The 227,996-nt window shown below is 57.1% G+C and carries 213 protein-coding genes and 4 tRNA genes (2 of these 217 only partly in view); 110 read left to right on the forward strand and 107 right to left on the reverse strand.

Translation table 11 applies throughout. The annotated features are described in order from the left end of the window. The 7 genes from AC2FID_RS01880 to acs all read right to left on the reverse strand — a co-directional run. Positions 1-845: the 5' portion of a 3'-5' exonuclease gene (locus tag AC2FID_RS01880; RefSeq protein ID WP_496835133.1), read on the reverse strand. Its footprint begins 568 nt before the window's first position; the window shows 845 of its 1,413 coding nt (coding positions 1-845); it begins with the start codon at positions 843-845; its stop codon lies off the left edge, out of view. Position 846: 1 nt separating this feature from the next. After that, a complete protein-coding gene (locus AC2FID_RS01885; protein ID WP_058277703.1) occupies positions 847-1,365 on the reverse strand; it encodes a hypothetical protein in 519 nt (172 codons plus the stop codon). 46 nt (positions 1,366-1,411) lie between these two features. After that, positions 1,412-3,235, reverse strand: coding sequence for a DUF294 nucleotidyltransferase-like domain-containing protein (locus AC2FID_RS01890; RefSeq protein WP_496835135.1), 1,824 nt, complete (start codon positions 3,233-3,235; stop codon positions 1,412-1,414). A gap of 111 nt (positions 3,236-3,346) precedes the next feature. Further along, positions 3,347-5,131, reverse strand: coding sequence for a sodium:solute symporter family protein (locus tag AC2FID_RS01895; RefSeq protein WP_058273825.1), 1,785 nt, complete (start codon positions 5,129-5,131; stop codon positions 3,347-3,349). 5 nt (positions 5,132-5,136) lie between these two features. Then, positions 5,137-5,421 (reverse strand): DUF4212 domain-containing protein, encoded by a 285-nt coding sequence (locus AC2FID_RS01900; protein ID WP_108859095.1) that lies wholly within the window; start codon positions 5,419-5,421, stop codon positions 5,137-5,139. 185 nt (positions 5,422-5,606) lie between these two features. Then, positions 5,607-6,290 (reverse strand): adenylate kinase, encoded by a 684-nt coding sequence (locus tag AC2FID_RS01905; protein ID WP_496766660.1) that lies wholly within the window; start codon positions 6,288-6,290, stop codon positions 5,607-5,609. Positions 6,291-6,297: 7 nt separating this feature from the next. Next, positions 6,298-8,262, reverse strand: coding sequence for an acetate--CoA ligase (acs, locus tag AC2FID_RS01910; protein ID WP_496835138.1), 1,965 nt, complete (start codon positions 8,260-8,262; stop codon positions 6,298-6,300). 427 nt (positions 8,263-8,689) lie between these two features. Here acs and dctP point away from each other — a divergent pair, with 427 nt between their 5' ends. The 3 genes from dctP (at position 8,690) to AC2FID_RS01925 (ending at position 11,806) form a co-directional block, all read left to right on the forward strand. Beyond that, the gene (dctP, locus tag AC2FID_RS01915; RefSeq protein WP_496835140.1) at positions 8,690-9,706 is read left to right on the forward strand and encodes a TRAP transporter substrate-binding protein DctP; all 1,017 of its coding nucleotides are present in this window, start codon (positions 8,690-8,692) and stop codon (positions 9,704-9,706) included. 63 nt (positions 9,707-9,769) lie between these two features. Next, entirely contained in the window at positions 9,770-10,399 is a 630-nt protein-coding gene (locus tag AC2FID_RS01920) for a TRAP transporter small permease (protein ID WP_058273821.1), read from the forward strand. Positions 10,400-10,402: 3 nt separating this feature from the next. Further along, on the forward strand, positions 10,403-11,806 hold the full coding sequence (locus AC2FID_RS01925; RefSeq protein WP_058273820.1) for a TRAP transporter large permease: 1,404 nt from the start codon (positions 10,403-10,405) through the stop codon (positions 11,804-11,806). A gap of 52 nt (positions 11,807-11,858) precedes the next feature. On the opposite strand, the gene ocd is transcribed toward AC2FID_RS01925, so the two are convergent. From ocd to rocF, 3 genes are read right to left on the reverse strand one after another with little or no spacing between them, the layout of a single operon-like run. After that, a complete protein-coding gene (gene ocd / locus AC2FID_RS01930; RefSeq protein ID WP_472723595.1) occupies positions 11,859-12,902 on the reverse strand; it encodes an ornithine cyclodeaminase in 1,044 nt (347 codons plus the stop codon). Between the two features lie 6 nt (positions 12,903-12,908). Further along, positions 12,909-13,829, reverse strand: coding sequence for a citrulline utilization hydrolase CtlX (ctlX, locus tag AC2FID_RS01935; protein WP_496835142.1), 921 nt, complete (start codon positions 13,827-13,829; stop codon positions 12,909-12,911). Beyond that, entirely contained in the window at positions 13,829-14,749 is a 921-nt protein-coding gene (gene rocF, locus AC2FID_RS01940; RefSeq protein ID WP_496835144.1) for an arginase, read from the reverse strand. Before rocF ends, ctlX begins: the two co-directional genes overlap by 1 nt. Positions 14,750-14,835: 86 nt before the next feature. Between rocF and AC2FID_RS01945 the strand changes: the two genes are divergently transcribed. Together AC2FID_RS01945 and mprF are read left to right on the forward strand one after the other, a co-directional pair. Then, positions 14,836-15,264: an Lrp/AsnC family transcriptional regulator gene (locus AC2FID_RS01945; RefSeq protein ID WP_058277712.1), complete on the forward strand. Its 429-nt coding sequence runs from the start codon at positions 14,836-14,838 to the stop codon at positions 15,262-15,264. A 98-nt stretch (positions 15,265-15,362) separates the two neighbouring features. Further along, positions 15,363-17,972 carry a bifunctional lysylphosphatidylglycerol flippase/synthetase MprF gene (mprF, locus tag AC2FID_RS01950; RefSeq protein ID WP_496835146.1) on the forward strand — a complete coding sequence of 870 codons (2,610 nt, stop codon included), beginning with the start codon at positions 15,363-15,365 and terminating at the stop codon, positions 17,970-17,972. A gap of 3 nt (positions 17,973-17,975) precedes the next feature. On the opposite strand, the gene AC2FID_RS01955 is transcribed toward mprF, so the two are convergent. From AC2FID_RS01955 to AC2FID_RS01980, 6 genes are all read right to left on the reverse strand, one after another. Next, entirely contained in the window at positions 17,976-19,538 is a 1,563-nt protein-coding gene (locus AC2FID_RS01955) for an efflux transporter outer membrane subunit (RefSeq protein ID WP_496835148.1), read from the reverse strand. An 11-nt stretch (positions 19,539-19,549) separates the two neighbouring features. After that, positions 19,550-20,695 carry an HlyD family secretion protein gene (locus AC2FID_RS01960; RefSeq protein WP_058273814.1) on the reverse strand — a complete coding sequence of 382 codons (1,146 nt, stop codon included), beginning with the start codon at positions 20,693-20,695 and terminating at the stop codon, positions 19,550-19,552. Positions 20,696-20,716: 21 nt separating this feature from the next. Further along, positions 20,717-21,079 carry a DUF3302 domain-containing protein gene (locus tag AC2FID_RS01965; RefSeq protein WP_113788976.1) on the reverse strand — a complete coding sequence of 121 codons (363 nt, stop codon included), beginning with the start codon at positions 21,077-21,079 and terminating at the stop codon, positions 20,717-20,719. 34 nt (positions 21,080-21,113) lie between these two features. Further along, complete coding sequence (locus AC2FID_RS01970) at positions 21,114-21,683, reverse strand: disulfide bond formation protein B (RefSeq protein ID WP_496835151.1); 570 nt, start codon at positions 21,681-21,683, stop codon at positions 21,114-21,116. A 9-nt stretch (positions 21,684-21,692) separates the two neighbouring features. After that, positions 21,693-21,848: a DUF5993 family protein gene (locus AC2FID_RS01975; RefSeq protein WP_199528470.1), complete on the reverse strand. Its 156-nt coding sequence runs from the start codon at positions 21,846-21,848 to the stop codon at positions 21,693-21,695. A 115-nt stretch (positions 21,849-21,963) separates the two neighbouring features. Continuing rightward, entirely contained in the window at positions 21,964-22,725 is a 762-nt protein-coding gene (locus AC2FID_RS01980; RefSeq protein WP_496835153.1) for a DeoR/GlpR family DNA-binding transcription regulator, read from the reverse strand. 193 nt (positions 22,726-22,918) lie between these two features. On the opposite strand from AC2FID_RS01980, the gene glpD reads away from it, so the two are divergent. Then, positions 22,919-24,511 carry a glycerol-3-phosphate dehydrogenase gene (glpD, locus tag AC2FID_RS01985; protein WP_496835154.1) on the forward strand — a complete coding sequence of 531 codons (1,593 nt, stop codon included), beginning with the start codon at positions 22,919-22,921 and terminating at the stop codon, positions 24,509-24,511. Between the two features lie 48 nt (positions 24,512-24,559). Here the strand turns inward: glpD and AC2FID_RS01990 are convergent, their stop codons facing one another. From AC2FID_RS01990 to metG, 3 genes are all read right to left on the reverse strand, one after another. After that, positions 24,560-27,697 (reverse strand): efflux RND transporter permease subunit, encoded by a 3,138-nt coding sequence (locus tag AC2FID_RS01990; protein ID WP_282151023.1) that lies wholly within the window; start codon positions 27,695-27,697, stop codon positions 24,560-24,562. 3 nt (positions 27,698-27,700) lie between these two features. Continuing rightward, complete coding sequence (locus AC2FID_RS01995; protein WP_472723606.1) at positions 27,701-28,867, reverse strand: efflux RND transporter periplasmic adaptor subunit; 1,167 nt, start codon at positions 28,865-28,867, stop codon at positions 27,701-27,703. Positions 28,868-29,143: 276 nt separating this feature from the next. Then, entirely contained in the window at positions 29,144-30,889 is a 1,746-nt protein-coding gene (gene metG, locus AC2FID_RS02000; protein WP_496835156.1) for a methionine--tRNA ligase, read from the reverse strand. Positions 30,890-31,145: 256 nt separating this feature from the next. On the opposite strand from metG, the gene AC2FID_RS02005 reads away from it, so the two are divergent. Together AC2FID_RS02005 and AC2FID_RS02010 are read left to right on the forward strand one after the other, a co-directional pair. Beyond that, positions 31,146-31,862 carry an OB-fold-containig protein gene (locus tag AC2FID_RS02005; RefSeq protein WP_109312190.1) on the forward strand — a complete coding sequence of 239 codons (717 nt, stop codon included), beginning with the start codon at positions 31,146-31,148 and terminating at the stop codon, positions 31,860-31,862. 35 nt (positions 31,863-31,897) lie between these two features. Beyond that, positions 31,898-33,568, forward strand: coding sequence for a flotillin family protein (locus AC2FID_RS02010; protein ID WP_496835158.1), 1,671 nt, complete (start codon positions 31,898-31,900; stop codon positions 33,566-33,568). A gap of 33 nt (positions 33,569-33,601) precedes the next feature. On the opposite strand, the gene AC2FID_RS02015 is transcribed toward AC2FID_RS02010, so the two are convergent. From AC2FID_RS02015 to AC2FID_RS02050, 8 genes are all read right to left on the reverse strand, one after another. After that, positions 33,602-34,825, reverse strand: coding sequence for an MFS transporter (locus AC2FID_RS02015; RefSeq protein WP_496835160.1), 1,224 nt, complete (start codon positions 34,823-34,825; stop codon positions 33,602-33,604). An 80-nt stretch (positions 34,826-34,905) separates the two neighbouring features. Further along, the gene (locus tag AC2FID_RS02020) at positions 34,906-35,502 is read right to left on the reverse strand and encodes a YceI family protein (RefSeq protein ID WP_496835162.1); all 597 of its coding nucleotides are present in this window, start codon (positions 35,500-35,502) and stop codon (positions 34,906-34,908) included. Beyond that, a complete protein-coding gene (locus tag AC2FID_RS02025; RefSeq protein ID WP_496835164.1) occupies positions 35,499-36,713 on the reverse strand; it encodes an MFS transporter in 1,215 nt (404 codons plus the stop codon). The genes AC2FID_RS02020 and AC2FID_RS02025 overlap by 4 nt, the downstream gene beginning before the upstream one ends. A 62-nt stretch (positions 36,714-36,775) precedes the next feature. Further along, positions 36,776-37,396, reverse strand: a complete 621-nt coding sequence (locus tag AC2FID_RS02030; protein WP_496753760.1) for an ImuA family protein — start codon at positions 37,394-37,396, stop codon at positions 36,776-36,778. Between the two features lie 60 nt (positions 37,397-37,456). Further along, positions 37,457-38,038, reverse strand: a complete 582-nt coding sequence (locus tag AC2FID_RS02035; RefSeq protein ID WP_058273802.1) for a retropepsin-like aspartic protease family protein — start codon at positions 38,036-38,038, stop codon at positions 37,457-37,459. 39 nt (positions 38,039-38,077) lie between these two features. Beyond that, positions 38,078-38,701: a MarC family protein gene (locus AC2FID_RS02040; RefSeq protein WP_113788965.1), complete on the reverse strand. Its 624-nt coding sequence runs from the start codon at positions 38,699-38,701 to the stop codon at positions 38,078-38,080. Continuing rightward, positions 38,698-39,090: an ACT domain-containing protein gene (locus AC2FID_RS02045; RefSeq protein WP_282151031.1), complete on the reverse strand. Its 393-nt coding sequence runs from the start codon at positions 39,088-39,090 to the stop codon at positions 38,698-38,700. The genes AC2FID_RS02040 and AC2FID_RS02045 overlap by 4 nt, the downstream gene beginning before the upstream one ends. Then, positions 39,087-40,937, reverse strand: coding sequence for an ABC-F family ATP-binding cassette domain-containing protein (locus AC2FID_RS02050; RefSeq protein ID WP_496835167.1), 1,851 nt, complete (start codon positions 40,935-40,937; stop codon positions 39,087-39,089). The genes AC2FID_RS02045 and AC2FID_RS02050 overlap by 4 nt, the downstream gene beginning before the upstream one ends. Before the next feature lie 108 nt (positions 40,938-41,045). Here AC2FID_RS02050 and AC2FID_RS02055 point away from each other — a divergent pair, with 108 nt between their 5' ends. Together AC2FID_RS02055 and ndk are read left to right on the forward strand one after the other, a co-directional pair. Continuing rightward, positions 41,046-42,248 (forward strand): multidrug effflux MFS transporter, encoded by a 1,203-nt coding sequence (locus tag AC2FID_RS02055; protein WP_496835132.1) that lies wholly within the window; start codon positions 41,046-41,048, stop codon positions 42,246-42,248. Positions 42,249-42,362: 114 nt separating this feature from the next. Next, entirely contained in the window at positions 42,363-42,785 is a 423-nt protein-coding gene (ndk, locus tag AC2FID_RS02060) for a nucleoside-diphosphate kinase (protein WP_058273797.1), read from the forward strand. 57 nt (positions 42,786-42,842) lie between these two features. Here ndk and AC2FID_RS02065 read toward each other — a convergent pair whose 3' ends face one another. Beyond that, entirely contained in the window at positions 42,843-43,190 is a 348-nt protein-coding gene (locus AC2FID_RS02065) for a TfoX/Sxy family protein (protein ID WP_108858818.1), read from the reverse strand. A gap of 162 nt (positions 43,191-43,352) precedes the next feature. Here AC2FID_RS02065 and AC2FID_RS02070 point away from each other — a divergent pair, with 162 nt between their 5' ends. From AC2FID_RS02070 to AC2FID_RS02080, 3 genes are read left to right on the forward strand one after another with little or no spacing between them, the layout of a single operon-like run. Further along, entirely contained in the window at positions 43,353-44,867 is a 1,515-nt protein-coding gene (locus tag AC2FID_RS02070; RefSeq protein WP_496835170.1) for a CHAD domain-containing protein, read from the forward strand. Between the two features lie 3 nt (positions 44,868-44,870). Then, a complete protein-coding gene (locus tag AC2FID_RS02075; protein ID WP_496835171.1) occupies positions 44,871-45,626 on the forward strand; it encodes a ParA family protein in 756 nt (251 codons plus the stop codon). Beyond that, on the forward strand, positions 45,623-46,090 hold the full coding sequence (locus AC2FID_RS02080; protein WP_496835173.1) for a CYTH domain-containing protein: 468 nt from the start codon (positions 45,623-45,625) through the stop codon (positions 46,088-46,090). The genes AC2FID_RS02075 and AC2FID_RS02080 overlap by 4 nt, the downstream gene beginning before the upstream one ends. On the opposite strand, the gene AC2FID_RS02085 is transcribed toward AC2FID_RS02080, so the two are convergent. The 9 genes from AC2FID_RS02085 to AC2FID_RS02125 all read right to left on the reverse strand — a co-directional run bounded on the left by AC2FID_RS02085 (position 46,087) and on the right by AC2FID_RS02125 (position 57,755). Next, complete coding sequence (locus AC2FID_RS02085; protein ID WP_496835175.1) at positions 46,087-47,457, reverse strand: sensor histidine kinase; 1,371 nt, start codon at positions 47,455-47,457, stop codon at positions 46,087-46,089. The genes AC2FID_RS02080 and AC2FID_RS02085 overlap by 4 nt on opposite strands. After that, positions 47,450-48,130, reverse strand: a complete 681-nt coding sequence (locus AC2FID_RS02090) for a response regulator transcription factor (RefSeq protein ID WP_058273791.1) — start codon at positions 48,128-48,130, stop codon at positions 47,450-47,452. The genes AC2FID_RS02085 and AC2FID_RS02090 overlap by 8 nt, the downstream gene beginning before the upstream one ends. A 181-nt stretch (positions 48,131-48,311) precedes the next feature. Further along, positions 48,312-49,754, reverse strand: coding sequence for a Do family serine endopeptidase (locus AC2FID_RS02095; RefSeq protein WP_282168459.1), 1,443 nt, complete (start codon positions 49,752-49,754; stop codon positions 48,312-48,314). 756 nt (positions 49,755-50,510) lie between these two features. Then, entirely contained in the window at positions 50,511-51,110 is a 600-nt protein-coding gene (locus AC2FID_RS02100; RefSeq protein ID WP_496835177.1) for a nucleotidyltransferase family protein, read from the reverse strand. 31 nt (positions 51,111-51,141) lie between these two features. Then, the gene (locus AC2FID_RS02105) at positions 51,142-53,559 is read right to left on the reverse strand and encodes a GcvT family protein (RefSeq protein WP_496835179.1); all 2,418 of its coding nucleotides are present in this window, start codon (positions 53,557-53,559) and stop codon (positions 51,142-51,144) included. Between the two features lie 203 nt (positions 53,560-53,762). Further along, on the reverse strand, positions 53,763-55,073 hold the full coding sequence (locus AC2FID_RS02110; RefSeq protein ID WP_058273787.1) for an HlyC/CorC family transporter: 1,311 nt from the start codon (positions 55,071-55,073) through the stop codon (positions 53,763-53,765). A 63-nt stretch (positions 55,074-55,136) separates the two neighbouring features. Beyond that, a complete protein-coding gene (locus tag AC2FID_RS02115; protein ID WP_058273786.1) occupies positions 55,137-56,090 on the reverse strand; it encodes a tyrosine recombinase in 954 nt (317 codons plus the stop codon). Positions 56,091-56,092: 2 nt separating this feature from the next. Further along, positions 56,093-57,616, reverse strand: coding sequence for a hypothetical protein (locus tag AC2FID_RS02120; RefSeq protein ID WP_496835182.1), 1,524 nt, complete (start codon positions 57,614-57,616; stop codon positions 56,093-56,095). Next, positions 57,606-57,755 carry a hypothetical protein gene (locus AC2FID_RS02125; protein WP_170557697.1) on the reverse strand — a complete coding sequence of 50 codons (150 nt, stop codon included), beginning with the start codon at positions 57,753-57,755 and terminating at the stop codon, positions 57,606-57,608. Before AC2FID_RS02125 ends, AC2FID_RS02120 begins: the two co-directional genes overlap by 11 nt. A 79-nt stretch (positions 57,756-57,834) precedes the next feature. On the opposite strand from AC2FID_RS02125, the gene AC2FID_RS02130 reads away from it, so the two are divergent. Together AC2FID_RS02130 and aroB are read left to right on the forward strand one after the other, a co-directional pair. Further along, a complete protein-coding gene (locus AC2FID_RS02130; RefSeq protein ID WP_496835184.1) occupies positions 57,835-58,422 on the forward strand; it encodes a shikimate kinase in 588 nt (195 codons plus the stop codon). After that, the gene (aroB, locus tag AC2FID_RS02135) at positions 58,423-59,535 is read left to right on the forward strand and encodes a 3-dehydroquinate synthase (RefSeq protein ID WP_496835186.1); all 1,113 of its coding nucleotides are present in this window, start codon (positions 58,423-58,425) and stop codon (positions 59,533-59,535) included. Here aroB and AC2FID_RS02140 read toward each other — a convergent pair whose 3' ends face one another. Then, on the reverse strand, positions 59,536-60,606 hold the full coding sequence (locus tag AC2FID_RS02140) for a site-2 protease family protein (protein ID WP_496835188.1): 1,071 nt from the start codon (positions 60,604-60,606) through the stop codon (positions 59,536-59,538). An 18-nt stretch (positions 60,607-60,624) separates the two neighbouring features. Further along, entirely contained in the window at positions 60,625-61,137 is a 513-nt protein-coding gene (gene ssb / locus AC2FID_RS02145) for a single-stranded DNA-binding protein (protein WP_496835190.1), read from the reverse strand. A gap of 207 nt (positions 61,138-61,344) precedes the next feature. Between ssb and AC2FID_RS02150 the strand changes: the two genes are divergently transcribed. Next, positions 61,345-61,926, forward strand: a complete 582-nt coding sequence (locus AC2FID_RS02150; RefSeq protein WP_113788946.1) for a lytic transglycosylase domain-containing protein — start codon at positions 61,345-61,347, stop codon at positions 61,924-61,926. Positions 61,927-61,988: 62 nt separating this feature from the next. Here the strand turns inward: AC2FID_RS02150 and AC2FID_RS02155 are convergent, their stop codons facing one another. The 5 genes from AC2FID_RS02155 to miaA form a co-directional block, all read right to left on the reverse strand. Continuing rightward, the gene (locus AC2FID_RS02155; protein WP_496835155.1) at positions 61,989-64,076 is read right to left on the reverse strand and encodes a dipeptide ABC transporter ATP-binding protein; all 2,088 of its coding nucleotides are present in this window, start codon (positions 64,074-64,076) and stop codon (positions 61,989-61,991) included. A gap of 91 nt (positions 64,077-64,167) precedes the next feature. Next, the gene (locus AC2FID_RS02160; RefSeq protein WP_058273779.1) at positions 64,168-65,631 is read right to left on the reverse strand and encodes an ABC transporter permease; all 1,464 of its coding nucleotides are present in this window, start codon (positions 65,629-65,631) and stop codon (positions 64,168-64,170) included. Between the two features lie 12 nt (positions 65,632-65,643). After that, on the reverse strand, positions 65,644-66,690 hold the full coding sequence (locus AC2FID_RS02165; protein WP_058274233.1) for an ABC transporter permease: 1,047 nt from the start codon (positions 66,688-66,690) through the stop codon (positions 65,644-65,646). A gap of 135 nt (positions 66,691-66,825) precedes the next feature. Then, positions 66,826-68,496 carry an ABC transporter substrate-binding protein gene (locus AC2FID_RS02170; protein WP_496835193.1) on the reverse strand — a complete coding sequence of 557 codons (1,671 nt, stop codon included), beginning with the start codon at positions 68,494-68,496 and terminating at the stop codon, positions 66,826-66,828. Positions 68,497-68,823: 327 nt separating this feature from the next. Next, entirely contained in the window at positions 68,824-69,717 is an 894-nt protein-coding gene (miaA, locus tag AC2FID_RS02175) for a tRNA (adenosine(37)-N6)-dimethylallyltransferase MiaA (protein WP_496835194.1), read from the reverse strand. Between the two features lie 97 nt (positions 69,718-69,814). Between miaA and pyrH the strand changes: the two genes are divergently transcribed. The 9 genes from pyrH to AC2FID_RS02220 all read left to right on the forward strand — a co-directional run bounded on the left by pyrH (position 69,815) and on the right by AC2FID_RS02220 (position 80,120). Next, positions 69,815-70,567 (forward strand): UMP kinase, encoded by a 753-nt coding sequence (gene pyrH, locus AC2FID_RS02180; protein WP_109312162.1) that lies wholly within the window; start codon positions 69,815-69,817, stop codon positions 70,565-70,567. 251 nt (positions 70,568-70,818) lie between these two features. Continuing rightward, positions 70,819-72,045 carry an aminotransferase class V-fold PLP-dependent enzyme gene (locus AC2FID_RS02185; protein ID WP_282168449.1) on the forward strand — a complete coding sequence of 409 codons (1,227 nt, stop codon included), beginning with the start codon at positions 70,819-70,821 and terminating at the stop codon, positions 72,043-72,045. Between the two features lie 54 nt (positions 72,046-72,099). Further along, complete coding sequence (locus AC2FID_RS02190; protein WP_496835196.1) at positions 72,100-73,524, forward strand: cryptochrome/photolyase family protein; 1,425 nt, start codon at positions 72,100-72,102, stop codon at positions 73,522-73,524. Positions 73,525-73,593: 69 nt separating this feature from the next. After that, on the forward strand, positions 73,594-74,802 hold the full coding sequence (locus AC2FID_RS02195) for a class I SAM-dependent methyltransferase (protein ID WP_496835198.1): 1,209 nt from the start codon (positions 73,594-73,596) through the stop codon (positions 74,800-74,802). A 16-nt stretch (positions 74,803-74,818) separates the two neighbouring features. Beyond that, positions 74,819-75,259 carry a TrgA family protein gene (locus AC2FID_RS02200; protein ID WP_058273774.1) on the forward strand — a complete coding sequence of 147 codons (441 nt, stop codon included), beginning with the start codon at positions 74,819-74,821 and terminating at the stop codon, positions 75,257-75,259. A gap of 32 nt (positions 75,260-75,291) precedes the next feature. Next, entirely contained in the window at positions 75,292-76,407 is a 1,116-nt protein-coding gene (locus tag AC2FID_RS02205; protein ID WP_496835200.1) for an NUDIX domain-containing protein, read from the forward strand. 69 nt (positions 76,408-76,476) lie between these two features. Then, on the forward strand, positions 76,477-77,511 hold the full coding sequence (locus AC2FID_RS02210; protein WP_282118608.1) for a cysteine synthase A: 1,035 nt from the start codon (positions 76,477-76,479) through the stop codon (positions 77,509-77,511). Further along, positions 77,511-79,940 carry a DUF3772 domain-containing protein gene (locus AC2FID_RS02215; protein WP_496835202.1) on the forward strand — a complete coding sequence of 810 codons (2,430 nt, stop codon included), beginning with the start codon at positions 77,511-77,513 and terminating at the stop codon, positions 79,938-79,940. Before AC2FID_RS02210 ends, AC2FID_RS02215 begins: the two co-directional genes overlap by 1 nt. A gap of 90 nt (positions 79,941-80,030) precedes the next feature. Then, a tRNA-Ser gene (locus AC2FID_RS02220) sits at positions 80,031-80,120 on the forward strand. Between the two features lie 46 nt (positions 80,121-80,166). Here AC2FID_RS02220 and AC2FID_RS02225 read toward each other — a convergent pair. After that, positions 80,167-81,198 carry an AbrB family transcriptional regulator gene (locus AC2FID_RS02225; RefSeq protein ID WP_496835631.1) on the reverse strand — a complete coding sequence of 344 codons (1,032 nt, stop codon included), beginning with the start codon at positions 81,196-81,198 and terminating at the stop codon, positions 80,167-80,169. 110 nt (positions 81,199-81,308) lie between these two features. Between AC2FID_RS02225 and AC2FID_RS02230 the strand changes: the two genes are divergently transcribed. Next, positions 81,309-81,986 (forward strand): GntR family transcriptional regulator, encoded by a 678-nt coding sequence (locus tag AC2FID_RS02230; protein WP_496753804.1) that lies wholly within the window; start codon positions 81,309-81,311, stop codon positions 81,984-81,986. 128 nt (positions 81,987-82,114) lie between these two features. Here AC2FID_RS02230 and AC2FID_RS02235 read toward each other — a convergent pair whose 3' ends face one another. After that, entirely contained in the window at positions 82,115-83,026 is a 912-nt protein-coding gene (locus AC2FID_RS02235; protein ID WP_496835203.1) for a LysR family transcriptional regulator, read from the reverse strand. 73 nt (positions 83,027-83,099) lie between these two features. On the opposite strand from AC2FID_RS02235, the gene AC2FID_RS02240 reads away from it, so the two are divergent. Genes AC2FID_RS02240 through AC2FID_RS02250 form a run of 3 tightly spaced genes read left to right on the forward strand, consistent with a single transcriptional unit; the run spans position 83,100 to position 84,747 of the window. Next, complete coding sequence (locus tag AC2FID_RS02240) at positions 83,100-83,441, forward strand: hypothetical protein (protein WP_496695244.1); 342 nt, start codon at positions 83,100-83,102, stop codon at positions 83,439-83,441. 3 nt (positions 83,442-83,444) lie between these two features. Then, entirely contained in the window at positions 83,445-83,699 is a 255-nt protein-coding gene (locus AC2FID_RS02245; RefSeq protein WP_108858788.1) for a hypothetical protein, read from the forward strand. A 43-nt stretch (positions 83,700-83,742) separates the two neighbouring features. Continuing rightward, positions 83,743-84,747 (forward strand): GlxA family transcriptional regulator, encoded by a 1,005-nt coding sequence (locus tag AC2FID_RS02250; protein WP_496720147.1) that lies wholly within the window; start codon positions 83,743-83,745, stop codon positions 84,745-84,747. Positions 84,748-84,754: 7 nt separating this feature from the next. On the opposite strand, the gene AC2FID_RS02255 is transcribed toward AC2FID_RS02250, so the two are convergent. The 5 genes from AC2FID_RS02255 to AC2FID_RS02275 form a co-directional block, all read right to left on the reverse strand. Continuing rightward, on the reverse strand, positions 84,755-85,315 hold the full coding sequence (locus tag AC2FID_RS02255; RefSeq protein ID WP_496835206.1) for a sarcosine oxidase subunit gamma: 561 nt from the start codon (positions 85,313-85,315) through the stop codon (positions 84,755-84,757). Next, a complete protein-coding gene (locus tag AC2FID_RS02260; protein ID WP_496835208.1) occupies positions 85,308-88,253 on the reverse strand; it encodes a sarcosine oxidase subunit alpha family protein in 2,946 nt (981 codons plus the stop codon). Before AC2FID_RS02260 ends, AC2FID_RS02255 begins: the two co-directional genes overlap by 8 nt. Beyond that, positions 88,250-88,537 (reverse strand): sarcosine oxidase subunit delta, encoded by a 288-nt coding sequence (locus tag AC2FID_RS02265; RefSeq protein WP_058277765.1) that lies wholly within the window; start codon positions 88,535-88,537, stop codon positions 88,250-88,252. The genes AC2FID_RS02260 and AC2FID_RS02265 overlap by 4 nt, the downstream gene beginning before the upstream one ends. A gap of 13 nt (positions 88,538-88,550) precedes the next feature. Further along, positions 88,551-89,801 (reverse strand): sarcosine oxidase subunit beta family protein, encoded by a 1,251-nt coding sequence (locus AC2FID_RS02270; protein WP_109311650.1) that lies wholly within the window; start codon positions 89,799-89,801, stop codon positions 88,551-88,553. 77 nt (positions 89,802-89,878) lie between these two features. Beyond that, positions 89,879-90,742, reverse strand: coding sequence for a LysR family transcriptional regulator (locus AC2FID_RS02275; RefSeq protein WP_496835210.1), 864 nt, complete (start codon positions 90,740-90,742; stop codon positions 89,879-89,881). Positions 90,743-90,849: 107 nt separating this feature from the next. On the opposite strand from AC2FID_RS02275, the gene AC2FID_RS02280 reads away from it, so the two are divergent. Genes AC2FID_RS02280 through AC2FID_RS02305 form a run of 6 tightly spaced genes read left to right on the forward strand, consistent with a single transcriptional unit; the run spans position 90,850 to position 96,548 of the window. Continuing rightward, positions 90,850-91,449 (forward strand): amino acid synthesis family protein, encoded by a 600-nt coding sequence (locus tag AC2FID_RS02280; RefSeq protein ID WP_496835212.1) that lies wholly within the window; start codon positions 90,850-90,852, stop codon positions 91,447-91,449. Beyond that, positions 91,421-92,200, forward strand: coding sequence for an alpha/beta fold hydrolase (locus tag AC2FID_RS02285; protein ID WP_496835214.1), 780 nt, complete (start codon positions 91,421-91,423; stop codon positions 92,198-92,200). Before AC2FID_RS02280 ends, AC2FID_RS02285 begins: the two co-directional genes overlap by 29 nt. Next, the gene (locus AC2FID_RS02290) at positions 92,197-93,117 is read left to right on the forward strand and encodes a flavin reductase family protein (RefSeq protein ID WP_496720164.1); all 921 of its coding nucleotides are present in this window, start codon (positions 92,197-92,199) and stop codon (positions 93,115-93,117) included. The genes AC2FID_RS02285 and AC2FID_RS02290 overlap by 4 nt, the downstream gene beginning before the upstream one ends. Next, on the forward strand, positions 93,117-94,151 hold the full coding sequence (locus AC2FID_RS02295; protein ID WP_282118595.1) for an LLM class flavin-dependent oxidoreductase: 1,035 nt from the start codon (positions 93,117-93,119) through the stop codon (positions 94,149-94,151). The genes AC2FID_RS02290 and AC2FID_RS02295 overlap by 1 nt, the downstream gene beginning before the upstream one ends. A gap of 8 nt (positions 94,152-94,159) precedes the next feature. Then, positions 94,160-95,638 carry an aldehyde dehydrogenase gene (locus AC2FID_RS02300; protein ID WP_496835215.1) on the forward strand — a complete coding sequence of 493 codons (1,479 nt, stop codon included), beginning with the start codon at positions 94,160-94,162 and terminating at the stop codon, positions 95,636-95,638. A gap of 43 nt (positions 95,639-95,681) precedes the next feature. Beyond that, positions 95,682-96,548, forward strand: coding sequence for an urea carboxylase-associated family protein (locus tag AC2FID_RS02305; protein ID WP_496835217.1), 867 nt, complete (start codon positions 95,682-95,684; stop codon positions 96,546-96,548). Here the strand turns inward: AC2FID_RS02305 and argE are convergent. Next, a complete protein-coding gene (gene argE, locus AC2FID_RS02310) occupies positions 96,545-97,702 on the reverse strand; it encodes an acetylornithine deacetylase (RefSeq protein WP_496835218.1) in 1,158 nt (385 codons plus the stop codon). The two genes, AC2FID_RS02305 and argE, sit on opposite strands and share 4 nt — an antisense overlap. Next, complete coding sequence (locus AC2FID_RS02315; protein ID WP_496835219.1) at positions 97,699-98,883, reverse strand: M24 family metallopeptidase; 1,185 nt, start codon at positions 98,881-98,883, stop codon at positions 97,699-97,701. The genes argE and AC2FID_RS02315 overlap by 4 nt, the downstream gene beginning before the upstream one ends. A gap of 195 nt (positions 98,884-99,078) precedes the next feature. On the opposite strand from AC2FID_RS02315, the gene AC2FID_RS02320 reads away from it, so the two are divergent. The 7 genes from AC2FID_RS02320 (at position 99,079) to AC2FID_RS02350 (ending at position 107,312) form a co-directional block, all read left to right on the forward strand. Beyond that, the gene (locus AC2FID_RS02320) at positions 99,079-100,224 is read left to right on the forward strand and encodes a M24 family metallopeptidase (RefSeq protein WP_496835220.1); all 1,146 of its coding nucleotides are present in this window, start codon (positions 99,079-99,081) and stop codon (positions 100,222-100,224) included. Continuing rightward, the gene (locus tag AC2FID_RS02325; protein ID WP_496835221.1) at positions 100,221-100,928 is read left to right on the forward strand and encodes a maleate cis-trans isomerase family protein; all 708 of its coding nucleotides are present in this window, start codon (positions 100,221-100,223) and stop codon (positions 100,926-100,928) included. Before AC2FID_RS02320 ends, AC2FID_RS02325 begins: the two co-directional genes overlap by 4 nt. A gap of 149 nt (positions 100,929-101,077) precedes the next feature. Then, positions 101,078-102,169 carry an ABC transporter ATP-binding protein gene (locus AC2FID_RS02330; protein ID WP_109311640.1) on the forward strand — a complete coding sequence of 364 codons (1,092 nt, stop codon included), beginning with the start codon at positions 101,078-101,080 and terminating at the stop codon, positions 102,167-102,169. 111 nt (positions 102,170-102,280) lie between these two features. Next, positions 102,281-103,372: an extracellular solute-binding protein gene (locus tag AC2FID_RS02335; protein WP_496704306.1), complete on the forward strand. Its 1,092-nt coding sequence runs from the start codon at positions 102,281-102,283 to the stop codon at positions 103,370-103,372. A gap of 69 nt (positions 103,373-103,441) precedes the next feature. After that, a complete protein-coding gene (locus AC2FID_RS02340; protein WP_496765269.1) occupies positions 103,442-104,713 on the forward strand; it encodes an ABC transporter permease in 1,272 nt (423 codons plus the stop codon). A 5-nt stretch (positions 104,714-104,718) separates the two neighbouring features. After that, positions 104,719-105,930, forward strand: a complete 1,212-nt coding sequence (locus AC2FID_RS02345) for an ABC transporter permease (RefSeq protein ID WP_108858770.1) — start codon at positions 104,719-104,721, stop codon at positions 105,928-105,930. A 161-nt stretch (positions 105,931-106,091) separates the two neighbouring features. Further along, positions 106,092-107,312 carry an aminopeptidase P family protein gene (locus AC2FID_RS02350; protein WP_496835224.1) on the forward strand — a complete coding sequence of 407 codons (1,221 nt, stop codon included), beginning with the start codon at positions 106,092-106,094 and terminating at the stop codon, positions 107,310-107,312. 21 nt (positions 107,313-107,333) lie between these two features. Here AC2FID_RS02350 and speB read toward each other — a convergent pair whose 3' ends face one another. Continuing rightward, positions 107,334-108,308, reverse strand: coding sequence for an agmatinase (speB, locus tag AC2FID_RS02355; protein WP_282168425.1), 975 nt, complete (start codon positions 108,306-108,308; stop codon positions 107,334-107,336). A gap of 150 nt (positions 108,309-108,458) precedes the next feature. Between speB and AC2FID_RS02360 the strand changes: the two genes are divergently transcribed. The 3 genes from AC2FID_RS02360 to AC2FID_RS02370 all read left to right on the forward strand — a co-directional run bounded on the left by AC2FID_RS02360 (position 108,459) and on the right by AC2FID_RS02370 (position 110,851). After that, entirely contained in the window at positions 108,459-109,301 is an 843-nt protein-coding gene (locus tag AC2FID_RS02360) for a glycosyltransferase family 25 protein (RefSeq protein ID WP_496835226.1), read from the forward strand. Positions 109,302-109,427: 126 nt separating this feature from the next. Beyond that, a complete protein-coding gene (locus AC2FID_RS02365; RefSeq protein WP_496835228.1) occupies positions 109,428-109,796 on the forward strand; it encodes a group I truncated hemoglobin in 369 nt (122 codons plus the stop codon). Further along, positions 109,793-110,851 (forward strand): adenylate/guanylate cyclase domain-containing protein, encoded by a 1,059-nt coding sequence (locus tag AC2FID_RS02370; protein WP_058271454.1) that lies wholly within the window; start codon positions 109,793-109,795, stop codon positions 110,849-110,851. The genes AC2FID_RS02365 and AC2FID_RS02370 overlap by 4 nt, the downstream gene beginning before the upstream one ends. Positions 110,852-110,859: 8 nt before the next feature. Here AC2FID_RS02370 and AC2FID_RS02375 read toward each other — a convergent pair whose 3' ends face one another. The 11 genes from AC2FID_RS02375 to guaA form a co-directional block, all read right to left on the reverse strand. Further along, positions 110,860-111,474, reverse strand: a complete 615-nt coding sequence (locus AC2FID_RS02375) for a TetR/AcrR family transcriptional regulator (protein ID WP_058271885.1) — start codon at positions 111,472-111,474, stop codon at positions 110,860-110,862. A 103-nt stretch (positions 111,475-111,577) separates the two neighbouring features. Next, complete coding sequence (ppk2, locus tag AC2FID_RS02380; RefSeq protein ID WP_496835230.1) at positions 111,578-112,447, reverse strand: polyphosphate kinase 2; 870 nt, start codon at positions 112,445-112,447, stop codon at positions 111,578-111,580. 49 nt (positions 112,448-112,496) lie between these two features. Beyond that, positions 112,497-113,450 (reverse strand): alpha/beta fold hydrolase, encoded by a 954-nt coding sequence (locus tag AC2FID_RS02385; protein ID WP_282118580.1) that lies wholly within the window; start codon positions 113,448-113,450, stop codon positions 112,497-112,499. Further along, positions 113,440-114,357 (reverse strand): homoserine O-acetyltransferase MetA, encoded by a 918-nt coding sequence (metA, locus tag AC2FID_RS02390; RefSeq protein ID WP_058271457.1) that lies wholly within the window; start codon positions 114,355-114,357, stop codon positions 113,440-113,442. The genes AC2FID_RS02385 and metA overlap by 11 nt, the downstream gene beginning before the upstream one ends. A gap of 39 nt (positions 114,358-114,396) precedes the next feature. Continuing rightward, on the reverse strand, positions 114,397-115,269 hold the full coding sequence (locus tag AC2FID_RS02395; RefSeq protein WP_282118579.1) for an ATPase: 873 nt from the start codon (positions 115,267-115,269) through the stop codon (positions 114,397-114,399). 49 nt (positions 115,270-115,318) lie between these two features. Beyond that, entirely contained in the window at positions 115,319-116,215 is an 897-nt protein-coding gene (locus tag AC2FID_RS02400) for a DMT family transporter (protein ID WP_282118578.1), read from the reverse strand. 104 nt (positions 116,216-116,319) lie between these two features. After that, entirely contained in the window at positions 116,320-117,447 is a 1,128-nt protein-coding gene (locus AC2FID_RS02405; protein WP_058277787.1) for an OmpP1/FadL family transporter, read from the reverse strand. 121 nt (positions 117,448-117,568) lie between these two features. Further along, a complete protein-coding gene (locus tag AC2FID_RS02410) occupies positions 117,569-118,474 on the reverse strand; it encodes a DMT family transporter (RefSeq protein WP_496835234.1) in 906 nt (301 codons plus the stop codon). A 92-nt stretch (positions 118,475-118,566) separates the two neighbouring features. After that, the gene (locus AC2FID_RS02415) at positions 118,567-119,262 is read right to left on the reverse strand and encodes an FkbM family methyltransferase (protein WP_496835236.1); all 696 of its coding nucleotides are present in this window, start codon (positions 119,260-119,262) and stop codon (positions 118,567-118,569) included. Between the two features lie 45 nt (positions 119,263-119,307). Further along, complete coding sequence (locus AC2FID_RS02420; RefSeq protein ID WP_496835238.1) at positions 119,308-120,018, reverse strand: hypothetical protein; 711 nt, start codon at positions 120,016-120,018, stop codon at positions 119,308-119,310. Between the two features lie 66 nt (positions 120,019-120,084). After that, a complete protein-coding gene (gene guaA / locus AC2FID_RS02425; RefSeq protein ID WP_496835240.1) occupies positions 120,085-121,644 on the reverse strand; it encodes a glutamine-hydrolyzing GMP synthase in 1,560 nt (519 codons plus the stop codon). A gap of 91 nt (positions 121,645-121,735) precedes the next feature. On the opposite strand from guaA, the gene AC2FID_RS02430 reads away from it, so the two are divergent. Continuing rightward, on the forward strand, positions 121,736-122,176 hold the full coding sequence (locus tag AC2FID_RS02430) for a GNAT family N-acetyltransferase (protein WP_496835242.1): 441 nt from the start codon (positions 121,736-121,738) through the stop codon (positions 122,174-122,176). 133 nt (positions 122,177-122,309) lie between these two features. Then, the gene (locus AC2FID_RS02435) at positions 122,310-123,854 is read left to right on the forward strand and encodes a trimethylamine methyltransferase family protein (protein ID WP_058271464.1); all 1,545 of its coding nucleotides are present in this window, start codon (positions 122,310-122,312) and stop codon (positions 123,852-123,854) included. Here AC2FID_RS02435 and AC2FID_RS02440 read toward each other — a convergent pair whose 3' ends face one another. Then, positions 123,855-124,154 carry a DUF6477 family protein gene (locus tag AC2FID_RS02440; RefSeq protein ID WP_496835243.1) on the reverse strand — a complete coding sequence of 100 codons (300 nt, stop codon included), beginning with the start codon at positions 124,152-124,154 and terminating at the stop codon, positions 123,855-123,857. It abuts the gene before it with no gap. Between the two features lie 240 nt (positions 124,155-124,394). Between AC2FID_RS02440 and AC2FID_RS02445 the strand changes: the two genes are divergently transcribed. Beyond that, positions 124,395-125,504 carry a DUF6456 domain-containing protein gene (locus tag AC2FID_RS02445; protein WP_282168415.1) on the forward strand — a complete coding sequence of 370 codons (1,110 nt, stop codon included), beginning with the start codon at positions 124,395-124,397 and terminating at the stop codon, positions 125,502-125,504. A gap of 52 nt (positions 125,505-125,556) precedes the next feature. Then, entirely contained in the window at positions 125,557-126,480 is a 924-nt protein-coding gene (locus AC2FID_RS02450; RefSeq protein WP_282168414.1) for a hydrogen peroxide-inducible genes activator, read from the forward strand. A gap of 47 nt (positions 126,481-126,527) precedes the next feature. On the opposite strand, the gene AC2FID_RS02455 is transcribed toward AC2FID_RS02450, so the two are convergent. Continuing rightward, positions 126,528-127,076: a peroxiredoxin gene (locus AC2FID_RS02455; RefSeq protein WP_282168413.1), complete on the reverse strand. Its 549-nt coding sequence runs from the start codon at positions 127,074-127,076 to the stop codon at positions 126,528-126,530. Between the two features lie 263 nt (positions 127,077-127,339). On the opposite strand from AC2FID_RS02455, the gene lipA reads away from it, so the two are divergent. Together lipA and AC2FID_RS02465 are read left to right on the forward strand one after the other, a co-directional pair. After that, on the forward strand, positions 127,340-128,290 hold the full coding sequence (gene lipA, locus AC2FID_RS02460; protein WP_058277796.1) for a lipoyl synthase: 951 nt from the start codon (positions 127,340-127,342) through the stop codon (positions 128,288-128,290). Next, positions 128,287-129,429: an amidohydrolase gene (locus AC2FID_RS02465; protein WP_496835246.1), complete on the forward strand. Its 1,143-nt coding sequence runs from the start codon at positions 128,287-128,289 to the stop codon at positions 129,427-129,429. Before lipA ends, AC2FID_RS02465 begins: the two co-directional genes overlap by 4 nt. A gap of 4 nt (positions 129,430-129,433) precedes the next feature. Here the strand turns inward: AC2FID_RS02465 and AC2FID_RS02470 are convergent, their stop codons facing one another. Together AC2FID_RS02470 and hpt are read right to left on the reverse strand one after the other, a co-directional pair. Then, positions 129,434-129,793 (reverse strand): hypothetical protein, encoded by a 360-nt coding sequence (locus tag AC2FID_RS02470; protein ID WP_496695312.1) that lies wholly within the window; start codon positions 129,791-129,793, stop codon positions 129,434-129,436. Between the two features lie 131 nt (positions 129,794-129,924). After that, entirely contained in the window at positions 129,925-130,467 is a 543-nt protein-coding gene (gene hpt / locus AC2FID_RS02475; RefSeq protein ID WP_058271886.1) for a hypoxanthine phosphoribosyltransferase, read from the reverse strand. 71 nt (positions 130,468-130,538) lie between these two features. On the opposite strand from hpt, the gene AC2FID_RS02480 reads away from it, so the two are divergent. Both AC2FID_RS02480 and AC2FID_RS02485 read left to right on the forward strand, forming a co-directional pair. After that, positions 130,539-130,985: a type II toxin-antitoxin system RatA family toxin gene (locus tag AC2FID_RS02480; RefSeq protein ID WP_058271887.1), complete on the forward strand. Its 447-nt coding sequence runs from the start codon at positions 130,539-130,541 to the stop codon at positions 130,983-130,985. 37 nt (positions 130,986-131,022) lie between these two features. After that, positions 131,023-132,318, forward strand: a complete 1,296-nt coding sequence (locus AC2FID_RS02485) for an MmgE/PrpD family protein (RefSeq protein WP_496835248.1) — start codon at positions 131,023-131,025, stop codon at positions 132,316-132,318. On the opposite strand, the gene pyrC is transcribed toward AC2FID_RS02485, so the two are convergent. Then, positions 132,315-133,352 carry a dihydroorotase gene (pyrC, locus tag AC2FID_RS02490; protein WP_496753859.1) on the reverse strand — a complete coding sequence of 346 codons (1,038 nt, stop codon included), beginning with the start codon at positions 133,350-133,352 and terminating at the stop codon, positions 132,315-132,317. The genes AC2FID_RS02485 and pyrC overlap by 4 nt on opposite strands. Positions 133,353-133,506: 154 nt before the next feature. Here pyrC and AC2FID_RS02495 point away from each other — a divergent pair, with 154 nt between their 5' ends. Genes AC2FID_RS02495 through AC2FID_RS02505 form a run of 3 tightly spaced genes read left to right on the forward strand, consistent with a single transcriptional unit; the run spans position 133,507 to position 136,192 of the window. Next, complete coding sequence (locus tag AC2FID_RS02495; RefSeq protein WP_496835250.1) at positions 133,507-134,415, forward strand: AAA family ATPase; 909 nt, start codon at positions 133,507-133,509, stop codon at positions 134,413-134,415. A gap of 56 nt (positions 134,416-134,471) precedes the next feature. Further along, a complete protein-coding gene (locus AC2FID_RS02500; RefSeq protein WP_496835252.1) occupies positions 134,472-134,936 on the forward strand; it encodes a hypothetical protein in 465 nt (154 codons plus the stop codon). Next, a complete protein-coding gene (locus AC2FID_RS02505) occupies positions 134,936-136,192 on the forward strand; it encodes a vWA domain-containing protein (protein WP_496835254.1) in 1,257 nt (418 codons plus the stop codon). Before AC2FID_RS02500 ends, AC2FID_RS02505 begins: the two co-directional genes overlap by 1 nt. 3 nt (positions 136,193-136,195) lie before the next feature. Here AC2FID_RS02505 and AC2FID_RS02510 read toward each other — a convergent pair whose 3' ends face one another. After that, positions 136,196-136,696 carry a hypothetical protein gene (locus AC2FID_RS02510; protein ID WP_082649166.1) on the reverse strand — a complete coding sequence of 167 codons (501 nt, stop codon included), beginning with the start codon at positions 136,694-136,696 and terminating at the stop codon, positions 136,196-136,198. Between the two features lie 242 nt (positions 136,697-136,938). Between AC2FID_RS02510 and AC2FID_RS02515 the strand changes: the two genes are divergently transcribed. The 5 genes from AC2FID_RS02515 to AC2FID_RS02535 all read left to right on the forward strand — a co-directional run bounded on the left by AC2FID_RS02515 (position 136,939) and on the right by AC2FID_RS02535 (position 142,870). Continuing rightward, on the forward strand, positions 136,939-137,907 hold the full coding sequence (locus AC2FID_RS02515; protein ID WP_496835256.1) for an XdhC family protein: 969 nt from the start codon (positions 136,939-136,941) through the stop codon (positions 137,905-137,907). Then, positions 137,904-138,905 (forward strand): molybdopterin-binding protein, encoded by a 1,002-nt coding sequence (locus tag AC2FID_RS02520; protein WP_496835257.1) that lies wholly within the window; start codon positions 137,904-137,906, stop codon positions 138,903-138,905. The genes AC2FID_RS02515 and AC2FID_RS02520 overlap by 4 nt, the downstream gene beginning before the upstream one ends. A 153-nt stretch (positions 138,906-139,058) precedes the next feature. Beyond that, positions 139,059-139,544, forward strand: a complete 486-nt coding sequence (locus AC2FID_RS02525) for a (2Fe-2S)-binding protein (RefSeq protein WP_109311614.1) — start codon at positions 139,059-139,061, stop codon at positions 139,542-139,544. Positions 139,545-139,623: 79 nt separating this feature from the next. Next, positions 139,624-141,984 (forward strand): xanthine dehydrogenase family protein molybdopterin-binding subunit, encoded by a 2,361-nt coding sequence (locus tag AC2FID_RS02530; protein ID WP_496835259.1) that lies wholly within the window; start codon positions 139,624-139,626, stop codon positions 141,982-141,984. Between the two features lie 94 nt (positions 141,985-142,078). Continuing rightward, positions 142,079-142,870, forward strand: coding sequence for an FAD binding domain-containing protein (locus AC2FID_RS02535; protein ID WP_282118559.1), 792 nt, complete (start codon positions 142,079-142,081; stop codon positions 142,868-142,870). A gap of 47 nt (positions 142,871-142,917) precedes the next feature. Here AC2FID_RS02535 and AC2FID_RS02540 read toward each other — a convergent pair whose 3' ends face one another. After that, complete coding sequence (locus AC2FID_RS02540) at positions 142,918-143,805, reverse strand: MurR/RpiR family transcriptional regulator (protein WP_496835261.1); 888 nt, start codon at positions 143,803-143,805, stop codon at positions 142,918-142,920. A 101-nt stretch (positions 143,806-143,906) separates the two neighbouring features. Here AC2FID_RS02540 and AC2FID_RS02545 point away from each other — a divergent pair, with 101 nt between their 5' ends. Together AC2FID_RS02545 and AC2FID_RS02550 are read left to right on the forward strand one after the other, a co-directional pair. After that, a complete protein-coding gene (locus AC2FID_RS02545) occupies positions 143,907-144,677 on the forward strand; it encodes a beta-keto acid cleavage family enzyme (protein ID WP_282118557.1) in 771 nt (256 codons plus the stop codon). Then, complete coding sequence (locus AC2FID_RS02550) at positions 144,674-145,996, forward strand: aspartate aminotransferase family protein (RefSeq protein ID WP_496835263.1); 1,323 nt, start codon at positions 144,674-144,676, stop codon at positions 145,994-145,996. Before AC2FID_RS02545 ends, AC2FID_RS02550 begins: the two co-directional genes overlap by 4 nt. Positions 145,997-146,084: 88 nt before the next feature. On the opposite strand, the gene infC is transcribed toward AC2FID_RS02550, so the two are convergent. From infC to cobA, 7 genes are all read right to left on the reverse strand, one after another. Beyond that, entirely contained in the window at positions 146,085-146,666 is a 582-nt protein-coding gene (infC, locus tag AC2FID_RS02555) for a translation initiation factor IF-3 (RefSeq protein WP_186437359.1), read from the reverse strand. A 128-nt stretch (positions 146,667-146,794) separates the two neighbouring features. Then, positions 146,795-147,628: a ferredoxin--NADP reductase gene (locus AC2FID_RS02560; RefSeq protein ID WP_058271890.1), complete on the reverse strand. Its 834-nt coding sequence runs from the start codon at positions 147,626-147,628 to the stop codon at positions 146,795-146,797. Positions 147,629-147,735: 107 nt separating this feature from the next. Then, the gene (locus AC2FID_RS02565; RefSeq protein WP_170557552.1) at positions 147,736-148,143 is read right to left on the reverse strand and encodes a DUF934 domain-containing protein; all 408 of its coding nucleotides are present in this window, start codon (positions 148,141-148,143) and stop codon (positions 147,736-147,738) included. Beyond that, the gene (locus AC2FID_RS02570) at positions 148,140-148,901 is read right to left on the reverse strand and encodes a phosphoadenylyl-sulfate reductase (RefSeq protein ID WP_496835266.1); all 762 of its coding nucleotides are present in this window, start codon (positions 148,899-148,901) and stop codon (positions 148,140-148,142) included. Before AC2FID_RS02570 ends, AC2FID_RS02565 begins: the two co-directional genes overlap by 4 nt. Then, positions 148,891-150,555: a nitrite/sulfite reductase gene (locus tag AC2FID_RS02575; protein ID WP_496835268.1), complete on the reverse strand. Its 1,665-nt coding sequence runs from the start codon at positions 150,553-150,555 to the stop codon at positions 148,891-148,893. Before AC2FID_RS02575 ends, AC2FID_RS02570 begins: the two co-directional genes overlap by 11 nt. A gap of 68 nt (positions 150,556-150,623) precedes the next feature. Beyond that, the gene (locus AC2FID_RS02580; RefSeq protein ID WP_058271487.1) at positions 150,624-150,938 is read right to left on the reverse strand and encodes a DUF2849 domain-containing protein; all 315 of its coding nucleotides are present in this window, start codon (positions 150,936-150,938) and stop codon (positions 150,624-150,626) included. After that, positions 150,938-151,714, reverse strand: coding sequence for a uroporphyrinogen-III C-methyltransferase (cobA, locus tag AC2FID_RS02585; RefSeq protein ID WP_496835270.1), 777 nt, complete (start codon positions 151,712-151,714; stop codon positions 150,938-150,940). The genes AC2FID_RS02580 and cobA overlap by 1 nt, the downstream gene beginning before the upstream one ends. Before the next feature lie 143 nt (positions 151,715-151,857). Between cobA and AC2FID_RS02590 the strand changes: the two genes are divergently transcribed. After that, a complete protein-coding gene (locus AC2FID_RS02590; RefSeq protein WP_058271489.1) occupies positions 151,858-152,337 on the forward strand; it encodes an Lrp/AsnC family transcriptional regulator in 480 nt (159 codons plus the stop codon). Here AC2FID_RS02590 and AC2FID_RS02595 read toward each other — a convergent pair. Continuing rightward, positions 152,334-153,515, reverse strand: a complete 1,182-nt coding sequence (locus AC2FID_RS02595) for a cytochrome P450 (RefSeq protein WP_496835633.1) — start codon at positions 153,513-153,515, stop codon at positions 152,334-152,336. The genes AC2FID_RS02590 and AC2FID_RS02595 overlap by 4 nt on opposite strands. Before the next feature lie 47 nt (positions 153,516-153,562). Between AC2FID_RS02595 and AC2FID_RS02600 the strand changes: the two genes are divergently transcribed. From AC2FID_RS02600 to AC2FID_RS02625, 6 genes are all read left to right on the forward strand, one after another. Then, on the forward strand, positions 153,563-155,296 hold the full coding sequence (locus AC2FID_RS02600; protein ID WP_496835272.1) for a sensor histidine kinase: 1,734 nt from the start codon (positions 153,563-153,565) through the stop codon (positions 155,294-155,296). Further along, positions 155,293-156,522 carry a sigma-54-dependent transcriptional regulator gene (locus AC2FID_RS02605; RefSeq protein ID WP_058277817.1) on the forward strand — a complete coding sequence of 410 codons (1,230 nt, stop codon included), beginning with the start codon at positions 155,293-155,295 and terminating at the stop codon, positions 156,520-156,522. Before AC2FID_RS02600 ends, AC2FID_RS02605 begins: the two co-directional genes overlap by 4 nt. 371 nt (positions 156,523-156,893) lie before the next feature. Continuing rightward, the gene (locus AC2FID_RS02610; RefSeq protein WP_109311602.1) at positions 156,894-157,895 is read left to right on the forward strand and encodes a DctP family TRAP transporter solute-binding subunit; all 1,002 of its coding nucleotides are present in this window, start codon (positions 156,894-156,896) and stop codon (positions 157,893-157,895) included. Positions 157,896-158,010: 115 nt separating this feature from the next. Further along, entirely contained in the window at positions 158,011-158,688 is a 678-nt protein-coding gene (locus AC2FID_RS02615; protein WP_058271493.1) for a TRAP transporter small permease, read from the forward strand. Beyond that, entirely contained in the window at positions 158,688-160,064 is a 1,377-nt protein-coding gene (locus tag AC2FID_RS02620) for a TRAP transporter large permease (RefSeq protein ID WP_496835274.1), read from the forward strand. Before AC2FID_RS02615 ends, AC2FID_RS02620 begins: the two co-directional genes overlap by 1 nt. Before the next feature lie 326 nt (positions 160,065-160,390). Continuing rightward, complete coding sequence (locus AC2FID_RS02625; protein WP_058277821.1) at positions 160,391-160,702, forward strand: DMT family transporter; 312 nt, start codon at positions 160,391-160,393, stop codon at positions 160,700-160,702. 2 nt (positions 160,703-160,704) lie between these two features. On the opposite strand, the gene tpiA is transcribed toward AC2FID_RS02625, so the two are convergent. Beyond that, positions 160,705-161,454 (reverse strand): triose-phosphate isomerase, encoded by a 750-nt coding sequence (gene tpiA, locus AC2FID_RS02630; RefSeq protein ID WP_496835275.1) that lies wholly within the window; start codon positions 161,452-161,454, stop codon positions 160,705-160,707. A gap of 121 nt (positions 161,455-161,575) precedes the next feature. Here tpiA and AC2FID_RS02635 point away from each other — a divergent pair, with 121 nt between their 5' ends. Continuing rightward, a complete protein-coding gene (locus tag AC2FID_RS02635; RefSeq protein WP_496835277.1) occupies positions 161,576-162,487 on the forward strand; it encodes an isopenicillin N synthase family dioxygenase in 912 nt (303 codons plus the stop codon). On the opposite strand, the gene AC2FID_RS02640 is transcribed toward AC2FID_RS02635, so the two are convergent. Beyond that, positions 162,484-162,849 carry a HesB/IscA family protein gene (locus AC2FID_RS02640; RefSeq protein WP_058271498.1) on the reverse strand — a complete coding sequence of 122 codons (366 nt, stop codon included), beginning with the start codon at positions 162,847-162,849 and terminating at the stop codon, positions 162,484-162,486. The two genes, AC2FID_RS02635 and AC2FID_RS02640, sit on opposite strands and share 4 nt — an antisense overlap. A gap of 238 nt (positions 162,850-163,087) precedes the next feature. On the opposite strand from AC2FID_RS02640, the gene AC2FID_RS02645 reads away from it, so the two are divergent. Next, entirely contained in the window at positions 163,088-163,384 is a 297-nt protein-coding gene (locus AC2FID_RS02645; RefSeq protein ID WP_496739898.1) for a hypothetical protein, read from the forward strand. A 98-nt stretch (positions 163,385-163,482) separates the two neighbouring features. Here the strand turns inward: AC2FID_RS02645 and AC2FID_RS02650 are convergent, their stop codons facing one another. The 3 genes from AC2FID_RS02650 to AC2FID_RS02660 all read right to left on the reverse strand — a co-directional run bounded on the left by AC2FID_RS02650 (position 163,483) and on the right by AC2FID_RS02660 (position 165,112). After that, complete coding sequence (locus AC2FID_RS02650; RefSeq protein WP_058271500.1) at positions 163,483-163,845, reverse strand: SUF system Fe-S cluster assembly protein; 363 nt, start codon at positions 163,843-163,845, stop codon at positions 163,483-163,485. 98 nt (positions 163,846-163,943) lie between these two features. Further along, positions 163,944-164,222: an NfeD family protein gene (locus AC2FID_RS02655; RefSeq protein ID WP_108858729.1), complete on the reverse strand. Its 279-nt coding sequence runs from the start codon at positions 164,220-164,222 to the stop codon at positions 163,944-163,946. Continuing rightward, positions 164,222-165,112 (reverse strand): SPFH domain-containing protein, encoded by an 891-nt coding sequence (locus AC2FID_RS02660; protein ID WP_058277825.1) that lies wholly within the window; start codon positions 165,110-165,112, stop codon positions 164,222-164,224. The genes AC2FID_RS02655 and AC2FID_RS02660 overlap by 1 nt, the downstream gene beginning before the upstream one ends. Positions 165,113-165,289: 177 nt before the next feature. Between AC2FID_RS02660 and AC2FID_RS02665 the strand changes: the two genes are divergently transcribed. From AC2FID_RS02665 to lon, 3 genes are all read left to right on the forward strand, one after another. After that, a complete protein-coding gene (locus AC2FID_RS02665) occupies positions 165,290-166,201 on the forward strand; it encodes a nucleoside hydrolase (RefSeq protein WP_496753887.1) in 912 nt (303 codons plus the stop codon). A 64-nt stretch (positions 166,202-166,265) separates the two neighbouring features. Beyond that, on the forward strand, positions 166,266-167,396 hold the full coding sequence (gene tgt / locus AC2FID_RS02670) for a tRNA guanosine(34) transglycosylase Tgt (RefSeq protein ID WP_496835281.1): 1,131 nt from the start codon (positions 166,266-166,268) through the stop codon (positions 167,394-167,396). Positions 167,397-167,607: 211 nt separating this feature from the next. Further along, positions 167,608-170,016, forward strand: coding sequence for an endopeptidase La (gene lon, locus AC2FID_RS02675; protein WP_058277828.1), 2,409 nt, complete (start codon positions 167,608-167,610; stop codon positions 170,014-170,016). Between the two features lie 52 nt (positions 170,017-170,068). On the opposite strand, the gene AC2FID_RS02680 is transcribed toward lon, so the two are convergent. Together AC2FID_RS02680 and AC2FID_RS02685 are read right to left on the reverse strand one after the other, a co-directional pair. After that, positions 170,069-171,655, reverse strand: a complete 1,587-nt coding sequence (locus AC2FID_RS02680; protein WP_496835283.1) for an APC family permease — start codon at positions 171,653-171,655, stop codon at positions 170,069-170,071. A gap of 127 nt (positions 171,656-171,782) precedes the next feature. Continuing rightward, positions 171,783-171,857: transfer RNA gene (locus AC2FID_RS02685), tRNA-Val, on the reverse strand. Positions 171,858-172,068: 211 nt separating this feature from the next. Between AC2FID_RS02685 and AC2FID_RS02690 the strand changes: the two genes are divergently transcribed. The 3 genes from AC2FID_RS02690 (at position 172,069) to uvrA (ending at position 175,303) form a co-directional block, all read left to right on the forward strand. Then, positions 172,069-172,145, forward strand: a tRNA-Asp gene (locus AC2FID_RS02690). Between the two features lie 46 nt (positions 172,146-172,191). Then, a tRNA-Asp gene (locus AC2FID_RS02695) sits at positions 172,192-172,268 on the forward strand. Positions 172,269-172,444: 176 nt separating this feature from the next. Then, positions 172,445-175,303: an excinuclease ABC subunit UvrA gene (gene uvrA, locus AC2FID_RS02700; protein ID WP_108858724.1), complete on the forward strand. Its 2,859-nt coding sequence runs from the start codon at positions 172,445-172,447 to the stop codon at positions 175,301-175,303. Between the two features lie 9 nt (positions 175,304-175,312). Here uvrA and AC2FID_RS02705 read toward each other — a convergent pair whose 3' ends face one another. From AC2FID_RS02705 to AC2FID_RS02725, 5 genes are all read right to left on the reverse strand, one after another. Then, positions 175,313-175,645: a hypothetical protein gene (locus tag AC2FID_RS02705; RefSeq protein WP_282168386.1), complete on the reverse strand. Its 333-nt coding sequence runs from the start codon at positions 175,643-175,645 to the stop codon at positions 175,313-175,315. Positions 175,646-175,742: 97 nt separating this feature from the next. Continuing rightward, entirely contained in the window at positions 175,743-176,615 is an 873-nt protein-coding gene (gene mmsB, locus AC2FID_RS02710; RefSeq protein WP_496835285.1) for a 3-hydroxyisobutyrate dehydrogenase, read from the reverse strand. 3 nt (positions 176,616-176,618) lie between these two features. Next, positions 176,619-177,659, reverse strand: a complete 1,041-nt coding sequence (locus tag AC2FID_RS02715; RefSeq protein ID WP_282168384.1) for an enoyl-CoA hydratase/isomerase family protein — start codon at positions 177,657-177,659, stop codon at positions 176,619-176,621. A gap of 7 nt (positions 177,660-177,666) precedes the next feature. Then, entirely contained in the window at positions 177,667-178,809 is a 1,143-nt protein-coding gene (locus AC2FID_RS02720; protein WP_496835287.1) for an acyl-CoA dehydrogenase family protein, read from the reverse strand. A gap of 117 nt (positions 178,810-178,926) precedes the next feature. Beyond that, positions 178,927-180,042, reverse strand: coding sequence for a carboxylate-amine ligase (locus tag AC2FID_RS02725; RefSeq protein WP_282118526.1), 1,116 nt, complete (start codon positions 180,040-180,042; stop codon positions 178,927-178,929). A gap of 140 nt (positions 180,043-180,182) precedes the next feature. On the opposite strand from AC2FID_RS02725, the gene AC2FID_RS02730 reads away from it, so the two are divergent. Next, positions 180,183-181,034, forward strand: coding sequence for a class I SAM-dependent methyltransferase (locus tag AC2FID_RS02730; RefSeq protein WP_496835288.1), 852 nt, complete (start codon positions 180,183-180,185; stop codon positions 181,032-181,034). Positions 181,035-181,105: 71 nt separating this feature from the next. Then, a complete protein-coding gene (locus AC2FID_RS02735) occupies positions 181,106-181,582 on the forward strand; it encodes a fasciclin domain-containing protein (RefSeq protein ID WP_108859083.1) in 477 nt (158 codons plus the stop codon). A gap of 52 nt (positions 181,583-181,634) precedes the next feature. On the opposite strand, the gene AC2FID_RS02740 is transcribed toward AC2FID_RS02735, so the two are convergent. Beyond that, positions 181,635-182,234: a L,D-transpeptidase gene (locus AC2FID_RS02740; RefSeq protein ID WP_108858717.1), complete on the reverse strand. Its 600-nt coding sequence runs from the start codon at positions 182,232-182,234 to the stop codon at positions 181,635-181,637. Positions 182,235-182,485: 251 nt separating this feature from the next. On the opposite strand from AC2FID_RS02740, the gene AC2FID_RS02745 reads away from it, so the two are divergent. Beyond that, positions 182,486-183,271 carry an EF-hand domain-containing protein gene (locus AC2FID_RS02745; RefSeq protein WP_496835290.1) on the forward strand — a complete coding sequence of 262 codons (786 nt, stop codon included), beginning with the start codon at positions 182,486-182,488 and terminating at the stop codon, positions 183,269-183,271. A 66-nt stretch (positions 183,272-183,337) separates the two neighbouring features. Here AC2FID_RS02745 and AC2FID_RS02750 read toward each other — a convergent pair whose 3' ends face one another. Continuing rightward, positions 183,338-184,837 (reverse strand): CoA-acylating methylmalonate-semialdehyde dehydrogenase, encoded by a 1,500-nt coding sequence (locus AC2FID_RS02750; RefSeq protein ID WP_496835292.1) that lies wholly within the window; start codon positions 184,835-184,837, stop codon positions 183,338-183,340. 104 nt (positions 184,838-184,941) lie between these two features. On the opposite strand from AC2FID_RS02750, the gene AC2FID_RS02755 reads away from it, so the two are divergent. From AC2FID_RS02755 to coaD, 3 genes are all read left to right on the forward strand, one after another. After that, positions 184,942-185,844 carry a LysR family transcriptional regulator gene (locus tag AC2FID_RS02755; RefSeq protein ID WP_058271896.1) on the forward strand — a complete coding sequence of 301 codons (903 nt, stop codon included), beginning with the start codon at positions 184,942-184,944 and terminating at the stop codon, positions 185,842-185,844. A 60-nt stretch (positions 185,845-185,904) separates the two neighbouring features. Further along, positions 185,905-186,342, forward strand: coding sequence for a CBS domain-containing protein (locus AC2FID_RS02760; RefSeq protein WP_058271514.1), 438 nt, complete (start codon positions 185,905-185,907; stop codon positions 186,340-186,342). A gap of 85 nt (positions 186,343-186,427) precedes the next feature. Further along, a complete protein-coding gene (gene coaD, locus AC2FID_RS02765; RefSeq protein ID WP_058271515.1) occupies positions 186,428-186,919 on the forward strand; it encodes a pantetheine-phosphate adenylyltransferase in 492 nt (163 codons plus the stop codon). On the opposite strand, the gene gap (AC2FID_RS02770) is transcribed toward coaD, so the two are convergent. The 3 genes from gap (AC2FID_RS02770) to gap (AC2FID_RS02780) all read right to left on the reverse strand — a co-directional run bounded on the left by gap (AC2FID_RS02770) (position 186,911) and on the right by gap (AC2FID_RS02780) (position 189,214). Further along, positions 186,911-187,915, reverse strand: coding sequence for a type I glyceraldehyde-3-phosphate dehydrogenase (gap, locus tag AC2FID_RS02770; RefSeq protein WP_496835295.1), 1,005 nt, complete (start codon positions 187,913-187,915; stop codon positions 186,911-186,913). The two genes, coaD and gap (AC2FID_RS02770), sit on opposite strands and share 9 nt — an antisense overlap. An 82-nt stretch (positions 187,916-187,997) precedes the next feature. Beyond that, entirely contained in the window at positions 187,998-188,141 is a 144-nt protein-coding gene (locus AC2FID_RS02775) for a hypothetical protein (RefSeq protein WP_058271517.1), read from the reverse strand. Between the two features lie 71 nt (positions 188,142-188,212). After that, complete coding sequence (gene gap / locus AC2FID_RS02780; protein WP_058271518.1) at positions 188,213-189,214, reverse strand: type I glyceraldehyde-3-phosphate dehydrogenase; 1,002 nt, start codon at positions 189,212-189,214, stop codon at positions 188,213-188,215. Between the two features lie 181 nt (positions 189,215-189,395). Between gap (AC2FID_RS02780) and AC2FID_RS02785 the strand changes: the two genes are divergently transcribed. Both AC2FID_RS02785 and AC2FID_RS02790 read left to right on the forward strand, forming a co-directional pair. Next, on the forward strand, positions 189,396-190,367 hold the full coding sequence (locus tag AC2FID_RS02785; RefSeq protein WP_496835297.1) for a DUF808 domain-containing protein: 972 nt from the start codon (positions 189,396-189,398) through the stop codon (positions 190,365-190,367). 15 nt (positions 190,368-190,382) lie between these two features. After that, the gene (locus AC2FID_RS02790; RefSeq protein WP_496835299.1) at positions 190,383-190,796 is read left to right on the forward strand and encodes a hypothetical protein; all 414 of its coding nucleotides are present in this window, start codon (positions 190,383-190,385) and stop codon (positions 190,794-190,796) included. 52 nt (positions 190,797-190,848) lie between these two features. Here AC2FID_RS02790 and tkt read toward each other — a convergent pair whose 3' ends face one another. Further along, on the reverse strand, positions 190,849-192,873 hold the full coding sequence (gene tkt, locus AC2FID_RS02795) for a transketolase (protein WP_282168377.1): 2,025 nt from the start codon (positions 192,871-192,873) through the stop codon (positions 190,849-190,851). 234 nt (positions 192,874-193,107) lie between these two features. On the opposite strand from tkt, the gene AC2FID_RS02800 reads away from it, so the two are divergent. Genes AC2FID_RS02800 through AC2FID_RS02810 form a run of 3 tightly spaced genes read left to right on the forward strand, consistent with a single transcriptional unit; the run spans position 193,108 to position 194,647 of the window. Then, positions 193,108-193,905 carry a coiled-coil domain-containing protein gene (locus AC2FID_RS02800; RefSeq protein WP_282168376.1) on the forward strand — a complete coding sequence of 266 codons (798 nt, stop codon included), beginning with the start codon at positions 193,108-193,110 and terminating at the stop codon, positions 193,903-193,905. Then, positions 193,905-194,300 carry a cell division protein ZapA gene (locus AC2FID_RS02805; protein ID WP_058277846.1) on the forward strand — a complete coding sequence of 132 codons (396 nt, stop codon included), beginning with the start codon at positions 193,905-193,907 and terminating at the stop codon, positions 194,298-194,300. Before AC2FID_RS02800 ends, AC2FID_RS02805 begins: the two co-directional genes overlap by 1 nt. After that, positions 194,297-194,647, forward strand: coding sequence for an MliC family protein (locus tag AC2FID_RS02810; RefSeq protein WP_109311584.1), 351 nt, complete (start codon positions 194,297-194,299; stop codon positions 194,645-194,647). Before AC2FID_RS02805 ends, AC2FID_RS02810 begins: the two co-directional genes overlap by 4 nt. On the opposite strand, the gene grxD is transcribed toward AC2FID_RS02810, so the two are convergent. From grxD to AC2FID_RS02840, 6 genes are all read right to left on the reverse strand, one after another. Continuing rightward, the gene (gene grxD, locus AC2FID_RS02815; RefSeq protein ID WP_058277848.1) at positions 194,648-195,010 is read right to left on the reverse strand and encodes a Grx4 family monothiol glutaredoxin; all 363 of its coding nucleotides are present in this window, start codon (positions 195,008-195,010) and stop codon (positions 194,648-194,650) included. Further along, positions 194,997-195,287, reverse strand: a complete 291-nt coding sequence (locus AC2FID_RS02820; RefSeq protein ID WP_496835300.1) for a hypothetical protein — start codon at positions 195,285-195,287, stop codon at positions 194,997-194,999. The genes grxD and AC2FID_RS02820 overlap by 14 nt, the downstream gene beginning before the upstream one ends. Positions 195,288-195,470: 183 nt before the next feature. After that, positions 195,471-195,707: a BolA family protein gene (locus AC2FID_RS02825; protein ID WP_058277851.1), complete on the reverse strand. Its 237-nt coding sequence runs from the start codon at positions 195,705-195,707 to the stop codon at positions 195,471-195,473. A gap of 136 nt (positions 195,708-195,843) precedes the next feature. Continuing rightward, positions 195,844-198,003, reverse strand: coding sequence for a phosphoribosylformylglycinamidine synthase subunit PurL (purL, locus tag AC2FID_RS02830; protein WP_496835302.1), 2,160 nt, complete (start codon positions 198,001-198,003; stop codon positions 195,844-195,846). A 189-nt stretch (positions 198,004-198,192) separates the two neighbouring features. Continuing rightward, positions 198,193-200,442, reverse strand: coding sequence for a mechanosensitive ion channel family protein (locus AC2FID_RS02835; protein WP_496835303.1), 2,250 nt, complete (start codon positions 200,440-200,442; stop codon positions 198,193-198,195). Positions 200,443-200,719: 277 nt separating this feature from the next. Further along, positions 200,720-201,625 carry a LysR family transcriptional regulator gene (locus AC2FID_RS02840; RefSeq protein ID WP_058271530.1) on the reverse strand — a complete coding sequence of 302 codons (906 nt, stop codon included), beginning with the start codon at positions 201,623-201,625 and terminating at the stop codon, positions 200,720-200,722. A gap of 171 nt (positions 201,626-201,796) precedes the next feature. Between AC2FID_RS02840 and AC2FID_RS02845 the strand changes: the two genes are divergently transcribed. From AC2FID_RS02845 to AC2FID_RS02890, 10 genes are all read left to right on the forward strand, one after another. Beyond that, the gene (locus AC2FID_RS02845) at positions 201,797-205,216 is read left to right on the forward strand and encodes an indolepyruvate ferredoxin oxidoreductase family protein (RefSeq protein ID WP_496835306.1); all 3,420 of its coding nucleotides are present in this window, start codon (positions 201,797-201,799) and stop codon (positions 205,214-205,216) included. Positions 205,217-205,296: 80 nt separating this feature from the next. After that, complete coding sequence (locus tag AC2FID_RS02850; protein WP_282118510.1) at positions 205,297-206,175, forward strand: lysophospholipid acyltransferase family protein; 879 nt, start codon at positions 205,297-205,299, stop codon at positions 206,173-206,175. A gap of 8 nt (positions 206,176-206,183) precedes the next feature. Next, positions 206,184-206,993, forward strand: coding sequence for a glutamate racemase (gene murI, locus AC2FID_RS02855; protein WP_472723704.1), 810 nt, complete (start codon positions 206,184-206,186; stop codon positions 206,991-206,993). Positions 206,994-207,087: 94 nt separating this feature from the next. Beyond that, positions 207,088-208,116, forward strand: coding sequence for an N-acetyl-gamma-glutamyl-phosphate reductase (gene argC / locus AC2FID_RS02860; RefSeq protein ID WP_496835309.1), 1,029 nt, complete (start codon positions 207,088-207,090; stop codon positions 208,114-208,116). 7 nt (positions 208,117-208,123) lie between these two features. Further along, positions 208,124-208,570 (forward strand): cytochrome c maturation protein CcmE, encoded by a 447-nt coding sequence (ccmE, locus tag AC2FID_RS02865; RefSeq protein ID WP_108858699.1) that lies wholly within the window; start codon positions 208,124-208,126, stop codon positions 208,568-208,570. 124 nt (positions 208,571-208,694) lie between these two features. Next, positions 208,695-209,306, forward strand: a complete 612-nt coding sequence (locus AC2FID_RS02870; protein WP_496835311.1) for a holin-associated N-acetylmuramidase — start codon at positions 208,695-208,697, stop codon at positions 209,304-209,306. After that, on the forward strand, positions 209,297-209,875 hold the full coding sequence (locus AC2FID_RS02875) for a holin family protein (protein ID WP_496835313.1): 579 nt from the start codon (positions 209,297-209,299) through the stop codon (positions 209,873-209,875). Before AC2FID_RS02870 ends, AC2FID_RS02875 begins: the two co-directional genes overlap by 10 nt. Positions 209,876-209,949: 74 nt before the next feature. Beyond that, complete coding sequence (locus AC2FID_RS02880) at positions 209,950-211,914, forward strand: heme lyase CcmF/NrfE family subunit (protein WP_496835315.1); 1,965 nt, start codon at positions 209,950-209,952, stop codon at positions 211,912-211,914. Beyond that, the gene (locus AC2FID_RS02885; RefSeq protein ID WP_058271538.1) at positions 211,911-212,366 is read left to right on the forward strand and encodes a cytochrome c-type biogenesis protein; all 456 of its coding nucleotides are present in this window, start codon (positions 211,911-211,913) and stop codon (positions 212,364-212,366) included. The genes AC2FID_RS02880 and AC2FID_RS02885 overlap by 4 nt, the downstream gene beginning before the upstream one ends. 75 nt (positions 212,367-212,441) lie before the next feature. Further along, positions 212,442-213,218, forward strand: a complete 777-nt coding sequence (locus AC2FID_RS02890; protein ID WP_496835317.1) for an enoyl-CoA hydratase-related protein — start codon at positions 212,442-212,444, stop codon at positions 213,216-213,218. Between the two features lie 5 nt (positions 213,219-213,223). Here AC2FID_RS02890 and bmt read toward each other — a convergent pair whose 3' ends face one another. Further along, positions 213,224-214,240, reverse strand: coding sequence for a betaine--homocysteine S-methyltransferase (bmt, locus tag AC2FID_RS02895; protein ID WP_282118503.1), 1,017 nt, complete (start codon positions 214,238-214,240; stop codon positions 213,224-213,226). A gap of 117 nt (positions 214,241-214,357) precedes the next feature. Next, entirely contained in the window at positions 214,358-214,675 is a 318-nt protein-coding gene (locus AC2FID_RS02900) for a DUF1476 domain-containing protein (protein WP_058271541.1), read from the reverse strand. Between the two features lie 187 nt (positions 214,676-214,862). Between AC2FID_RS02900 and purC the strand changes: the two genes are divergently transcribed. The 7 genes from purC to AC2FID_RS02935 all read left to right on the forward strand — a co-directional run bounded on the left by purC (position 214,863) and on the right by AC2FID_RS02935 (position 223,965). Next, positions 214,863-215,618, forward strand: coding sequence for a phosphoribosylaminoimidazolesuccinocarboxamide synthase (gene purC / locus AC2FID_RS02905; protein WP_108858692.1), 756 nt, complete (start codon positions 214,863-214,865; stop codon positions 215,616-215,618). Between the two features lie 138 nt (positions 215,619-215,756). Then, positions 215,757-216,425, forward strand: a complete 669-nt coding sequence (locus tag AC2FID_RS02910; RefSeq protein ID WP_058271543.1) for a MarC family protein — start codon at positions 215,757-215,759, stop codon at positions 216,423-216,425. Positions 216,426-216,543: 118 nt separating this feature from the next. Continuing rightward, positions 216,544-216,774, forward strand: coding sequence for a phosphoribosylformylglycinamidine synthase subunit PurS (gene purS, locus AC2FID_RS02915; RefSeq protein ID WP_058271544.1), 231 nt, complete (start codon positions 216,544-216,546; stop codon positions 216,772-216,774). Positions 216,775-216,797: 23 nt separating this feature from the next. Then, on the forward strand, positions 216,798-217,466 hold the full coding sequence (purQ, locus tag AC2FID_RS02920; RefSeq protein ID WP_113790693.1) for a phosphoribosylformylglycinamidine synthase subunit PurQ: 669 nt from the start codon (positions 216,798-216,800) through the stop codon (positions 217,464-217,466). 36 nt (positions 217,467-217,502) lie between these two features. Continuing rightward, a complete protein-coding gene (locus AC2FID_RS02925) occupies positions 217,503-219,281 on the forward strand; it encodes a sensor histidine kinase (protein ID WP_109311570.1) in 1,779 nt (592 codons plus the stop codon). Between the two features lie 12 nt (positions 219,282-219,293). Next, complete coding sequence (locus tag AC2FID_RS02930; RefSeq protein WP_108858689.1) at positions 219,294-220,628, forward strand: sigma-54-dependent transcriptional regulator; 1,335 nt, start codon at positions 219,294-219,296, stop codon at positions 220,626-220,628. 508 nt (positions 220,629-221,136) lie between these two features. After that, entirely contained in the window at positions 221,137-223,965 is a 2,829-nt protein-coding gene (locus AC2FID_RS02935) for an Rne/Rng family ribonuclease (protein ID WP_496835635.1), read from the forward strand. Between the two features lie 45 nt (positions 223,966-224,010). Here the strand turns inward: AC2FID_RS02935 and AC2FID_RS02940 are convergent, their stop codons facing one another. Continuing rightward, the gene (locus tag AC2FID_RS02940) at positions 224,011-224,244 is read right to left on the reverse strand and encodes a sulfurtransferase TusA family protein (RefSeq protein WP_058271547.1); all 234 of its coding nucleotides are present in this window, start codon (positions 224,242-224,244) and stop codon (positions 224,011-224,013) included. 105 nt (positions 224,245-224,349) lie between these two features. On the opposite strand from AC2FID_RS02940, the gene AC2FID_RS02945 reads away from it, so the two are divergent. The 4 genes from AC2FID_RS02945 to AC2FID_RS02960 all read left to right on the forward strand — a co-directional run. Continuing rightward, the gene (locus AC2FID_RS02945) at positions 224,350-225,102 is read left to right on the forward strand and encodes a cytochrome c biogenesis CcdA family protein (protein ID WP_058271899.1); all 753 of its coding nucleotides are present in this window, start codon (positions 224,350-224,352) and stop codon (positions 225,100-225,102) included. A gap of 63 nt (positions 225,103-225,165) precedes the next feature. After that, a complete protein-coding gene (locus AC2FID_RS02950; RefSeq protein ID WP_496753934.1) occupies positions 225,166-226,380 on the forward strand; it encodes a hypothetical protein in 1,215 nt (404 codons plus the stop codon). Next, positions 226,377-227,726, forward strand: coding sequence for a cytochrome P450 (locus tag AC2FID_RS02955; protein WP_496835323.1), 1,350 nt, complete (start codon positions 226,377-226,379; stop codon positions 227,724-227,726). The genes AC2FID_RS02950 and AC2FID_RS02955 overlap by 4 nt, the downstream gene beginning before the upstream one ends. Before the next feature lie 72 nt (positions 227,727-227,798). Beyond that, positions 227,799-227,996 carry the start of a fructose bisphosphate aldolase gene (locus tag AC2FID_RS02960; RefSeq protein ID WP_496835325.1) on the forward strand. Its footprint extends 684 nt past the window's final position, so 198 of the gene's 882 nt are visible here — the first part of the coding sequence; it begins with the start codon at positions 227,799-227,801; its stop codon lies off the right edge, out of view.

The raw sequence follows: 227,996 nt of genomic DNA on the forward strand, positions 1-227,996 counted from the left end.
TCAAACACGACGAAACACAAATCCTGCAGAGCTAGGTTTTCGACGGTCTCGTCCGTCGACGTGTTCAGCAAGTCGAAGTCATACACCAAAGGCCGTGCGGCTTCGGGTGCGATGTTCGCGGCACTGTCCTCGAAGATCAGCATGTATCCGGGTGCGCCGCCAAGGGGCTTCATGCGCGCGCGGTAACTCTGCGTACCATCGACGCTGGTTAGCGTGCAGGCGACCTCAAGCCCGGTCTTCACCAGTTTGGCATGAGCCTCCTCCAGCGGATTAGATTGCAGGTACTCAAACAACGAGGCATTCAGCCGGGGATGCGCAACCTGTGCCAGAACCTCGGCCGCCTGACCATCGTACAAAACGATCTTGTGTGTTGGGCTCGCCAAAAGCATCGCAACTGGAATTTCGGTCAGTAAGGCCGTCAGACGGTGTTTTTCTGCCGCCAGATGTGCCGTCTCTTCGGCCACGGCCTGTGCTACGTCCATGGTTTTACCGGACAATTGGTCGGCCAGTCCGGCCGCGGCTGGTGCCAGATCACCCAGATATCGCGCGGCCTGTGTGTCCAATTCGGTGCTAACTCCGGCATGTGCGCGGGCCCTAAGTTGGGCGGATATCCGTTCGATTGGCTTGGCGACATTGTCGTCGAATAATAACCAAACCGCCGCAGTCAAAGCCAGAAAGCCAAAACCCATCAGGATTTCGGCAAAGATGAATGAATCAAGCAGATCAGGATCAGCAACGCGTCGATAGCTGATCCACAGCGCCAGAGAGCTGACGGTCAGAGCGCCAAAGGCCAACAGGCAGAAGAACAGGAAAATGCGCAGACGCAGGCTTAACCGGTTCAGCATGTCACACTCCGCAGGTTGCCTCGACGATTGGGTCACTGGCGGTGACGTCGATCCAGTCGGCGTTCAGCAGCCGCCCGTCATCCGCGAATTCTGCCCCATCCGCAAGATTGGCGCGGCTGAACTCTTTGCAGTTGACCACGACCGGCAGTTTTGAGACCGGGGCCCAGCGACCAAAGAGATACAGTTCCACCAACCGTTGTTCGGGAACCTGTTCATTGGTGCGCACGGAACCGGCATCAATGGCGGCAAAGCGGTCCACGAAGGGCACGGCATAGGTCCAGGGGCGATAGAAGGCGCGGCTTTCGACCTCTTGAATGACGGTCATACCTTCGGGAAGAGTATCGCGTGTGCGGTCGTACCAGGAATATTCACTGGTAATCGTCATGCCGATCATACCCAGACCAGCGGCAACGGGCGTCATCCAGCGGGGCAGGCGGCCACCCGTCACTTTGTTTAGAACCATTACGATGCCGGCAAAGGCAAAGCCTGCAAATATGGTGCCGATCAGTTCCAGAAACATGTGACTCTCCGTATGTCTGGCGTAGTCGCCAATAGTTATTGCCGCTTTAGCCCAGCATTCCCTTGCCGTGACCTACTGCCGATTGCATGGTTTTTACCACAACGAACGCATCCCGAAGATGACTTCGCTCAAAATCTGACAGGTCCGAGGGCGGCAGGAAATTGTCCGGCTTTTGATCGCCCTTCACAAGCCTGACCTGATGCTCAAGGCGGGTTTCTGCGATCAGATCATACGCATCCAGCAAATCCCGCGCGCCCGAGGGGCTGAGAATACCGCCAGATGCGGCTGCTTTCAAACGCGCCCGAGTATTGGCTTCGGTCAACTGGCCCTGAAGGCTGTAGATCCGCGCAAGGTCAACGACTGGGACCACTCCGTTATGTTTGAGGTCCAGCGTATTGCGATGTTCACCAGACCGGATGGTCGCAAACCCGCGCAACAGACCCAACGGAGGCGTATGTTTTAGCGAGTTCGAGATCATGTGCGCCACAAAGATCGAGTTTGCGTTGGCCGCTGCCAGTGTCTCGGCCTGCAGATCGTCGAACAGGTGAAAGGCCCCTCCGATAGGGCGCAGGTCGAACATGACTGAGGCCAGCATCTGCGCCTCGGGGTTCGGTTTGGCGATCCATCCGTTGAAGTAGTCGCGCCAGACGCGCACCGGCTGACACCATCGTGGGTTGGTCGCCATCATGTCGCCCGGGCAATAGAAATATCCGCAGGTGTCCAGGCCATCCGAGACGTATTTGGCAAGCTCGGCGAAGTACTTCATATCGGCATCGGTCACGCTGTTGTCCAGCATCAGACAGTTGTCCTGATCGGATACTCCGGTTTGTTCTTGCCTCCCTTGCGACCCACAGGCCAACCACAGATAGGGAACGGGTGCTGGGCCCAGCTTGTCCTCGGCCAAAGCCAACAGTCGGCGGGTTGCTGTGTCTGCAATATCCGTTATCAGCCGTGTCACGATCTCGTGCCGGTTTCCGGCAGCCACAAGTTGCACCAGAAGCTGCGGGATTTCAGCCGTTACCATCGCCATTTGATCTGCCGAGTCCGCTTGAGCGATCCGGCGGACAAGCTCTGCCGAATTCACCGCCTGATAATGGGTCAGGTCCGTCTGAGTCACAATTCCAACAAGGCGCCCGCCTTCGCTGATCGGGATATGACCTATCCCGCGTTCCATCATCACGTGCAGAACGTCCGATCCAATGTCAGATGGCGACAGGGTGATTGGGTTCGCTGTCATGATCGCTGACACCGGCGTCTCTGCGGGCATGCCATTGGCTACGTATTTGCCCGAGATGTCGCGCAAGGTGGCGATGCCCAGCAGGTTATCCGTTTCGGTGACGCACAAGGATGAAATGTGCTTGTCACGCATGATCCGGGCGGCTTCTTGAACTGATGTGTCCGGTGGGCAGGTTGCAGGGTTATGCGCCATAAGAACGTCAATCGCGCTGGTGGCCAGGCTTTGCGGGCCGGACCGGTTCGAACGGGTCCGGTTGAAGAATTTCGAAACGACGTCATGCCCATCGATCAACTCGCGCACCAGATCTGGCGGCAGGACCAGCAAAACGGATGGCGTATGCGCGCGCGCCTTGGTCGCGGCTTTCCCGTCTTTCAGTAGCCCACGCTCACCAAACGAATTGCGCAGACCAAGATGAGATACCACGGCGTCATTCTCATCGGTGATTTCAACGTGCCCTTCATAGATCACGAATACGCCGGGCAGGGTGTGCCCAAGTTCGTACACGGCAAAGTCTTCCTCGACCTCCCAAACCTCGACCTGATTGGCGATCTGATCCAGTGTTTCTGGGGGCAAGGCATCATAGGGGTGGACGGATTTCAGGAACCGGGTGATTTCGTCATGAGACAGGGGCATCGTACAGTCCTGTGATTCCGGTTTTGAAAAATCCCGCCCGGTGGAATGCCGGGCGGGAACAGTCGGTCGAAAGACGCGGCACATGGAAGTTAACCATATGCCGCATCATGCTCACTTGTTCTGAGCTGCGCCAGCGCCACGGGGAATGCGGACGCTTTCGACCAATTCAACGATCTCCGGCGGAGTCTCTTTGGTCATTCCGGCGACGACGTAAGCGACGCCGAAGTTGATCATTGCACCGATGGCGCCGAACGAGGTCGACTTGATCGGACCCAGCAGCGGGTCAGCATCAGTGAACGAGTTGGTGCCCGGAATGAACAGCCAGCCCTTGTGCAGGAAGATGTAGACCAGGGTTACGGTCAGACCAGCCAGCATACCTGCGACAGCACCGGTGTTGTTGATACGGGTCGAGAAGATCCCCATCATCAGCGCCGGGAAGATCGAGGCAGCCGCCAGACCAAAGGCCAGGGCCACGGTTTGCGCCGCAAAGCCCGGTGGGTTCAGACCCAGATAGGTAGCGACGACGATGGCCACAGCCATTGCGATACGAGCGGCCAGCAGTTCTCCTTTTTCTGAGATTTGCGGGTTAATCGCACCTTTGACAAGGTCGTGGGACACCGCCGACGAGATCGCCAGCAACAGACCCGCAGCGGTCGACAGAGCAGCCGCAAGACCACCGGCAGCGACCAGACCGATCACCCAACCCGGCAGGTTGGCAATCTCGGGGTTGGCCAGAACCAGGATGTCGCGGTTGAACTTGGTCAACTCGTTTCCGACCCAGCCTTTTTCTTCCGCAAGTGCCTGCATGTCGGCGTTCTTGTCGTTGTAGTACTGGATCTTGCCGTCGCCGTTCTTGTCTTCCCAGTCCAACAGGCCGGTTTTCTGCCACGTCTGCATCCAGTCATAGCGGGGATCATTGTCGATATCCTCGACCGAGACAGCGCCACCTTCGATGCCACCATTGGGCCACATCATGTCGGTGATGTTCAGACGCGCCATAGCACCAACAGCAGGGGCGGTCAGATACAGCAGAGCGATGAAGACCAGCGTCCAGCCAGCGGACCAGCGGGCATCCGACACTTTCGGCACGGTGAAGAAGCGCATGATCACGTGCGGCAGACCGGCGGTGCCGATCATCAGCGACAGCGTGAACAGAACCATGTTCAGTGTGTTCGAGTGGTGGGCTGTGTATTCGTTAAAGCCCAGCTCGGTCACGATCGCATCCAGCTTGGTCAACAGAGGCTCACCGCTTGCCGTGTCGCTGAACAGACCCAGCGCCGGAACCGGCGTACCGGTCAGCTGCAGCGAGATGAAGATCGCCGGGATTGTGTAGGCGGTGATCAGGACGCAGTACTGAGCGACCTGAGTGTAGGTCACGCCTTTCATCCCACCGAACACTGCGTAAGCAAACACGACACAAGCACCGATCAGCAGACCAGAGGTGTTCGATACCTCGAGGAAACGACCAAAGGCCACGCCCACACCGGTCATCTGACCAATAACATAAGTCACCGAAGCAACGATCAGACAGATCACAGCAACGATACGTGCGGTCTGGCTGTAGAAACGGTCGCCGATGAATTCCGAGACGGTGTATTTGCCGAACTTACGCAGATAGGGGGCAAGCAACAGTGCCAGCAGCACGTAACCGCCGGTCCAGCCCATCAGGAAGGTCGAATTGTCATAGCCTGTAAAGGCGATCAGGCCCGCCATCGAGATGAACGAGGCCGCAGACATCCAGTCTGCCGCTGTCGCCATACCGTTGGTGACCGGATGAATGCCGCGACCGGCGGCGTAGAATTCCGATGTGGAACCCGCACGGGCCCAAATCGCGATGCCGATGTACAGCGCAAAGGACGCGCCGACAAAGAGCAGGTTAATGGTAAACTGGTCCATTCCGCTTACTCCTCATCCACGCCAAATTCGGCGTCCAACTTGTTCATGCGCCAGGCGTAGTTGAAGATCAGCACCAGAAAGACCAGGATTGATCCTTGCTGAGCGAACCAAAAGCCCAGATCGGTGCCGCCAACTGCAATGCCGGACAGCAATGGACGCAGCAGAATGCCGAATCCAAAAGACACCAGCGCCCAGATCACGAGGCTGATGTAGATGAGACGCAGGTTCGCCTGCCAATAGCCCTTGTCGGCCTCGGCAGTCTGCGCGGAGTGTGTTGATTGATCCGCCATTGCGGGTTCCTCCTTCGCTTCTTCCATGGGCGACCCGTTGTCCAAAACCTCCAACGCGCGGGGTCGCTTTTCGAAATGCCGAATGCCAGCTTGGCATCAGGCACGACTTCTCTGGTCCGCCAAGGCGGGTCCATTGAAGCTTTCCTTTTAGGAATTCGACCCTTGTTCAGGGCGGGCCGGTTTCCTTAGTTCATCGCGTCGCTGACGATCCTTTCCAGATTGCCTGCGATGTCGTCGATATTGCCCATGGCGTTCAGACCTTTCAGAACGCCATGGTCTTGGTAATAAGTAATCAAAGGCGCGGTTTGTGCGTGATACGCCGCCAGCCGCGAGGCAACGGTTTCGGCGTTGTCATCGGCACGGCGCTTGAACTCGGTGCTGCCGCACTTGTCACACTTGCCTTTAACAACAGGGACCTTGAACGTGTCATGGAACCCTTCGCCACATCCGGCGCAGGTGTAACGGCCCGAGATACGGATCACCATTTCACCATCTTCGACTTCAAGGCTGATGGCGGCGTTGATCTTCTGCCCGGTTTCCGAAAGTAGCCCATCCAACGCCTCGGCCTGAACCGTGGTGCGAGGAAATCCGTCCAGAATGACGCCCTTGGCGCAGTCCGGTTCAGCTAGGCGATCACGAAGGATCGCAATGACGATGTCGTCGCTGACCAGATCACCAGCCTCCATCACGGCTTTTGCGGCTTTGCCAGCATCGGTTTCGGCCGCAACTGCCGCACGCAGCAGGTCGCCAGTGCTGAGTTGAACCAGCCCGAACTTGTCTTCAAGCATACGGGCCTGTGTTCCCTTCCCGGCACCCGGAGGGCCGAGAAGGATCAGAACAGCGGGTGTGGTGATCGTGGCAGCGTCCATCACATCCTCACTTGTTTGCACGGTTTTCGATCAGGTCTTCGACCACCGACGGATCGGCCAATGTCGAAGTGTCGCCCAATGCGCCAAAGTCGTTCTCGGCGATCTTGCGCAGGATACGGCGCATGATCTTGCCGGAACGGGTCTTGGGCAGACCGGGTGCCCACTGGATCACGTCGGGCGACGCAATCGGGCCGATCTCGGTCCGGACCCAGGTGCGCAGCTCTTTCAGCAGCTCATCCGACGGCTCGCGGTCATTCATCAGAGTGACATAGCAATAGATGCCTTGCCCTTTGATCTCATGGGGGTATCCGACCACGGCGGCCTCGGCCACGGCGGCATGCGCTACAAGCGCGCTTTCAACTTCGGCGGTCCCCATACGGTGGCCCGAGACGTTGATCACATCGTCAACGCGACCGGTGATCCAGTAATCACCATCCTCGTCACGACGGCAGCCGTCACCGGTGAAGTAGTAACCTTTGTAGTCCGAGAAATAGGTCTTTTCGAACCGTTCATGATCACCCCAGACGGTGCGCATTTGGCCGGGCCAGCTGTCCTTGATACACAGAACACCTTCGACGCCGTTGCCGTTGATCTCGATGCCTGATTGCGGGTCCAGCACGACCGGCTGAATGCCGAAGAATGGTTTCATCGCAGCGCCCGGCTTCATCGCGTGAGCGCCGGGCAGGGGGGTCATCAGATGACCACCGGTCTCGGTCTGCCACCATGTATCCACGATGGGGCAATTGCCTTTGCCGACTACCTCATTGTACCAGTTCCAGGCTTCGGGGTTGATCGGTTCGCCCACGGTGCCCAGTAGTTTCAGGTCGCTCAGATCATGCTTCTCGACCCACTCGTTGCCTTGCCCCATCAACGCGCGGATCGCGGTTGGTGCGGTATAGAACTGGTTGACCTTGTGCTTGGCGCATACCTCCCAGAACCGGCCCGCGTCGGGGTAGGTAGGGACACCTTCGAACATCAGAGTAGTCGCGCCGTTGGCCAGCGGGCCATAGACGATATAGCTGTGGCCTGTGACCCAGCCCACGTCAGCAGTGCACCAATACACATCGCCCTCGTGGTAATCGAAAGTGATCTCATGGGTCAGCGATGCGAAAACCAGATAGCCGCCAGTGGTATGTACCACACCCTTGGGTTGTCCGGTCGAGCCGGAGGTGTAGAGGATGAAAAGCGGGTCTTCGGCGCTCATCTCAGCAGGCGCGCAGTAGTCATCGGCCTCAAGCGCCAATTCGTTGTAATCATAGTCGCGGCCGTCGATCCATGTGGTCTGACCACCAGTGCGTTTGACCACCAGGCATTTCACCGTGTCTTTGCAGTGCAACAGGGCGGCGTCCGCATTGGATTTCAGCGCAGTCTTGCGGCCGCCTCGCGGGGCCTCGTCGGCAGTGATGACAACCTTTGCGTCGCAGCCATTGACGCGCGCCGCCAGAGCGTCTGGTGAAAAACCCGCAAAGACGATCGAATGGATCGCGCCAATGCGCGCGCAGGCCAGCATGGCATAGGCGGCCTCGGGGATCATCGGCATATAGATCACGACGCGGTCGCCCTTACGCACGCCCAGCGATTCCAGAATGTTTGCCATCCGGCAGGTCCGGCGGTGCAACTCAGCATAGGTGATGTGCTGCGTTTCGTCTTTTGGATCATCCGGTTCCCAGATGATCGCAGTTTGATCGCCGCGGGTTTTCAGATGGCGGTCCAGGCAGTTGGCCGAAACGTTCAGCGTGCCGTCTGCGTACCAGTTGATTCCGACCGAGCCGAAATCATAGTTTACATCTTTGACTTGTGTGTAGGGCTTGATCCAGTCGATCCGCTTGCCTTGTTCGTCCCAGAACGCGACGGGATCGTTGATCGAAGCCGCATACATCTCAGTGTATTTTTCAGCGTTAACATGCGTGCGGGCCACGGTTTCGGCGGACGGCGGAAAGGTATTGGCTTCTGCCTGGGCAGCGGTTGTCATTCTGAGGCTCCTCCCTCTGGATCATATTGAATCAGACCGATTTTGCCTGCTGAACTGGCGATGTCGATCTGTTTCCTCCTTATGCGCAATAATACGGAGAGCTGAAAACAAGGAAATAAATTACCGATTTATCACGATTAGTTTGTAAATTATTTTTTTGGCTCGAAGTGGTTTTGTAAAGAAAGAGATCATCATTGGGAATAGTGGTGCCTTTACATAGCTTTGGCTGTAATGAAAATTTGTGCAGAAATAAGCCGCCCGATTACAACTAAATTGCATCTGAGACTCACCTTTCGGTTGTTAGCGCTCAACGGTGCCATTCCTTACTGGCCATGAATGCTGACCGGGGGTTGGCACATTCCGATGTTGGCGCTAGCTTTGATCGCAAGCGCCTCGGTAAGGGGGTGCAGCAAAGGGAGAAATCAGTATGAAAAAGATTTTGAGCGGCTCTGCTGTGGCCGCCTTGTGTGTTGCGTTCGTGTCCGAGGCAGCCGCAACTGAATGGAATGCTTCGGTCTGGGGCAAACGTCGTGCGTTCACCGAGCATGTTGAGAAACTGTCTGAGTTGGTCAGCGAAAAGACCAATGGCGATTTCACAATCAATGTCAGCTATGGCGGCCTGTCCAAACCGCGCGAGAATTTGGATGGAATCGAAATCGGCGCATTTGAGATGGCGCAGTTCTGTGCCGGGTATCATCGTGACAAAAACCGCGCGATCACCGTTCTAGAGCTGCCGTTCCTGGGCGTTGACAACTTGGACGAGGAAGTTGCCGTCAGCCACGCGGTTTACGATCACCCAGCCGTCAAGGATGAGATGGCGCAGTGGAACGCGCGTATCATCATGACCTCACCCATGCCGCAGTACAACATTGTTGGAACCGGCGACCCGCGTGACGAACTTGCCGAGTTCGAAGGCATGCGTGTCCGCGCCACAGGTGGTCTGGGCAAGGCATTCGAAGCGGTCGGCGGTGTTCCGACCTCGGTTCCTGCAACCGAGGCCTTTAACGCAATGGAGTCCGGTGTCGTTGACACGGTTGCCTTTGCTCAGCACGCGCACCTGTCTTTTGGCACGATCAACGAAGCGGATTGGTGGACGGCCAACCTAAACCCCGGCACTGTGAATTGCCCGGTTGTGGTCAATATCGATGCCTATGAGGCACTGCCGGCTGAGCATCGCGAGGCGCTGGACAGTTCGATCGACGAAGCGATTGATCACTATCTGGCCAATTATGGATCGCTGCTGGATCAGTGGGACAGTGTTTTGGACGAAAAGGGCGTCGCAAAGGTACAGATCGATGATGCGGTAATCGCAGAGTTCCGCACCAAAGCGGCCGATCCCATCCGGGCACAGTGGATTGAGGATATGTCCGCTCAGGGTATTCCTGCGCAGGACCTGTATGATCTGGTCCAGTCCACGCTGGAACAGCAACGTAGCGGTAACTAAGCACAAAATCCGGATGCCCATCGGGGCATCCGGACACCAATAAAAATACAGGGGAACACCGCAATGGCAGGACAGGCCACGGTGCTTGAAGACAACAGCCTCCTGAGTTCTTTGGACCGTAAGTTGTTGCGGTTAGAGCGGTTTCTGGCTCTGATCAGCGGCCTTGCCGTGTTCAGTCTTATGGTTCTGGCGGTGGTCTCGGTCAGCGGACGCAATGCGATTAACGCACCTTTGCCAGGATATGTCGACTGGATCGAACAGGCGATGCCGCTGATTGCATTTCTGGGCATTTCATATGTTCAGCGCGATGGCGGTCATATACGGATGGACATTGTCATCTCACGCCTGCACGGCCGGGCGCTGTGGCTGTTCGAGCTTATTTCGGTTCTTCTGATCCTGGTGCTGATGCTGGCCTTGGTCTGGGGCAGTTGGTCCCATTTTGACCGCTCGTTCGACTTTGGCGCGCCGATGTGGAGCCGGGACAGTTCAATCGACATCGGTATCCCGCTTTGGCCGGCCAAACTGCTGGCACCTGTGGCGTTCTCGGTGCTTTGCCTACGGCTGCTGCTTCAGGTTTGGGGATATGGTCGCGCGCTGATCGTAGGGGCCGAAAGCCCCGTAGCCGTTCCACTGATACAGGATGCGGCTGCTCAGGCCGCTGCCGAAGCCGAACAATTCGAAGGGCAGGACTAACGCATGGACTCGATAGAGATTGGCCTGTGGGTCACGGGTGGCCTGCTGGTTCTGGTTGTGACCGGAATGCGCGTGGCCTTCGCGGCGGCTCTTGCGGGGCTAGTCGGGTTGGTTTGGATTTTCTGGGCCAAGTTTGGATACGATCCTGATCGCTTCGGCAAAGCATTAACCGTCGCGGTCAAGACGGCGGGGCAGGTGCCCCATTCCAAGGTTGCGGCCCATACACTCAGCCTGATCCCCACCTTTATCCTGATCGGTTATCTGGCCTATTATGCTGGCCTGACGCGCGCGTTGTTCGAGGCCGCTAAACGTTGGGTTGCGTGGGTGCCCGGAGGGCTCGCGGTTTCGACTGTGTTCGCCACAGCCGGGTTCGCGGCCGTTTCTGGCGCGTCGGTGGCGACCTCGGCTGTGTTCGCCCGGATCGCTATCCCCGAGATGCTGAAAGTCGGTTACAACAAGCAATTCGCAGCCGGAGTGGTCGCAGCGGGCGGTACACTGGCCTCATTGATCCCGCCATCTGCGATCCTTGTGATCTATGCCATCATCGTAGAACAGGATGTCGGTAAACTGCTGCTCGCCGGGTTTATCCCCGGTGCATTTTCGGCCGTTGTGTACGGTCTGCTTATCGTCGGCATCGCGGTTGTATTCAAAAACGTTGGTCCACCGGTAACAGGTTTCACCTGGAAACAGCGTTTTGCGTCACTGCCGGGCGCCTTTCCGATTGTCGCTGTAATCCTGATCATCATTTGCTTTGTCTATAACCCGTTTGGAGAAAAGGCTTGGGGCACTCCAACCGAAGGCGGGGCTATCGGTGCCTTCATCGTCTTCTGTTTCGCCCTTTTCCACGGAATGCGGTGGCCCGAACTGAAGTCGGCGCTGCTGGAAACTGCCAAACTAACCGCGATGATCTTCACGATCATCTGGGGGGTGCTGATCTACGTACGGTTTCTGGGGTTTGCCGATCTTCCGGGCGCGTTCTCGGACTGGATCACTTCGTTGGAAATGTCGCCGATGCTGATCCTGATCTGTATCCTGCTCGCCTATGCGGTCTTGGGCATGTTCATGGATGCCATCGGGATGCTGTTGCTGACATTACCGGTCGTCTATCCAGCGGTCATGGCCCTGAACGGGGGGGAGACGGTCAGTGCCGCCGAGAGCGCTTTTGGCATGTCAGGTCCGATGTGTGCGATCTGGTTTGGTATTCTGGTGGTGAAAATGGCCGAGTTTTGCCTGATCACGCCTCCTATTGGCCTGAATTGTTTCGTCGTTGCCGGGGTGCGCCCGGATCTGAGCGTTCAGGACGTGTTCAAGGGCGTAACCCCGTTCTTCATCGCCGATGGCGTGACGATCGCGCTGCTCGTAGCGTTTCCCGGTATCGTACTCTACCTGCCGTCATTGGCTGGGTAGAAAAAGCCCCCGGTGGTGAACCGGGGGCCAGTCGACGTGAAGTGCGGGTTCTTCAGCTCGCCCGCATCAGCATTCCATACAGATCCCGCGGATCATCCGGATCTGCCAACATGTCCAAAGGTTCAAAGAAATCAGTGCCTTTGATGGCAGACTGGACGTAGCACAAGGCCGAGAAATCCTCGATCGCGAAGCCAACGCTATCAAAAAGAGTGATCTGTCGGTCGTCGCGCCGGCCTTTGGCCTGACCGGTCATGACCTGCCACAATTCGGTCACTGGGTGATCCTCGGCCAAGGCCTGAATCTCGCCCTCGATGCGTGTTTGTTCCGGGTATTCGACAAAGATGCCCGAGCGTAGCAGAATATCGCGGTGTAGTTCGGTCTTGCCGGGGCAATCACCGCCAATTGCATTGATGTGGACGCCCGGTCCGACCATGTTGTCGGTCAGGATTGTTGCGTTTTTCTTATCTGCGGTGCAGGTCGTGATGATCTGAGCACCTTCGATGGCGTCCTCGGGTGTTTTGCAAAGCACGACCGTCAGCCCGGAATTCTTGAGGTTTGCCGCGCATTTTTCGGTGGCCGCATGATCGGTATCGTAAAGGCGCACAGTGTCGATCCCGCACATGGCCTTGAACGCCAAGCATTGGAACTCGGACTGAGCCCCATTCCCAATCATCGCCATGACGCGCGATGACTTGGGTGCCAGATAACTGCCGACAAGGGCCGAGGTTGCCGCCGTGCGGAGGGCGGTTAGCATCGTCATCTCGGTCAAAAGCGTAGGGTAGCCGGTATAGACGTCGGCCAGAAGGCCAAAGGCTGTCACGGTCTGCAGGCCCTCGGACGTGTTCTTGGGGTGCCCGTTGACGTATTTAAACCCGTAGGCCTCACCATCCGAGGTTGGCATCAGTTCGATTACGCCATGGGGAGAATGCGCCGGAATGCGAGGGGTCTTGTCAAAGCTCTCCCAGCGTTTGAAGTCGGATTCAATCTGAGCCGCGATCTGAGTGATCATCTTTTCAAGCCCGATATGGTGCACCAGCCGCATCATGTTGTCGACGGATACAAAGGGCACAAGCGCCTTGTCAGAAGGTTGCATCATGGTCTCCTATCGGCGGGAAAGGTGGATACCGGCGATCATGCAACGTACTGATCCTCCGGCTGTTTCAATGGTTGGAACCGACAACGGCAGCAGAGTGGCGCTGTCTTCGATGATGTCGGTCTGTTGGGGCGTCAGCGCATCTTTGGCGCGGCTGGAAAGAGCTAGCACGAGCCCATCACGACCACTAAGCTCGATGGTGTTTCCAGCAAAGTTTGCGATCTGGTCATGGGACAGATCGATTACGGTGCGACCGGATTCTTCCAATCGCGCCTGCACGGTCGCGCGGCGTTCGGCATCGAGTATCATGTCGAGGCAGATCAGTGCGTAATGCGTGCCGATTCCCATCAGGACATTGGTGTGATAAACGTCTCGGCCTGCGTCGTCCCTAGCTTCGAACGCGATGGGTTCGTAGTTGAAGTTCGTGCAGAACCGCTCCAACAAAACGGGATCAGCGCGGTTTGACTTGACCGTGTAAGCGATGCGGCCGACGTGATCGAGAACCATTGCTCCGGTACCTTCCAGTGCGAGATCGTCCTGTTCCAGCCCCGAATAATCGATCACGTCCTGAACGCGGTATTCCTGTTTCAACAACTCGATAACATCTGTGCGGCGTTCGCGTCGACGCGACGGAACAAACATCGGATAGATTGCAATGTGTCCGCCGGGATGCGTCGAGAACCAGTTGTTGGGAAAGACACTGTCCGGCGTGTTTTGTTGGCCGTGATCATCAAATACATGAACTGTGACGCCTGCATCGCGCAGTTGTTCGACTGCACGATCATGTTCATCGCGCGCGGCTGCTGAAGTCGCTTCGGCGGATCGATGTGCCAGTGTCTGAAACGCATTGTCATGGCGAGTCTCTGGGTTCGACACAAACTCATGCGGTCGAACCATGACAACAGCGGAAGGAGATTGAAGGGAATTCATCAGAAACTCCGGGTCGGGCGGTCGAAGATGCGGCGGCCCAACAGGGACGCGGCCAGATCGACCATCAATTTTGCGGTTCGTCCACGTTCATCCAGAAACGGGTTCAGTTCGACCAAATCCAGCGAGCAGACGAGGCCGCTTTCGTGCAGCAGTTCCATCGCCAGATGGGCTTCGCGTTCGGTCGCGCCGCCAGGAACAGTGGTGCCAACGGCGGGCGCAATTGAAGGGTCCAGAAAGTCGACGTCCAGCGAGACGTGCAGGATACCGTTTGCTGCGCGTACTCGGTCGAGGAACGCGATCAAAGGTGCCTTGATACCGTGCTCATCAATGCTGCGCATGTCTGCCAGCATGGCCTGATCCTGTTCCAATCGTGCACGTTCTGCCGGATCCACGGAACGCAAACCAATCATGCCTACTCGATCCGTTGGAATCGGTGCAGCCAGCGCAGGGAATGCGTCAAACCCGGGTTGCCCGGTGAAATAGGCAACCGGTGTGCCGTGCAGGTTGCCGCTGCCGGTGCTGTCAGGTGTATGAAAGTCGCTGTGCGCGTCCAGCCAAAGCACGAACAGGGGGCGACCCATCCTGTCTGCATGTGTTGCCATCCCGGCAACTGTGCCCATGGACAAAGCGTGATCGCCGCCCATAAAAATTGGCAGTCCGTTCGGCGCGGTTTCCTGTGCGGCGCGGCTCAGGGCGCTGGTCCAGCCGATGCACTCGGGCAGCGCCACAAGGTGTGGATGCTCCGGTACATCTGACGGATCGGCGCTGACATTGCCGATATCCGACACTTGGTGCCCGAGGTCAGTCAGAGCTTGTTCCAGACCGGCCACCCGGTAGGCGTCCGGGCCCATGCGGCACCCCTGACGACGCTTACCTGCGTCCATTGGTGCGCCAACCAATATTACATTTTGCGTATCCATATGACTATCTAGACCCTCGTGATGGCTTGCGAAAAGACAGCAAAATGTTCAAAATGGCATTCGGATAAACGAAATGAGAAGCAGTCATGGACGATTTGGATAGCAGGCTGCTCAGCGCCTTGCACCGGGATGCACGGGCGTCCCTGTCCGAACTCGCCGAAACGCTGGGTGTTACGCGCACTACGGTTCGCAGCCGCCTGCAGCGCCTCAAACAGTCCGGTGAAATTGTTGGGTTCACGGTACTCACCCGTCAGGACGTGGCGCAAAGCCCGGTGCGCGGCTTGATGATGCTGGAAATCGAAGGCCGCGGAACCGAGCGCACGATGGCCCGAATTGCCGCTATGCGCCAGGTGCGTGCTGTTCACTCCACAAACGGAAGCTGGGATCTGATCGCCGAAATCTGGACCGAAACACTGGCCGAGCTGGACGAGGTGCTGTTCCAGATTCGCCGTATGGAGGGGATCACTAAGTCCGAGACCAACCTGCTGCTGTCCACCCGCAAAGGTCGGTTGTGACGCCCGTAGTGCTTTGAGCCTGAACGAAAATGTGCAAAAGTCGGCTTGCGCGTTTCGATCGTGCAGAGTGTGATTGAGCCTGAGAGCAGGGACAAAGCATGGCAACTCATGAAAATGTCGAAGAACTCTGGGCTGTACGCCTGGCCGAACGGGTTTCGGGGTTTCTTGAAAAGCCCCTTGTCCGGATCGCGATACCGATTCTGGTCACGCTTATTGCCCTGACCGTCCTGCACGAGCTGTCTTCGCACGTCAAATGGGCTGATGTAAAAACCGACGTCGCGAATACATCGTGGAAATTGATGTTTTTTGCCCTGTGCTGGACGGCAGTCAGCTTTTTGTCACTGTCACTTTACGATGTATTTGCCGTGCAAAGTGTGGCAGATGGCGAGGTCCCTTTGCCTGTCGCAGGCATGGCTGGCGCCTGTGGTTATGCCGTGTCGAATTGCCTTGGGTTTTCCTACATCACCGGCACGGCGATCCGGTATCGGATCTATGCCTCTCTGGGTCTTGATCTGGGTCGGGTCGCGGGGGTGATCGCCACATCCTGGATCGCCTTCTGGTCAGGTTTCATTCTGCTTTTGGGTGGGTTGCTAACCTTTCATCCGGATGGCGTGTCCAAGGTTCTGCCCATAAGTGACACCGTCGAAACCGTGATGGGGCTGTGCCTGCTTGTGGGTTTCGCGACGCTGTTCATTTGGCTTTCCAAGGGTGGACGCAGATTGGCCACCGGCGGTTTGGGCTTCAATTTGCCGGGCGGCAAGTTGCCGGGATTGCTGACGCTGGCGGCTGTGGGCGACCTGTTTGGGGCGTCCATGACGCTGTATGTGTTGATGCCAGATGACCTGGGGGTTGGGTTTCCGTTCTTCTTCACCGTTTACATTGGCGCTATTGCAGTCGGAATCCTCAGCCACGCTCCGGGCGGAATTGGCGCGTTTGAGGCAACTTTAATCGCCGGGCTAGGGGCCTCGGGTCGGTCTGATGTGATCGCCGCCCTTTTGCTGTACCGGTTGATTTATACCTTCTTGCCGTTCGCCATCGCGACGCTGTCCATCGCGGTGGCTTCGGCCCTGACGAACCGACATCACATCAGCGGAGCCGCCACGTGGGTTTACCGCGTGATCCGTCCGATTGTGCCGATGGTCGCGGCCGGTGTCGCAGCTGTGGCGGGTGTCATTCTGCTGGTGTCCGGGGCGTTGCCTGCAGGCAGCGAGAAGCTTAGCGCATTGCGGGACTTTCTGCCTTTGTCCTTCGTTGAAGCTTCGCATCTTGCCGGAAGCGCTGTCGGAGTTCTACTGATCCTTGTTTCACGCGGCCTGTTCCGCAAGCTGTACCGCGCATGGATAGTGGCCATGCTGCTGATGGTTGCCGGGTTCGTCGCATCGCTGACCAAGGGTCTCGATACGCACGAAGCGATCAGCATGTTGGGCACAATCGCCTTACTGGCCACGTTTCGCGGGGCGTTTTACCGCGTCAGCGGGGCATCGATATTCCGCCTGAACATCCCGTGGCTGGTCAGCGTGGTCGCCTTGCTTTTGGTCGTCTTTTGGGTCGGGCTGTTTTCCTATTCGCATGTCGAATATCAGAACGCTTTGTGGTGGGAGTTCGCGTGGAACGGTGACGCCTCACGCTTTTTGCGATCCAGTCTTGTGGTGGCGGTTATTCTTGGCGTGGTGGCCGTGAATTCTTTGTTCGGGCGCGAGGTTCCGGAACCGGTCCGAACGGAGATCCCCGAGGTTGTTGAACGTCTGGTCATGGAAAGCGAAGACACCGAGTCGCAGATTTCACTGACCGGCGACAAGCAATTCCTGATTTCACCGGACGATGACGCATTTCTGGCCTATGCCGACACAGGCAATGCACTGATCACCAAGGGGGAGCCGGTTGGGGATGAAACAGCCGGAAAGCAACTGATCTGGCAATTGCGCGAAATGGCGGACCGTGAGGGCAAGTTGTGCGCTTTCTACAGCGTATCAACTAAGTACCTGCCGACGTTTCTGGATCTGGGCCTGTCTATTCTGAAGATCGGAGAGGTCGCGCGCGTGCCGTTGAAAGATTTCTCGCTGGACGGCAAATCTCGCAAGCGGTTCCGTCAGGCCAAGAACCGGGCCGAACGCGAAGGTTACGTATTCGAGATCATACCGAAGGACAAAGTGGGTCCTGTGTTGCCCGAATTGCGCAAGATTTCAGACGATTGGCTGGAGCATAAGGCTGGTGAGGAGAAGGGGTTCGCCTTGGGCGGGTTTGACGATGAATACCTGTCCTATTTCGATTTCGCGGTGCTGAAGAAGGCAGATACGGGAAAGATCGTCGCCTTCGCCAACCTCTTCCAAGGCGGGAACAAGTCCGAATTGTCGTTGGACCTGATGCGGTATGAGCCGGACGGGTCGAACTTTATCATGGACGCCTTGTTTGCCGAGATGATGACCTGGGGGGCAGAGCAGGGGTTCCATTGGTTCTCGCTAGGAGCGGCACCGTTTTCGGGAATTGAGAACCGGCAACTGGCGTCTTTCTGGAACCGCGTGGGAGGGTTCGTATATGAGCACGGCGAGCAGTTCTATCACTTCGAAGGGCTGCGATCCTTCAAGCAGAAGTTCGATCCGGAATGGAGCCCGAATTACCTCGCCAGCCCCGGTGGTCTGGCAGCACCGCGTATTCTGTACGAGGTGAACATCCTGATTTCAGGCGGTTTGCGCGGGCTGACGAAGTAACACTCAGTTCAGACTGGCGCGGGTTGGGGTTTTCTCCAGCAGATCGCCCCAATCCGTGCGATATGCCATTTCGGCCAGAACGGTTTCTGGTAGGAATTCCTGGTTCTGCCGGATCTGCCAACCGCCACCCAATCCCTTGTAAACCGCAACCAGATTGCTGGAAACCTGCTGGCGGGCCTGAATCAAATTAGCCTGAGACCGCAGCAGGGCCGTTTGTGTGTTCAGGATACGCGAATAGCTGGCAATTCCGTCCCGATACTGGTCGATGGCGATATCAGCCGCTTTGCGCGAAGCCGCGACGCTTTTTTCATAGAAGCCAACTTGCTTGCGAGATTGGGCATAGGCCACCATCGCGCTTTCAACCTCGGAATAGGCGGTCAGGACAGTGTTCTGGTAATTGGCGATCAACGCCTGATAGGCCGCATCCTGCGCGCGGACGTTGTTTTTGATCCGGCCATAGTTCAGCACGTTCCAGACCACACCGGCATTCGCGAGCCCGGTGTTGCTGCCTGCTGAAAACAAATCCTGCCCGCCCGAGGCCTGCAGGCCGATAGCACCCGACAAGATGAATTGCGGATAAAGGTCGGCCAAAGCGATCCCGACCTGCGCTGATTGCGTGGCCGCTGCCAGCTCGGCCGCGCGAACGTCTGGGCGGCGGCGCAGAAGCTCGGCGGGGACACCGACGGACACATTCGTACGCGCCGAGGGGATCCGCCCGGAATTGCCTAGTAGGCTGGTCATGCGGGACGGCGTGGTTCCCAACAGCACGGCCAAAGCATTTTTGGCCTGTTGAAGATCACTTTCAATCTCTGGCACCAAGGCCTTGGTATTGTTCAACAGGGCCGTGGATTCCTGCACGTCCAGCTCGGTTGTCACGCCATTGTCAAACCGCAATTGGGTCAGATCTGCGGATTCCTGTTGCAACCGGATGTTGTCGCGCGCCACGGCCAGCGACTCCTGCAAGGCACGGATGTTGACATATAGCGCCGCAACATCGCCGGTCAGGGTGACAAGCGCGTCATCATAATTGGCCACTTGCAGCGCAAGATTGGATCGCGCGGCCTGAACGCCACGACGTTGCTGGCCCCACACGTCCAGTTCCCATTGGGCATCAAAGCCGACCTGCGAGGTCGAAAACTCGGTGTCCAACGGAATGATCCGGCGGATATCGGAAATCGGTCCGAGGTTGTCGCTGACCTGACGGCGTTCAATGGATGCGCCGATGGCCTGTGATTGCGGATAAAGCTCGCCAAACGCAATGCCCAACTGCGCGCGTGCCTGCAGAACGCGCGCACCGGCAACCTGCAGATCAAGGTTCTGGGCATAGGCTTCGGCTATCAGTTTGTTGAGAGTGGGGTCATTGAAGGTCTGCCACCATTTCACCACCGGAGCGCTGCGCGAGGTCAGACCGCTTTGACCAGTGCTTGGGCTATTGACCTCGATCCATTGCTTCACGACCGGAGAGCTTGGGCGCACGAAATCCGGGCCAACTGGTGCGCAGCCGACCAGCAGCGCGGCGCATAGGGCTGTACCCATCAGTCGGCGGTATAATCTGGCCCGGGTCATCATATGCGTCCTTAGATATCCAGTGGTCGAATGAAGTTGGCGAAGGAATAGAGGCGAATGTTGATCCGCCGCAGGAACTCAAAGCTTTTGCCCTGACCGGTATAAATCGCCACAGCCGCGTGACCACCGGCAGGGAAGGTGTGCCCGTCCGGGATATCGACCGAGATTTGCACGGCAATGCGTCCGGGAAGTTTTGGCAGCTCAAAGCCGGGCAGGCGGCCTGATGGCAGGTATTGTCCTTGTCGGGTTGCCCACCAGATCGCTTCGACTTTGCCGGTCAAAATTTCACCCGGATACAGATCAAGGGCGACTTCAACGGGTTGGCCAACTTCGACAAATTTCAGGTTCTGCTGTCGGTAGGTTGCAAGAATATAAGGGTTGTCCTTGGTGACAAAACTGGCAATGGCGCCCAGGCGGATATCGCCGACGACCAGACCCGGACGCGCCTGTTGGGACACGATCATGCCGTCTTCGGGGGCGTAGATCGTTGTGTTGTCCAGAAAGTACTGGGCCTTGTCTAATTGCGCTTGTGCCTGAAGGATGCCGGTGTTCACGCCGTCAATCTGGGAATCCAGTGCAAGCTGAGCCTTTTCCAGATTTGCCGTGGCCTCTTTGACCTGCGCCTGATCCTCAGTCACCTGTTCGTTCCAGCGATCTAGCTCGTCCTGCCGCGCACCACCTGCGGGTACGAGGTTTTCGTATCGGGCTTGCTGCGTCTGTGCGTAGGCAAGTTGAGCGTTGGCACGCTCAATGGCTTCCCCTGCGGCAATGACGTCCTGTTCAAGGATCTTGGCGTTTTGCTCGGCCGCAACCAGCTGCGCTGTGGCTTCCTCAACCTCAAGCGCGAACACAGTGTCGTCGAACCGATACAGGGGATCGCCCTTTGTGACTTCGGTATTTGGCTCGACCAGTACCTCAGTCAATATCGTCGGTTCGGTCAGCCGTGGGACGATCTGGATGGTTGAGCGGACCACGTGGCTGTCGATGGAAAACGGCTGAAAGAACCGAAGGGCAACCAGAAATATCAGCAGCAGATGCGCGCCCACCCAGAAGGATACGATGCCCCACATGATGTTGAACTTCAGCCACTGGAACTTGAAGAAGATAAGCCAGACAAAAATGATGTAGAACAGCGTAATGCCGAGGGCGACAAACATATTTTGTAGTTTCCTTTGGCGTTAGCTCTTTTGCGTCTCTTCCGGATCCAGCGGGTCGCGGTATTCTTCCGTCAACTCACCACCCAAGCGCTTGATTTCTTTGCGAACCGCCTCACGCTCATCATCGGGCATGCGGCGGATATCGACCACCGTTCCATCGTGGAACGCCCAAATGAATGCATGGACCCAGGGAACGATGGCGAGAAACCCCATCCAGCCCATGATCTTGATAGCTTCGGCATGGGGGTGATTGCGTTTGATCGCAATGCGGCCCGGTAGTCCCATCACGAATAGAAACAGCGCCATGACGGCGGCCAGTAGCAAAATCAACGCAACAAATGTCAGGTAGTCGTAATAGCCCAGTGGCTGCCCAAGTAACCCCATGTTTGTGCCTCTGTTCGGGAAGGTTATCCCATCCTCAGTTGTTGGAGCCCAGTTCGTCAATCACTTTGTAGCTGGTTGGCGGGTCGGCGCAAATGCCAGGACCACATTCAAGCAGTGTCGAACCGGCATTCAGAACAGCCAGACCAAGCATGATGAAGAAGGCAGTTTTGGCCAAGGTGCTTCCACCGAAACGAGGCTGATCCGAAGTGTCGTCAGCGTATTGGCGATCAAACAGCAGCATAACCGCTGTGCCCAGCAGGATCAGAAAAAAACAAATGGCCGCCCACGTGTAATAGTGCAGCCCCAACACGGGCGAGCCGTAATGACCCGTGCCGGGAACGATATGCAGAAGGATCTGGCGCACCGATACGCTGCCGCCATAAAGCGCTGCGATTAACATCAACGCATAGTGCTGCGGCCGCGCGCCGTATAGCAGGTTCAAGCCCAGCCCAACGCCCACGGCGACAAAGCCAACGCGTTGCAGCAGGCAAAGTGGACAGGGCAGCTCGTAAAGCGTCAGTTGGTAAACAAAGGCCAAAAGCAGCACTAGACTGACGGCCAGCATGCCCATGGCGTTCAGGGTTCGGGACAATTCTGGTGTCATCATCGCCCCCTACAACTGAATTGTCAGTTGACTGGTGGCGTGGAATTTCAGCCAGTACACACTCAACGCCAGCGTGAAGAAAAATAGAGCATTGGCTGCCGTTGTTTGTCGAAAATAATTCAGCCCCATGGTGGCTGTAAGTAACGCAAATAAAAGCGCTATCATGGCCCGGTTCTCCCCTTCCGTGCAACGACCGCAATATCGCGATACTGTCAGGCACTGGGAGGTCTGGCAAGAAAACTCTTACCCAGTTCACCTTTTAGGAGAACTACTTAGGGGGTTATTGGCACACGCGAAGGTCGGTCTTCCACGCCTGACACCTCTTGCTTAGGCGGTCCGTCAGAGGCCGGTCGGTGTAGAACGTGTCGATCTCAGCCAATGAGGTGATACGCGCGGGGGCTACACGCTGAAACTTTGAATGATCGGCAACAAGAAAGGTGCGCCGTGTCTGGGCCAGGATCGTCTGGCTCACTTGGACCTCTTGAAAGTCGAAATCCAGTAGGTCGCCATCGGCATCAAGTGCCGAGCAGCCGATAACCGCATAATCGAATTTGAAGTGCCGGATGGTTGAGACCGTCAGATTGCCGACCAGGCCGCCATCCGATCTGCGCAGGACACCACCCGCGACGACGATTTCGCAATCGGCGTTCTCCGCCAATATATTGGCGACATTCATGTTGTTGGTGACGACCATCAGGTTCTTGTGGTTCACCAATTGGCGTGCAACCGCCTCGGTCGAAGTACCGATGTTCATGAAAACCGACGCGCCGTCCGGGATGTCTCGGGCGCAGGCCGACGCAATACGCGCTTTGGCCTCATCGTTCAGGGCGCGGCGATCCTCATAGCCAATATTGGAAACGCCCGAGCGAATTACGGCCCCGCCATGAACCCGGTCCAGCTTCCCCAGATCCGCCAGCTCAGACAAGTCGCGGCGTATAGTCTGAACCGTGACCCCGAACTGAGCGGCCAGGTCATCCACCATCACACGGCCATCCTTTCTGGCGATGTTCAGAATGTCTGACTGACGAAAGGAAAGGGACATGATCGGCTCCGAAACGGTGTGGGTTCGTTTTTGTTCTAGTTTCGAAGGGTTTCCAAGAGATCTGTTTGGCCACACTTTTGAAACACTTCGATTTGTGGTGATAAAACGAAAAAAAACGAAAGTAAACATTGACGAAACGCGCGTTCATCGGGTTAATGACCCCGGTTTTTCAAACAAAGAGAATCATCCGGACATGGAACGGCACACGGACAAGGTCACGGACCTTTTCATCATTGGTGGTGGGATTAACGGGTGCGGAATAGCGCGCGATGCGGCCGGGCGCGGATTGTCCGTGACATTGGCCGAGATGAACGATCTTGCTTCGGCGACGTCATCGGCCTCGACCAAGCTGTTTCATGGCGGCTTGCGGTATCTGGAGTATTTCGAATTCCGTCTGGTGCGCGAGGCGTTGATCGAGCGTGAAACACTACTGCGGGCGATGCCGCATATCAGCTGGCCGATGCGGTTTGTATTGCCGTATCACAAGGATATGCGGTTCGATTCTGAAACGCCGACCTCGCGACTTCTCAGCACAGTAATGCCTTGGATGAAGGGACGGCGCCCGGCGTGGCTGATCCGTCTGGGTCTGTTTATGTATGACCATCTGGGGGGGCGCAAAATCCTGCCGGGGACAAGCTCACTGGATCTGCAAAGCGCGCCGGAAGGCGGGCCGTTGCAGAACAAGTTTCACACAGCCTACGAGTATTCCGATTGCTGGATCGAGGATTCACGGTTGGTTGTGCTGAATGCCCGCGATGCCGAGGCACGCGGGGCGAATATCCTGGTACGGACCGAAGTTCTGGCGGCCAAACGCGTCGATGATCTGTGGGAGATCACCATCCGCGATAAGCAGAGCGGCGAAACGCGGATGGTGCAGGCCAAAATGCTGATCAACGCGGGTGGCCCCTGGGTTGGGGACATCATCCAGACCAAGATCCACATCAACTCTCGTGAAGGTGTGCGGCTGGTGCGCGGCAGCCATATCGTGACGCCAAAGCTCTATGATCACGACAAGTGCTATTTCTTCCAAGGCGAGGACGGGCGCATCATCTTCGCCATTCCGTATGAGCGCGATTTTACGCTGATCGGCACAACGGACCAGGATCACCCAGACCCGGCAGAGCCCCCGATCTGTACGGAGACCGAGCAGGACTATCTGTGCGCATTTGCATCGAAGTATTTCCAGAAACCGGTTACACGCGATGACATCGTGTGGACCTATTCTGGTGTGCGTCCGTTGTATGACGACGGGGCCAGCAGCGCCACTGCGGCGACGCGGGATTATACCCTGAAAGTTGACGCGCAGGGTGGGGCGCCTGTGCTGAATGTGTTTGGTGGCAAGATCACCACCTATCGGCGTCTCGCCGAGAGTGCGATGGACAAAGTGTCCGAGCATTTCCCCGATCTTCCCGGCCCCTGGACTGCAGGCGTTTCGCTTCCGGGCGGTGATTTTCCGGTTGGTGGCGTACCGGATTTGGTCGAGGCACTGTTGGCCGACTACCCGTTTCTGGACCGTGTCTGGGCGCAACGTCTGGTTCGCGCCTATGGCACTGAGGCCAAGACAATTTTGGGCGACGCCAAGTCCGTATCGGATCTGGGCGATGACTTCGGTGCAACGCTAACCGCGCGGGAACTGGCGTGGCTGATGAATAAGGAATATGCGCGCACGGCCGAAGATGCTGTCTGGCGCAGAAACAAGATGGGCCTGCGGTTAAGTGCCGAGCAGATCGCTGACATTCAAGGCTGGATGGATCGCAAAACCGAACCCGTCGCAGTGAACGCCTGACCAAAGAAGTAAAAAGCCCCGCCAGTTTGGCGGGGCTGTTGTTTTGGATCACGCGGCCTCTTCTGATGGGCCCGGATCGTCTTTGGTTCCCTTGATCCATTCCCGCATCCCCTGCAGCAGGGCGTAAAGGACCGGCACTAGGATCACGCCGACCAGAGTAGCTGCCAGCATCCCGCCGAACACGGCGACACCGATGGCTTTCTGGCTGGCGGCACCCGCGCCGCTGGCCGCCAGAAGCGGCACAACACCCAAGAGGAAGGACAGGGCCGTCATCATCACCGCACGGAAACGCTGAAAGGCGGCCTCGGCTGCGGCGTCTTTGACCGACAATCCCTTGGCGCGTTGCTCCATCGCGAATTCAACGATCAGGATGCCGTTCTTCGAGGCCAAACCCACAAGCATGATCATCCCGATCTGCGTATAGAGGTTGATGTCGCTGCCCACGATAGCCACGGCCGCCACCGCCCCGAACAAGGCGACGATCACCGATAGCAGGATCGACACAGGCAAGGTCCAACTCTCGTATTGCCCTACAAGGAAGAGGTATCCGAACAGGATCGCCAGACCGAGGATGATCACTACCAGACCACCGGTCGCCAATTGCTGCTGCGCGGTCCCGGTCCATTCAAAGGCATAGCCCGGGGGCAGGGCAGTCGTGGACTCCTCGGTCATGACATTGATCGCGTCACCAGTGGATAACCCAGGCGCCGGAACCGCCGTTACTGTCGCCGAACGGAACAGGTTGTGACGTTTCAGCAGGACCGGACCCAGTACGTTTTCGACATCAATGAGCGTACCCAGAGGCACCATCTCACCCTTGGTCGAGCGCACATACAGGTTCGAGATATCGTCGACATTATCGCGATAAGAACCGTCGGCCTGAATCATCACGCGATACACGCGCCCGAACAGGTTGAAGTCGTTCACATAGTAGGACCCCAACTGCGCCTGCATCGTCTGGAACACCTCAGCCACCGAGACTTGCAGCGTCTTGGCCTTTTCGCGGTCCAGATCCACGAACAACTGAGGAACGTTGGCCCGGAAGGTGGTATAAGCCTGACCGATTTCTGGTCGTTGGTTGGCCGAATAGACGAATGAACCAACTGCAGACGCCAGATCCTGAGGCGTACCGCCTCCGGTCTGCTGCACTTCCATCTCCACACCGGCCGAGTTGCCCAGGCCTTGAATGGGTGGTGGGTTGAACGCGATTATCGATGCGGCGGTTTCACCATAGGCAATCGCCAGCACTTTCTGCAGGATTGCATCAGCGCTCAGGTCATCCTCTTTCCGTTCGTCCCAGTTGTCGAGGTTCACAAAGATCGCGGCGCCGTTTGTCGTCGTACCGTTCAGGATTGAGAACCCGTTGATCAGAACTGTGCTTGCGACGCCGGGGATCTGTTGGATCTGGGCGTCGACACGTGCAGTGACCGTTTCGGTCCGTTCCAACGTCGCAGCGTCTGGCAGTTGTACATCCACGAACAGATATCCGTTGTCTTCCAGCGGAAGGAAACCACTGGACGTGTTGGACATGATCGTGCCCGTGCCCATGGCCAGCGCGACAATAATCCCCAGACCGATGATCGGAAGGATCAGCAATTTGCGTACGATGGCGACATAGCCACTGCGAACGCTGCCGATGAAGTTTTCGAACACCGCCAACAGCCCTTTCGGCGGGCCGGATCGTGCTTTCAGAACCAAGCCGCACAAGGCAGGCGACAGCGTCAACGCGTTGATCGACGAGATCACAACAGCGGTCGAGATTGTCACGGCGAACTGCGAATAAAGCCGTCCCGAGATGCCGGGCATAAAGGTGACAGGCACGAATACCGCCAACAGAACCAGCGTGGTTGCAATAACCGGACCGGTGATCTGCCCCATGGCCTTGCGCGTTGCCTCAGCCGGTGGAAGCCCTTCGTCGGCGATGATCCGTTCGACGTTTTCGACCACAACGATTGCGTCATCCACCACAATCCCGATGGCCAGTACCAGGGCGAACAAAGAGATCGTGTTCAGCGACATACCGAAAAGCAGCAAGAACGCGAATGTCCCGATCAACGACACGGGGATCGCAACCGCCGGAATGATCGTCGCGCGCCAGCTTCCAAGGAAGACAAACACCACCGAGATCACAAGGATGAAGGTCAGGATCAGGGTCGAGACCACGTCATTCAGCGACTGTTTGACAAAGTCTGTGGTGTTGAAAGGTACGGCGTATTCCACATCCGTCGGGAAGGTTCGGGACAATCGCTCAAGCTCGGCCTCGACACGGTCCGACACGGCCAGCGCATTCGCGCCAGGGGCCTGATAAATGCCGATTACCGTGGCCGGGACACTGTCGAAATAGCCCGAAGCCGCATAATATTCTGCACCCAGCTCGACCCGCGCGATGTCCTTGACCCGTACGATTGAACCGGCATCCCCGGTTCGGATGACAATGTCGCCGAACTCTGCGGCCGAGGTCAGGCGGCCCTTGGTTTTGATCGTGTATTGAAAGGTCTGCCCTTCCGGGACCGGAGGAGCGCCGATGGAACCGGCCGAAACTTCGACGTTTTGTTCCCGAATTGCATTGATCACGTCACCCGGAGTGATGGACAAAGCAGCCATCTGATCCGGGTCCATCCAGATCCGCATGGCGTACTCCAGATTGGTCAGAACGTCGGCTTTACCCACACCCTGAACACGCGCCAGCGCGTCTTTCAGGTTGATCGAAGCATAGTTTGATAGAAAGACACTGTCATAAGTCTCATTCGGCGAGGTCAGCGTCACCAGCAACAGCATGTTGGTGGATGCTTTTTGAGTTACCACACCAGATGAGGTCACTTCGGCAGGCAAGGACGACATGGCCTGAGCCACGCGGTTCTGCACGTTGACTGAGGCGATGTCCGGGTCGGTGCCCACTTCGAATGTGACGTTGAGCGAATAGGATCCGTTATCTGCCGAGGTCGACGTCATGTAGATCATGTCGTCCACACCGTTGACCTGCGCCTCGATCGGTGCGGCGACGGTGTTTTCCACGGTTTCGGCGTTGGCGCCAGTGTAGGTAGTCGTCACGCTGACCACCGGTGGCGTAATGTCCGGGAACTGAGCGACCGGCAGAACCAAATAGCCGATGCCGCCCATGATCGTTAGGACCAGCGAAATAACTAGGGCCAGCTTGGGCCGGCTAATGAACAGGGCTGAGAACATCCGTTATTCTCCCGGCTGTTCAGAGGCGACGACGGCATCTACCGCGACGCCCGGACGAACCCGCTGCAGGCCCTCAACGATCACGCTTTCACCTTCGCGCAGACCATCTGTCACAATAATCGCGGTCCCAACCACGTCGCCCGTCGTGATATAGCGCTGTTCCACCATTTGCTTGTCATTCACCACCAGCACGAACTCACCGCGCTGATCGCGTTGCAATGCGGCCTGAGGGACCAGCACCTGAAGGGTCGGTTCCAATGCCTCGATTTGAACACTCAGGAATTGGCCGTCGATGATAAACCGATCGGCATTGGGGAACTCGGCGCGCATGGTGATCGCGCCCGTCAATGGATCAATGCGGTTGTCCACAAAAACAATCTCACCTGTTTCGTCGAGCTTGGTTCCGTTGGGCAGGGTCAGGTGTACATTCGGGCTTTTGTTGCTTTCAGCCAGTGAAGCTGCGCTCTCTCCAACCTGTTCGAGGACCGAGGTGAACTGCTTTTCGTTCAGCGAGAAATTTACATAAATCGGAGCTTCGCTTACCAGGTTGACGAGCGGAGGGTTTGTCGGTCCGACAACGTCGCCTACGCTTGTTTCCACACGTCCAATCCGCCCGTCAAATGGCGCGTGGATCTCGGTGTAACTCAGGTCCAACTCTGCTTGTTGGATGGCAGCGTGCGCGGCCTTGACCTCGGCCTCGGCGACCAGTTCATTGGCGCGGGCGATGTCACGCTCGGACTCCGGGGTGGCATCGCGTTTGTACAGCTCTTCCTTTCGGGCCAGATCGACCTTGGCAAGCTCCAGATTGGCCTCGGCCCGGTCCAGATCGGCTTTCCGGGCCTCCAGGGTCGCCTCATAAAGATCGGGTTCGATGGTAAACAACAGGTCGTCTTTTTTGATAAGCGCACCGTCTTCCACATCCTGAGTTTCAAGAAAGCCGTTCACGCGGGCGACAATATCCACCTTGTTAATGGCCTCGGCGCGCCCGATGAACACGGCCTCATCGGTAATTTCTTCGGTATAGGCCGCTGCAATCGACACTTTCGGCGGCGGCGCGTCGCTTTGATCCTGCGCCAGCGCCGTGAACGAGGCGCCCAAACTAGTCAGTGCCGCGATGGCCAAGACCGGACCTCTGTGTCGGAAAAAGGAATTCTTTAATGCAAGGGACATGGCGGGCGCCTCATTAGACCTAAGGATATTGCGCCGGGGCGGCTCTGTTGCCTCGACGAGTCGTGCTGATTTCTTGGCAGGATGGCCGTTTTGGAACTTTATCTCAAGCTTCTTGAATGCGTCAGCCGGGTGGTGCGCCCGGAAATTATTCCGGTTTCAAGCGGACTTACGCCAAGATCCTATGGAGTTTTGGCGCCCAAACCCGGTTTTTGCCCCATTTCAAATGAAAACGGAGGCCAAATGGCCTCCGTAACTATGGTGTTGTGATCCAAAATCTCAGTCGCGCTGCCCCGCGAACCTGGATTGCCAGTCTTCGCGTTGTTCGTCCGTGATCTTGGCGAACAGAACGTCCGGCACCGTGAACGCGTGACCGGCGGGCAGGGCGTCCAGCGCGGCCGCAACATCGTCGGGCCAACTGGTGTCCAAAGTGTTCATTGCGCTTAGCATCTTGGCCGAGGCTTCAGGGATGAACGGTGCGCTGAGTACGGCGTAGAGGCGGATCAGATTCAGGCCCAGACGTACCTGAGCGGCGGCCTGTTCAGGGTCTTCCTTGAAGGTCGACCATGGTGCGGCGGCCTGCAGGTATTCATTTCCTGCAACCCAGATCGCACGCAGTTCCTGCGCGGATTTGCGAACCTCCATCGCCTCCATATGCGCTTCATAGGCTCGGACGCGTTTGGACAGCTCATCAATCAGCGCGTGTTCGCGGTCGCCATAAGCACCGCCTTCAGGAACTGCCTCACCAAGCTTAGATCGGCAAAACTTTGTAATGCGGCTGACAAAATTACCCAGAACATCCGCGAGGTCCTTGTTCACCGACTGCTGGAAGTTCTCCCACGTGAATTCGCTGTCGCTGCTTTCTGGTGCATGGCTCAGCAGCCACCAGCGCCAGTAGTCGGCCGGCAGGATTTCCAGCGCCTGATCCATGAACACGCCACGGCCCTGGCTGGTCGAGAACTGACCACCATCGTAGTTCAGGTAGTTGAACGACTTGATATAGTCGACAAGCTTCCAGCGTTCGGATGATCCAGAATCTTCGTTGTATGTGTTGGTGCCCAAAATCGTCGCCGGGAAGGAAAGGGTGTGGAAGGGCACGTTGTCTTTGCCCATGAACTGGACATAGCGGACATCATCCGCACCTTTGTCGGTGCGCCACCAGCGCTCCCAGTCGGCGTCGGTCCTGCCGTTGGCATCCGCCCATTCCTTGGCGCAGGCGATGTATTCGATCGGCGCGTCGAACCAGACGTAAAAGACTTTGCCCTCCATGCCGGGCCAGTCCTGATCGCCCTTCTTGACCGGTACACCCCAGTCCAGATCGCGGGTGATGCCGCGGTCTTGCAGGCCGTCACCGTCATGCAGCCACTTCTTGGCAATCGAGGTGGTCAGGATCGGCCAATCTTTCTTGCTGTCGATCCACGCGTCCAGCTGATCTTTCATCGCCGATTGCCGCAGGTACAAGTGTTTGGTCTCGCGCACCTCCAGATCGGTCGATCCGGATATGGCCGAGCGCGGCTCGATCAGGTCGGTCGGATCCAACTGCTTGGTGCAGTTTTCACACTGGTCGCCCCGCGCACGTTCATAACCGCAATTGGGGCAGGTACCTTCAATGTAGCGGTCAGGAAGAAAGCGGCCATCGGCGTTGGAATAGACCTGTTTTTCGCTGACTTCGCGGATCAGCCCTGCATCGTCCAGCTTCCCGGCAAAATGCTGGGTCAGCGTCTTGTTCTGCTCGCTGGACGAGCGGCCAAAATGATCAAAGCTCATACCAAAACGCTTGGCGATGTCGGCCTGAACCTCATACATATCTGCGCAGTATTCAGCCACCGGCTTGCCCGCTTTCGCTGCGGCCAGCTCGGCAGGTGTGCCGTGTTCGTCCGTGGCGCACAGGAACATGACCTCGTTCCCCCGGCCACGCAGGTAGCGTGCGTACAGATCAGCCGGCAATTGCGAGCCGATCAGGTTACCGAGGTGCTTGATCCCGTTGATGTAAGGGATCGCTGAGGTGATGAGAATCCGAGCCATGTTCCGTTTCCGCGTAACTGTCTGCGCGCCCGTCTACATTATGTAACCGGCCAGCAAAACCCCGGCTTTGGTTCGGACGTCATTTTAGGCACGGGTCGCCGGGAAAATCGGCCTGAGTTGCAGCCTTGGATTGCACCGTATTCACCGCATGCAATACCTCAGAGTTGTAAATTAGAATCACAAACTCTTGAATTTCCGCAATGACTTCCCATCTGTAATGTATACCACAGTATACAATAACGAGGGCAAACAACTGATGTTCGACTTTCTGCTTGAGGGTGCATTTGTACCCTTCACTTTGGCGCTTGCGCTTCTGTTCGGCCTGCTTGTGCTGGAACTGATCGCATTGGTCCTGGGTGGAAGCCTTATGGCGGGCGAGGGCGATGTCGATTTGGATGTTGTGGATGCCCCCGATCTGGATGTCGGTGATTTCGGTCTGGATATTGATGCCGACATGGATCTGGGCGATTTCGAATTGGCCGAGATCGAGGCAGACGCGCCAGGCGCGGTCTCTGCGGGACCTTTGGCGTGGCTGGGGATCGGCAAAGTGCCGTTCATGATCTGGTTGGTGGTTCTGCTGGCAGGCTTCGGTTTGTCCGGTATGGGCCTGCAACTGACGCTGCGCGACCTGCTGGGCTTTGACCTTCCGCCTTGGATGGCTGCGATTCCCGCCGGTGCCTTTGGCCTGTGGTTTGCACGTGGCTTTGGCGGCATCTTTGCTCGTCTGCTGCCCAAGACCGAGACCGAGGCGATGTCGGAACGCCTGCTTGCCCGTCGCCGTGGCGTGATCACCCAAGGTACCGCTTCGCGCGGACGCCCCGCCGAGGTGCGCGTCATGGATCGGTTTGGCAATACCCACTACCTGCGCGCCGAGCCGTTGCAGGACAAAGACACGCTTGAGCAGGGCACCGATGTGCTTGTGCTGCGCGACCGACGGCGCGACCGGTTCGTTCTGGTCGGCATGTCTGAATAACCAAAAATTTCTAACCCCATCACGGAGGATTTTGCATGGAACTTACATTCCTAGCCGTCACAGTTGTGACCATTCTGGCAGTAGTTTTGTTTATCGGCCTTGTGCTTGGCCGTCTTTACCGCCGCGCGACCCGAGAGATCAGCCTGGTGAAAACCGGTGCTGGCGGTAAGAAAGTCATCATGGATGGTGGCGTCATCGTCGTGCCGTTGCTGCACGAAGTCAGCCCCGTCAACATGAAAACCCTGCGCCTTGAAGTTCAGCGCAGCGGTGAGGCCGCTCTGATCACTAAGGACCGGATGCGCGTGGACGTGGGCGTCGAGTTCTACGTTTCTGTCATGGCGACAGAAGAGGGCATCGCACGTGCTGCGCAAACCCTTGGCGACCGTACATTCGACGTCGAACAGCTACGGGAAATGATCGAAGGCAAATTGATCGACGGTCTACGCGCTGTTGCGGCCCAGATGACGATGGACGGTCTGCACGAAAACCGCGCTGACTTTGTGCAGGAAGTGCAGAATGCGGTCTCCGAGGATCTGTTGAAGAACGGCTTGTCCTTGGAATCCGTTTCGTTGACCGCGTTGGACCAGACGCCGTTTGAGGCTCTGGACGAAAACAACGCCTTTAACGCTGTGGGTATGCGCAAGCTGGCCGAGGTCATTGCGACCTCAAAGAAAGAGCGCGCGCAGATTGATGCGGATGCCGAGGTCGAGGTGCGCCGTGCCGCTATGGAAGCTCAGCGTCAGAAGCTGTTGATCGAAAAGGACGAAGAGCAGGCGCGCATCGAGCAAACGCAGCAGATCGAAACGCTGCGCGTGGCGCAAGAGGCCGAGGTTGCAGCCCGGACCGAAGACTCGGTACGTGAAACCGAACGGGCACGGATCGGCCGTGAAGAAGCCATTCGCGCGGCAGACATCGAGCGTGAGCGTAAAATCCGCGAAGCCGAGATCTCGAAAGAGCGTGAACTGGAAGTCGCCGAGCAAGAGCGCCAGATCATCATCGCGCAGAAATCCGAAGAGGAAAGCCGCGCTCGTGCATCTGCCGATCTTGCCCGTGCCGAGGCAACCAAAGCGACCGAAGCCGTGGCGACCGCGCAGAAGGTGGCCGAGGCCGAGCGTATCAAGCAGATCGCACTGATCGAAGCCACACGTGAGGCCGAGCGTCAGGCAACCGCGATCCGACTGGCTGCGCAAGCTGACAAAGAGGCCGCTGCTGACCGCGCCGAAGCCCGCCGTGAAGAGGCGCAGGCCGAAGCGGACGCTCTGAACATTCGGGCTGAGGCCAAGAAAAACGACATGCTGGCCGAAGCCGAAGGTAAGCGTGCGATCGTCGAAGCAGATAACGTACTGTCAGTTGATCAGATCCGCATGAAGGTTGATTTGGCGCGGATCGAAACCATGCCGTCGATCATCGCGGAGATGGTTAAACCAGCTGAGAAGATCGACTCGATCAAGATCCATCAGGTTGGCGGTATCGGTGGCACCAATGGCGGCAGTGCATCGAGCGGTGACAAGCCGGTCGTTAATCAGGCTCTGGACTCGATTATGGGTATGGCCGTGCAGATGCCGGCGCTCAAGAAGCTGGGTGAAGAGCTGGGCCTGTCGATGGAAAACGGTGTCGGGGATGTCGTCAACGGTGCGCTTGAATCGACGGTTGAATCTGCCGAAGAAGGCGGCGTGATCGAAGAAGGATCGCGGACAGAGCACTAATCGAAAGGGGCCGGGGTTTTCCCGGCCCTTTTTTTATTGCTTTTCACGCGACCGTTTCAGCAAACGACCAATCGTAAACGACGTGCGTGGCGCGTAGACATAGTTGGTCCGCTCTTCGGGCGTCGGGCGTGAGCGCATTCGGGCCAGGCCAAAGATGATCAGGAAAACATGGCCGACAGCCACAAATGCAAACAGGGCTCCGGGTCCGAACTGCTGAATCAATGTTGATGAGATATAGGGTGAGGCTATCGCACCCAAAGCGAACCAGAACATCAGTGCCGCGGATAGCTCTACCCGTTCTTCTGCCGTTGCAAAATCGTTTGCATGAGCGGAAGAAACCGAGAAGATCGGGAAGGTTGTCAGGCCAAAGAAAACAGCGGCCAGCATGACGCCTGCCGTCCCCGTTCCGCTGGCCGCCATTGTGACACCGCTGCTGACGACCGCAGCAACGGACAGCCAGATAAGCACCCAACGCCTGTCATATTTGTCGGCCAGCCAGCCAACCGGGTACTGCGCCAGTGCACCACCCAATACGAATGATGCCAGGAAGAATGCGATTTGGTCCACGTCCAACCCAACTTCCTGACCGTAAACTGGGCCGACCATTCGGAAGGATGCAGAGCTGAGCGCAGCGACGATTACCCCTGCAACGGCCAGAGGCGAACTGCGCCAGGCCAATTTGGGTCTCAACCGAGGGGCGTCGGGTGTTTTTGGCTGACTGGCCCGTGTCAACGTCAGCGGCAACAGGGATGCACAACACAAAATAGCCAGCAAGTTGTACGACACGTAAGACGCAGGCGGAAGAACCGCGATGATCAACTGCGCGCACAAAGACGCGCCCATATCCGCGATGCGATATGTCCCCATGGCGCGGCCGCGCGTTTCGTTTGTGACTTTGGCGTTCAGCCATGCCTCGATCACCGTATAGGCCCCGGCGACACAGGTTCCGGATGCGACCCGAAGGGCTGCCCAGATGTACGGGTTTTCGGTCAACGTATGCCCAATAAGACCCATTGCACCCAAGGCCGTGCAGACCGCAAAAGCGCGCGAATGTCCGACACTGCCCATCAGGCGGGGGGACCACCAGCAGCCAATGAAGAAGCCAACAAAATGGGCCGAACCCAACATACCGATTTGTCCGGTCGTGAACTCAAGCGTGATGCCCGAGATCGCATCCAAAGGACCAACGCCGCCCGTCGAGAGCTGCAGAAGAATGACAGAAAGAAACAGGGCGGCAAAAGAAATGATCGTGCGCATAGTGCGCCCAGCATTACCCCATCAGCGAGCGTTGCGCGTGATAATTCGACCTCTGCGCGTCGTTTTTTGTCCTTTGGGTGTCAGGCCTTGCGGGTCAACTCGGCCCGGATGTTCAAAGACACGGTATCGGCGACCAGATCGGGATAGCCAGAGGCGCCGAATTCGTGGCGGTTCAACGCGCCCGACAGTCGAATTGACAATGCGTTCAGGTCATCAGCCTCGGTTCCGGGTTCGCGGTACAGATTGGCTTGCAGGGTCACCGGGCGTATGACCCCGCGTACCGTCAGGTCTCCGGTGATGGTTGCGCCCTCGGAAATGCGGCCTGTAGGGCCAAGCTGTATTCGGGTGGATTTGAACGTAATACTCGGAAATTCCTGCGCGTTTAGCACGCTTTTGCTTAGCATCGGGCCGCGGGCAAAAGGCAAGCGGGTGCGCGCCGCGGCTACATTCAGCACGACAGTGACACGGCTATTTTGCAACTGATCCGTGTCGACTCGAATATCTGCTGATTGGATCGGCATCGTGCCTGACTGCGCAACCCCCGAGAGCATGAAGGAAAATCCGACGGACGTCCCGGCTCGAGACAATTCATATTGGACCAACGCAGCATGAGTTGGCCGTGCCAACGGAAGGCTCGCCAGACCCGCAATCAGAAAGCGCCGCGTCAATGATCTCATGCCAAAACCTCTTGTCTGTGGGCGCGCGAGCGGCTGAGCAGAAACAGCAGAATTCCGATGTTCAGGCCGTTCCATAGAATGCCGTTTACGAAAGCCAGTTGGTAATTGCCGGTAACGTCGTAAATCCAGCCGGACATCCATCCCCCCAGCGCCATGCCCATGATCGTCATCATCATGACAAACCCCACGCGCGCGCCGGCCTCTCGCGGGGGCATATATTCGCGCACAACAAGGGCATAACCGGGAACGATGCCGCCTTGTGACAGGCCAAAAAGCAAGCTGATCAGGTAGAGTGAGACCATCCCGTCATAAGGCAAGAACAGGAACAGTGCGAGGCATTGCAGAACCGAGCCGATCAGAACCGTCAGGACGCCGCCAAGTTGATCAGCGACCATGCCTGATATGACTCGGCTGATCACACCTCCGAACAGCATTAGGGACAACATCTCGGCGCCGACTGTGGGTCCGTAACCCAGCCCGACGCAGTAGGACACGATATGCACCTGAGGCATCGACATCGCGACGCAGCACGAAATACCGGCCAGACCGAGGATGTATTGAAGTGCCCGGGGGGAAATGCCAACGGTGCGCGCCTTGATTTGTGCGGCCGACGCGGCGGTGCTGTGCGCCTCGGCCGGGACCTGTCGGCGCAACAGTAGAGACAGGGGGATCACGACCAGCAGCGTTATGACGGCCAGCGTCAGGTAGACCTGCTGCCAGCCGTCGCGCGCGAGTATGCCGGACAGCAATGTCGGCCAGATAGCCCCAGACAGGTAGTTTCCGCTTGCCACCAGACCCACAGCAATCCCGCGCCGTTTCATGAACCAGTGCGAGATGTCGGCGATCAATGGTCCAAAGCCGATGGATGCCCCGAGGCCCAACAGAAGATGTGCGACCGACAACATCACAATATTGGGCGCCAGTGTCGCCAGCAGATAGCTGGTCGCGCTGAGGATTGCGGCCCCGATCAGGGCTTTGGTCACGCCTAGCCGATCCACCAATTGCCCCATCCAAAAATTGCCAAGGGCGAACCCGATCATGGCCAATGTGTAAGGCATCGCGGCCTCGGCGCGTCCGGCGTTGAATTGGGTTTCGATGGCGGGCATCACAACGATGACGGCCCACATTCCCACATTGGCCACGGTTGCGATGATCAAAGTGATCGCAAGTCGCAGCCAGGAGTATCGGCTATCGTGGATCGCGTGGCTCATCCTGAAACGCTAGGGCTCGGCCTGTGCTTTGGCCAGTCACAAACCCCGTGAGGGGCGCGTGATCACACGGGTGTGTCTTCTGTGGCGATCTGTTGCAGGTGCAGACCGGCGCGCGGTTTGGTCTGCGTGGCATGCCAGCTGACCGGGGGCAGGGCGCGGGCGCGGCGGCGGGTCAGGGTCCAGCGCCGGGCCTCCCCCTGATGGTTTGCGGCCATGTGCCAGCGCGTCTCCACCCCCTGTGCACCACCGTCACCGGGGGTCAGCAGCACCCCAAGCGGAGCCCGCCCCATCGCACCACCCTGTTCTGCGGCCAGATGCATGCGCCGCACTGGCGTCAGCCCCGGCGCGCCCGGCAGATCACCGACAACCAAAGGCATGGCCGCGCTGCGCAGGGCCTCTTCTACGCACCACAGCAGGTCTTCGGACCGGGTCGGGCGCACAAAGATGAACCGGGCGGGATCGGCAAAGGCCATCATGCCATCGGGGTTAAGCTGGCCGGGCTCCCATGCGGGCGCGATCCACAGCACCGGCCCCTGCATCTGTCCCGCCAGCCACATGGCAAAGCTGCGCCGGGCGGGGCCGCAGGCCTCGTGTACGCGGGCCAGTTGCAGTCTGATCTGCGGATGAAGATCTATCCCCGGCACCTCACGTGCGGGTTTGCGGCCAAGAAGATGTGTAGACATGCTGTCAGGCTAGCATGTTCTTAGTTTGTTCTCAATTGTGGAATTGCGGCAATGGATGCCTTAGCGAGACAAAAGCAGGCGGCCATTGGCAAACTGGATATTCGAGAACCGATGCAGGTAATCCATACCCAGCAAGGATTTGTCCAATTCCCCTTCGTTTACCCAGGCCGAGATATTCTGGTCCGTGATTGGCCCCAATGCCAGCGTGTCCAGGCGCACTGGCGCGGTCCGCACAACGCCATTGGCCGTGTTTGCCCGGCCGAAATAATTCAACTGATCGGGATCAATGCCAACACGTTCGGCGTCCCGCGAGCTTAAGACAATCTGGCTTGCGCCGGTGTCCACCAGAAAGGTGATCGGTTCTCCGTTCACATCAATGGGCAGATAATAGTGCCCGTCGGAGGCGCGCGGAACCTCTATGGTCTGGCCGGTGACAGTCATTTGCGGGGCAGGGCCAACAGTGGTGCGGATGTCTTCCCACAGGCCGACAACGGCAATGACACCGATAAAGATAAAGACCCACGCCAAAGCCTGCTGCAGCGTTTTGTTCAGAGACTGGCGGTTTTGTGCGACAAACCACGCCACAACGGCCGTACCAAGCACGGCCAGATATACCAAACGTCCAATGTTGTCGCCGTCCATAGCGCTCCTCACCATATTCTCTGAAAGATATATGGGGTTTTACGACGCAAAACCAAAGGCCTTGAGGCCGTCCAGGATGAATTGAACCGACAACGCCGCCAGCAGCATCCCCAACAGCCGCGTCAATACGTTCAGGCCGGTTTTGCCCAGCAAACGCGCAATCAAGCCGCCGGACAGGAAGAAGGTCAAAACCACAGCCATGACGGCCAGCATGACGATACAGGCCTCGACAATGCCAAGAATGCCCGGGTGCTGTCCGGCCAGCAGGATAATCGTCGCAATTGATCCGGGACCGGCGACCAGCGGAATGGCCAGCGGGAACACGGACGGGTCGTGGTGTTCCTCTTCTTCCTCGACCCGGTCTTCACGGCGTTTGGTGCGGCGTTCGAACAGCATGTCCAATGCTGTAAGGAACAACAACGCGCCCCCGGCGACCTTGAAGGCCTCAATCGAGATACCGACAAAGCCCAGCACAGCTTCGCCAAAGGCGGCAAAGGCAATGAGTATGCCAGAGGCCACGGCACAGGTGCGATAGGCCGTCCGGCGACGGGCGCGGGCGTCCATGTCCTGAGTTAACGCCACAAAAATCGGCGCTGTGCCAAAGGGGTCAATCACCACGAACAGGGTGGTGAAGGCAGTGATGAAAAAGGCGAGGTCGATCATTTGCCGGCACCTTGTTGGAGGTCTAACAGAACGGCCACAGCTTTTTCCGCCAGATTGCTTGGAACATAGACGTGGTCGTGGTGATACCCCGCGACCATGTTTGCCGGAATTCTACTTTGGGCAAGAGCATCGGACACAGCGGCAGTCAAGCCAACGCCTTCTAGTGAGGAATGAATCCGCAGGGTGATGTACTTCATACTGATGGCGCCAGCGGGTGCTGCGTCGATTGGCACGATAAGGGACAGTCCTTCGGCCTCCATGCAACTGGCCCGCGTCCCTTCGGGCCAGGCTTTGTCATGCGGCCAAACGACAAAGGCAAATTCCCCGTCCTGAAGTTCAGGGCGCATGCCTGCGATCATGGCAGTCGTTTCGATTACGGGTTTCGTCATGTCGCTTCGGCCTTTTCCAGGCGTTCGGCCGCGACGACCCAAAGCGCCTCGGCTTTTTGCATGGCTTGGACCACTTCGGCAAATTTCCGGTTCCACGTTGCAAGATCGTTTTTCCTGCCGTCCTCGTAAAGCGCAGGATCTGCCAGCTTGGCCGACAATTTATCGTGCATATCCGTTAGCTTCTCGATCCGGTCCTCGCATTTGCGAAGGTCCGCCCGCAGGTTCAGCACTGCCTCGCGCGAAGGGCGCTTGGGTTTGATCACTTGCGGTTTCTCTTTGGCCGGTTTGTCGCGTCCCAGCAGCATGGTGCGATAGGTCTCAAGGTCTCCCTCTAAGGGTTTGACCGTTCCGTCCGAGACCAGCCACAGATGGTCCGCGACCAGCGACAATAGGTGCATATCGTGGCTGACCAGAACCACCGCACCGGAATAGGCGGTCAACGCCTCGACCAATGCCTCACGGCTTTCGATATCCAGGTGGTTGGTCGGTTCGTCCAGGATCAACATATGCGGCGCGTCGATGGTGGCGATCAGCAGCGACAGGCGTGCCTTCTGGCCGCCCGATAGACGACCAACTTTAGTTTCAGCCTGATCCGCGTTCAGCCCGAACCCGGCCAGACGCGACCGCCACTTGCCCGGCGCCTCGTTCGGGCGCAGGCGTCTCAGATGGTCCAGCGGCGTTTCGTCCACATAAAGCTCATCCACCTGATGCTGCGCAAAATAACCAATCCGCAGCTTGTTGCTGCGGGTCATCTTGCCAGCCATCAAAGGCAGGCGATCGGACAGCAGCTTGGACAGGGTCGACTTGCCCTGACCGTTCTTGCCCAGCAGCGCGATCCGGTCATCCTGGTCAATACGCAGGTTCAAGCGGCGCAGCACCTCGGTTTCACCATAGCCCGTCACGCCGCCTTCAATCTGAATGATCGGCGGGGACAGCTCTTCTGGCTCTGGGAAGGAGAATGCGCGCAGAGCGGCCTCTTGAGGGGTTGAAACCAGCTGAATGCGCTCGATCATTTTCAAGCGTGACTGGGCCTGAACCGCCTTGGATGCCTTGTAGCGGAAGCGATCCACGAAACTCTGCAGATGGGCGATCCGGGCCTTGGCTTTCACGTTCTCGGATTCCGCCTGTGCCAGCCGTTCAGCGCGGCGTTCGGCGAATTTGTCATAAGGAACCGCGTAGTAGGTCAGCTTGCGGTCTTCCAAATGCAGGATCGACCCCACCGCGCGGTTCAGCAACCCGCGGTCGTGACTGATGATGATGACAGTGTGCGGATACTTCGCAAGATAGCTCTCCAGCCACAATGCACCTTCAAGGTCCAGATAGTTGGTCGGTTCGTCCAGCAGCAGCAGATCGGGCTGAGAAAACAGCACCGCCGCCAACGCCACGCGCATCCGCCAGCCGCCCGAGAAATCGGAGCAGGGGCGCAACTGGTCGTCATCATCAAACCCAAGACCTTTGAGGATTGAGGCCGCGCGCGCTTCGGCGGACCAGGCGTCGATATCTACCAGGCGGGTCTGGATTTCGGCGATACGTGTGGGATCGGTCGCGGTGTCGGCCTCGGCCATCAACGCGCTACGCTCGGTATCGGCGGCCAGAACCGTGTTGATCAGTGACACTTCCGAAGAGGGCACCTCTTGCGCCACTCCGCCAATCCGGGCCCGCTTCGGGACATTGATATTGCCTGATTCCAGAGCCAATTCGCCCCGGATCAATCGGAACAGGGTTGTCTTCCCCGTGCCGTTCCGCCCCACAAGGCCTACCTTGTGGCCGTCGGGAATAGTCGCACTGGCCCCATCGAACAGGGGGCGGCCTTCAACCGCGTAGGTTATGTCTTGAATCCGTAGCATGACGCGCTCTTAGCAGAGCCTTCTTGCCGCCGCCAGCAGCTTGATATGTTCAATATCCAGGCAATGTGTTAGCGCTGATCCGGTTGGCATTACTCGACGGTTTTCATCATGCGCGCGGCTCAGACGCCCCCTTCTTTGGTCACTTTGATCTTCGCCACGGCGTTGTCGGTGCTGTCGTTGAACATGTTCCTACCGTCGCTTGCGAGGATGGCCGAGGGCTTTCAGGTCGACTACGGACTGATTAACTTGTCAGTCGCCGGGTATCTGGCGGTGTCCGCCGTGTTGCAATTGATCATGGGGCCGTTGTCCGACCGATATGGTCGCAGACCGATCCTGTTGATTTGTATGGTATTTTTCACAGTGGCCTCCGTTGGCTGCGTATTGGCCGAGTCGATCTGGATATTCCTCGGTTTCCGTCTGCTTCAAGCAGCGGTGGTGGCCGGACCCGTGCTGTCCAGCGCCTCAATCCGGGATCTCTATGCCCCGAACGAGGCCGCCAGCAAACTGGGCTATGTTGCGATGGCAATGGCTTTAGCACCGATGCTTGGCCCAATGCTGGGCGGCGCACTGGATATGCTGTTCGGTTGGCGAGCCGGGTTCATTTTGTACTCGGTCCTGGGGGCGGGGATGCTGGTGCTCTTGTGGGCGGACATGGGTGAGACAAATGCGAACCGATCCGCAACATTCTCGGCTCAGTTAAAGGAATACCCACACCTGTTTCGCGCGCGTCGGTTCTGGGGTTACGCGCTGTGCGCGGCATTCTCGATCGGCGGGTTCTTCAGCTTTATCACCGGTGCGCCACTGGTCGCCGCGGTCTGGTTCGACCTGAGCCCTGCCATGCTGGGTCTGGGGATCGGAATTATTACCGGCGGCTTCATGGTGGGCAATTTCATCACCGGGCGTATCGCAGCACACACGAAGCTGACGACGATGATCCTGATCGGTCGGGTCGTTGCCTCTATTGGGCCTTTCTGCGGGTTGCTGTTGTTCACAGCAGGTCTGGGTTCAGTCTGGGTATTCTTCGGCTCGGCCATTTGCGTGGGGTTTGGTAACGGACTGACGAATGCCAACGCCTCGGCCGGGGTAATGTCCGTGAGACCCAATCTGGCAGGCAGCGCCGCGGGGCTTTCCGGGGCACTAATCGTGGCGTTGGGCGCAGTTCTGACCTTGATGACCGGCGCGTTTGTTAGCCCTGAAAATGGGCCCTTTCTGGTGTTGGGCATGATGTTCGCCAGCAGCTTTGTCGGATTGCTTGCGGTGCTTTACGTTCGCCGGATCGACGCGTCAGAGCCCTTGCCGGACACAATCTGATCGCCAAGACCCACTGGCGCAATCATTCCACTTTTCATGAGGCACATACCGTGTTAGGCGGCGCGCGATGGATTTCGGCGCGTACCTCGCGCCATATAGTAAGGAGAGGCCGATATGGCACTGGAACGCACATTCTCGATCATCAAACCTGATGCAACCCGTCGCAACCTGACTGGCAAGATCAACGCCAAGTTCGAAGACGCTGGCCTGCGCATCGTTGCGCAAAAGCGCATTCACATGACCAAAGCTCAGGCTGGCAAGTTCTACGACGTACACGCCGAGCGTCCGTTCTATGACGAACTGTGCGAATTCATGTCCTCCGAGCCGGTTATCGTTCAGGTTCTGGAAGGCGAAGGCGCCATTGCCAAGAACCGCGAAGTCATGGGCGCAACCAACCCCGCAGACGCAGCACCCGGCACCATCCGCGCGGAGTTCGCTGAATCGGTTGGCGAAAACTCGGTCCACGGTTCGGACGCGCCTGAAACTGCTGCGGTTGAAATCGCATACTTCTTCTCGGGCATCGAACTGGTCGGCTAATCCGCCGTCAGACGAAGTTCAGGGCCGTATCCCATTGGGGGTGCGGCCTTTTTCGTTTCAGACCTCTTTAAGATCTTTCGGTGCAACGCGTATGCCAATTGCATCCAGATCAGAAATCATCTGGGTTTCCGGGGCGGTACTAACGCTGGATTTTATTGCGTCGAACTTTACGCGCAGCGCCTTCTTTTCCTCGCCCTTGCAGTCGTTCCAGGGGCGCCCCTGCAATCCCATCACCAGCACGTAGTATCCGATGAAATGCGGCCGGGTGCCCGCCTGTAATAGCCGTGCATAGGCTTCGTCCGGCCCCAAATCGCGCAATTCCTGCGCAGAATGAATACCCGCGCGTGCGCAGGATTGCTCAAAAGCCGGGCCGAGATTGCGGATCGATGAAACAGGATCAGACATACCCCCGTCTTAGCCAAATGCCCGGACAGAGTCATTCGGTTGTTCGAGCAAAACCAGATGTTCCGGTCATTGCTGTTGATCAACAGAGTTAGTCGTTGATCGGATCGCAGGAATATGAATTCATGATCACGTACTGGATCCTCGGTGAAAGGGACGCTCTTAATGGCTCGGGTCAAAAACTGTTTTGTTATCCCGGGCACATTCGATGAGGCGGGTTTTACAAAATCTTTGAAAGAATTGGCATTGCGGTTCGAGGCCGCTGAATCTGCTGGAAATTTTGATATTCTGGATTGTCATGACCAATCCCTTAGGGCATCTGTCAAGATTTTGATCCAAACTGATGGGTCATTGTTTTTGTTGCGCGGCGGTAGAGCCGAAACTCAGCGATGCAAGGGTAAGGGCAAGTTCGTGCAGGAATTGCCAGACGGACCCGTCAAAGCGGGTCTAGCGGGCTTTCCCAAGTTGCGCGCGTTGATGAGCGTCGGGACGGGCAGAGCCGCGCACCGATCATTTGCCATTCTGGGTGACCTGCAAAAGACACAAGTGCGTGGCACGATGATGTTGATGTCCTCGGATCAGGGGCAGGTAACTGTTGTTACTGTTCAACACATGCGCGGATATGACCGGGCGTATAAGACTGTTTGTGAAAAGCTGACGAAATTGGAGGGTGGTAAAAGCAAGGCTAAGCCATTGTTCGACTGGTTGTTTCCCGACGCGACCATATACAAGGCCAAGCCCGAAATCCGCGTTAGTAAACAAGAGCCATCAATCGAGGTCGCCACCGACATCATTCGCACCTATCTGGCGGTCGCGCGCCAGAATGAGGTGGGCGTGATCGATGATATCGATACTGAATTTCTGCATGACTACCGCGTTTCTCTGCGCCGCGTGCGATCTGTGATCAGCCTGTTCAAGGGGGTGCTCTCGCCCGAACAAACCGCTGCATTAAAGCGCGAGTTTTCCGGTCTGATGGAACCCACTGGTCGCGTACGGGATTTGGACGTCTATCTGTTGGAAAAAGACAGTTACTTCAATCTGATACCGCCGAACCTTCATGAAGGTGCCGTGGCCATGTTTGCGCAATTCGAAAAGGAGCACAGCCAAGCACTTGACCGTCTGTCCCGGCGCTTTCGGACGCAGAGCTATGACAATCAGATGAAAAAGTTGACCGAGCTTTTCGCTGATCCGACAAACCTGCAGCCTGGCCCAAATGCAGATCGGCCTGCCTATGAATACGCGCGCGCCCTGATCTGGAAGCGATATCGCAAGGCCTGCAAACTGGCGCGCGGCATTACGCCAAACACGCCTGACGAAGCTGTGCATAATCTGCGGATCGACTGCAAAAAACTGCGTTATCTAATGGAGTTCTTTGCGCCTTTGTTCGACGCAAAAGCATTTAAAACGATCATCAAGCCATTGAAAAAGCTGCAGGATAATCTAGGCCTGTTCAATGATTTCTCAGTCCAACAAGAGGCGCTTCTGAATTTTGTGAAACAGCACACCAATATGCAAGGCCGCGCTGATGCGCAGTTGGCCTTGTCCGTGGGCGGGCTGATTTCTGTTCTGGATCAGCGCCAATTGGCGGAACGTGACCGTGTCATCGCAAGTTTCAAGCATTTCGACAGCCCGGACATCCGGCACCTGTTCCGCAGTTTGTTTCATCGAAAGGAGGGCTGAGGAATGAAGATCATTGCCTGTTACAGCAACAAGGGCGGAGTGGGTAAAACCGCGACCTCGGTAAATCTGGCCCGTGCCTATGCAGCAGCGGGGCACAAAGTTCTGCTGTGCGATCTGGATCCGCAAGGGGCATCCGGGTTCTATCTGCGCGTCAAACCGTCAAAAAAGCTGACAGATGCAAGGTTCTTTGAGGATGTCGCGCGGTTCACCAAGTCCATTCGCGCCAGTGACTTCGAGGGGCTGGACGTGCTGCCAGCAAACATGACCTTTCGGGATTTTGACGTCTTCCTGTCACGGATGCGGAACACGCGGTCGCGGCTGAAAAAAGCGCTGATCTCGGCGGGCAGCGATTATGAGGTGATCATTCTGGATTGCCCGCCCAACTTTTCGACCCTGTCGGAAAACATCTTCAAAGCGGCCGATCAGATTGTGGTTCCGGTCATCCCGACGACCCTGTCTGAACGGTCTTTCGATCAGTTGGTCGGGTTTTTTGATGCCAACAAGTTGTCGAAGAAAAAGCTGACGGCATTCTTTTCCATGGTGCAACAGCGCAAGACCCTACACCTTGAGACTATGGATGCGATGCGAAGCCTTTATCGCAAGCGTTTCCTGCACAGCTCAATCCCGTTTGCGGCGGATATCGAACGCATGGGGCAAAACCGTGCGCCGGTCAGTGAATTCGCCCCGCGCAGCGTCGCCAGTTTGGCATACCAAAAGCTGTACGATGAGATGGAAAACGGAGTGGTTTTAAAGCGATGAGCACCGAAATTGAACGCAAGTTTCTGGTGGCGGAACTGCCCGACCTGAGCGGCGCGGATAAGGCCGTCGTCCGCCAAGGTTATCTGACTGCACCGAGCGATTCCACGGAACTGCGTCTGCGGCAGAAGAATGACGGGTACTTTTTGACACTCAAAGGCGCGGGTTCCTTGGTGCGGGTGGAACGCGAGGCCAATATCACGGCCGAGCAATTCGAAACCTTCTGGCCGGAAACCGAAGGACGTCGGGTTGAGAAAGAACGCTATACCGGAAAAATGCCAGACGGTCGGGTGTTTGAGCTGGACATCTTTCTGGGAAACCTCGCGCCGCTGCGGCTGGTCGAGGTGGAGTTCGACACAGAGGCCGAGGCACAGGCATACACGCCGCCCGACTGGTTCGGAACAGATGTGACGGCAGATAAACGTTATAAAAACAAAATGATGGCGATCAAGGGTGTGCCAATCTAGGGCTTACGCGCCAGTTTGATTGTTGCCTCAAGACCCGGGTCGCAATTGCGGGCCTCGAATGCGCCCTGATGCATGTGTGAAATCGCTGCCACTAGCGCCAGACCCAAGCCTGAGTTGCGCTCGGTCCTTGCGGGATCGAGCGTCACAAACGGCACCTGCAGGCGTGGCAAATCCTCTTCAGGGACACCAGGGCCCCGGTCACGCACGCTCAGGCAGGTGTAGGATCCGCTTTCTGACAGGGTGATCGTGATCGCCGTCTTTTCCGGGGCATAACGCATGGCATTTTCCAGAAGATTCGACAGTGCTTGAGACAGAAGCGGGCGGTGTCCCTGAACAGTGTGAGCGGTGCCCACAACTTCCAAAGAAATTCCCTGATCGGCCGCAACAGGATCATAAAGTTCGACGACGTCGCCAATCAGTTGCTGCAGGTCCACAGGTTCGAACTGTTCCCGCCCGACACCGGCCTCGGCGCGTGAGATTTCAGTCAACTGTCCCAGAACGCGCAGCACGTGGTCGATCTCGGCCGTAGCGCGGGCCACGTCGACCTCGCGGTCCAGATCACTTTTGGACGGGTCAGACAGCGACTCGATCCTTTGGCGCAGTCGGGACAGGGGGGATCGCAAGTCATGCGCGATTGAATTTGAGGTTGTGCGCAGATTGCTGATCAGTTCCTCAATCCGGTCCAACATACTGTTCAGGGTTCCGGCCACTTGATCCAGCTCATCCCCGGTTCCGCGCAAGGGCATGCGGCGGGACAGATCACCTGACACGATGTTTTCCGCCGTTCCCGCAAATTCGGACAGGCGCGTGAACACCAGCCGGGTGAAAAGCCAGCCGGTCAGAAGGCTTAGCGCCAGTGCAATGGCTAAGGCCAAGCCAACCGCGCGCAACAGCGCCCTGTCGAATTGTTGCCGCGCGAGGGCATCGCGACCAACCAGCAGGCGTTCGCCGCCGGGCAGGCGAACTGAGGCAGCCGAGATCGGCACCAACTGGTCGTTATCGGCGCGGCGAAGATCCAGATCGACCCAACCGCTGCCTGCCGTGACATCCGCAGGCCAGTGCTTGAGGTTACCGGCCAGCTTCACACCGAACCGGTCGGTCAAAAGATACAGCGCATCCCGCTCGGACGCGGTTGGAATCCTGCGTTCAATGGCTTGCAACAGCCCGAACAGACCGCGTCGTTCGTATTCATCTGCCAGGCCTGTCAGTTCGGCGGACACCACCGAGCGGGTCTCACCCTCGATACTGCGATTGGCGGTGAAGTATACAAGCCCCAGCACAATTGCCGTCAGCAACGTGCTGAGGACCATGCTGGCAAGGACGAGGCGGGTACGGGAATTATTGAACGAAAGTCGCAAGTTATCCATCGGATATCATGTAACCCGCACCTCGAACCGTTTCAATCAATGGCGGCCTGTCGCCTTCATCCAGCTGGCGGCGCAGCTTTGATATATGGACGTCGACCACGTTGGTATTCGGGTCGAAATGATAATCCCAGACACCTTCCAGCAGCATTGTGCGCGATACAACGCGGTTCTTGCGGCGCAGAAAGAATTCAAGGATCTGGAACTCACGCGGGGTCAGGGAAATCTCTTGCCCGTCGCGGGTGACCTTGCGGGTCAACAGATCCATCTCAAGATCGCGGCAGGTCAGCGTCGCGGTTTCCTCGGATTCCTGCGGGCGTCGCAACAGGGCTTCGATCCGGGCATGCAGTTCCTGGAACGAAAACGGTTTGACCAGATAGTCATCCGCACCCGAACGTAAGCCCTTGACCCGTTCGTCAACCGCACTCATCGCGGTCAGCATCAGGGTAGGGGTCTTGACCCCGGCCGCCCGCAAAGATCGGATTAGCGAAAGGCCATCAAGACCTGGAAGCATCCGGTCCAGCACAATGGCGTCAAACCCACCATCCGTGGCGTGGTACAGACCCTCGCGCCCGTCTGCGGCCTGCTCGACCACATAACCTTCCTCGCCAAAGCCCTTGGCGATGAACTCACGAGTGTCCTCGTCATCTTCGACGATCAGCAGGCGACGGCTCATATTTTGCGTTCCTTTCTAGCGGGATTTAAACACAGAAATCCGGCAAAGCACATGATTTGCTTAAATTACGTGCCGGGTGCGTTGCAGCGCACCCGGCAGTCCCGGCGGAATGCGGACAATTCAATCCGCCAGGGAGGCGCACGCCAGAAATCCCCATCAAATGGCGTACGCGGACTTCGGGTCAGGCGATTTCCACCGCCACGAAGATCTGGTTTCCGCCTCGGTTGATCAGCACCAGTGCAGGGTCCGTCTTTTCGCTGTCCAGCGCGGCTTTTAGCGCGTCAGGTGATGCGGTTTCCTGGCTGCCCAGTTTCACGATCACGTCGCCGCGTAGCAGGCCGGCCTTGGCAGCAGGGCTGTCTGGCTTCAGATCAGTGACGACCACGCCGTCGACATTCTCAGCAACGCCCATCTGAGCACGGTTGCTGTCGGTCAGCGGTGCGACGGTCACGCCCAATGCAGTGCCCGAGATACCTTCGTCCACGGATTTGTCGATCTCAGCCGAGGCGCTTTGATGCTGACCGATTGTCAGTTCAATCTGCTGTTCCTTGCCATCGCGCAGAACGGTCATGACACTGTCGGTACCAACTTTGGTTGTGCCCACAAGGATCGGCAATTCACTGCTGGAGTCGACGGCTTCGTCGTTGAAGGTCAGGATAACGTCGCCCTGTTCCAACACGCCCTCGGCCGGGCTGCCTGCGACGACATCCGACACCAGCGCGCCGGTTGAGGCGTCGATACCCATCGCTGCTGCGATCTCGGGGCTGACATTCTGGATCGAAACACCCAGCCAGCCGCGGCTGACCTGGCCGTCATCGCGCAGATCGGCCGCGATATGTTCAACGATGTTCGAGGTCACGGCGAAGCCAAGACCAACCGAACCGCCGGTAGGAGAGTAAATGGCCGAGTTAACGCCAATCACTTCGCCTTCCATGTTGAACAGCGGACCGCCCGAATTGCCTTTGTTGATGGCTGCATCGGTTTGAATGAATTCAGCGTAAGGTCCGGCCGAGATGTTGCGGCCCTTGGCCGAAACGATGCCCGTGGTCACGGTCGAATGCAGGCCAAACGGATTGCCGATCGCCACGACATCTTCACCCACGCGGATAACGTCGCTGTCACCGATCTCGACGGCCTGCAACGCTTCGCCAGCGTCGATCTTCAGAACGGCGATATCGGTCAGCGGGTCGGTGCCCACGATCTCGGCCTCGAAACTACGATCGTCGCTCAGACGGACGGTCACGGTCGAGGCATTGTCGACAACATGGTGGTTGGTGATGATGTACCCGGCTTCGTCGAGTACAAACCCCGATCCCAAGCCTTGCGATGGTCCACGCTGCGGTGCCTGAAAGCCCTCAGGCGCGCCGAAGCGCTTGAAGAACTCACCAAAGGGGTGGTCTTCTAAATCAAAATTCTGGCCTTGTCCCGGCGCTTGTACGGGTACGATGTCCTGTTCAGCGATGATGGTCACCACCGACGGCGACACGCCTTCGACCAGATCGGCCAGGGCTTCGTCGGCCAGCGAGGGCAGGGCAGTCGTGGCCAGCAGCGCTGCACCAAGGGCGGATGCGCCAACCAAGCCAGTAGCGCGTGGCAAAAGCAGTGAGGATTTACGGATGCTCATTTTAGTCTCCTGTTTATATCGCGCGATTGCAGGCGCGCGTTAACCGAGGAGATGAGGCATCAGTCTGTGAGTTTCCTGTGCTCAGGATTAAGATATCTTAATTTAGCCACAAACAGGTCGTTGTATATCGACGGTCCGCAGGGAAGCGTAGCGAATCGCTAGTCGCGAATCAGCCATTGTTGCCAATTTGAAAGTCAAATCCTGAATAATCCTGAATTGATTCAGTTTTGGTAACAAAGGGTCACTGGAAGGCCTTGGCGGAAAATCGCTCATCTCTTGGTTGTGGCGCGTTTCTACGACCTGAACAGATCAAAAGCGTATGGTCCCGATAAGGTGTATATATGCTCAATAAAGAATATGCATAACGTCCGATGTGACCTAAGATGTGCAGTTGATTGATCGTCTATAGGTAGATCTCGCTTCGGCGGGATGTTGCGCAAAAACCATTCCGAGACGCCAAAAGTTAACCGTTCTTTCCAATTTTACATTGTTTGGGCGCACCGTTTGGGTGACGATGAACTTGCCCAAGCGAAGGGGGAGCCGAAGGCACTAGGGGGTGCCAACGGCTTGTCACAGTCACTGGAAACGCTGAGCGGCATGTTAACGAGGGGGTCTTGTTTAGGTTCAGCGGCGGAATAGCCAGGGTGCCATAGGCATTTTTGGCAGCGTTTTCAGGATTGGTGAAAAGTGGTAGTCCTGTTTTGGGCAAGCGGCCTGGTCGGTATCGACTGGGCCGTTTCTATTTTGGCAGGCCGGTTATGTGGCCTTCCCGGCCCGCCAGCGTGCCCAATCCTCGGGAGTGTCCAGATCCAACAGGGCGTTTTGACCGGGTAGTGGTTGAAGATGCACTGCATTCTTATGCGCCTGCACAACGGACTGCGCGCCCTCATCGCCTGTAAGTTGCCTGAGCTCTTTGAACAGCGGACGAGCAAACACAACCGGATGGCCGGGCTTTCCTGTGGCCGTCGCCCCACGCCAGATCAAGCAATTTGGATATTCTTGGACAGACTCTGCGACCAGCTTCAGGTCACCAACTGTGATTTCCGGCAAATCTGCCAGTAAAACCATGACAGCCTCGGCATCGGCGGGCACATGCGCAAGAGCACCGCGCAAACTGGCGTTCATGCCCTCATCAGCGTCGGGTATTTCAACTGCAACAACATCCATACCTTTCAAGGCGTCCTGGCGAGGATGCGGAGCAGGCGGAAGCGCAACGATCACCGGGCCTACCTGCAACGCTGTTTGTGCGGATCGCCGTAGCAGTGGCATGCCATCGACGCTTTGCATCAGCTTGTCCGTGCCAGCCATGCGGCGGGATTGCCCGGCGGCCAGAAGGATAATGGGAATGTCTGTCATACCTTCACATAGCCGCCGTAGCCGTCTTTTGTCATCCCCGCATACGTTCACCGTCCGCGTCGAACAGTGGGGTTGAGATCACGCGCGCCTTGCGCATCTGGCCTAGTATCTCAATCTCGACCTCCAAACCGTCACGTATGCGGTCCGAGGGCAGGAAACCTATTGCGATGGATTTGCCGGCATAATGGGAATACCCGCCCGAGGTGCAGAATCCGACGACCGCACCATCCAGCCAGATCGGCTCATAGGCATTCACGTCAGCGTCGTCTGCATCCACTTCGAACGAGACCAGCTTGCGCGCGATCCCCTCGGACCGTTCAAGCTCGGCTGTGGCGCGACCGATAAAGTCGGTGTTCTTCGTGAAGGCAATAAAGCGATCCAGCCCGGTTTCAGCTGCGGTGTAATCGGGGGAAAACTCGCGCATCCACGAGCCAAAGAACTTGTCCAACCGCAGGCTCATCATCGCGCGCATGCCAAAGGGCACCATGCCGTGGGGCTGGCCAGCCTGCCAAAGGGTCCACCACAATTGCCGTTGGGCCATCGGATCACAGTAGATTTCGTACCCCAGATCGCCCGTGTAGCTGACCCTTTGAACGGTGCAGTCGGTCATACCGATGGTCATGCGACGAACATCAAGGAACCTGAGGTCCGAGATGTCCGTACGGGTACAGGCGGCCAGAACCTCAGTCGCCTTTGGGCCTGCGATCTGAAAACCGTTTAGACGATCGCTGACGTTTTCAATTGTAACGCCGTCGTCCTGATGCTGCAGGAACCACCGCATATGGAAGGCCTGGCTGCCATATGACGCCGTTAGTTGGAATTCGGTTTCGGCCAGACAGGAAACGGTGAAATCCCCGATCAACTTGCCTTTGGGAGACAGCATCGGCGTCAGCGATAGCCGCCCCGGCTTTGGGATGCGCCCAGCCATGATGCGGTCCAGCCAGTCGCGCGCACCCGGGCCGGTGATGCGATACTTGCCGAAATTGTGGACCTCGTTGATGCCGACACCATTGCGCACAGCGCGCACCTCGCGCCCAGTCGCCTCGAAGGCATCCGAGCGTCGGAACGAGGGCGTTTCGTAGCCCGGTTCGTTACCCTGCGCAAAATAGTTCGCAACCTCCAGCCCGTATTGCTGACCCCAAACCGCGCCCAGATCGCTGAATATGTCGTACATCGGGGTGGTCCGGTTCGGACGCGCGGCCGGCAGTTCTTCGTTGGGGTAGGCGACACTAAAGCGTTTCTGATAGTTCTCGATCACCTTCGGGCGCGTATAGCCAGGCCCGATCCAGTCGCCGAAGCGGGCGACATCCATGGCGAACACATCGCGTTCGGGCTCTCCTTCGATCATCCATTGCGCCAGCGTCAGGCCAACACCGCCACCCTGACTGAACCCGGCCATCACGCCACAGGCGGACCAGTAGTTGCGCATGCCCGGCACCGGCCCGACGAGCGGGTTGCCATCGGGCGCAAAGGTAAACGGTCCATGGATCACCGATTTGACGCCAGCCTCGGCCAGAACGGGGAAGCGTTTGTAGGCAAATTCGATACTGTCGGTGATCTTGTCATAATCGTCGGGCAGCAGTTCGTGGCCGAACTGCCACGGTGTGCCATCGACAGCCCAGGGTTTGCAGGGCTGTTCATAGAACCCAATACACAACCCGCGCCCTTCCTGCCGCAGATAGCTTTCGCCAGCAGGGTCCATTACATGCGGATGCTCGCCGCCAGCGTCGATGATCGCCTCGATCTGAGGGATCGAGTCTGTCACCAGATACTGGTGTTCCATCGGGTGTAGGGGGAAATAGACGCCCGCCATCGCGCCAACCTCGCGCGCCCAAAGGCCACCGGCATTGACGATGTGTTCGGCATGGATCGTACCCTTGTCGGTGACCACATCCCATGTTCCATCGGTGCGCTGGATGGTTTCGCGCACCATGCAGTGCGTTTCGATCGTAGCGCCTCCCATCCGGGCCGCTTTGGCGTAGGCATGGGTGGTCCCCGACGGATCAAGATGACCGTCCAGCGGATCATAAAGCGCGCCGATGATCCCGTCGGTGTTGGTGATAGGAGCGATCTTTTTGATCTCCTCCGGACCAACGATTTCCGTCTCCAACCCCATGAACCGATGCTTGGCGCGTTCCGCCAGCAACATGTCGAACCGATCCTGATTATCTGCCAGCGTCACTCCGCCCACATGATGCAGACCGCAGGACATGCCGGTAATCTCTTCCAGCTCTTTATACAGCCGGATCGTATATCCCTGCAGCGCCGCCATGTTGGTGTCGCCGTTCAGGGTGTGAAACCCGCCCGCCGCGTGCCAGGTCGACCCGCTGGTCAGCTCGGAGCGTTCCAACAGCATCACGTCCGTCCACCCCAGCTTGGTCAGGTGATAGAGTACGGAGCATCCAACGACTCCGCCGCCGATGACTGCAACTTGGGTTGTGAGTTTCATGCACGTCTCCTGATGCCTATGCCGTCAGTCTCAATAGGAAAGCTGCCTTTGCAATAGCTTCAGCGACGGAAAGTGTCGCGGAAGGCGATCCGGGTTCACCGCTTTCTGGCGACCCCAAACAGGAAGGGTACGGTGGTTGTCCAAAAGAAAACCGGCGTTCGGATCAGAACGCCGGTGGATTCTTGCAGTTTTTTGGGTTGTTCTCAGAGAGGTCGAACCTTCAATTCGGTGATCCGGTTGCCTTGACGTTTTGTCACCTCAAAGCGGAAGCCGTGAAAGGAAAAGACCTGACCGACGGTTGGGATCATCTGCGCTTCGTGAATGACCAGACCGGCAATGGTATTTGCCTCAACGTCGGGCAGGGACCAATCCATCGCGCGGTTGGCGTCGCGGATCGTGGTGGCCCCTTCGACCAGAAACTGCCCATCTTCGGTTCGGGTCACGGATACGTCTTCGTCGATGTCGAACTCGTCCGCGATCTCGCCCACGATTTCCTCGAGGATATCCTCAAGCGTGATCAGCCCGCGCAGCGAACCGTATTCATCCACCACCAGCGCAAAGTGGCTGTGCATCCGCAGGAATTCGCGCATCTGATCGTCCAGAGTGGTGGTTTCCGGAACAAAATAGGGGTCGTTCGCGACCTTGAGGATGTCGAATTCTTTCAGTCGGTTATCAGCGTTCTCACTGCCGTCGGCATGGGCGTACATCGCACGGAACAGGTCCTTGGCGTGGACGACACCAACGATGTTTTCCTGTTCGTCGCGAAACACGGGCAGGCGGGTGTGGCTGCTTTTCAGACATTGCTGAAGGATGGCCTCGGGCGAGGCGTCTGCATCGATCATCTCGATATTCGAGCGGTGCAACATGATCTCTTCAACCGTACGATCGCCCAGATCCAGCGCGCCAAGGATACGGTCGCGGTCTTCCTTTTCGACCACGCCTTCGGAATGTCCAAGCTGCAACGCTCCGGCGATTTCCTCGCGCACGGCCAGAATGTTGCTGTCCGGGTCGATCTGGACGCCGAACAGGCGCAGAACACCGCGTACCAGCAGGCGCACGGCTGCAACGATGGGTGAAAACACCGTCACGACGACACCGATGATCGGTGCCACGGCAGCGGCCGCCTTTTCCGAATTGGTGATCGCGTAGGTCTTGGGAAGAACCTCGGCAAAGATCAGGACCAGTAGGGTCATCACCAGCGTTGCCAGCGCAACGCCGCTTTCACCGAACAGCCGGGTGAACAACGCAGTCGCCAGCGACGCGGCAAGGATGTTGACAAGGTTGTTGCCCAACAGGACCGAGCCGATCAGCCGTTCGTTGTCGTCCGTGATTTCCAGCGCCTTTTGCGCGCCGCGTGAACCCTTGTCAGCCTGTACACGCAGCTTTCCGCGCGATGATGCGGTCAATGCCGTTTCAGAACCCGAGAAAAAGCCCGACAGGATAAGCAAAAGCAGGATGGCGCCTGTGGTAAACCAGAATGCGCCGTCGATCAGAGAAGCAGAAGAGGGTTCCATCGGTCCTTGGTTGTTCGTGATACTGCATCCGTTATGGGGGTGCGTATGCTGTGGATCAAGGGGTTAGCCGTCGTCATCGCCGTCTTTCGCCAGCGGGTGATGCTGCAACACAAGCTCTGACAGGCGTTCGTCCAAGACATGGGTGTAGATTTCCGTGGTCGCCACGTCGGCATGGCCCAGCAGGGTCTGGATCGACCTCAGATCAGCGCCATTGGCAAGAAGATGCGTGGCAAAGGCATGGCGCAGGGTGTGTGGTGTCACTTTTTCCGGCGAAACGCCACCTTCTACGGCCAGTTCCTTGACCAGCAGAAAAAACCTGTGCCGGGTCAGAAAGCCGGATTTGCCGCGAGACGGAAACAGGAACTTGGAACGCTGAGCACCGTCTGCAACCTGCTTGTCCTCGGTCTCGTCCCTGACAAGCAACCACGCCGCCAACGCATCGCGCGCCGGAGGGGACAGAGGCACCATCCGTTCCTTGCCACCTTTGCCCAGCACAAGCAGCATCCGGGGGTCACCTCTGGCCGAGGAGACCGGCAGCGAAACCAATTCAGTTACCCGCATTCCCGTGGCGTACAGAACCTCCATCAGGCAGGTGTTGCGCACCCGTTCTGCATCCTTGCGACCGGTGCGGCGCGCGGCCTCAAGCAAACGATCGACTTCGGCGACATCCAATGTTTTGGGCAGCCGTTTTTGCCGACCGGGGCCTTTGATCTGAATGGCGGGGTTAGCTTCAAGCCAACCTTCTTCAAAGGCGAACCGAAACAGTTGCTTGATCGCTGACAACCGACGTGCGCGCGTGGAACGGGACAGGCCCTGTGCGTCGCAGTCTATCAGGTAATGTTCGATTTGTTCTCTTTGTGTGTCGGGAAAACCCGTCTTTCGACGTTCCAGCCAGGCCGAGAATTCTTTCAGATCGCGGCCATAGGCTAGCAGCGTATTGGTCGCGGCCCCCAATTCGGCGGCCTGAGCTTGCAAAAAGGTGGAAATCCACAAGTCCTGCGTCGCCGGGGCCGCCACGATCAGCGGTCCTGCAGGATCAGCAAGTTCAGTGCGGCGCGGCGGGCGGTGTCCTCAAGACCCACCCGGCGCAGCGTCGCAATGGCTGCTGTCAGATCGACTAGGTTGCCGCGTGCCCCGTGTGCAAACCGCTGCATGGTCTCCAAGATCGCTTCACCCAGCTGATCATTGTTTAGCATCGTTTCGATATTCGACGGGACCGGAGCAGCCCATGCAAACCCTTGCGCAACCGCATCCGCCAGAGGCGAAGGAGAGCGCGCGCGCCCCGGATCGCCTTGCGCTAACGCCGCCAGAAAGTGATTTTCGTCGGATTGACCGGGCACAGAAAGGGCCGCTGTTTCATACAGTTCGGACAACAGCAGGATACGCCAGCGCAGCTGTTCCGCCGACGGATCCGTCAGCTCTATCTGCGACAGGCGTTCTGCGAACAATTCTGCAAAGGGTACCTCTAATCCGATCAGGCGCATTTGCGTCCACACAGTATTTAAAGCTCGGGCGATTTTGTCGGGATTGCGCGAATCCAGTGCAGACTCGAACCGTTGCACGGACGAGACCCTGTCCCAAACTGCGCCGGACGCGGCCGGAGAGCGCTCGGTATACAGACCCAGCAACTGGTTGGGGGTCAGCGCGCCAATGCGGGTCAGCCGCTCAGCCGCTTCGATCTGCGCTTTCCACCCGGCTACGTCCCGCAGGTCGGCATTCGCAAAGGCACGGGGCAGAGGGGCCGATGGCAGGCGTTCCCCGATCGCCTCAAACAGGCGAAAGGTCAGTGGGCTGGGATCATCTGGTTGCGGAAGGTATTCGGCTTCTTCAAACAACTCGGGGCTGAGAAAGCGATCCAGCACATCCAGCTCATCTGGTGGCAATATCTGCAATGCGTGCGCCGCTTCCAGCGTTAGGGCGGCTGATGGCCAGTCTCCGCGTCGGGCCTTGCAGAAAATCTGTGCGGCGTAGTCCTGTGACAGGTGTGGCTTCGCGATCAGCGACGTACAGCTGCGATCCTCGTCCCCGGTGAGCAGGGTGGCGTCAAACCAGCGCTGGAACCTTTCGCGTGTGTCGGTCGGACCGGCCAATTGGACCAGCGATTGCGCCGGGTCGGCTGCACCAAGTTGCATCAACCGGTCGATGCGGGCGAGCAGCAGGGTTTCTTCAGCACCCGAACCAGCTGGTGCGCGAGCCTCTGACAGGATCAGAGTAAACAGTAATCGCTGCATCGCGGGGTTATAGCGAACCGGCACATCGGTGATCAGCTCAGCCAGCCGGTCGGCATCACTATTCTGCCAAAGGTGCACCGGCAGGCCGGTCACCGACGACGACACAAGCCCCAACGGCTGTGACAGCGCCTCAAGCGGAGAGACTTGGATATCCGGCTGAATGCCCGTCTCCGTGACCGGTGGTTCCAACAGGACAGTCCCTGGCAGGTTTTCCGGAGGGTCCGTCAGCCAATCGATGACAGAAAGAGGAGCCTGCTGCGCCTGCGCTGATCCAGCCAGCAATAAGGCAGCCAGTGCGGCTTTATTCAACATTCAGGATTACCGGCTCTCGGATCTCGTCTTGCGGGGCCGAGAAATCCACCCCGAATATCGGACCCAAATACGCATATCCCACCAGCCCGACAAAACACAGGCAAACAATATATATCAGGAACTTGATCAGACGGCCCATTGCTCAACGCTGCCCCAATTTTGTCTTTTGCCATAGTTATAGCTGGCATTTTTCGTAAGATCACGTCATTCACGTTGAAATGAGCGAAATTAAGCATAACGCCCACACAGAAGGTACTGATGCGGTCTTTGAACTGCACAAAACCGTCGTTCTTGTTGGCATGATGGGGGCCGGAAAGACGGCTGTGGGCCGTGCTTTGGCCGCAAGGCTGGGTGTTCCCTTCCTCGACAGCGACGCCGAGATCGAATCGGCTGCCAATATGACCATCCCCGAGATATTTGAGCGTGATGGTGAACCGTTCTTTCGCGCCAAGGAAAGTCAGGTCATCGGACGTCTGCTGGACGAGGAAAAAGGCATCCTGTCCACCGGCGGGGGCGCTTTTCTTTCCGATCATAACCGCCAGATGATCACTGAACGCGGGGTTTCGGTCTGGCTGCGGGCTGACTTGAAGGTGTTGTGGAACAGGGTCAAACATAAGGACACACGGCCTTTGCTGCGCACGGCTGACCCTTATGCGACCTTGCGCGCCTTGTATGAAGCCCGCGTCCCGGTTTATGCGCAGTCAGGTCTGACGGTTGAGTCCGATGGCGAAACCTCGATTGAAAATATGGTGGACCGGGTGGTGGAGTCGATGTTGACGCGCCCCGACGTATTGGAACGGAAGTAAATGCACCAAACCGTACATGTAGAGCTGGGCGAACGCTCGTATGACGTGGAAATCGGGCCCGACCTGCTGGCACAATCCGGCACGATGATTGCACCCTTGTTGCACCGGCCCAAGGTCGCCGTTCTGACGGATGAGAACGTGGCCGGGTTACATCTGAATGCGTTGCGGGATGGCCTGGCAACAGCTGGAATCGAGATGACCTCGCTGGCCTTGCCCGCAGGAGAATCCACCAAAAGCTGGCCGCATTTCGAGCGCGCGGTTGAATGGCTTTTGTCGGAAAAGGTAGAACGCCGCGATGTGGTGATTGCCTTGGGTGGCGGGGTCATCGGTGATCTTGCGGGATTTGCTGCGGCCGTTTTGCGGCGCGGTGTCCGTTTTGTCCAGATACCGACCTCGTTGCTGGCACAGGTGGACAGTTCTGTTGGCGGAAAAACCGGCATCAACGCTCCACAGGGCAAAAACCTGATTGGGGCATTCCATCAGCCGTCTCTGGTTCTGGCGGACACCTCGGTTCTAGGCACCATGACTCAGCGGGATTTCCTGTCGGGCTATGGCGAGGTGGTCAAGTACGGCCTGCTGGGCGATGCAGAGTTCTTTGAATGGCTCGAAGCAAACGGTCCCGACGTTTCGGGTGGCGATATGGCTGCGCGCGTGCGGGCGGTGACACGCTCGGTTCAGATGAAGGCCGATATCGTAGCCCGCGACGAGACTGAGCAGGGCGACCGTGCGCTGCTGAACCTTGGGCACACTTTCTGTCACGCGCTTGAAGCGGCCACCGGCTATTCTGATCGCCTGTTGCACGGCGAGGGTGTAGCTATCGGTTGTGCACTGGCGTTTGAGCTGTCCTCTCGTCTTGGGCTGTGCTCACAGGAGGAACCGAGCCGTGTTCGGGCACACTTGCGCGCGATGGGAATGAAAACCGATCTGGCGGACATTCCCGGAGATCTGCCGGATGCCGAAGCGCTGGTTGACCTGATGGCGCAGGATAAAAAGGTCATCGACGGGCAGTTGCGGTTTATTCTTGCCCGCGCGATCGGCCAGGCTTTTGTCACTTCGGATGTCCCACGCGACGCTGTGCTGACAGTGCTGGAAGACGCCTTGGCGACGATCTGATCACCGTCCGCGGATCACCATCAGTTCACCGATGTTTTCGCGGGTGATGTAGCCGACCATTGTCCCGGCCTGCGTGCAAACTGCGACGGCGGGAGCACCCTTGTGTAGTTTCCCCAGCACGGTTTCCAGGCCTGTGGTCAATTCAACGCGCGGGATCTCAGTTTCCATGATCGAAGTTGCCAGATCGGACCGAGGTGCCTCTTGCGCCATGGCAGTGAACAGCGTGCCGCGTGCTATAAAGCCCAGCAGGTCTCCATTCGGACCCAACACGGGGAATTCGTGTTGCGTGGTGTGAATGACGGCCTGTGCGGCAGTTCCAAGCGTGTCGTTGGGCGATAGGGCGTGAAACTCGGTAATCATCGCGTCGCGGGCCAGCACCCGCCGCGCGACTGAGCGCATGGCCACATCGTGGCTCTCCGCATTGGCCGCGACGAACACGAAGACGGCAATCAAAACCAGCAGAGGGTTACCTGTGCTTAGACCGAGAAAACCAAACGCCACCGCCACGACCTGACCCGCCACAGCGGCGATACGTGTGGCTTTTACCCGGTCCATCTTCAGACATAAAAGCGCGCGGAATACCCGGCCGCCATCCATGGGGAAGGCCGGTATCATGTTAAATACGGCCAGCAACAAATTCACATAGGCCAGCCGGTTCAACAGTCCGGCACTGGTCGAATCGATCCGGGTTAGAGAGTCCAGCGTCATTCCGGCCCCCATGGCCATCAAAACGATCCAGATTACAATATTCACTGCCGGCCCGGCTAGAGCGACCCAGACTTCTTCCATAGGCTTCTCGGGCATCCGTTCGAGCCGGGCAAGCCCGCCGATAGGCAGCAAGGTGATGTCAGGGGTTTTGATGCCGTAGCGCCGCGCCATCAGCGCGTGGCCGAACTCATGCGCGACAACGCAGGCAAACAGCGCCAGAACAAAGATCAGGTTGTCGATCGCGGCAGGCACCCCGCCTTGGGAATAGGCCGCAAAGGCGACCCAGCCCAGTAACAGAAAAAAGGTGACATGGACCCTCAGTTCCGACCCCAGTACCCGGCCGAGTGAGAAGGACCATGTCATGTTTCGTCTCCGTTTGCCTTAGAACGGAATCTCGTCGTCGTCGATTCCGCCGGATGCAGGTGCAGGGGCAGGGGCGCTGGACTGTCCGCCATAGGGGTCGCCATAGCCGCCGCCCGCCTGACCACCGCCATAGCTGCCTGACTGCCCGCCGCCATAACCGCCGCCGCCTCCGCCTTCGCCGCGTGCATCCAGCATCACAAGGGTCGAGCCGAACCCCTGAAGAACAACCTCAGTCGAATAACGGTCCTGACCAGATTGGTCCTGCCATTTGCGGGTCTGCAATTGCCCTTCGAGATAGACCTTCGAGCCTTTGCGCAGATATTGCTCCGCTACGCGGACAAGCCCTTCGTTGAAGATCGCGACCGAGTGCCACTCGGTGCGCTCACGACGCTCGCCAGTATTGCGGTCTTTCCAGGTTTCGGATGTGGCGATGCGCAGGTTGCATACTTTGCCCCCGTTTTGGAAATTCCTAACTTCAGGATCGCGGCCAAGATTGCCGATAAGAATGACCTTGTTGACTGAACCTGCCATATATTTCCCCGTTCTTGTCTGTGTCGAGAGCGCCCGAATCTGGCGCAAAGTTTCTAGGCGACCCTATACGGCCTACGTCGTGGTTAAAACACAGTTGATCTGTGCAACGGTCGGCAAGAAATCCCGAAGGTTCTATTTACCATGCTTTCATTTTTGCCTGAAATACCTATACTCGTTAGGGTTCGAGAGCGAGCGGGATTGGCATAAATGCGTTTTCTAGTTGGTTGTTTTTCTGTTCTGTGCCTTGCGCTGGTTTCGGTTCCGGCTGCGGCAGAAACCCTGTCCACCAAAAACCGTAAGGATATTTTCCTCAAACAATCCAAGATTTTAGACTCGCGCGCTGCCACCCAATACCGCGGCTCTGAACGGCTGAAGCCAAAAACAGCGCAGCCAACTCAAGTCATCAAGCGATATAATGGTAAGTATCGCGGCCAATACCTGGCTTTGGCGCGGCAAGCAGCCCGGAAACACAGTGTCCCGGAAGAGTTGTTCCTGCGATTGGTGCAACAAGAAAGCGGATGGAACCCGCACGCGGTGTCTCACAAAGGGGCACTGGGTTTGGCGCAGCTGATGCCTGGAACCGCGCGTCTTTTGGGTGTGAACCCGCATGATCCGAAGCAAAATCTGGAAGGCGGGGCCCGTTATTTGTCGTGGCAGTATCGCAAGTTCAAATCCTGGCGGCTGGCGCTGGCGGCTTATAACGCCGGTCCGAAAGCCGTGGAAAAGCACGGCGGCGTGCCACCTTACAAAGAAACCCAGAACTATGTGAAAGTGATCTGGGGCGGCTGATAAACTACCAACCCAAGTCAGAAAAGAACCGGCGCTGTGGCCGGTTCTTTGCGTTTGGGCCGTTACTCGGCCGCGATTTTGATGACCGGCTCCATGCGAGCCAAAACTTCTTCGGACAGATGGCATTTGACCTGATGTCCGTCCGCCAGGGTTTTTACCGGCGGCACATCTTTCTCGCACAGCCCGCCCGGCACTTCGGATTTCCAGCGACAGCGCGTCTGGAAAGGGCACCCCGGGGGCGGGTTCATGGCCGAGGGGATATCACCATCCAGAACGATATGCGCTTTTTCAACCGACGTATCCGCGATGGGAACAGCACTCAGCAGAGCCTCGGTGTAGGGGTGATAGGGCGGCGAGAACACCTGGTCGGTGGTCCCCAGTTCGACCACATGGCCCAGATACATCACCATCACCCGGTCGCTGAGATAGCGCACAATCGACAGGTCGTGACTGATGAACAGTAAGGTTGTCTTGTGTTCGCGCTGAATCTCCATCAACAGGTCGGTCACCGCCGCTTGTACAGACACATCCAAAGCCGACACAGGTTCGTCTGCAACTACGATCCGCGCATCGCCTGCAAAGGCGCGCGCGATACCGACGCGCTGTTTCTGTCCACCGGACAACTGACGCGGCATCCGATCGGCAAAGGCGCGCGGTAGCTTCACCAGGTCCAACAATTCCAGCATGCGTTGTTTTCGCTCAGCCTCGGAATTGCCGATGCCAAAAATTTCCAGCGCGCGGATGATCTGCCGCCCAACGGTCATCGAGGGGTTCAGAGTGTCAAACGGGTTCTGGAACACCATTTGAACTTCGCCCACGGTTTTGGCATCCCGCTCTTCGATCGGCACATCTTCGATGTTGCGGTTGTCTAGCAGGATTTGTCCATCCGTGGCCGTTTCAAGCCCCATTAGAACTTTGGCAAAGGTGGATTTACCGCAACCGGATTCGCCCACAATCGCCAGCGTCTCAGATTCATGTGCCTCAAAGCTAAGTGTTTCGTTGGCCTTGACCACCTTCTTCTCACCGCCCCCGAACAACGCATTGGCGGCTACTTCATAGTATTTCTTGAGGTTGTCCATTTTCAGGACAACGCGGCCGATTTCACCTTTTTCTTTCTTGTCGGCCAAAGTGATCGGGGCGTTCCAGTCAATCTCCTTGTACTTCAAGCAGCGTGTGTGGTGCCGGTCATTGCCGGGTACAGGCTCCATCAGAATATTCTGCGCGTCGCAGCGGCCTTCTTCGAAATAGTCGCAGCGTGGGCCAAAGTTACAGCCTGACGGGCGTTCGTGGGGCAGGGGAAAGTTCCCGGGAATGGCCACTAGTGGGCGGGCGTTCTTGTCTGCCCCCGGCAACGGGATCGAGCGGAACAGCGCCTGCGTATAGGGGTGCTGCATCTCGTCGAACACATCGTGTATCGAGCCGCGCTCAACCGCCTCACCCGAATACATCACGCAAAGCCGGTCACAGGTTTCCAGAACCAGACCAAGGTTGTGCGAGATGAACAGCATCGAGGTGCCGTATTTCTTACCCAAATCCCTGACCAGCTCGACTACGGCGGCCTCAACCGTCACATCCAGTGCGGTTGTCGGTTCATCCAGAATCAACAGCGCCGGCTTCGACATCAGCGCCATTGCGATCACGATACGCTGCTGCTGCCCCCCTGAAAGCTGATGGGGGAAAGAATTCAGCATCCGCTCGGGGTCGGGCAGGCGTACGTCCGTTACCACTTCCAATGCACGGGCATAGGCCTCTTCCTTGCCGACTCCCTCGTGGATCATCGGCACTTCCATCAATTGCTTGCCGATCTTCATCGCCGGGTTCAGCGAGGCCATCGGTTCCTGATAGATCATCGCGATCTCATTGCCGCGAATATCGCGCAATTCATCCGCGCTCATCTCGGCCAGATCGCGCCCTTTGAACTTGATCGAACCGCCTACAACCCGCCCGTTCTTGCCGAGGTCCTGCATGACCCCAAGTGCCACAGTGGACTTGCCACAACCGGATTCCCCTACCAGTCCAACAGCCTCGCCGGGCTGTACGCTGACCGAAAAATCCATCACGGCGGGAATTTCCCGAAGGCGGGTGAAGAAAGAAATCGAAAGTTTGTCGATCTCAAGAATTGGGCCGTCATATTCCGCCAATTTGTTCATCTTGTATCTCCTCGCGAGAGTCCGGGGATCCCCTTCATCTGGCTAAAAATATCCTGGGGGTCCGGGGGCAAAGCCCCCGGTCGCTCTCACATCAGTCCTTCAGGCTTTCTTCGCGCAGGCCATCTGCCAGCAGGTTCAGACCAAGAACCAGCGACAGCAAGGCAAAGGCAGGCGGAAGGGCAGGGTGTAGATAGATCGACAACAGCTTGCGCCCTTCGTTGATCGTAGAGCCCCAATCCGGGCTTTCCGGCGGCAGTCCCAATCCAAAGAAACCCAAGGTTCCCAACAGGATCGTGGTATAGCCGATACGCAGACAGAAATCGACGATCAGCGGACCACGTGCATTGGGCAGGATTTCCCACAGCATGATGTACCAGGGGCCTTCGCCACGGGTCTGTGCCGCAGCCACGTAATCCCGTGTTTTGATGTCCAGCGCGAGACCGCGCACGATGCGGAACACGGTGGGTGAGTTCACGAAGACAACCGAAACAAACACCACGAGGATACCGCCAGGGATATCGAACAGGTCCAGATAGGTCGGCAAGCCCCAAATGCCGTAATCATCGGTGTTGATGATGTAGCCATCGGTCGAAATCAGCGACAGATACAGCCACAGCGCGATACCCAGAACCCCGATCAACAGCGGAGTGCGGAAATTCGGGCGGGTGTAATACCGCGAGTTCAGCAGAACGCCGATGAACAAGATCGGGAATATGAACAAAACGGCCGCCATATAGTTCGGCACGCCTGTCGCCACGATTTCGGGTGTGACCAGCAGGTAGAACAACAGGATTACCGGGAAAGCCAGGATCAGGTTGGCAAGGAAGGACAGGAACGTGTCCAGACGTCCTCCGTAGTACCCTGCTGGAAGACCCAGAGTGATCCCGACCATAAATGCGAACATGGTCGCAAGCGGTGCGATCTGCACCACGATCCATGCGCCTTTGACCATGCGACTAAAGACGTCGCGGGCAAGGTTGTCGCCGCCCAGAAGGTACCAGGCATACTCGCCGTCTTCAGGGTTTTGCAGGGGCGTTCCGGGCACTTTGTTCTTCATGCCAGAGACCTGACTCAGCGGGTCATGTGTGATGATCAGATCCAGCGCACCGAAGATCCCGGTAAAGACCCAGAACATCACAAGACCAAAGCCGATCATGCCGATGGGGCTGTCGAACAGTTTTCCGTACAGCCCGAGGCGTCGTTTGAAGGCGATCGACATTGCAAACAGGATGATCAGCGACAACCACACAGGCAGAAATTGCTGTGAGATCGCGCCGACGATCCCGGCACTGGTACCCATGAGGATGCCAAGAACGATATACGCCAGCGCAAGGACGACACAGGCGAAAAAGCTGTATCTCAAGGCTGATTGGGTCAATCCCCGCAGTCCTGTGCCTGAGCTGAGCGTGCCGTCCGCATTCAAGCTCAACGGGGCTTCGGGTAGGACGATGCTGCCGATGATCCAGACGACGATAGATACGACCAACGCAGCCAGCGCGATCATCAGGATAGGGTTTAGAATGGCGATAGAGCCGGTCCAGCTAAGAGGTTCCATGATCTATCTCCCTTACGAAATACGGATGCGCGGGTTGAGGTAGACATAGCCGATATCGGATATCAGCTGCGTCACCAGCACCACAAAGACCGACACGACCGAAATCGCCAGCAAGAGCTGAATGTCGTTGTTGCCCGCCGCCTGTACCAGTGCCCAGCCGAAACCCTTGTAGTTGAATAGGGTTTCAACAATTACCACGCCATTCAGCAGCCATGGGAACTGCAGCATGATGACAGTAAAGGGGGCGATCAGAGCGTTGCGCAGCGCGTGCTTCATAACGATGTTGCCAAAGGAAACACCCTTGAGACGCGCGGTACGGATGTATTGTGCGGTCATCACCTCGGTCATCGAAGCGCGGGTCATCCGGGCGATATAGCCCATCCCGTAAAGCGCAATGGTCAGAACCGGCAGAAAGAAGTTCTCAAAGGTCGGATTGTCCATCGCTTGCGTTGCAGTGCCCTTGAACCATTTCAGGCCCACGGTGGACGAGGTGAAGATCGCGATGAAGATCACGCCTGATACGTATTCCGGCGTCGCCGTCGTGATGATCGAGAAGGTGGAGAGGGACCGGTCAAGCGCTGATCCTTCGCGCATCCCGGCCAATACTCCGACCAGTAGCGCGGATGGCACCATCAGGACCAAAACCCAAAACATCAGATAGCCGGTGTTGCCCAGGCGTTTGCCAACAATGGTGCCGACCTCGTCTTTGAACACGCTGGAATAGCCCCAGTCGCCTTGCAAAACACCGCAATATCTGGAGGTCGTTTCCTCGGTCGACCCCGGTCTGGTACACGTTCCAAGGAACGTGCCGTCATCAAGTGTCTTGGTATAGCCTGGCAAAACCCCCAGCCATTGACCGTATTTGACCAGCGTTGGTTGCAGATAACCGCGATTGTCCAACCAGGTCTCAACCTGTTCGTCGGACATCCGCTGGTTGCCCTGCGTTTTCGCAAGCTTTTCCAGGTTCGGGTAGAGGTTGGTCAGAAAGAAGACCACGAAAGTCAGGCACAATGCAGTAAGAAGCATGACGCCGAACCGTCGGAGGATGAATAGTCCCATGATGGCCCCTGTTGTTCGGGTGTTCCGCAGATCATTGGACCATTGTCTGGCCTCGGACATCCGACCCCGTGTCGGCCTGTCTGCGGCTGGAAAGGGGCGCCCTGTTCAGGCGCCCCCATTAACGTCTGGCAGGTTTTAGGCCGCCCAACCCCACTTATAGTGGTGGTGCTCGAAGGACACGTGCATGTCGGTGCCGACAAGACCGTCCTTCATGTGGCGATACAGCGAACGCCAGTAAGGCTGAATGGTGACGCCTTCTTCCTGGATCATCGCCTCGCCCTTGGCGACCACTTCACGGCGCTTGTCGGCATCCGCGATGGCCAGCGCTTCGGTCAGAAGCGCGTCAAACTCGGCATTTGCCCAGCCGAATTCGTTCCAGGCTTCACCGGTACGATAGGCCAGAGCCCAGATTTGCACGCCCAGTGGACGGTGGTTCCAGTTGGTCGAGCTGTAGGGGTATTTCGCCCAGTCGTTCCAGAACGTGTTGCCCGGCAGAACGGTCCGCTTGACCTTGATACCCGCGTCACGCAGCTGCGCTGCAACCGCGTCGGTGGTGTTCCGGCGCCAGTCATCGTCGATCGAGATCAGCTCGTGCTCGAAATCGATCATTCCGGCTTCTTCCATCAGCGCGCGCGCGCCTTCCGGGTCAACCTTCTGTGGCGGCAGTTCGTAATAGTCCGGGTGGATTGGACCAACATGGTGGTTTTCCGCAGGCGAACCGCGACCGCCGTAACCCAATTCCAGACAGATCGAGTTATCAACCGCCATTTGCAGAGCCTGACGCACACGCTTGTCTTCGTAAGGCTTCTTGCCGTCAATCTCGGCCAACTGGTTCGGGCGAACGACGATGGTGTTCATGGTTACAACTTCGGACTTCACATAGCCGAGGCTGTCCATCACGTCGATGAATTCACCAACCGATTCATACAACATGTCGACTTCATCGGATTCCAGCGCGGCCAGCCATGCGGACGGGTCGGTGCCATAGTCAATGTAGACGATGCTGTCCAGCGCCGGGCGACCAAAGATCTCTTCGCCCCACCAGGTGTGGTTCTCGTTGCGAACGAGGGTGGCTTTCACGCCGACTTCCAATTCCTGCACCAGATATGCGCCGGTGCCCACATTGTTAAGCAGATCGGTTTCACTGAACGAGCTGTGTACGATAGCTGCCGGATAGTCCGCCATGCCTGCGATCAGCGAGATATCAGAGGCCGGCAGGTTCAGTTTGACGGTGTTGGCATCGACAACTTCGATTGCGCCGTCAATGGCCTGACCAGATTCAGGATCGATCAGTGTCGCAAAGCGACCCGCCATCGAGTTGGTTTCCGAGCTCTTGTCACACCAGCGCCCGATGTTGCGGGCCACATCTTCCGCGGTGAAGTCGTCACCGTTGTTCCATTTGACGCCCGGGCGGACTTTCAGAGTGTAAACGGTTGCGTCGTCGTTGACTTCCCAGCCCTCCAGCAACATGCCGCGGAACGTACCGTCCGAGTTGTACTCGACCAGATACTCGAGCGTGCCGCGGGTGACGTTCGCGATCTGCGACCAGTCATAGGTGCGTGGGTCCTTCAGGGCGCGCACTTCCTGCTGAACGCGAAGGGTGCCGCCTTCTTTCTTTGCATCTTCTCCGGCCGCACGCGCTGGGGCGGCCAGTCCGATCATGCCATAGGCTGCGGCGGCGGTGACCCCAAGACCCGTGGTGCGGGTCAAAAACTCGCGTCGGTTCAGTTTGCCGTCCCGATATTCCTGTGCGTGCATTTCTGCCGCCCAGTGCGTCGGTGCTCCGGTCATTGTCTGATTATTCATTAACGTTACTCCCTGTGAGTCAGTATTTTTTTGGATGAAGTGTCGAACCGCTCAGGCCGGAATGCTCCGGACGGCAGGTTCTTGGATATTCTGATCTCGGATTCTGGACATCCCCATGGCCGACATTCGGCACCAGAATTTGGGTGAGGTCAATGTTCGAAATCGTCATTAATGATACAAAAACGACATCGGCGGGCCGAGTTTACCGTTGTCAGCTTTGTCAGCCCCAAGAGAATCCTCCAGCAAACTTAGTTTTAAGACTGCGGATTCGCCGCGAATTTATTGCACGTGCAGTAGCGATGGCAGCGACTTCAATCGCGGAAGGTATCACTTTGATAAGTCGACCCGATTCCAACTTTTCATTCGGGCGCGAAACCAGGTGCGCTGTCGTTTGGCAAATTGGCGGGTCGAAATCGTGGCCCGTTCGCGGGCTTCATCCAACGTCATGGTGCCGTCGACATAGGCCATCAACTCGGGTACACCGATGGCCTTGAATGCCGGAAGCGACGGATCATAGCGGTCCCGCATCCTTTCAACCTCGGTCAATGCACCAGTGTCCAACATCAGGTCAAAGCGGCGCGTGATGCGATCCAAAAGCCATTGTTTATCTACGTCAAAAACGATGGGCACTGTGTTCTTCACGTCCAGAACCGGGGGTGGTGTAGCGTCTTGCCAGTCACTGAGGTTTCGACCGGTGGCTTTCTGCACTTCCCATGCCCGCTGAACACGGGCGCGGTTTTGTGTGTCGATCCGGGCCAGTGTCTGCGCATCCACACCCGAGATCAGAGTCTGCAAGGTCAGCTTGTCCGCCTCGGCCCGGATTTCGGATGGTGTAGGTGGAATATCGGCCATACCTTCGGTCAGCGCAGAAAAATACAGGCCGGTGCCCCCGACAATGATGGGGCGCGCGCCGCCGGTCAGCAGCGGTTTCACCTCGCGCAGCCAATGGCCGGTGGAATAGTCCTGATCATATGAGACATGGCCATACAGAAGATGCGGCGCGCGGGCTTCCTCCTCAGCAGACGGGCGGGCGGAAATCACGCGCCAGCAATCGTAGACCTGGCTGGCATCGGCGTTCACGATGACGCCACCGAACTGCTCGGCGATCAACAGGGCAAGGGCGGACTTTCCAGATGCAGTGGGGCCTGCAATCAACACAGGTTTCCCATCAGGAATGGGGGGCAGGCGGTCCAATATCTGCGATCTTGCGGGTTCGGTCATCTCGGACTGCCTCATTCCTTACCAATCGCATTGAACCTGCGGAGGTTTTGCTTCATTTTGCGCCTGAAAATAAACCCGTGCCAGCCCGGAGCGCAACATGACCATTTCCCCGACCACCGACACCGCCGAAATCACAAAGGCAAGGTATGATCGCGTAATGCTGAAAATCTCGGGCGAGGCGCTTATGGGCGATCAGGGGTTCGGCCTGCATCCGCCCACAGTTCAGCGCATCGCGCAAGAGATCAAATCGGTGCACGATTTGGGTGTCGAGATCTGCATGGTGATTGGCGGCGGCAATATCTTCCGCGGTCTCAGCGGATCGGCACAGGGGATGGAACGGACTACGGCTGATTACATGGGCATGCTGGCAACGGTCATGAACGCGCTGGGGATGCAGTCCGCGTTGGAAGAAATCGGCGTTTTCACCCGGGTAATCTCAGCCATCCGCATGGACGAGGTGTGCGAGCCCTACATTCGCCGCCGTGCCGTGCGCCACCTTGAGAAAAAGCGGGTCTGCATCTTTGCCGCCGGAACCGGAAACCCGTATTTTACCACCGACACTGCCGCGACCCTGCGCGCCAATGAAATGGCATGTCAGGCGATCTTCATGGGTAAGAACGGCGTCGATGGTGTTTATGATAAGGACCCCAAGGAACACGCGGATGCCGTGCGGTACGACACCGTCAGCTATGATGATGTTCTGGCCAAACGCCTGCGGGTCATGGACGCGTCGGCCATTGCACTGGCGCGCGACAACAATCTGCCGTTGATTGTCTTCGGGCTGGACGAACCGGGCGGGTTCCGGGGCATTTTGGCCGGTGAGGGGACCTACACCAAAGTTCAGGGCTAAACCGCTTTACAGTTTGCTTAAAAGCCGGGTTTGGATGCCCGGCTTTTTTGTGCGCGTTTAGCAAACCTGAACGCTTGACGAACCATCTCAGTCCTTGCAATTTGACCGCGTTCCCGCGCCGGACCGGTAGCGGGGGCTGTCTGCGCCTATCGCGCGGACTGGGCTGGAAGACCTGCCATGATTTCTGAGGGTTTCGAAATCATGCTCGGACACCTCTTGAATGAACGCGCATGATCAAGGAGAGACGTGCCATGAGCACTCTGGATATCAATTTTGTCCGGTCACAGTTTCCGGCCTTTTCCGAGCCCAGCCTGCAAGGGCAGGCATTCTTCGAAAACGCTGGTGGGTCATACACTTGCAAGCCGGTTCTCGACCGCCTGACGCGGTATTATACCCAGCGCAAAGTGCAACCCTATGCACCCTATGAGGCCAGCCGTCTTGCCGGCGAGGAAATGGACGAAGCCCGGGCACGCATGGCAGCAATATTGGGCGTCGAGACGGATGAGTTGAGCTTTGGCCCTTCGACCACGCAGAATACCTATGTCCTGGCGCAAGCATTCCGACAATGGATGCAACCGGGTGAGGCCATCATTGTCACCAATCAGGATCATGAGGCGAATTCAGGTCCGTGGCGGCGGCTAGCGGACGAGGGAATCGAAATCCGTGAATGGCAGATTGATCCCGAAACCGGGTCGTTGAATCCGATGGATCTGGAGAACCTGCTGGACGAAAACGTGCGTCTGGTGTGTTTTCCCCATTGCTCGAACGTGATCGGAGAGATCAACCCGGTTACCGAGATTACCGCGATTGCCCATGCGGCGGGGGCATTTGTATGCGTTGACGGCGTATCCTACGCACCACACGGGTTTCCGAATGTGGGTGATCTGGGGCCGGATATCTATCTGTTTTCGGCCTACAAAACATATGGGCCGCATCAGGGTTGTATGGTCATCCGGCGTACGCTGGGCGAGATGCTGCCGAACCAGGGGCACTATTTCAACGGCGACGTGCTGTACCAACGGTTTACTCCCGCGGGACCGGACCATGCCCAGATTGCGGCCAGCGCGGGCATGGCGGATTATATTGATCTGCTGTGCGACCATCATAGCGGGCCAACCGGCGAAGCGGCCGAGCGTGGTTCATTCGCCCATGATCTGATGCGCTCGCACGAGGTCGCATTGCTGCAACCGGTTCTGGATGCGGTCAAAGACCGCAACGCCGTTCGCCTGATCGGAACATCCGATGCCAGCCGCCGCGCGCCGACTGTGGCCCTGGCGTTGAACCGCAATGCCGAAGCGGTTGCCGCCGATCTAACTGGATATGGAATCATGGCCGGCGGAGGTGATTTCTATGCCGTGCGCCCGTTGACCGCGATGGGGGTTGATCCGGATCAGGGCGTGCTGCGGGTCAGTTTCACGCACTATACGTCTCAACAGGAAATTGATCAGCTTTTGAATGCACTAGACGACATTTTGTGATCCAATTCCCCTGCTGCTTCGTAACCGAAGAAAGAAGAAAAAAGCAGGGCGGACATGGAACAGCAGCGGTCACCGATCATAATGTGGTTCCGACGGGATTTGCGCCTGTCGGATCACCCTGCACTGAGCGCCGCGCTTGAGAGCGGGCGACCGATCATACCAGTTTTCATTCTGGACCACACGGACCAGGCTTTGGGCGCAGCGCCGAAATGGCGTCTTGGATTGGGCCTAAAGGCTTTTGCCCAGGCGCTAGAACAGGCTGGCAGCCGCCTGATCCTGCGGCATGGGGATGCGCTGACCGTTCTGCGGCAGCTTGTCGTCGAAACCGGCGCAAGCGATGTGTTTTGGACCCGCGCATATGACCCGGACGCCATTGCCAGAGATACGAAGATCAAGATGGCTCTGACCGATCAAAGTGTCACGGTTAAATCCTTCGCCGGCCATCTTTTGTTCGAACCTTGGACAGTGGCGACGAAAACAGGGCAGCCGTTCCGTGTGTTCACTCCAATGTGGCGTTCAGTGCGCAGCCGGGATGTTCCGGCCCCAAACAACGCTGTGTCTCATCTCAAAACGCCCGCGATGTGGCCCGTTTCTGAAAACCTTGAGGATTGGCATCTGGGCGCGCAGATGCGCCGCGGAGCATCCGTGGTCACACCCCATGTCCGACCGGGCGAGACCGCAGCTTTTGAGGCGTTGCATCAATTTCTGGACCGCATCGCCGACTATTCAGATCACCGGGATCGTATGGACTTGGACGGAACATCTAACCTGTCCGAGTATCTGTCTTTAGGTGAAATAGGCCCGCGCAGTGTCTGGCACGCAGTTCAGCGGGCCGGGATGACGGGCGTTCAGGGGGGTGAACCCTATTTGCGCCAATTGGTCTGGCGCGAGTTTGCTTATCATCTGATGTATCACACTCCATCCTTGCTCAGCGGTAACTGGAAGCCGGAGTGGGATAGATTTCCCTGGAATACTGATGCGGAGCAGCCCGAAGTTCTCGCGTGGAAGCAGGCGAAAACCGGCGTTCCGGGCGTCGATGCGGGGTTACGGCAGATGTATGTGACAGGGCGGATGCACAATCGGGCCCGGATGATCGTGGCGAGCTACCTGACCAAGCATCTAATGACCCATTGGAAAATTGGCATGGATTGGTTCGCGGATTGTCTGGTCGACTGGGATCCGGCGGCAAACGCGATGGGCTGGCAATGGGTTGCAGGGTCGGGGCCGGATGCCTCGCCATTCTTTCGCATCTTCAATCCGCAAACCCAGCAGGAAAAATTCGATCCGGAATCGGACTTTGTTCGGCATTGGATTGCCGAGGGGCAGAGCAATCCACCAGCAACAGCACTGGCGTATTTTGATGCGGTTCCGAAGTCATGGAACCTCAGCCCACAGGACCCATACCCGCAACCCGTTGTCACTTTGGCAGCCGGTCGGACGCGTGCATTGGCGGCCTATGAGGGCCGAAAAAACCAGTAACGAATTGAAAACTTGCCACAAACACAAACTCGGCCTAGCCTGTTTGCGCGGCCGCACAGAGGAGAGCGGATGACTTTGATGACCACCGAGGGGCAGAAAGACCTGCCCAGATACTTTGTGCAAGTATTCAAAATGGTTAGCCGGATGCAGTCTGGCCGATTGGACATCGGACTGCCGGATGGTCGTGTCTTCCGAACCGAAGGCACGAAACCCGGGCCAGTTGCGCGTGTGGATATCCACAATCCAGACGTTTTTGCCCGATTGGTCCGTGAAGGTGAACTTGGTTTTTCCGACGCATACCTGGAAGGTGACTGGAGCACGCCGGACCTGCGATCCTTTATGGACCTGGTGCATATGGGTAATGAAACGGTCTACGACGATTTCACCGGAAAAGTCCTTGTGCAGATGTATGAGCGGCTGCGGTTCTGGTTGCACCGCAATAACCGGGCACAGGCCAAAAAGAACATCTCGTACCATTATGATCTGGGCAATGATTTCTATGGTTTGTGGCTTGATGACACGATGACCTATTCCAGCGCACTGTTCGAAACAGGGCAGGAAAGTCTGGAAAAGGCGCAAACCGCAAAATACGCCAGCATGGTCGATGAAATGGGTGCAAAACCCGGAGATCACATTCTTGAGATTGGCTGTGGCTGGGGCGGCTTTGCTGAATACGCTGCAAAAGAGCGTGGCCTGCGGGTCACAGGTCTGACGATCAGTCAAGAGCAGTTGAAGTTTGCCAGGCAGCGTATTGAAAATGCTGGTCTTTCAAATTTGGTTGAATTCAAATTGCAGGATTACCGGGATGAGCGTGGCCAGTACGACGGAATCGCATCGATCGAGATGTTCGAAGCGGTAGGTCAAAAGTACTGGCCTGTGTATTTCGACACTGTGCGTGAGCGATTAAAACCCGGGGCGCAAGCGACGTTGCAAATTATCACTGTCGCGGATCATCGATGGGAAGTTTATCGTAACGGCATTGATTTCATTCAGAAATATATTTTCCCGGGCGGCATGCTTCCGGCGCCTTCCATTTTGAAGGAACAAGTTGCTCAGGCGGGGTTGAAAGTCGTCAAATCGAAAGAATTTGGTAAAAGCTATGACCTGACCCTGCGCCGCTGGTATGACACGTTCAACGGCAAGTGGGACGAAATCTCGGAAATGGGCTTTGATGAGCGTTTTCGCCGCATGTGGAATTATTATTTGACCGCCTGCGGAGCAGCCTTTGACACCGGTAATTGCGATGTGACACAGATCACTATAGCGAAACCGAGTTAAGGAACGGACTTCAGAAATGCCCACTGCACCCAAGCTTGTTTCTGGCTTATGCCTTTTGATCGTGGCGTTCTTGGTTTCGAGTATGGTCATCGAAAACGGTGATGAAGGTAAGAACTACGGCATGTTTACTTACGTAAACATGGCTTTGGGCGTGATTTGCGGTTGGTGGATCATGGGCAAGCGTGCTGGCCGGGGCTGGACTGCCGCAATCAACAACGGCTTGACCGGAATGGCGGCGCTGGTGTTCTGGGGCCTGTTTGTTCAGGGTGTCAACGAAATGCTCCGCTTGGCAATGCGCCATCGGTATGACGGCCCGTTCGAGGCGCTGATCTCCATCTTTAAAATCGGTGTTGAATATGGTCAGCAACTTGTGGTGCCCGAAATCCTGTGGACTTTGATCATTGGGGCTCTGATCACTGGGCTGGTCACCGAGGAAGCAGCCCGCCGGTGGCGGTGAGCTAACAACTTAAAGTACGAAAGAATCCAACAGTGTCAGATCTGTTCTTTTATGGCACGCTGCGGCACTTGCCATTGCTGGAGCTTGTCTTGGGACGTCCAGCGTCCAAACTTGAATTTGCCCAAGCCACTCTGAAAGATCATGCAGTCCATAGCGTGCAGGATCAGGCCTTTCCCATGATTGTTCATGAGGAAGGCAGCCTGGCCAAAGGGTTATTGCTCCGGGGACTGAGTGAGGAAGATCAGAACCGTTTGGTCTTCTACGAGGGTGGCTTTGATTACGACCTGCGGGAGCAGACAGTTGATCTGGCCGACGGGTCGATATCGCAAGCCCTTGTGTTCTACCCTGAGCCGGGGCTTTGGAACCGCGGCGTTCTCTGGTCGCTGCAGGGCTGGTTGGATGAGTGGGGCGCGATGACGATGCTCGCCGCGCAAGAGGTTATGGGTTTTTACGGCAAGGTTGATGCGGAACAAATTGCGCGAAGCTTTCCGTCGATCCGGACGCGAGCATGGGCAAAGCTGGCTGCCCGTCAACGTGCGACAGGTGATGCACGAGACACTGCCAAAGACGTCATCATGCACGATCGTAAACCGGCCTATGTCAATTATTTCGGGATGGAAGAAGTCGCGTTGCAGCATCGCCAATACGATGGCTCGATGGGCAAAGTTCTGAACCGCAGCAGCCTGATGCAGGGCAGCGCCGTGATCGTCCTGCCATATGATCCCGTGCGCGACACGGTATTGTTGGTCGAACAATTCAGGGCACCGATCTTTCTGGCTGAGGATCCTGAACCCTGGATGTGGGAGCCGGTCGCCGGGATGATCGACCCAGGCGAAACGCCGGCACAGACGGCCCTGCGCGAGGCCGAAGAAGAAGCCCAGATTGCGCTGAACCGGCTGGAATATGCAGGCGGCGCGTATTCCTCCAGCGGGTCATCGACTGAGTATCTATACCTTTATGTCGGGCTGGCTGATCTGACCAAGACCATCGAAGATGGTGGGTTGGCAACGGAGGGTGAGGATATCCGAACCCAGATTCTGCCTTTCAGTGAATTCATGGACAGGGTCGACAGTCATGGGTTCAAGGATTTGCCGCTTTTGGCGGTGGCCCATTGGCTTGCACGTCACCGTGGGCGCCTGCGCGGATGATTTTCGCCGCTTGTGGTCGTCGCGCACCACAGGTAAATCTGCGTTGATCCGAAATGAAATGAGGGCGCCATGCGCATTGCACGAGACCTTGCCGACGCAGTCGGAAAAACCCCGCTGATCCGCCTGCGTCGCATCAGCGAAGAGACCGGGTGCGAGATTCTCGGCAAGGCCGAATTCATGAATCCCGGCCAGTCGGTCAAGGATCGTGCGGCGCTCTACATCATCCGCGATGCCATAGCGCGTGGCGACCTGAAACCGGGCGGCACCATTGTCGAAGGTACGGCGGGTAACACCGGGATCGGTCTGGCGCTTGTTGGTGCGTCGATGGGTTTCAAGACCGTCATCGTCATCCCGGAAACACAGTCCGAAGAGAAAAAGGACATGCTGCGACTAGCTGGTGCTCAGCTGGTTCAGGTTCCGGCCGCACCGTATCGCAACCCCAACAATTTCGTACACTATTCCCGTCGTCTGGCCGAAGAACTGGCGCAGACCGAGCCCAATGGCGCGATCTGGGCCAACCAGTTCGACAATGTGGCGAACCGTCAGGCGCATGTGGAAACGACCGGTCCCGAAATCTGGGAACAGACCGATGGCAAAGTTGACGGGTTCGTCTGTGCCGTGGGCTCGGGCGGTACATTGGCGGGCGTAGCGGACGCGTTGCAGCCCAAAGGCGTCAAGATCGGTCTGGTCGATCCGATGGGGGCTGGGCTGTATTCGTATTACACCACCGGCGAAATCGCGATGGAGGGCGGCTCGATCGCCGAGGGCATCGGTCAGGTGCGTATCACCAAGAACCTTGAGGGGTTCAAACCTGACTTTGCTTATCAGATGACGGATAACGAGGCGCTGCCTTACATCTTTGATCTGCTGCGCGACGAAGGCCTGGTCATGGGCGGTTCAACCGCCATTAACATGGCTGGTGCGGTACGTCTGGCCAAAGATCTGGGTCCGGGCCACACCATCGTGACCATCCTGTGTGACTATGGAACTCGCTATCAGTCCAAGCTGTTCAACCCGGATTTCCTGCGTGAAAAGGAATTGCCTGTCCCGGAGTGGATGACCGAAGCTCCACGCAGTATCCCCGGCGTTTTTGAGGACGTGTGATGCTGCGGCGTGTTCGCCTGTTCCTGACCCTTGTTGCGGTATGTTTTGCGATAGTTTGCGGCCCCGCTGCCGCGCAGCTTACAGATCGTCAAAGCGAATACTATCAAGGCTGGGTCAAAACAGCGGACCGTGCCGAGACGGTGATCGAGGACAATCGCGCGTCGAACGCTTCGCTCGAAAACCTGCGCTCAGAGATCAACGGCTATAGAGATGATTTCAATCGGGCACGCGGTGCAAACACCGAACGCATCCAGACGCTGGAAAATCAGATCAAGGCTCTTGGTGCTGCGCCCGAAGGCGACGCGACTGAACCGGAAGATATTGCCACACTACGAACGCATCTAGACGAGCAGTTGAACAGTTTGCGCGTCCCGCAGATCATCTCAGAAGAGGCATTCAGCCGGGCCAATGGTCTGATATCTGAGGTAGACAAACTATTGCGGGACCGTCAGGCGAAAGAACTTTTGGAGCGCGGACCGTCGCCCCTGAACCCCACCCACTGGCGGCCGGCCTGGGTTGATGTGAATGAGGCTGCGCAAGCGTTGTTCAACGAAGCGCGGCGGAACCTGAGTACTGACGTAGTACATGAACGTTTGCGTGCACGTGGGCTGGGAATTCTGGCCTTGGTTTTCGTCGCCGGCGTGCTGCTGTTTTACGGTAAGCGCTGGTCGGAAGCCGCTGGTGCGCGTCTGCGAGCCCTAGGGGGGCAGGGAAGTGGCGTATGGACGTTCCTGACCTCGTTGCTGCGTATTATCCTCCCCTGGTTCGGCGTCTGGCTTCTGGTTCAGGCGGTTGTGATGACAGGTGTCCTGGGGCTGCGCGGGACGCTGTTGATGGAAAACGTGCCCTATTGGGCGGCGATCATCCTCTATTATGACTGGATTGGCCGACAGGTTTACGTGCTGCAAGCGGCGCAGGGGTTCAAAAAACTGTCCCGCCAGAAAGTCACTGAGTTACGCGTCTACCTCGATTTTCTTGCCGGGCTCCTGATCCTGCATGAACTGGTGAACCTGTTCGATCAGATCGAAAATATCTCGGATGCGACGCGCGCCGTCGTCGCCTTTCCGGTCATCGTCGCAACAGCTTTGCTTCTTCTTCGCGTCCGTCGCGTCCGCAGTGTTGATGTCCCGGTCGATGCAGGTGAGCCGTCCGAAACGGCCCGCGCTGCCGGGTTCAGCCAACTGGTCGAGTTCATTCGACGCGCTTTGTTCTTCCTGGGGATCGCCAGCCCGATTTTAGCGATGCTGGGGTATACGAATGCGGCTGAGGCAATCGTTTTCCCGGCCGTGCGTTCATTGGTTCTTATTGCAGCGCTGGTCATCGTCCAACGCTTCCTGACGTCTGTTTACGGCTGGCTTGGCGGGCAGGGCGATAAGGCCAAGGACTCGCTGTTTTCGGTTCTCATCGGCTTTGCAATGGCCATTGTGGCTATGCCCGTGCTCGCGCTGTATTGGGGTGCGCGTCAAACCGACCTGCAGGAAGTCTGGTCGCGCCTGCTGCAGGGGTTTGACATTGGCGGGGTAACCATCTCGCCCAGCAACTTCTTTACGTTCCTTGTCATATTTGCCATCGGCTATGGCCTGACGCGGATGCTGCAAAGCGGGTTGCGCAATTCTCTGTTGCCAAAGACCAGCATTGATCCAGGCGGGCAAAACGCGATTGTTTCGGGCACCGGGTATGTCGGTATTTTCCTGGCCGCGCTGGTTGCGATTACGATTGCCGGGTTCAACCTGTCATCGCTGGCTATTGTTGCCGGTGCGTTGTCAGTCGGGATCGGTTTTGGTCTGCAAACTATCGTGTCGAACTTTGTTTCGGGCATTATCCTGTTGGTCGAACGCCCAATCTCGAAAGGGGATTGGATAGACGTGAATGGGATGATGGGGTACGTCCGTGATATTTCCGTCCGGTCCACGCGGATCGAGACGTTTGACCGCACGGATGTGATCGTTCCGAACTCGGATCTGATCAGCGGCGTTGTCACGAACTATACACGCGGCAATACGATCGGGCGGGTGATTGTACCGGTCGGTGTCGCCTATGGGACTGATACCCGAATGGTGGAGAATATTCTGGGCGAAATCGCGAATTCACACCCGATGGTTCTGGCGAATCCAGCCCCAAGTGTGGTGTTCCAGGGGTTTGGCGCAGATTCGCTGGACTTTGAAATCCGGGCCATCCTGCGCGATGTGAACTGGGTGCTGTCAGTCAAATCCGACATGAACCACGAGATCAACCGGCGCTTTGTCGAAGAGGGGATCGAAATCCCGTTTGCACAGCGCGATCTCTGGTTGCGTAACCCCGAGGCGTTGCAGGGCAGCGAAGCCCAACCCAGCAAGAACACCAACGAAATACCGTCCGCAAAGCCATCCACAAATCCCGTCGATATGACCGAGGGCGATTTGGCTGATGGTGACGGCGACGAGATTTAAACGCCTTTGCAAGGCTTTCGATTTCAGGTGAAATTTCACTTCAATGGGGCCTTGCAAATCCCTCGGCGATAGTTCAAGTAACGCCGGCACGGAGAGGTGGCCGAGTGGTCGAAGGCGCACGCCTGGAAAGTGTGTAGGCGGGAGACCGTCTCCAGGGTTCGAATCCCTGTCTCTCCGCCACAATCCCCTATCAACATTCATCCAGCCGCGTTTGGACGTGAATCCGTCAATCCCTGGATTTCGACCAGCGCAGAAGTAGGTTGGCCGCGATTGGCGCGCCGATGATCACGACGACAATGCGCGCCAGGTGGTGTGTGACCACATACCCAAGATCCGCCCCCGATACGATGGCCAGCACCGTCATCTCTGCCTGACCGCCCGGTGCAAAAGCTAGAAAGGCTTCGACCGGACGGCCCAGCCCCAGCGTGGTGACCACTGCCGTGAAAGCAGCGGCCAGAACGGCCAGCAAGATCACATAGGTGAAGCCAGCCGCCACGACGCGTCTAAGTTCCGACCAGGTGACACCGACGAACTTGACGCCGATCCCACAGCCGATGAAGAACTGGGCGAACAGGATCGCCTCGCGCGGGGGGCGGGTGTGGATTAAATCCCCAAGCGACAAGGCCGCTGTCAGGATTAATGGCCCAAGAATTGAAGCACCGAAAAGCCCGATCTTCTCTCCGCCTTTCCAGCCGACAAAAGCTGCGACCGCCATGAGTATCAGTTCATGCAAGGGTAGAGCCGAGGCAGGTTCGCCCAACGGGTTGGTCAGCTCGGCACCGTAAAACAAAGTCAGGAACAAAGGGGCGAGGGTGACGATAATCAATACGCGCGTCCCGTGGATCAGAGACAGGGTTCGCGGATTGGCACCGGCCTCGGCTCCAAAGATAACCATGTCCTGAAAGCCGCCCGGCATGGCGGCAAAAAACGCAGTTTTTTCGTCAAAGCCCCAGAATTTTCGAAAGAACGGCACGCCAACCATTGCAATCAGAAGGATAAATACCGGTATCAGCAGAAGGGACGCAGCCATCTTTGGAAGTTCGGCGAACAGGCTGGGTGTGATCGACGCCCCGACCGCGACGCCAAGAATGGTTCTGGACCCGACCGAGATTTGCCCGAAATCCCGCATGGGTGCGTGTGCCAAAGCTGCAATCAAACACGCTGACATCGGCCCGAACAGAAAGGGCAGCGGCAGGTTCAACGCCCAAAAAACTGCAGTTCCCAACATAGCCAATATCAGCGTGACTGACCGTTGCATCAGCGGCGAAAAATGAAGGCTTGAGGCGGTCAAAGATAGTGTCCGATTTCGTTGACTAAGGCATGTATCCAAGTGTATACAAAGAAATCCAATATGCAAGATTGAGAACGATGAAAACTCAAGAAGATCCTAATCAGACCATCCCGCAGGGGAATTCCGCTTATCAGCGCTTGCTGGATGAAATTCGCGAGGGTGTTTTGTTACCTGGTGAACGGCTGAGAGAGATCGAGCTGTCCGAAAGACTGGGTGTCAGCCGAACACCTGTGCGTGAAGCGATACGGCAACTCGAAACGGATGGGTTGGTGACGCATGTCCCTAGGTTGGGCGCAACGGTTCGCAGCCTGAGCTATTCGGAAGTTATGGAACTGTATGAAATGCGCGCCGTACTTGAAGGCACGGCGGCACGGTTGGCGGCACGCGCGGCTTCGGATGTGGAACTGGACGAACTGAATGTCCTGAACGATCGCCTTGCCGAGGCTGGCACCGGTCCGGTGGCCGCCCAGTTGAACCGTATTTTCCACGCCACGCTATTGGATGCCGCCAAAAACCGCTTTCTCACAAAGTCGATGCTATCGCTGCAAAAGGCGCTGTTGATATTGGGTCCATCCCAAATGCTGGATGGTCAGCGCGCAGACGATGCCGCGGGTGAACATCGCCGTGTGATGGAAGCCTTGCAGGCCCGCGACGGCGACGCAGCCGAGCTGGCGATGCGCGCCCATGTTCATGCGGCCCAGCGGATGCGTATCCGCGCGTTGCAGAAACGGGACCGCGCAATTGATCAGGCCTGACCTGAGGAGCTGATTGTTCTACCTCTTGGTCTTTGGTTTCTTCGCCAAACCAGCCCTCCAATCCGCAGAGGTCGACGGAAATCCTGGCCGTTGTGAGGGCGTTGTTAATGCTCTTTCGGAACAGATACTTAACTTACCGCTTTCAAAGGGTTGGCGCCTTCAACCTCGCGGCGGATCTCTTGTACCAGCGCCATCGCGGCAGGGTTTCGGCGCTTAACGTGCATACGCGCGACAAAAACGATGGCCGGGGGATCGGGGAACACACCTTTGATCACCTCTATGTCCGGTGTGACATGCATTCCATTCAACAGGGCGACGCCCAAACCGGACCGCACAGCCGACTGAATGCCAGTGGCGCTTGGGCATTCTAATACGTTGTCGAAGATGTGCCCTTGCTGCTGCCCATCTCCGAAGCCCCATTTGCGATAGAAACATTGGCTGTCGAAGGACAGAAAGGGAACAGGTGCTGTCGTATCCAGTTGGAAATCCGGTGATTTTACCCAGTGCAGAGTGTCCTCGAACAAGATCAGGTCATCTGGCCGCGTATCGTGCCGAAAGATTTGCATGACGGCGACATCCAACTCTCCGGCCTTCAACCACTCTTGCACGTTCAGACTTTGACTGGTGCGTGTTCGGACCTGAACGTCCGGGTAAAGCCGTGTGAAACGACCCAATATGCGGGCGATGTCGCTGGTTGCCGTGTCTTCGGTCATGCCCAGCCGGAGTGCGCCGGCCAAGGGTTTCTTGCCCAAACTGGCAAGCGCCTCATCGTGCAGGGCACATATTCGGCGGGCATAGTCGCACAGGCGAAGACCTGTTTCCGTGAACAGAGGGCCACCGGGTCGGCGCGCCAGCAGATCGCAGTCCAGGGCTTGCTCTAACCGTCTGATTTTGTGGCTGACTGCTGATTGCGACAGCGCCAGATGCTCGGCCGCGCGCGTCACGCCGCCATGGGTTGCGATAGCCAGAAGGGCGCGCAGGGCGTCAATTTCCAATCGGTCGGTCATTTGTGAAGCCATGACATATTTTAATTGAGCCATGAATATCATTCATTTGTGTCACGCGCCAGTATTGAACTACTGGTCAGGAAATCCAAAGCTCAGGAGCATTCGCATGCCGCATCTCGTCCCGGATCACACAGTGATCAAAACCCCGCGGATAGTCCCCGGAACCCATGGGGAAGACGATCCGGTGGTTTTGATCCACAGCACATTTTCTTACATCCGGCGCGACGTGCTGCCTGTACGGGCTGCGGCGGGCAAGAGGGTACGCTTATTCGATCTGGCGCGTCTTGGTCAGTCTGAACGACCTTGGGATCCGGCGCTTAATGGGTCGGTTACCGATCAAGTTCCCGTCGTTCACAAGTTGCCGAAAAACTGCGGTCAATCCCCGATAAATGATCAGCCCAAACAGACACCCGCGCCGCTGATCAATCTCCTGAAGCGAAAGGGCTGAGCTATGACGGATCAAATCAAAACCCGTGACCGGCGCGGTCTGACGACGGTATTCGAAATCACTGGATCGGTTCTGGCCATGGCCTATGCCTTGTTGATCGCGTCTAATACAGGGGCCGAGCTGTTCGGGTTTGCCCTGTTGTTACTGTCCTCGGGCCTGTTTGCGGCCTGGGCCGTGATTGATCGCCGCTGGACGTTCCTGTTGTTGCAGGGGTTCTATGCGGCCTCGGCGATCATCGGCTTGATCCGGTGGGCATGAACTTCGCATAGGGCAGTTGCGGAAATCTTGTTAGAACAGCCTTATGCGCAATGAAGACAGAATCAAAATCGGCTTTTTGCTGTTCGACGGCTTTCCCATGGCTTGCCTGACCTCGGTGATCGAGCCGTTGCGGGCGGCCAATGAAATCGCCGGGCAAGAGGCGTTCTGCTGGTCCCTGCTGTCCGAGCGTCAACAGAAAGTACAATCCAGCGCAGGTGTCCGGTTCGAGGCCGAGAGGTCTTTGGCCGACTGCAAGGATATCGACATTTTGTTCCTTCTCAGCAGCCCAACGTCCGGCTTTGACAACACAACCGTTGGCAACGGTGCTCTGCGCAGTCTCGGACGGCATGGCACCGTTTTGGGCGGGATTAGCGGTGGGGTTTTCCCATTGGTCCGGTCCGGGGTGATGGGGGGGCAACCTGTTTCCGTCCATTGGTGCTATGAGGCCGCATTTCTGGCTGAGTTTCCCGAAGTCGACTCGCGTAGCGAGGTGATCGTGAAAACGGCCACGCGCTACACCGCAGCCGGTGCTGCTGCCGGGTTCGATCTGGCCCTGCATCTGATCGAGGATCGGCTGGGCGGCGACGTCGCGCATGAGGTCGCCTGCTGGTTTCAACATCCCATGATGCGCGGGGCAGGTGTGCGGCAACAGGTTCCCACCACGACTGCGCCGGAAACTGGCGACAGCCTTCCGCCGTTGGTGTCGCGCTGCGTCGACCTGTTCGCCGGTCATATGAGCGATCCGATTTCCATCGCAGAGGCCGCACAGCAAATCGGGGTCACGCCACGCCAGGTGGAACGCGCCTTTAAGCAGGCGACAGGCCAAAGCCCCAGCCACTATTATCGCGCCATGCGCATGAAGGCGGCGCGGCAGATGGTGGTCTATACCAAGGACCCGATCGCAGATATCGCGGCTGCAATCGGGTATGGATCAGTGGCGCCGCTTGTGACGCATTATCGGTCGGCCTTTGGGCTAAGCCCCAGCGAAGACCGTCGCAGAATCAACCGCTTCCGTGTCGAAGGTAACGCGCCGCTGCCGTCAGTCTGACGTGGCCTTACAACGCCGACCGCATTGCAGTGACGATGGCATGATGCAACGACCCGGCGGATGAGCGGGGGCCATAAATGCTGAACGCTTCATCTGACCGACAGAGAACAAAGCAGCCAATGTGGTGAATTGAGCAACGGGCGACGCTGCCCGCATCGATATTGCGCAGGTCCAGCATAGATAACAGTTCCAACACAGCCGGAATCTGATCACCGTTCAGGTCGAACCGTGTCCACCCGTCAGTCTGTTCTGTCACCGACGCGGTACCGCCCAAAGCGGACTTCACCTGATCAGCAAGCTCTTCGTGCGAGTCAAAAGGCGCCTCGATCATCCACTGATCCAGACCGGCCCAAAAGGCAGTGACAGTGTCACCGGCATATTGGCCGATACCAGGTGCAGGGGCCCCGATCAGTTTCGCTAGGGCTTTGCTAGCTTTGTTTTCCTGTCCCATCCGCGCGGCGACGGATGCCAGCGCGACGCCCGGAACTTCCCGGCACGTAACCCCACCAACAGTGTCGACCTGCGGTTCGGACCCGCCCAATGCGGTTATTGCAACTAGATCATGCACGCAGACGCTCTCCTTCGGGGTCAACGAAATGGGCCGATACGATTTCGACCTCGACGGTCAGGTCGGTCAATGGGGACACAAGGCGCATTTTCTCGCCCATTCGGTTGGCACCGTCCTTCAAAAGACCCAGCCCGATATTGCTGTTCAGAATGGGCGAATACGCAGCCGAAGTGACATAGCCCTGATCGTGCGCGGCATCCACCGGGCCGGTCGTGTTCATCAAATGGCCACCAGCGGTGACTTTCTCTTCGGGCGATACCGGTTTGATCCCGACCAGCCGCAGAACATCCGGTTCTACCAAGGCCTCTCGTTCGGACAGGGTCGATCCGATGCTGTCTTTCTTTTTCGACACCATCTTACCCAATCCAAGATTCAATGCCGTTGTGGTGCCATTCAACTCGTTGCCGGCCGCGTGGCCCTTTTCGATCCGCATGACGCCCAGCGCTTCGGTGCCGTAGGGGACTACGTCAAACTCTTCGCCGTCGGCCATCAAACGTCGCATAAGGGCGTCGCCATAGCGCGAAGGCACCGCGATTTCGAAGGCCAACTCTCCCGAAAATGAGATCCGGAACAGCCGCGCCCGCAACCCGCCGCAGACCGTAATGTTGCCACAGCCCATGAACGGGAGCGCGTCGTTCGAGATGTCGAATTCAGGGTCGACAATCTTTTGCAGCAGCTTGCGCGAATTGGGACCAGCGACAGCATATTGCGCCCAGGATTCGGTGGTCGAGATCAGCTGCACATCCATATCCGGGAACAGGCATTGGCGCACAAATTCCATGTGACGATAGACATTTACCGCGTTGGCCGTGGTCGTTGTGACGACAAAATGATCCTCGGCCAGACGCGCGGCTGTGCCATCATCCATCACCATGCCGTCTTCGCGAAGCATCAGGCCATAGCGGGTTTTTCCCACGGGAAGCTTGGCGAAACCGTTCGCGTAGACGCGGTTCAGGAAATCAGCCGCGTCCGCGCCCTGCACGTCGATTTTTCCAAGTGTCGTACAGTCGCACACCCCGACGGACGCGCGGGTCTGGCGCACTTCACGGTCCACTGATTCACGCCAATGAACCTCACCGGGCAGGGGAAACCACTGCGCGCGCAGCCAGTTGCCGACCTCGACAAATACAGCGCCCCGTTCCTTGGCCCAGTAGTGTGAAGGTGTCAGGCGGGTGGGGTGAAACTCTTGTCCCTTCATCCGACCCGCGAAGGTGCTGATCGGAACAGGCGTGTAAGGCGGGCGGAAAATGGTTGTCCCTGTTTCGGGGATCGTCTTTCCGGCCACCTCGGCCATGATCGCCAAAGCGCTGATGTTCGATGTCTTGCCCTGATCGGTCGCCATGCCAAGCGTGGTATAGCGTTTCAGGTGTTCAACTGACCGGAACCCTTCCTGATAGCTGAGTTTGACGTCCTTGACGGTCACGTCATTTTGCTGGTCCAGCCAAGCGCGTTTGCAGCCTTCGACATACCAGAACGGTTTCTGCGCGATCGGAGTATCCTCGGCCTCGGGCAAGACAGGCTGAGCAACGCTCAGCTCCAGCGCTGCCGCGGCAGCCTCGGCACCGGATTGCAATGCACCTTGCGTAGACATCACTCCGTTCGCTGCGCCCGCGACAGTCAATCCGACGGGCAGATTTGAACCGGGCACAAAGGCGGCCAGATCGTTGTTCCAGACCGGACGCCCGCGCTGATGGCAGGTCAGGTGCACATTCGGATTCCAACCCCCCGAAACGCCCAGTGCGCCGCATTCCAGCGTGCGGGTCGAGCCGTCGGGCAGGACAACTTCGACAAAGGTCAGACCAAGACGCCCCTTGGTATTCACAACCTGAGCGCCGCTCAGGACTTCGTAATCGTAGTTGACCGGAGCATCCTCACGCACATCGATAACGGCACAAATGTGAACGCCCTTGGCATGCAGATCGGCAGCGGTGCGGTGACCGTCGTCATTGTTGGTAAAGATCGCTACGCGTTGAGAGGCCGTGGCCGCGAACCGATTGGCATAGGTTCGCAAGGCGCTGGCCATCATGATGCCGGGGCGGTCGTTGTTTTCGAACGCGATGGGCCGTTCAGTCGCCCCCGCACACAGCAAGGCCTTCTTGGTGTAAATGCGCCATAGGATTTGGCGCGGCTTACCGGCGGGCAGGGTGGCCACGTGATCTCCGGTGCGTTCAACAGCACCATAAATGCCATGGTCGAAGGCGCCGATGACGGTTGTTCTGGCCATCAAGCGGACGTTGGGCATTGATGACAGTTCCGCGACGGCGTGCGCGGCCCAATCGCTACTGCTTTGATCGCCAACCGAAAATGTCTCGCTATTCAGACGCCCGCCGAACCGAAAATCCTCATCAGCCAGAATAACGTCCGCACCCGCGCGTCCTGCGGTCAGGGCTGCCATCAAGCCCGATGGACCCGCGCCGATGATCAGCAGGTCGCAGTGGCGGAACCCTTTGTCATATTCGTCGGGATCAGCCTCCATTGAGAGCGATCCAAGGCCAGCGGCGCGACGGATGATCGGCTCATAGACTTTTTCCCAAAAAGCAGCCGGCCACATGAAGGTTTTGTAGTAAAACCCGGCGGACAGGAAATTCGAGAACAGGTCGTTCACGCCAAGCGCATCAAATTTCAGGCTGGGCCAACGGTTCTGCGATTGCGCCTCAAGTCCGTCAAACATCTCGGTCGTTGTGGCCCGTGTGTTGGGTTCCTGCCGGTTGCCGGAGCGCAGCTCGACGATGCCATTGGGTTCCTCGGATCCGGCAGTCAGTAGGCCGCGCGGGCGGTGATACTTGAACGAGCGTCCGACCAACCGCACGTCATTGGCCAGCAAAGCCGAAGCCAGCGTATCGCCGGGATGGGCGGTATAGTTGCGGTTGTCGAACCGGAAGTTCACTGTGGTGTTGCGATCGATCTGGCCACCGCTCAGCCTGTTGGATTGCGTCATTTGGATCGCCCCCGCGCGCGGGCCACATCGCGGGCCAGTTCTACCTTGGAAATCTCATGTGTGGTGGTGTCGCGGGTCACGACCAGCCACGACCGGTCGCCAGCCTCATGATACCACAGTTCTTGATGCTCGCCTGCGGGATTGTCGCGCAGATAGCCGTATTCATAAAACGCGTCCGCCGCGTCTTCGGCCTGCCAGTCCGGGCGGTTGATCAGTGACGCGTCACCCAGATAGGTGAATTCAGATGCGTCACGCGGACCCAGAAGGGGATGGTTGATAATCATTCTCGTGCTCCCCTCAATGCAGGTTGGGCTGGTTGCCCACGCCCTTTTCGTCGATCATCCGGCCCGTGCGGAACCGGTCGAAGCGATAGGCCGTGGCGGTAGAGTGCGGTTCGTCCTTCGCCAACAGATGCGCAAAACAGTAACCGGATGCCGGGGTCGCCTTGAACCCGCCATAGCACCAGCCACCATTGAAATAGAGACCCTCAACCGGAGTGCGGTCGATGATGGGTGAGCCATCCATCGACATGTCCATAACACCGCCCCACATACGCAGCAGGCGGGCGCGCCCGATCATCGGCATCAATGAGACGCCGCCTTCGCAGACATCCTCGACCACCGGCAGATTCCCGCGTTGCGCATAGGTGTTGTAACCGTCGATGTCGCCGCCAAAGACGAGCCCGCCTTTGTCGGATTGGCTGACATAGAAATGTCCGGCCCCATAGGTGATGACGCTGGGCAGAACCGGCTTCAGACCCTCGGACACAAACGCCTGCAACACGTGGCTTTCGATCGGTAGGCGCATGCCCGCCATGCCCATCACCCGGCCCGAGTTTCCGGCAACAGCGCAGCCGACTTTGTTAGCCCCGATAAAGCCCTTTGAGGTCTCGACGCCCAGGCATTTGCCGTTCTCGATACGCAGCCCAGTGACTTCGCAATTCTGGATGATGTCGACACCGTGGCTGTCCGCGGATCGGGCAAAGCCCCAGGCCACCGCATCATGGCGCGCGGTGCCGCCCCGCCGCTGGGCCAAACCGCCTTTGATCGGGAAACGCGCGTCGTCGAAATTCAGATAGGGGTGTTCTTTGCGTACCTGATCGGCATCCAGCAATTCGGCATCTGCACCGTGCAGGATCATCGCATTGCCGCGCCGCGTATAAGCGTCGCGCTGACCATCCGTGTGGAACAGGTTGAGTATTCCGCGCTGGCTCATCATGGCGTTGTAGTTCAGGTCTTGTTCAAGCCCTTCCCACAGTTTCATCGAGAATTCATAGAACGGCTCATTCCCGTCCAGCATGTAGTTCGAGCGAACGATTGTCGTGTTCCGCCCGACATTGCCGCCGCCGATCCAGCCCTTTTCGACAACCGCGACATTGCGATGACCGTAGACCTTGGACAGATAATGGGCGGTTGCCAGCCCATGACCACCACCGCCTATGACGATAATGTCGTAATGAGCTTTGGGTTCGGGGTCACGCCAGACCGGTTTCCACCCTTTGTGGCCGGTAAGCGCCTCTTTGATGACTCGAAAGCCTGAATATCGCATGAATCGGACCTTTTTTACCAGAATTCACTATTTTCCTGCTCAGTAATATCCTCAGATGCGACATTGGTGTGTCTGAATCAGACCCTTTGGTGTGCCGGGCCGGGAACTAATTGTGAAAACCATGATACAAAGGCGTCAACCTCGGGTGATGCGCGCTGCACGGCCAGAAAGTACCCTTCGGCCGCTGGAGCAGTCTCATCGAAAGCACGCGCGACCTGTCCGGTTTGCAGAGCGTGATCGGCGATAAGTGCATTCACCAAGGCCACGCCGTTCCCGGAAGCCGCCAATTGCAAGGCAAGCCCGTAAGAATCGACATAATAGGCCGGGGTATGGATTTTATGACCGGTGACTTCCGCCCATGTGGACCAGTTGTTTGACGTTCCCACGGCCTCGATCAGGGGCAAGTCCTGAAAAGCGCCAACCAAGCCAGGCGCTTTTACTGCGATCAGGTCATTCGGCAGTAACGGTTTTGCATCCCGCCCGACTTGTTTTTCCGACCCGAACCGGATTTCAACATCGGCGCGCAGGGCCGAGTATTCATCGGGCCAGATCGTGCTGACAAAGCGAATGGACGTATCTGGGTTTTGGTCGCGAAACTGGGGCAGGGCAGGGGAAATCAACCATTCGATGATGCTGATCGACGCCGCCACAGTGACGTGTCTGGCCCGTTCCTCTGCCAAATACGGAGAGGCGGCGGATTGCAGCAATTGCAGTGCGGCTTCGACCTGCGGCAGCAGCTTTCGCCCTTCATCCGTCAAAGAAAGACCGCGCGGATGCCGATGAAACAGGACGACGCCAAGCCGAGATTCCAGCGACCTGATTTGCTGGCTTACGGCGGATTGGGTCAATCCGATTTCATCCGCCGCAGCTGTTGAGCTCAACCTTCGGGCCGCGGCCTCGAACGACCTGAACCATGTAAGGGGGGGCAGTGTTTTGGGCATGTGCAACCGACCTAGTAGCTTTGTTAATACCTAAGACCCAACTTCTTTCGTTTGTCAAAGTGCCGGCCAATCAAAGATATTTCTCGTACTCAAGATTGGGGGATATCGTGCAGCCGGAAATTCGTAAAATAGTGACCTTCGACGAAGAAGTTCGGATCGAAGGATATCGCAAAGCCGAACGGCCGTGGCGCATGTTTGCTGTAGCAGCGGTTGTTACCAACCCTTGGGCCGGGCGATTCGTCGAAGATCTGCGGCCCGAAATTTTGGCCTATGGCCCAATCCTGGGCCAAGAGTTGACCGACAGGATGATCGCGCTGGCCGGAAGCGGCGAGGCGATTGAGGCTTATGGCAAGGCCGCGGTTGTGGGGCTGGACGGAGAGGTTGAGCATGCCTCGGGCCTGATCCACACGCTGCATTTCGGGAACATCTTCCGGCAGGCGGTTGACGCCAAGTCCTATCTTTCATTCACCAACACCCGGGGCCCGGCGAACACACCGATCATGGTGCCTCTGATGGACAAGAATGATGCGGGCCGCCGGTCACACTATCTGACGCTGCAATTCGCCATCCCCGACGCGCCCCGTGCGGATGAGATCGTCGTGGTTTTGGGCGGAGCAACCTCGGGCCGTCCGCATCATCGCATCGGCGACCGTTATCAGGACTTGAAGGATCTGGGCCATGACGTGGACAACCCGGCCTCGGTCTGACATCGGCGGGCTCGCCGCGATAGACGAAGGTGAAGGCCCGCTTGTGGTTCTGCTCCATGGCGTTGGCCTGCGGGCCGAAGCCTGGGGCGCGCAAATCGATGCGCTGTCTGCCGCCGGGTATCGTGTTCTGTGTCCGGATATGCCCGGGCACGGAAAAACCCAGTTTCAAGGTGCTATGGGGCTGGATGGGTACGCCAACCCGATCGCGGCCCAATTGACCGAGCCTGCCGTTCTGATTGGGCATTCCATGGGAGCTTTGATCGCTTTGGACATTGCGGCATCGGGGCATGATCAGGTGAGAGGCGTTGCCGCGTTGAACGCAATTTACCGCCGAACCCCCGAAGCGTGTGCGGCTGTCACGGCCCGCGCGGCGGCACTGGATGCTGCGGCTATGAACGATCCTACCGTGACCTTGCAGCGTTGGTTCGGCGATCAGGTTTCAGAAGAAGGCGAAGCCTGTTCGCGTTGGCTGAAAGATGTCCACCCGGGCGCATACAAAGCGGCCTATACCATCTTCGCCGAAAGCGATGGCCCGACTGACGCACAACTGGGGCAAATCAATTGCCCGGCACTGTTTATGACGGGCGGGGATGAGCCAAATTCCACACCCGGCATGTCGCAGGGCATGGCGCAGCAAGTGACAAATGGCCGGGTAAAGATAATCCCAAATGCTGCCCACATGATGCCCATGACGCACCCGGTTGACGTTAACGCCAAATTGCTTGAGTTCGTTCGGAGGTGCCTGCCATGACCGAGATTGACACCCGCGCCCTGCGTGATGCATTTGGCAACTTCATGACCGGTGTAACGGTTGTGACGACCCGCGACACCTCTGGAAACCCGGTCGGGTTCACGGCGAATTCCTTCACGTCCGTGTCGCTTGATCCGCCTTTGCTGTTGGTCTGCCCCGGCAAGTTTCTGTCCAGCCACGATACCTTTGCCGGATGCTCGCATTTTGCGGTGAATGTTCTGGCAGATGGGCAGCAGGGCGTCTCGAATACCTTCGCAAGTTTCAAGGGCGACCGATTTGGTCGGGTGGCGCATCGCGACGGAGCCAATGGCTTGCCGCTGATCGACGGAGCGCTGGCGCAGTTCAGTTGTGAAACGCATCAGGCGCTGCCCGCAGGCGACCACACGGTTCTGATTGGTCGTGTCACAGAGTTCAACCATATCGGTGGAAACGGTCTGGGTTATGTGAACGGGTCGTATTTCAGTCTTGGACTTGAGCGTGAGATGGACGCGCAGGTTCCGACAATCTGCGGTGCGATTGTTGCGGCAAATGGCAAAGTTATTCTGGAACGCTACGAAGGCGCATTTCGCCCGGTTCAAATCGCCGGTGCGGAACCCGGGGGGCAACGCAACAGGCTGGCACAGGGCCTTTCCGATCGGGGCATTCAGGCGCAGATCGAACAGGTCTATTCTTCGTTCAACGATGCCGAAACGAACCTGCACTACACGTTCTTTCTGGCGTCTTGCGTTCAGAACATCCCGGTGGAAAATGCCGAATGGGTAGATATCGGCGATCTGGCTGATCTGACTTACGCCAGCAATAGCTTGCACCACATGATGACCCGCTACGCCCTTGAAGCCCGCGAAGGCGTTTTCGGGCTGTATCTCGGTGACGCCGAACGCGGCGAAATTCACAGTTTCGGTAAAGGAGCCATTTGATGGAGTTTTCACTGTTTGCCCACGTGGAACGTCTGACCCCGGATCAGCCTCACGATGTTCTGTATGATGAATTCGTGAGCCTGGTGAAGATGGCTGATGACGGGGGCATGCGGGCAGTTTGGACAGGTGAACATCATGGGATGGAGTTCACCATTGCCCCCAACCCGTTTCTGTCGCTGGTCGATCTGGCGCATCACACGCGCAATGTGCGGTTGGGCACCGGAACGGTAATTGCGCCGTTCTGGCATCCGATCAAACTGGCAGGTGAGGCAGCCGCAGCGGATCAGATGACGAAAGGGCGTATCGAGTTGGGGATCGCGCGCGGTGCGTATTCCTATGAATACGAACGTCTGATGCCGGGAATGGACGCTTGGGAGGCGGGGCAGCGCATGCGCGAGTCCACCCCGCTGTTGCCTCAGATCTGGAAGGGCGATTGTGCCCATGAAGGCGAGTTCTATGAGTTTCCGGCGGCAACTTCGGCACCGAAGCCATATCAGGAGGACGGCCCGCCAATCTGGATCGCAGCGCGGGATCCTAACAGCCACGAATTCGGCGTTCACAACGGATTCAATATTCAGGTCACCCCGCTGTGGCAGGGCATGGAAGAGATCGAGACCCTGATGGGGCGGTTCAACGATGCCTGTGACAGCTACGCGGGGCCGCGCCCCAAGATCATGCTGTTGCACCACACCTATGTCGGTAAAGATGACGACGATGTTGCGCAGGGCGTGCAAAATCTGCGCCGGTACTACAATTACTTTGGTGCATGGTTCATGAACAAACGGCCAGTTGAACAGGGCTTGATCAAGCCGATTACCGAAGCCGAGATGGACGCGAACCCGATGTATACCAAAGAAAATTTGGGCCGTGATCTGACAGTTGGGACTGCCCAACAGGTGATCGATCGGATCAAGCGCTATGAAGATCTGGGTTATGACGAGTTTTCGTTCTGGGTCGACAGCGGCATGACCAACGAACGTAAGCGTGCCTCTTTGGCGCGATTCATCGACGACGTGATGCCGGCATTTCAGTGAGGACCACCATGGGAAACCTACCGCATTTTCAGCTGTTCATTGACGGCGTCTGGACCGAAGGATCAGCCACGCAGGTGATGACGTCACAGAACCCGGCCACGGGCCAGGGGTGGGCCACATTCGCGTGCGCCGCGCCCAGTGATGTTGAACTCGCCATCGCCGCCGCCAAACGGGTTCTGGATGACCCGGAATGGCGGGATATGACACAGACGCAGCGGGGCAAGCTGCTGTATCGTCTTGCCGATCTGGTGGCAGAAAACGCCAAGCGCCTGGGTGAGTTGGAGACGACCGACAGCGGAAAGCTGTTGGCGGAAACCTCGGCGCAAACCGGATATGTTGCCGATTACTACCGCTACTATGCGGGTCTGGCAGACAAGATCGAAGGCACGGTCCTGCCCATCGACAAGCCTGACATGCATGTCTTTACCTCACGAGAACCGATTGGAGTCGTGGCCGCGATCGTGCCGTGGAATGCGCAGATGTTCCTGACCGCGACCAAACTGGGCCCGGCGTTGGCTGCCGGGTGTTCCGTCGTGCTGAAAGCATCGGAAATCGCGCCCGCACCCATGCTGGAGTTTGCCAATCTGATTCAACAGGCCGGATTCCCGCCCGGCGTTGTGTCGGTCATCACCGGTGACGCCGAAAACTGTGCAATTCCACTGACCCGCCATCCTGATGTCGACCGAATTGCCTTTACCGGCGGGCCTGAGACCGCCCGCCATGTGGTGCGAAACTCGGCCGAGAACTTTGCGGTCACGTCATTGGAATTGGGTGGGAAATCCCCGATCCTCGTGTTTGAGGACGCCGATATGGACGGTGCAGCAAACGGTCTGATCGCTGGTAACTTCGGCGCATCCGGTCAGAGTTGTGTGGCGGGAACGCGCGGACTGGTGCATCGGTCAATCCTTGGGCCTCTGGTCGAGCGGATCGCCGAAAAAGCCAGCGCCATACGGTTGGGTGATCCTTTGCAGCCGGAAACGCATGTTGGTCCGCTTTGCACGGCGGCACAGGTGCGCAAGATCGAAGAGACCTTGAGTAAAGCGCGAGGGCAGGGCGCGACGATCCACTTCGGGGGAAATGCTGCCGACCGTCCCGGCAACTACATGAACCCCACCTTGGTAGAATGCGCGTCACCCGCAACCGAAACGTTGAAAATCGAAATGTTCGGGCCGGTGATGTCCTTGCTGCCATTCGATACCGAAGAAGAGGCTATCGCGCTGGCAAACAGCACCCCTTACGGGTTGGGCTCGGGCGTGTTCACGCAGAACCTTGCGCGCGCGCACCGTGTGTCAAAACGGGTCCGGGCCGGTATCTGCTGGGTGAACACCTATCGCGCGATCTCACCCATTGCGCCGTTCGGCGGGTTCAATCAGTCGGGATATGGTCGCGAGGCGGGTGTTGAGGCAATACTGGATTACACCAGAACCAAGACAACCTGGATCAGCACCGCGCAAGAGCCGATGGCGAACCCCTTTATAATGCGTTAAAGATTCGGCAAAGCAGGGATTTCCGGAGGGAAGTGAGGGGCGCATGAAACTGACAAAACCGAACTTCCCACCACCGGCCGATGCCGCCGACCGCAAGGCCATTGCCCCAGTAATCTGCTACCCGCCGGACTCGTTGCAGCAGCCTGATCTGATTGGTTTGGGCCAACTGCGCGAAGGTGCCGTAAAGGTGGCCGAGGCCACTGCTGCCCCGCGTGACGCGACTTGCATTGATGTTCCTGCTGGCGCTTTTGTCAGGGTGGTTTCGGTCGATGGTCCTCAGGTTGGCGACCTGAACATGTGGAATAAGCATGACCTGACCGAGCGGTTCTATTCCGGCAAAACCCGCGCGCTGCACGGCACGCATCTGTCGACCGGAGACCGGATGTGGTCGAGTTTTCCAAACATGCGACCGATGGCGACGATCGTTGCCGATACTCTGGACTGGTACGGGTTCGATACCTATGGCGGATCGGTCCATGACGTGATCGGCACGCGGTGTGATCCGTATACCGGGCGTTTGCTTTCGGGGGATGACTATCACTATTGCTGTCATTCGAACCTGACTCGCGCGCTGGCCAGCCATTGCGATCTGCCGCTGCATGAGGCCGAAATGCTGGTGCATGACGTACTGAACGTGTTCATGTGCACCGGATTTACTCGCGACACGGGCCAGTATTTCATGAAGGCAAGCCCGGTTCGGCCTGGCGATTATCTCGAGTTCTATGCCGAGATTGACCTGATCGTCGGCCTGTCTGCTTGCCCCGGCGGGGATTGTTCGTCGGAACATTCCTCGGATACCGCTGCTTGCTATCCGTTGGTAATGGAGGTCTATGACCCCGGCGAGGAAGCACGCGAGGCGCATATCCAACCGGGTCGATCAAAATACGACCGCACGCACGGTACCGGTTAACGGGTCAGGCGCTGACCCAATCGGGTCAGCATTCTGCAGCACAGGTCCAGCTGTTCGATTTCAAGGAACTCGTCTGCCTTGTGGGCCTGTGCGATTGAACCCGGCCCGCAGACAATTGCGTGAACGCCAAGCTTCTGAAACAACCCGGCCTCGGTCGCAAAGGCGACAACACCTGTACCGTTGGCCCCGGTCAGTTCGGCGACCAGATCACGGGCTGCGTTTTCTTCCATCGGCTCAAGGCCTTCGACCTCGGCGATAGCCTCTTGCGTGATGTTCGAGTCACTGTGGACCGCTTGCATCTCCGGTAACAAGGAATGCTCCACGTAGTCCGCAAGGGTCTTTTTGACGAGGTCGGCGTCACTTGCCTGCACGGGTCGCATCTCCCACAAAACCTCAGCCTTGCTAGCTATGACGTTATGGGCAACGCCCCCAGAGATTTGGCCGATATTGACCGTCGTCCAAGGCGGCTCGAACCGGCTGTCGGCGGGTGCGCGGGACTTGAGAATGTGGCGCAACTCCAGCAGTTTGCCGATATATCGTGCAGCATATTCCGCAGCATTCACCCCGTCATCGGGGGCAGAGCTGTGTCCTTCTAGTCCCGAGAAGCGGGTGGTATATTCAAAGCAGCCCTTGTGCCCCTCTATCACGCGCATTTCGGTCGGCTCGCCGATGATGGCGATGTCCGGAACGATGCCACGTTCAGACAGGTCATCGACCAGAGTTTGCGCACCAAGGCAGCCGACTTCTTCGTCGTAGGTAAAGGCAAAGTGCAGCGGTTGGGTCAGCTTGCCCGCATCCAGCGTTTTGCCGAAAGCCACCGCCGCAGCGATGAAGCCCTTCATGTCACATGTTCCGCGACCGTAGAGCTTGCCGTCATTTTCAGCCATCTGGAACGGATCGGTTGTCCAATCCTGATCGGCCACTGGCACCACGTCCGTATGGCCTGACAAAAGGATGCCGCCGGGTTGATCGGGGCCGAGGGTGGCAAACACGTTCGCCTTTGCACCGGTTTTGTCCCGCGTCTCGATACACCGTGCACCCAATGCCTCGAGCCGTTCGGTCAGATAGCTGATCATTTCCAGATTCGAGTCCGCAGACACCGTCTCAAAAGCGATCAGGTCGGCTAGTATTTCCATGGTTCTGGGTAAAGTCATGGCTTCACAAACAGCTTTCTGGGGCGGTTGCAGAAACATTCGGCGGGACCCGACTCAGTGATGAGGATCGGCTCAGTGATCTCCAACCCCCAATCATCCATCCAGAGGCCGGGCATGAAGTGAAAGGTCATGCCCGGTTCCAATACGGTCTCATCCTCGGGGCGGAGAGAGATCGTGCGTTCGCCCCAATCGGGTGGATAGCTGAGGCCAATCGGATAACCGCATCGCGCGCCGCGCTCGATACCCGCCCGTTCCAGCGGGGCAGCCAGAGCCAACGCGATATCACGCGCCTGATTGCCGGCCCGCGCGGCCTCTAGTCCCGCTTCAAGACCCTCTACCAGCGCGGCTTCAGCACGAAGCAAATAGTCGGGTGGCTTACCCAAAAAGACCGAGCGGCAGAAGGGCGCGTGGTAACGGCGATAGCAGCCTGACAGTTCGAAAAATGTACACTCTCCGGATTTGAATGGTTCACCATCCCAAGTCAGGTGCGGTGCAGCGGCATCCGGGCCGGACGGGAGCAGCGGCACAATGGCCGCGTAATCGCCCCAATCCTCGCCAACTCCGGTGACTGCGTCATGGTAGATTTGCGCGACGAGGTCGTTCTTTCGCATACCCGGTTCGATGCGCTCCAATACGCCGTCGGTCACATGCTCGGATATCCGCGCAGCTTTTCGCATTAGCGCAATTTCCTCATCGGATTTCACGGCACGCTGCCAGTTCACCAATGTGTTTGCGTCGACCAGCTCTGCGTCGGGCAACTCCGCCAGCAAAGTCAGGTGCGCTTTGGCTGAATAATAATAATTGTCCAACTCGACACCGATCCGCCCCTTCGCGATACCAGTATCCGCAATCAGCGCTGCCAGATCCTGCATGGGGTGACGCACGGTGGATTGTACGTATTCGTCCGCATAGCCGTGGATCCGGTCATTGGACATCCAAACAGTTTTACGCGCGCCGTTGGCATCCTGATTTCGGCCCCACCAGATCGGGTCGGCATCCTGAAGCACAAGTACCCCTTGATGCACATAGAACGACCAGCCCTCATAGCCCGTCAGCCATGCCATGTTTGAAGGATCTTCGACAAACAAAGCATCCAACCCGGCGGCTGCCATGGCGGCGCGGGTCTTTGCCAATCTGCGGTCGTACTCGGCGCGGCTGAAGGCCGGATCTGAATGGGGCATTTTAGGCTCCTGCCTTGGGCGAGTTTTGTTGACAGAACTTGACGAATGCGATCACGTCAATGGGCATCACGGGAAAGACACCAAATTGAGAATCTCACCTACCCCCCATCGCGGCGGCCAAAAGCTGATCAATGGCACTTGCTTGAGAATTGACGCAGACGCGCAGGTTATCCGCTTTTTCTCTGAGGTCACGGAATGAGGGGGTTTGACACATCTGAGTTCGCAGCACGAACGGAACGCGCGCAAAACAAGATGCAAGCCTCTGGTCTGTCGGCCCTGTTGCTGACGACGGAACCTGAGGTCCGATATTTTACCGGCTACCTGACGCGGTTTTGGGAAAGCCCAACACGGCCCTGGTTTCTGATTGTACCTGCCAGTGGCAAGCCGATTGCGGTGATCCCTTCGATCGGGGCCGCGCTTATGGCCGAGACATGGCTCGACGATATCCGAACCTGGGCTGCGCCGGATCTGGCCGACGATGGCATTAGCCTTTTGGCTGATACACTTCGCGAGGTGACGCCCGACGACGCAAAGATCGGACTACCAGATGGGCATGAAACGCATGTCAGGATGCCGTTGGCAGACCTTCGACGTCTGCAACAGACAGTCGGTCAGCGAGACCTTTGCGGCGATGAAGGGATCGTACGCGCGCTGCGGATGGTGAAATCATCAGCGGAGATTGCAAAGATTGAAACGGCATGCGCCATCGCTGGGCGTGCCTTTCAGCGGGTGCCCGAAATCGCCAAAGAAGGCGTGGCGCTGGATGCTGTGTTTCGCGGGTTTCAAATGCTGTGCCTGGACGAGGGGGCCGATTGGGTTCCATACCTCGCGGGCGGTGCGGAACAGGGCGGTTACACTGACGTGATTTCCCCGGCATCTGATACGCTGCTGCAGCAAGGCGATGTCCTGATGCTGGACACCGGCCTGGTTTGGGATGGGTATTTCAGTGATTACGACCGCAACTGGTCGATAGGGTCCGCGAACGCGCAGGTTAAGTCAGCCTATAGTGCATTGATTGAAGCGTCGGATGCGGCATTTGAGATTGCGCGCCCGGGCGCCACGGCGGCTAACTTATTTCAGGCGATGAACTCTGTGCTGTCGCGCCACGATGCCGATACGGGGGCAGGGCGTTTGGGGCATGGTTTGGGTATGTCTCTGACGGAATGGCCATCTCTCATTCCAACCGACCACACAGTTTTGAAACCAGGCATGGTCCTGACGCTTGAGCCGGGCATTGCCGTGGGCGGAAAGATCCTTGTTCATGAAGAGAACATCGTCATAACCGAAGACGAGCCCCGCTTTCTTAGCCCTCGCGCTGGTATGGAGTTGCCCGAGATATGACCCGTTTACCTTATACAGTTGATGCAGATGATCCCGCCATGCCCCCAATGGGTCTGATCGTCTTGCAGACAGACGAGACCCTTGAGCCGGAATTCAACGCGTATTTTTCCGACCGTAGCTGTCCCATTTACGTCTCCAGAATTCCCAGCGGCAAAGAGGTGACGACAGATACTCTGGCGGAAATGGAAACCGCCTTACCTGCCGCTGCCGATTTGTTGCCCAAGACCCGACCATATCGTGTGGTTGGTTATGGCTGCACCTCTGCCAGCTCGGTTATCGGCTCGGATCAGGTCGAACAAATGGTTCAAAAAACTTGCGAGGCAGAGGTTGTTACAAACCCATTGCGCGCGGCCTCGGCCTGCGCCCACGAACTTGGTGTAGCAAAGTTCGCACTTTTGTCGCCATATATCGAAGAAGTGAACGATCCCTTACGCAACGCATTTGCGCAAAATGGCATTTCGATGGATGTTTTTGGCACATTCGGCGAAGCCGAAGAGGCCAAAGTCGCGCGGATTTCACGGAAGTCTCTGATTGAGGCTGCAGTGAGTCTTGGGCAGGATGATTCAGTTGAAGCTGTTTTTCTAAGCTGCACGAATCTAAGAACTTTTGATGTTATTCCGATTGTGCAAGAACGCCTGAAAAAACCGGTGCTTTCCAGCAATCAAAGCCTTGCATGGCACATGCGCAAGTTGAATTCTGCCTGAAAACTCTGCTGCTTATTTTTTAATCGTTACCCACGTGTCATATTTTGGTTGCGTGCCGCACCCTGCATGTCCTTAAATGGCCTCGACAGGTCTTTGAGATCCGGATGAACCGGGCAGGCAAGGACTGCACAGGGGAGACTAATCGGTAAATGTCTAATGACGCAGCGTTCGTCGAGTTTCAGCATGTCCAAAAATCTTATGATGGCGAGATCCTTGTTGTAAAAGACCTTAACCTTTCCATGCCGAAAGGTGAGTTTCTTACAATGCTTGGGCCCTCGGGTTCTGGCAAGACAACTTGCCTGATGATGCTGGCAGGGTTTGAAACAGCCACTCATGGCGAGATTATGTTGGACGGGCGACCGATCAACAACATCCCACCGCATAAGCGCGGTATTGGCATGGTTTTCCAAAATTACGCTCTTTTTCCGCATATGACGGTGGCAGAAAATCTGTCGTTCCCTCTGGAAGTGCGGAAAATTGGCAAGGACGCAAGGGAAGAAAAGGTCCGGCGGGCGCTTGATATGGTCCAGATGGGGGCCTTTGGCAGCCGTCGACCGGCGCAATTGTCCGGGGGCCAGCAGCAGCGGATCGCCCTTGCACGCGCGCTGGTGTTCGAGCCCGAGCTGGTTCTGATGGATGAACCGCTGGGCGCGCTCGACAAACAGCTGCGCGAGCATATGCAGTTTGAAATCACGCGTCTGGCCCATGAACTTGGGATTACGACCGTCTATGTGACCCACGACCAGACCGAAGCGCTGACAATGTCAGATCGCGTTGCGGTATTCGACGATGGACGCATTCAACAGCTTGCGCCGCCAGATCTGCTGTACGAAGAGCCTGAAAACAGTTTTGTTGCCCAGTTCATTGGTGAAAACAACACATTGGAAGGCGTTATTAAGTCAATCAACGGCGACGAATGTGTTGTGGCGCTGGATGACGGATCTGAAATTGACGCCAAGCCGGTCAATGTCCATGCGGCAGGTGATCGGACAAAAGTGTCAATCCGGCCTGAGCGGGTGGAATTCAACAAGGATCGCCTGCACGCCGATGCGCACACTCTGAAAGCAACGGTGAAAGAGTTCATCTACATGGGCGATGTCTTCCGCTTCCGTCTGTCGGTTGCCGGGAATGACGACTTCATCATCAAGACGCGAAACGCCCCGGACGCTATCAGACTGTCGCCGGGCCAGGAAGTCGAAATCGGCTGGCTTGCGCGTGACTGTCGGGCGTTGGACGCCTGATCAGGGAACAACCCGTTCACGACACCAAAGTGCGCGGGGAAAGGCATGGGTGGGTTACCCCGTGGCCCAACCAAAAAGATCAAAATTAACGGGAATAACAGGGAGTTAACGATGAAAGTAACAAAAACCACTCTTATGGCAGGTGCTATCGTGGCAGTTGCCGGCGCTGCATCAGCCGAAGAAATGACAATTGTCTCTTGGGGCGGCGCATACTCCAAGTCGCAGCTGAAAGCATATCACGAGCCCTATTCCGAGAAGTCCGGCGTCACGATCCTGAACGACGACAGCTCGGCCGAGGCGGTTGCTAAACTGCGTGCGATGAACGAAGCAGGCAACATCACCTGGGACGTGGTCGACGTTGTGGCGGCAGACGCAATTCGTCTGTGTGACGAAGGCCTGGCGTTGGAAATCGATCCGGACACCATGTTGGCACCGGCACCCGACGGAACCTCGGCTGCTGATGATTTCGGTGACTTGCTTGTCAGCGAGTGTTTCATTCCGCAAATCGTTTACTCGACTACATTCGGGTATCGTACGGATCTGGTGGGTGACACACCGCCGTCGGATGTTTGCGCAGTCTTCGATCTGGAAGCCTATCCAGGCAAGCGTTCACTTGAAAAGCGTGCCATCAACAACATGGAATGGGCTCTGATTTGTGACGGCGTGGCAAAAGACGACGTCTATGACGTGCTGGCGACTCCGGAAGGGCAGGATCAGGCCCTGGCCAAGCTAGGCACCATCAAAGACAACGTTGTCTGGTGGTCTGCAGGCGCGGACACGCCGCAGTTGCTGGCGGACGGCGAGATCATCATGGGTTCGACCTATAACGGTCGCCTGTTCAGCGTGATCGAAGAGCAGAAGCAACCCGTTGCAATGCTGTGGGATGCTCAGATATTTGATCTGGACGGCTGGATTATTCCTGCTGGTCTGAGCGAAGAGCGTCAGAAGCGCGCGCTGGACTACATTATGTTCGCAACCGATACGCAGCGCCTGGCGGATCAGGCCAAGTACATCTCGTACGGTCCGGCACGTGCATCTTCGGCGCCGCTGGTGGGTCAGCACGCGGACCTGGGCATCGACATGGCACCTCACATGCCGACCGATCCCGAGAACGCCAAGAACACGTTCCTTTACAACTACGAGTTCTGGGCTGACTATCGTGATGATATCGAAGCAAAGTTCCAGGCTTGGCTGGCGAAGTAATCGCTGATTGATCCAAAAAACCAGCCGGGGCCAAGTTAGGCCCCGGCGTCAAAAAATCAGGGAACGCAGATGAGCGACGCAACTCAATCAGGTCCGATGTTGGCGGCAGATGGTACGCCGCTGAAGAAATCACTGGCGCGTTCATTGCGTCGGCGTAAATTGCGGGCGTTGGCTCTAGTTGCGCCACTTTTGCTATTTGTACTGCTATCATTCGTCATACCTATCATTTCCATGCTATTCCGATCGGTCGAAAACGGGATTGTCTCAGAGACACTTCCTTTGACAGTCGTTGAGTTACAGAAATGGGACGCCGAGAGCGGGGAATTGCCGGACGAAGCTTTGTATGAAGCATTTATTCGCGACATGGTTGTTGCCGTTGACGCCAAGCAACACACAAGACTAGGTACCCGCTTGAATTACGAACAGACGGGAATGTCGTCGATGTTCCGAAAATCTGGACGCCAGATCAAGCGGTTGGATCCGGAAGCTGACGCCCCGTTCAAGGAAAAATTGATCGAAATTCACGATGGCTGGGGGGACGTGGACACGTGGCGCGTGATCAAGACGCACGCGGTGCCGATCACCAATGGATACTTTCTGAACGCTATTGATATGCAGCGCACACCCGAAGGGGCGCAAGCGCAACCCGAAGATAAGCGCATCCTCATCAAGCTGTTCGGCCGGACATTGTTCATGTCGCTGATCATTACCGGGGCCTGTATTCTGCTGGCCTATCCAGTTTCTTACCTGCTCGCCAATCTGCCGATGCGGGCTTCAAACATGCTGATGATTTTGGTGCTGTTGCCATTCTGGACCTCGCTGCTTGTGCGCACCTCCGCCTGGAAAGTGATGTTGCAGCAGCAGGGTGTGATCAACGAAACGCTGGTCTGGCTGGGCTTTGTTGCCGATGATGCGAGGCTGGTGATCATCAACAATCAATTCGGCACGATCATTGCGATGACGCATATCCTGCTGCCGTTCATGATCCTGCCGATGTATTCGGTCATGCAGACGATTCCGCCGTACTATACCCGTGCGGCCAAATCCATGGGCGCCACCAACTGGACCACCTTCTGGCGGATTTACTTCCCGCAATCGATACCGGGTATCGGCGCGGGTTCGATCCTCGTGTTCATTCTTGCCATCGGGTACTACATCACGCCCGAGATCGTTGGCGGCACCAAAGGTGTCTTCATTTCGAACCGGATTGCGTACCACATCTCATCCTCTCTGAACTGGGGACTGGCTGCGGCGCTGGGGACGATCCTGCTGGCGGTCGTTCTTCTACTCTACTGGTGCTACGACAAGATCGTCGGCATTGATAACGTCAAGCTGGGATAAAGAATATGGCTGCACTTACACCAATATCCCGCAAACCGTTGTCGGTGGTTCTGCCGGCTGTCGCAATCGCCGGAGGATTTCTGGGCATGTTCGTCGGAGCCGGGCAGGACAACGTTCTGCTGGGCATCCTGATCGGCGCTGCTTTGATGGCAGGTCTGGCATGGCTGTATATCAACGTGCTGGACAACGAACGCGTTGCGCGCTGGATTACGATACTGGGTCTTGCTGCAATTGGATTTTTCTTCGCAGGCATTACAGGCTTGATCGTCGGGCTGCTGGCGGGGTGGTTCTTTGCCTTCTTCATCTTCTGGCTCTACGAGGGGCGTTATCGGCAAAAATTGCTTCCTTACATGACGGCTGGTCAGGTGTTGTGGCATTTCACTTTCCGGGTGATCTGCGGGGCAATCTTCGTTTTCCTGATCACGCCGATCCTTGTGGTACTACCGCTGTCTTTCAATGCGCAGGACTTTTTCACCTTTACGCCCGAAATGCTGCGTCTGGACCCTGAAGGGTATTCGCTGAAGCATTACCGCGATTTCTTCACCAACAATGAATGGCAGCGTAGCTTCAAGAACTCGCTGATCATCGCACCAATTGCGACCATCATTTCGGTATCGCTGGGCACTCTGGCGGCGATAGGTCTCAGCCAGTCGCATGTTCCGGGGCGTCGGGCCATTATGGGCATTTTGATCTCGCCAATGATCGTTCCGCTGATCATCTCGGCCACGGGTATGTTCTTTTTCTACAGCGACATCGGCCGCTTTTTGGAAGGTACGCTGGGCATGAACAAGAACTTCGTCGGCTATGTGAAAGTCGTGCTGGCCCACGCGGTTCTGGGGATTCCCTTCGTCATCATCACGGTGACCGCAACGCTGGTCGGGTTTGACCAATCCCTGACGCGGGCTGCTGCGAATATGGGTGCAGGTCCGGTGCGGACGTTCTTCAAGATCCAGATGCCGCTGATTTTGCCGGGTGTAATCTCGGGCGGATTGTTTGCCTTCATCACTTCGTTTGACGAAGTTGTGGTGGTTCTCTTTGTCGGATCAGCCAGCCAAAAGACATTGCCTTGGCAGATGTTCACAGGCCTGCGTGAACAGATCAGCCCGACCATTCTGGCCGTTGCGACCATCCTTGTCGTGATCTCGATCGCGCTGCTGACCACGGTCGAACTGCTGCGGCGGCGGTCTGAACGCCTGCGGGGTCTCACCCCGGCTTGACGCGACTCAAAAGCTGATTTAGCGATTTCACCATGCACCCCGGTCACGATGGCGTCGTGACAGAACGCGGGGTGCATGGCTCTCGGATCCCGAGGCCGCTCGTCCTGAACGCCGGGACTTGTGGCCGGGCGATGCCAGTCCGGCGTTGAGGAGAGTCAAAGATGAATGACCTGAACAATCGCCCTGAGTTTTTCACCAGCCATAACGGCGACAAGGCACCTTTGCCTTTTAGCCGCGCGGAATACGATCGCCGCCTTGCCAGTCTGCGCGCGATGATGGCGGCACGTGATATCCCTGCAGTTTTGCTGACGTCGATGCACAACATCGCCTACTACTCGGGATTCCTCTACTGCTCGTTTGGCCGGCCTTACGGCTGCGTCGTTACGCAGGATGCGTGCACCACGGTTTCGGCCAATATCGACGCCGGGCAGCCGTGGCGGCGGTCGGTAGACGAGAACGTGATCTACACCGACTGGAAGCGGAACAACTACTGGCGCGCTGTGTCGAAACTGATCGGGTCCGCTCGTCGGATTGGCATCGAAGGCGATCATCTAACCTTGGCCATGCGCGACACGGCCCTGGACATGTTGGGTGGGCCGGAACTGGTCGATATCGCGCCTGATACGATGGCTGCAAGGATGGTGAAGTCAGCCGAAGAGATCGAATTGATCAAAGGCGGCGCGCGTACTGCGGATGTTGGTGGCGCGGCTATCCACGCCGCGATCCGTGAAGGCGCGACCGAGATCGAGATCGCCATGGCCGGACGTGACGCGATGGAGGCTGAGATTGCCCGCGCCTATCCGGATGCCGAATACCGCGACACATGGGTTTGGTTTCAGTCAGGCCTGAACACGGATGGTGCACATAACCCGGTCACCAAGCGTGCGTTGGAAAAGGGTGATATCCTATCCCTGAACACTTTCCCGATGATTTCAGGTTATTACACAGCGCTGGAGCGCACTCTGTTCCTAGGCGAACCCGACGCCGATAGCCTGCGCATCTGGAAAGCCAACGTTGCCGCGCATGAGCTGGGTCTGAGCCTGATTAAACCCAGCGCGACCTGCTCGGGGATCTGCGAAGAGATCAACCGCTTTTTCGCTGACGAAGGTCTGCTGCAGTACCGGTCCTTCGGGTATGGCCACTCTTTCGGGATCCTCAGCCACTATTACGGGCGCGAGGCGGGGCTGGAGCTGCGCGAGGATATCGATACGGTTTTGGAACCGGGCATGGTCGTTTCAATTGAACCGATGCTGTGGATTCCAGAAGGTCAGAAGGGTGCAGGCGGATACCGTGAACACGACATTCTGGTGGTCGAGGAAACCGGTGCCGAAAACATTACCGGCTTCCCCTATGGCCCTGAACACAACACGATCAGTGCATGATCTATGCGGCAGGAAGGGCGATCAGCCCTTCTTGCCACGTTCGTGAAAGATGAACCCGATGAAGTTCAACAGAACCTGCGCTGCCAGAATCTGCGTGCTCTCGGTTGGGTCGTAGTTCGGAGCTACTTCGACAAGGTCAATTCCAACCACATCTCCGCGTTTCGCAAGCCCCTGAATGATCTCTAGGACATCATAGTACTGGAACCCGCCGTGGCTGGGCGTTCCAGTGCCAGAGGCGATGGACGGGCAGAATGCGTCGATATCAATCGTGACATAATACCGGGCGCCTTCTGGGATGCGCGCCAACACGCCATCTGTACCGAGCTTGCGCACTTGCCGAACAGACAAAATGTCCGACCCACGGGCGCGGGCGTCCTCATATCCTTCTTTGGCGGTTGACGACACGTTCCGGATGCCCAGTTGCGTCATGCCCGAAACATACGGTTTTTCAATTGCACGCCGCATGGGGTTGCCGTGTCCGGCGGTCACGCCATGCCGTTCGTCCACGAAATCCAGATGCGCATCAATTTGCACGACGTGGATAGGCCCGTTTTTCTCGCAATCGTTTTCGAAGGCGTTGATGCAGGGAATATTGACCGAGTGATCGCCGCCGATGGTGACGGGCAGGGCGCCTGCGTTCAGCATCTTTTCAACACCGAACTGGATGTTGGCGTGGCTTTCCTCGGTTTTGGTGTGGATGATATCCGCGTCGCCGATATCGACCATCCGGACCGAGCCATCCAAGTAAGTGGCATCATCCTCGTGGTCATATGCGCCGGCATGGCCGAAGCTGAACAGAGTTGACGCTTCGCGCACCGCACGCGGTCCAAACCGAGCGCCGGATCGCCACTGAGTTCCGAAATCAAAAGGCGCACCCATGACGGCGACGTCAGCATCGATTTGATCCCAATCCTCGACGTACGGAGCTTTGCCAAAGGTCGATATGCCCACAAACGGCAGGTTCAGGCGACCGCCGGAATATCCATGAGACGTCATTGCAAGAATCCTGTTTATTGTTTTCCCAGCGCAGCTTAATCGGGACTTCTAAATCAGGATAGGCGAAACCGGATACATATTGCTCAAGCGCAGACTTGATTGTCCGCCTTGCCAGTGTGTATCTGGCGTAACCGCTTGAAAGGAAACACCGTGGGACGTCACGAACTGCCACCAGAGACGGGTGCCTTTTTTATCAATCTAGATCGGGTCCCAGTGCGCCGTGACTTCATGGAAGCGCAGTTCAATCATGCAGGCTTGGTGGGTGCCACCCGGTTTGGCGCGACGGATGCCCAGAAACCCGGAGTTGTGGACGCCAGTGGCTATGTTGCTGGAACGGGCAGTCGCTGGGGTTTGACGCAAAGCGAAATCGCCTGTTTTGAAAGCCATCGCGCGGTTTGGCAGGCGGTCGTGGATCAAAACCTGCAAGCGGTGGCCATTTTTGAAGATGACGTCGAAATGTCCATTCAGGCAGGATCTGTGATTTCAGCGCTGATGGCGGCCCCAGATGCCTTTGACATGGTGAAGCTGGACTATTCCCCTAAATCTCTTCGTTTTGGGCCAGAGACCCGTATCGCAGGCGTCACCGTCCGGCCCATGCTGGAAATGGCCCCGAGTGCGGCCGCCTATGTGCTTTCTCAGCGGGCCTGCCAGAAACTGCTGAATTGGTCCGAAAAGTATTCGGATCACCTGGATGATTTCGTCTCCATCCCACGGTCGGATTGGCGGATGTATCAGTGCTTTCCGGCTGTTGGGGTGCAGATGATCTGGTCGAAACAGCAAGATCACACGGTCGAAGAGGTGAAGGTCAGCGAACGATCCCTAGACCAGGAAACCAACAGCGGGCTGGATAAGGGGCCGCTTTGGTTCCGCCTTCGGCGGGAATTGGTCGCGGCGCGGCGCAAGCTGTATTGGCGCGTGGGGGGCCAGACGCGATTGCTGGAACAGGGGGGATACGTCGGGTTCATCCCCTGCGCCGACGATCTGAGCGTGTGAATTCAAGTCTCACCACGCCACCAAAATGGTCGTCCCGCGGTGCATCAGCGTCATTTGCGTTAACAAAACTGTCAATATGATATAACCTCGTGACGTTAGTGGTGAATAACGTTTGGGTTATGTGTCGTGGGGCAGACAATTTACGAAAGATACGGTGGCTTCAAAACGATCTCGCGGATCGTGATGACCTTTTACGAAATGGCGTTGGAGTCCGATCAGATCGGCGGTCATTTCGAAGACATTGATATGCCCCGGTTGATTGATCATCAGACCAAGTTTGTTTCGTCCTTGGTTGGTGGACCTGCATCCTTTAGCGATGACAGGATCGAGGCGGTTCATCGTCACCTGAACATCTCTCACGCCGATTTTGACGAGATGGCCGCGCTTTTCAGCGAGGCCCTGTCGGTGCATGGAATGGAAGACGCGCATATAAAAGTTGCCCTTGATGCCATCGAGTCAAAACGGGCCATCATCGTGGCTCGCGACGCCGCATGAGTATTCTGGCAATAAATGAACAGCTGCTCCGCGCGATCGGTGTTGGCGTCGCTGTTGTGCGGGCTTCGGATTTGGGTTTCGTGTTTCACAACGGTCCATTTACCGAGTGGTTTGGGGCACCGGCCGAAGGTCAGACCCTGTTGGATTATTTTCCCGACCTTGATCCAAAAGAGCTCGAAGACGTCAAGCAATCCGGCTTGCGCTATTCGGCCGAGCTGCAGGTCAAGCCCAAGCGCCGGACGCTGATATTCGCGGTCGCGGTGTCCTTGGCCAACGGCCTTTCCGAACAGGTGCTGGTGGTCGAATTTCAGAACATCACGCGCATTCGCGAGCTTGAGAGCATGATCGACAGTTATTCGACCATGGTCGAACGTAATACGCGCGAATTGGAACGCGAGAAAGAGCGGGTCGAACGGTTGCTGTTGAACCTCATGCCCCGCGCTGTGTACGAAGAGTTCAAGACCTTTGGTGTCGTTACGCCGCAGCTCTACGATCAGGTCTCGGTCGTGATGCTGGATTTTGTGGGCTTTACGGATTTTGCGGCAAAGACCGACCCGACTGTGACACTCAGCGAGTTGAACGATGTTTTCACGGCCTTCGACAGGATCGTCGAACAATATGGGTGCGAACGGATCAAGACTATCGGGGACGCTTATCTGGCGGTTTCCGGTATGCCGGACGCAACGCCGGATCATGCGACGGCCGTGGCCCATTGTGCGGTCCGGTTCTTGCGATATCTCGAACGGCGCAACGAAAGCCATCCGCATAAATGGCAGGCTCGGATCGGTCTGGGAATGGGGCCGGCTGTCGGCTCGGTCGTGGGTATTCAGAAATACGTCTACGATGTGTTTGGTCCAGCCGTGAACATTGCTTCACGCCTGCAAGTCTTTGCAAACCCAATGAATATTGTCGCCCCGGAAGAGATGAAATACGCGTTGATTGACGAGTTCCAGGTCTCGGATATTGGGCCGGTGGATATCAAGGGCATGGGGCAGATGGATCTGATTAACGTCACCTCGGGCCTTAGTGTTCCGGCACCAAGGCCCAGGTTCTAGCTCGAACCTCAATCGTCCTGCGGAACCAGACCTAAACCCCGCAAATATATTCCAATGCCACTTTCCAACAGATCCTCTGGCGGGAATGGAGAGCTGGCACCTGTGTTTCGGGCATAAAGCTCAACAACGCCATGGCTCATGGCCCAGATATGAGCACTGAACATTGACGCAGGTGGCCGTTTTTCTGGCGGGATGTGTTGCGAAAGATCTGCGGCTGCTTTTTCCAGCACGCTCTTGGCCCGGTTGGCGGCCAGCGCCAATTCAGGCGTTCGGTTAACGGAAATCCCGCTTTCGAACATGGCGATGTAGTGACCAGGGTGCTTGCGGGCAAAAGCCAGATAGGCCCGACCGGTTGCCTCAAACGCAGCAAGGGCCGAGGGTTGGCCCGTGTCGTAGGCGTACTGCATCAGGTCGGCGAACATTTCAAAGCCCTGACGGGCGGCCTCGGCGATCAAGTCCTCGCGCCCCTGAAAGTGCCTGTATACCGCCGCAGGTGTTACGCCTGCGGTCTTCGCGGCCTCGGACAGGGTAAAACCGGTCGGTCCCTTTTCTTCGATCAGCGACAGGGCGGCCTCGATCAGGGCTTGCTTGAGATTGCCGTGGTGATACCCGCGTTTCGCCATGCCTGTGTCACGAGCCTTTTTGTTTAAGTTCTGGGGAACCAAGACATAATCCACGCCTGCCGGTTCGTCCAACCCTTGCCAGCAATGGAACGCGAAAATGTCATCACGCGTCCAACACCTCGGGCCCGCCGCAAATCAGTGGATCGATCTTGCCAATAGCCTTCTTGCCTTTTTCATCATAGTCCAGCGCGTGCAAAACAGTTCGTATTGCCGCAATACGAGCGCGTTTCTTGTCGTCCGATCGAATGATGGTCCAAGGGCAAAGATCTGAGTGACTGCGGGTCAGAGTCTCCGAGATCGATTGCGTGTACTCGTCCCACTTGCTAAGGCCCGCGATATCGATTGGGCTGAGTTTCCATTGCTTTAGCGGATCTGTCTCACGTGCCAGAAAGCGGTTCAGTTGCTCCGCGCGCCCGACGTTAAGCCAGAATTTGAACAGTTTGATCCCGTCATTCACCAGTCCGGTTTCAAGCGGCAGAACTTGCCTGAAAAAACGTTCGCGTTCTTCGGGTTCGCAAAAACCAAAGACGTTTTCGACCACACCGCGATTGTACCAGCTGCGGTCAAAGAACACGATTTCGCCTGCCGCAGGCAGGTGTTGAACGTAACGTTGGAAGTACCATTGGCTGCGTTCGGTATCAGAGGGTTTGCTGAGCGCCACGTTGCGGGCGCCGCGTGGATTTAAGTTCTCGCGAAAACGTTTGATCGTACCACCTTTTCCGGCGGCATCGCGGCCTTCGAAAATGATCGCAACGCGATTGTCTGTTTCCCTGACCCAGGATTGCATTTTGACCAGTTCGATCTGCAGCAAATCCATCTCTTTGTCGTAATCCTTACGCTTCATTCGTTCTTCGTAAGGATATGTCGGGTTTAGAATGTCGTCTTTCTTTGCATTTTCAATAGCTGATCGCACCTCTTTCGGGGCGTCCTTGCGGAAATACTTTTCAATGGAACCTTTTTCCGAACGGGCCATTAGCTACCTCGCCATAAAATCCATATCCTACTATGGATTAGCTGGCGGTTTAACGCAAACCCGCTCGCTCGGCCGCGCGGTCGATAGCTGATGCGACCTCGGGGGCAGCCACAACCTGCGGCATGTGACCAATACCCGGAAGCTCGATCAGTTCCGCGTCAGGGATTTGGTCGACCAGTTGTTCTGCATGCCAGGCAAACTTGACAGTGGTGTCAGCCGTTCCGTGAACAACTTCGGTCGGTACGGAAATTTCCCCATAGCGGGGTTGCAGGGCGCGAACTTCGTCCAGCAGGTTGGCCCGTTGCTTGGCATTCGCATGCATCGAGGCGCGTCGCATCGTCAGGCCGGGGCCGAAATGCTGAGCATACCCTGCGGGTGCCGTCTGCGGGGCAAAGACTTTGTCCAGCGCTTGTTCCACGTACCATTCAGGGACAAACGCGGTGATCAGGGGCAGGGCCAGCGTATTGCCCGCTTCAGTCGACGCCAGTTTGTTGAAACCGTCCAGCGGCGTCTCCCACGGGATCGCAGCCGGTGCGATCAAAACAAGGGCAGAAATGTTGTCGGGCCGGGTGACCGCCCAAGCCAGCGATACGGACCCGCCATAGCTTTGCCCCGCTACAATGGGCTTTTCCGCGCCCAATTTGGCAGTGGCCTTTTGCAGGATTAACGCTTGTTCCTCAATGGGTTCTCCGTTCGGATTGAAGCTGTCGCTATAGCCCAATCCGGGTCGGTCGAACACAATCACACGGAAGTTCTCGGCCAGGATCGGTGCAAGAGCAAAAGTCATGTCACGGGTGTTACCGCTGGACCCGTGGATCAAAACCACATCGGGGCCGTCGCCCATGACCACCGCATGGACGGCGATACCGTCGACCATCACCATTTTACCCTCAGGAGGGAAACGAGCCTCAGCCGCAGCTTCGTTCTGTGCTGCGCGCCAGACGGTCAGCAGGATCAGACCCGATAGAACGAGGCCAAGGAATATCAGAACTTTAATGACCAACGTCTTCCATGTTGAACGGTGTGGACTGGTAAATCTCGTTAATCCAATTGCCGTACAGCAGATGTGCGTGGCTGCGCCATCGGTTTTGCGGCGGTTGTGATGGATCGTCGTCTGGATAGTAGTTCATCGGCACGTTGATGGGTGTCCCGTTCGAGACATCGCGATCATATTCCTGCTTCAACGTATCACTGTCATATTCGAAATGGTTAAAGATATAGATCGCACGATGCGAGGGGTCCTCGACCAGACAGGGGCCGACTTCATCGCTGCCCAACAATGTCGTCAGGCCGGGCGCGCTGTTGATCTCAGATTGGTTCATAGTGGTCCAGCGGCTGACAGGGATCACGCAATCATCAGAAAAACCGCGTAAAAACGGGGAAGAAGGAGCCAGATTCTGGTGCCGATAGCAACCAAACGCCTTGGCATCGAGCGCCTGTTTGTCGATGCCGTGGAAATGGTTGATCATCGCCATTCCACCCCAGCAAACGCCAAAGGTGGAATGGACGTTCGTCTGAGTCCATTCGAATACTTCGGTCATCTCGTCCCAATAAGTGACGTCATCGAACTCCAGATGCTCGATCGGCGCGCCCGTGATGATCAGGCCGTCGAATTTCTGATCCTTTACCTCTTGGAACGGTTGGTAGAACTCGGCCATGTGATCGGCGGCGGTGTTCCTGGTGCGATGTTCGGTCATGCGGATCAGCGACAGGTCGATCTGCAGAGGCGTGGCTCCGATCAGACGCGCGAACTGGTTTTCTGTCTGAATTTTCTTGGGCATCAGATTCAGCAATCCGATCCGCAAGGGACGGATGTCCTGACGCATTGCCTGATCTGCGGCCATGACCATGACGCCCTCTTTGGTGAGAACGTCGTAAGCGGGCAGGTCGGAAGGGATCTTGATCGGCATCAGGTGCAAGCCTTTGGAGTTATTGTGTAGAGGCGGTAATTAAGCCCGGTTTGTCCGGGTCTCAAGGGTGCGTTCGATCAACTCATCGAAATCACCTGCATCGCGGACCTTGTGCATGTCATCAGCGGTGACTGTGACACCCCAATTGTCCGCCATGGCCTGATAGCGCGGTTGGCGGTGCGCCAAGGCACGGGCATAGGTCCAGCGGATAAAGGCGTCCGGGTCGACGTCCTCGGGTGCGTAACCATGTTCAGTGAGGTATTCGCCCCACACCCGGGTCAGAAACTCTGCCTGATAAGACATCGGCTTTGGTGCCTTGTCGAAACGGCGGATCAGCTCGGCTGTGTGATCCTCATCGCCTTTAATCCAGATCATCAGGGTTTGCCGGGACAGCTCGGACAGGACGTGATCTGCAGGGTCCTCCGGGTCGACCCACTCGCAGATAGACCCACCGGTATCGCAAATGAAGTTTGGATACTGATAAAGGCGTTTGGCGCGGTCGATGAAATACTCGGTGTCCAGCAGGGCGTGGATCTCAGCCAGGCGAAACTGCTCTTGCCGGCGGCGATATTCCGTCAGTTCAAGCCCGCCCAGTTCGGGGTTGCCCGGTTTGCCCAGATAAGTCGCAACCGGTGTCAGGTTTTCGAACGAGATATTTGAGCCGATATAGATCGAATCCGACAGCAACAGGTCGCGCAGGAATGGAACTTTCATCGCCTCGGCTTTGGCGTTGTCGATGATGTATTCGCCCATGTACCGGGTGCCGATGCGGTAGTCGATCGAGTAGTGGAACCAGTCCCCGGAATCGCGCAGCACGTTCGACACATAGGTCTTACCCAGCCCAGACATGCCGAAGAACAGCACTTTTTTCCGGGCCGCTTCGCGCCAGTCCTTTGCCGAGCTGTAGATCATTGTCCGCTGTCCCTTTTTCTGACCTAGCTAAAACGGGCAGGGGGCGGCGTCAATCACGTGAGCGGGACCAGTTCAGAATCAACAACCCGATCGCCAGCACGGCAAAGCCCAAAAAGGCCTGCGGCGGTAAGGTTTCGTCGCGCACCAGTGTGCCTAAAACGATGGCGACTGGCGGTATGACAAGCGTTACTAACATCAGGTTTCCGGCCCCGGCCATGGCAAGAACGCGGTAGTACAGCAAGTACGCTCCGGCTGTTGCGATCAGGGCGTAATAGGCAATGGCCGCCCACGTGATCGCCGGCAAGTTCAAAACGGGAAGCCCGTCGACCACGAGGGAAACAGGCAAAATCAGAATGGTTGAGCCGGTCAGCATGCCAGCTGCGGCAACTATGGGAGACAAGCCAGACAACTTGATTCTGGCCCAGGCGCTGGCCAACGCGTAAGAAACTGTTCCTGCGATGATTGCCAGTTGGGCAACGCTTTGAAGGTTGAAAGTCGCGAAATTCTTGAGGCCAATTGCAATTGCTACACCCAGAAACCCCAGACCGACGCCCACACCACGAGCAAGGGTCAACCTCTCGTCCTTGAAAAACATAGCGGCGATCAGGACGCCGAAGACGGCGGTTGCTGCATTCAGGATCGAGGTCAGGCCAGTTTCGATGTAAAGCTGCCCCCAAGCCATAAGCGAGAATGGGATGGCATTGTTCAACAACCCCATCATCAGGAATGCGCCCCAGATGCGCGGACTGGTGGGAACACTCAGCTTTTTAACCCAGACAACGATCCACAACGCCAGCATCGCCCAGAATACGCGGTGCAGAACCGAGGTCATGACGGGGATCGTGTCCAATGCGACGCGGATCGAGATAAAGGATGCGCCCCAGATCACGCCCAGAAGCAACAGTTCGGCCCAAGCCCTTGGAGACAGGTGTTTTTGAGGTTCCATAGCCCGTTCTCGCATTCCCCAAGGCGATGTTCGACCCGAAACTTGCGCAAAGAAAAACCCCGCCGAAAGTGGCGGGGTTTTTGTAGTTGGTTCGGTGGGCGGGATCAGTTCAGCGTGTAAGTGAGCTGAAGGCCGACGCTCCATGCCGAGTTGCCCGAGAATTCGCCACCTGTTGTGGTGGTCGCGTCTCCGATGTCGGTATAGCGGATGCCGCCAGAAATCTGAGCCTGCTCGAAGGAGTATGTACCACCTACGCCAAGGCTCCAGAAACCGTCGGTGGGGCCGAGGTTCGAAACAGCAGAACCCGAGGACGTTTCATAGCCCGCAGAGATCGCGCCAGAAAACTCTTCGGTGAACTTGTAGCCAAGACCCAGTGTGTAGGTGAAGGTGTCGTCCGCGTAATCAACCAGGTTCTGTTGCGCAGCGGCAGTATAAACCGGCGGTGCCAGAACTGTCTGCGGCCAGTCAACCCAGCGGATCGAGCCGAACAGCAGCGTTTTAGGTGCCACACCGGTCTGGAAGTCCAGATTTACCGATTGAGGCGTCACAACTTCGGTTTCGGTCTGTGCGGTCACAAGCGGTGCGGGGACGGGCGGTGGTCTTCGGTTGATGGACTCCGTCGAGTCGAAATCGTGCGTGATTTTAGAGTTGTAGGTCAGTGCGACACGTGCCGCGATTTCGGGACGTTCCCATGCGACGCCTACGACGTAACCGAAGTCAACCTCAGAGCCGGATTCAAATTCGTAACCGGCAACAACCGGGACAGCAACCGTTGCCTTGGCTCGCTGTGCGCGAATACCGCCGATTGCGCTGAAGCCGCCATCGAACTTGTAACGCACCAGGGCAGTAATCGCATCAACATCCGCTTTAGCGCGCAAAACGTCGGTGCGACCACCAAAAGCGGCCAAGGGGTTCTGCGACAAAGGATAGTTCGACGGGTACTCGACATCGGCACCGTACGGTTCATCATAGATGAGAGCAAAGTCCAACTGATCGGTAAACGAATGCTTGTATGCTAGGTGTGGTGTCCAGAAGCTTTTGGCGATGTTTCCGGAATCAACACCGTTCTGCTCACCGCTCACGTCGGGGTTTGCATAACCCAAACGGAACTGCACGACAGAACCTTCCTCAAACAGAATGTTGACGCCCTGGCCGCTGCGATCAAGACCGCCTGCGTAAGCACCGGTTGCGCCAACGCATACCGCACACGCCTGTAGAAGCGCTTTTTTCATTAGTTCCTCCCTCTAGGTCTCCTGGAGGTCAGCGCCTGTTGATATGTGGTGCGGACTGACCTGCATTGTGGTGCTCGTTATTTTCTTGAGCTTTACCTTATCGTCAACTGGTGACCGTGCGTTACTTGTGTTGAGTGTCGCGTAGAGGTGTTGCCAAACTGTTACGATTCTCGGCGTGAACGTTCAGGAAAATACCTACGAAAATTACCGCAGCGCCTAATAGGGTCCAGTGATCCAGCGGTTCGTGATACAGAACCATACCTATGACCGCGATTGTGGGCAGGCGTGCAAAGTCAAACGGCACCACAACGGTTGCCGGGGCAATCGCCAGCGCATTTGTGATGCAGTAATGCGCCAGCAGCCCGGCCAGTCCCACCAGTAACAAAAACGGAGCTGTGCTTGCCGAGGGCAGGGTGATTTGTCCGTCGATACCCGATGCGATCAGCCCCAGCACGGCTTGCATTACTGTCAGCCAGAACATGATGCATCCGATGCTGGCAAAACGAGTGAGGGACTTTGTTGATATCGTTGTTAAGGCAAAGAAAATAGCGGACATAGCAGCGGTCATCACACCTGCACTGAGAGGCACGGAGCCCGGCCGGGCGACCAGTAGAATTCCGGCAAATCCGATCAGCGCCGATAGCATGCGCACGGTCGTCAGGCGCTCTTTCAACAAAAGCGGAGACAGCAGGATGACCCAAATGGGTTGCGTGAATTCCAGCGCAAAAACCTGTGCCAGAGGAATGACACCGACTGCGTAGAACCACAGGTTCTGCCCGGTGAAATGCAGCACGTTGCGAACCCCATGCAATCCGATCCGTTCGGTCGAGACTTGTTGCCATTTGCGTGTCAGGGTCAGAATCAGGGCGACCACGCAAGTTCCGACGAGGCTGCGGTAGAACATGATCTCGAACGTGTCATGGGTCACGCTCAGTTCACGGCCAGCGATTGCCATAGCTGAAAATGAGGCAATTGCCCCTGTCATCCAAAGTGCGGCTTTGACTAGATGACTCGGTGAGCGCGTCAAAACGGTAATACCTGAACACAACCGGGCGTGATGGCCAGACGCCGGCTCCGGTCGGGCAAATTCCGCGTTAGACGTAAGAGCATGGATAGAGCCTATCGGTTGTTGCGGAAAAGATAGTCCTGCTGGTTCAGGGCGGTTTCCAATTTGTAGCCAACGGTGCCCAGAAATCCCTGCAGTCGATCCAGGTCCCGGCACTCGATCAACATAAAATCAAAGCGAAACCGGTCATGATCAATCCCCTTCAGAACATTCAGTTCCGCCCCTTCGACATCCAGAGACAGCAGGTTTATTCTGCTGGGGGCTTCAGCCTCGATGAGAATTTCGTTGAGCGGGCGCGCGACCGCGCCGAAAGAGAAACTGACCTCGGTTTCTTTCATATGTAGCTGGGCATTCTTTAAATGCTCGCTTCGATCCGCAAGGGCTAATTCCTGTCCGACACTGACGCTCATCAGGTTTGCGTAAACCATCTCGATCAGACGATCGGGAAATCCGAATTCGACGCAGGCATTGCAAAAAACCTTGCTCCGACTTCCGCGTAGAGAGAAACATTTAAGGAAGTTATGCGGTGCCGGTTCGATCAGGACACCCTGCCATCCCCGCTCTTTCTCGAAATAGTAGGTGTTGGATTGCGTGACGCCGTCATTGGCCCCGAGTTCCACAAAGGAACCGTTGTCGAAATCCAGATAGGGCTCAAGCTTCTGATCCAGAGCGTTCAGCCCATAATATCTGGTATTTTGTGGGTTGAGACGCTTTGAAACCGAATTTCTGATCTTGTTGAGTATTTTCACAACGCCCATCCTATCGTGTGTCGGCGGCATCGCATCCGCAGCGTCCTAGCTGTCGTCGGCGCTCAGAATGCCCAGCCCACCTATAGGGGCCAAAGGTTTCTTTCTCGGCAGTTGCCGCGATGGATTGAGATAGGCCGATGTGGTCCATGTATAGGAATTTATCGGGCCGAAGCCGTTGAAATCGCATCTGTTCCAGCCTGTGGCCTCGTCCAGCAAGGCGATGCAGTCCGGGTGCCTGTCCGAATTGTCGAACACAATCATTGTCGGATCTATCCGTTTCTGCTGGAACTGTTCCCGAACAAATCTGGCGCAGGCGTTGCGATAGCGCCCATCGATGACGACGATATCGGCATTTCGTATTTCATCGCGTTCAACATATTGCGCTTCTTCCCGCTCGAAGAAATAGGTGAAATGCGGTTTGTCGGCGAGAGAAGCAGAAATCTTGTCAAACCAGCCTTTGTCGTTTTCGACCGACGTTACCTCTGCACCTGCATTCAGATAGTAGATCGAAGAGTTCCCGCTGCCATATTCCAGAACGCGAACGCCGTTCAGATCGAAGCTGTCCAGGTATTCGATGGCCGGATATGTGTACCACGGGATTTCACGGCCCTCACCATCGCGGCAGTCCCAGTTTTCTATGGAATTGTATTGGCCATAAGTTTCACCCAGAATCCGGTAGGTTTTGACCTGTTTCAGTGACGCTTTCGACGCACGTTTCAGGACCTTTCGCAATATCCAGAAATGGGTGTTCGTCATGAAGGCCTCTCGCTGATGAAAGTGGATTAAGTGTTCTCAACGCGCACAATTGACACAAACTGGCGTCTATTCCCACTCAATCGTGCCCGGAGGTTTCGAGGTGATATCATAGGTACAGCGATTGATGCCCTTGACTTCGTTGATGATCCGCGTAGCCGTTTCGCCTAGGAATTCGTGGCTGAATGGATAATAGTCAGCCGTCATACCATCCACCGATGTCACCGCACGCAGGGCGCAAGCGTAGTCATAAGTGCGCCCGTCGCCCATGACGCCAACGGTGCGAACCGGTAGAATCGCGACAAAGGCTTGCCAGATTTCGTCATAAAGGCCGTGCTTGCGAATCTGGTCGATATAGACCGCATCCGCTTCGCGCAGGATGTCCAGCTTTTCGCGGGTGATCTCACCGGGGCAGCGAATCGCCAGACCGGGCCCGGGGAAGGGGTGACGACCGATAAAGCTCTGCGGCAGGCCCAACTCGCGACCCAGCGCGCGGACCTCGTCCTTGAACAGCTCGCGCAGCGGCTCGACCAGTTTCAGGCCCATCTTTTCGGGCAGGCCACCAACGTTGTGGTGCGATTTGATCGTGACCGAGGGGCCGCCCGAGAAGGACACCGATTCAATAACGTCTGGATACAGCGTGCCTTGCGCCAGAAACTCTGCACCATCGATGGTGTCAGCGTGTTTCTGGAACACGTCGATGAACAGCTTGCCTATGATCTTGCGCTTGGTCTCGGGGTCGCTTTGACCTTCGAGTTCACCAAGGAACAGATCGCTTTCGTTCGCGTGGATCAGCTGGATGTTGTAATTATCGCGGAACATGCCGACGACTTCTTCGGCCTCGTTCTTGCGAAGCAAGCCATGGTCCACGAATACACAGGTCAGCTGATCGCCGATTGCCTCGTGGATCAGGATCGCCGCGACCGAGCTGTCGACACCACCGGACAGACCGCAAATGACCTTTTTGTCGCCGACCTGCTCGCGGATCTTTTCGATCATTTGTTCGCGATAGGCACCCATGGTCCAATCGCCCTTGAACCCGGCAAGTTTGACGAAATTCTCATACAGTTTTGCACCTTTGGGTGTGTGGTGCACTTCGGGGTGGAACTGAACCGCATAGAAATGACGGTCGCTGTCCGCTGTAATCGCATAAGGCGCGTTGGGTGAGGTGCCGTAAACGGTGAAGCCGGGCGCGATTTCGCTGACATGGTCGCCGTGGCTCATCCAGACCTGCTCGTCACCGTCCGAAAACCAGCCTTCCAAAATATCCAGCTTTGCCTGCGGGGTAACAAACGCACGCCCGAACTCGGCCGTGCCGTGTCCGCTTTCAACTTTGCCGCCCAGCTGGTGCATCATCACCTGTTGGCCGTAACAGATACCAAGGATTGGAACGCCGTAGTCAAAGATATCTTGCGGGACACGGGGCGAACCCTCACGTGTAACGCTGTCAGGACCGCCCGAGAATATCACGGCCTTCGGGGCCATTTCCCGCACAAAGTCCATCGTGACTTTTTGATAGGGGTGGATTTCGCAATAGACATTCAGCTCGCGCAGGCGGCGCGCAATAAGCTGCGTAACCTGGCTGCCGAAGTCGATGATCAGAAGGCGGTCATGGGTGTCTTGGGTCATGGTTGGCTATTAGGTCGCAAGCCTTGCATGTGCAAGCGCTATGACGTCATTTGTGCAATTGAGCCTCAGGATAATACAGAAAGAGCGCGAGATGCCCGAGATCGTACTACGCCGCGCAAGTGCTGCTGATACCGTAGCGGTCACAACCTGCATTGCGGCGGCCTATGCGGAGGCATTGCGCGATATTCCTGATCTGCCCGATGTCACGGACGGCGTTGGCGACGACATCGCCGCGCATCAGGCCTGGGTTGCCACGAAGGATGAAGACATCGTCGGGTTTATTGTTTTTGACCAGGTCGATTCTGCGGTGATGATCTTTAACCTTGCCGTATCGCCAAAGGCACAAGGGGCAGGGTTGGCGAGGCGGTTGATCGAATTAGCTGAACAAGAAGCCAACGGAACGGGCGCCACTAAGCTCAGGTTGCGAACGCACAAATTGATGCGAGCGACAGTCTCCATGTACCACTACTTGGGCTGGCACGAGAAAGAGGTGAGCGGAAAGACGATCCTGATGGAGAAGGAACTTTCCTGATCAGAGCAAGTGCCTGACGGTTTTGGTTCCTGCGGATGTCGCTTTTCCCCCTATAGCGCCGTAAATTAGATGCTTTGCCCCAAATGCTTGCTGTAACAAACTGATCAAATCAATCAATAGACGGGATCTTCTCATGGCAGAGGCAAACACCCGGCGTCGGGCAAGAGGTGGCGGTGGTGCCGCCCGCCGGGCCGAACGTACCGCGGTTCGCATCGAAACGGCGAAATACATCGAACGGAATATTCCGAACTTCGAGGTTCTCAACGAAGAAGCGTTGGAGATCATCGAAACCAATGCGGAAACCATTCTGGCCGAAGTCGGCGTGAACTTTGTCGACAACCCAGCCGCGTTGCAGCGCTGGAAAGATGTTGGCGCCGATGTCGATGGTGAACGCGTCCGCATTCCGCGCGGTTTGGCGCGTCAGCTGATCAAAACAGCGCCCAGCGAATTCACGCAGCATGCCCGTAACCCCGAGAAATCGGTTGTCATCGGTGGCCGTAATCTGGTTCTGGCCCCGGTGTACGGCCCACCCTTTGTGCGGGACGCCCAAGGTGGCCGTCGCTATGCGAACATGGAAGATTTCAACAAGTTCGTGAAACTGGCGTATATGTCCAAGTGGTTGCACCATTCGGGCGGGACCGTGTGCGAGCCGACAGATATTCCGGTGAATAAGCGTCACCTGGACATGCTGATGGCGCACATGACCTTGTCGGACAAGCCGTTCATGGGCTCGGTCACCGATCCCAGCCGTGCGCAGGATTCGGTTGAGATGTGTGAGATTCTGTTCGGCAAAGAGTTCGTTCAGGAAAACACAGTGATGACCTCGCTGACCAACATCAACTCGCCGATGACCTTCGACGACGTGATGATGGGCGCGCTGGAAGTTTATGCGAAGAACAATCAGGCCTGCATCATCTCGCCCTTTATCGTGGGTGGTGCGATGGCGCCGGTTTCGATTGCAGGGACATTAACGCAGGTTCTGGCCGAAGTTCTGGCTGGTGTCGCGTATAGCCAGATCATCCGTCCGGGTGCGCCAGCGATTTTCGGTGCCTTTGTGTCATCGATCGATATGAACTCTGGCGCGCCGACATTTGGTACGCCCGAGGCTTCGATGGTTACCTACGGTGCGGGCCAGCTGGCGCGACGTCTGAACCTGCCGTTCCGCTCGGCCGGGTCGTTCTGCGGCTCGAAATTGCCTGATGCACAGGCGGCTTATGAGACCGCAAACTCGTTGAACATGGGGCTAATGGCTGGCGTGAACTTCATGCTGCACTCCTGCGGCTGGCTTGAAGGCGGTCTTGTTGCAGACTTCGAAAAGTTCGTCATGGATGCCGACCAGTTGGGCGTTCTGCACGGTCTGGCCAAGGGCGTGGCCTATGATGAAAACGCGCAGGCGATGGATGCGATCCGCGAAGTTGGCCCGGGCGGTCACTATCTGGGCTGTGCCCACACGCAGGCGAATTTTAAAGAAGCGTTCTGGAAGTCCGAGGTTCTGGATTACAAACCCTTTGAGACTTGGGAAGACGAAGGCGGGCGCGACACACGTCAACTGGCCACGTCGCGGGTCGAGCATCTGCTGGCCAACTACCAACAACCGCAACTCGACCCCGCCGTCAACGAAGCATTGAACGCATACGTGGCGGAAAAGAAAGCATCCATGCCGGATGCCTTCACCTGATCATTGATACTGCGTGGCGCGACTGGCTTTGAACAGTTGCGCCTCGCCCAATAGCGCAATCAGCAGGTCCAGATGGCGGACCAGCGAATAGGCGGCGTCTTCGGCCAGTCTTTGGGCGTTTACCTCTCGTTCCAATTCCAACAGACGAACCAATGCAGACCCTGTGCCGGGCAGTGATCCGTATCCCAGAACACGTTGAAGATGCCGGTCCCGATCATACTCCTGCGCCCCAATTTTTGCGGCCCGAGCCAACAGGCGTGGGCGGCGGAGCGTTGTAATGATGGTCATCAGGTCCTGCATTTCGGTGATCCCTTGGTTGAACAGAAGATAGCCATTTGTCACACAACTTAAGCGAGTGTTGCCTTGTGTGGGTTCCCTCCGAACTCTGACTTCATGAGTGTTTATGATTTTGAATCAAATCTGGTTGTTGTCTGTCCCGGTTAACGAACGAGTAACGAAAGCGGCTCTAGTTAGAATTGGTTAACACATTCACCGGGGGCGATTGAGAACCGATTGTTTTGTCGACGAGGGCAAGTAACTATGCAAGAAAACATGGCTTTCACCATTCCGGCGTGGGTGCCTGAAGGGGCGCAGAGATACCTGGCGCATACCGAAACCGGTCAATCGATCCGCGACATCGCGCGATCCGTGGGGTGCCATGCGTCAACCATACTCAGACAGATCCGACGTATTGAAATGCGCCGGGACGATCCATTGGTGGATGCTGCTCTGCAAGCGCTGGCAGAGGACCATTTCACGGATCAACAGGGGCGTGCTGGGTCCCTGAACGAGCCTTTGGGGATTCAGGCCAACGATGCAGCAAGCAAGGACGATGAGTTTAACCGCGAAGCTCTTAGAATACTGCGACGCCTTTGCGAAACCGGCGCGGTTCTGGCTGTGGCGGAAGAGATGGACAAGGCTGTGGTCGTTCGGGACACCGGCGACAGCGGGACCGCAAGAACTGCGGTCGTCGATTGCACGATTGCGCAAGCGCTGGCTCTGAATGATTGGATATCCTGCGATAATCCCGGACGTATTTCCCGGTATCGCATCTCTTCCGCTGGGCGGTCGGCCTTAAGCCAACTGATCGCCGAGGCCGAGAACAAAGCCCGCGCCAGAAACGAGTTCGGCATGGCCGAGGCGCAATCGCCGTTTCAACCGCATGGCGAACAAAGACAGGACAGGTCCCCGCACAGTGCCAGACGTATTCGGTACAGTGCCGCCGAAAGCCCGCTGATCGCGTTGGCGCGCAGGCGGGACAAGGACGGGAAGCCCTTTCTCGACGAAACTCTGGTCGGCGCTGGCGAACGGCTGCGCGAAGACTTTGAACTGTCGCAGATCGGCCCGCAGGTTGCCCAAAACTGGGATCACTTTCTAACGGCCGGGGGGCGGGGAAGTTTCGCAAATGGAACGTATGCAGGCCAGGGATCGTCAGACGCGCGCGTTCGGGTTGAACGTGCCCTGTCGGATCTGGGACCGGGGTTAAGCGACGTGGCACTGCGGTGCTGCTGTTACCTTGAGGGGCTGGAATTGGCCGAAAAACGCATGGGGTGGTCGGCGCGTTCCGGGAAGATCGTGTTGCGCATCGCCCTGCAACGTCTAAAGCGCCATTACGAAGATCAAGCAGAGAAAACTCGCCTGATTGGGTAGAAATTCCATAATTCGCAGTTGAGGTTTCAGGGGGTAGTGATAGGAATTGCCTATGAATTTTACCCTCAGACAGCTTCAGTATTTCAATGCGGTGGCAGATCAGCGTAATTTTGGTCGTGCGGCGCAGGTCTGCCATGTCTCACAACCCGCGCTGTCGGTTCAAATCAAAGCGTTAGAAGAGACCTTGGGCGGGCCGCTGTTCGAACGTCAGGCCCGCGACATACTGCTGACGCCGTTGGGGCGCGACGTGCTGGACTACGCCCGTCAGGTGCTAGGCGCGGCAGACAGGCTGGACCAGTTCGCAAAGGATCATTCCGTTGGGCATCGGTCGTTGGCAATTGGGATCATTCCGACGATCGCGCCTTATCTTTTGCCTGGTGTGCTTGCCGGGCTGCGCACGGCAGATGTCTCCTTGCGGGTGCAGATCCGCGAGGCACGGACCGAGCGCTTGCTGGCCATGCTGCGGGCCGGGGAAATCGATGCCGGTGTGATGGCCTTGCCAGCCGGTGGCAGCGAATTGTTCGAATTGCCGCTTTTCGAGGATCGCTTTCTGCTTGCCGGAAGCGCGGGGCGGCTTGGCACAGTACACTCAGACCCGGACGCCTTGCGCCCGGTGGATCTGCAGACCGCGCAGTTGATGTTGCTGGATGACGGGCATTGCCTGACGGATCAGGCTCTTGAGGTCTGTGGTCAAGACAGAAGCAGCGGTTTGATCAATATGGGGGCGTCCTCATTGGCTACCCTGTCGCGACTGGTTGCGGAAGGGTTTGGTCTGACACTCATGCCTGAACTCGCGGCCCGCTCGGAGACCGAAGCTGTTCCGGGGCTCAAGCTCATGCGGTTCGGGGCACCGCAGCCTGCGCGGACGGTAGGGTTGGTCCGACGCCTTTCGACGGGACATGAAGACTGGTTCGACAGTCTTGCGGAAGTCATCCGGCGTGTTGGCGATGATATCGTAACCGCGACCCGCCATTAAAAAAGGCCCGCCAGAGGCGAGCCTTTGATACGTCAGCCTGACAATTGTTATGCCAGTGCCGGTTCTTTGGCTTCTTCCAGGTGCTTCATCAGGGTTTCCGGGGACGAAACGCCATAGGGATCTTCGGGGCAGTTGTCCATCAGTCCGGGCTCTTCGAACCAAGCTTCGACCACACCATCGGTTACGATGGCAGCGTAGCGCCACGAACGCATGCCAAAGCCCAAGTTTTCCTTGTCGACCAGCATGCCCGTTTTGCGGGTAAACTCGCCCGAACCGTCAGGGATGACTTTGACGTTTTTAAGGCCCTGATCCTGTGCCCATTTGTTCATGACAAAGCTGTCATTCACGGACATGCAGTAGATTTCATCGATGCCCTTGGCAGTGAAATCGGCATACCCGTTTTCGAAACCGGGCAGTTGAAAGGTAGAGCATGTGGGTGTGAACGCTCCGGGCAGGGAAAACAGGATGACGCGCTTGCCTGCGAAGTAATCCGCGGTTGTTTTGTCTTCCCAACGGAACGGGTTGGATCCTTCGATTGCCTCGTCGCGGACGCGGGTATGGAAGGTAACGGAAGGCAGTTTTGCGCCGGTTTTCATCTACGGGCTCCTGTGATTCACATTAGAATTAATGGTGACTTAAAACAGTTCTAAACCGCCTTCAACGCCAGAAATGCTGCAATTGCGATATATCTTTAGGTGGCTGTAAACGAAAGTTAATCTGCCTAGAGTGTTTGAAGTGTCGGGCTTTTTTCTGCGAGTGCAAACGTACCGTGCATGGCGGGTATGCCCGGGTGGCATAGTCTGCGTGGGCGTATTATGTTAGGGCAAAGAAAATTGACCCAAAGTCAGGAAAGCCAGCCGTGCGTGATCTGAAGATCCCAGAACAACGTCATCCCGAAAAAGCGCATCGTCCAGACAATGCGCAGCCCAAAAAGCCCAAGTGGATACGCGTCAAAGCACCCGGCGGTAAGGGTTATGCCGAGACGCACAAGATCATGCGTGAGAATAATCTGGTCACTGTCTGTGAAGAGGCCGGATGCCCGAATGTCGGCGAATGCTGGAGCCAGGGTCACGCCACGATGATGATCATGGGCGAGATCTGCACGCGCGGCTGTACCTTCTGTAACATTGCAACGGGTCGTCCTGACTCGTTGGATGCATTTGAACCAGGGCGCGTGGCACATGCGGTCGAAAAGCTGGGTTTGAACCACGTCGTGATCACATCTGTTGACCGCGATGATCTGAAGGACGGCGGTGCCGATCATTTCGCGCAGACGATACGCGCGGTGCGGCACCGGTCGCCTAAGACGACGATTGAAATCCTGACACCAGATTTCCTGAAATGTGATTCTTCCGTTCTTGAGACTGTCGTCGAGGCCAAGCCGGATGTGTTCAACCACAATCTGGAAACCGTACCCGGCCTGTACCTCGAAGTGCGTCCCGGTGCGCGTTATTTCCACTCGTTGCGGCTGTTGCAGCGTGTCAAAGAGCTGGACCCGTCTATTTTCACCAAATCGGGAATCATGGTTGGATTGGGTGAGAATGAGCAAGAAGTTCGGCAGGTCATGGATGACATGCGCGCCGCCGATATCGACTTTCTAACCATCGGTCAGTATCTGCAGCCCACGCCCAAACACCATGGTGTGGATCGGTTCGTGACGCCGGAAGAATTCGCATCATATGAAAAGGCAGCTTATGGAAAAGGGTTCCTGATGGTGTCCGCGACGCCACTGACCCGGTCATCCTATCACGCGGGCGATGACTTTGCCCGGTTGCGTGAGGCTCGCCAGAAAAAGCTGGAACAGGGGTGACACCCGAAGCGCACGCGCGGCTGACACGCCTGCGCCACGACCTGCACCAATATCCCGAACTTTCCGGCCAGGAGCACGATACCGCTGCCCGCATGACAGAGCTGCTGCAGGGATTCGGTGCGGACCATGTGCTTACCGGACTGGGGGGGCACGGTGTTGCCGCGGTTTTTGACAGTGGGCAGGCTGGGCCGACCGTGGGTATCCGGTGCGAGTTGGACGGACTGCCGGTTCAAGAACTTGGCACGCACCCCTATGTGTCGAAGGTTCCGGGCAAAGGGCATTTGTGCGGCCATGATGGGCACATGACGATGGTGCTTGGCGTTGCCGAAGACCTGGCGCGACAGCGACCTAATAAGGGTCGGGTGGTTCTGATCTTTCAACCGGCTGAGGAAACCGGGCAGGGTGCCATCGCCTTTCGCACGGACCCCCAATTCGCGCAGATCGCGCCGGACTACGTGTTCTCTTTGCACAATCTGCCGGGGTTGGAACTTGGCGCCGTTGAGTTGTGTCAGGGTTCGGCTAACTGCGCCTCGCGCGGGATGAAGATCATCCTGACCGGCAAGACATCCCATGCGGCTGCGCCTCAGGATGGGGTTTCCCCAGCTCGGGCAATGTCTGAATTGATGTTGCAACTGGCAGGTTTGGGCGCGGGCGGCGCGTTGGATGCCGATTTTGCGCTGACAACTGTGACGCATGCTCGTTTGGGAGAGCCGACTTTCGGCGTCGCTCCGGGGCAGGCCGAGATCTGGGTGACCTTGCGCACCGTTTCAGACGCCCGGATGCAAACGCTGATCACCGAGGCCGAGGCGCTGGCGCGCCGCGCTGCATCCGCCGACAGTCTGGGTTTTGAGATCACCTATGACGATGTCTTCGAGGCCTGCGTCAATCACAGCGACGCGGTGAGCATCATCGCAACAGCCTGCGCCGAGCGTGGAGTGCCGTGCCATTCAACAAAGACGCCGCAAAAATTCTCGGAAGATTTTGGGCAATTTGGGAAAGGCGCGAAAACGGCCATGTTTTGGCTTGGGTCGGGGCAGGATCATCCGCAATTGCATAACCCTGACTATGATTTCCCAGACGCACTTATCCCGGTAGGAGTAGACGTATTTGTTGCCGCAATTCGATCACTTAATGGCTGAAACTTCAGTTTACGAGATCGCTCACTATTCCAACGGCATCAATGACTGTCTTAGTGTCATCTGATATTGACAGGATTTCGTCATCCACGCGGATATATCGCTGACCGGCGGGTAGGGGTTTCAACTTCCAGCCGTCCAGGTCATCAAGATAGTCAAAATTCAGATCGTTAGGGATTTTCTGACCTCGCGTATAACGCTTGATCTGTCCAGGCGGTACACCAACGCCATTATTGGTCTTTATCGACTTTTCGATTTTCGACTTGTCTGGGCCTTTCCCTTTGCCCTTGTTGTCTTTTGCGTCCGCAAGACCAACCGTTGCGGCGACTGCGCAAGTCGCCAGAAGCCCAATAGACATTACTTTCATAAGCAGAATCCTCCCAAGATGATCGGAGGGTAATCTGTTGTTGAGGGCGTTGTCCAATGGTATTCATTTAAGTGAATACAAGGGTGCGCAGCTACTTTGACGATTGGAAACTGGGTTTGTTTTTGCCCCTCTCAGTCTTCGACAAAACGAACCTTACCAATAAACGGCAAGTTGCGATTGCGCTGCGCGTAGTCGATCCCGTAACCCACAACAAATTCGTCCGGAATTTCAAAGCCGATCCAATCGGAACGGAAATCGACCTCGCGCCGGCTGGGTTTGTCCAGCAAGGCAATGGACTTAAGTCGGCTTGGCTTGCGGCTGCGCAAGAGTTTTGTAACGTGGTTCAGCGTGTGGCCCGTGTCGACGATATCCTCGACCGCTAAAACATCGCGCCCTTCAATCGCACCGCGCAAGTCCTTGAGAATGCGTACTTCCCGGCTGCTTTCCATCGCGTCTCCATACGAGGATACTTCGAGGAAATCGACTTCGATCGGCAGGTCCAGCTCGCGCACCAGATCCGCGATGAAGACGAAACTGCCGCGCAGCAGGCCGACCACGATCAGCTTGTCGGTATCTCCGAATTCTGCCGTGATTTCGCGGCATAATTCCTCGATTCGGGCTGCAATCGCCTTGGCCGAGATCATCGTATCTATCACATATGCGCGGTCGCTCATCGCTGCCCCCTTGATCTTTGGCGCGCAACATACGACATGACGCGCCATTGTCACCTGAAAAACCGGACGCCATGCCTACTCATTCGGAAACACGTCACCTTCCTTACACTGCTCAGCAGATGTACGAGCTGGTCGCGGACGTGGCAAAGTATCCCGAGTTTCTGCCGTGGTGCGCAGCCGCCCGCATTCGTCGGACCTATGCGGCGGGCGAGGCGCAGGTCATGGAGGCAGACTTGGTGATCTCGTTCAAAGTGTTTCGCGAACGGTTCGGCAGCCGAGTGACATTGTTTGCCGATCAGAAAAGAATCGACACCGAATATCTGGACGGCCCATTCAAATACATGAAATCCGACTGGCAGTTCGCCGACGCCGATGATGGCGGATGCAACATCACTTTCCACGTGGATTTCGAATTCAAGAACGCGATCCTTCAAGGGATCATCGGCGTGGTCTTTAACGAGGCCATGCATCGGATCGTTCAAGCCTTTGAGACCCGCGCGAAGGACTTGTACAGCTAGGTCTTTACCCCGGGTTGGCGGTCGCTAGACTGCGCCCATGACCGATTTTACCACATCACTGGCAGCCTTCGCGGCGGGGCCTATCACGACGACTTTGCAGACGCGGGTCGTTACGTCTCTTTCTGTTTTGGACTGGATTGCTGTCGGGCGTGCCGGAGTTGATGAGCCTGTTTCCCGGACAGTGCGCGACCTTGTGCTTGGCGAAGGGGGGACGGAACAAGCGCGCCTTTTTGGCGGAGGTGGGGCGCCCCTGCGCGGTGCTGCATTGGTAAACGGAACAGTGTCGCATGCCCTGGATTATGACGACACGCATTTTGCCCATATCGGGCATCCATCCGTTGCCGTCCTTCCGGCGGCGCTGGCCCTATGCGAATGGGACGATCGTATTCTGGTCGATCTCCTTGAGGCAGCCTTGGTTGGGATGGAGACATCCATTCGGATCGGCCTCTGGCTGGGGCGTGATCACTATCAGGCGGGCTTTCACCAGACCGCCACGTCTGGCGCGTTTGGTGCAGCTGTCGCTGCAGGGCGCATACTGGGGTTCGACGTCGAACAGATGCGAAAAGTTCTGGGCCTGACGGCGACTAGGGCTGCCGGTCTAAAGGCGCAATTCGGAACGATGGGAAAACCTTATAACGCGGGTCTTGCGGCCTCTGCCGGGGTTGAGGCAGCTTTGTTGGTGGCATCGGGATTCGATCCCAATTCAGACGCGCTGGAAGGGTCCTATGGATTTGGCGCGACGCATAAAGGTCAGTCTGACATTGCAGCCTCATTGGATGGGCTGGGTGCGGAATGGCTTTTTGAAAGCGTCAGTCACAAGTTTCATGCCTGTTGCCACGGATTGCACGCCGCGCTTGAGGCCGCGCGCGACCTGGATATCGCTGAACCGGAAGTCGCCGAGATCAAGATCAAGACGCATCCAAGGTGGATGAGCGTCTGCAACCAGACATCCCCGACAACTGGCCTTGGTGCCAAGTTCTCATATAGGACGGTGATTGCGATGCAGGCGCTTGGCTATGATACGGCCCTGCCAGGCAGCTATTCAGACAAGACATGCGCCGACCCGCGACTGGTATCCTTGCGGGACCGAGTCTCTGTCGAAGCGGATGACAGCTTGTCAGAAACGCAGGCGCAGCTGACCTTGTTGCGCCGGGATGGAGCGAGACGCGAGGCCACGCATGACCTGTTGGCCCCCATGACTTTGTCAGACCGTGAGGATCGCGTGCGCGGCAAGGCCAACAAGCTGATCGGAACAGAGGACGCGGACGTGATCTGGTCGATGCTGCGCACCGGAGGCCGCGCCCGCGATTTGTCTGCGTTGCTAGCGGTTTAAGTCACGCGCCAGTGTAGCGGGAAACCCGGTTCAAATACTGTGACCGGACCTTCGTCGCAGTCGATCTTGCCCGGGTATTCCACCGGTTCGCCTTTGGTCAGGGTGATGGTTTCCTCATTCACCGGAAGGCGATAGAAGGCCGGGCCGTTCAGAGACACAAAGCCTTCCAGCTTGTCCAAAGCGCCCTCGCGGTCAAACATCTCGGCCACAAGTGACATTGTATTGGTCGCCGTGAAACATCCCGCACACCCGCAGGCCATTTCCTTGTTGGCGTCGGTGTGGGGTGCGCTGTCAGTACCCAGGAAATACCGCGCATCGCCCGAGGTTGCAGCCGCCAGCAGAGCCAGTCGATGTTCTTCACGCTTGGCGACAGGCAGGCAATAGTAATGCGGCTTGATTCCACCAACGAGGATATGGTTGCGGTTGATAATCAGGTGGTGTGCCGTGATCGTTGCACCCAGATCCTTGTTATTGGATTTGACGTAATCGACACCGTTCGCGGTCGTGATGTGCTCCATCACCACACGCAGTCCGGGAGTGGCCTTGCGGATCGGATCCAGAACACGGTCGATGAATACAGCTTCGCGGTCGAAGATGTCGATCTCGGCGTCGGTCACCTCACCATGCACACACATGGGCAGTCCGATCTCGGCCATCTTTTCCAGCACTGGGCGCACTTTGTCGAAGTCCTGCACGCCCGAGGCAGAGTTGGTCGTCGCGCCCGCCGGGTACAGTTTGACCGCTTTGACCAGACCGCTGGCGTGGGCTGCTGCCATATCATCGGGGTCCGTATCCTCGGTCAGGTACAGGGTCATCAACGGCTCGAACGTCATGCCTTCGGGCAGCGCGGCCAATATGCGGTCGCGATAGGCGGCGGCCTGATCCCCGCGCACGACGGGCGGCACAAGGTTCGGCATGATGATTGCGCGGGCAAAATGACGCGCGGTTTCGGGCAGGACGGCCTGCAACATCGCGCCATCGCGCAGGTGCAGATGCCAGTCGTCGGGGCGGCGGATCGTGAGGGTATCGGTCATGGCCTTCCGCTAGCACAGCGGACCCGGCGGTGAAAGACCTTCAATTCGGTCCCAGACCTTGTCAATCAGTCCGATCGTCGTAAGTCCCGGAAAGAACACGGACTTGACGCGCGCGGGCGGCCATGACCTGTTGTGCCAAGGGAGAGATCGAAACATGACACAGCCAGATTCCATCGACGCCGTACAATCCATGTTGGGTTCACAGGGCTATGTCTGCGGGCGGGCGCTGGCGACGGTGGTGTTTCTGTCCCTGAAACTGGGCCGACCACTGTTTCTGGAAGGTGAGGCCGGGGTGGGCAAAACCGAGATCGCCAAGGCTCTTGCCGCCGGTCTGAACCGGCGCCTGATCAGGTTACAATGCTACGAAGGTCTGGATGCTTCTTCTGCTGTTTACGAATGGAATTTTCCGGCGCAGATGGTGGCGATCCGCACGGCCGAAGCCTCGGGAGGGGCGGATCGGGGCACATTGCAGACCGAGCTATTCTCGGACGAGTACCTGATTGAACGCCCGCTGCTGCAGGCGATGCGTCCGGAGGAAAACGGCGCGCCGGTTCTGCTGATCGACGAGCTTGATCGCACGGATGAACCCTTCGAGGCCTTCCTGCTTGAAGCGCTCAGCGATTTTCAGGTCACGATTCCTGAACTGGGCACGGTCAAAGCACCGGAGCCGCCCATCGTTATCGTCACCTCGAACCGCACACGTGAGGTGCATGATGCACTAAAACGACGCTGCCTCTATCATTGGGTCGACTACCCCGATTTCGACCGAGAGATCGAAATCCTGCACGCGCGCGCGCCGGAAGCTGCCGAAGCGCTTAGTCGTGAGGTCGTGGCCTTTGTTCAGCATCTACGCACCGAAGACCTGTTCAAGAAACCGGGTGTGGCTGAGACGATAGATTGGGCCAAATGCCTGTTGGCTCTGGACGTCATCAACCTCAGCCCCGAAGTCATCGGAGATACTCTGGGTGCGATCTTGAAATACCAGGACGACATCCAGAAATTGCAGGGGTCCGAGGCGAAACGAATACTGGATCAAGTCAAAAACTCTCGGGAACCTGTATGAGGCTGGGCGGCCTAGAGCTAGTCAGTCGAGCCACACGAGCATCGATGAGGGTCGTTTTGTCACTTAGCGTCGCTGTATTGTTGGTGCACTATTTGGAAATTGATATCTCAGAAGTATCAGTATTGGGTATCCGTTTACGACTTGAACAAACCCAAGGTGTGATCAATTCTGTGTTGTTGATCGCATTAGTTTCTCATGTCGTACAATGGTTGGGAGACTTCCTTAGCCTAAGAAACTGGAACGTAGCGCTTAAGTCTACAGAAGTTCCAATTCTTTTTGGCGGGAGAAGCAAGTTGGTTTCGAAATTGGAACTCTATTTAACGGATTGGGAGAAACTCAGAGAAAACAGTGAAAAAGTTGAATTTGAGGGATCTGAAGAGCAGATAACCGCTTTGATTAACGAAACTAGACGGTTGAAAAGATTTGTCATCGGCGACACGGTGTTCGCTTGGTTTTACGTCGTTGGTTGGTGTATGTTTTTACCGCTGGCAATTGGCCTCTGGGCGTGGGCAGTGATTTAATGGCTGAACAGCTTCCGATCGACATCCCCGACAACCCCAAGCTGGCGCAAAACATCACCCATTTCGCACGCGCGTTGCGTAAGGCCGGGCTACCGATTGGGACGGGTCGAGTGGTGGATGCTATTCGCGCGGTTCAGGCGGCGGGGTTCACGGAAAAACAGGATTTCTACTGGACATTGCACGCCTGTTTTGTGAACCGCCCGGAACACCGCACTGTATTTGCGCAGGTCTTTCGCCTCTATTGGCGTGACCCCCGATATCTTGAGCACATGATGTCCATGATGCTGCCTGCCATTCGCGGCGTACAGGAAGAACACAAGGCTGACGCGGCCGAAAAGCGCGCGGCCGAGGCGTTGTTGGACGGGGTTGAACGTGATCTGCCCGAGGTGGCTGAGCAGGAAGAGGAGACTGAGTTAGAGATCGACGCCTCGCAAACGGCGTCCTCCGAGGAACGCCTGCGCAGTCTGGACTTTGAGCAGATGAGTACCGCCGAGATCGCGCAAGCCAAGCGCATGCTGTCGCGGCTTTCTCTGCCGGTGAAGCCGATAGAATCCCGGCGCGGTCAGGCCAGCCACCTGGGGCATCGCATCGACCGGGCGCGGACATTGCGCGCGGCGATGCGTCAGGGTGGAGAGTTGCGCGATATTGCTAAGCTCAAGCCGAAACCTCGATGGCCCAATCTTGTCGTGCTTTGCGATATCTCGGGGTCGATGAGCCAGTACAGCCGGATCGTCCTGCATTTCCTGCATGCGGTGTCGAACGCCAAAGGGGCAGGCTGGCCCAAGGTTCACGCATTTACCTTTGGGACGCGTCTGACGAATATCACCCGTCATCTTCAGCAGCGCGATGTAGATGCGGCTCTGGCCGCCGCTGGGGCTGAGGCTCAGGATTGGGAAGGGGGAACGCGGATTGGCGAGTGTCTGCACGCGTTCAACCGCGATTGGTCGCGGCGGGTCATGGGGCAGGGTGCTGTGGTTCTATTGATCTCGGACGGGCTGGATCGCGGAGACCCCGAGGCACTGAGGAAAGAGACGGAGCGATTGCACTTGTCCGCTCGACGCCTGATTTGGTTGAACCCATTACTGCGTTGGGACGGGTTTGCACCCAAAGCGCAAGGCGTCGCAGCAATGCTGCCCCATGTGGACAGCTTCCGCGCTGGTCACTCGATCGCGTCGTTGGAAGATCTGGCCAATGTCATCTCGAAACCCGATGACGTGGGTGAGAAAGCGCGGTTGTTGTCCGCGCTTTCCGACTGAGTATCAGCTCAACTGTTCTTCGTTGCACTTGCGGGCCATTTCCATGGCTTTGTAAGTACCGGTCAGATCAACGGTGAAGGCAAATTCTTTTTCCGGGAATACAACCATGACCTTTTGCTTGGCGAGATCATCGGCGAATTGGGGATCGTCGGACAGGACGTAACCACCTGAGTAACCCTTGGTGATGTTGCCCTTCATACCGGTTGCTTCACCAACATAGATGTTGTCGCCCAGCAGGACCGCGACAGCTTCTTTTTCGCCGCGCTTGATGTCGGTCTTGGCCTTGGTAAAGACGCCGACATATCCGACGCTACGGTCTTCGGTCAGACCCATCTGAACGACATTTTCGGCGTCGTCTACAGCTTCGATCAGGCAGGATTTCTTGTCCTCGTCAATAAATACTTTCCAACCTTCAACCTCGCCATAACGCAGGAACGTGTCTGCGGATGCAACGCTTGCGGTGAACAGGCCAAGTGCCATTCCGAGTGTAAAAATGCGTTTCAACTCTCTGTCTCCATTGTCAAAAATTAATATGCGCATACTGGAATGCAGCAGCTACGCATGTAGGCTAGAATCTGGGCAGGGTGCAATCAATGATTTGTGGGCTGCTTGGCAATCTGGGCTTGTATACGCCGATGCAATTCTGAGTTTAACAGACAGGTCGAACATCCGGTATTCGCCTTAAGGCTTACTTTTCATTGCGCCAAACCTGCCTATGTTGGATCAGAACACGCCGGGAGGGTGCAATGGACAGATTCGACAACAGCCCAGAGACGGCCCTTAAATGGCATTCCGAGGGTAACCCAACCGCTCTGGCCACGGTGGTTGAAACCTGGGGCAGCGCGCCGCGCCGCGTCGGCGCACAGTTGGTGATCGCCGCAGACGGGCGGATCGAAGGGTCGGTATCCGGCGGCTGTGTCGAAGGCGCGGTCATCGTCGAAGCGCTTGAGGCGATGGACGAAGGTGAGGCACGTCTGTTGGAATTTGGTGTCAGTGACGAGGATGCATTTGCCGTGGGTTTGGCCTGCGGAGGAACGATCCGTGTTTTAGTGGAACCTGTCGGTTCGGTCCTGCCAGAATCCATGTTGCGAGATCTGGTCAAAGCCCGCGCACAGCGGGAACCGATGGCCTATGAAGTTAATACCGAGACCGGTCATCGGGCTTTACGCCGCAAAGCCTATTCAAACCGAATGCGCATGGACCGATCAGGTTTTGAGGAGGACGGGCAGACATTTGTTGCAGTCCACAACCCTCCGCTGCGATTGATAATAGTGGGGGCAGTGCACATTGCGCAGGCTCTGGTTCCGATGGCCCGGATCGCCGGATATGATCCGACCATCATCGACCCGCGCGATGCCTTTGCGTCTGGTGCCCGATTCCCGGGCGAAACCATCCTGACTGATTGGCCGGACGAGGCGGTCGCCAAGCTGGGCATGGATACGCGAACCGCTGTTGTCTTGCTGACGCATGACCCCAAATTGGACGACCCGGCTTTGGAGTCTGCCTTGAAGGCGGGCGTGTTTTATATCGGCGCTCTGGGGTCCACGCGTACGCATGCCAAGCGGGTTGCTCGCATGAAAGAGGCGGGTTTTTCGGACGAACAGATTGCCCAGATCCACGGACCGATTGGATTGGACATCGGCGCGGCGGGTCCGTCCGAGATCGCGGTGGCCATCCTCGCCCAGATGACGGCCGTGCTGCGGGGCAAGGCGTGAAATTCGGTCCCGTTCCTGTCGCCGAGGCCACCGGCGCGATCCTTGCACACTCCGTCCAGGTTCAGGATACCAAGTTGCGCAAAGGATTGCTGCTGACTGCCGAACATGCGGCTCATCTGGGTGCAGCTGGATATGATGAGGTCACAGTTGCGCAGCTTGAGCCCGGCGATTGCCACGAGGACGAGGCTGCTGAAATGTTGGCCGCTGCACTTGCGCCTGATCCAGATGCCGCCGGATTACGGGTAACGCAGCCGTTTACCGGGCGCGTGAACCTGCTGGCCGACGGGCCGGGTGTTGTCGAATTGGACGTTGCGGCCCTGCAGGAGTTCAACTGCGTCAACCCGATGATCACAGTAGCGACCGTGCCGCAATATCAACAGATGGGTCCGGGCGGGATGGTCGCCACAATCAAGGTGATATCCTACGCCGTTCCAAAGGATGACGTCGTGCAGGCCGCTGGTCTGGCTAGGGCCTCGATTCGTCTGGTGGCACCGGTACATAAAACGGCAGGGCTGATCGTAACGGATATTCCCGGAGGTCCCCCCAACGAAAAGGGGATCGCAGCCATTCGCGGCCGGGTAGAAACCCTTGGCATGGACCTCAGCGATGTACGGATCGTTCCACACAAAGCCGAACCGCTGTCGCAGGCTATTTCAGAGGCTGCCGGTGACATTGTGATGATCCTGACCGGCTCTGCCACATCTGATGTTTTTGATGTTGCACCTCAGGCCGTGCGGGCGGCTGGCGGTCAGGTTGATAGGTTCGGCATGCCAGTCGATCCCGGTAATCTGCTGTTTCTTGGAACACTCGGCCCAAGGCCAGTAATCGGATTGCCCGGATGCGCCCGTTCGCCTGCATTGAACGGTGCGGATTGGGTCTTGTCGCGGGTTGCTTGCGGGGTCGAAACAACCAGCGCGGACATTGCTGGGATGGGGGTTGGCGGGTTGTTGAAAGAAATCCCGACGCGGCCGCAACCACGCGCGTCGCGCAAAAGGTGATGTGACAGATTTTAGCTTTTCTTCTTAGGCGGCTATGAAAGAAAAGACGACCCCTACGAACGTCGGATATTGGCGCTAAATATTTTTGTTCTCAAACAAATTTTCCCGTGTTTAACTCGGCGACAGCGATAAAAGCCAATAGGGGAGGATCTTATGACCAAGGTCTCAATGACCGTGAACGGTAAGACCGTGAGCGGTGAGGTGGAAGGGCGGACGTTGTTGTCCGGTTTTCTACGCGAGAATCTCAATCTCACTGGCACTCATGTGGGTTGCGATACAGCGCAATGCGGCGCGTGTGTTGTTCATGTGAACGGCGAGGCCGTGAAGTCCTGCAATATGCTGGCGCTTGAGGCAGACGGGGCTGATGTGGGCACGATCGAAGGCCAGGCTAACCAGGATGGCTCGCTGAACGTGATTCAGCAGGCATTTCAGGACCATCACGGCCTGCAATGCGGTTTCTGCACACCGGGAATGGTCATGAGTGCTGCAGCACTGCTGAAAGAAAACCCGCGCCCGACCGAAGCCGAGGTGCGCAAGTATCTGGAAGGCAACCTGTGCCGTTGCACCGGCTACCACAACATTGTCAAGGCGATCATGGCCGCATCTGGTCAGGACGTCAGCAGCATCGCTGCCGAATGATGCCGCTGCGGGCGTCCGATGAAGCGCCCGTGGGAAGACATAGGATGCACAGCATCCGTTTATGGGAGGAGAACAAGCAATGCCCAAAGACAGTGGCATCGGAGCCAGTTCCAAGCGGCGCGAAGACGTACGCTTTCTGACCGGAGCGGGCAATTATACCGACGACATCAACGTACATGGCCAGGCTTATGTACATTTCCTGCGGTCCGACATCGCGCATGGACGGATCAAGAGTATCGACACCTCAGCCGCCGAAGCTATGCCGGGAGTGGTCAAGGTTTTCACCGGCAAAGATTTCGAAGGCGTGGGCGGGATGCCCTGCGGTTGGGAAGTGACCGACAAGCACGGCGCGCCGATGCAGGAGCCGCCGCACCCCATTTTGGCACAAGGTAAGGTGCGCCATGTGGGCGACCCGATTGCGGCCGTTGTGGCCGACAGCCTCGAACAGGCCCGTGATGCGGCCGAGGCGATCGATCTGGATATCGAAGAACTGCCGGCTGTCATGAACATGAAAGCTGCTGCTCAGGATGGGTCGACGCTGGTTCATGACGATCTGAAGAACAACATCTGCTATGACTGGCAATTGGGTGAGACGGACGACGCCAAGGTCGATGAGGTCTTTGCCAATGCAGCCCACGTAACGACGTTGGATCTGGTCAACAACCGCCTGGTCGCAAACCCGATGGAACCGCGTGTGGCGGTGGGTGAGTACAAGCCTGGCACGGGCGACTACACGCTCTTCACCACGTCGCAGAACCCGCATGTGATCCGTCTGCTGATGTGCGCCTTTGTTCTGGGCCTGCCCGAGCATAAAGTGCGCGTCGTGGCGCCGGATGTGGGCGGCGGCTTTGGCACCAAGATCTTCCACTATGCAGAAGAAGCGTTCTGCACCTTTGCCGCCAAGGCCTGCAACCGTCCGGTCAAGTGGACATCCAGCCGGTCCGAGGCGTTCATGTCGGATGCCCATGGTCGCGACCATGTCAGCAAGATCGAATTGGCACTGGACGCAGACAACAACTTTATCGGTCTGCGCACGAACACCTATGCCAATCTGGGTGCGTATCTGTCGACTTTCTCCAGCTCGGTTCCGACCTGGCTGCACGGCACTCTGATGGCTGGCAACTACAAGACGCCGGTCATTCAGGTGAACGTGAAGGCGATGTTTACCAACACGGTGCCGGTAGACGCCTATCGCGGCGCTGGACGCCCTGAGGCGACCTATCAGCTGGAGCGTGTCGTGGATAAAGCCGCACGCGAGTTGGGTGTTGATCCGATTGCCCTGCGCCGTCAAAACTTTATCACTCAGTTCCCCTATGACACTCCGGTCGCACTGACCTATGACACCGGGGATTACAACGGGACGATGGACAAGCTTGAGGTCGCTGCCGATCTGGCGGGTTTCGCCGCGCGTCGGGCCGAAAGCGAAGCCAACGGCAAGCTGCGTGGTCTGGGCATCAATTGCTATATCGAGGCCTGCGGTATCGCGCCTTCGAACATCGTCGGCATGTTGGGGGCCCGCGCGGGTCTGTATGATGCCGCAACTGTTCGGGTGAACGCCACCGGTTCGATCAGTGTCATGGTGGGCGCACACAGCCACGGGCAGGGGCATGAGACAGCCTTCCCGCAGGTTGTGGCCGACATGATCGGTATCGACGAGTCGATGGTCGAGATCGTGCATGGCGACACCTCAAAGATCCCGTTTGGCATGGGGACCTATGGCTCGCGTTCGCTGGCCGTTTGTGGTTCGGCAATGGTCAAGGCGACCGAGAAGGTAATCGATAAGGCCAAGAAGATCGCCGCCCACCTGCTGGAAGCGTCCGAGGCGGATATTGAACTGAAAGACGGTCAGTTTAGCGTCGCGGGCACCGACAAGTCGGTAGCCTGGGGCGATGTAACCCTGACGGCTTACGTACCGCACAATTATCCGCTGGAAGTTGAACCCGGGTTGGAGGAGACCGCGTTTTACGACCCGGCCAACTTCACTTACCCGGCCGGTGCATATGCGTGCGAGGTCGAGGTTGACCCAGAGACCGGTCAGGTGACCGTCGAGGCTTTCAACGCCGCAGATGACTTTGGCAACATCGTTAATCCTATGATCGTCGACGGTCAGGTCCATGGCGGCATTGGTCAGGGCATAGGTCAGGCTTTGCTGGAGAATTGTGCCTATGACGAAAACGGTCAGTTGCTGAGCGCGTCTTTCATGGATTATGCGATGCCGCGCGCGGATGACGTGCCTTTCTATGGTGTCGATCATTCCAGCCAGACGCCCTGTACGCATAACCCATTGGGTGTGAAGGGCTGCGGTGAAGCCGGTGCAATTGGCTCGCCGCCGGCGGTGGTCAATGCGGTGTTGGATGCGCTGAACTCGGGCGGCAAGGCGGTCGATCACATCGATATGCCGGTGAGCCCGTCTCGTGTCTGGGCGGCGATGAACAGCTGATTGGTCGGGTGGTCTGGGGGCTTTGCCCCCAGACCCTCGGGATATTTTTAGCCAGATGAAGGGCGGATCCGCGCCTTTCGGAAAGGAAAGCGAAATGTACAATTTCGAGTTTGAAAAGCCCTCGACCGTTGCTGACGCCGTTTCGGCGCTGGGAGGCGAGGATGCACAGGCGTTGGGGGGCGGCCAGACGCTGATCCCAACTCTGAAACAGCGATTGGCAGCACCGTCTACGCTGGTGTCACTGGGTGGGATTCCCGACATGCAGGGGGTTTGCGTCGAGGATGACGGGTCGGTGGCCATTGGTGGCGCAACAACCCACGCAACGGTGGCGTCAGAGGCCGCCGGCAGCTATCCGGCGCTGGCCGCACTGGCTGGGCAGATCGGCGATCCAGCGGTGCGCAATCGAGGAACAATCGGTGGCTCACTGGCCAACAATGATCCGGCCGCTTGCTATCCGGCGGGCGCTTTGGGATCAGGTGCGACGATCATCACTAATACGCGCCAAATCGCGGCGGATGATTTCTTCGAGGGTTTGTTCAGTACAGCCCTGGAGGAAGGTGAGATCATCACCACGGTCAATTTCCCGGTGCCACAAGCGGCTAGCTATCAGAAGTTCCTGCAACCCGCATCGCGCTTTGCGCTGGTCGGAGTGTATCTGGCACGTTTCGCCGACGGTGTTCGCGTTGCGGTGACAGGGGCCAGTGAGGATGGTGTGTTCCGCTGGTCCGAGGCAGAAGAAGCCCTGAACAAGGAGTTTCGGCAGGATGCCTTGACCGGGCTGAGCATCAATCCCGCGAATATGATTGCCGATTTGCACGGCAGCAAGGCGTACCGCGCGCATCTGGTCAGTGTCATGACCAAGCGGGCCATTGAAGCCTGCATGTAAGCTTAAAACTGTCAAAAAAGCCCCGGTCCTTATGGCCGGGGCTTTTTTTATGTCCGTCTTATTTTGGGCGGCTGGGATGGTTGCCAGTATGCGCCTGTGTCTTCTCGGGACTTTTGGTAATTGTCCACGCGATGGCGCGCGACGTCTCCGCCCGCTTGAAACAGGTGACCCAGTAGGCATTCCAGAACCACCATGGCCCCGGCATAGTTTGAGAAGTGGTGCAGAGATCGCGCGCTGATGGGGAAAACCACGTCAGGCTCGATCCCGGGTGCGATCACTTCGCTGTCGGCAATCAGGATGAGCGGCACATTCATGCGTCGCGCCAATCGCATTGATTGGATGGTGTCGGCGGAATAGGGATGGACGGTGATTGCAATCAGGCAATCGTTGGGGCTTGCGTCCAACAGATCATCCGCCGCGGACCCCATGTGGCGCGGAACAAGTTGCAGACCGGGGTGTGCCATGCGTCCGGCATAAGAAAAATAGTATGACAGGGCATAGCTGGCGCGCGTGGCGGTGACAAAGCACCTGTCAGAAGACGTCATAATTTCAATGGCGCGCTTGACGCGTTCAGGGTTCATTAACCGCAGGGATCGCATGACGACGTTCTGTGCATTCTGGGCAAATTTTGCCTGGGCAGCGCTGAATGAATCACCGTCTTGCATGTCGGCAAGCCAACTTTGGCTCAGATGATCCTCACCATCTGTGACCAACGCATCGCGGAACGGAGCGCGCAGGCCGTCGAAGCGGTCATATCCCATCCGATCCGCCAGCCGGACCAGAACGTTTGAGCTGACGCCGATCTTTGCTGCGGTTTCTCGAATTGAGTCCAGCCCGAAATCTCCGGGATGGTCGAGGATGTATTTTGCCGCCATCTGCAATCCGGGAGGCAAGTGGTCAATCTGCTGTCGCAGAGCTTCGGTAAGCTGGCTCAAAGACTTGGTCATCCGCGAAAGAAAACAAATGTTATGAAAGATGTAAATTGAAAACGCGCGTAGGGTCTTTAACTGGGTTAAAAGTTGAAAAGGGTGCTCTTATGTCCAAAACACTGCCGCAATCGCATTCGCCCTATGTTCTGGTGGCGCCGAACGGTGCCCGGAGGGGGCATGCGGATCACGTTCAGCTTCCGGTGTCGGTGCAGGAGATCGTATCGACTGCACAAAGCTGTTTTCGGGCCGGTGCAGATGGGATTCACCTGCATGTGCGCGATGAACAGGGGCAGCATTCTCTGGATGCCGGGCGTTATCTTGAGACGATGTCCGAGTTGCGTCGTGCCGTGCCTGAGATGGACATTCAGATCACGACCGAGGCAGCGGGTATCTTTGATGTCGCGGCCCAATTGCACTGTTTGCAGCACGTAAAGCCAAAATGGGCTTCGATTTCGGTCCGGGAAATCGCACGCGCGCCGGACCTCGCGGATAATGTGTACGGTCTGTGTGCCGAGCAGGGAACGCGCGTTCAGCATATTCTCTATGACGATGCAGATGCTGCGCTTTTGGCAGACTGGCAGGCCCGCGGGATCGTCCGCGACGGCCAAACTGATCGACTGTTGGTTCTGGGGCGATACTCCTCGGGGCAGGAATCCGCACTAGAAGACCTTGATCACTTTCCGCAAACCCACTCCAGTTGGATGGTCTGTGCATTCGGAAAGCTGGAACATGCTTGCCTAAAAACGGCTGCGGACCGTGGCGGGGATGTGCGGGTTGGATTTGAAAACAGTTTGACCGACCAGGACGGAAGTGCCTGGGCGAACAACGCAGCGTCGGTTTCGGCGCTGGTCGCGGTTTTGAAAGGACCTCTGCAATGAGCCACGTTTTTCCTCGTCATACCAAATCGAACTTGCCAGTCGCCGTTGGTGGCGACGGGTGTTACCTGATCGACGATCAGGGGCAACGTTATCTGGATTGTGGTGACGCTGCGGTGTCGTGCCTCGGGCATTCGAACCCGGCGGTTATCGAGGCCGTGCAGCGGCAGGTCGAACAGATCGCTTTTGCACATACCGGTTTCATGACATCCGAACCTGCCGAGGCGTTGGCTGATCTGTTGGTGGAACACGCGCCTGGTGATCTGGACCGTGTGTATTTCGTCTCAGGCGGGTCCGAGGCGACCGAGGCGGCGATGAAACTCGCCCGGCAGTACTTTCTTGAAATTGGCCAGCCCGAGCGTCGCCGGGTGATCGCGAGGCGGCAGAGCTATCACGGGAACACTTTGGGCGCGTTGTCGGCTGGAGGTAACGAATGGCGACGCGCGCAATTTGCACCGATGTTGATCGAGATGACACATATCGCGCCCTGCTTCGAATACGCTGAAAAGCCGGATGCCGAGAGCAGTTTTGACTACGGCCAGCGCGTCGCGAATGAGTTGGAGGCCGAGATCCTTCGCTTGGGTCCTGAAACGGTTATGGCGTTCATGGCGGAACCCGTTGTGGGCGCAACGCTGGGCGCGGTTCCTGCTGTTGAGGGGTATTTCCAGCGTATTCGCCAGATCTGTGACCAATATGGCGTTCTGTTGATTCTTGATGAAGTCATGTGTGGCATGGGGCGGACCGGGCATTTGTTTGCCTGCGATCATGATGGAATTGCACCGGACATTCTGTGCATCGCCAAAGGGTTGGGCGCTGGTTACCAACCGATTGGCGCGATGATGTGCACCGCGAAAATCTATGATGCAATCCGCGACGGGTCCGGGTTCTTTCAGCATGGTCACACCTATATCGGTCACCCGGTTGCGACGGCAGCGGCCCTGGCTGTTGTCACCGAGCTTACTACGCGCGCGTTGCCCGCGCGCGCAGGCGTCATGGGCGACAAGCTGCAAGAGGCGTTGCAGGCTGAATTCGGACAGCATCCGAATGTCGGTGATATCCGCGGCAGGGGGCTGTTTCGAGGGCTGGAGCTGGTGGCTGATCGCGAAACAAAAACACCGTTTGATCCGGCTCATGGCGTTGCGGGCAAAATCAAGAAAATCGCTTTGGCCGAAGGACTGATCTGCTATCCCATGTCCGGTACACGGGATGGGCGGGTTGGGGATCACGTCCTGCTGGCTCCGCCGTTCATCATAGAAGACGCGCAGATAGACGAGCTTGTGGGCAAACTTAGTCGGGCGATCTCCACCTCGATCCCCGGCTGAAGCGCCGCTTGGCCTGTACCATAGAACCAACAAAAAAACCCTGTCAGAGCGGATCTGACAGGGTTTCGAATTCGATATGCACAGGGGCTTACTTCTGTGGCAGCGGACCGATCAGCATGATCATCTGACGGCCTTCCATCTTCGGCATGTTTTCGACCTTGCCGATGTCTTTGGTGTCGGCCGCAACACGTTCCAAAAGTTCACGACCCAGATTTTGGTGAGCCATTTCACGGCCGCGGAAACGCAGGGTCACTTTGACCTTGTCCCCGTTTTCAAGAAACTTGAATACGTTCCGCATTTTTACGTCGTAATCATGAGTGTCAGTGTTCGGTCGGAATTTGACCTCTTTGATCTCAATGATCTTCTGTTTTTTGCGGGCTTCAGCTTCGCGTTTCTGCGTCTCGTATTTGAACTTACCAAAGTCCATGATCTTGCAGACCGGTGGGTTTGCGTTGGGCGAAATTTCGACCAGATCAAGACCGGCATCAACTGCCATCTGCATGGCTTTGGCGGGATGAACCACCCCGACATTTTCACCTTCAGCGCCAATCAGACGGATTTCGGGGGCACGGATCTTATCATTGACGCGGGGGCCGGTGTCTCTTTGCGGCGGCGCGTTGTGAGGTCTGCGGGCTATGGGTTCATTCCTTTGATGATTGCAGAATTTCAAGGCCGGAATTTAGACTGGCCTGCACGCCGATTCAAGCGGCATAAGTGCAGGCCAGGCCGAAAAAACCGGGTTTTGTCAGAGGTTTTTCGCCAGTCCGGGGCCAAATGCCCCGGAACCGGTGCATCGAGTTAGCCAACAAAGGCTTTTTCGATGACAAATTCCTTGGGTTCGGAATTGGCACCTTCGCGCAGGTCGAACTCTTCCAGAATCTTTTTGATGTCCAGGTTGAAGGCCAACGACCCACAGACCATAGCCCGGTCGGTTTCCGGCTTGATGCCGCCTTCGATGCCCAGATCAGCAAAAACTGTGCCGTCTTTCAGCAACTCGGTGATGCGACCCATCTTGGGGCTCTCTTCCCGTGTCGTGGTCGGGTAGTAGCGAATCTTGTCGGCAAAGCCTTCGCCCATCAGTTCGGCCAGCATTTCGTCCTGACGAATGCTTTCGATCAACTGACGGCCATATTCCAATTCCCCCACTTCGCGGCAGGTATGGGTGATGATGACTTCGTCGTAATCCTCATAGGTCTGCGGCTCGCGCAGCAACGAGGCGAAGGGCGCAAAACCTGTTCCGGTGGCAAAGAACCACAGGCGTTTTCCAGGCAGCAGCGCGTCATGCACCAGCGTGCCAACAGGCTTGGGGCGCAGGATGATCTGATCGCCCGGTTTGATGTGCTGCAGCTTCGAGGTCAGCGGACCGTCCTGGACCTTGATCGAGTAGAACTCCAACTCTTCGTCCCACGAAGGCGATGCGATGGAGTAAGCGCGCAGCAAAGGCTTGCCGTTGTCGCCCAGCAGGCCGATCATCACGAACTCGCCCGAGCGGAAGCGCAGCGAGGCGGGACGCGAGACCTTGAAAGAAAACAGGCTGTCGGTCCAATGTTTGACGTCTGTTACGGTCTGTGCGTCCGGAAGGACGGGGGCCTTGACGGCGGTTACTTCGGTCACGGGTTTCATCTCTGTCATCGTTTCACTATCGGCTGGGTAAACCGACATCTCCGTTTAATCTTTGATCCAAGTCAGGAAAAGGGGCTAAATGCCCCTTTGAATTCACAAGCTGGCGATTGGCGATCTTAGCCGCGCAGGCGGGCCTGATAGTTGTGGTCTTTCCAATCGGCGCGGGCCAGCCACTGATCTTCGGGCTGGCGGTTGGCAAGCGCGTCGTCGATTTCGACCTCATCAAACCCGCTGCGGCGCGCCATGGCGTATTGGTCGGCCAGAACATGGCCTCTGGCCCTCAGACGACCGGTGTAGCCTTTCAGGCGCAACACGCGCGCGATGGTAAAGCCGCGGCCATCCGCCGACGACGGGAAGTCCACACGGACCATCCGGGCGCTGCCCAGGCGGTCGACAAGCTCATCGGGGTCAGTGTCCGACGCCACGTCGAGCGCAACCACATCATTGGCTGCGTCCTCAAGCGTGACAAAGCCATCTGTCCAGTCGTCGGGGGCGAACCCCTCATCCGTTACGATTACGTTCATGTTTTCTCTCCAGCGCGCACCATTTTGCCGTCGACAAAATGAATACCGCATTCTTCTTTGTTCTGATCGCGCCAGCGTCCGGCGCGGGGGTCTTCGCCTTCTTTGACCGGCGATGTGCAGGGCGCACAACCGATCGAGGGGTAACCTTTGGCCACCAGCGGATGCCGGGGCAGGTTGTTTTCATCCATATAGGCGCGCACGTCTTCGGGTGCCCAGTGTGCCAGTGGGTTCACCTTGATCCGGCCAGTGCCGTCCTCGACCTCAAAGAAGTCAAGCGCGGCGCGTGTGCCAGACTGGAACCGCTTCCGACCGGAGATCCAGCCATCATAGCCCGCCAAAGCACGCTGCAGCGGGAAGGTTTTGCGCAGGTTGCAGCAGGCATCCGTGTCGCTCAGGCGCAAAGCGCCGTATGGGTCTTCGCGCTGAACATCCTCATCATCTGCGCGGATGATGTGAACGTTCTTCAGGCCAAGCCGATCTGAAACGTCCTGCTGATATTCCAGCGTTTCGGTGAACAGCATCTGCGTGTCCACAAACAGGACCGGCGTGGCTTTGTCGATCACGGCTGCCATGTGCAACAACACCACCGACTCCGCCCCAAAGCTGGAGACCAAAGCAAGCTCTTCGATGGCCTCCAATGCGCCATGCATGACGTCATGGGCACTGTGGTGGCGGAACTGGGTGTTCAGCGCTTCGACCTTTTCGGTCAGCTCTGCGCGGTCGGCCCCCAGTTCCGTCTGGATCAGGTCAAGCGGCATTCGCTCGCGCCTCGGGGTAGAGGGCTGCCTTGAACGGTGCCATGCCTACGCGGCGATAGGTTTCAAGGAATGTCTCTTCGGCGCTGTCACGCTGTTCCAGATAGGTTTCGACAATGCGTTCGACGGCAGGCACGATCTCATCATAGGCAAAGCCCGGGCCGGTGCGGTCGCCAACGGCTGCAGTCTCGGTCGCGTCACCACCCAGAGTGATCTGGTAGTTCTCGACGCCTGCGCGATCCAGACCCAGGATGCCGATGTGACCAACGTGGTGGTGACCACATGCGTTGATGCAGCCCGAGATCTTGATCTTCAGGTGACCAATGTCATGCTCAAGCTTCAGATCATCGAAACGGGTCGCGATTTCCTGTGCAACCGGGATCGAACGCGCCGTTGCCAGTGCGCAGTAATCCATGCCGGGGCAGGCGATGATATCGCTAATCAGGCCGATATTGGCGGTTGCCAGTTCGTACTCTTTCAGCTTCGCATGGATCGCGGGCAGGTCCGACTTGTGGACATGCGGCAGGATCACGTTCTGCTCGTGGCTGATACGCAGCTCGTCATAGGCGAACTCTTCGGCCAGATCGGCCATTACGCGCATTTGCTCAGCAGTCGCATCGCCCGGAGTCTGACCGTGTTTCTTGATCGAGATAGTGACGATCGCGTGATCCGCGTTCTTGTGCGGCGCGATGTTGGTGTCGACCCACGACCGGAAGACCGGGTCGTTGGTGTAGGCGCTTTCAAACGACGCAACCGAGGCTTCACGGAAGGTTGGCGGCGCAAAGTGGTCCTTGATCTCTTCCAACAGGTTCATATCCGCGCCTTTGAACTGCGGGCGAACCTTCAGGAAGCGCTCGTTCACCTTGGCGCGGATCGCGTCGATGCCATGCTCATGCACGGTGATCTTGATGCGCGCCTTGTACTTGTTGTCGCGGCGGCCGATCTGGTTCCAGACCGAAACGGTGGCTTCCAGATACGCCAGCAGGTCGTCAAAGGCGACGAATTCGGACAGTTCCTTGCCGATCATCGGTGTACGGCCCAAACCGCCACCCACGATGACACGTGCGCCCAAAACGCCGTCACGCTCGACCAGTTGGAGGCCGATGTCATGCGCCTTGATCACGGCGCGGTCGTTTTCCGAACCGGTGATGGCGATCTTGAACTTACGCGGCATGAACTGGAATTCCGGGTGGTCGGTCGACCACTGGCGCAACAGTTCGGCATAGGGGCGCGGGTCGGCAACCTCATCCGCGGCGGCACCGGCGAAATGGTCGGCGGTCACGTTGCGGATGGTGTTGCCCGAGGTCTGGATGGCGTGCATGCCAACCTCCGCCAGCGCGTCCAGCATATCGGGCACGTCGTTCAGTTTCGGCCAGTTATACTGAATGTTCTGACGGGTCGTGAAGTGGCCATAACCTTTGTCCCACTTCTCGGCCAGCAGGGCTAGCTGACGCATCTGAGCGCTAGAGAGCGTTCCATATGGAATGGCAACCCGCAGCATATAGGCGTGCAGCTGCAGATACAGGCCGTTCATCAGGCGCAGCGGTTTGAATTCATCTTCGGTCAACGAGCCGTCAATGCGGCGCTCGACCTGCGCGCGGAACTGCGCGTTACGTTCTGCCAAAAATGCTGTGTCGAACTCGGAGTAGCGATACATGATTAGCTGTCCTTAGTTGCAGCCCCGAACCTTGGGGCCTTGAGAAGGGGAGAGAGAAGGGCCAGAGGTCAGGCCCGGGGCTGCGGGGAGGATTCCTGTTTGCCGTGGGCATAGTTGGACGGACCAGTGCGGCGGAAGTCTTCCCGGAAATGGGTGGGCTCGGGGCCGTTGTCGCCGGCGACGGCATCGGCAAGATAAGCACCAACGATTTTGCTGGCCTGACTAGAGGCATCCAGCAAGCGCACCTGCGCGTGCGCTTCATCGGTGATCAGCTCGGCCTCGGACAACTCCCGAGACCACTGGTCGTCTTCAGTCAGATAAATAACGTCACCTTCCAACAGGTCGTTGGCGGTCACCACTTTGGGGGTAAAAGCGCGGGCCATCAGGCGTGCTCCTTCTTAAATTCGGTCAGGGCCGCGGTCGCTTGGCGCGGGGCGAGGCCAAAAAAGGTCAGGGTAGGGCCATCCATTTCGGCGGCGTTCAAATCGGTGGGCAACTGGTCCAGCGTTGTTTCCAGAATGCGCTGATCGGGGCGCGTAGCGTTTTCGATCAACGTCACCGGCGTCTGGCGATCTGCACCGTGCATAATCAGGCGACCCTGAATGAAACGAGCGGACTTTTTGCCCATGTAAATCGCGGTAACCGAACCGGTGCGCGCTAGCGCGGTCCAGTCGTGATCGGCAAAGCCCTTCATGTCGTGGCCTGTCAGAAAGCGGACCGACGAATTGCGACCGCGGCGTGTCAGGCTTTGACCAATTCCGGCAACGGCCGCCGACGCGGCTGTGATTCCGGGTACGATCCGCCACGAGATGCCAGCAGCCTCAACCGCCTCGATCTCTTCATCTAGTCGGCCAAATACGGTCGGGTCGCCGGACTTCAGGCGCACGACGCGCTGGCCCTTCAAGGCGTGCTCAACCAGCAGGGCGTCAATGTCTTCCTGTTTCCACGACGGGCCAAAGCCGGCCTTGCCAACATCGACCAGTTGGGCGGTCTTGCCGGCCAAGGCCAGGACCTCATCACTGATCAGACGGTCATGCAGAACAACATCCGCGCGCTCGAAGGCGTTCAGTGCCTTGAGCGTCAGCAATTCCGGATCGCCCGGACCCGCGCCGACAAAGTCGACATGTCCTGTGCCATCATATGATTGCGTAAGCTGCATTTCGTGTCCCGAGTGTGGTTTGACTTGTGTTGCAATATAGGAAATATTTCCGCCAATACGCCATATAGGCGAACAAATAAGGACAAATGTTCCACGCCAACGGCAAAACGGGACATTGGTTTCGAAACGAAGGGAAATTTGGAATGTCGGTGCGGATTGATGATACGGATCGGAAAATTCTGGTCGAGCTGCAGCGGGACGCCAGTCAATCGCTGGACGAAATAGCCGCTCGTGTCGGCAGTTCCAAGACGCCGGTCTGGAATCGGATACGCAAGCTGAAAGGGGCCGGTGTGATAGGGCAGCAGACCGTTTTGCTGGACGCCGAAGCGCTGGGATTTGAAGCCACGTTTTTTGTTCTGATCCGCACCTCAGAGCACGAGGCTGACTGGCAGCACAAGTTCCTCAAGGCCCTGCGCGACAGGCCCGAAGTGCAAGAAGCGCATCGGCTGGCCGGGGACATCGACTATATCTTGAAGGTGCGGGTCAAGAACGCGCGTGCCTATGACGAATTCTATCAGGCGCTGATTTCAGAAGTGCGCGTGCACAACGTGACAGCCTTGCTGTCGATGGAAGAGATCAAGTCCACCACCATGTTGCCTCTGAAAGCGCTGATCGAAAGCTAGGTCTGCACCATCAGTTTGGTCAGCCCGTGGAAATGGTACGTGTTCGAAAACTCGGGCTCGGTGCTCAGGCGCAGGTTCGGATATCTGTCGAACAGCGTGGACAGTGCGATGCGCATTTCCAACCGTGCCAGAGGGGCGCCAACGCAAAAGTGCAGGCCGCCACCGAAACTGGTGTTCGTGACGATGGCGCGGGTGGGATCAAACCTGTCCGGGTTGCTCCAGACGGCAGGATCCCGGTTCGCAGCGCCCAATAGTAGCGCGACCTCATCACCACGTTTGAAACTGTGCCCAAATGCGTCGATGTCTTCATAAGCATAGCGGGTGAACATGTGCAGCGGCGGGTCAAAGCGCAGAATCTCTTCTACCGTGCGATCGATGCTGTCCGGCGCAAAGTGTTGCGGTCCGATGCCATTTTGCAAAACGGTCTTCACGCCGTTTCCAAGTGAATGCACGGTCGCTTCGTGCCCGGCATTCAAAAGCAGGATGCAGGTGGCGACCAGCTCTTCGCGTGAGAGCTTTTCGCCATCTTCTTCGGCCACGATCAACCGTGTGATCAGATCGTCCTGCAGATCGCTGCGGCGCTGCTCGATGTAGTCGATCAGAAAGTCGGTGAATGCTTGAGATGAGGCTGCGGCAGCGGTCTCAGTCTCGGGCGTACGGCTGGCTTGATACATCGCCACCATATCATGTGACCAGCGTAGCAGACTGGGTGACATATCCTCGGGCACGCCCAGAAGGCGGCAGATCGTGATGACCGGAACTTGGGTGCAAAAGGTAGAGAGCAAATCGAACGATTGGTCGGGAAATGCGTCAATCAAAGAATGGGTTAGGTCGTGAATCGAAGGTTCCAGCGCCGATATGGCACGCGACGTGAATGCCCGCATCACCAATGCGCGCAAACGTGTGTGTCTTGGCGGTTCGGCTTCCAGCAACGAATGCGCCTCGACCGCCAGCCAAGGGGCAAGATGCGCCGGACCTGGGGTTCGCATTTCTTCGGGTACTTCCCGACCAAAGCGGCGGTCTTTCAAAAGCGCCGAGACCGCCCGGTGTGATACAGCCGCAATTTTCCCATAGTCTTCCCAATAGACCAGATCACCGCACGCGCGGGCCTGATCATAGAACGGGTAGGGGTTCTGCACGAATTCCGGATCGACCGGAGATTGAAATACCGTCTTCATGCGGCGCAGACTTGCCATGCGGCGCGCCGAATGCAAGACCCTATATCATGCAACGCGTTTGGGTCATTCTGGGATTTTTGTTTGCTGTCGGCCTGTTGACCGCAGGGGTCTGGTCCTATGGCTACCGTCAAGCGCTGTCGCAGCTCAGCGAAAAGGCCGAGGCTGACCTTGAACTGGCTGCCGACCGGCTCAGCACTCAGATGCAGGTCTATCAGGAACTGGCCGTGCTGATGGCCACGCATCCGGTCCTGCGCGCCCTAGAGACACCGGTGCAACAACAGGCAGCGCGCGCGATATTGCTGGACGTCGCCGACAAAACGTCGGCCGTCAACATGATGTATCTTGATCAGAGCGGGCAGGTTCTGGCCTCGGCGCAGCCGGTTGAGTGGCCAAACATGGCGGACCACCCCGCGTTTCGGCGCGCATTGCAGGGCGCAATGGGCAGCGCGCATGGGGTTGTGGAAAGCAGCGGAGATCGCACCTATTCCTACGCCGCCCCGGCCTTTAGCGATGCTGGTCAGGTCGAGGGTGTATTAATCGTTGTGGCCGATGTGCAGGATGTGGAACAGACCTGGCGCGGCAGTACCGAGGCGGTGTTCTTCACCGACGGGGACGGCGTCGTGTTTATCTCAAACCGATCGGATTTGTTGTTTTGGCACCGGGATGAGGGTCAATTGGGCCTGACACCGCCAGACGGCGGGGTGGTCGATTTTGCCTCGGTTCTGGTCGGTCCGCACGAGGTCTGGGAACTGAATTGGGGGCGGTATCTGCCTAGCCGCGCTTTACACCTGATGCTGGACTTGCCGGTGATCGACATGACGGCTGAAGTTCTGGTCGATGTGGCCCCCGCGCAGCGTTTGGCGGGGTTGCAGGCGGCGACCGTTGCTGCAATCTGTCTGGCCTTCGGCGCGCTGTTGTATCTGGCGACCGAACGCAGGCGCACATTGGCCGAGGCCAACACGATTCTGGAAAGCCGGGTCGCGCAACGGACGCATGCGTTGACAGCTGCAAACACCGCACTGCGCCATGAAGTGCGTGAACGTGAAGACGCTGAAGCGGCTCTGAAACACGCTCAGGAAGAGCTGATCCAGGCAGGTAAACTCAGCGCGTTGGGCCAGATGTCGGCGGGTATCAGTCACGAACTGAACCAACCGCTGATGGCGATCCAGCAATTCGCAGATAATGGCGCGGCTTTTCTATCCCGCGGCCGGGATGAGAAAGCGTCGGAGAACCTGACGCGTATCTCTGCTATGGCGGCGCGCATGGCGCGTATCATCAAGAACCTGCGTGCCTTTTCGCGCAACGAAAGTGAACCGATGGGCAAGGTTAACCTGGTTCAGGTGATCGATACGGCGGTCGAGTTGACCGAGGCGCGATTGCGAACTGAGGATGTCCGTATGGATTGGGCCCCGCCCAATAACCCGGTTTACGCATGGGGCGGCGAGGTGCGGTTGGTTCAGGTATTCGTCAACCTGATCAACAATGCCGCCGACGCGATGAGCGGGCAAGACGACCGCCTTATTCGCATTGCGATCGACCGCGGCGACAAGCTGGCCGTGACTGTCCGCGATATCGGCCCGGGCATCGAAAACTCGGAAAAACTGTTCGAACCGTTCTATACGACCAAGGCTGTCGGAACCTCGGAGGGGATGGGGCTTGGGCTTTCGATTTCGTATGGTCTGGTGCAAAGCTTTGGAGGTAATATCCGGGGCGCAAATCTGGACACCGGGGCATTGTTTACGGTCGAGCTTGAGCCTTTCACGGAGCACGAGGTCGCATGACGCGGAAAATTCTACTGGTTGATGACGACGCTGCCGTCCGCGAAGCTTTGGCGCAAACGCTTGAGCTGGCAGACTATGATCCGGTTACGGCGGGATCCTTTGTGGCAGCTAAAGACCATATTCGCGCCGACTTTCTGGGTGTGATCGTTTCGGACATTCGTATGCCGGGCCGGGATGGATTTCATCTGCTGAACTACGCGCGTGAGGTTGATCCAGATTTGCCCGTTGTTCTGTTGACCGGTGAGGGCGACATCCCGATGGCGGTGCAGGCCATGGGACAGGGAGCTTTTGACTTTCTGGAAAAGCCATGTGCGGCGGCGGACCTGCTGCCCGTGTTGGAACGAGCCTTTGACGCGCGCGCGCAGGTGATCGAACAGCGTGCCCTCAAATCAGAGCTTGAGCGCGGCGACCCCGCAGCGCGGCTTTTGTTCGGCCTGTCCGCACAGGCCGAGGCCCTGCGCGAACGGGTCCGATCCGTCGCCCCCACCGGGGCAGAAGTTCTGGTAACCGGGCCACCGGGCAGCGGGATATCGAAAGTGGCCGAAGTCGTTCATCTGATGTCACCGGTCGGGCAGGGGCCGTTCGTCAAGCGCCCGGCCTCAGGGCTGACGCCCGAGGGGTTGGTACGCGTGTGCGAAGATGCGGCCGGTGGGTCGTTGTTCTTGGATGAGGTTTCGGCCATGCCAGACGCCACGCAATACGCCGCGCTTGAAATGATAGAGCAGGGCACCGGTTCACGGATTGTCGCGGGAACAACCGCAGATCTGGCGGTGCTGTCAGAACAGGGCCAATTCAATGCGGACCTGTTTTATCGCCTGGATGTCATGCGTGTGCGGATCCCGTCGCTGGCGGAACGACCCGAAGATATTCCAGTGATCTTTCGCCATTATGTCGCGCAAGCGGCGGAACAGGCGGGCATTGCCGAACCCGAAATTACCTCGGAGCAACTTGCGTCGTTGATGGCCAGCGATTGGCCGGGCAATGCCAGATCGCTGATGTCGGCGGCGATGCGGTTCGTGTTGGGGATGCCGGAAGAGGTGGCACGTGCCGCTGATCTGGGGCTGAACGAGCAAATGGCGCGCGTAGAGCGGTCGTTGTTGATTGCGGCGCTGGGTCGGCACAATGGCAAAGCCTCGGATGCGGCAAGTGCGTTGAAACTACCGCGCAAGACTTTTTACGACAAACTGGCGCGCTATCAGATTCGCCCAGAAGACTATCGGCGCTAACGGGGGCACCCGCCGCCTTTGACTGCATTATCATGCATTTAAAGGCGTTGGGCCGGGCAGCCTGCATTCGCAGGCTGCGGGTGGTCACCAGAGAATCAGGGGGTGAGTCGTTCGATCTGATTCGAAGTGCGTGCGGAAATCCGCACAGCCGGGGAAATAAATGTGCGGATTTTCGCACAACGGGTAGTGTCACTGCCTTTTGATGGCGGGGAAGTTCCCTCTAAAACTATGAAGTAAAATAAAAATATTTGAACTTTCCGAATTTCGAACAAAAAGTTGAGCGGTGCCCCTTGATTCGCTTCACTGCGCCACATGCGACGCCGATCTGGCGTTGACTGAAGGTTTCATGGAAGTCTGGGAGGAAAAGACAGATGAAATTCCTGACAACTGCCGCGACCGCGCTGGCGTTGAGTGTTACAGCAACCGCCGGTATGGCCGCGTGTGATGACGGCGAGATTGTCGTCAAGTTCGCGCATGTGACGAACACGGACAAACACCCCAAGGGCATCGCGGCATCGCTGCTGGAGCAGCGCGTCAATGACGAGATGAATGGCGTGATGTGCGTTGAGGTCTATCCGAACTCGACGCTCTATAATGATGACAAGGTGCTTGAAGCAATGCTTCAAGGCGACGTCCAGCTGGCCGCGCCGTCGTTGTCGAAGTTTGAGAAGTTCACCAAACAGTTCCGTCTGTTCGACCTGCCGTTCATGTTCAAGAACATTGACGCCGTGGATGCGTTCCAGGCCTCGGCGGATGGTCAGGCGATGAAAGACAGCATGCAGCGCCGCGGCCTGCAAGGGCTGGCGTTCTGGCACAATGGCATGAAACAGATGTCGGCTAATAAACCGCTTGAGGCTCCGTCGGATGCCGAGGGCCTGAAATTCCGTGTTCAATCCTCGGACGTTCTGGTTGCCCAAATGGAAGCCATTGGCGGCAGCCCGCAGAAGATGGCGTTCTCGGAAGTTTACGGTGCGCTGCAGCAGGGCGTTGTGGACGGCCAAGAAAACACCTGGTCGAACATCTATGGCAAGAAGTTCTTCGAAGTGCAGGACGGTATCACCGAGACCAACCATGGCATCATCGACTATCTGGTCGTGACATCGGTTGACTGGTTGGACAGCCTTGATCCCGAGGTGCGCGATCAGTTCCTGACCATTCTGGGCGAAGTGACCGAGACACGGAACAAGGAAGCCTTCTCGGTGAACGAAGCAGCCAAGGCTTCGATCACTGATGCCGGCGGCATCATCCGCGAGCTGAACCCCGAACAGCGTCAGGCCTGGGTCGATGCGATGAAGCCCGTTTGGGACCAGTTTTCCGACGACGTAGGTCAGGATAAGATCGACGCCGCTCAGGCCATCAACGCCGGGTTCTGATCCCGGTTGAGGCCGCGTGTTCAAAGACTGGGGAGTGGCGGATACGCAGGCTGGGCGGGCCGTAATTTGGCCCGCCACACCTAACTCTCATCACCAATAATGTGGGGACAGAAAAATGTCTGGTTCGAAACCCGGCCAAGGCGGGCTGGTCGACCATATCGAAGAGACCATGATTGCCGCTCTGTTGGGCGTGATGACGGTCGTAACCTTCGCCAACGTGATCGCGCGTTTTGTGTTTAACTCCAATATCTTATGGGCGCTTGAGCTGACGGTTTTCACCTTTGGCTGGCTGGTGTTGTTGGGGGCCTCTTATGCGGTCAAGAAACACGCGCATCTGGGTGTTGATGCAATCCTGAACATGCTGGCCCCGGCGCCACGCCGCATTCTGGCGCTGATATCAGTGGCGTGCTGTCTGGTGTTCTCGCTTCTGCTTCTGAAAGGGTCGTATGACTACTGGGCCGTGTTTGCGGACCTGCCGCCAACATCGGGCCGCTGGTTCCCGACCGGGTTCAATTTCGACGCACGCAGCCAGAGTTTCTATGAAGTTGACGATATACCGATGGTCGCGCCACTGCGCTTCCTCGAGGATCTGATCAACTACGGCGAGGGGTATGAAAAATTGCCCAAGGTGGTGCCGTATCTGGTGTTGCCGGTGTCGATGCTGCTTCTAGTGATCCGCTTCGCTCAGGTCGCAGTACAAATCTGGCGGGGTGAGACCGACCGTCTTGTTGCCAGTCACGAAGTCGAGGACGAGATCGAAGAAGTCCGGGCTCAGCAAGGAGAGCATGACTAATGGACGTCGTACTTCTATTCTCTATGGTCATCGGCCTGTTGCTGATCGGTGTGCCGATTGCGGTGGCCCTGGGTCTTAGCTCGACCCTGTTTCTGCTGATTTATTCCGACAGTTCGTTGGCTTCGGTCGCGGGAACCCTGTTCGAAGCCTTTGAAGGCCACTTCACTCTGTTGGCGATCCCGTTCTTCATTCTTGCGTCGTCCTTCATGACGACCGGTGGAGTGGCGCGTCGGATCATCCGCTTTTCCATCGCCTGTGTCGGGCATTTGCCGGGCGGTCTGGCGATTGCGGGTGTCTTTGCCTGTATGCTGTTTGCCGCGCTGTCGGGGTCGTCTCCGGCGACTGTTGTAGCCATCGGTTCTATCGTCATCGCCGGTATGCGACAGGTTGGCTATTCTAAGGAGTTCGCTGCGGGTGTGATCTGTAACGCGGGTACGCTGGGCATTCTGATCCCGCCGTCCATTGTCATGGTGGTCTATGCCGCCGCCGTTGAGGTCTCGGTTGGGCGGATGTTCCTTGCGGGCGTCATTCCGGGCCTGATGGCGGGTCTGATGCTGATGGTTACGATCTACGTGATGGCAAAAGTCAAGAACCTGCCCAAGGGTGAATGGAAAGGTTGGGGCGAGATCTTTATCTCGGCCCGCGAAGCCGGTTGGGGTCTGTTCCTGATCGTCATCATTCTGGGTGGTATTTATGGCGGTATCTTCACACCGACCGAAGCCGCTGCTGTCGCAGCCGTCTATGCCTTCTTTATTGCCAGCTTTGTCTACAAGGACATGGGTCCGCTTAGCACCAATGGGGATGGGCAGAACATTCCGCTGTTGAAAAAGCCCTATGCTTTAGTCACGGCGTTCTTTCACCCCGACACCAAGCAAACGCTGTTTGAGGCCGGTAAGTTGACGGTGACGTTGTTGTTCGTCATCGCCAACGCGCTGATCCTGAAGCACGTGCTGACAGATGAACAGGTGCCTCAGCACATCGCTAGTGCAATGCTATCGGCGGGTCTGGGGCCGGTTACCTTCCTGATTGTGGTCAACGTGATCCTGCTGATCGGTGGCCAGTTCATGGAACCTTCGGGACTGTTGGTTATCGTGGCACCTCTGGTGTTCCCGATCGCCATCGAGTTGGGCATCGACCCAATCCATCTGGGCATCATCATGGTGGTGAACATGGAGATTGGGATGATTACGCCTCCGGTTGGGTTGAACCTGTTCGTGACCTCGGGCGTGGCCGGTATGCCGATGATGAGCGTTGTGAAGGCGGCGCTGCCGTTCCTGGCTGTCCTGTTCGTCTTCCTGATCATGGTGACGTACATACCGTGGATATCGACCTTCCTGCCCAACACGTTCATGGGGCCTGAGATCATTACGAACTAGCGGTTTCTTTGACAGAACAGAGGGCCGGGTCTTTTGTCAGACCCGGCCCTTTTTTGCGTGCGGAATCGATCCAGATAATCGGTAACCCATTGGATACCAACCTAAACGCGAACCCATCAGTTTCGTATCACCGGTTGAATTTCCGCATTTAGAGTTTCATCTCGTCAATCAGGCGACGATCGTTTGCCCGCCCGGGTGTCCCTAGTTGCTCTATTAAAAATCCAACCTCTTGAACCACAGTTCAGTGGGTATATCTTTCAACCGAGGACGACCTCGCCGATTTGGCTGATCATTCGGGACGACCCGAAGAGATATGAGGTGTCCAAATGCCTTGGATATTATTGCTATTCGCTGGCCTGCTGGAAATTGTCTGGGCCGTCGCCATGAAGCAATCTGCCGGTTTCACGCGCCTATGGCCTACGGCCCTGATGGGCGTGTCGATGATCGGATCATTCGGATTGCTTGCCCTAGCGATGCGCGATCTGCCTTTGGGCACGGCCTATACGATCTGGACCGGCATCGGTGCTGTCGGTGCCTTTATGGTCGGCGTGATGTTTCTGGGCGAGGCGCTGACCGCGCCCCGCCTGGTCGCGGCGGCCCTAATTGTGGCGGGGCTGGTGACAATGAAACTAGCCTGACCTCAGGCCTTTTGCAGGGCGTCGATAATGCCGGAAAAGTCCTGGGCTTTCAGGCTTGCGCCGCCCACCAAAGCCCCGTCCACATTAGAGACTGCAAAGATTTCGGCTGCATTTCCCGGTTTGACCGAACCACCATAGAGCAAACGGACCGAGCGGCCGACACCTTCGCCAAATCGACGCTCAAGCCGGGCGCGGATGAAGTCGTGCACTTCTCCGATCTCGTCCAGTGTGGGGACCTTGCCGGTGCCAATGGCCCAGATCGGTTCATAGGCGACAACCAGGTTCTCACCGGTCGACTGATCCGGGATCGAGCCGGACATCTGACCGCCGATAATGTCCAATGTGTTCGCGGCCTCGCGCTGTTCCAGGCTTTCACCGACGCAAATGATGGCTTTCAGGCCCGCGTCCATCGCGGAACGTGCTTTGGCGCGCACATCCTCATTCTGCTCGCCGTGATCTTCGCGCCGCTCTGAATGCCCAAGAATGACGGCGCTTGCCCCGGCATCAACAAGCATCTGAACACTGACATCGCCGGTATGTGCGCCGGATTCGGCTGCATGGCAATCCTGACCGCCGACGGTAATTCCCGTGCCTTTCACCGCCTCTGCCGCGCGATGCAGCAGGGTCGCTGGTGGGCAAATCAGGACGTCCACCGATGCATCAGGAAACGATGTAGCCAGCGACTGAAGCTCGGGCAATGCAGCCGCAGTTCCGTTCATTTTCCAGTTTCCAGCTGCCAGCTTGCGCCGCATAACGCGTACCCCCAAATAAGTCTTTGTTTGCTCATCGGATAGCACCACCAGCCGGGCCTGACAATTCCGGTTGCAAAGGTCCGACCACAACGGCAGGTTCCGCGGTATTGTGGAGGGCGGCATGATCGACGATCTGGATCTGAAAAAACTGGATGAACGCGAGGCTTCAGAGATGGCAAAGCTGCTGCATGCTATTGGAGAAGTTGGGTTTTTAACGGTGTCGAACACCGGGTTGAACGCCGATCAAGTCCGAAACGTGATCGAGGCGTATCGCGACTTCTTCCATTTGCCGGACGTCCAGAAAAAAACCGTTGATATGGCGATGACGGGTTCAAACCGAGGGTGGGGCGCGCCGCGATCAGAACAGGTCGACCCCAAGGCTAATCCGGATTTCAAGGAAGTGTTCGACTGTGGTTTCGAATTGCCTGCGGGAAATTCTTATGCCGGAAAAGGGCTCAGTGTATATGCTCCGAACCTGTGGCCGAATAATCCTGTAGAATTTCAAGGTATTATCAGAGCTTACTACATTGACGCTTGCAATGTGGCGATGCGCGTTCTTCAGGCCATTGCGGTCGCTTTGGGCCGGGATAAACTCAGTTTTGATCGTGCCTTTGACACGCCAATGGCCCTATTGCGCGGGAACTACTATCCAGAACGCCCGGCATGGGCAGGTGATCGGGATTTTGGCATCGGGGCGCACACTGACTATGGGTGTCTGACATTACTGGCCACAGACGGGGTCTCAGGGCTTGAGGTCCGCATGCCGGATAATAGCTGGCAACCTGTCTCTGCAGAGCCTGGTACATTCATCATCAACTTTGGAGAGATGCTGGAATTCTGGACCGCGGGAAAAGTCAAAGCCACCGAGCACCGCGTCGTAGGCGGGACGCAGGAACGCATTTCGGTCCCACTGTTCTTTAACCCGTCCTACGACACCAACGTTGCTCCGCCAAGCTCAGGCAAAACGATCAGCGCAGGTGACCATCTTACGCGGCGCTACAACGAAACCTATCTGCACCTGCAGGCGACTTAGTTTTGTGTGGAAAGCGTCTCGTCAAATTTGATGGATTCGCCGCATCCGCAAGCGTCCACAACATTCGGGTTACGGAACTTGAACCCGGCTTCCAGAAGCGAGACCTCATAGTCGATTTCAGTTCCGAACAGAAACATCTGCGCCATTGGTGCGATCATGATGCGGGCACCGTCCTGTTCGACCACTTCGTCGTTGGTATCGGCTTCATCCACGTAGTCCATGGTGTATTCCATGCCAGCGCAGCCGCCTTTCTTGACGCCAATGCGCAAACCGGCGTGACCGCCGGTCGCCATCAGGCGTGCGATCTGCTCGGCCGCTTTGGTCGTCATTGTCACGGCTTGTTTGCCGGGAATGCCAAACATGGTGGTCTCCGTTGCGCTACGTTATCCCCAATCTAGGGCCGAGAGGCGTCAGGCTCAAGACATAGCAGACCTGCTGACCTAAGTTTTACCGGCAGTGACGCTGCCAAACGACCAATTGCCACAGCAAACTTGCGTCCCTCACGGTCTTCGCCTTAGCCTGACGGTTGTAACAAGATATTTGAGCGAAGGGCGAATAAAGATGGTAGTGAACAGGCATTTCCGCAGAAAAATCATAACGATGCAAGTTGTAGCCACAGTCTTTCTGACCGCAGGTTTGGGGCATGCAGCAACGGATGGCGCGCGGCATCCGGTGAATTGCGCAACCGCTGAGGGGGATCTTCGGGCCATCGCCGCAGAAAAGAAGCACGCAGAAGACCAGCAGGCAGAAAGTATCATTGCGATCACTCCTGCCGGTGCATTGCTGGGACTGGTCACGGGAACCGAGCAAAAAAGGCTCAGCATGTTGAATGGCGATTACGTCAAAGAGCTGGATCAGCGCGCGGCCGAGATAAAATCGACCTGCGGCGTGGAATAGGCCGCTCGGGCCCTTTGATGCAAAAAGGGCTGCCCCGGTTCATGGACAGCCCTTTTTGTTATCCTTCAATGCTTTACTCGGTAAAGCTAAGCGAAATTCTACATGAATCCCAGTTCAAGACGTGCTTCGTCTGACATCATCTCCATGCCCCAGGGGGGCTCCCATGTCAGCTCGACGTCAACTTCTTTGACGCCAGCGACCGGTTCGATGGCCTCGACAATCCAGCCCGGCATTTCACCGGCGACCGGGCATCCGGGTGCGGTCAGTGTCATGATGACCTTCACCGCGTTTTCCTTGGTAATATCGATCGTATAGATCAGACCCAGATCGTAGATATTCACCGGAATCTCGGGATCGAAGACGGATCTGCAAGCCTCGACCACGGAATCGTAGAGTGGATGATCGATGGTCGAAGGCGCGATCAGCGGCGTACCTTCGAACTGTTCACTTGGATGGGTCATTCGTGCCTCGGGGCTGTTACCTGAGAAATTATATAGGGAAAGGCTGGGGCAGCGTCCAGTGGTGCCGTGTGGCCCCCGGGACGCTGCGTCGATTTGGATCAATCGTTGATATCGTGGCGGAAGGTTTTCACCTGGCCATGGGGCAGGGCGAACATGCGCCGCAGGATCAGCCAGGCCACAAGCGAAAGACCCGCAAAGATCAAAAGCAAGACCGCCAGGCTCGGGGCAAAACCGGGGATCACAAGCAAAAGCCCTGTGACCGCCGCTCCAATCGCAAAGCCAAGAAAGATGAACCCCGGCAAGACGATCTCAAGTATGCCCAGAGCTAGCGCTCCGGCCAGCCAGAGCCACCATGTTAGCCAGAAGGGATCAGCCATTACTTTCCTCCTTTCAACATCTTGAAGGCATCGCCAAAGGCCTCAAGCGCATTGGCGGGAACCACGATGGTCTGCGACCCGGTGCCGTTACCCAGCGCGTTCAGGGATTCGACCTGCTTCAACGCGACCTGATACTGGGCAGCCTCGATACCATTGTCCTGAATGGCCTTGGCGACAACGCCGGTTGCATAAGCTTCGGCCTCGGCCTGAATACGGCGGGCTTTTGCGGTCTGCTCGGCCGCATAAAGTTCCGCGTCGGCATTCAATTCGACCGAACGTTTCTGACCTTCAGCCTCGGTCACCTGCGCGCGGCGGGCGCGTTCGGCGTTCAACTGCTGCAACATCGCATCGCGTGTGGCCTGATCCAGGTTTACGTCCAGAATCTCGGCGCGGGTGACTTCGATCCCCCAGTCGTCAACGGCAGTTTCGACGCTTTCCTGAATGCGTTCAATCAGTTGCGCGCGATTGGACTGCACCTCATCCAGATCCATTTTACCGATTTCGGCACGGACGATACCTGCAACGGTTGTTGCAATCGCTCCGTCGACGTCACGGATACGGTACACGGTCTTTTCCGGTTCAAGAATACGGTAAAACACCGAAGTATCGATCTGAACCAGAACGTTGTCCTTGGTGATCGCGTCCTGCGTCGCATTCGGCAGCTGGCGTTCAAGAATGGATATCTTGTGACGCGCAACATCTAGAAAAGGAACGATAAAGTTGATTCCGGGGCCAAGCACCGAGTGCAGGCGGCCAAAGCGTTCAACCACGTATTTTTCGGACTGAGGCACAATTTTGATGCCTTTGAAAATAACGACGACAATCAGAACTGCTGCAAGCAGGTAAATGATGTTCGATGTTAGCAACCCAATGATCTGTTCTTCGGTCATATCTGTCCTCTATATTTTTGTGTACTATGGTATACACTTGGGGATTGACTCGCCCATTTTCAACTCTGGTATGGCGGGAATGGGGATAGATGCAAATCTCTGAAAACCACAATGTAGCGTGGAATATTTTGAATGTGGCTGCTTTGCATCCGGTTGTGATTGCGCTATCGGGCGGGGATGAAACTGATAATTGATACAGATCCGGGCATCGACGATGCGATGGCCATTGCCTATGCCGCCGCTGCACCAGAAATAGACCTGATCGGCCTGACCACGGTTTTCGGCAACACGCATGTGCACCAATCCAGCCGCAACGCGCGGTTCTTGCTCCATAAACTGGGACTGGACGCGCCAGTGGCTGAGGGGGCGCCGCTTCCAGTTGGTGCGACCACATACGACCCGTCCGAGCACGTGCATGGCCCCGAAGGATTCGGTGATTTGACTGACATTCCGCAGATTGGAGAAAATCACCCCCTGACAGCGGCTGAATTCCTTGTCGAGCAGGCGCGGGAACACAAAGGTGAGCTGGTCGTCTGCGCCATTGGTCCGTTGACCAATGTCGCCGATGCCATGCGGTTGGACACAGAGTTTGCAGGCAACATCAAGCGACTGGTGATCATGGGCGGTGCCGTGTTTTGCCCCGGGAACATCACGGAGCATGCCGAGGCCAACATCTATCACGATGCGCAGGCCGCGGATGCAGTGTTTGCGTCTCCGCCAGATACTGTTCTGGTCGGCTTGGATGTCACGCTGAAAACTCTGTACGAGACTGCGGATTTTGATGCATTGGCGGCGCGTTCCGCTGACATGGGCGGTTTCCTGCGCGACATCTCGAAATTTTATCTGAAATTCTACAAGGATATCGGTGGATTGGAAGGGTGCGGCCTGCACGACTCGACGGCTGTGATTGCCTGCACCCACGAACCCATGTTCGAGATAGTCGAAACCGGGCTTCAGGTTGAGGTAGATGGTCCGCAAATCGGGGCAACCCGACCGGATGCCAACAGACCAATGGTGCGCGTATGCCGGGATGTGGATGGGGCAGGGGTTGTCAGCCTGTTCACTGACCGCGTTGCGTCATTGCCCTGACGGCTTGCAATACCAGCGAAGATCGGGCAGTTGCTGCCCGGTTCAGCGACCCTGAGGCATTCACATGACAGACCGTTTCTCATTTGACCTGAAAGCCACGGATGGCAAAGCACGCACCGGGGTAATCCATACTCCACGCGGTGAGGTGCGCACGCCGGCCTTTATGCCGGTTGGCACCGCGGCAACGGTCAAAGCGATGATGCCGGAAAGCGTACGCGCCACAGGGGCGGACATCCTTTTGGGCAACACCTATCACTTGATGCTGCGTCCGACAGCCGAGCGGATCGACCGTTTGGGCGGGTTGCACAAGTTCATGAATTGGGAACGGCCGATCCTGACGGATTCCGGTGGGTTTCAGGTTATGTCGCTGGCCGGGTTGCGCAAGCTGACCGAAAAGGGTGTGACCTTCAAATCTCATATCGACGGCTCGCGCCACGAATTGACGCCTGAACGGTCGATGGAGATTCAGCGCCTGTTGGGGTCTGACATTGTCATGTGTTTCGACGAGTGCCCGGCGCTGCCCGCTGACCGGAATCGCATTGCCGAGTCGATGCGCCTGTCGATGCGGTGGGCCGAGCGGTCGCGTGACACTTTCGGGGATCGTCCCGGTCACGCTTTGTTCGGCATTCAGCAGGGCGGACTTGAGCAGGATTTCCGCGAGGAATCGGCCGAGGCGCTGAAAGAGATCGGTTTCGAAGGTTACGCCGTTGGCGGTCTTGCCGTGGGCGAAGGCCAACAGGCGATGTTCGACGTGCTGGACTTTGCGCCGGATATGCTGCCGGTCGACAAACCACGTTATCTGATGGGCGTTGGAAAACCGGATGATATTGTCGGCGCCGTTGCGCGCGGCATTGACATGATGGATTGCGTGTTGCCGTCCCGTTCGGGGCGCACAGGGCAGGTTTTCACGCGCTACGGCGTGGTGAACATCAAGAATGCCCGCCATTCAGACGATCCGCGCCCGTTGGATGAACACTGCACGTGTCCCGCCTGTTCAAACTACTCCCGCGCCTATCTGCACCATGTGTTCCGCTCGAACGAGATGATTTCGGGTATGCTGCTGACCTGGCATAATCTGCACTATTTCCAAGAGATCATGCAGGGCATGCGCGACGCCATCGCTGTCGGAACATTCGATGCGTGGCAGGTCGAGTTCCATGCGCAGCGCGCGCAAGGCGATATTGAGCCTGTTTGATAGGCGCTTGGCGTTTTGGTTATCAAAATCACCGAATAGTCCATCAGGTGCCTTGCAGTCCCGAACACCTCAGGTCATTCTCACCATGAGAGATGGCGGTAAGGTTGAAATAGGGCGGTTACTGCCCCACCTTTATCGTCCAAGACAGGAGACGGCCGGGCGTTGCCTCGATGAGGGACCAGAGCCGTCTTGCCAATGATAAGGATAGAGCATGCAAGAGCCCCTGAACTCCTCATACCCAGTGCTGCCGCTGCGCGATATCGTGGTTTTCCCGCATATGATCGTGCCGCTGTTCGTCGGTCGGGAAAAATCCGTCCGGGCGCTGGAAGAAGTGATGCAGGACGACAAGCAGATTCTGTTGTCCAGCCAGATCGACCCGAGCGACGATGATCCAACCGAAGACGGCATCTACCGTTCCGGTGTGCTGGCCAATGTACTGCAATTGCTGAAATTGCCGGACGGCACCGTGAAGGTGCTGGTCGAGGGCCAAGCCCGTGTGATGATCACGGAATTCCTTGAAAACGAAGAATTTTTTGAGGCCCGCGCCGAGTATCTGACCGAAATTCCGGGCGACGTTACGACAACCGAAGCACTGCAGCGCACTGTTGCGGATGAATTCGAGCGTTACGCGAAAGTGCGCAAAAACATCCCCGAAGAAGCGTTGACCGCAGTTGGAGAATCCACCGAACCGGCAAAGCTGGCTGACCTTGTGTCGGGTCATTTGGGGATTGAAGTCGAACAAAAGCAAGACCTGCTGGAAACCCTAAGCGTCAGCGAGCGACTTGAGAAGGTCTATGGCCTGATGCAGGGCGAAATGTCGGTTCTGCAGGTCGAGAAAAAGATCAAGACCCGCGTCAAAACCCAGATGGAGAAGACGCAGCGCGAGTACTATCTGAATGAGCAGATGAAGGCCATTCAGAAGGAACTTGGCGATGGCGAAGACGGCAGCAATGAAGTTGCCGAACTGGAAGCCAAGATCGAAGAGACCAAGCTGTCGAAAGAGGCCCGTGAAAAGGCCGAAGGCGAGCTGAAAAAGCTGCGTAACATGAGCCCGATGTCGGCTGAGGCCACCGTCGTACGCAACTATCTGGACTGGATTCTGGCCTTGCCGTGGGGCACCAAATCCCGCGTGAAAAAGGATCTGGGCCGCGCGCAGGACATTCTAGATGCCGATCATTATGGCCTTGAGAAGGTCAAGGAACGGATCGTCGAATATCTGGCTGTTCAGCAGCGGTCGAAAAAGCTGAAGGGCCCGATCATGTGCCTTGTTGGCCCTCCGGGTGTGGGTAAAACCTCGCTTGGTAAGTCGGTTGCACGTGCGACGGGGCGTGAGTTCATCCGCATCTCGCTGGGTGGTGTGCGCGACGAATCCGAGATCAGGGGACACCGTCGGACCTATATCGGTTCAATGCCCGGTAAGATCATCCAGGCGCTGAAAAAGGCGAAGACCACAAACCCGCTCATCCTGCTCGACGAGATCGACAAGATGGGGCAGGACTTCCGTGGTGACCCGGCTTCGGCGATGCTCGAGGTGTTGGACCCGGAGCAGAACAGCACATTCATGGACCACTACCTTGAGGTCGAATACGACCTGTCCAACGTGATGTTCCTGACCACATCCAACAGCTACAACATGCCTGGGCCTTTGCTGGACCGGATGGAGATCATTCCGCTGGCCGGTTACACCGAGGACGAAAAAAGTGAGATTGCCAAACAGCATCTGATCAGCAAGCAGGTGAAGAACCACGGCCTGAAGGCCAAGGAGTTCGAACTGACCGATGACGCGCTGCATTCGATCATCCGCACTTACACGCGGGAAGCTGGCGTTCGGAACTTAGAACGTGAAATCGCCAAGGTGGCGCGGAAGTCGCTGACCAAGATCATCAAGAAAGAGGCTGAATCTGTAACGGTGACGCCAGACAATCTGGATGAGTTCCTGGGCGTGCCCAAGTTCCGCTATGGCCTGGCCGAACAGGACGATCAGGTTGGTGTTGTCACCGGTCTGGCGTGGACATCGGTCGGTGGTGATCTGTTGCATATCGAGGCGCTGAAACTGCCGGGCAAGGGTCGGATGAAGACCACCGGCAAGCTGGGCGATGTGATGAAGGAATCCATCGATGCGGCGTCGTCCTATGTGCGGTCAATTTCGCCTCAGATTGGGGTGAAGCCACCCAAGTTCGACAAGATAGACATCCACGTGCACGTGCCGGATGGTGCGACTCCGAAAGACGGCCCTTCGGCTGGTCTGGCCATGGTGACCTCGATCGTATCCGTGCTGACCGGTATTCCGGTTCGTAAGGACATCGCGATGACGGGTGAGGTTTCGTTGCGTGGCAACGCGATGCCGATTGGTGGTTTGAAAGAGAAACTGCTGGCGGCCCTGCGCGGTGGCATCAAGACTGTTCTGATCCCGGAAGAGAACGAAAAGGATTTGGCCGAGATCCCGGACAACGTGAAAGAAGGTCTGAAGATCATTCCGGTAGAGCATGTGTCCGAAGTTCTCAAACTGGCGCTGGTGCGTGAGCCGGAAGCGATTGAGTGGGATGAGGCTGCCGAAGAGGCTGCCGCAGCCGCTGCAAAGGCCACTGAAAGCGCAAGCCCGTCTGCCACGACGCACTAAGCGATAGGCGATAGACAAAGAAAAGGCGGGGTTTTCCCCGCCTTTTTCTTTTTCAGAAGCCGATAACGGGTTTCTTCGGGTCCAGAACCTCTTCCTCGGCGATGTAAGTCTGAAACTTTTTGGCGGACAGGGAGGATCGGACCGCCAGACCAAAAATGACGATTGAAAACAGAACACACAGCAAAATATCCCAACCAAAGGGGATTTGCTTAAGCGCACCTTCCCCGAACTGTCCCAGGAACGAGATCAAGCCGATCCCTCCGAAATAGGGAACCAGCCACAGGGCCTCGGTCATGTCCATTTCGTCCAACCGATTGTGGAACCGTGCCAGAAGAAGAACAAACCCGACGATCAACGCGATGCCAAGCCGGCAAACGGTGTCCCATCCGCTCCAATAAACGATGAGCGTGGCGACAGCGAAGGCCGTGATGGCCACCACTTTGACGAAAGGGATGCGAATGGACCGCGGGTGGTCCGGCATCAGGCGGCGCAGGCACACAACGGCGATTGGCCCAACGGCAAAAGATACGACTATGGCCGCACCATTCAGGGCAATAACGGTGGTGAACGGGACCGTAAGAAGGAACAGAATTCCAATCAGAAAGTTCAGCGCCAAGGCCCACAAGGGCACCCCAAATGAGGACAGTATTTGCAAACGCTTTGGCAGGAACCCGTTCTGTGACAAGGCCATCGCGATACGCGCGTTCGAACCGGTGGACACCAAACCGTTGCCAAAGGGGCCAATGACCGAACCTATGTTCAAAACGCTCAGGAACCAGACGATCCCAACCGATAGGATGACCCCGTCCAATGGCCCCTGACCGCTAAAATTCAGGCTTGCCCAGCCGTTCTTCAGCATCTCCGGGTCAAGAGCGCCGATAAACGCAATCTGTAATCCGACGTAAATGGCTGCACACAGAATGATGGACAGCACCAGTGCCGCAGGAATGGCGACTTTGTGGTTTCGAACCTCTCCAGCCATATCGACCACATGGCGGAAACCGATGAAGGAAAAGATGACGCCTCCGGTTGAAACAGCCGCCATGATGCCCTGCAAGCCGTACGGCGCAAAACCACCCGGTTGGGTGAAGTTCCCGGTGTCAAATCGACTTGCGATCAGCAGAATCGACAGAACGATAGGAATGGCAATTTTGGCCCATGTCAGCGTCGCGTTGACTTGCGTGAAGAATTTTACCCCCAACGCATTAATGACAACGAACAACAACATGAAAAACAACGCCACGGCGATACCCGCGCCGGTCAAATCGCCCGTATCGGCTGTGTGCAGCCAGGGAGCATAAGGCCCGAGGTATTTAAGCATCGCCTCGACCTCAATCGGGGCGGTGGTGTTGTACCCAATCCAGGCGGTCCACCCCATTGCCATCGAAACGATGTTCCCGTGCGAAAACTGGGGGACGCGGGCGATCCCTCCGGGAATGGGCAGCATGGCCGAGATCTCGGCGAAGGTTATCGCAAGAACGAACATGGCCACCGCGCCAATGATCCACGAAAGGATAGCGGCAGGACCTGCGTGTTGAACTGCGAGGAGGGGGCCGAACAACCAGCCGGAACCGATAATTCCACCGACCGAAATGAAGGTCAGGCCGACAAGGCCAATGTCCCGTTTCAATTTGGCCATGCGAAACCCCGTGCTTCAGCGCCGGTTGATCACACGGCAGATGCAAGAACGATACGCAGTTGAAATGCAAGCTGGCAAGCATTGTAATTTCAAGGCCTTAGAAGGCGTTGATTCTGAGGAAGTGGAATGGTGGGTGATAAGAGATTTGAACTCCTGACATCTTCGATGTGAACGAAGCGCTCTACCACTGAGCTAATCACCCGTAGGCGCTGCTGTTACAGCGACTCGGATTGGTTGGCAAGATGGCCGGTGGTGAATTCGATCCAGCTCATGAAATGCTGGTTTTCCGGCCTCGGGGGTGGGTGGCTCAATCGGAAAAAATCAGGTTCTTCGAAAAAACTTCAAAACGCCGCTTGACGATGTCGGGGCGTAGCCATAATACACCCAAACGTTCAGCGATGAACAGACAGCGGGCGGTTGTAGCTCAGATGGTTAGAGTACCGGCCTGTCACGCCGGGGGTCGCGGGTTCGAGCCCCGTCAACCGCGCCACTGCTGTCAGCCTGGATCCGGGTTAAGGGATCACGAAAATAGATGCGCGGTTGTAGCTCAGTTGGTTAGAGTACCGGCCTGTCACGCCGGGGGTCGCGGGTTCGAGCCCCGTCAACCGCGCCATTTTCCACAAAGTCAGCGGTAATTTCGTAAATTGTGCCACGCTTCGGCGTGTCAAATGCGATGCTGCTTTGTCGGATCGGCGAATAGATGACGGTTCTTGCTTTGTTCTAACTTTTCTGTTGGAGTTCCAGCGTCGTTCACCTATTTCTAAGACACTTGTGTGTTGGGGGCCAAAAATGGCTGAGCTGAAGAATATCGAAGTGCGCGGAGCGCGCGAACATAACCTCAAAGGTATCGACGTGGACATCCCACGTGATCAGCTTGTGGTGATCACCGGGCTGTCGGGGTCTGGTAAGTCGTCTTTGGCTTTCGACACGATCTATGCCGAGGGCCAGCGGCGTTACGTTGAAAGCCTGTCAGCCTATGCGCGCCAGTTTCTGGACATGATGGAAAAGCCGGATGTGGACCACATCAGCGGCCTTTCACCGGCCATCTCGATTGAACAGAAGACTACATCCAAAAACCCGCGTTCGACCGTCGGAACGGTCACCGAGATCTATGACTATATGCGCTTGTTATTCGCCCGGTCCGGAACGCCGTACAGCCCGGCCACTGGGCAGCCGATTGAGGCGCAGCAGGTTCAGGACATGGTCGACCGCATCATGACGATGGAGGAGGGGACACGCGGATACCTGCTCGCCCCCATCGTGCGCGACCGCAAAGGCGAATACAAAAAAGAATTCCTTGAACTGCGCAAGCAGGGTTTTCAGCGCGTTAAGGTCGACGGAGAATTCTACGAACTGGATGAACCGCCCACGCTGGACAAGAAATATCGCCACGACATTGATGTCGTTGTCGACCGCCTTGTCGTGCGCGAAGGGATGGAGACCCGGCTGGCCGACAGTTTGCGTACTGCTTTGGACTTGGCCGACGGTATCGCCGTTCTCGAAACCGCGCCGCGTGAGGGCGATCCGGAACGGATCACGTTTAGCGAGAACTTTGCTTGCCCGGTCAGCGGCTTCACCATTCCTGAAATCGAACCCCGTTTGTTTTCGTTCAACGCTCCGTTCGGGGCGTGTCCGGATTGTGATGGTCTTGGTGTCGAGCTGTTCTTTGACGAACGCCTTGTGGTGCCGGACCAGACCCTGAAACTGTACGACGGGGCGTTGGCGCCCTGGCGCAAGGGAAAGTCGCCGTACTTCCTGCAGACCATTGAAGCGATTGCCCGACACTATGAGTTCGACAAGAACACGCCGTGGAAGGACCTGCCGCCAAAGGTGCAGCAAGTGTTTCTGCGCGGTTCCGGCGACGAAGAAATCCAATTCCGCTATGATGAAGGCGGGCGGGTCTATCAGGTCACCCGCAGCTTTGAGGGCGTGATCCCGAATATGCAGCGCCGTTATCGCGAGACCGACAGCGCATGGATCCGTGAAGAGTTTGAGCGGTATCAGAACAATCGTCCCTGTGGTGCCTGTGAAGGCTATCGCCTACGTCCCGAGGCGCTGGCGGTTAAGATCGCAGGCGCGCATGTCGGGCAGGTTGTTCAGATGTCGATCCGCGAGGCCCTGGCCTGGATCGAAGATGCACCGAACCATCTAAGTGTCCAGAAGAACGAAATCGCACGCGCCATTCTCAAGGAAATCCGCGAGCGGCTGGGATTTCTGAATAATGTTGGTTTGGAATACCTTACGCTGTCCCGCTCAAGTGGTACCTTGTCTGGTGGTGAAAGCCAGCGCATTCGTCTGGCCAGCCAGATCGGATCTGGTTTGACAGGAGTTTTGTACGTTCTGGATGAACCGTCCATTGGTCTGCACCAGCGGGACAATGATCGCTTGCTTGGGACGCTAAAGAACCTGCGTGACCAGGGTAACACAGTGATTGTCGTCGAGCATGACGAGGAAGCAATCCGCGAGGCGGATTATGTTTTTGACATCGGGCCGGGGGCTGGAGTGCATGGTGGTCAGGTTGTCAGCAAAGGCACACCTGATCAAATCGCGGCTGATGCGGCCTCAATGACCGGGCAATACTTGTCGGGAACCCGCGAGATCTCGGTACCGGCTGAGCGACGCAAAGGGAACAAAAAGAAGGTGACGGTTGTCAAAGCGACCGGGAACAATCTGAAGAACGTGACGGCGGAGTTTCCGCTTGGCAAGTTTGTCTGTGTCACTGGTGTCTCCGGCGGCGGGAAATCGACGCTTACGATTGAGACGCTGTTTAAAACTGCCTCCATGCGCCTGAACGGCGCGCGGCAAACGCCGGCGCCCTGCGAAACCATCAAGGGGTTGGAGCATCTGGATAAGGTCATCGACATTGACCAGCGCCCTATCGGGCGAACTCCGCGTTCAAATCCAGCGACTTACACCGGGGCCTTCACGCCGATCCGCGATTGGTTTGCCGGTCTGCCCGAGGCAAAGGCGCGCGGCTATAAGCCCGGACGGTTCAGCTTTAACGTCAAGGGTGGTCGTTGCGAGGCCTGTCAGGGTGACGGTGTCATCAAGATTGAGATGCATTTCCTGCCCGATGTTTACGTCACCTGCGAAACCTGTAAGGGCGCGCGGTACAACCGCGAAACGCTGGAGATCAAGTTCAAAGGCAAGTCTATCGCCGATGTCCTTGATATGACCGTCGAAGACGCGCAGGAGTTCTTTAAGGCCGTGCCGTCGATCCGCGATAAAATGGACGCACTGGCGCGGGTCGGGCTTGGTTATATTAAGGTTGGGCAGCAGGCGACCACACTTTCGGGTGGCGAGGCGCAGCGCGTGAAGCTTTCAAAGGAATTGTCCAAACGCTCGACCGGGCGAACTTTGTATATTCTGGATGAACCAACCACTGGCCTACATTTCGAAGACGTGCGCAAGTTGTTGGAAGTGCTGCATGAACTGGTCGATCAGGGCAATACTGTCGTTGTGATTGAACACAATCTGGATGTCGTCAAAACCGCCGACCACATCATTGATATCGGCCCGGAAGGCGGCGATGGCGGTGGTGAGATCGTGGCAACCGGGACACCCGAGAATGTGGCCGAGGTCGATCGCAGTCATACCGGCAGGTATCTCAAACCGATGTTGGACGGTGCGCGCGTTGCTGCGGAATAGTGCAGTTCTTTAGTAAAGAATATCAGCCGCTGCGCCGATCAGGTTCAGCACCTTTTGCGTTTCGGGGTCGACACGATAAACGTAATCGCCCGCGCGAATGTAGGATCCGCCGCGATTCAGACCATAACGGTAGGGATCATTGATCCAGCGGTAGTCGCGCGTGATATAGTCGCCCTTTTTGTACTGGTTTTTTACCTGACCCGGCGGAACACAGGGCACTGCTTTTTTTGCCAAGCCTGGCGGGCAATGACCCGCCTTACTCTTTCCGTTCCCTGCAATTGCTGTAGCCGGACTCAATGAAAGCGCGACAATGGTCAAAGTAACAGACAGAATTCGCGACATCATGTTTCCTTTCGCGTTAAAGCGCGGTTAGGAAACAGATGGCCGCTGTTTGTCTGCCGGTCAACCCGATGGGCAGGAAGTCGCCACCCTGTGGCGACTAGCTCCGGGTACGGTTTTCAAAACGTGGCAGCATGGCGGAAAAATCCTTGCCCAGCCCGTCTTCGGATTCGACGAATTTCTCATAAAGCGCTGTTGCAACCTGTCCCATTGGCGTGTCTGCGTCCGAACTTTCAGCAGCTTGCTGGCTGAGCCGCAGGTCTTTTAACATCAACTCGGCCGCAAATCCGGGTTGATAGTCGTTATCCGCGGGGCTGGCTGGTCCAACGCCCGGGGCGGGGCAGTAGGCGTTCATCGTCCAGCTATAGCCCGAGGACGTGCTGACCACATCAAACATCTTTTGCCGGTCTAGCCCAAGCTTGTCGGCCAATGCAAAGGCCTCGCAGGTGGCGATCATGGTCACGCCCAGAATCATATTGTTGCAAATCTTAGCCGCTTGACCAGCACCGGATTCGCCGCAATGCACGGCTTTCTGACCCATAATGTCGAACAGCGGCGATGCTTTTTCAAACGCCGCGTCGCTACCGCCAGCCATGAAGGTCAGCGTACCCGCTGCCGCACCGCCGATGCCACCCGACACCGGGGCGTCTACTGCGAGAACGTCCGCTTCCTTGGCTTGCTCGGCAACGGCGCGGGCGCTGTCTACATCGACCGTCGAACAGTCGATCCAGACCGCTCCGGGCGCCATGGCGGGAATGATCTCATTTGCCACCGCCCGCAGGATCTGTCCGTTCGGCAGCATGGTCACGACGATGTCGGCATCGGCCGCGGCTTCAGGGCCGGAGCTGGCCATAGTGACACCCGGCACGGTGACATCCGCCATATCAAAGCCGCTGACATCATGCCCTGCTTTGGCAAGGTTGGCCGCCATCGGATTGCCCATGTTGCCCAGACCGATAAACCCGATTTTCATTCCTTAATCCTCCTCAAAAGTCAGCGTGTTCGCGCCCAAAGGTTGTAGCATCTTTGAAACAGCGACAGCCGGTATGTCTTGGTTCTGATGGCGCCAGCTCGGGTTGCGATCCTTGTCGATGATCTGCGCCCGGATACCCTCCAGAAAGTCCCCGTGTTCCATCGCGCGATAGGTGAAGCGATACTCCAGCTCCAACGCCTTGCGCATGGTCAGGTTTGGAGTGCGGAGACGGTGCAGCATCTCGACCGTGCAGGCCATGGAGAGTGGTGAATTGCGCCCGATCAATTTCAGCGCGTCAGCGGCGGCGTCATTGTTCGAGTTGCGCAGGCTGTTCTGGATATCTCCAAGCGTTTCGCCCCCGAAATCCGTCTCAATTGCATCTTGCATTGCGACCAACGAACCTTCGGGCGGCGTGTCGGAATGGCTTTCAAGAATGCTGGCGTCGCCGGATGCTTCAAGCATGTCGATCAGATCAGACCATTGCTGGATCGGAATGTGACGATCTGCGAAACCGGCCAGAATGGCATCGGCTGGCCCCATGCGATGCCCGGTTGTGCCGAGGTATTCACCTAACCGTCCGGGTGCGAGTGCCAGCATCAGCGTGCTGCCGACATCCGGAACCAAACCGATCGAGCATTCGGGCAGGGCGATTTGCGACGTTTCACCAACGATGCGATGGCTGCCATGGCACCCGATGCCGACGCCTCCACCCATCGTGAAACCCTGTAGGAAGCTGACTACCGGTTTTGGGTATTCGAAGATCAGAGCATTCAAGCGGTACTCATCGCGCCAGAACTTTCGGCCGTATTCAAAATCGCCCATGGTGCCGGTCTCATAAAGCTCGGCAATGTCACCGCCCGCGCAAAAGGCCTTGTCGCCCTCGGCATCCAGAATGACCAGATCGACCGCGTCATCCTCACGCCAGTTGCGCAAAGCGGTGTCGATGGCCAGGCACATATCATAGCTGAGCGCATTTAGCGCCTTGGTCCGGGTCAGGGTGATACGACCGGCACGGCCTGCTGTGCGAATATAGATGTCTGACATAAAGTCCTCAGCGCTGAGAGAGCATCTGGCGGGCAACGATGACCCTCATGATCTCGTTCGTGCCTTCCAAAATCTGATGCACGCGCAGATCGCGTACAAGCTTTTCGATACCGTAATCGGCCAGATAGCCATAGCCGCCATGCAATTGCAGGCATTGATCGACCACTTTCGATCCCGTTTCTGTCACGAATTTCTTGGCCATAGCGCAGAACTTTGTCGCATCGGGCGCGCCCTGATCCAGTTTCCACGCCGCCTGACGCAGGAATGTCCGGGCGGCCTGCAATTCGATCTCCATATCTGCCAGACGGAACTGAAGGGCCTGAAACTGGTCGATGGATTGCCCGAAAGCCTTCCGCTCGGACATGTATTGCAGTGTCATGTTCAACCCGGTTTGTGCGGCACCTAGAGAACAGGACGCGATGTTCAGACGCCCGCCATCCAACCCCTTCATCGCGTATTTGAAACCGTCGCCCTCGACACCTACAAGGTTGTCGGAAGGGATCTTGCAATCGTCGAACTGCACCTGCGCCGTAGGCTGGCTTTTCCACCCCATCTTTTGTTCAAGCGCGCCAAAGCTAAGGCCGGAGGTGCCATCTTCGACATAAACTGTCGAAATGCCCTTGGGCCCATCCTGACCGGTGCGCACCATGCAGACATAGGCATCCGAATACCCGCCACCCGAGATGAAAGCCTTGGTGCCGTTCAGGGTATAGCCTTCGTTCGTGCGTTCAGCACGGGTTTTCAAAGCGGCTGCGTCAGAACCTGAGCCGGGCTCGGTCAGGCAATAGCTGAGCACGGTGTTCAAGCTTAGAACATTGGGCATGATGCGGGATTTCAGCTCGTCACTCCCAAAGCTGTCCAGCATCTTGGCACACATGTTGTGGATCGACAGAAAGGCCGCGACAGAGGGGCAGGCCATCGACAAAGCTTCGAACACAAGCGTGGCGTCCAAACGAGACAGGCCAGAACCGCCGCTGTCCTCAGAAACATAAAGGCCGCCGAAACCCAGCTCACCAACGCGCGGCCAAAGGTCTTTGGGGATGGTGCCTTCGGCTTCCCACTGGCGGGCAAATGGGGCGATGTTTTCCTGCCCGAAATCATGGGCCATGTCGAAGATTGCGTTCTGCTCTTCGGTTGTTGCGAAATCCATGGATTGCCTCCCACGCTGCCCGTTGAATTGAACGAGTGTTTATTTCCCAATCCTTACAGAAATTTTGCACGGCCATCAATCACGGGCACATTCTTGTGCGGGAAAACGTGCCAACGTTCAGAGGTCTTGATGGAATTCGTCAATCAAGTGTTGAACCACAGCCTTGCCGGGGTCATCACCTTTTGCCGCTGCCTCGGCATGCACACGGCGCTGGCGGGTGGCCGAGGTGCCGTTCTGGGCAATCTGCTGTAGTTTGGCCAACTCAGTCATGGTGCCCAGAGCTTCGGCATCTTCGGCCAGCAGACCCATCAATTCGCCCATAAGTTCCGGCATGGGTTTGATTGAGCGATCTCCGAAGTCAATCATCCCTTCGCCAACGCCATAGCGCTGCGCACGCCAGCGGTTTTCGCCAATGAGAAAGCGATCGTATTGTCGCCACCTGAGATTTCGGTCTTTCAAGCGACATAGCATGCGCGTTAACGCCTGCACCATTGCGGCCAGTGAAAGTGCATGCTCCATGCGGGGCTGCACGTCCATGATCCGGGTTTCCAGCGTTGGATATTGGTGCGACGGTCGCAAATCCCACCAGATTTTCGTGGTGTCTTCTATCACGCCCAGTTCGACCAGAACGCCCGTGGTCCGTTCGTATTCAGACCAACCGGAAAAGATCGGGGGCAGACCGGTCCGGGGCAAGTTGTCAAATACCGTTAACCTGTACGAAGACAGACCTGTGTCCTCACCGTTCCAATAGGGCGATGACGTCGACAAGGCTAAGAGATGCGGCAGAAAGTAGGACAGCTGCGGGATGAGGTCGGCGCGCAAGGCTGAATCGGCCACCCCGATATGGACATGCATGCCACAGATCAGCATACGCCGCGCCACTCCGCCCAACGCGTGTTGTAGCGCGTCATATCGGTCTTTGCGCGTGTGTTGCTGTTTTTTCCAGTCAGCAAAGGGGTGGCAGGAAACAGCGATTGGGGCAAGGTTGTGCTCGGCGGCGCGTTTCGAAACACAGGACCGCAAGCGTTTCAGATCCTCGCGCGCAGAGCTGATGGTCACATGCGGTCGCGTACCGACCTCGATCTGGCATTGGAGGAATTCGGGGCTGACCTGTCCTTCAAAATCGGCCTGGCAGGCTTCCATTAACGCGGCAGGCGCTTCGGCGAGTTCCAGACTGTCTCGATCAACCAACAGATACTCTTCTTCGATGCCCAGCGTAAATTCCTGCTGCATTCCGGCCCTCGCAACTATGTTCCAACCAGTGAATACGGAAATTGTCTTTTTGCCAAGTGTTTGCCAGCTGGGTTCTTGCGAAGCCCCCATGCGCACAGGTAAGGAGGCGTCTAGACTGTCACCAAACCCGGAGCCCCCCCGTGAAACCAAGGAAATTCCCCCGGCTGAACGCCGTGCTTGACCGGTTTGGTGTGAAACTGATCGACAAAGTGACCGAACGGGACGAGCGCGCGCGCCTTGAGGCGTTTGAACGGGCAGGGGGTCTGACCCGACCTGCCTATGCTATGTCTCCGGGGATGGATGGGTTCGACATCACTCAATTGGTGTCGGAATACCAAGAACACTCTGTTTCTCTGGAAGCTCTGAAAGACCCGGCGCGCAACAAGACCGGTTATCGTATCAACAATGGGTACTACGACAGCCCGGACGCGGATGCGCTGTATCTGATGATACGCAGGTTCAAACCCAAACGGGTGATCGAGGTGGGTTGCGGCAACTCGACCCGTGTGACTCGGCAGGCGATTATCGACGGCGGGTTGCAGACCAACGTCACCGCAATCGATCCGTATCCACGGGCAGATATCGCGCATGTGGTGGATGAGTTCGAACAAAAACGTCTGGAAGAAGTCGATCCGGCACTGTTCGAGAAACTCGAATCCGGTGACGTATTGTTCATCGATTCCAGTCACGTTGTTCGCATGAGCAATGACGTCGCGCACCTGTTCTGCCGTATCATTCCGGCGCTCAAACCCGGTGTGGTCATTCATGTGCACGATGTTTTTCTGCCTTATGAATATCCCAAACGGTTCTTCTATGATTGCCCGGGCTGGGGTGAGCAGTACATGCTGCATGCACTCCTGCAATCTGGTGCATATTCAATGCTTTGGCCCGGATACTACCTTCAACAGGATCGCCCCGATGCGGTCGAATCCTTGCCATTTTTGAAAGGCGGTCGCGCCCAAAGCATATGGGTTCAGGTCAAAGAAAATTGATCTGTTAGTGATCCGGCGCGACTAAGCGCCCGTACCCCTTTCCATAACTAGCTGGAGAGGAGATGACAGCCATGTTTCGTCGTACGTTTATGGGCGCCGCCGCCGCAATTGCACTGACACTGCCTGTAAAAGCACAGGCTGCAGATATCGTGGATACCGCAGTATCGGCCGGGTCCTTCAACACATTGGTCGCCGCCGTTCAGGCTGCGGGGCTTGTCGACACGTTGAAAAGTGACGGACCGTTCACAGTGTTCGCACCGACTGATGACGCTTTTGCGGCACTGCCCGAAGGTACGGTTGAAACCCTGCTGTTGCCGGAGAACAAAGACCAACTGGTCGAAATTCTGACCTATCACGTGGTTCCCGCCAAGGTGATGTCCGGTGACATCGCTGGCAAGCGCGCCAAGGTTCTGACCGTGCAAGGCGATCGCCTGAGCGTAAATGCAAAGAACGGCGTGAAAGTTAACGGTGCCGAAGTCATTCAGGCCGATATTGAGACCAGCAATGGTGTGATCCACGTTGTCGACGCTGTGATCCTGCCGGAATAAGATACTTTGATTTCATGAAAAAGCCCCGGTCCTTATGGCCGGGGCTTTGTCGTTAGACCAGTCTGACCTGGGTTCCGACCTGGACGAGAGGAAACAATTCCTCGACATGTTGATTGTACAGGCCGATGCACCCGGACGAGCTTTGGCGCCCGATTTTTCGCGTATCGTGGGTGCCGTGCACAAGATAGGCTGGCCAGCCCAGATACATTGCACGGGTGCCCAACGGGTTGCCTGGTTCACCACCTTCCATACGCACTGGCAAAAGCGGATCACGCTCGCGCATCGACGCGGTTGGTGTCCAACTAGGATTTTCAGCCTTGCGCACAACCTTGGTATAACCGCGCTTCGTCAGCTCTTCGCTCATCGGTACCGAACTAGGGTACAGCTTGTAGGTGCCATCGGGGCCCCAATAGTGCACCGCGCGGCTTGTGATATCGGCCAGCAAAGCCCCAGCGCCCAGCTGGTCAAAATGGTCCTGCCAGTTCTGTTGCGAGAAGGACGAGACATTGCGGCGCACCGGCAGTTGCGTGCTGATCGCCTCTTCTGTTGTTGGGAAAGCATCTGAGCTTTGGGCGCGCAGAAGCGTCGGCGTCGCTAGGACGGACGCAGCACCAAGCAAGGCGGTACGACGATTAATACGGGAACTGGACACGGATGCCTCCTGAAGGAATGCTCTATGGTTTCGGGCAATTTAGTAACTGCTTTCCCTCAGGGCCAGATGCTTGGCTTAAATTTTCCGTGAGATTTACACATTTGACGCAGTTTATTGCCTGTCCGGACGGGGGAATACTCGGTGTCCGGACAGGTTTTTGCTGTTTGCGGGACACGGCTTGGGGTATTTTTTCGGGCATGTCTGCTCCAATTCCAGGGGACAGGCCCACAGATGTTCGGAGACCGCACGATATGACCAAGAAATCGGAAACCTTGGAAATTCGCGTATCTTATGAGTTGAAAAGCAAGTTGGCAGATCTGAGCGAACAGCGCGGATCGTCGATGAGCGAACTCGTGCGTGGTGTGATCGACCGCGAGCTGGCAGGGCCTTCACCAGACACTGTCGGAGAAGATGAAATGCCCATTCGAACGCTCAGCCGTTTTGCCCCTAAGACGCTCTATCTGCTGCCGGTCTTGTTACTGGCTGGTCTTTATTGGGGGTCTGCCCAAACACCTGCACAAGCAACGCCTATGGCACGGATCTTCTTTGCCGAGTTGGATCGCGACGGGGACGGGGTGATTACTGAACCGGAATTGTACCAATTCCTGACGGAAGAAGAGGGCCTCATCGTCGGGGATGATTGTGATGTGACAGAAGAATCCTGCACACCAGAGGCAATTGCAGCAGAGGAGATCAATCGGGCGGATTCCAACGCAGACGGTCACGTCGAATATTCTGAATTCGAAATCTTCTATCTGGCAGAGCGGGCGGTGGAGTTTCTCGAATATGATGCCGACGAAAATGGCGTGGTGTCCCCGGATGAATTTGTGGCCATGGAAGTGCGGGATCTCATCGAGTTCCCCGATCCGGAAATGGATGAGCCGCTGTCGGCCGAATGCTTGACCATGGTTGAAAGCGACAAGATCGAAGGCATTGCCAAAGCTTGTATCCCCGCGCACGAGCTGCGGATGGTCATGGCCGAGTTTGACGCGAATTTTGATGGCAGAGTCACATTGCGCGAATTTCTACAGAACTGACCCCTCGCCGCGCAACGAAAAAGGCCGCCCAACGGGGCGGCCTTTTGAATTTGTTTGGGTGGGAAATCAGTCCATCGCTTTGAAGTTGAATTCGCCACCTTCTTTGATGCCCGACGGCCAGCGCGCTGTGACGGTTTTCGTGCGGGTGTAGAACTTGAAGCTATCCGGACCGTGCTGGTTCAGGTCACCAAACATGGATTTTTTCCAGCCGCCAAAGGTGTGGTAGGCCAGCGGAACTGGGATCGGAACGTTGATACCGACCATGCCGATATTCACACGGCTGGCAAAGTCGCGCGCGGTGTCGCCATCGCGCGTGAAGATTGCAGTGCCATTGCCGTATTCGTGATCCATCGCCAGTTTCAGCGCTTCTTCATAAGAGCCTGCGCGCACGGTCGACAGAACCGGGCCAAAGATCTCTTGCTTGTAGATGTCCATCTCGGGCGTCACGTTATCGAACAGGTGCGGGCCGACAAAGAAGCCGTCCTCATAGCCCTGCAAGCTGAAGTCGCGGTTATCAACAACCAGCTTCGCGCCTTGTTCTACGCCCGAGTTGATCAGACCAAGAATACGCTCTTTGGCAGCACCGGTTACAACTGGGCCCATGTCGACGTCATCGCCGGCGGTGTAGGGGCCGACCTTCAGCTTTTCAACGCGTGGAATCAGCTTTTCGATCAGTGCGTCGGCTGTTTCTTCGCCAACGGGCACAGCAACCGAGATGGCCATGCAGCGTTCGCCCGCCGCGCCAAACCCGGCACCGACCAAAGCGTCGGCAGCCTGATCCAGATCCGCGTCAGGCATGACGATCATGTGGTTCTTGGCGCCGCCGAAACACTGCGCGCGCTTACCGTTCGCAGTCGCGCGGGAATAGATGTATTGCGCGATCGGGGTCGAGCCAACAAAGGACACGCCCTGAATGGTATCGCTGTCCAGCAGAGTGTCCACGGCCTCTTTGTCGCCATTGACGACCTGGAAGACGCCCTTGGGCAGGCCGGCTTCGACAAACAGCTCTGCTAGCATCAGGGGAACGGAGGGATCACGCTCGGACGGTTTCAGAACCACTGCGTTGCCGCAGGCCAGGGCAGGGCCTACGTGCCAAAGCGGCATCATGGCTGGGAAGTTGAACGGCATAATGGATGCAACAACACCCAGCGGCTGCCGCATGGAATACATGTCGATGCCAGGGCCTGCGCTGTCTGTGAACTCACCCTTCAGCATCTGCGGTGCGGCGATGCAGTATTCGATCACTTCCAGACCGCGCTGCAAGTCGCCCTTGGCGTCTGGGATGGTTTTGCCATGCTCGCGGCTGAGCGCCTCGGCCAGTTTGTCCATGTCGCGGTTCATCAGGTGAACCATGGCCATCATGACACGTGCGCGTTTCTGTGGATTGGTTGCACCCCAGGCAATTTGCGCGGCGGCTGCGCTTTCGATTGCCGCCGTGGTTTCGGCAGCACTTGCCATCGGGCACTTGTACTGAACCTCGCCAGTGGCGGGGTTAAAGACGTCGTCAAATCGTCCTGAGGTTCCGGCGATATTCTCGCCGTTGATGAAATGGGACAGCTCGGTCATTGCAGATCTCCTCCGATGCGTTTGTGCGCACAATAGGCTTGCATAAATTGCTTGAACAGAGGAAATGTTCCAAAGATGTTTTGCAAAAATGCAAAGGGCAGGGCGTGACACCAAACTGGGATGATATGCGGGTCTTTCTGGCCGTCGCGCGCGAAGAAAGCCTTTCGGCTGCCGGGCGTCAGCTCAAGATAGACCCAGCCACCGTCGGGCGGCGGATTGCTCGGCTGGAAGCCTCATTGGAAGCCCCCCTGTTTACCAAGTCGCAACAAGGCTACCTTTTGACCGCTGCGGGCGAACGCCTGATGGAACACGGGCTGAAAGCCGAAGAGGCGATGCGCGCGGCGGCTGGCGCGATGGCGGGAACGTCGAAAACGCTCAGCGGACAAATACGGATTGGCGCGCCGGACGGGTCGGCCAACTATCTTTTGCCGCAGGTCTGCGCGAAAATCAGCGATGCAAACCCCGATCTGGATATTCAGATCCTGGCCCTACCGCGCGTGATCAACCTGTCCCGGCGCGAGGCTGATATGGCGGTGACCGTCAGTGCACCAACGGCGGGGAGCCTTCTGGTCCAGAAAATCACCGATTACAAACTGCACCTTGTTGCGACGCGCGACTATCTGGCCTCTTACCCGGCAATCCGTTCGATCCAGGACCTGAGTGGCCATCGCATGATTGGCTACATTCCGGATATGATCTTTGACCGCGAGCTGGATTATCTAGTGGATATCGGTGTTGACCGTGTCGCGCTTGCATCGAATTCGGTGTCGGTTCAGCTGCGGCAGGCCACGCTTGGAACGGGGGTTTGTGTGGCGCATGACTTCACCTTGCCGTTTCATCCCAACCTGCAGAAAATCCTGACGGATCAGGTGAGTTTGACCCGGAGTTTTCACCTGGTGCGACATCAGGGCGATCAGCGGAATGAAAGATTGAACCGGTTTGCGCAGGCCTTGACGCAGGGTATTCGGGAAGAGGTTGAGCGGCTTGAGGCTCAAGTGTCACCTTGACAGGTTTAAGCATTCCGGCAACGCTTTGGAAAACAGGACATTATTTCGGAGGTTACGCTTATGCTCGTTCAGGCCATTCTGAAATCCAAGGCCACCGGAGGGGTCGAGACAGTCAGCCCGACAATCACTGTGGCTGACGCCTCGAAAATCCTGGCCGAAAAACGGATCGGGACGGTTGTTGTATCAGAAGATGGCGGCGAAACGGCATCAGGCATCCTTTCCGAGCGGGACATCGTAAGGGAGCTGGCCGCAAGCGGCAGTGGTTGCCTGGCGCAGCCAGTCAGCGCCTATATGACCCGTAACCTTGTAACAGCCACTCAGCAGGACACGGTTCAGGATATCATGACCCGCATGACCGAAGGGCGCTTTCGCCACATGCCCGTTGTCGAAGATGGCAAGCTGGTGGGGATCGTCACACTGGGCGACGTGGTAAAGGCGCAGCTGGCAGAACTGGCTATGGAAAAAGACGCGCTGCAAGGCATGATCATGGGGCATTGAGGCCCTTGAACCCCAAAGCTGCCTCTTGCACCTGCGGCGAAGTTATGTTTGCTTGCGCAGAAATTTTATTGCGCAGGAGGCCGCGATGAGGGTTGGATTATATCCCGGAACATTCGATCCAATCACCTTGGGTCATATCGATATCATTCGCCGTGCGGCTGCTTTGGTGGACAAACTCGTCATTGGCGTTGCGATCAACCGCGATAAGGGGCCTTTGTTCTCGCTCGAGGAACGCGTTGCGATGATCGAGGCGGAATGTGCTCATCTGACCGAGCAAACGGGAACCGAAATCGTTGCGCATCCCTTTGAAAACCTGCTGATCGACTGCGCCCGTGATGTTGGGGCGCAGATCATTGTCCGCGGGCTGCGGGCTGTTGCGGATTTTGAATATGAATTTCAGATGGTCGGAATGAACCGGGCGTTGGACGACACGGTCGAGACGGTCTTCCTGATGGCCGAGGCGCGGCATCAGGCCATTGCCTCCAAATTGGTTAAGGAAATCGCCCGGTTGGACGGGGACGTGTCGAAATTCGTCACGCCCCGCGTTAATGCCGCGCTGCGTGACCGTTTAGGCTAGGGCACCCATCGCTGCGGCGGTGTCCAGCATCCGGTTCGAGAAACCCCATTCGTTATCATACCATGCCAGCACACGCACCAGTGTGCCGTCGGTCACCTTGGTTTCCGGCAGCGAAACGGTCGAGCTGTGTGGGTCGTGGTTGAAATCCACCGAGATCAGCGGGCGGTTCTCTGCCGCCAAAACACCGGGAATTCTGGCTGCGGCTTCGGTAAACAGCGCGTTGACTTCTTCCTCGGTTGTCGGGCGTGAGACCTCGGCGACCAGATCAACCACGGACACGTTCGGTGTGGGGACTCGAATGGCCTGACCGGTCAGTTTTCCGGCCAGTTGCGGTAGGACGAGGCCAACGGCAGAGGCCGCGCCTGTCGTGGTCGGGATCATCGACAATGCTGCCGCGCGGGACAGGTATGGGTCTTTGCCGGCAGTGTCGTGGACAGGTTGGCTGGCTGTGTAGGCGTGAACCGTGGTCATGTTGCCATGCACAATGCCAAGCCCTGCATCCAGCGCTGCGGCAACCGGTGACAGGCAGTTGGTGGTACAAGACGCATTAGACACCACGTTATCTTCGGCCGTAAGCTCGTGATCGTTAACGCCAAACACGATCGTTTTCACAGCGCCATCGCCGCGGGCTGGGGCCGAGATCAAGACTTTCTTCGATCCGTTCGCGAAATGGCGCGATGCGGCTTCGCGTGTGCGGAATACGCCAGTGCATTCCAGAACGACGTCCACATCGGACCAATCCAGTTTTTCCGGCTCACGCTCGCTGCTCAGGCGGATCGGACCGTTTCCAACATCCAGGCCTGTCTCGGTTAAAGTGACAGGTTTGCCGTACCGGCCATGGACGCTGTCGAATTCGAACAGATGCGCGTTCATTTCCGGCTTCGCCAAGTCGTTTATCGCAACGATTTCAACATCCGTGCGCCCGGATTCCATGACCGCCCGCAGCACGCCGCGTCCGATCCGTCCAAATCCGTTGATTGCCAGCTTGAGTGTCATGTCCTGCTCCGTCCGAAATGCGGCTAATGTGAAGTTAGCGCTAACAAAGCCAGTTCAGAGGAAAAGTCAAGCAAAACCTCTGTCACCGCCAGAAGGCGAGCCAGTCCAGAAAGGTGTAGAGTTTCTTGCCAAGGAACACGAATTGTTCGGTTCCAAAGAGGGCATAGCTGATAACGAACAAGCCCAGAATGAGCAGGGCAAGCCAGATGGCGATTTGATTTGTCATGCTTGCCCCGGACGAAAACGCCCGCCCAGTTAACCTGAGCGGGCGATAAGGTTCAAGATTTCAAAGCAACCTTAGTTAAGGCGACCCATGGCAACTGCAACGTCTGCCATGCGGACCGAGAACGCCCATTCGTTGTCGTACCAAGCCAGAACGCGAACCATGCGGTCGCCGACAACGCGGGTCTGATCGGGTGCGAAGATCGAGCTTTCCTCGGTGTTGTTGAAATCGGTCGAAACCAGCGGTGCGGGTTCATAGCCTAGAACACGCTGCATCGAACCCAGTGAGGCTTCGCGTACGATAGCATTCACTTCTTCTACCGTTACATCACGAGCAGCGCGGAATGTCAGGTCAACCGCAGAAACATTCGGGGTCGGGACACGGATGGCCGAACCATCCAGGCGACCTTTCAGATTGGGCAGAACCTCACCCAAGGCTTTCGCGGCACCTGTCGATGTCGGAATCATCGACATCGCGGCAGCACGGGCGCGGTAAAGATCACTGTGACGGCGGTCCAGAGTCGGCTGGTCGCCGGTATAGGCGTGGATCGTGGTCATGATGCCGTTCTCGATGCCGATACCCTCGTCCAGTACCTTGGCAAGCGGAGCAAGGCAGTTCGTGGTGCACGAGCCGTTTGAGACCATTTTGTCATCTGTCACAAGGCTGTTGTGGTTTACACCATAGACGATGGTCTTATCGACGTTTTTGCCCGGGGCAGACAGCAGGACCCTTTGTGCACCGCGATCCAGGTGCGTTTTGGCTTTCAGACCGTCATTGAATTTACCGGTGCATTCCAGAACGACATCGCAGCCATCCCAGTCCAGTTCGTTCATGTCATAGGTCGAGAACATCTCCATCGGGCCGCGGCCCAGATCCATGGTTTTGCCATCGATTGCGACATCGCGGGGGAAACGTCCGTGGACACTGTCATACTTTAGCAGGTGCGCTGTGGTTTCCAGCGGGCCGGTTGCGTTGACCTTGATCACTTCGATGTCGTTGCGGGCGGATGCCGCGATATGCGACAACGTGCAGCGGCCAATGCGGCCAAAACCATTGATACCGACCTTGATGGTCATGTGCTGTCTCCAAATGCGCTTGCGTTGGACGCCATATAGCTGTCAAAGCGCTTTCTCAAAAGACCAAAAGTGACATATTTTTAACGTGTTAGCGCAAACCTGCGCCGGTTGCGCTAACGCTTGCGCTAGCCGTCGGATCGGGTAGGCTCCGGTTGCGGCAGGTGAAGTGAAAGGAAACACCATGAGCGGTCTGTTGGCCCTGTTGGATGACGTAGCAGGTATTGCAAAGGTTGCGGCCTCGTCCGTGGACGATGTGGTCGCGGCGGCCGGAAAGGCGGGCGCAAAGACCGCTGGTGTGATCATCGACGATGCCGCCGTAACCCCGAAATACGTTCAGGGATTCGCCCCGGCGCGCGAGTTGCCCATCATTTGGCGCATTGCGCGTGGTTCCATATTCAACAAGATTATCCTGCTGCTGCCGGTTGCTTTGCTACTGGCGAATTTCGCTCCGTGGTTGATCACGCCTTTGCTGATGATCGGCGGCTCATATCTATGCTTTGAAGGGGCCGAGAAAATATTTCATGTCCTATTCCCTCATGGCAGTCACGTTATCGACGAAGACATGGCCATTCGCGACCCCGGCCATCTGGAAGAGCAAAAGGTCAAAGGCGCGATCAAGACGGATTTTATCCTTTCGGCTGAAATCATGACGATCGCATTGGCCGCGATTGAGGCCCCAAACCTGTGGATGCAGGCCGCGACCTTGGCGGTTGTGGGGATCGGTGTCACCGTGGCGGTCTACGGGTCAGTTGCCCTGATCGTGAAGATGGACGATGTCGGGCTGTACCTCGCGCAAAACGCACCGACACCGATTGGGCGAGGGCTTGGGCGCGGGTTGGTCAAAGCCATGCCGGTTGTCATGAAAATCCTGTCCATAGTCGGCACAGCCGCGATGTTGTGGGTCGGCGGTTCCATCATCATTCACGGGATGGAGGTTCTGGGCTTTGGGTGGCTGGGACACCACATCCACGACTGGGCCTATGCCATTGGTCATTCTGTGTCTGAGCAGTGGACCGGTGTTGTTGAATGGGTATCCAAGGCGACGATGGACGGTGTGTTCGGTCTGGCATGGGGGTTTGTTTTGATCCCGGTGGCGACCAAGGTGATCGGGCCGATGATCGGGGTGTTTTCAAAAAAGACCGATGCGCATTGAATTGAGAATCCTGAAATGAGTGACCTGAGCCATTTGCCGGCTTATCGACCGGTTCAGAGTTGGGTCCGCATACAATTGAAGGGGCGCGCAGCCAAACGCAAAACGGCGGCCTTGTCGGCCATGAACCTTGGCGCGGAACAAATGCCGTTTGAACCGCTCAGGCTTTACCAGGTACTGCATTTCCGGATCGACACGGCGGAGACTGCGGCCCGACGCGCCAAGTGGGCAGGGGGGCGATTGTTTAACCTGCTCAGCGGCCAGTCGGCGCAATTCATTCCGCTATATGGAACGCATGTTAGGCAGGTTTTGTCTGCTGCAGGGCAGAACGTGCCCGATGGGATTGTGCCAGCAGAACGGTATGAGTTGCGATTGGATTATGCGAAACGGGCCTATACGGCGTTGAAGGCCGAGGTAAAGCAGCCAAAATAGGAAAGGGCGGCCAAAGCCGCCCTTTTTTGTATCTGGCTGATGAGCAGAGCGTTTACTGACCCAGCAGTTCTTTGACCTTGGCCACTGTCGCCTCGGCGGTGATGCCGAAATGCTTGTACAGTTCACCGGCCGGGGCCGACGCACCGAAGCTGGACATGCCGATGAAACCGGCTTTGGCTTCGCGACTACGTTCACCCAGCAACCAGCGATCCCAGCCACCGGCGCGAACGGCGGCCTCGATACCGACGCGGACGGGGCCGCCCGGCAGGACGCGCTTGCGATAGGCCTCATCTTGCTGCGCAAACAGCTCCATCGAGGGCATGGAGACGACGCGGGTGCCGATGCCTTCAGCCTCGAGCATCGCTTTGGCTTCCATCGCCAGCGACACTTCGGACCCGGTGGCGATCAGAATGGCCTGACGCTTGCCCTCGGCATCGGCCAGAACATATGCGCCTTGCGCGGTCAGGTTCTTGGCCTTGTGTTCTTTACGCACCGTCGGCACGCCCTGACGAGTCAGCGATAGAACCGAAGGGCTGTCCTTGAACGTCAGCGCCAGTTCCCATGCCTCAGCCGTCTCAACCACATCGGCGGGACGGAACACATAAGTGTTCGGCGTCGCGCGCGAGATGGCCAGATGCTCAACCGGCTGGTGGGTTGGGCCGTCTTCGCCCAGACCAATCGAGTCGTGGGTCATCACGAAGACCGTAGGCACCTTCATCAAGGCGGCCAAACGCATCGAGGGGCGGGCATAGTCGGTGAACGCCATGAACGTGCCGCCATAGGGGCGGATACCGCCGTGCAACGCCATACCGTTCATCGCTGCGGCCATGCCGTGTTCGCGGATTCCGTAGTGGATATAGCGACCCTTGCGGTTTTCCGGCAGGAACACGCCCATATCCGTAGATTTGGTGTTGTTCGACCCGGTCAGGTCGGCGGAACCGCCAACGGTCTCGGGCATGATCGGGTTCACTACGTTCAGAACCTTTTCCGAAGACGCGCGGGTGGCGAGTTTCGGCTGATCTTCCGACATCTGCTTTTTGAACGAACGGATCGCACCGGCCAGTTTCTTGGGTGCATCAAACGCATAGGCGCGGTTGAATTCGGCCTGTTTGCGTTCGGAAATCTGCGCGAAACGCTCTTCCCATTCGGCGCGTTCAGCCGCGCCACGGGCACCGATGGCCTCCCAAGCCGATTTGACGTCAGTAGGGACCACAAAGGCATCATGGGGCCAACCATAGCCGTCTTTGGCGGCTTTCAGCTGATCCTGATCGGTCAATGCGCCGTGACCTTTGGAAGTATCCTGAGCGGCGTGACCCAGCGCAATATGGCTTTCGCAGGCGATCATGGATGGTTTGTTCGACGATTTGGCTTGCACAATGGCCGCATCAATCGCGATCGGATCATGGCCATCGATTTCAATCACGTTCCAGCCCGAGGCCTTGAAGCGGCGCACCTGATCGGTGCGATCAGCAATATCCACGGTGCCGTCGATGGTGATGTTGTTGTTGTCCCAGAAAACAATCAGCTTGCTCAGCTCATGACGGCCAGCCAGTGTGATGGCCTCCTGGCTGACGCCTTCCATCAGGCAACCGTCGCCCGCAATCACATAAGTATAGTGATCGACGACCTTTTTGCCGTAATGCGCACGCTGGATTTCTTCGGCCATGGCGAAACCAACTGCGTTGGAAATGCCCTGACCCAGTGGTCCGGTGGTGGTTTCGATACCATTGACCAGGAAGTTTTCCGGGTGACCCGCAGTTTTTGCACCCAGCTGGCGGAAGTTCTTGATCTCATCCAGTGTCACGTCCGCATGACCAGTGAGATACAACAGAGAATAGACCAACATCGAACCGTGACCAGCAGACAGGATGAACCGGTCACGATCAGGCCAGTTCGGGGCCGAGGCGTCAAATTTCAGGTGCTTTTCAAACAGCACGGTCGCAACATCGGCCATGCCCATCGGCATACCGGAATGGCCGGAATTGGCGGCGGCGACGGCGTCAAGGGTCAGGGTGCGGATGGCCGCAGCCTTGTTCCAGTGTTCAGGATTGGCATTGCGCAGCGCAGTCAGGTCCACGGGCGTTGTTCCTTTGGATTACAGGCAGATGGGGCGCTCAATACCATCCACCCCCCAAAGTGCAAGTGGAACCGGGGGTTGCGTCGCGTTCGTGGTTCAAGAATGCTGTCCAAGTGATTGAAAGCAAACAGTGGGTATTTTCCGTTTCATTCGGTTAGACTAGGCCAATACCTGGCCTGTATTGATTCGGACGGGCCGCGAAAAAGTGAACCTTGGTAAAGAGGTGGCAGGGGCATGAGCCAGATCGAAGAATTACAGCGCCGTATCGTTGCCGCGATGGAGAGGATTGGAACCGGTGTCGACGCCCTGCGTGACGCGGTGCCCGCAAGTGGCGGTGATGACACCGCTTTGCACACGGCATTGGAAGACGAGCGCGTCGCCAATGCGCAGTTGGAAGAGCGGCTGAAATCCCTCAAGGAACGGCACGAGAAGGAAGTCGACGCGATGCGCGCCGACATGGATGCGCTGAAAGCAACGCCAGCCGAAGATCCTGAAAACGGCGCGTTGCGTCAGCAGCTTTCAGAAGCCACCGCCAAATTGGCGGCGGTCGAAGCGGCCAGAGCCGAGTTGGCAGAGGCTAAAGCTGCATTGGAAAACCAGGACGAACTGGTTGTTCTCAAGACAGAAAACGATGAACTTAAAGCGGTTGTGAGCAAAACGCAGTCGCTTGAAGATGAGAATAAAAAGTTGCGGTCCGAATTGGCCGACAGCGAGCGTGTTGCGGAGTTAAGCGCAGAGCTCGAGATGTTGCGTGCGGAACGTGCCAGCCACGGCGCGGCCATGTCGCGTTTGGATGATGATCTTCAACGTATGCGTAAGGCGAACGAACAACTGCGCAACTCGGTGGATGAATTGCGGGCGGCCAGCAAGGACGGTCTGGCCGATGCCGAGTTGTTGAACCGCGCGACCGTGGCTGAACTTGAGGCGACGAAGGCTGCACAGGCGACGGATGCTGCCGAAGCTCAGGCTGTACTGGCCCGGCTGGAGCCGTTGCTGTCGCAGGCAAAGCTGGCTGAGGGAGAGGTAGAGTAATGCCCGAATTGACCATTCATATCGGTGGCCGCGGTTTTGATGTTTCGTGTCAGGACGGTGAAGAGCCATTCCTGCAGTCTGCGGCGAAAATGCTGGATGACGAGGCGCAGGTTTTGTCTGATCAGATTGGTCGGATGCCCGAAGCGCGCATGCTGTTGATGGCTGGGCTGATGCTGGCCGACAAGACCGCCGCGACAGATGACAAGCTCAAACGGGCAGAGGCCAAGCTGGCCGAGGTTGAAGCCGAATTGCAAAGCCTGCGCAACCGGCCCGAGCCCGAGCCTGAAAGGATTGAAGTGGCGGTCGTCCCGCCTTCGGTCACGGACACACTGGCCGAACTGGCCGCACGCGCTGAGGCCTTGGCCTCGGTGGTTGAGGAGAATACGGCGAAATGAATGCGTTAAAAACGGTAGCGTTGGCCGGATTGTTCGGTCTACCAGGAGGCTTGGCCTGGGCGGACATGGATATCCTGCCGGTTAGCTTCACCTGCCAGAATGGCATTGAGTTGCAGGTTGCGTATTTCAATGCGTCCGACGGCTCCGGTGCGGCGGCGATGATGGTAGACAACCAATTGGTTGCCTTGCAGCAAGTGCCCAGCGGATCAGGTATTCGCTATGAATCCAAAGGAGAGACCGGGTCGTATATCCTTCGGTCAAAGGGGTGGGATGCGACCGTCAGCTTTCTGGCGGCCAGTGGGGCCACCAGTGAGCAGGTTGTTCTGGAGAATTGCAGCAGTCGCTGATCAGGCGTTTGCTTCGCGAATTTTGTCGGCCGCTTCTTTGTTAAATTCGACACCGTTTTCGTCAAACAGCGTGTCCAATTCGCCTGACAGGGTCATCTCGGTGATGATGTCGCAACCGCCGACGAATTCACCTTTGACGTACAGCTGTGGCACGGTCGGCCAGTCAGAATAATCCTTGATGCCCTGACGAACGTCTTCGTTGGCCAGAACATTCACATCGGCATATTCGACGCCCATGTAGTTCAGCACGCCGGCCACGCGGGACGAGAACCCACATTGGGGCATCTCTTTGGTGCCTTTCATGTAGAGCACCACATCGTTGGCTTTGACGGTTTCGTCGATCTGAGTCTTAACGTCGGTCATCTTGCTTGTCCTTTTCACCCGCGTCGGGGGCGGTCGTTTCATCCTTTGACGGGTCCGGGACCCATCCTTGTTCCTCTAGTCGCCGATGCTCGGCCTGTGCCAGGGCAAGCGGATCCAGCCCGTATCTTTCAATGCCGCCGACCTTGCTGATCTTGTCCGGGTCCGGGCGCATGTCGGCCAGCTTACGCTTTCTGTTGCGCTTCACATAGGCTTCGATCAGAGCGGCGGCAACAATCAACGTTGCGATTACTGATATCCAGAACAGCCAACTACTCATTTTTTGCCATCCAGCTTTGGCGAAGGTTGTAGTCGCGGCGCCTCATTATCCTGGTAACACGCCAATATCTGGGTCCGTATTTCAGTAGCTTTGGCAGATCACAAAACAAGATCGCTACGAAGTTGGCAATATCAAAGACCACAAAGGTCAGCCTTAGCAGAATCCATCCAATCGGCTCATTCACTATTCAGGCACTTTTGTGGTCAACGCCAGCGCATGCAACTCTCCGTCCGCGCCGTCCATCTTGCCCTTCAGGGCCGCATAGACTGCGCGTTGCTGCTGCACCCGGTTTTTCCCCCGAAAGCTCTCGTCCACGACCATTGCGGACATATGCACGCCATCACTGCCGCCAACCTGAATTTCCGCATCCGGAAAGGTTTCGCGCAGTAGGGCTTCGATTTCGTGGGCGCTCATCGGCATGTAGGTTTCTCCTGAAGGTCTTTCTCAAGATGTAGAGCTCCCAGACGGGGCGTGCAAGGGGAGGATAGAGGCCTTGAAACGACAAAACCTGTGCCGGGACAGGCGCAGGTTTCATGTTGCAAAAATTGCTTTGGTATTAGGCGACGGCTTCAGCAAAGCTGGTGCGGAACGTGGTAGCCAAATCCTCTAACGCGGCCTCAGAGTTGCCAACCCGAATGCTGTCGCCAGTGAACCGGCCAACGGACACCAGAGGGACGCCTGCCTGACCAGCAGCGATCATCAGTGCCTCGGCCTGATCAAAGTTGCACGCGACCAGATAGCGGGCCTGGTCTTCGCCGAACAGGAACTCGGTCGTGGCTTCATCGAGGTGAACGCCGACGCCTGCGGATTCCGCTAGCTCAAAGGCTGCCAGCGCCAGACCACCGTCACCCAGATCGGTGCAGGCCTTGATCATCTCACGGTTGGCGCGGATAAATTCGCCGTTACGCTTTTCAGCATCCAGATCGACATGCGGCGCGTCGCCGTCTTCGCGGTTGAACACTTCGGCCAGCAGGGCGGATTGGCCAAGGTGGCCATTGGTTTCGCCGATCACCAGAGCAACATGGCCCTCGCGAACCTCATTACCGATGATCTCGTTCGTGTGAGTCAGCAGGCCAACAGCGCCAATGGTCGGGGTCGGCAGGATCGCCTGTCCATCGGTTTCGTTATACAACGAGACGTTGCCCGATACGATTGGCATATCCAGCGCGGCTACGGCTTCGCCGATGCCCTGGATCGCGCCGACGAACTGGCCCATGATCTCGGGCTTTTCGGGGTTGCCGAAGTTCAGGTTATCGGTGGTCGCCAATGGATTGGCTCCAACGGCGGTCAGGTTGCGGTAGGCCTCGGCCACAGCCTGCTTGCCGCCCTCAACAGGGTTGGCGCGGACATAGCGTGGGGTTACGTCGCTGGTGAAGGCAAGTGCCTTGTCAGTGCCGTGCACGCGGACCATGCCTGCGCCCAGACCCGGCGTGCGGGCGGTGTCGGCCATGACCATGGTGTCGTACTGCTCATAAACCCACTGCTTGCCTGCATAGTTCGGCGAAGCGAGCAAGGCGCGCAGACCGTCGATCGGGTCGATTTGCGGGACTTCAGCCAGTTCTTCGGCTTCTGGCGTGGCTTCCCAAGGGCGGTCGTATTCCGGTGCCGTCGAGGACAGCTTGGACAGGACCAGATCGGCTTTGACTTCGCCGTTGTGAAGGATCAGGAAGCGGTCTTCGGCGATGGTTTCGCCGACGATGGCGAAGTCCAGGTCCCATTTTTCGAAGACGGCGCGGGCTTCGGCTTCAAGCTCGGGTTTGAGGACCATAAGCATGCGTTCTTGCGATTCAGACAGCATCATTTCATAGGCTGTCATATCTTCTTCGCGCTGGGGAACGTTTTCCAGATCCAGACGTACACCCAGACCGCCCTTGTCGCCCATCTCAACGGCAGAACAGGTCAGACCAGCCGCACCCATATCCTGGATTGAGATCACGGCACCGGTCTGCATCAGCTCCAGCGTTGCCTCCATCAGGCGCTTCTCGGTGAACGGGTCGCCGACCTGAACGGTGGGGCGCTTTTCTTCAATTGTGTCGTCAAACTCGGCCGAGGCCATGGTTGCGCCGCCAACACCGTCACGTCCGGTTTTTGCACCCAGATACACAACGGGCATACCGACGCCAGAGGCCGCCGAATAGAAAATCTTGTCGCTGTCGGCCAGACCTGCAGCAAAGGCGTTCACAAGGCAGTTGCCGTTGTAGGCGGGATGGAACCGAACTTCGCCACCCACGCAAGGGACACCAAAGCAGTTGCCGTAACCGCCAATGCCTTCGACCACACCGTTGACCAGCTGGCGGGTCTTGTGGTGGCCGGGCTCGCCAAATGACAGCGCGTTCATCGATGCGATGGGGCGCGCACCCATGGTGAAGACGTCGCGCAGAATGCCGCCAACACCTGTGGCCGCACCTTGATAGGGTTCGATGTATGAAGGGTGGTTGTGGCTTTCCATCTTGAACACCACCGCCTGCCCGTCGCCGATATCCACCACACCTGCATTTTCACCCGGTCCGCAGATTACCTGAGGCCCAGAGGTTGGCAGGGTACGCAGCCATTTCTTGGACGATTTGTAAGAACAGTGTTCGTTCCACATGGCCGAAAAGATGCCGAGTTCGGTAAAAGTCGGCTCGCGCCCGATGATCCCGAGGATCATATCATATTCGTCGGGCTTCAGCCCGTGTGCGGCAATCAGATCCGGGGTGATGGCGGGCTCTTGCATCGTGTGTCCTTGTCCAGGTTGGCCGGGATTGCGGGCCTTTTAGGGCAAGGTGTCGCTTGTGGAAAGGGTCAAGTCAGCGCAGGCCGATTGTGAAAGTAAAAAACGGAACCGGCGATTGGGCCGGTTCCGTCTGTTGTTTGGACCTCGCGGGTGTCACCCGCTGACGTATCAGCGGATGATCCGTTATCGTTAAGCTGGGTTCTGCGCCTTTCTGGACGCATCTGCAGCCGCAGCGCCAACTGCTGCTTTTTGTTCTTCGGTCAGGTTTTCAGCTTCATCCAGTCCCGGGATGGCGACACGAACTTCGCGACGGGCAAAGTCGATGCCATTTTCCTTAAAGGCGGCCTTGACCCGGTTGAAGATCTCCTTGCGCAGGGTGAACTGCTTACCCGGTTTGGCCATGAACTTGCCGCGGATGATCATGCCGACATCGTCAAAGTCGAACACGCCCTGAGATTTGAAGGGCTGCAGGAAGCCGTCCTTGTGAACTTCATCCTCCATCATCTCGGCACCGATCTTCTTGAAGATTTTCTTCACCTTGTTCGGATCGGTATCGAAGGGCACGGTGAATTTCAGCTTCATGATGACCCAGTCGCGGCTGAAGTTGGTGATCTTCTGAATCTCACCATAGGGGATGGTGTGAACCAGACCGCGGTGGTGGCGCAATTGCATCGAGCGGATCGAGATCTTTTCGACCGTTCCCATGGTGCCGCCGATATCAACATATTCACCAACCCGGAACGCATCGTCGATTAGGAAGAAGATCCCGCCGACAATGTCCGAAACCAGCTTTTGCGCACCAAAGCCGATGGCCAGGCCAAGAATACCGGCACCAGCCAGAAGCGGCGTGATATCCAGACCCAGCGCGCCAAGCGCGAGCAGGACAAAGATAACCGCAATCGCGACCTGAGCGGTCACGCGCAGCAGGGGCAGAACCGTCGCCAGACGTGATCCGCCAGAACCGCCGCCTTCGCCCGCTTCCTGATCGGGGCTTTCTTCAGCCGCAGTTTGTTCCTTGGCCAGCCGCCGGTTGATCCACAGCGAAACGACTTCGTTCAGGATGTAGCCAACAGCAATAATGATGAAGAACTGTATTAGCTTGCTGCCAGACTCATCTCCACCGCCCGCGATTTCACTGAGGTCGAGATCCCAAGCCCGGGCGATCATCAGGATGACAAGAATACCAGCCAAAACCCTACCGATGCGAATATAGCTGCGTTTGGTAGACTTGTATGCGCGCTCGGCCACCGGCCCTCCGCCCAGCATCGGCGGTTGCAGATGGCGAACCAGCCCACGTATCAGCGTATCCAAGGCAGGTGCGATCAGCAGCCAAGCCATGGTGGTGAAATGCGCCCCCTTGACCAGCAGCGCCAAGGACGAAGGGTTGCGTTGCGCTACGATAAACTCGACCAGCAGCCAGATTACCGCCGACACGCCGATTGCGAAGTAGGGGTAGTAGTGGGCGACTTCCTCATCAAACTTGGAGTGATCAGGGTCGGTACCCAACATCATCTGAGACAGACCTTCGCGCGCGGTCCAGGCGATGACGCCGATATAGATATGGATCGCTGCGTTCAGCCAGAAACCAATGCGTGTTTCGCCGCCGGTAATGCCGTTCAGCCTGTTGAAATGAAGCAGGAACAGAGTGAAACCGACCAAAATAAGCAGACCGATCAGGTTGCGGTGTAGGTACTTCGCCCAGTGATCATCGATGTTTACCAGCCGGTAGTGTGGTTTGCTGGGTGCAAGTACGAACCGCGAGGCCGCTGCGCCCAAGCGTGGAATCCAGATCAGGTAGAAAACGAAGGGTGCCGCGTAGGTGATTTGTTCCGGAGACAGAAGCCCACGCCCAACCGCGCGGATGACGACATAGAACACGACCAATCCTGCGATCTCGCGGCAAAACCGGCGAAACAGGTACCTGACGGCGCCCCAAAGGTCATTTTCATCCCCAACTTCAGCATGTTCGTGCCACCGGCGAGTAAGGAATTCGAACAGCTTTTCCGCGAGGAAGCCGACGACAAGTACACTGAGGATCAGGCCCAGCAGGGTAAACGCGCCGGTCGTACCAAAGGTTGCCGAAAAGTTTTTGAAAGCGTCGGCTTGCGCACTGAAGATGTTCGGGACCGTGACGATAACCTGAGTCCACGACGCCACCATTTCGGCCCAGATCTCATTGATTTCCGTGATTGGGTCTTCGCGCTCTTCCGCTTCGGCGGCGTTTTTTTCCGCAACAGCGTCCAGACGCTCCAACAAGATCGCGCGGACCTGGTCGTCGGACATTCGTGCCACCATGTCATCGACTTGTTCGGGCGTCAGATCCTCGGGGATTGTGACGTTAGTCGGTGCACTAGGGGTACTAGTGACCTGGGCAAGTGTTGGCCCAGATAATAGCGCAATGGAGAAGAACGCCATTAGCAGGCGAGTGAGGTGAAACATCGAATCTGTCCTCGACCATAAGTCTTGATGATTTTTTCGTGATCATAGGCTTAAGTGCAGGATTTTCCCAGATGTTTCACCCATTTCAGATATGAATTTAGTGTTGCGGGCAAAAAAAAGGCCGAGCACTAAGCTCGGCCGTAGTCCAACAGGGAGGTGAAGATGATGAGCGTTACAGCATCACCGCCTTCGATTGCTCATTTAGGGGGCGGTTTGTGTACTATCAAGGTTTTATAGACTGATCGCAGATCATTGCCGCTATGCTACTGGTGCATAGCTACAGTTTTCCCATCTGCTTCAACTGCTTGCGCTGCGCAATGATCTCATCCTGAACAAAATCGCGGAATGCCGCGACGCGTTTGGAATGGCGCAGTTCCTCGGGGTAGGCGAGATAAACCGGGACATCGGCGGTTTCGATATCCGACAGGATCGACTGCAGATGCGGAAAGTCATGGGTCACGTAATCCGGCAACACGCCGATGCCGAGGTTGTGTAAAACACCCTGCAAAACGCCGAAATAGTTGTTCACCGTCAACAGAGAGGTCGGATTGTAGGTCATCAGGTGCCGGACCATCATTGCGCTTGCGCCGACCTGCGGGGCCGAGGGTGTCTGGCAGATCAACCTGTGTTTCGAGATGTCTTCGGGACTTTCCGGACTGCCGCGTTCTTCCAGGTATTCCGGCGTAGCGTAAAGCTGCATTTGCACGGTCATCAGGCGCTTTCGCACCAGATCGGCCTGGCTGGGCTCTTTCATGCGGATGGCAACATCAGCCTCGCGCATCGGCAGGTCGAGAACACGCTCCTCCAGCATCAAGTCGATGTTCAGATCGGGGTATTGCTCGTACAGTTTTGGTAGGCGCGGCGCCAGCCACAGTGTACCGAAGCCAAACGTGGTGGTGACGCGCAGAACTCCGAACACTTCTTCTTCGCTGTCGCGAATGCGGGCAGCGGCAGCATCCAGGCGTTTCGACATGGCCGATGTCGCGTCAAACAGCAACTCACCCTGTTCGGTTAGAATCAGGCCGCGGGCGTGGCGGTGAAAAAGTGTCGAATCAAGCGATTCTTCAAGCGCGCGGATCTGCCGGCTGACCGCGGATTGGGACAGATTCAGCTTGTCCCCTGCATGAGTCAGGCTGCCCGCATCCGCAACCGCGTGAAATATCCTTAACTTGTCCCAATCCATCGCCGCAACTTTCGTTATCCTTCCGAAGCCCTATATGAAATAGGTAACAAGTTCTACATTCAAACTGTTGAAACGTTACAATAACAGACTGGTAGGTCCTATACAGGTCAGCTTTTTTGACCTAAAATGCGTATGAATGAAGCACACTGATCTGACGAGGGGAGGCGTCCGATGAGTCAGCCACAAATATCGCTAAACGACCGGTTCGATCTTGAGAAAAACCCCGTTCTTTTGAACGGCACACAGGCGCTGGTGCGTCTTATGCTGATGCAGAAGGCACGGGACAATGAGGCGGGCCTGAATACCGCAGGTCTTGTGACCGGATACCGCGGCTCGCCCCTTGGGGCTGTAGATCAACAGATGATACGAGCCCAGAAACATCTGGCTGAAAGCGATGTGACCTTTCAGTTCGGGCTGAACGAAGATCTGGCGGCCACGGCATTGTGGGGCAGTCAGCAGGCCGGCCTGCGCGGCGACGGCAAGTTCGACGGCGTTTTTGGTCTTTGGTACGGCAAGGGGCCGGGTGTGGACCGTTCCGGCGACGTGATGCGTCACGCGAACATGGCCGGAACCGCCAAACATGGCGGCGTTCTGATGGCGATGGGCGATGACCATACCGGCGAAAGCTCGACCGTTTTGCATCAATCCGAATGGTCTTTGGTCGACATGTACATGCCTGTGGTTAGCCCCGCTGGTGTGCAGGAAATCTTGGACTATGGCATCTACGGGTTCGCACTCAGCCGGTTTGCAGGCGTCTGGGTCGGCCTGAAGACGATGAAAGACACGATTGAGGTTACTTCGGTTGTGGATGGCAGTCCGGATCGCATGAATGTGGTAGTTCCCGAATTCGACATGCCCGAAGGCGGTTTGAACATTCGGTTGGGTGATACACCGCACCTTCAGGAAGCACGGGTCATCGACTATAAGCGCTTCGCGGCCGAGACGTTCTCGCGTGCGAACAAGATGGACAAGCGTGTCTGGGGTAAGCCGGGTGCGAAAATCGGGTTTGTAGCGGCCGGCAAGAACTGGCTGGACCTGACGCACGCCATGTCACTGCTGAATATCGATGAGGCCGAGGCCGGGCGCCTGGGCATTACGACTTACAAGATTGGTCAGACATTCCCGCTGGATATGGCAGGCTTCCATGACTGGGCCGAGGGTTTGGACCTGATTGTAATCGTTGAAGAAAAACGAAAGCTGATCGAGGTTCAGGTTAAAGAGGCCATCTTTGACGACCGCCGCGGACGTCGCGTCTACGGCTGGTACAAGGGCGGGGCCGGTACCTTGCATCGTGAAGAACTGTTCCCGACACGTGGCGCACTGGACCCGATCATGATCGCCGAAAAACTGGGCGATATCCTGATCGAGGAAGGGCGCGATACTGACGGGGTGCGCGCCGGGATGGCTAAGCTCTCCGAGGCGCGCCGGGCGGATAATGCAGAAGAGATTGCAACGCGTTTGCCGTATTTCTGTTCAGGCTGCCCACATAATAGTTCGACCAAACTGCCCGACGGCAGCCGAGCCTATGCGGGGATCGGCTGTCACTACATGGTGCAGTGGATGGATCGGGAAACCACCGGGTTCACCCAGATGGGCGGAGAAGGTGCAAACTGGATTGGCGAAGCGCCGTTCTCGACGACCGATCACGTGTTTCAGAACCTGGGCGACGGGACATACAACCACTCGGGCGTTCAATCGATCCGAGCGGCGCTGTCGGCAGGCACCAACATCACCTTCAAAATCCTGTTCAATGATGCCGTCGCCATGACGGGCGGACAGGACAACGAAGGAGACCTAAGCGCAGAGCGGATCGTGGCCGAGGTCAAGGCCATGGGCGTTCAGCATGTGGCCGTGGTTTACGACGAAAAAGAAGACGTGAACTTCAGGGCGATGCCGTCCGGCGTGGAAACCTTTGAGCGCGCCGAACTGATGAACGTGCAGAAGAAATTCCGAGAGATCGAAGGCGTTTCCGTCATCGTCTATGTTCAGACCTGTGCGGCAGAAAAGCGTCGCCGACGCAAGCGGGGCACTTTCCCCGACCCGGACAAGCGCGTGTTCATCAACTCGGACATTTGCGAAGGGTGCGGCGATTGCGGGGTTCAGTCGAACTGTGTCTCGATTGTTCCGAAAGAGACCGAGTTGGGGCGCAAGCGCGCTATCGACCAGTCCAGCTGCAACAAGGATTTCTCTTGCCTGAAAGGGTTTTGTCCGTCTTTCGTGACGTTGGAAGGGGCAAAGATCCGCAAAGAAGCCACGACCGAGATCGATTTGCCGGACTTGCCGATGCCCGTTCTGCCGACGATCAACGGTACACATAACGTGGTCATTACCGGTATTGGCGGGACCGGAGTGGTCACTCTGGGCGCTGTGATGGCGCAAGCGGCTCAGATCGACGGCAAGGGCGCCGGGATGATGGAGATGGCGGGTCTGGCCCAAAAAGGTGGCGCAGTGCACATCCACTGCCGTCTGGCCAACCGACCCGAAGATATCAGCGCCATTCGTGTGGCTACCGGCGAGGCGCATGCGCTGATCGGGGGCGACCTTGTTGTGTCCGCTGGGGCCAAAACCCTGGGTCTGACCCGCACGGGTCAAACCGGTGCCGTGGTTAACAGCCATGAAACCGTCACGGGCGACTTTACCCGCGACACAAACTTTCAGATCCCCGGTGATCGACTAGAGCTTGCGCTGCAAGCACGGCTGAAAGAGGGCCTGTCGCTATTTGACGCCACTGATCTGGCGCGCGCGGTTATGGGCGACTCGATCTATTCGAACATGATGGTCCTGGGTGCCGCCTGGCAACGTGGTCTGCTACCGATCAGCCATGAAGCGATGTTACAGGCGATCGAGTTGAACGGGACCGCGGTTGAGCGCAATAAACGCGCCTTTGATATCGGCCGTTGGGCCGTTCTGCATCCGCAGGACGTCACCGCGATTTTGAGCCCTCAGGTGACTGAGCTGCCAAAAACTTTAGAACAGCTGATTGATTTCCGTGCGCAGCACCTGACCGACTACCAAGGCGCCCGTCTGGCAAAACGTTATCGTAAGCTTGTCGATAGCTTCGAGGATGAATCCGTCAAAGAGGCCGTCGCAAGAGGGTATCATAAGCTGTTGTCCTACAAGGACGAATACGAAGTTGCGCGTCTGTTGCTGCGTAGTCGCGAACAGGCTGCGGCCGAGTTTGACGGCGACTTCAAAATGACCCTGCACCTTGCGCCACCGATTTTGGGTGGCAAGGACGCAGAGGGTCGGCCACGCAAGCGGACATTCGGAGAGTGGATGTTGGGTCCGTTGAAGCTGCTTTCCAGGTTGAAAGGCCTGCGTGGTACTCCATTGGACATCTTTGGCTACAGCACCGAGCGAAGGATGGAGCGCGCCTTGATCCGGCAATATGTACACGATATCAAAGAGATAACGCCCTTGGTTACACCACAAACTCACGATGCGGTTGTCGCTTTGGCCAAGCTGCCGCTTGAGATTAAGGGCTTTGGCCCGGTTCTACTTGAAAACGAGGCTAAGGCAGCAAAAAGGCGGGAGGAATTGTTGGCGACCATCCGTAACGGAGGGCCGGAGTTGCGTGCCGCCGCCGAATAATCCGTCACAAGCCTGTCACGATAGCTAGGCAAAATTGTTACTTGGCACTATCTAGCAGGTGCCAAGTATCGGAGTCCGAAATGCCCTCGCGCCGCCACGTTGCTCGTGACATCTCTTATGCCTATTCCGCTGAAACCAAAAGCGGGCGTATGGTCATTAAGTTGATGGAGAATACAACGGGTCGCATGCGCCTGATTAAGCGTGCAGACGGGTATGAAAAAGAAGTGGCCGACGGGCGTGATTTCTGGTCGGTCATGGTTGAGAGGTACGGGCTTTCGCTGGACGTGGTCGGCGGATCGTTGTCGAACATCCCCCGAACCGGGCCGCTGATCCTGATTGCCAACCACCCGTATGGCATTTTGGACGGAATGATGATGGGTCACATTTTGTCCGAAACGCGCGGCGATTTTCGCATTCTGGCAAACCATGTGTTTCGCAAGGCTGAAGACTTGGACAACATTGTCTTGCCGATATCGTTTGAAGAAACGAAAGAGGCGATGAAGCAGAATATTGAAACGCGCAAAACCGCGCTGAACTATCTTGGTGATGGCGGTGCCATTGGGATATTCCCGGGTGGAACGGTCAGCACTGGCTTAAAACCGTTCTCTCATCCGATGGATCCGGGCTGGCGCGGGTTTACCGCAAGAATGGTGGCTAAATCCAACGCGACTGTCGTGCCGGTTTTCTTTGACGGACACACCTCGCGCTTGTTCCAGATTGCCAGCCATCTGCACAACACTTTGCGTATGGGATTGCTAATCAAAGAGTTCAAGAAACGCGTCGATACGCCGGTTAAAGTGGTCATCGGAGAGCCGATTTCCCGCGACGTTTTGGACCCGTTATCCACTGACAAACGCAAGATGATGGATTTCTTGCGCAAAGCCACGTATGAGCTGTCCCCGAAGCCGCTGAAGTCTTATGACTATGGCTATGAATTTGAGGAACGGCATCGCGCCTGAAGGGGCAAATGGCAGTAGGCATCTTTGATTCCGGGTTGGGCGGCTTGACCGTCCTGAACGCCGCGCAGAAACGTCTGCCCGACGTGGATTTTCTGTATTTCGCGGACAGCGAACACGCGCCCTACGGCGTGCGGGACGCTGAAAACATTTACGACCTGACACGCAGGGCGGTAAACGATCTGTGGAACCGGGGCTGTGACCTGGTGATTCTGGCTTGCAATACCGCTAGCGCTGCGGCGTTACGCCGGATGCAAGAAGAGGGGGTGCCCGAAGGCAAGCGCGTGCTTGGCGTGTTTGTTCCGCTGATCGAAGCGCTGACGGAACGGCAGTGGGGCGATAACAGCCCGCCGCGGGAAGTCGCCGTCAAACACGTGGCCCTGTTCGCAACGCCCGCCACAGTGTCCAGTCGAGCCTTTCAGCGGGAATTGGCATTTCGAGCCATCGGTGTAGATGTCGAGGCGCAGGCCTGTGGAGGCGTCGTAGACGCGATTGAAGACGGCGACATGATCCTGGCAGAAGCGCTGGTTCGGTCCCATGTGGACGCGCTAAGGCGCAAGATGCCGGAACCGCAAGCCGCGATTCTAGGCTGTACCCACTACCCGTTGATGGCTGAGACTTTCCAAAAGGCGCTGGGGTCGGACGTTCAGGTGTACAGTCAGGGTGATTTGGTTGCCGAAAGCCTTGCGGACTACCTGCAACGGCACCCGAAAATGCAAGGAAACGGCGAGGGTGGATTTTTGACCACCGGCAAGCCCGCGTTTGTCAGCGACAGGGCGACGCAATTCCTCCGACGACAAATCACCTTCGAGGCTGCCTGACTTAGGTCAAGGACGCAGCCTATTTGATCCCGTAGTTCAACGACCGTCACACCGGCGATCGTATCCTGTGACACACTGAAACAAGAGGTCTCACATGACCCATAGAATCGCAATTTTGGGCGCATCTGGTTATACCGGCGCTGAACTGGTGCGGCTGATCGCTGAGCACCCGAATATGGACATCGTCGCGCTGGCAGCCGAGCGTAAGGCTGGTCAGTCGATGGCGCAGGTCTTTCCGCATCTGCGGCACATGGACTTGCCGGATCTGTGCAAAATCTCCGAGATCGACTTTTCGCAAGTCGACCTGTGTTTTTGCGCGCTGCCGCATAAAACCAGCCAAGAGGTCATTCGGGACTTGCCCAAGACCCTGAAGATCGTCGATCTGTCTGCGGATTTCAGGCTGCGCGACCCCGAAGAGTACGAGAAGTGGTACGGAAACCCGCACGTGGCAATGGAGCAGCAGGAAGAGGCGGTCTATGGCCTGACCGAGTTCTATCGGGATGAAATCCGCAATGCGCGCCTTGTGGCCGGAACCGGCTGCAATGCGGCGACTGGTCAGTACGTGCTGCGCCCGCTGATTTCGGCCGGCGTCATTGATCTGGACGATATCGTGTTGGATCTGAAATGCGCTGTGTCCGGGGCAGGGCGGTCGCTGAAGGAAAACCTGCTGCATGCAGAGCTTAGCGAAGGTTATAACGCCTATGCGGTTGGCGGCACGCATCGACATCTGGGTGAGTTTGATCAGGAATTCTCGGCTCTGGCCGGGCGGACCGTTCATGTGCAATTCACACCACACCTGATCCCGGCCAACCGGGGTATTCTGGCAACGACTTATGTCAAGGGTGACCCGAGCAGCGTATATGATGCGCTGGCAAAGGCTTACGTAGACGAACCCTTTATCCAGATGCTGCCCTTTGGCGAGGCACCCTCGACCCACCATGTGCGGGGATCGAACTTCTGCCATATCGGTGTGGTGGCAGACCGGATAGAACGTCGGGCCATCGTGATCGGCGCGCTGGATAACCTGACAAAAGGTAGCAGCGGGCAAGCCTTGCAGAACGCCAACCTGATGTTAGGTGAGGATGAAACCCGGGGCCTGATGATGGCCCCCTTGTTCCCGTGAGGACGGTATGAAAACGCTCAAGAAACGTCGTCGAATTCAGGTTATTGTGCTGGCAGCTGTCGCTTTGGCGCTGTCGACGGCGTTGATTGGGTATGCCATGCGGGACGGTATCAATTTCTTCCGTTCACCCAGCCAGGTGATCGCCGAGCCCCCCAAGCCGACCGAAGTATTTCGGATTGGCGGGCTGGTCGAAGAAGGCTCGATCGTGCGGGGGCAGGGCAAGACGGTACGCTTCGTCGTGACCGATGGCGGCGATAGTGTTCCCGTAGCCTTTACCGGCGTTTTGCCGGACCTGTTCACAGAAAATCAGGGAATGATCGGCACCGGATCTTACGTAAACGGCGTTTTCGAAGCCACTGAAATTCTTGCCAAACACGATGAAACCTACATGCCGAAAGAGGTCGTAGATGCCTTGAAGGAACAGGGTGTTTATAAGGAGGTCGACGGAGGCTGATCCAGGACCAAATTCAAATTTGAAAACAAGGGCGTTGCGTGCACATGACACTCAGCGCCCTGTTTAATTGCCACGTGTTAACGAATTTGCCCGAGCCTTTGCGCAATCACAGGCGGAGGGAGCGATGCAGACGGTTCGGCAAATTGCGACTGAGATCGTGGGGCGAGAGGGTGGGTTCGTAGATGACCCGGATGATCCGGGCGGCGCAACAAACTATGGTGTGACCGTTCATACCATGCGGCGTCTGGGTCTGGATTTGTCCGGTGATGGGGTGGTGGACCAAACGGATGTGCGAAGGCTCAGCAAAGCGCAGGCCGTTGATATTTTCGTCCGACATTATTTTGAGCTTCCACGCCTGAGGCTGTTGCCCAAGATGGTCCAACCCTCGGTGTTTGACATGTACGTCAATGCAGGTGCGCAGGCAGTCCGCATTCTGCAGCGATTGTTGCGCGAAATGGGATTCGACGTAGTCGTTGACGGTGTTGTCGGGCCACAGACAGCTCGGGCATGCCAAAGCGCGGCCAAGTCCGACCCGGTAACGTTCGCAGATGCCTATGGGGTCGCGCGCCGCAACTATTATTTCCGTCTCGCGGACCGAAGGCCCGCGTCCCGCAAATACGCGCGTAGCAGGGCGGGCGGTAAAGGGGGCTGGATCCGACGAGCGGAAGAGTTTGTTTCGCCCTCCTATCATCTGACGGACACAGAGTTTCAAAAGAGGATTTCACGATGGGATTGATCTCGGGTATTTTGGCTTTTCTGTTTGGAAACGAGCGCAACATCATACGCGAAACTGTCGAAGTCTTTCGGGAAAATGCCGAAAGCGGCGCCGAGAGGGGTTTGCAGGTTCGACAGCAGGCCGTCAGTCAGTTCGCGGCAGAATTCCATGGCGCTGGAAAAGCTCCGTTTGATCGGTTTGTCGACGGGCTTAACCGCCTGCCGAGGCCCGCGATGGCACTGGGAACGCTTGGCCTTTTTGTTGCGGCCATGGTCGATCCGATCTGGTTTTCGGCGCGCATGCAGGGGATCGCCCTGGTGCCCGAGCCGTTGTGGTGGTTGCTGGGGGTGATTGTGTCCTTTTATTTCGGCGCGCGGCATCAGGCCAAGGTGCAAGAATTGCAACGCGAAATTTCCGCCACAATGATGCGCACTCCGCAGGTACTTGGGAACATAAAGGCGCTGGCGGCGATGCGTAGCGACGGTGTGGGTGTTGCCAAGCCCGGACCAGACGCGGCACTGACAGCAGACATAATAGAACCCGACGAAAACCCAGCGTTAGAGTCATGGCGGCGTAAAAGGACCGGCTGACCCGCGACACTATGTTCGCGGCAAGAGGGCGAAAGTGATTGGTGCTTGTCACGCAACAGGATTATATCCGGGGCATGATTACAGAACTTGGCCATTTCGCCCTGATCCTCGCTTTCCTCGTCGCAATCGTGCAGTCGATCGTTCCTTTGATCGGCGCAGCCAAACGCTGGGTCGGCTGGATGGGGGTCGCGGAACCCGCCGCAATCGTCCAGTTCTTGCTGGTTTCTTTCTCGTTCGGAGCCTTGGTCTGGGCGTTCGTGACTTCGGACTTTTCTCTGCGTGTGGTCGTCGAGAACAGCCATTCGGCCAAGCCGATGCTGTACAAGATCAGCGGGACATGGGGAAATCACGAGGGCTCGATGCTGTTGTGGGTTCTTATCGTGTCATTGTTCGGAGCAATGGCTGCTTTTTTTGGGGGTGGCTTGCCACCGACGTTGAAAGCGCGGGTTCTGTCGGTTCAATCGATGATTGCGGTGGCATTTTTTGCGTTCATCCTGTTCACCTCGAACCCCTTTGATCGGCTGATAGTCGCCCCGTTTGACGGTCGCGACCTGAACCCGTTGTTGCAGGATCCCGGCTTGGCCTTCCATCCGCCGTTCCTGTATCTGGGTTATGTGGGGCTTAGCATGGCATTCAGTTTTGCCGTGGCGGCCCTGATCGAAGGGCGCGTTGATGCCGCGTGGGGCCGCTGGGTGCGTCCGTGGACCTTGGCCGCGTGGATATTCCTGACCATTGGAATCGCTCTGGGATCATGGTGGGCCTATTACGAGCTGGGTTGGGGTGGTTTCTGGTTCTGGGACCCGGTGGAAAACGCCTCGTTCATGCCATGGCTTTTGGCCGCTGCCCTGTTGCATTCCGCCATCGTGGTTGAAAAACGCGAAGCGTTGAAAAGCTGGACCATCCTGTTGGCCATCATCGCATTTGGCTTTTCGCTGATCGGGACATTCATCGTGCGGTCGGGCTTGCTGACATCTGTGCATGCCTTTGCAAATGACCCGGAACGCGGCGTCTTTATCCTGATCATTCTGGTGCTCTTCATCGGTGGGGCACTGACCCTGTTCGCGGCCCGCGCGCAAGCGATGGAGGCAAAGGGTGTGTTCAGCGTGGTCAGCCGAGAAAGTGCGTTGATTCTAAATAACATTTTGCTGGCCGTCAGCTGTTTCGTGGTGTTTTTCGGAACGATGTGGCCGATGGTGGCCGAGATGGCGTTTGACCGTAAGCTCTCGGTCGGGGCGCCATTCTTCAATGCGGCCTTCACGCCCTTCATGGTGGCCTTGGGAATTGCTTTGCCAATAGGGTCCATGTTGCCGTGGAAACGGGGCAAATTGGGCAAGACGGCATATTCCCTGCGCTATGTGTTCATCTTGTCGGTCGCATTGGCCCTGTTGGTCTGGGTTATGCAGACCGGACGCAGCGCCCTTGGGCCAATCGGACTGTTTCTCGGGGCCTGGATCACTTTAGGTGCGGCTGTGGACTTGTGGAGCCGCACCGGTCGCAAAGGCAGCATCCAACGTCTGGTCCGCTTGCCGGGCGCGGACTGGGGTAAAGCGGTGGCTCATACCGGTCTTGGCGTGACCATCTTTGCCATTGCCGGTCTGACCGCGTGGGAGGTTGAAGATATCCGCGTTGCGCAGCCCGGTCAGCCGTTTGAAGTTGGGCAGTTCACACTGATGCTTGAAAATGTCCGCGAAGTTAAGGGACCGAACTATTTCTCAACCACTGCGGATGTTCGGGTTGAAAAGGACGGGCAGTCTATGGGCTCGCTGCATCCCGAGAAACGCAATTACCCCGTTGCCGGGATGCCTACTACAGAGGCGGCGATCGACTATCGCTTTTGGGGCGACCTCTATGTCGTGATAGGGGACCAGCAAGCCGATGGCGGTTGGGTCATGCGGACTTACATCAAACCTCTGGCCAACTGGATCTGGGGCGGATGTATCCTGATGGCATTAGGCGGGCTTCTGAGCTTGACTGACCGCAGGTTCCGGGTGGCAGCGGGTGCGCGCAAAGCACCCTCGGGCGGAGTACCGGCGGAATGAAGCGTCTGATCCTGATTTTCGCCCTGATCGCATCGCCCTTGTTTGCGGTGCAGCCAGACGAGGTACTGGAGGACCCGGTCCTGGAGCAACGCGCGCGTGACCTGAGCACCGGCCTGCGCTGCCTTGTCTGCCGCAATGAAAGCATCGACGAAAGCAATGCCGAACTTGCTCGCGACCTGCGCCTGCTGCTGCGCGAACGGCTGGTCGCGGGCGATACGGATGAGGAAGCGGTCGATTTTATCGTGGATCGTTACGGTGAATACGTTCTGTTAAAGCCTACGGTTACGGGGGCGAACCTGATGCTTTGGCTGGCCGGTCCGATCATGCTGTTGATCGCCGCCGTGATAGGCTGGAGTTTTTTACGCAACCGATCTCAGGCGGTGGGCACTGAAGTCAAGGACGGCCTCAGCGAAGCTGAGAAAGAACGCCTGCGCCAGATTCTTGACGACTGACCCACCGTATTTCTTTCCCTTCGTCTTGAATTGAGTCAGGGTTCCCTAATGCCGTGAGCATGGGGAGAGGACTACATGGACTATGAGGCTATACTGCTGGATATCACTGACAATCTGGCAGTGGTAACCCTGAACCGGCCCGACAAGATGAACGCGCTGACCGCACAGATGCGGGCCGAGGTCACCAATGCGATGACACATGCGGCCCGGCATGCGCGGGCAATCGTGTTGACAGGGGCAGGGGGCGCCTTCTGCTCGGGTCAGGACCTCGGCGATTCTTCCAGCACTGGCCGGATTGATCTGGAACGCACACTGCGCGACGAATACGATCCCATGCTGGAATCCATCTACAACTGTCCGGTCCCAACCATCGCAGCCGTCAATGGACCAGCAGCCGGGGCCGGGGCGAACATTGCGCTCAGCGCCGATGTGGTGATTGCGACTGAAAGCGCGTATTTCCTGCAGGCGTTTTCCCGTATCGGCCTGATGCCGGACGCGGGCGGCACATGGTTCCTGCCACGCCAGATGGGGTTCGCCAAGGCCATGGGCGCTGCGCTGTTTGCCGACAAGGTCAGTGCCAGACAGGCGAACGAATGGGGAATGATCTGGGAAGCGGTGGCTGACGACGATTTCGACGCGCATTGGCGCAAGCGTGCTGCCTATCTGGCAAACGGACCGACCACCGCGTTTGGCGCGATCAAACGGGCAATCCGCGGAACTTACGACAACACTCTGCCGCAGCAACTGGAGATGGAGGCGCATTTGCAGGGCGACTGTGGCCGTTCGCGCGACTTTGCCGAAGGGGTAGTTGCCTTCATGGAAAAACGCCCCCCGAAATTCGAGGGGCGCTGAAAGATTTAAGCGCGGCGGCGGCGGCGATTGCGCCGTTCAGGCACTGCCGCATCGTCTCCGGTACCGTCCGAAGCTGATGAGAACGGGCCTAAAGCATCCGTGATCTGATCCAGCGTCGGGCGCGTGCCGCGGCTGGTTGTATCCAGTGCCTCCCGCATTTTGCGCAGGTGATCTGGCATGGTGCCACAGCACCCGCCGATGATCGTGGCACCCGCATCCCGTGCCATCGCGGCGTACTGCCCCATCAATTCAGGCGTGCCGTCATAGTGGATATGGCCATCGACATATTTCGGGATACCCGCGTTGCCTTTGGAAATCACCGGACGTTCGGTTCCCTGAGCCGCAAATCCAAGAACCGTGCGCAGGATGTCCGACGCGCCCGTGCCGCAGTTGGCACCGAATGCAATCGGCGGATTGGGCAGGGTTTCGACCAATTGAGCCAGATCTGCGGAGGTTACGCCCATCATGGTACGTCCGGCAGTGTCAAAGCTCATGGTGCCACACCAGGGCATGTCGGCCAGCGCAAAAGCTTCTGCCGCCGCTCTGAATTCTTCGGGTGCGCTGATGGTTTCGACCCATAGAACGTCCGCGCCACCTTCTTTCAGCGCTTCGGCTTGCTCGTGAAACATCTCAACAGCGCCGGCATGGGACAGGCTGCCAATCGGCTCCATGATCTCACCGGTGGGACCAACCGAACCTGCGACAACAACGGTGCGCCCGGATTTGTCCGCCACTTCACGGCCCAGTTCGGCACCGATCCGGTTCAACTCACCAACCCGGTTCTGGGCGTCGTGCAGTTTCAGGCGCGCGGATGTGCCGCCGAAGGTGTTGGTCAGAAACAAGTCGCTGCCGGCATCAACCGAACCTTGGTACAAAGCGCGGATTTTATCCGGTGCTTCGACATTCCACAGCTCGGGCGCGTCACCTGATTGCAGGCCCATATTGAACAAGTTCGTGCCCGTGGCACCATCGGCCAGCAAAGCATCATTTGTTTCCAGAAGTTTATTGAGCGCATTTGTCATGGGGGTATTCCCAAATAGCCGAATGGGGCCGTTAAAAATAGAGACGCCCCGTGTCTCATGACCGGGGCATCAAATCAAATTCATAAAACTCATGAAGATCATGAGCCGAGTGTTTTTTTATTCGGTTTCGCTCAGGACCTGCGCTTTGGCTTGGGGCAAAAGCTCGGCCATTTTTGCGCGGATTTCCTCATCGGACGACAGCGCGCCCAAATCACCGGCGACTTTGCGCACGACATCTTCGTGCCCGGCCTCTTCGAAATCGGCGATTACTACGGTTTTGGCATAGGCTTCGGCGTCCTCGCCGGACTTGCCCATCTTTTCTGCGGCCCAGAGGCCCAGCAATCTGTTGCAGCGCGCCTGTGCTTTGAACTGCATTTCTTCGTCATGAGCGAATTTTGCTTCAAAAGCGTTTTCGCGTTCGTCAAAAGTGGTCATTGTTTGTGGACCTCATAGCTTACATCTTCTTAATTGATGATATGACTATAGCTGAGCGCCTGTGCAAGGGAATTGCGCTGTGTCAAAGCCTCTCGGTCCGCTGAACTTGCGGGAAAGGGGGGCTTGGACTATGAGGGCGCCAACGCGAAGGGACTCATTCCCTCGCCCCGGACTGGAAAGGTCGCTCATGGCGCGTCGCAAAAAGATCTACGAAGGTAAGGCCAAAATTCTGTATGAAGGCCCAGAGCCTGGCACCATTGTGCAGTACTTCAAGGATGATGCCACCGCGTTCAATGCGGAAAAGAAAGATGTCATCGACGGTAAAGGCGTGCTGAACAACCGTCTGAGCGAGTTCTTCATGAACGGTCTCAACCAGATTGGTGTTCCGACCCACTTCATCCGTCGCCTGAACATGCGTGAGCAATTGGTGCGCAATTGCGAGATTGTTCCGCTTGAAATCATCGTTCGCAACTATGCCGCGGGAACAATGTCAAAACGTTTGGGCATTGCCGAAGGTACGCAACTGCCGCGCCCAATTGTCGAATATTGCTATAAAGACGACGCGTTGGGTGATCCGCTGGTTACCGAAGAACACATCGCTGCCTTTGGCTGGGCCAGCCAACAGGACATGGACGATATCCTGAGCCTCGCGCTGCGCGTCAATGACTTTATGAGCGGCATGATGCTGGCTGTCGGCATTCGTCTGGTCGATTTCAAGATTGAGATTGGCCGCGTTTACGACGGGGATTTCCAGCGTTTGATCGTGGCCGATGAAATCAGCCCCGACAGTTGCCGTCTGTGGGATATCGAAACCGGTCAAAAACTGGACAAAGACGTATTCCGCCGCGATCTGGGCAGTCTGACGGACGCCTATTCCGAAGTCGCACGCCGGCTGGGCGTTTTGCCGAAAAGTAACGTCGCTAAGCCTACGCTGATCAACTGATCACACAGGCGAACCGCATATTGTTAAAAGCACCGCTTTACCCAAAGCGGTGCTTTTTTCTTTGTATCTAGCGGTTTGACAGGGTTACCGGTTGTCCGGCATTGTCGGGCAAATCCGAAAACGAGGGTGGCGCTATACATGGCCGAATTGTTTGATCAGGCAGTTTTTCTAAAATTCCTTGCAGCCCTTCTGGCTATTTTCAACCCGCTCTACGGAATCCCGATTTTTCTTAGCATGACGAAAGGATATTCGGCCCCCGAACGCCGGCGGGTAGCGTTTATCGTGACGGGGACAGTGATCATAGTCGGCCTGATAGCGGTTGTGATCGGAGAAGAGATCCTAGCTGTGTTCGGGATCGACATACCTTCGTTCCGTATTGCCGGGGGGCTAATCATCTTCGGAATTGGTATGTCGATGCTGAACGCGTCGGACAGGCCGCAAGGGGATCAGCAAGCTGTAGAGGATGGGCATAGGAAAAAAGAAAACATCGCCGTTGTACCGCTTGCTATTCCGTTGACTATCGGGCCTGGCACTATTGCGATAACAATCGTTTACTCTCATACGCTTAGCGATGGTGCCGAAGTAGTAACCCTTGGAACGGCAATCGTGATCGCCTGTTTGATCGTTGGCCTTGGCTTGTTGTTCGCCGATCCGATCTCGCGCCTATTGGGTATGACGATGATTAATGTCATCACCCGGGTCATGGCTCTCATACTTGTGGCGGTCGCAATCGAGATGGTTTTGACAGGCACGTTCAATGCAATCGACGCGCACTATCCCGGCCTGAATTCCGGAGGTGGCGGGTAGCGGGCGTAAGTGCGGTCATCTGCCCACTTTAAGAAGGGTTGTCGAACGCCTTCTGGCACGTTATCCCCCGCGCAACGGAACGGGCCGACAACATCGGCCCTCAGCTGGAGTTGCGAGAATGAAAGCACGTGTGCATGTGATGCTCAAAAACGGGGTCCTCGACCCGCAGGGTGAGGCGGTGCGTCACGCATTGGGTGCCATGGGCTTTGATCAGGTCGAAGGTGTGCGGCAGGGCAAGGTGATCGACCTTGAGCTGGCCGAAGGCGCGACCGAGGCGGACATCACCGAGATGTGCGAAAAGCTGTTGGCCAACACGGTCATCGAACGCTACGAAGTCGAACTGGTCTGAACCTTATCCCCGGAGGCCCCGCCATGCGCGCAGCTGTCATCGTATTCCCAGGGTCCAATTGTGATCGGGATCTTGCCGTCGCTTTCGAACAGGCTGGTTTTCAGGTCGATATGGTCTGGCACAAGGACGCCGCGCTGCCCGAAGGTGTGGATATCGTCGGTGTTCCGGGTGGCTTTTCCTACGGCGACTACCTGCGCTGCGGTGCCATCGCCGCTCAGTCGCCGATCTGCAAGGCCGTGGTCGATCATACCAAACGTGGCGGTTATGCCGTTGGTGTTTGCAATGGGTTTCAGATCCTGACAGAAACCGGCATCCTGCCGGGTGCGTTGCTGCGAAATGCCGGTCTGAAATACATCTGCCGCACGGTTGGCCTGAAGGTGGAAACCAGCGACAGTGCCTTCACCGAAGGTTACAATGCGGGCGATGTGATCGGTATTCCGATCGCGCACCATGATGGTAACTATTTTGCGGATGACGCCACACTGGCCAAACTGCAGGATCAGGATCGGGTCGCGTTCACCTATACCGAGAATCCGAACGGCTCGGTCGGAGATATTGCCGGTATCCTGTCTGAAAACCGTCGGGTGCTGGGAATGATGCCACACCCTGAACGTGCGGCAGACGACGGCCATGGCGGAACGGACGGAACGGCATTGTTCCGCGCATTGTCTGGCGTTCTTGCTCCGGCGTGACTTGAGCTTACGATCCAGCCCGCGTAACTTTCCGGGATGAGTTCCGAAGTTCGCTCTGGCTGGTCCTTTCTGACAAAACCGTTTCGTGGTGCGCCATTGGGTTGGCGGCTGCGCTTGGCGGTTATCTTTCTTTTGATCGCAACGGTTACCACGGTTTATGTAACCAACCGTCTTCTGACGGACCGCTTTACCGAATCCACGCGAAACCGGGCCGAAGTGCGACTGGCGCTGTATTCAGGCAACTTGCTGAGCGAACTGCGCCGAAATGCAATTGTTCCGCAGCTTTTAGCGCGCGACCCCACATTGATTTCCGCGCTACAGTCCAGTGATTATTCGCTGTCCACCCAGCGTTTGATCTCGTTTGTTGAAGAGATCGGCGCGGCCTCGCTGATGTTGCTGGACGGTGATGGCCGTACTGTTGCGGCCACTGATCGCGCGCGTTTGGGAGAGCCACACCGGAGTTCGCCGTATTTCATTGATGCGGTGCGGGCGAATTCGACAATATTCACGGTGATTGAAAAAGATTCGGGCGGCTACAGCTTTGTCTATTCAAGACGAATGGAGGCGAACGCCGAGGTTCTTGGCGTTATCGTGGTCGAAGTTGACCTGCAGAAATTCGAGCGCGCCTGGGCAGGTATTTCCGACGCTGTGATGGTGACGGACAGCACCGGGACGATCATTCTGTCGACTGAACCGCAATGGCGCGGGCTTGAAGAAAACGCCGCATTGCTGCGCCAGCCGGCGCAAGGTGCTATCCAGCGTGCAATTCGTGCCACGACCGACTGGACCGCCTTGCCGCCAGACGCCTACCTGCAGGGCGAGGCAGTGATGCGGATGGAAACGCGCATCCCGTTTCGCGGTTGGAAAATGACCTCGTTCACCACCTACGAGTCGATTCGGGAAAAAGTGAACAGTGTTATCGCGCTTGAGATCATGGGTTTTGCGATTCTTCTGGCCTTGGCCTTCTACGCGCTTAGCCGCCGAGCCACGTTCCGCATGGCGTTGTTCCAACGCGAGTCGGCAGAGCTTCGCGCATTGAACTCAAGGCTAAAGCGGGAAATTGCTGAGCGGGAACGGGTTGAAAAAACACTGGAAGTTGCCGAACAGACGCTGGCGCAAAGCTCGAAACTGGCCGCTTTGGGCGAGATGTCGGCGGCCGTGAGCCATGAGTTAAATCAACCTCTGGCTGCAATGAAAACCTACCTGGCTGGCGCACGTCTTTTGCTGCGTCGGAACCGGCCGGAAGAGGCGCTGGCAAGCTTTGGTCGGATCGATGGTTTGATCGAAAGGATGGGGGCGATTACCCGTCAGCTCAAATCCTATGCGCGGAAGGGTGCGGATACGTTTTCCCCAGTAAACCTTAGTGAAGCGCTGGCAGCGTCCCTCTCCATGATGGAGCCGCAGCTGCGCCAGCGTCACGTCAAGATCACCCAGATACTGCCCGATGAACCGGTGTCTGTGATGGGGGACCGGATGCGGATCGAGCAGGTGATGGTGAACCTCTTGCGCAATGCTCTGGACGCCACCAAATCAGTATCCGAACCGGATGTCGAAATCATACTGGCAGCGGGCGATACGGCGGTGCTGACAGTGCGCGACAACGGCTATGGAATCGAGAACATCGAAAACCTGTTCGAACCGTTCTATACTACGAAACAGCCCGGCGACGGGGTCGGTCTGGGGCTTGCCATCTCATCCGGGATCGTAAACGACCATGGTGGACGGCTGACAGCACGAAACAGCCCGCAAGGCGGGGCCGTGTTCGAGATGCAGTTGCCGATACTGGGAAGCGACGGCCTTGAGGCCGCGGAATAACGAGGAATGACTATGGCACAGGCCATGAAGATCGCCATTGTGGATGACGAACAGGACATGCGCCAGTCGATCAGCCAATGGCTGGCACTGTCGGGATATGACACGGAAACCTTCGCCAGCGCAGAGGACGCGCTGAAAGTGTTGGGACCGGAATATCCGGGTATCGTGATCTCGGATATCAAAATGCCGGGCATGGACGGCATTCAGCTCCTGAAAAAGCTGATGGGGGCTGACAGCACGTTGCCGGTCATCATGATCACTGGCCATGGCGATGTGCCAATGGCAGTGGAAGCGATGCGCGTAGGGGCGTTTGATTTCCTTGAAAAGCCTTTTAACCCTGATCGCATGTCGGAACTGGCCAAACGCGCCAGCAACGCGCGCCGACTGACCTTGGACAACCGTGCCCTGAGGCGCGAACTGTCAGGTGGAACCCAGATCATGAACAAACTGATCGGGGCCAGCCCGGTCATGGAGCGTTTGCGCGAAGATATCCTCGATCTGGGCCAGGCCGATGGCCATGTACTGATCGATGGTGAGACCGGCACTGGCAAGACACTTGTGGCCCATGCGCTGCACGCGGTCGGCAGCCGTGCTGGTAAGAAGTTTGTACTGGTGTCCTGTGCCGCGCTTGAGGAAGAGGCGCTGTCGAAACGCCTGTTTGGCCCAATGATGCCGGAAGATGCGCAGTTGCCTGCGATCGAAGAGGCGCGGGGCGGTACACTTGTGCTGGAAGACGTAGAAGCACTGAGCGATACGCTGCAGGCCCGCCTGTTGAGCGTGATGAATGACCAGGGCACCCCGGCTGAAACGCGGATCATTGCGATTTCCAACCTTCAGGAAGCAGGAAAGACCAGCGAAGACGTTCTGCGCCCGGACCTGTTCTATCGCCTTGCGGCGCTGCGAATCACGATGCCGCCATTGCGTCAGCGTGGCGAGGACATCCTGACGCTGTTCACCCGATTGAGCGAGCAGTTTTCTGAAGAATACGGCTGCGAAGCGCCGCAGGTGAGCGCTCAAGAGGCGGCTCAGTTGTTGCAAGCTCCATGGCCGGGAAATGTACGGCAGTTGATCAACATCGCGGAACGGGCTGTTCTTCAATCGCGACGTGGATCGGGGACGATTGCGTCGCTGTTGATGTCCGATCACGAAGAAATGCAGCCGGTCATGACGACCGAAGGCAAACCGCTTAAGGAGTATGTTGAGGCGTTCGAACGGATGTTGATCGACAATACAATGCGGCGGCACAAGGGATCGATTGCGTCTGTGATGGACGAACTTTGCCTGCCACGCCGGACCTTGAACGAGAAAATGGCGAAATACGGGCTGCAGCGCTCGGACTATTTGTGAGAAAGAGAGGGGGGCAGCCCCCTCTTGAGCCTGCGGCTCAAATTACCCCCGGGATATTTCTGGCCAGATGAAGTGATCCCGGGGCTTTGTATTGTTCTTCTCGCAGTTTGCCCATTGTGTTTTCCACAGGACTGCTTTTATTGTATCTGGACGGGCAGGGCTAATTTGCGCCCAAAAGTCCCGAATCTTTGAGTTTCGCTGCTCTGCCGTTGATGGTGATCAATCCCGCAAGGCAAAGCAGACCGATTATGCCCCATCGGGGCAGATGAACGCCTGAGCCCGCATCAGCGGGCGAAAGGAATAAATGGGCAGGCGGCGGTTAGATCTGCGCCTGTCGGAGAAGAACCGCGATGACGCGCGCGCAACGATTGAGTATACGGGCAGGGGGCCACAGCGCCAGACCCTGCCGCGCGCCGTCCGAAATCGCCCTGACAAGACACCACCCCAAAAGCGCCTGTCCCCCCGGACGGGTAAGGACAACGCGTTTGGCGCGGTGCACCAAGGACACATGGCTAAGAAAATGCTTATCGATGCCACCCACGCGGAGGAAACCCGCGTCGTGGTGGTTGACGGAAACAAGGTCGAGGAATTCGATTTTGAATCCGAAAACAAACGCCAGCTTGCTGGCAACATCTATCTTGCAAAAGTAACCCGGGTCGAACCGTCACTTCAGGCGGCCTTTGTGGATTATGGCGGGAACCGGCATGGGTTCCTGGCGTTTTCGGAAATCCATCCGGACTACTATCAAATCCCGGTCGCAGATCGCGAAGCGCTGATGGAAGAAGAGCGCGCCTATGCCGAGGCAATGAAAGCGCGTGACGAAGCCGAAGAGGCCAAGCCGAAGAAACGCCGGTCACGGTCGCGGTCGAAGGCTGCGGACGTTAAGTCTGACGATGCGGTTGAGTCGATTGAAGTATCGAACGAACCCACCGGCATGGAAACCATTGATCTGGACGAAAGCGAAGACGGCGCTGATGGCCCGGACCTTGAGGGCACATCCCCGGCAGATCGCGTTGCTGAAACACCGGTAGAAGAGCCTGGTGATGATGTGGGAGCGTCTGAAACCGACGCTGATGGTGCAGCAGAAGGTGCGTCGTCGGAAGACAGTAGCGAGGCAGCGAATAGCTCTGATGCGCCTGCAATCGAGGCGACGGAAGCCAAAGATGAGGAAGCCGCCGACAAGTCCGATGACGCGGTTAGCGAAGCAGAAGCACAAGATGCACCCGAACCTTCGGAGGACACGACCGAAGAAAACGAGGGCAAGTCTGAAGAAGAAGCGCGAGCCGATGCCACCGCGAAGGACGATTCGATTGAATCCGTCGCCGACGAGGATGACAGCGAAGACATTCGACCGGTGCGCAAACCGCGGCCACGTCGCTATAAGATTCAAGAGGTTATCAAGGTCCGCCAGGTCTTGCTGGTGCAAGTCGTCAAGGAAGAACGTGGCAACAAAGGCGCTGCCCTGACAACCTACTTGTCTCTGGCAGGACGATACTGCGTTTTGATGCCGAACACGGCTCGTGGCGGCGGGATCAGCCGCAAAATCACCAACGCACCTGACCGTAAAAAGCTCAAGGAAATTGCTGCGGAAATTGACGTTCCAACCGGTGCGGGTCTGATTATCCGGACAGCCGGTGCCAAGCGGACGAAATCCGAGATCAAGCGAGACTATGAATACCTGCAGCGCATGTGGGAGCAGATCCGCGAGCTGACACTGAAATCGATTGCGCCGGCGAAAATCTATGAAGAAGGCGATCTGATCAAACGGTCGATCCGTGATCTCTATAATCGCGAAATTGATGAGGTTCTGGTCGAAGGCGAAGGTGGTTATCGCATCGCCAAAGACTTCATGAAGATGATCATGCCGTCACACGCGAAGAACGTGAAACGGTACGAGGATGCGCTGCCGCTGTTTGCACGCTATCAGGTCGAAAGCTATCTGGCGGGGATGTTCAACCCGACCGTTCAGCTGAAATCGGGTGGTTACATTGTGATCGGCGTGACCGAAGCGCTGGTCGCGATTGACGTGAACTCGGGTCGGGCGACCAAAGAGGGCTCGATCGAGGAAACCGCACTCAAGACCAACCTTGAGGCCGCAGAAGAGGTGGCCCGCCAGCTGCGTCTGCGCGACCTGGCCGGTCTGATCGTCATAGACTTTATCGACATGGACGAGCGAAAGAACAACCTCGCCGTCGAAAAGCGTATGAAAGAACGGCTGAAAACAGACCGTGCGCGCATTCAGGTCGGCCGTATCTCGGGTTTTGGCCTTATGGAGATGAGCCGCCAGCGTCTGCGTCCCGGCATGTTGGAGGCCACGACTCAGCCATGCCCGGCTTGCCACGGAACGGGTCTGATCCGGTCGGACGACAACATGGCGCTGTCGATCCTGCGGCAGATCGAGGAAGAGGGTACACGCCGCCGTTCGCGCGAGGTGCTTGTTCGTTGCCCTGTCAGCATCGCCAACTTCCTGATGAACCAGAAACGCGAGCATATCGCACAGATTGAGGCCCGTTATGGCCTGTCTGTACGTGTTGAAGGCGACGTACATCTGGTCAGCCCTGATTTCTCGATGGAGAAATTCAAGACGGCAAGCCGGATCGTTCCCGAAGCCAGCGCGCCCGTTGTTTCAGTGGATGCGTCCCTGATGGATCTTGTCGACGCCAGCGAGGAAGAGCCGGTCGAAGAGGACACCACCGTTCAGGCCGAAGAGGATGCCAAGCCCAAGCGCAAGCGTCGTCGCCGCCGTCGGAAAAAGAGCAATGGTTCTGACGAAACTCCTGAGGTGAACGCTGAAGAGGGTGACGCGGCGGCGTCCGAGGAATCGGATGAAGCCAAAACCGAAGCGGCGGATGACGCAAAACCCGAGGGTGAAGCATCTGAGCCTGCCGAAGAGGAAAAAGCAGCCAAGCCCAAGCGCCGCCGTGCACCGCGCCGTAAGAAGAAGGACGCGGAACCTGTTGAAGCTACGGAAGAAGTCGCTGCTGAAGCTGTTGTGAGCAAGGATGCCCAGGCCGCAAGCCCTGACGCACCGGCCGAGGAAACTGGTGTGACGGATGCACCTGTTGAAGCTCCTGTCGAAACCGCCGAGAAGGTTGAACAGGCCGAAGCGGTGGCAGAGCTGCCCACGCCCGAAGCGGAAAGCGTCGTTGAAGAAAAGGTTGAACCTGCAGAGGCCGAACAACCCGAACCTGTGGCCGAAGTGGCCGCAGAAGACCCGCAAGAACCAGCGGACATAATGGTTGAAGAAGCCCCTGAGCCGGTTCTGGAGGTCGTGGCCGAAGAACCGGAGCAGCCGGCCAAACCCAAGCGGCGTGGTTGGTGGTCACTGGGTCAGTAAAAAGAAGAGGCGGGCCAAGTGCCCGCCTTTTTCTTTTGCCCGATCTTAGTGAGATTTCTGGATCAAATAGATCTGATGACCGTCCGCGTCTTCTTGCGACAGCAATTGGTGCCCACTCTCAGAGCAGAAATGCGGGACATCAATTATGGCGGCAGGATCATCTGCCAGCACGCGCAAAACGGCCCCCGCAGGCATGGATTTCAAACGCTTGCGCGCTTTGAGGACGGGTAGAGGGCACAACAGACCCAGCGCATCGAGTGTTTCTGGCGGATTTGACATAAGGTTCAGATATTTCCACTTTGACGGGGTGTCCAGCGTGCAACCACGAGGATGTGACCGATTGGCCCCGTGACGTTGGTCGCCTCATACCATATGTGCTTGAACATGTTCGGAATAGATATCATAGACGCGGGCCTGCTGCCTGCCATGTTCATCGCGATGCTGGGCGGGCTGATCAGCTTTCTGTCGCCCTGCGTTCTGCCCATCGTTCCGCCGTACCTGGCTTATATGAGCGGTGTGACGATCAACGAAATGCAGGATGAGGCGAAAGCACGCCGCAAGGCAACCTTGGCCGCCCTGTTCTTTGTTTTGGGCTTGTCTACGGTGTTTTTGTTGCTGGGCTTCACCGCTTCTGCCTTCGGGGTGTTTGTCCTGCAGAACCAGGTGTTATTCGCAAAGATCTCTGGTGCAGTGGTCATTGTCTTTGGCCTGCATTTTCTGAATGTCTTCCGCATCCCGTTTCTGGACCGCGAGGCCCGGATTGAGACTGGTGATTCTGGTGGATCAGTGTTTGGCGCTTATATCCTTGGTCTGGCCTTTGCGTTTGGCTGGACACCGTGCATTGGGCCGCAGCTGGGCGCAATCCTGTCGCTGGCCGCGTCCGAGGCCTCGGTCGCGCGGGGAACCCTATTGTTGGGCGTCTATGCTGCGGGCTTGGGTATTCCATTTCTGCTTGCTGCAATGTTCCTGAACCGGTCTATGTCGGTGATGAACCGGATCAAGCCTTACATGGGCACGATCGAAAAGGTGATGGGGGGCTTGTTGCTCTTCGTGGGCATCATGCTGATCACAGGGCTGTTCACTGAATTCAGCTGGTGGCTGTTAGAGACATTCCCGGCGCTGGCGAATTTCGGATGATCTGCTGATCTGACTTACCTTGACGCTTAGCCTGCGTTAACCTGCGCTGCAGAAGGTAAGGCCATGAGCAGTCAGAATAATCAACCTCGGGTGTGTAAACGCCGGGTATTCTATATTCCCGGCTATGACCCGATACCGCCGCGGCGGTATCGTGAGCTTTATCGTACCGAAGGCTCGCTGCAGGCGGAGATATCCGGTTATGAGATTTCGGTGGCCGCCAAGTCAGACGATGGACCATATGGATGGCACGTCACTTCCCGGCAGGATGATGATGAAGTTCAGGCCGATGTGTGTGTTTTGGTCTGGTCGGATCTGGTGCGTGACAGCATGTCCAACTCAATCCCGGCGACCTATCTGCAATTGGTGCAGACCGCATGGACCTATATGTCCTCAGGAACGCTGTGGCGCCTAATGCAGCTGCGCAAAGGACCGGTGATTGCTGCACTGTACCCGGTTGGAATGTTGGTGGCTCAAATGCTGTTGGCGATCCTGCTAGCCGGGGCCATGACATGGGTTTTGACGCCGTTTATCGATTGGTTGGGCGTAATACTTGCAGTTGGTGCCGGCTACGGTCTGATGCGCTGGTTTCGCCAGCAAGACGGCCAACTTTTTGCCTATTACCTGATGCATGATTATGCCTATTCCGCGAAACTCAAAGGGGCGACGCCAGTTGAATTACGCAATCGCCTGCGTGCATTCAGTGCGTTGATCCAAGAGGCGCTGAATTCAGACGCAGACGAGGTGCTGGTCGTCGGCCATAGCTCAGGGGCCCATCTGGGTGTCAGTGTTCTGGCCGATGTTATCCGAGAAAGCAGGCAGCGCGACAATAGCCCCGCGTTTTCGTTCCTGACATTGGGGCAGGTCGTGCCCATGGTGTCATTTCTACCCGAGGCGCAGGGTTTGAGGGCGGATTTGCAATTCTTGTCCACGCAGGAAGGCCTGACCTGGGTCGACGTCTCGGCCCCCGGCGATGGTTGTTCTTTTGCGCTGTGCGATCCGGTTTCTGTCAGCGGTGTCGCCACCGCCGAAAAGAAATGGCCGCTGGTTCTGTCTGCGGCCTTTACACAGACCCTGTCCCCCGAACGCTGGAAGAACTTGCGATGGAAATTCTTCCGCCTGCATTTCCAGTATCTCTGCGCCTTCGACAAGCCCGATCGGTATGACTATTTTCGCATCACTGCCGGGCCTCAAACCTTAGGTCAGAGGTTTGAGGGACGGGCACCGTCGAAATCGCGGATGGATAAGCCGGTCTCAAAATACATCTCGGTGAAGGCATGACGCCGCCCAAGCCATCTTCGCGCCCTGATAAAGTATCGCTTTGGCGGTATCTGAGGTTGTTTCGCAAGGACATTCTGTCAGCCCAGCCCCAACGGCTGTACCGCGCCTGGATGGCCGAATTTCGCACGCCGTTCTTTCGATCATACCTGGTAAATCAGCCAGAATTGATCGACACAGTTCTGAAAAAACGCCCTGATGACTTTCCCAAATCTAACCGCATAAGTGAGGGGCTGCGTCCGTTGCTGGGGGACTCTGTCTTCCTGACCAATGGGAACACCTGGAAGAGGCAGCGCAGGATCATTGATCCCGCGTTCGAAGGCGGCCGTTTGAAAGATACCTTTCCGGCGATGCACGCGGCTGGTCAAGCAGCGGTGGATCGGTTGCGTCCGCAGTCAGGTGGTGTCGTTGAGTTTGAAGAGGTCACCAGCCATATCGCGGCGGATGTCATTTTTCGCACCTTGTATTCGGTGCCCATCGAACACGAAATTGCCGCTCAGGTTTTTGACAAGTTTCGCGGCTATCAGCGCGAACAACCCATTCTGAACATAGCGGCCTTTGTCCCTCTGCCAAAATGGTTGCCGCGATTGCATTCGAGACGCACCAAGAAGAATGCAAAGGATATCAGGGCGCTAATCCAGCGACTTACGGCGGATCGGGCTGAACTGATCGCTCGTGGTGGCGCGCCGGATGATCTGGCAACCAAGATCATGACCACGCGTGATCCCGAAACTGGGCGTGGGTTTGACACGCAGGAAATGGTTGATCAAGTGGCGATCTTCTTTCTTGCCGGGCATGAAACCAGCGCGTCCGCTCTGGCCTGGACGCTGTATCTGTTGGCCATGTATCCGGAATGGCAGGACAGTCTGGCCGAGGAAGCTGCGGCGCTCGAAACGCCCGATTTTTCTGTAATGTCGCGGCTAAAGCTTAGCCGGGATGTGTTCCGCGAAGCGCTGCGGCTTTATCCGCCCGTGCCGATGATGGTTCGTGAGGCGAAATGCCCCGAACGTTTCCGCAACAGGGATGTCCCCGAAGGGTCGCAAATCGTGATCAGTCCGTGGCATCTGCATCGGCAGGAAAGGCTCTGGGAACGTCCCGACGAATTTGATCCGACCCGGTGGGGAACTGAGAATGGAAAGACCTGTCAGCGCAACGCGTACATTCCGTTCTCGACAGGGTCCCGCGTATGTCCCGGTGCCGGGTTCGCCATGATCGAGGGGCCGCTTTTGTTATCCATGCTGCTGCGACACTACCGGTTCGAGTTGGTCGCGGGACAAACGCCCGTTCCGGTCGCGCATTTGACCGTCCGATCGAAAGACGGAATTTGGTTGCGCTTGGTTGAGCGCTAACAAACTACCATCCTTTCACGCCTTGCTGTATGCGGTTTGAAATCGCGGAATCATATTGAACGGGAAAGTCTTATGTCATCAGCAGAACAGCGCGCACAAATGTCCAACGGCGCAGGATTCATCGCAGCATTGGATCAAAGCGGTGGCTCGACCCCCAAAGCGCTGGCGCTTTATGGCGTGGACGCATCTGAATACAACTCGGACGAAGAAATGTTCGGTGAAATCCAGAAAATGCGCGCGCGGATCATTCTGGCGGATGATTTCACCAAG

The sequence above is a fragment of the Ruegeria sp. CDSC068 genome (assembly GCF_059610545.1).

Excerpts from the sequence above, each read along its gene's own strand:
- AC2FID_RS02420 (WP_496835238.1), bottom strand. The coding sequence starts at position 120,018 with ATGACGAACACCCATTTCTGGATATTGCGAAAGGTCCTGAAACGTGCG.
- AC2FID_RS01885 (WP_058277703.1), bottom strand. The coding sequence starts at position 1,365 with ATGTTTCTGGAACTGATCGGCACCATATTTGCAGGCTTTGCCTTTGCC.
- AC2FID_RS02020 (WP_496835162.1), bottom strand. The coding sequence starts at position 35,502 with ATGAGATCATTGACGCGGCGCTTTCTGATTGCGGGTCTGGCGAGCCTT.
- AC2FID_RS02800 (WP_282168376.1), top strand. The coding sequence starts at position 193,108 with ATGAGCCAGATCGAAGAATTACAGCGCCGTATCGTTGCCGCGATGGAG.
- AC2FID_RS02845 (WP_496835306.1), top strand. The coding sequence starts at position 201,797 with ATGAGTCAGCCACAAATATCGCTAAACGACCGGTTCGATCTTGAGAAA.
- AC2FID_RS02315 (WP_496835219.1), bottom strand. The coding sequence starts at position 98,883 with ATGCCCCATTCAGATCCGGCCTTCAGCCGCGCCGAGTACGACCGCAGA.
- AC2FID_RS02085 (WP_496835175.1), bottom strand. The coding sequence starts at position 47,457 with ATGGATAACTTGCGACTTTCGTTCAATAATTCCCGTACCCGCCTCGTC.
- AC2FID_RS02485 (WP_496835248.1), top strand. The coding sequence starts at position 131,023 with ATGACCGATTTTACCACATCACTGGCAGCCTTCGCGGCGGGGCCTATC.
- AC2FID_RS02750 (WP_496835292.1), bottom strand. The coding sequence starts at position 184,837 with ATGACCGAGCTGTCCCATTTCATCAACGGCGAGAATATCGCCGGAACC.
- AC2FID_RS02705 (WP_282168386.1), bottom strand. The coding sequence starts at position 175,645 with ATGTCGCGAATTCTGTCTGTTACTTTGACCATTGTCGCGCTTTCATTG.
- AC2FID_RS02880 (WP_496835315.1), top strand. The coding sequence starts at position 209,950 with ATGATTACAGAACTTGGCCATTTCGCCCTGATCCTCGCTTTCCTCGTC.
- AC2FID_RS02560 (WP_058271890.1), bottom strand. The coding sequence starts at position 147,628 with ATGACAGAGATGAAACCCGTGACCGAAGTAACCGCCGTCAAGGCCCCC.
- AC2FID_RS01955 (WP_496835148.1), bottom strand. The coding sequence starts at position 19,538 with ATGACCCGGGCCAGATTATACCGCCGACTGATGGGTACAGCCCTATGC.
- AC2FID_RS02435 (WP_058271464.1), top strand. The coding sequence starts at position 122,310 with ATGGCAGAGGCAAACACCCGGCGTCGGGCAAGAGGTGGCGGTGGTGCC.
- AC2FID_RS02645 (WP_496739898.1), top strand. The coding sequence starts at position 163,088 with ATGCAAGTTGTAGCCACAGTCTTTCTGACCGCAGGTTTGGGGCATGCA.
- AC2FID_RS02110 (WP_058273787.1), bottom strand. The coding sequence starts at position 55,073 with ATGGAACCCTCTTCTGCTTCTCTGATCGACGGCGCATTCTGGTTTACC.
- AC2FID_RS02775 (WP_058271517.1), bottom strand. The coding sequence starts at position 188,141 with ATGACAAATCAAATCGCCATCTGGCTTGCCCTGCTCATTCTGGGCTTG.
- AC2FID_RS02185 (WP_282168449.1), top strand. The coding sequence starts at position 70,819 with ATGAGCACTCTGGATATCAATTTTGTCCGGTCACAGTTTCCGGCCTTT.
- AC2FID_RS01905 (WP_496766660.1), bottom strand. The coding sequence starts at position 6,290 with ATGGACGCTGCCACGATCACCACACCCGCTGTTCTGATCCTTCTCGGC.
- AC2FID_RS02820 (WP_496835300.1), bottom strand. The coding sequence starts at position 195,287 with ATGAGTAGTTGGCTGTTCTGGATATCAGTAATCGCAACGTTGATTGTT.
- AC2FID_RS02160 (WP_058273779.1), bottom strand. The coding sequence starts at position 65,631 with ATGGAACCTCTTAGCTGGACCGGCTCTATCGCCATTCTAAACCCTATC.
- pyrH (WP_109312162.1), top strand. The coding sequence starts at position 69,815 with ATGACCATTTCCCCGACCACCGACACCGCCGAAATCACAAAGGCAAGG.
- AC2FID_RS02320 (WP_496835220.1), top strand. The coding sequence starts at position 99,079 with ATGAGGGGGTTTGACACATCTGAGTTCGCAGCACGAACGGAACGCGCG.
- AC2FID_RS02480 (WP_058271887.1), top strand. The coding sequence starts at position 130,539 with ATGCCTACTCATTCGGAAACACGTCACCTTCCTTACACTGCTCAGCAG.
- AC2FID_RS02575 (WP_496835268.1), bottom strand. The coding sequence starts at position 150,555 with ATGTATCGCTACTCCGAGTTCGACACAGCATTTTTGGCAGAACGTAAC.
- rocF (WP_496835144.1), bottom strand. The coding sequence starts at position 14,749 with ATGGATACGCAAAATGTAATATTGGTTGGCGCACCAATGGACGCAGGT.
- AC2FID_RS02715 (WP_282168384.1), bottom strand. The coding sequence starts at position 177,659 with ATGTCAGACATCTATATTCGCACAGCAGGCCGTGCCGGTCGTATCACC.
- AC2FID_RS02900 (WP_058271541.1), bottom strand. The coding sequence starts at position 214,675 with ATGACCACTTTTGACGAACGCGAAAACGCTTTTGAAGCAAAATTCGCT.
- hpt (WP_058271886.1), bottom strand. The coding sequence starts at position 130,467 with ATGAGCGACCGCGCATATGTGATAGATACGATGATCTCGGCCAAGGCG.
- argE (WP_496835218.1), bottom strand. The coding sequence starts at position 97,702 with ATGACTTTACCCAGAACCATGGAAATACTAGCCGACCTGATCGCTTTT.
- AC2FID_RS02050 (WP_496835167.1), bottom strand. The coding sequence starts at position 40,937 with ATGCTACGGATTCAAGACATAACCTACGCGGTTGAAGGCCGCCCCCTG.
- AC2FID_RS02300 (WP_496835215.1), top strand. The coding sequence starts at position 94,160 with ATGGGAAACCTACCGCATTTTCAGCTGTTCATTGACGGCGTCTGGACC.
- AC2FID_RS02275 (WP_496835210.1), bottom strand. The coding sequence starts at position 90,742 with ATGCCCAAAACACTGCCCCCCCTTACATGGTTCAGGTCGTTCGAGGCC.
- AC2FID_RS02215 (WP_496835202.1), top strand. The coding sequence starts at position 77,511 with ATGCTGCGGCGTGTTCGCCTGTTCCTGACCCTTGTTGCGGTATGTTTT.
- coaD (WP_058271515.1), top strand. The coding sequence starts at position 186,428 with ATGAGGGTTGGATTATATCCCGGAACATTCGATCCAATCACCTTGGGT.
- AC2FID_RS02395 (WP_282118579.1), bottom strand. The coding sequence starts at position 115,269 with ATGATCTACAGCTCGGCAAAGGACTGGCGCGAAGCGGCCCGGAAAAAA.
- AC2FID_RS02295 (WP_282118595.1), top strand. The coding sequence starts at position 93,117 with ATGGAGTTTTCACTGTTTGCCCACGTGGAACGTCTGACCCCGGATCAG.
- AC2FID_RS01995 (WP_472723606.1), bottom strand. The coding sequence starts at position 28,867 with ATGTCCCTTGCATTAAAGAATTCCTTTTTCCGACACAGAGGTCCGGTC.
- purQ (WP_113790693.1), top strand. The coding sequence starts at position 216,798 with ATGCGCGCAGCTGTCATCGTATTCCCAGGGTCCAATTGTGATCGGGAT.
- AC2FID_RS02735 (WP_108859083.1), top strand. The coding sequence starts at position 181,106 with ATGTTTCGTCGTACGTTTATGGGCGCCGCCGCCGCAATTGCACTGACA.
- AC2FID_RS02340 (WP_496765269.1), top strand. The coding sequence starts at position 103,442 with ATGAGCGACGCAACTCAATCAGGTCCGATGTTGGCGGCAGATGGTACG.
- AC2FID_RS02545 (WP_282118557.1), top strand. The coding sequence starts at position 143,907 with ATGTCCAAAACACTGCCGCAATCGCATTCGCCCTATGTTCTGGTGGCG.
- AC2FID_RS02525 (WP_109311614.1), top strand. The coding sequence starts at position 139,059 with ATGACCAAGGTCTCAATGACCGTGAACGGTAAGACCGTGAGCGGTGAG.
- AC2FID_RS02885 (WP_058271538.1), top strand. The coding sequence starts at position 211,911 with ATGAAGCGTCTGATCCTGATTTTCGCCCTGATCGCATCGCCCTTGTTT.
- ppk2 (WP_496835230.1), bottom strand. The coding sequence starts at position 112,447 with ATGGCCCGTTCGGAAAAAGGTTCCATTGAAAAGTATTTCCGCAAGGAC.
- AC2FID_RS02720 (WP_496835287.1), bottom strand. The coding sequence starts at position 178,809 with ATGGATTTCGCAACAACCGAAGAGCAGAACGCAATCTTCGACATGGCC.
- AC2FID_RS02805 (WP_058277846.1), top strand. The coding sequence starts at position 193,905 with ATGCCCGAATTGACCATTCATATCGGTGGCCGCGGTTTTGATGTTTCG.
- gap (WP_496835295.1), bottom strand. The coding sequence starts at position 187,915 with ATGACACTCAAGCTGGCAATCAACGGATTTGGACGGATCGGACGCGGC.
- acs (WP_496835138.1), bottom strand. The coding sequence starts at position 8,262 with ATGACAACCGCTGCCCAGGCAGAAGCCAATACCTTTCCGCCGTCCGCC.
- AC2FID_RS02635 (WP_496835277.1), top strand. The coding sequence starts at position 161,576 with ATGATCGACGATCTGGATCTGAAAAAACTGGATGAACGCGAGGCTTCA.
- purL (WP_496835302.1), bottom strand. The coding sequence starts at position 198,003 with ATGCAAGAGCCCGCCATCACCCCGGATCTGATTGCCGCACACGGGCTG.
- AC2FID_RS02070 (WP_496835170.1), top strand. The coding sequence starts at position 43,353 with ATGGCTCGGGTCAAAAACTGTTTTGTTATCCCGGGCACATTCGATGAG.
- AC2FID_RS01965 (WP_113788976.1), bottom strand. The coding sequence starts at position 21,079 with ATGGGGTTACTTGGGCAGCCACTGGGCTATTACGACTACCTGACATTT.
- AC2FID_RS02535 (WP_282118559.1), top strand. The coding sequence starts at position 142,079 with ATGTACAATTTCGAGTTTGAAAAGCCCTCGACCGTTGCTGACGCCGTT.
- AC2FID_RS01960 (WP_058273814.1), bottom strand. The coding sequence starts at position 20,695 with ATGTTTGTCGCCCTCGGCATTACGCTGTTCTACATCATTTTTGTCTGG.
- AC2FID_RS02095 (WP_282168459.1), bottom strand. The coding sequence starts at position 49,754 with ATGAGCATCCGTAAATCCTCACTGCTTTTGCCACGCGCTACTGGCTTG.
- AC2FID_RS01895 (WP_058273825.1), bottom strand. The coding sequence starts at position 5,131 with ATGGACCAGTTTACCATTAACCTGCTCTTTGTCGGCGCGTCCTTTGCG.
- AC2FID_RS02120 (WP_496835182.1), bottom strand. The coding sequence starts at position 57,616 with ATGTTGAATAAAGCCGCACTGGCTGCCTTATTGCTGGCTGGATCAGCG.
- AC2FID_RS02305 (WP_496835217.1), top strand. The coding sequence starts at position 95,682 with ATGAAACTGACAAAACCGAACTTCCCACCACCGGCCGATGCCGCCGAC.
- AC2FID_RS02405 (WP_058277787.1), bottom strand. The coding sequence starts at position 117,447 with ATGAAAAAAGCGCTTCTACAGGCGTGTGCGGTATGCGTTGGCGCAACC.
- AC2FID_RS02625 (WP_058277821.1), top strand. The coding sequence starts at position 160,391 with ATGCCTTGGATATTATTGCTATTCGCTGGCCTGCTGGAAATTGTCTGG.
- grxD (WP_058277848.1), bottom strand. The coding sequence starts at position 195,010 with ATGACCGACGTTAAGACTCAGATCGACGAAACCGTCAAAGCCAACGAT.
- lon (WP_058277828.1), top strand. The coding sequence starts at position 167,608 with ATGCAAGAGCCCCTGAACTCCTCATACCCAGTGCTGCCGCTGCGCGAT.
- AC2FID_RS02430 (WP_496835242.1), top strand. The coding sequence starts at position 121,736 with ATGCCCGAGATCGTACTACGCCGCGCAAGTGCTGCTGATACCGTAGCG.
- AC2FID_RS02330 (WP_109311640.1), top strand. The coding sequence starts at position 101,078 with ATGTCTAATGACGCAGCGTTCGTCGAGTTTCAGCATGTCCAAAAATCT.
- purS (WP_058271544.1), top strand. The coding sequence starts at position 216,544 with ATGAAAGCACGTGTGCATGTGATGCTCAAAAACGGGGTCCTCGACCCG.
- AC2FID_RS02565 (WP_170557552.1), bottom strand. The coding sequence starts at position 148,143 with ATGAACGTAATCGTAACGGATGAGGGGTTCGCCCCCGACGACTGGACA.
- AC2FID_RS02910 (WP_058271543.1), top strand. The coding sequence starts at position 215,757 with ATGGCCGAATTGTTTGATCAGGCAGTTTTTCTAAAATTCCTTGCAGCC.
- AC2FID_RS02495 (WP_496835250.1), top strand. The coding sequence starts at position 133,507 with ATGACACAGCCAGATTCCATCGACGCCGTACAATCCATGTTGGGTTCA.
- AC2FID_RS02165 (WP_058274233.1), bottom strand. The coding sequence starts at position 66,690 with ATGGGACTATTCATCCTCCGACGGTTCGGCGTCATGCTTCTTACTGCA.
- AC2FID_RS02105 (WP_496835179.1), bottom strand. The coding sequence starts at position 53,559 with ATGAAACTCACAACCCAAGTTGCAGTCATCGGCGGCGGAGTCGTTGGA.
- speB (WP_282168425.1), bottom strand. The coding sequence starts at position 108,308 with ATGACGTCTCATGGATATTCCGGCGGTCGCCTGAACCTGCCGTTTGTG.
- AC2FID_RS02515 (WP_496835256.1), top strand. The coding sequence starts at position 136,939 with ATGGACAGATTCGACAACAGCCCAGAGACGGCCCTTAAATGGCATTCC.
- AC2FID_RS02240 (WP_496695244.1), top strand. The coding sequence starts at position 83,100 with ATGCCGCATCTCGTCCCGGATCACACAGTGATCAAAACCCCGCGGATA.
- AC2FID_RS01925 (WP_058273820.1), top strand. The coding sequence starts at position 10,403 with ATGGACTCGATAGAGATTGGCCTGTGGGTCACGGGTGGCCTGCTGGTT.
- AC2FID_RS01945 (WP_058277712.1), top strand. The coding sequence starts at position 14,836 with ATGGACGATTTGGATAGCAGGCTGCTCAGCGCCTTGCACCGGGATGCA.
- AC2FID_RS02440 (WP_496835243.1), bottom strand. The coding sequence starts at position 124,154 with ATGCAGGACCTGATGACCATCATTACAACGCTCCGCCGCCCACGCCTG.
- AC2FID_RS02530 (WP_496835259.1), top strand. The coding sequence starts at position 139,624 with ATGCCCAAAGACAGTGGCATCGGAGCCAGTTCCAAGCGGCGCGAAGAC.
- ssb (WP_496835190.1), bottom strand. The coding sequence starts at position 61,137 with ATGGCAGGTTCAGTCAACAAGGTCATTCTTATCGGCAATCTTGGCCGC.
- gap (WP_058271518.1), bottom strand. The coding sequence starts at position 189,214 with ATGACCATCAAGGTCGGTATCAATGGTTTTGGCCGCATTGGCCGCTGC.
- AC2FID_RS02125 (WP_170557697.1), bottom strand. The coding sequence starts at position 57,755 with ATGGGCCGTCTGATCAAGTTCCTGATATATATTGTTTGCCTGTGTTTT.
- pyrC (WP_496753859.1), bottom strand. The coding sequence starts at position 133,352 with ATGACCGATACCCTCACGATCCGCCGCCCCGACGACTGGCATCTGCAC.
- AC2FID_RS02590 (WP_058271489.1), top strand. The coding sequence starts at position 151,858 with ATGTCGGTGCGGATTGATGATACGGATCGGAAAATTCTGGTCGAGCTG.
- AC2FID_RS02950 (WP_496753934.1), top strand. The coding sequence starts at position 225,166 with ATGAGCAGTCAGAATAATCAACCTCGGGTGTGTAAACGCCGGGTATTC.
- AC2FID_RS02015 (WP_496835160.1), bottom strand. The coding sequence starts at position 34,825 with ATGCGCACGATCATTTCTTTTGCCGCCCTGTTTCTTTCTGTCATTCTT.
- AC2FID_RS02825 (WP_058277851.1), bottom strand. The coding sequence starts at position 195,707 with ATGCCGATGAGCGCCCACGAAATCGAAGCCCTACTGCGCGAAACCTTT.
- AC2FID_RS02265 (WP_058277765.1), bottom strand. The coding sequence starts at position 88,537 with ATGATTATCAACCATCCCCTTCTGGGTCCGCGTGACGCATCTGAATTC.
- AC2FID_RS02030 (WP_496753760.1), bottom strand. The coding sequence starts at position 37,396 with ATGTCTACACATCTTCTTGGCCGCAAACCCGCACGTGAGGTGCCGGGG.
- AC2FID_RS02025 (WP_496835164.1), bottom strand. The coding sequence starts at position 36,713 with ATGAGCCACGCGATCCACGATAGCCGATACTCCTGGCTGCGACTTGCG.
- aroB (WP_496835186.1), top strand. The coding sequence starts at position 58,423 with ATGCACCAAACCGTACATGTAGAGCTGGGCGAACGCTCGTATGACGTG.
- AC2FID_RS02955 (WP_496835323.1), top strand. The coding sequence starts at position 226,377 with ATGACGCCGCCCAAGCCATCTTCGCGCCCTGATAAAGTATCGCTTTGG.
- AC2FID_RS02335 (WP_496704306.1), top strand. The coding sequence starts at position 102,281 with ATGAAAGTAACAAAAACCACTCTTATGGCAGGTGCTATCGTGGCAGTT.
- AC2FID_RS02065 (WP_108858818.1), bottom strand. The coding sequence starts at position 43,190 with ATGTCTGATCCTGTTTCATCGATCCGCAATCTCGGCCCGGCTTTTGAG.
- AC2FID_RS02270 (WP_109311650.1), bottom strand. The coding sequence starts at position 89,801 with ATGCGATATTCAGGCTTTCGAGTCATCAAAGAGGCGCTTACCGGCCAC.
- AC2FID_RS01975 (WP_199528470.1), bottom strand. The coding sequence starts at position 21,848 with ATGATAGCGCTTTTATTTGCGTTACTTACAGCCACCATGGGGCTGAAT.
- AC2FID_RS01920 (WP_058273821.1), top strand. The coding sequence starts at position 9,770 with ATGGCAGGACAGGCCACGGTGCTTGAAGACAACAGCCTCCTGAGTTCT.
- mprF (WP_496835146.1), top strand. The coding sequence starts at position 15,363 with ATGGCAACTCATGAAAATGTCGAAGAACTCTGGGCTGTACGCCTGGCC.
- AC2FID_RS02595 (WP_496835633.1), bottom strand. The coding sequence starts at position 153,515 with ATGAAGACGGTATTTCAATCTCCGGTCGATCCGGAATTCGTGCAGAAC.
- AC2FID_RS02225 (WP_496835631.1), bottom strand. The coding sequence starts at position 81,198 with ATGCAACGGTCAGTCACGCTGATATTGGCTATGTTGGGAACTGCAGTT.
- AC2FID_RS02875 (WP_496835313.1), top strand. The coding sequence starts at position 209,297 with ATGGGATTGATCTCGGGTATTTTGGCTTTTCTGTTTGGAAACGAGCGC.
- AC2FID_RS02810 (WP_109311584.1), top strand. The coding sequence starts at position 194,297 with ATGAATGCGTTAAAAACGGTAGCGTTGGCCGGATTGTTCGGTCTACCA.
- AC2FID_RS02150 (WP_113788946.1), top strand. The coding sequence starts at position 61,345 with ATGCGTTTTCTAGTTGGTTGTTTTTCTGTTCTGTGCCTTGCGCTGGTT.
- AC2FID_RS02195 (WP_496835198.1), top strand. The coding sequence starts at position 73,594 with ATGACTTTGATGACCACCGAGGGGCAGAAAGACCTGCCCAGATACTTT.
- cobA (WP_496835270.1), bottom strand. The coding sequence starts at position 151,714 with ATGCAGCTTACGCAATCATATGATGGCACAGGACATGTCGACTTTGTC.
- AC2FID_RS02090 (WP_058273791.1), bottom strand. The coding sequence starts at position 48,130 with ATGAGCCGTCGCCTGCTGATCGTCGAAGATGACGAGGACACTCGTGAG.
- AC2FID_RS02760 (WP_058271514.1), top strand. The coding sequence starts at position 185,905 with ATGCTCGTTCAGGCCATTCTGAAATCCAAGGCCACCGGAGGGGTCGAG.
- AC2FID_RS02655 (WP_108858729.1), bottom strand. The coding sequence starts at position 164,222 with ATGGCTGATCCCTTCTGGCTAACATGGTGGCTCTGGCTGGCCGGAGCG.
- ccmE (WP_108858699.1), top strand. The coding sequence starts at position 208,124 with ATGAAAACGCTCAAGAAACGTCGTCGAATTCAGGTTATTGTGCTGGCA.
- AC2FID_RS02680 (WP_496835283.1), bottom strand. The coding sequence starts at position 171,655 with ATGGCCAAATTGAAACGGGACATTGGCCTTGTCGGCCTGACCTTCATT.
- AC2FID_RS02170 (WP_496835193.1), bottom strand. The coding sequence starts at position 68,496 with ATGAATAATCAGACAATGACCGGAGCACCGACGCACTGGGCGGCAGAA.
- tpiA (WP_496835275.1), bottom strand. The coding sequence starts at position 161,454 with ATGCGGCGCAAGCTGGCAGCTGGAAACTGGAAAATGAACGGAACTGCG.
- AC2FID_RS02075 (WP_496835171.1), top strand. The coding sequence starts at position 44,871 with ATGAAGATCATTGCCTGTTACAGCAACAAGGGCGGAGTGGGTAAAACC.
- AC2FID_RS02660 (WP_058277825.1), bottom strand. The coding sequence starts at position 165,112 with ATGACCGAAGAACAGATCATTGGGTTGCTAACATCGAACATCATTTAC.
- AC2FID_RS02605 (WP_058277817.1), top strand. The coding sequence starts at position 155,293 with ATGACGCGGAAAATTCTACTGGTTGATGACGACGCTGCCGTCCGCGAA.
- AC2FID_RS02350 (WP_496835224.1), top strand. The coding sequence starts at position 106,092 with ATGAATGACCTGAACAATCGCCCTGAGTTTTTCACCAGCCATAACGGC.
- AC2FID_RS02725 (WP_282118526.1), bottom strand. The coding sequence starts at position 180,042 with ATGCAGCAGGAATTTACGCTGGGCATCGAAGAAGAGTATCTGTTGGTT.
- AC2FID_RS02615 (WP_058271493.1), top strand. The coding sequence starts at position 158,011 with ATGTCTGGTTCGAAACCCGGCCAAGGCGGGCTGGTCGACCATATCGAA.
- AC2FID_RS02785 (WP_496835297.1), top strand. The coding sequence starts at position 189,396 with ATGAGCGGTCTGTTGGCCCTGTTGGATGACGTAGCAGGTATTGCAAAG.
- AC2FID_RS02245 (WP_108858788.1), top strand. The coding sequence starts at position 83,445 with ATGACGGATCAAATCAAAACCCGTGACCGGCGCGGTCTGACGACGGTA.
- AC2FID_RS02455 (WP_282168413.1), bottom strand. The coding sequence starts at position 127,076 with ATGAAAACCGGCGCAAAACTGCCTTCCGTTACCTTCCATACCCGCGTC.
- AC2FID_RS02840 (WP_058271530.1), bottom strand. The coding sequence starts at position 201,625 with ATGGATTGGGACAAGTTAAGGATATTTCACGCGGTTGCGGATGCGGGC.
- AC2FID_RS02790 (WP_496835299.1), top strand. The coding sequence starts at position 190,383 with ATGAGTGACCTGAGCCATTTGCCGGCTTATCGACCGGTTCAGAGTTGG.
- bmt (WP_282118503.1), bottom strand. The coding sequence starts at position 214,240 with ATGACAAATGCGCTCAATAAACTTCTGGAAACAAATGATGCTTTGCTG.
- AC2FID_RS02640 (WP_058271498.1), bottom strand. The coding sequence starts at position 162,849 with ATGTTTGGCATTCCCGGCAAACAAGCCGTGACAATGACGACCAAAGCG.
- AC2FID_RS02505 (WP_496835254.1), top strand. The coding sequence starts at position 134,936 with ATGGCTGAACAGCTTCCGATCGACATCCCCGACAACCCCAAGCTGGCG.
- AC2FID_RS01980 (WP_496835153.1), bottom strand. The coding sequence starts at position 22,725 with ATGTCCCTTTCCTTTCGTCAGTCAGACATTCTGAACATCGCCAGAAAG.
- AC2FID_RS02600 (WP_496835272.1), top strand. The coding sequence starts at position 153,563 with ATGCAACGCGTTTGGGTCATTCTGGGATTTTTGTTTGCTGTCGGCCTG.
- AC2FID_RS02235 (WP_496835203.1), bottom strand. The coding sequence starts at position 83,026 with ATGGCTCAATTAAAATATGTCATGGCTTCACAAATGACCGACCGATTG.
- AC2FID_RS02230 (WP_496753804.1), top strand. The coding sequence starts at position 81,309 with ATGAAAACTCAAGAAGATCCTAATCAGACCATCCCGCAGGGGAATTCC.
- glpD (WP_496835154.1), top strand. The coding sequence starts at position 22,919 with ATGGAACGGCACACGGACAAGGTCACGGACCTTTTCATCATTGGTGGT.
- AC2FID_RS02610 (WP_109311602.1), top strand. The coding sequence starts at position 156,894 with ATGAAATTCCTGACAACTGCCGCGACCGCGCTGGCGTTGAGTGTTACA.
- AC2FID_RS02935 (WP_496835635.1), top strand. The coding sequence starts at position 221,137 with ATGGCTAAGAAAATGCTTATCGATGCCACCCACGCGGAGGAAACCCGC.
- AC2FID_RS02665 (WP_496753887.1), top strand. The coding sequence starts at position 165,290 with ATGAAACTGATAATTGATACAGATCCGGGCATCGACGATGCGATGGCC.
- AC2FID_RS02155 (WP_496835155.1), bottom strand. The coding sequence starts at position 64,076 with ATGAACAAATTGGCGGAATATGACGGCCCAATTCTTGAGATCGACAAA.
- AC2FID_RS02470 (WP_496695312.1), bottom strand. The coding sequence starts at position 129,793 with ATGAAAGTAATGTCTATTGGGCTTCTGGCGACTTGCGCAGTCGCCGCA.
- AC2FID_RS02890 (WP_496835317.1), top strand. The coding sequence starts at position 212,442 with ATGGACTATGAGGCTATACTGCTGGATATCACTGACAATCTGGCAGTG.
- AC2FID_RS02445 (WP_282168415.1), top strand. The coding sequence starts at position 124,395 with ATGCAAGAAAACATGGCTTTCACCATTCCGGCGTGGGTGCCTGAAGGG.
- AC2FID_RS01890 (WP_496835135.1), bottom strand. The coding sequence starts at position 3,235 with ATGCCCCTGTCTCATGACGAAATCACCCGGTTCCTGAAATCCGTCCAC.
- ocd (WP_472723595.1), bottom strand. The coding sequence starts at position 12,902 with ATGATGCAACCTTCTGACAAGGCGCTTGTGCCCTTTGTATCCGTCGAC.
- AC2FID_RS02035 (WP_058273802.1), bottom strand. The coding sequence starts at position 38,038 with ATGGACGGCGACAACATTGGACGTTTGGTATATCTGGCCGTGCTTGGT.
- AC2FID_RS02940 (WP_058271547.1), bottom strand. The coding sequence starts at position 224,244 with ATGTCAAATCCGCCAGAAACACTCGATGCGCTGGGTCTGTTGTGCCCT.
- AC2FID_RS02945 (WP_058271899.1), top strand. The coding sequence starts at position 224,350 with ATGTTCGGAATAGATATCATAGACGCGGGCCTGCTGCCTGCCATGTTC.
- miaA (WP_496835194.1), bottom strand. The coding sequence starts at position 69,717 with ATGACCGAACCCGCAAGATCGCAGATATTGGACCGCCTGCCCCCCATT.
- AC2FID_RS02040 (WP_113788965.1), bottom strand. The coding sequence starts at position 38,701 with ATGATCGACCTCGCCTTTTTCATCACTGCCTTCACCACCCTGTTCGTG.
- AC2FID_RS02345 (WP_108858770.1), top strand. The coding sequence starts at position 104,719 with ATGGCTGCACTTACACCAATATCCCGCAAACCGTTGTCGGTGGTTCTG.
- AC2FID_RS02290 (WP_496720164.1), top strand. The coding sequence starts at position 92,197 with ATGACCGAGATTGACACCCGCGCCCTGCGTGATGCATTTGGCAACTTC.
- AC2FID_RS02250 (WP_496720147.1), top strand. The coding sequence starts at position 83,743 with ATGCGCAATGAAGACAGAATCAAAATCGGCTTTTTGCTGTTCGACGGC.
- mmsB (WP_496835285.1), bottom strand. The coding sequence starts at position 176,615 with ATGAAAATCGGGTTTATCGGTCTGGGCAACATGGGCAATCCGATGGCG.
- AC2FID_RS02140 (WP_496835188.1), bottom strand. The coding sequence starts at position 60,606 with ATGACATGGTCCTTCTCACTCGGCCGGGTACTGGGGTCGGAACTGAGG.
- AC2FID_RS02930 (WP_108858689.1), top strand. The coding sequence starts at position 219,294 with ATGGCACAGGCCATGAAGATCGCCATTGTGGATGACGAACAGGACATG.
- AC2FID_RS02870 (WP_496835311.1), top strand. The coding sequence starts at position 208,695 with ATGCAGACGGTTCGGCAAATTGCGACTGAGATCGTGGGGCGAGAGGGT.
- AC2FID_RS02190 (WP_496835196.1), top strand. The coding sequence starts at position 72,100 with ATGGAACAGCAGCGGTCACCGATCATAATGTGGTTCCGACGGGATTTG.
- AC2FID_RS02080 (WP_496835173.1), top strand. The coding sequence starts at position 45,623 with ATGAGCACCGAAATTGAACGCAAGTTTCTGGTGGCGGAACTGCCCGAC.
- AC2FID_RS02570 (WP_496835266.1), bottom strand. The coding sequence starts at position 148,901 with ATGCCGCTTGACCTGATCCAGACGGAACTGGGGGCCGACCGCGCAGAG.
- AC2FID_RS01900 (WP_108859095.1), bottom strand. The coding sequence starts at position 5,421 with ATGGCGGATCAATCAACACACTCCGCGCAGACTGCCGAGGCCGACAAG.
- AC2FID_RS02835 (WP_496835303.1), bottom strand. The coding sequence starts at position 200,442 with ATGTTTCACCTCACTCGCCTGCTAATGGCGTTCTTCTCCATTGCGCTA.
- AC2FID_RS02650 (WP_058271500.1), bottom strand. The coding sequence starts at position 163,845 with ATGACCCATCCAAGTGAACAGTTCGAAGGTACGCCGCTGATCGCGCCT.
- AC2FID_RS02285 (WP_496835214.1), top strand. The coding sequence starts at position 91,421 with ATGACGTGGACAACCCGGCCTCGGTCTGACATCGGCGGGCTCGCCGCG.
- AC2FID_RS02045 (WP_282151031.1), bottom strand. The coding sequence starts at position 39,090 with ATGACGAAACCCGTAATCGAAACGACTGCCATGATCGCAGGCATGCGC.
- AC2FID_RS02200 (WP_058273774.1), top strand. The coding sequence starts at position 74,819 with ATGCCCACTGCACCCAAGCTTGTTTCTGGCTTATGCCTTTTGATCGTG.
- metG (WP_496835156.1), bottom strand. The coding sequence starts at position 30,889 with ATGGCTCGGATTCTCATCACCTCAGCGATCCCTTACATCAACGGGATC.
- ndk (WP_058273797.1), top strand. The coding sequence starts at position 42,363 with ATGGCACTGGAACGCACATTCTCGATCATCAAACCTGATGCAACCCGT.
- AC2FID_RS02260 (WP_496835208.1), bottom strand. The coding sequence starts at position 88,253 with ATGACGCAATCCAACAGGCTGAGCGGTGGCCAGATCGATCGCAACACC.
- AC2FID_RS02130 (WP_496835184.1), top strand. The coding sequence starts at position 57,835 with ATGAGCGAAATTAAGCATAACGCCCACACAGAAGGTACTGATGCGGTC.
- dctP (WP_496835140.1), top strand. The coding sequence starts at position 8,690 with ATGAAAAAGATTTTGAGCGGCTCTGCTGTGGCCGCCTTGTGTGTTGCG.
- argC (WP_496835309.1), top strand. The coding sequence starts at position 207,088 with ATGACCCATAGAATCGCAATTTTGGGCGCATCTGGTTATACCGGCGCT.
- AC2FID_RS01990 (WP_282151023.1), bottom strand. The coding sequence starts at position 27,697 with ATGTTCTCAGCCCTGTTCATTAGCCGGCCCAAGCTGGCCCTAGTTATT.
- AC2FID_RS02325 (WP_496835221.1), top strand. The coding sequence starts at position 100,221 with ATGACCCGTTTACCTTATACAGTTGATGCAGATGATCCCGCCATGCCC.
- AC2FID_RS02925 (WP_109311570.1), top strand. The coding sequence starts at position 217,503 with ATGAGTTCCGAAGTTCGCTCTGGCTGGTCCTTTCTGACAAAACCGTTT.
- AC2FID_RS02370 (WP_058271454.1), top strand. The coding sequence starts at position 109,793 with ATGAGTATTCTGGCAATAAATGAACAGCTGCTCCGCGCGATCGGTGTT.
- AC2FID_RS02450 (WP_282168414.1), top strand. The coding sequence starts at position 125,557 with ATGAATTTTACCCTCAGACAGCTTCAGTATTTCAATGCGGTGGCAGAT.
- ctlX (WP_496835142.1), bottom strand. The coding sequence starts at position 13,829 with ATGAATTCCCTTCAATCTCCTTCCGCTGTTGTCATGGTTCGACCGCAT.
- AC2FID_RS02100 (WP_496835177.1), bottom strand. The coding sequence starts at position 51,110 with ATGACAGACATTCCCATTATCCTTCTGGCCGCCGGGCAATCCCGCCGC.
- guaA (WP_496835240.1), bottom strand. The coding sequence starts at position 121,644 with ATGACCCAAGACACCCATGACCGCCTTCTGATCATCGACTTCGGCAGC.
- AC2FID_RS02055 (WP_496835132.1), top strand. The coding sequence starts at position 41,046 with ATGCGCGCGGCTCAGACGCCCCCTTCTTTGGTCACTTTGATCTTCGCC.
- AC2FID_RS02375 (WP_058271885.1), bottom strand. The coding sequence starts at position 111,474 with ATGGCGAAACGCGGGTATCACCACGGCAATCTCAAGCAAGCCCTGATC.
- AC2FID_RS02005 (WP_109312190.1), top strand. The coding sequence starts at position 31,146 with ATGTTCGACTTTCTGCTTGAGGGTGCATTTGTACCCTTCACTTTGGCG.
- AC2FID_RS02010 (WP_496835158.1), top strand. The coding sequence starts at position 31,898 with ATGGAACTTACATTCCTAGCCGTCACAGTTGTGACCATTCTGGCAGTA.
- AC2FID_RS02400 (WP_282118578.1), bottom strand. The coding sequence starts at position 116,215 with ATGGAACCTCAAAAACACCTGTCTCCAAGGGCTTGGGCCGAACTGTTG.
- AC2FID_RS02210 (WP_282118608.1), top strand. The coding sequence starts at position 76,477 with ATGCGCATTGCACGAGACCTTGCCGACGCAGTCGGAAAAACCCCGCTG.
- uvrA (WP_108858724.1), top strand. The coding sequence starts at position 172,445 with ATGGCTGAGCTGAAGAATATCGAAGTGCGCGGAGCGCGCGAACATAAC.
- AC2FID_RS01970 (WP_496835151.1), bottom strand. The coding sequence starts at position 21,683 with ATGACACCAGAATTGTCCCGAACCCTGAACGCCATGGGCATGCTGGCC.
- metA (WP_058271457.1), bottom strand. The coding sequence starts at position 114,357 with ATGCCGATCAAGATCCCTTCCGACCTGCCCGCTTACGACGTTCTCACC.
- AC2FID_RS02850 (WP_282118510.1), top strand. The coding sequence starts at position 205,297 with ATGCCCTCGCGCCGCCACGTTGCTCGTGACATCTCTTATGCCTATTCC.
- AC2FID_RS02550 (WP_496835263.1), top strand. The coding sequence starts at position 144,674 with ATGAGCCACGTTTTTCCTCGTCATACCAAATCGAACTTGCCAGTCGCC.
- tgt (WP_496835281.1), top strand. The coding sequence starts at position 166,266 with ATGACAGACCGTTTCTCATTTGACCTGAAAGCCACGGATGGCAAAGCA.
- AC2FID_RS02745 (WP_496835290.1), top strand. The coding sequence starts at position 182,486 with ATGACCAAGAAATCGGAAACCTTGGAAATTCGCGTATCTTATGAGTTG.
- purC (WP_108858692.1), top strand. The coding sequence starts at position 214,863 with ATGGCGCGTCGCAAAAAGATCTACGAAGGTAAGGCCAAAATTCTGTAT.
- AC2FID_RS02580 (WP_058271487.1), bottom strand. The coding sequence starts at position 150,938 with ATGGCCCGCGCTTTTACCCCCAAAGTGGTGACCGCCAACGACCTGTTG.
- AC2FID_RS02620 (WP_496835274.1), top strand. The coding sequence starts at position 158,688 with ATGGACGTCGTACTTCTATTCTCTATGGTCATCGGCCTGTTGCTGATC.
- murI (WP_472723704.1), top strand. The coding sequence starts at position 206,184 with ATGGCAGTAGGCATCTTTGATTCCGGGTTGGGCGGCTTGACCGTCCTG.